We start from the raw sequence: 230686 nt of genomic DNA on the forward strand, positions 1-230686 counted from the left end.
AGCGTCGAGTAGTCCGGCACCGACCAGTCGAGCCCCATGAGCTTCAACAGGCTCGCCACGAAGCCCGTTGTCTGGCGAAGCGGCAGGCCGAACAGCACCTTGATGGTCAGGCACGCTTGGATCGCCGCGTCCGAGAAGGTTTGCTGCCGCCCCTGCTTGCCCGAAGGCGCCGCGTGCCAAGCCATGCCCGGGTCGAACCAGACCGTCAGAGACCCGCGCTCACGCAGCGACGCGTTGTAACTCGACCAGTTCAGGGTGCGGCAACGGGTGGGCGCAGGCTTGGACATGCCGGACAGCTATGTCGCTGGACTCACGATGTGAATCCCACGCAGGCTTTCTGCAACAAGGCCCCTTCAACGCACAAATGTACCGAAGCCCTGTTGCTGGTTCATTATAGGAGACTCGGCACCAGTTGGGTCGATCAGCAATCCATAAGCCATTTTGAAGAGCCATAGGTATAATCGTTAGGTGATGGTGCTCCAAATGATCGCCGTGAGTTGCTAAAATATGGCGAGTTGTATCCATCGATAGGAGAATCTGACCGGTTTTTTGGCTGAGATGCCGCCTGGCCTGATTTATGACCTTGCCAACTACGACTTCAGCAATCTGCCCCGATAGCAGCATCGCAACGGTTTCAAGATCAACTCGCACATCATCAATATCCGCGAAAACAGATACCCTTCAATCGTGCATCGATGGCAAAAGCTATGAGCCTCAGTCCCGCATCGCGGCGCCATCGAGGATAGGAACCGCGGTAAAATGGGATTAATCATCTTAGAGGAAACTTAAGCGTGTCCGATGAACAGCATGGCGAGGAGCAATCGTAGCGCCCCGCCTCCGCCAATTTCCCTACCTAAGAGGAACGCCGCCGTGCGACCCAACCGGCCCCGGCCAAGGCTACCAGTAGGAGCGGCATCGCGCCAGGCAACGGTACCGGGGCCACGTCCGTCATCTCGGGCAGGCCATCTACCGACCAGGACAGCACGTCATACTTGATCGAATCGAACAGGTCGCCATTACTGCCCTCTGGCAGTATTGTCGTCTGAATAAAGATCTCGCCCGTGCCATCGGCCTCCAAGTCGTAAGAGTAGGCGCTGTCGTCGTCCGGCATGATGTAAGCAAAGAGTGCGCCCGTCGAGAGATCGACTTCGTATTGCTCTCGAGCGCGGCTAAAGCCATTCTCTTCGAAGTACCCCGTATCGCTATCTACCATGACCGGCAGAATTAAGTCCACAATTTCACCAACTACCGGACCAGTGTATTCGCTGTTCGGGTAGATCGACGGGTCCACGCCGCTGGTCGTGGCCCGATACCCCTCCGTGACCTCTGCCGTAATGTTGTAGGTCAGATTAATCGTCGCTGCGCTTGCAGTTCCGCCAAACGCCGCCGCTGCAACGGCAATCATCGCAAAATTCCGCATAACTTACTCCCGAGAATACGCCCGCAATCAGAACACGGATGAAGGAAAAAGCGCAGCGGGCCGCATACGCAATCTCCCAGTTCTGCTAGTTCAGGAAAGGCGTCGCCGTGCGACCCAACCGATGCCCGCGAGTCCGAGCGCAAGAAGCGGCATGGAAGCAGGCAAGGGGACGGGGGCCACTTCCGCCATGTCCGGGAGGCCGTCAACCGACCAAGACAAGACGGTGTATCCGGTAAAGTCGGTTATAAAATCTCTTGGATTTGTTTGGAAAAACACGGACCCAAAGCCGTCGGCGTTCAGGGTGTATTCCCTGAGATCCTCATAATCTTCTAGAATGTAAGCGCTCAGCGCACCCGTCATAAGGTCAACCGTGATGTATTCGCGGTCTCCCAAATCTGCGCGACTGTACCTGCCGGTTACATCGTCAACGCTGACATTTAACGGGAGATCGACGATCTCGCCGACAGGCAGACCTGGGTAAAAGCTGTTCGGGTACTCGGGGTCATCGGGATCACCGTAGGGGCTGTCCCGCTCGCCGAGCGTCACCTCCGCCGTGATGTTGTACGTCAGATCGACCATTGCGGCCTGCGCCGCCCCTGCGAGCATCACCGCACCCGCTGCCATCGTCAGTATACGCATACCGTTCTCCTAGTTACCTAATGTGCCGACCGTGGCGAATGGTTAACGATTTGAAAAGAGGCGGCGCACACTCTCACGCTTCATTCACGGGTCCACCGTAGCACGGCCTTCCTTCCGTGTAGTGCGCCGACAGCACCAGGCCGCCCCGTTGGCTCTACGATGGCCCCTAGAGGCGCGGAGAGAGCGCGTATGTCGTCCTGCGGGGTGTGCAGACGGTAGGCGTCCACGGTCTGCCCGCAGGTGTCACACGTGGCGATCATGTCAGCCCTTCACCCTGTACCGTTTGCCAACGAATAATCGACCCAATTCTGTCCTGCTGACGCCCTGCGCCCTCGGTAGGGCGGTGCATGATCGACACCAGTCTTCACGTCAACGGGGCTATTTGGACCGGCATCTACGCGTCGGGAGTCGCGCTTGCCGTTCTGAGCACAATAGCTCGATGGTGGAAGCGTCGATGAATGCGGAAGCCAAATGCATCAGGCGAAGGGCATCCGAGCGCGCGCTGCCCGATGGGCGGTGAGCTTCTGAAGCAGTTGGAGCCATCGAAACGGAGCTTCTAACTCCTGACCACGTGATCATCGAGAGCGGCAAACGGATTTCGCCCCTTTGGCGCTTGGGCGCTTACCTTGGACCGGGCTGCAGGGGTCAGGCCGAACTCAGCAAGCAGCGACTGCGCATGCCGCATTGCCTCATTCCGCATCCCGACTTCCGGCCGCGCCCGGTACATCACATCACCCGCGATGTTCGTGGTCTGATACGTTCTGCCAGCATCCTCGATGATTGCCGTCATCAGTTCGATTTCCTCCAATCGGCTGGCAAGCATCGCGAGCACATGAACGTCATCGGTGGACGCAATCCCCATGCCTTCGAGGATGGCGGATGTTGTCGCGAAGATCTCGGCTGCTCTGTCGGATAGCCATTCCGGTGGAACGGTAACACCCGGATTCGGCGACGGAGCGTCCGCGTTCGAGCGTCGCGGTTCGAGGGTTCCGGTCAGCACCTTTAGATGATCAGGCTTTCGCTTTCGTCCTGGCATGTCACACCTCTTGCGAGCGGTTCGCAAAACTGCCTTCATTCTGCCCGCGTATGAAATCAGCGGGCCGCTGGTCCTCTAAAACTGTCGCCTCAGAGTTTCCGGCGGCCCCCCGGTGATCACGCGGCAATCCCGAACTCACCGTAAGTCAACGCAAGCGGTTGCTTCACCGCCAGGGCGATCCGTTCCTCCGCAAGAACGGTGACCAAGTTGCGGGTGAAGTCGTCGTTCACGTAACCAACTTCGACGCGCGGCTGCCATCTGTCATAGAGCGTGGCGGCGCTCGCGAACGATCCGACGAGGAACGTATCGACGGCCATTGCCTGAGTTGCGACGACCGGCAAACCGAACAGCATTGGCGTCACCTCGGTTTGCGGATTGCCCAGGATGTACTTACCATCGGCATCCTTGAGGAGCCGCATCCGCATCCAGTCGCTCGGGTGCATCACGATCCCATCCGGGATGAAGTCAGTCAGCGCCGTTTGGAGCATGGCCGATCCGATAGTGTCGAGCGGGCTGGCGCTTGCTCCGATTGCAAGAGGATCGGCGAAGGCCGTCGCGCTCGGGATCAGGCCCAACAGGTTCGCCGCCGAACCGTCGCCCAGGAGAATTTGAGTTTCCTCCGATAGGGAAAGGCCATAGCGCAACTCCACGTCGATCAGATCGCGGAGCTGTGGCGCATCCTCGAGAATTTGCCGGGACGCCTTGATCCAATGCGCGATGACTTCGGCCGAGGTGGTCTTCAGCTCCAGCGTCATATCGCTTTCAGGCTTCAACGCACCTTCCATCACCGTCGCAGCGGAACCCGGTCGTGTGAGTTGATTGACGTACTCGACGCTGCCGCTGGAGATGCTGATCACTCCCAGAAGGTCGCGGATCGTCAGGCGGCGTTTCGGCAGCATGGAGATTGCGTCGCGCTGCAGAACATTGAGCGTCCCCGCCGAGGCGGGATCGGACGTGATCGCCTTGACGTTCAGTTGCACCTTTCCGCTGTTCGTGTTTGCCAAGTCGCGAAGATCGCCCTCGCGGGATTTGGTGAACTCCTGGCCCCAGGTCATTGGTTCAGGCGTGCCGCCAAAGAACCCCTTTGGTCTGGACGTCTTCGTCTCGATGGTGTCGAGCCGCGCGTCGATCCCCGCGATTTCGTCAGACGCCTTCTGCAAACGTTCCTTGGTGGCATCGGCCATGTCGCCGATCTTGCGCGCCAGGATGTCGAAGGGATCGCCCGCGTCTTTCTTGCGCAGGTGATCGCCCGCGGCCTTCAGTGCGGCCAGGCCGCGCTTATCGTGATAGGTCATAACTGCCTCATTGATTGAATGGCGCGGTCAATTGCTTGCGCCACGTGTTGAGCCTTCTCGTGGGTTTCGTCGCCCGACAGAGCGTGCCAGCCCCCGGCTGCGAAGCGGGCCGCAGCCTTCTTCGACAGTCCGCATTCTCGCAACATGTCGATTGCCTCGGCCTTGGAGCCGAGAGCCTTCACGCCGCTGATCCTTGCCAGTGGATTGGCCGGGACCGTCACGACGCTGATCTCCAGAACCTCGACTTCCTTCAGGTGGAAGACGCCTTGCCCGACGTACTCGCGCCCACCCTCGGGAACGGTGAAGCCGATGGACAGGCCCCCGGCATCACCGGCTTTGACGTGCTCGTAGGCTTCGCGCCCGCCGTCCGTGGAGAGGTTTAGAACGCCTTCGACGTGAAGGCCCTTGCTGTCCTCCTGCATGGCCGTCCAGCGACCTATGGGGCGCTCCTGCATGTGTGCCCAAAGCATCACCGGCATGTCGCCATCTGGCGCAGTCTTAAGGCTCAGGGACTTCGTGAAGGCCCCAGGCAGCACGACATCTGAGTGCCGGTCGGGAACCCCGCCGAAAGTGGAGGCGTAGCCTTCGATCCGCCCTTGCGAGGACGCCTTCACTTCGAGCGAAGATGCCGGGGCGGTGATAAGATGATTGAGGTATTTGGAGGTCATTGCTTCGATCCGCTGAATACGAAAACAGGAAGCCCGAGGGCCGCTGATCTGTCCGTTCGCTTCGTGCCCGGTATGGTCGCCGGTGCGGTCGAAGGTGAATCGGCGGGCCAGCCGCTCAATTCCCCAGTAGGGGTATCATTATACCCCATTGAAGTCAATGACATTTGGCTGCCCGCTTCTTGTCGAGATGGGCGAACGCACCGCCTTCGATGTTGTCGGCCGTCCGTCGAAACAGCTCGGCGGTCTGCTCGGGGCCAATATCAAAGTACGCCTGGGCTGCGCTGTAGGTCAGCAGGCGATCGAGGATCATCGGGACGCTCGCGCCGCTTTCCTGCATCATGGTCGCGGCTCTGGCGACGATCGTGTCGCAGAGAGATTTGGCTTCGTGGTCAGTCATCGGTTCGGTCCTTCAAGCTCAGTTTCTCGCTGTTCATTTGCGCTACCCTCGTGCGGCCACAGGTGATGCGCGCCACCCCCACCCCCCCGTAGGGGGTGGGGGTGGTGGCGCACCTGTTTTGAGGTGGTTCGCGCTACCCTACGCTACCCATGTTTCGGGGGTGGTGGCGCAGGTCATTCCGTTGCCCATTCGTCCACCTCCAAGCCCTTCCGGGTGCGTCTCTGCGGGCCAGGAACTTCGACCCGCTTCAGCGCTCCACTTGCCTCCCAGGTTGCCAGAACCTTGCTGATGCGCTTGCAGTCGGCGGTCACGTTCCAGCCGAGGACATCGGCCACGATGACACCCGCCCAATCGTCTTTCGTCTGCCAGTCAGCACCGGGCGCATTGCCTTCGTCGTGCCTCTTCTGGACCGCATGTTGCACCGCTAGAAGGTCGGCAGTCGTCACCCCGTCGAAGGTGTCGGGCCAGTTCCAGGCTTCAGCCACGCCCACGCTGTCACCGTTTCCCAGCTCAACGGATGCCATGCGTCGCCAAACCCGTTTGCCAGCGGGCGCGAGGTTTGACTTGTCGCGTGTGACTGCGAAGTAGGTCGCAGGGTCGTCCTTGACGCCTGCTTCCGCCTTCATCTCGTCCGTCATCTTGTTAAGCACCCGACCCGAACGAGCGGCGGCAAGGAGGGCCGTGGCACCCCTGCCGCTTTCGGTCGTCAGCTCTTCGCCGTTCGCCTTGCGGGTGTGGTGAACCAGCTCAATGGCGCAGTTACAGCGATCGGCAAGCCGCGCCCATTCCTTCGCAACCTTGTCGATCGCGCCGTTGTCGTTCTCGCTGACCTGATGCGAGGACACGAACGGATCGATGATCAGCACGTCAATCTCTCGCGCTTCGATCTCCCGCCGCAGGTCGTCGAGGACTGGAGCGAGGATTTGAACGCCCTCCCGCGTCTGGATCGCGGTACAAAGCTCGCGCTCCCGTCCGGTGTCGAGAAAAAGTCGCCCTTTGATATCCTCGGGTGCCACCTGGTGATGAAGCACCGCAGCGATGACGCGTCGTTCCAACTCGTCGCGTGGGTCTTCGAGGTTAAAAATCCAAACCTTCAGCCCTTGCGCAGTCCAGTCTCCCAAGAGGTCGCGCCCTGAGGCCATCGCCAGCGCCTCGCAGATCGTCATGGACGACTTGCCGACGCCACCGGGGGCCACAGTCACGCTGACCTGTCGGCGCAACAGGTGGCGCCCATAAAGCCACGGGCGGGGCGGGATGGTCGAAGGTTCGCGCCACATGAAAGGCGTGGGAAGCTGTTCTTGACGCTTCTCCGGCTCGCTGCCTTCGTCCCGGCATACTTCCACAGGTGGCATCGGTGGGCCATCGTCGCAGGGCACGAGATTCCGTCCCCAGAAGTCGTCGCACTCCTTCATGCGGCGATCGATCTCGGTAAAGGCGTTCATGCCGCATCCCTCCCGCGCGTCGCGTCGAGAAAATCGGCTTGCTCCTTCGGCGAAAGGCGATTGAACGTAACCCAGGCGTAGGCCCGTAGCTCGTCATCGGTTGCCATGTTGGCCCAAAGCGCCGCCTCGTCGTGATCGTCAGTAAAGGCCACTCCGGGCGTTCCTGCGCCGCCTAGAACAGTATTCGTCACCTGCCGTATCTGCTCAGGATCAAGGGCGGTCAGCGCTGCCCAGGCAAGGCCCAGGCGACCGCGATCGGAAAGACGCGCGAGGATCAACGCCGCGAAACGCTGCCATCCGTCGAAGTCGCCCAGCGTCAGGCTGTAGCCGATCATCCGCGCCACACTTTTGTGCGCGGGGTTCATCAGTTTTGAGAGGGTCGAAGTCATTCGCCCGCCCTCCCAGCATGGACGGCCTTATGGTGCTTGCGGCAGAGCCACCGGACGGCCAGCGGCTTGCTGTAATCATCGTGGTGCCCGTCCGTATGGGGATGGCCGCACATCTCGCAGGGCTGACGCTCTACCAATCCACGCCGCAGCCCCGAACGAAGCGAAGCGTGCGCCCAGGTCTTCAAGGGATTCCGGTCGCGCCATGCGGCTTGGCGAGGAAATGCTTTCCCGACATGGCGTGAGGTGATATCTTTTGCGGGCAGCTCGCCAGCTTTGCTATTCGCCCCGGTCGCGGTTGCCGCCGCACCGGGGTTTTGCTTTGCCGAATCGGGCCCTGCTACGATCCTTTACGATCCTGCGACCCTAAGATACTGTTATTGAATGGAACCCGAGTCCTCTCCTGGGCACCACGGGTTTCCCCAATGATTCATATCGTTTACGGACCCGTCGCGGCAAGGTGCATACCGACTCTTGGTCATCTTGGGCAAACGGCGTCTTTCTCCCGAGCGGAACGTCGTAAGCTACATGGCCAAGGGCAGACGTTGGCCGGGGCGGGCACTGCAACGAAATCCTGACCGATATCCCCTCGCGGCCGCCGCGCATCAGGCTCTCGAGCACGCGCGGCACGAGCTGTCCTTGCCCCGAACTTGCGGTTCTCATCCCCGGATCGCCATGTCCGGCACAGCGACCGGCGCCTGGCGCGAACATCTCCCCCGCGCACTTCACCACCCATCGGAGGGATTTTTCAATCGGCCGCTGGCGGCCATCGCACGCGATGGTATTGGACGGAGATGACGAAGAAGGGGACGGCATCGATGGCACGAGACGAGAAGGACGCCGGGCTGCCGCACAGCTCGCATTGGGGGCGCTTCGACGGGCGACTACTGGACGACGGGCGCCTCGACGTCCGGGCACACCCCGACGATCCGGATCCATCTCCGATCCTCGGGAACTTCACGGATGCATTGCGTCACCGGGCGCGGATCGCACGCCCCGCCGTCCGGCGCGGCTGGCTAGAGGATGGCCCGGGCCCGGACGATCGGCGCGGTCGGGACGCCTATGTCGAGGTTCCCTGGGACGAGGTGCTCGACCGGGTGGCCGGAGAGCTCGAAAGGGTCCGAGACGCCCATGGCCCGCAATCCGTCTTCGGCGGCTCCTACGGCTGGGCGAGCGCGGGGCGGTTCCACCATGCGCAGAGCCAGCTTCACCGGTTCCTCAACACCGCACTCGGCGGCTATGTCCGCTCCGTCGGCAGCTACAGCGCCGGTGCCTCGACCTTCCTCCTGCCGCATCTGATGGGCTCGTACGAGGCGATCTCGCGCCACAACGTCACCTGGGAACAGATCGCGCAGCATACCGACATGATCCTCGCCTTCGGCGGCATGGCGGTGAAGAACTCGAACATCGCGGCGGGCGGGATCTCCAAGCATATCGAGCGTGGCATGATGGCGCGTGCGGCCTCGCGCGGCGCGCGCTTCGTAAACGTGAGCCCGCTCCGGGGTGACTTCCCGGCGGAGGCACGGGCGGAATGGATCGCTCCCACGCCCGGCACCGACACCGCGATGATGCTGGCCATGATGCACGTGCTCGATGCGGAGGATCTCGCGGATAGGGCGTTTCTCGAAAGCCATTGCGTCGGCGCGGACCGACTTCTCGCCTATGTGAGGGGCGAAGCTGACGGGACGGCCAAGACGCCCGACTGGGCGGCGACGATCACCGGTATCGACGCCGCAACGATCACGGGGCTCGCGCGCGATGCGGCGCGGGGCCGTACGCTCGTTACCGTCGCACATTCGCTGCAGCGTGCCGAGCACGGCGAGCAGCCCGTCTGGGCCGGGCTGGCCCTTGCCGCGATGCTGGGCCAGATCGGAGCTCCGGGCGGCGGCTACAATTACGCGCTCGGATCGCTTGGCCATACGGGCCGGGTGCCGGTGGGCCTGCCGTTGCCCACGCTCTCGCAGGGCCGGAACGGCGTCTCGGCGTTCATCCCGTGCGCGCGGATCGCCGACATGCTGCTCGATCCCGGTGCGTCGTTCGACTTCAACGGCGCGACGATGGCCTATCCCGACATCCGCCTCGTCTATTGGGCGGGGGGCAATCCGTTCCATCACCACCAGGACCTCAGCCGGCTTGCGCGCGCCTTCGCGCGCGTGGAAACGCTGATCGTGCAGGACTTTGCCTGGACGGCGAGCGCGCGGCATGCCGATATCGTCCTGCCGGCCACGATGAGCCTCGAGCGGGAGGATATCGGCGCGGCGAGCACCGATACGCGGATCGTGGCCATGCGGGCCCTTTCCACACCCTTTGCGGAGGCGCGCGACGATTACCGGATCTTTCGCGGCCTCGCGGAGCGGATGGGGTGCGATGCCGAGTTCAGCGAAGGCCGCGATACCGAGGGCTGGCTGCGCCATCTCTACGAGACGACCCGCGCGGCGCTGGAGGCCGGGGGCCACGCGGCTCCGGATTTCGACGCCTTCCGCGCCGCGGGCGAGATCGCGCTCCCCAATCCTGTCGATGACGGAGGATTGCTCCGGGCATTCCGGACCGACCCGGTCGCCCATCCGCTCGCCACGCCCTCCGGTCGGATCGAGCTTTTTTCCGAGACGATCGACGGGTTCGGCTATCCCGATTGCCCTGGCCATCCGGCCTGGCTCGAGCGCGAGGAAGTGCCGTCCGCGGAATATCCGCTCTGGCTCGTCTCCAATCAGCCGGCCTCGAGGCTCCACAGCCAGCTCGATTACGGCGCCGCCTCGCAGGCCGCCAAGCGGCAGGGTCGGGAGGTCGCCTCTCTCAATCCCGCCGATGCGCGAAACCGAAATATCTCCGACGGGGAACTCCTGCGGATCCGGAGCCCGCGCGGCGCCTGCCTTGCCGCGGCCAAGGTCGACGACGCGGTCGCGGCGGGCGTCGTCAACCTTCCGACCGGCGCCTGGTACGACCCGATCGAGATCGACGGGCAACGGATCTGCCGACATGGCAATCCCAATGCGGTGACCCGCGATGCGGGCACGTCGCGCCTCGGACAGGGCTCCACCGGACAGCTCTGCTGCGTCGAGGTCGAACGCTGGGACGGACCGATCGACGATATCCGCGCCTTTGATCCGCCAGTCACGGGGTGATCGGGACGCGACAGGTTTCGGGAGAGCGGCATCGACGGGGCTCGGCGCAAGAGCGCGGCTGCCTCTCTCTGGAACCCGTCGCAGCATCTGTCTGCCAAGCCTAGTCGGTACAAGGACGACCTGGACCAATCCTAGGCGGATAGGGCGTCGAACATTCATTTTTTAGGCCCGGAACCTTTGGGCGTGATACGTCTCAAAGCCCGCTACCAAGATCGATTAGTTTCGCGGCATCTCTGATCATTCGCTGCGCGGGCGCCCACACGAGAAGACGACGAATCGATTGGGCCTGCGACGATCCAGGTTTCCCTAGGGAAAGTTGTATTTGACAATCATCGATCGTTCATCACAGGCTCGTTAGGATGAACGAGGTCGCGAAATCTTCACCGAGTAGTGAGACGAGCCTGAGGCGATTGGCCCCGGACGATCTCGACGTGCTCGAGAACCTTCTCAGCTTCTACATGCGCGCAGTGACCCATACCCTCTCGCGGGATCTCGATGCGCGTCTGGCGGGGCTCGAGGTCGCGAAGGGAACCGGCAAGATCACCGCGCTCCTCCTCATCGACTCCCACCCCGGGATCCGCGCATCGGCCATCTCCGAGGCGACGTTGCGCGACCGTCCGTCCATGAGCAGGCTTCTGACCCATCTCGAGGCGGTCGGGCTGATCGAACAGCGTGTCGAGCCCGGCGAGCGTCGCGCCCGCGGCCTCTACATCACCGCGCGCGGCCATGCGGTCTCGCAGGAGGTCCGCAAGATCACCAGGGCGCAATCTACGGAGTTCTTCGCGGTACTAGACGAAGACGACCAGTCTCATCTCATGCGAATCACCCGCAAGCTCTATCACCATATCCGGGAGGGGCTCGCATGATCGCGGCGCTGCGCCTGCCCGCTTGCGCGAATGGCTGCGCGATCCTCCGCCTCGCCTCACGTCCTGTCCCCAAGGAGAATTCCTGATGCCCGGTCCCGAACCCGTCCCGGTCCACGGAGATGACACCCTGCCCTCCCGCGTCGACGTGGTCGTCATCGGCGGCGGCATCATCGGCTGTTCGACCGCACTCGAACTCTGCGAGGCGGGAAAGTCGGTGGCGATCTGCGAGAAGGGCGGCATTGGCCACGAACAATCGACCCGCAACTGGGGCTGGGTCCGCCTCTCGCGCCGCGATCCGAGGGAAGTCCCCCTGATGGTCGACGCATTGCGTCAATGGGACGGCCTCGCGGCGCGGGTGGGCACGGATCTGGGCTATCGCCGGACGGGCATCTCCTTCGTGTGCCGAACCGACGAGGATGTCGAGAATCACCGTCGCTGGCAGCGGCATCTGGAGCCCTTCCAGATCCCCTCGCGAATCCTCTCCCGGTCCGAGCTCGAGGAAATGGCGCCCGGCGGGGAGATCGACGGCAAGGGCGCGCTCTACACGCCACAGGACGGCCGCGCGGAACCGCAGAAGGCGGCGCCCGCCATCGCGGAAGCCGCCCGCGCGAAGGGGGCCGCGATCCTCACGAACTGCGCCGTGCGGGGAGTGGAGACGAAGGGCGGGGCCGTTTCGGGCGTGATCACCGAACGCGGCAGCATCGCCTGCGACGCGGTCGTGGTCGCGGGCGGTGCGTGGTCGAACCTCTTTTGCGGCAACATCGACATCGACCTGCCGCAACTTGGCGTGGTGAGCCATGTGCTCAGGACCGATCCGGTGAACGGCGGCCCCGAAGGCGCGATGTGGACGAACCGCTTCGCGATCCGCAAACGCCAGGACGGCGGCTACACCCTCTCGCGTGGATCGGGCAACACGGTCGACATCGTTCCGAATTCCTTCCGCTACGCGCGGAAGTTCTTCTCCGCCCTGAGGATGCAGCACCGCGACCTGCACCTGCGCTTCGGCCGGCGGTTCTTTCACGAAGCGCGACGCAAGCGGCGCTGGCGGATGGATGAGACGAGCCCGTTCGAACAGGAACGCGTCCTCGACCCGACCCCGTCGCCGCGGATGCTGAACGACCTGATGGGGGAGGCCTCCAAGGTCTTCCCCGCGCTGAAGGGCGCGCGCGTCGCCCAGAGCTGGGCCGGGTGCATCGACGTGACGCCCGACGCGGTTCCCGTGATCTCCGCCGTCGACGGGCGGCCGGGGCTGCATATCGCAACCGGGTTCTCCGGCCACGGCTTCGGCATCGGGCCGGGAGCGGGCGGGCTGATGGCGGATCTGGTCCTCGGACGGACGCCACGGGTCGATCCGCACGCGTTCCGCTTCTCCCGCTTCACCGACGGGAGCCGCGTTGCTCCCGACGAAGGTTTCTGAACGGCCCGGCAAGAGGCCGCCCTCCCAAGTTCAACAGATGGAGACGATGATGATAGGCAATCTGACCCGACGCGGAATGTTGAAGACCGGCGCCGCGGGACTGACGATGATGATCTCCTCGGGCGCCGCGCAGAGGCTTTCCGCGCAGGACGGCGGGGGGCAGGTGACCATCGGCTTCTCGCAGGAACCCACGGTGATGAACCCGCACCTGCCGCATATCGAGGTCGACGAGGGCATCCACTTCAACCTCTTCGACCCGCTCTTCACCATCCGCACCGACGGCTCCTTCCAGCCCGCGCTCGCCCGGGAGGTCCCGACGGTCGAGAATGGCGGCATTTCGGAGGATGGCCTGTCGTGGCGGGTGCTCCTGCGGGAGGGCGTTACCTGGCATGACGGGACGCCCTTCACCGCCGAGGACGTGAAGTTCACGCTGGAGCTGCAGGCCGATCCCGCCTTCAACGCGATGCGCCGGACCGGGCACGAGCTTGTCCGCAACGTCCAGGTGGTGAACGATCACGAGATCACATGGGAGATGGAAAGCCCCTTCGCGCCCTATCCCTCGATCCTCGCCTGGACCTTTATCGTTCCCGCCCACATTCTGGGCGAGGCCGACGACCCGAACACCGCGCCCTTCAACAATTCCCCCGTGGGCACCGGCGCGTTCCAGTTCGGCGAGCGTGTGGCGGGCAATTACGTGATGCTCGAGGCCTATCCCGATTACTGGGGCGAAGGTCCGCATCTCGACCGCGCGATCTGGCGCTACATCCCCGACATGACGGTCCTCTACACGCAGTTCCGCACCGGCGACATCGACGTGATCGGGCTGCAGGGCATTCCCTTCGACCGCCTCGACCAGGCCGAAGGGCTCGACGACCGCGAAATCGTCATCGCCCCCGCGGCCACGGTGGAGAGCTTCACCTTCAACATGGAACGGCCGCAATTCAAGGATCCGGCGGTGCGCCAGGCGCTCTACCACGCGCTCGACAAGCAGACGATCATCGACGCGATCTACTACGGCATCCCGAAGCCGACCGAGACCTTCCTTCCGCTGCAATCGCCCTACGCCAAGACCGATCTCGAGACGGTCGAGTACTCCCTCGACAGGGCCCGCGAGATCCTCGACGAGGCCGGCTGGGTGCCGGGCGACGACGGGATCCGCGTCAAGGACGGCGTGCGTCTCGCCTTCACGAACTCCACCACCGCCGGCAATTCCGTGCGCGAGCAGACGCAGCAATTCGTCCAGCAGGACTTCGCCGATATCGGCGTGGAGATGACGATCTCGAACCTGCCGCCCGCGGTGATGTGGGGCGAGTACTGGATGCAGTCGCAATTCGACTCCGTGATCGTCGGCATCAACTTTCCCACCGGGGCCGATCCCGACGTATCGAACTACCTCCATTCCTCCTCGATTTCGGCACAGGGCGGCGCCGGCCAGAATACCTGGCAATACAGCAACCCCCGTGTCGACGAGCTCCTGGAGGAGGGCGGACGGCTCTTCGTTACCGACGAGCGCAAGGCGATCTACGACGAGGTGCAGCAGATCGTCCACGACGACCTGCCGTTCCTGCCGATGTTCCAGTACATGAACCTGCGCGGCCACAAGACCGGGCTCGAGGGGTTCGACCCGAACGTCAACGTGCGGATCGAGACCTGGAACGTCGCGGAATGGCGCTGGGCCTGACCGCTTCCTGAGCCTTGTATCCGACAGGGTCCGGCGCGTTCCGCCGGACCCGAGACCGGGGGATCCTCCATGGCGACTTTCCTGCTGCGGCGATTGGGGCATAGCCTCCTGCTGCTCGTTCTCGTCTCGATCATCGGCTTCGCGCTCCTGAATCTCGCTCCAGGAGGGCCGCTGTCGCAATTCGCGCTCTCGCCCGGCATGACGCAGGCCGATCTCGACCGCATCGCGGAGCAGATGGGGCTGAACCGTCCGCTTCCGGTGCAGTACCTCGACTGGGCCGGGGGGCTCTTCTTCGGCGATTGGGGGGCAAGCTTCCGCGACGGACGGTCTGTCCTGTCGGTGATCTCGGGCCATCTCTTCGCGACGCTCCTCCTGATGGCCGCCTCCACGATCATCTCCGTGGGTCTCGGCACCCTCGTGGGGGTGTTGGGCGCAACGCGGCGCTACTCGCTCTTCGACCAGCTCGCGACCGTGGGGGCGATGGTGGCGCTGTCGATCCCGACCTTCTGGTTCGGCCTCGTGGCGATCTACGTCTTCGCGCTCGAACTCGGCTGGCTGCCCGCGGGCAACATGTACACGATCGGCGACCAGAGCCTCGGCGATTACGCCATCCACCTGATCCTGCCCTCCGTCGTCCTCGCGCTCGTCAACGTGGCGATCTGGTCGCGCTACATGCGCTCCGCCATGCTCGACGTGATCGGGCAGGATTTCGTGCGCACCGCGCGGGCCAAGGGGCTGCGCTCGCAACGGGTGCTCTGGCGCCACATCATCCGCAACGCGCTCATCCCGATGATCACGCTCGCGGGGCTGCAACTCCCGACCCTCCTGTCGGGCGCGCTCGTCACCGAGACGGTGTTCACCTGGCCCGGCATGGGGCGGCTCTTCCTCGATAGCCTGAATTACAACGACTACCCGGTGGTGATGGGGATCCTCATGTTCACCGCGATCCTCGTCCTCCTGGGCAATCTCGCGGCCGACATCCTCGTCGCCGCCGTCGATCCGCGCGTGCGGCTGGAGTGATCCGATGACAGCCATTCCCGATACCAGACCGAAGATGCGGGGCGCGCGTTTCCTGCAATCGCGCGGAATGCGCCGGTTCTTCCGCCACAAGCTGGCGGTGCTCGGCCTCGCCATGATCACGCTGATCGCCGTCGCCTGCATCGTCGGGCCGTGGCTTCTGCCCCACGACATGCTGGACATCGACATCCGCGGCCGCTTCTCCCCGCCGCTGACCGACACGTACCTCTTCGGCACCGACGAGATGGGCCGCGACCTTGCCGCGCGGCTCTTCATGGCGGGGCGCGTCTCGCTGATGGTGGGTGTGGCGGCGATGGTCCTCTCCACCGTCGTGGGAACGGTGATCGGGCTTCTCGCCGGGCATTTCGGCGGCGCGCTCTCGACCGCCCTTATGCGTTTCACCGATGCCTTCCTGTGCTTTCCGCAGATCTTCCTGCTGCTCGCGCTCGCGGCCTTCCTCGAGCCCGACGCCATGATGATCACGATCATCATCGCGCTCACGAGCTGGATGGAGATCGCCCGCATCGTCGCGGCCGAGATCCGCTCGCTCAGGGAACGCGACTTCGTCACCGCGGCGCGGGTGAGCGGGGCGAGCCATGCCTGGATCATGTTCCGCGAGCTCCTGCCCAACGCCGCGGGGCCGATCATCGTCGCGGCCACGCTCACCGTCGCCCGTGCCATCCTGATCGAGGCATATGTGAGCTTCCTCGGCTACGGCATCCAGCCACCGCTTCCGTCATGGGGCAACATGCTCAACAACGCACAGCAATACCTAGACAGCGCGCCGTGGCTCGCGATTGTCCCGGGGGTCGCCATCACCCTCGCCGTCACCTCTTTCAACTTCATCGGCGACGGCCTCAGGGACGCGCTCGACGCCCGGAGCGACATGCCATGACGGAGCGTCTTCGCGTCCAAGACCTTTCGGTCCACTTCCGCTCCGAGCGGCGGGAGGTGCAGGTGGTCCACGACCTCTCCTTCACGCTCGAGGCGGGCCGCACGCTGGCGCTCGTGGGCGAGAGTGGGTCCGGAAAATCGGTGACGAGCCTCGCGCTCATGGGCCTTCTGCCGCCGCCGCCGCAATCGCGCACCACCGGCAGCGCCCTGCTCGAGGGTCGCGACGGGGCCGATCTCCTAGGCATCCCGGAATCGCGCCGCCGCAGGCTTCGCGGCGATCGCATCGCCATGATCTTCCAAGAGCCGCTGACCTCGCTCAACCCCGTTCACAGCGTCGGCGCGCAACTCGTCGAGGCGATCCGCAGCCATAGGAGCGTCTCTCGCCGCGCCGCATGGGACCGGGCGGAGGAATTGCTCGACGAGGTGGGGATCCCCGAACCTGCCGCGCGGCTCGCGAGTTTCCCCCACGAGCTCTCGGGCGGCATGCGGCAGCGGGTGATGATCGCCATCGCCCTCGCGCTGGAGCCCGACGTGCTGATCGCCGACGAGCCCACCACCGCGCTCGACGTGACGGTGCAGGCGCAGATCCTCGACCTGCTGCGCCGGGTGCAGGAGCGGACCGGCATGGCGATGCTCTTCATCACCCACGATTTCGGGGTCGTCGCCGACATCGCCCACCGCACCGTCGTCATGTATGCGGGCCGGATGGTGGAGGCGGGGCCGACGGAGGACATCCTTCGCCGCCCTCTCATGCCCTACACGTCGGGCCTCATGGCCTCCGTCCCGCTTCTCGAGACGGCCGGGACGGGGCGGAGCGAGCTCGCCACGATCGACGGGTTCGTCCCCGACCCCGCCGCGCCGCCCGCGGGATGCGCCTTCCATCCGCGCTGCGCCCACAACCGACCCGGCCGATGCGACGTGCCACCGATCGCGGTGGAGGCGCCCGCGCCCGACCGCAGCATCAGGTGCGCGCGCTGGCGCGAGCTTGCGGAGGAGGTCCGATGAGCGAGACGCCGATGATCCGCACCGTCGATCTGGCCCAGCACTTTCCCATCCGGAAGGGGCTCCCCGGCCGTCCCGGTGCGGTGGTGCGTGCCATAGACGGCGTCTCCATCGACATCCCGCGCCGGCAGGTCGTGGGCCTCGTGGGCGAGAGCGGGTCAGGCAAATCCACCTTCGGCCGCGCCGTCATGGCGCTCGATCCGCCGACATCCGGCCGGGTGGAGTTCGACGGCACGGATCTTTCGCAGCTTTCCCGCGCGGCGCTCGCCCCCTACCGGCGGCGGATGCAGATGGTGTTCCAGGACCCTTTCTCGAGCCTCAATCCCCGCATGAGCGTCGCGGAGACCCTGGGGATGCCGCTCAGGTTTCGCGAAGGCGGCGCCGGACGGTCGGAGCGGCGGGATCGCGCGGCAGAGATGCTGGAGATGGTAGGCCTTCCCCGGTCCTATCTCGACCGCTTTCCGCACGAATTCTCCGGCGGGCAGCGCCAGCGCATCGGCATCGCCCGCGCGCTGATGACCTCGCCCGATTTCCTGATGGCCGACGAGGTCGTCTCCGCGCTCGACGTCTCGGTGCAGGCGCAGGTCCTCAATCTCTTCGCCCGGCTGCAGCGGGAGATGGAGCTGACCATGCTCTTCATCACCCACGACCTTGCCGTGGTGGGCCATGTCTCCGACATCGTCGCGGTGATGTATCTCGGCCGGATCGTGGAAATCGCGCCGACGCGCGCCCTCTTCTCCGGCCCGCGGCATCCCTATACCGAGGCGCTCCTCTCCGCGGCACCCTCTCCGGTACCGGGCGGCGCGCGCAAGCGCATCATCCTCGAAGGCGACGTGCCGAGCCCGGTAAACCCGCCCTCGGGCTGTCCGTTCCGGACGCGCTGCCCCTACGCGATCGCGGCCTGTGCGGAGGACCGCCCGGCACTCGCGGCGGTCGGGCCGGATCACCGCAGCGCCTGCATCCGCACCGATCTCGACCTGATGCCCGCGACGGGCCGCCGGACGGAAGCGGCGCTCGAAGGGAGCCCCGGATGAGCCCGCGCTTCTCCCCGTTCGAGGACACGCTCTGGTCGCGCACGGCGCGTCCCGCCACGCCGCGGCCGACGCTGACGGGCGAGACGGAGGCCGAGATCTGCATCGTCGGCGGCGGATATTGCGGCCTCAGCGCGGCGCTCTTTCTCGCAGGGGCCGGGCGCGAGGTGGTCCTCCTGGAGGCTCAGGAGATCGGCTTCGGCGGGTCAGGCCGCAACGCGGGCCATTGCACACCGACCTTTCACCATCACAGTCTCGACGGCATCCGCCGCCTTCTCGGGGCGCGGCGCGGCGAGCGTCTGATCGCGCTGCAGACCGGGGCCGCCGACCGTATCGCGGGGATCGTCGCCGACCACGGGATCGACTGCGAATGGGTGCAGGATGGCTACGTCATGGCTGCGCCCACGCAAGCGGCGCTGCCCGCGCTCCGCGCCAAGAAGGAAAGCTACAACGCCGCCGGTCAGCGGACGGAGATGATTGCTCCCGAGGAGGTCGAGGCGCGGATCGGCATGCGCCACCAATCGGGCGGCTGGCTGCATCCCGGCGGGGCGCATCTCAACCCGCTGGGCTATTCCCGGGGCCTCGCCGATGCGGCGGCCTCGAAAGGCGCACGGATCCATGTCCGGTCCCCGGTGACCGAGGCGGTTCGTGAGGACGGGCGGTGGCGCATCCGTACGCCCGGCGGCCACGTGACCGCGAGAAAGCTCATCCTCGCCACCGGTGCCTATACGGAGGGCGGCTGGCCCGGCCTCGACCGGTCGTTCCGCATCCTGCGCGTGATGGTCGCGGCGACCCGGCCCGATCCGGACCTCGCAAAGGCGGCGATCCCGCAGAACATGACGGTGCATGACGGGCGCGGCAACATCCTCGTCTACAAGCGCGACGCGGCCGGCCGGATCGTCGCCTCCATGTTCCCACGCGCCTTCGGGGGAATGGAGCGGATGCGCCGGCTTCTCACCGCGCGGCTGCGGTTCCATCATCCCGTCCTGCCCGCCGATCTCGATTGGCCCGTGACCTGGACCGGGGAGCTCGACATGCAGCCGCGCACCATTCCGCGGCTCTGGCGCCTCGGAGCGGACGCCGTCGCGGTGACCGGGCTTTCGGGGCGCGGCGTACCGACGGGCGCGGTCGTGGGACAGGTTCTCACCGACTGGGTTCAGGAGGTGGCGGAGGACGATCTCGCCCTGCCCCTCGAGCCATTGGCGGCCGCGCCGCGCCACATGTCGCTCTCGCCACGCCTCGCGCTCGCCGGCTGGGAGATCCGCGACCGCCTCCGGGAGCGTCGCGCGGGCGTCGCCCGCCGCCCCTAGCGCGGAGACGGTACGCAGGCTGCGCGCCTTCGTGGTTGAGCCCGCGGAAGTCCGCTCGATGGCTCTAGCCCACGCACTCGGTCATATCGTCGTTCGGAAAGATCCCGATCACTCGCCCGTTGTCTGAACGGGGAGAGTCACGGAAAAGGATCACGGTGCCCGGGATCGCCGTCAGTCAGGCCCGCGAAGCGCCGGCGGCTCACTCTCCGCGCGGGAAGCGCTGGGATTCCTCGACCACGTTCAGATCCATGTGGTTGCGCATGTAGCGCTCGCTGGCCTTCTGCAGCGGCTGGAAGTCCCACGGGAACCGGCCGCCTTGCGACAGCGCCTCGTAGACGATCCAGCGCTTGGCCTGGCTCTCGCGGACATCCGCGTCGAAGGCATCGAGATTCCAGCGGTGCGTTGCCTCCTCCGCGAAGGCCGCCTGCGTCTCGGCATGATCGGGATCGTCCGCGAGGTTCTGCAACTCGTCTGGATCGGCCTCCAGATCGAAGAGCTGGTCGGGATCGAGCGCGCAGCGGGTGAACTTCCAGCGCCCGCGCCGGAGCGCGACCATCGGCGCCTCGCTCGCCTCCGCCGCGTATTCCATCCGCACGGGTTCGCTCCGGCGCCCGCCCGCGGCAAGCGGCAGCAGGCTCTCGCCCTGCGTCCACGGCGCGATCTCCGCCATCGAGATGCCGGCGAGATCGCAGAGCGTCGGGCAGACGTCGATCGTCGAGACCGGATCGGCCACATGCCCGGGCGCGAGACCGGGCGCGGAGATCATCAGCGGGACCCGGCTCGACCCTTCGAGGAAGCTCATCTTGAACCACAGGCCACGCTCGCCCAGCATGTCCCCGTGATCGGAGACGAAGAGGATGATCGCCTCCTGCCGCGTGCGCTCAAGCACGTCCAGGAGTTCGCCCACCTTCGTGTCGAGATAGGTGATGTTGGCGAAATAGGCGCGCCGGGAGCGGCGCACGTCCTCCTCCGAGATGTCAAAGTCCCCACAGTTCGCGGCATCGAGGATCCGGCGCGAATGCGGGTCGTGATCGGCGTAGGCCATCGGCCCCACGCGCGGGGAAAGATGCGCGCAATCGTCGTAGAGGTCCCAGAACTTCCTTCGCGCGACATAGGGGTCGTGCGGATGCGTGAAGCTCGCGGTCAGCATCCAGGGCCTGTCGTCGTGCCCGCGCGACAGGTCGTAGAGCCGGGCGCCGGCATGGAACGCGACCTCGTCGTCGTATTCCATCTGGTTGGTGATCTCGGCGACGCCGGCGCCGGTGACCGATCCCATGTTGTGGTACCACCAGTCGATCCGTTCGCCCGGCTTGCGGTAATCGGGCGTCCAGCCGAAATCCGCGGGATAGATATCGGTCGTCAGGCGGCTCTCGAAGCCGTGGAGCTGGTCGGGGCCGACGAAATGCATCTTGCCCGACAGGAAGGTCTGGTAGCCCGCGCGCCGAAGGTGATGGGCGTAGGTGGGAATCGAGGACGGGAATTCCGCGGCGTTGTCGTAGATGCCGGTGACGGATGGAAGCTGGCCCGACATGAAGGCGCCGCGCGCGGGCGCGCAGAGCGGGCTTGCCGTGTAGGCGTTCTCGAACCGCACGGAGCGTTCGGCTAGGCGCTTGAGGTTCGGAGCATGGAGCCAGTCGGCCGGGCCATCGGGAAAGAGCGTTCCGTTGAGCTGGTCGACCATGATGATCAGGATGTTCGGTCGTCTTTCAGCCACCGCGATCTCCTTCTTTCCCGCGAACGGCACTCTGGGTGGCGGGACCTCCGCCGTCAATCGCCCTGCGCGACGCGGCATTCGCGGTTTCACCCAGCACGACGATCGGCGTAGGATCGCAACGCGGCCGGGCGGGCCGTGGCTGGGGAGGTCCGCGATGAGATTGAAGGATTGTCACAACTTCCGGGATTTTCGGCGCCTCGCGGAGCGGCGCCTGCCAGGGCCGATCTTCAACTACATCGACGGCGCCGCGGATGACGAGCGGACCTATGCCCGCAACGCGGCCTCCTTCGACGAGGTCGATCTGATCCCGAACGTCCTGCGGGGCGTGGACGAGGTCGACCTGTCCGTCGATGTCCTGGGCCAGCATATCGACCTGCCGGTCTATTGCTCGCCCACCGCGCTGCAGCGGCTCTTCCACCACGAGGGCGAGCGCGCGACGGCCGCGGCGGCGGAGGCGTTCGGCACGATGTTCGGGGTCTCCTCCCTCGGGACCGTGTCGATGGAGGAGCTTGCGCGCAAGCATTCCAACCCGCAGGTCTACCAGTTCTATTTCCACCGCGACCGTGGCCTCAATCGCGCGATGATGCAGCGGGCCAAGGAATGCGGGATCAAGGTGATGATGCTGACGGTCGACAGCATCACCGGCGGCAACCGGGAGCGCGACAAGCGCACCGGCTTCTCCATTCCGTTCCGCCTGACACCCGCCGGGATGGCGCAATTCGCCATGAAGCCCGCCTGGGGGATCAATTACCTCCGCCACGAGAAGTTCTCGCTGCCGCAGCTCGACCAGCACGTGGACATGGGCTCGGGCACCGCCTCGATCGGGGATTACTTCACCAAGATGCTCGACCCGTCGATGACGTGGGACGACGTGGCGAAGATGGTGGAGGAATGGGACGGCATCTTCTGCCTCAAGGGCGTGATGGCCGCCGAGGACGCGGTCAGGGCGGCGGAGATCGGCTGCCGGGGCGTCGTCATCTCCAACCACGGCGGACGGCAGCTCGACGGTTCGCGCGCGGCCTTCGATCAGCTCGAGGAGATCGTCCAGGCGGCGGGCGACCGGCTCGACGTGATCCTCGATGGCGGCGTGACGCGGGGCACGCATGTCCTAAAGGCTCTGTCGCTCGGCGCGAAGGCCGTGGGGCTGGGACGCTACTACCTCTTCCCGCTCGCCGCGGCGGGACAGCCCGGCGTGGAGCGCGCGCTGGGTCTCATGCGCGAGGAACTCGTCCGCGGCATGCGGCTGATGGGGCGCACGCGGATCGACCAGCTCACGACCGATAACCTCAGGTTCCGCGCACCGCGGTTCCGGCCGAACTGAGCCTCACTCCCCGTCGGCCGCGTTCCGGCCCGGCACGTGCTCACGCTTCGTGCCGGCCCGTGGCCAGGTTTCGATCGCCTCCACCGCCTCCGCGGCATTCTCCACGAAACGGAAGAGCCCGAGATCGGCCTCCGCGATCGTGCCGGCCTCGGCGAGCGCACCGAAATCGATGATCGTGTCCCAAAACCTGCGTCCGAAGAGCAGGATCGGGATACGTTCCATCCGACCGGTCTGGATCAGCGTCAGAGCCTCGAACAGCTCGTCGAGCGTGCCGAAGCCGCCGGGAAAGACGCAGACCGCATTGGCCCGCATGAGAAAATGCATCTTGCGGATCGCGAAGTAGTGGAAGTTGAAGCAGAGCTCGGGCGTCACGTATTCGTTCGGCGCCTGCTCGTGCGGCAGCACGACGTTGAGGCCGATGGATTGTCCCCCGGCATCACGCGCCCCGCGATTGCCAGCTTCCATCACGCCCGGCCCGCCGCCCGTCACGATGACGTTCTCCCCGCCACCGCTCTCGAGACTCCGGAGCGTCATCAGGCGGGAGAACTCGCGCGCCTCCTCGTAGTACTGCGAAAGATCGGCGAGCGTGCGAGTGCGCGCCGCATCCTTCGCGGCCGGCTCTGGGATCCGGGCGCCGCCGAAGAGGACGATTGTCGAAACGATACCATGCTCGGCCATCACCATCTCGGGCTTCAGAAGCTCGAGCTGGAGACGCAGCGGACGCAATTCCTCGCGGCAGAGAAAATCGTCGTCGGCGAAAGCGAGCCGGTAGGCGGGCGCCCGCGTCTGCGGCGTGTCGGGAACCGTCCGGGTGCTCTCGACATCCTCCTGCGCATCGCGAAACGGCGAATTGCGGTCGTCCTGCATCGAAGCCTCGTCGATTGCGCCTTGGAGTGGCCCGCCTTATAGCCTCGGACTGCCTGAGACCAGACACAACTTGGAGTCGCTTCATGCCCCACGCCCAGCTCGAGACCGCCATCGACACCGCCTGGGAGGAGCGCGACGCCATCACCTCCACGACCGGGGGCGAGACGCGCGAAGCGATCGAGGCGACGCTCGACCTGCTCGACCGCGGGGAGCTGCGGGTGGCGGAACCCCGGGACGGCGCCTGGCACGTGAACCAGTGGGCGAAGAAGGCGGTGCTCCTGGGCTTCCGCATCCGCGACATGGAGATGCAGCCGGGCGGTCCGCAAGGCGGCGGCTGGTGGGACAAGGTCGACTCGAAGTTCGCGGGCTGGGGCGAGAACCGCTGGCGGGACGCCGGCTTCCGCGCGGTACCGAATTGCGTCGTGCGCCGCTCGGCCCATGTCGCGAAGGGGGTCGTCCTCATGCCCTCCTTCGTCAACGTGGGCGCCTACGTGGACGAGGGCACGATGGTCGACACCTGGGCCACGGTCGGCTCCTGCGCGCAGATCGGCAAGAACGTACACCTGTCGGGCGGGGTGGGCATCGGCGGCGTGCTCGAGCCGCTGCAGGCCGACCCGACGATCATCGAAGACAATTGCTTCATCGGCGCCCGCTCGGAGGTCGTGGAGGGCTGCATCGTCCGCGAGGGCTCCGTCCTCGGCATGGGCGTCTATATCGGCAAGTCCACCCGGATCGTGGATCGGGAGACGGGCCAGTCGATGTACGGCGAGGTGCCGCCCTATTCTGTAGTCGTCTCGGGCTCGATGCCGTCGAAGAACGGCGTGAACCTCTATTGTGCGGTGATCGTGAAGCGGGTCGACGCCCAGACGCGATCGAAGACCGGCATCAACGAGCTGCTGCGCGACTAATTGCAGCAGGGGCACGGAACCGGGAAAGGGGACGTACGTTTTAACGGTGATTAACACCGCCAATACGGCCGGTGCAGCGTTATACAAGGAGTCTTCCATGGGCTGGTTAGCCGCTATCATCGTAGGAGGCATCGCCGGTTGGCTTGCCGAGCAGTTCATGAAGTCCAACATGGGCCTCCTGATGAACATCGTGCTCGGCATCATCGGTGCGATCGTCTTCAACTTCATCTTCGGTACGCTTCTGGGCCTCTACGCCGCGGGTGCGAGCTTCAGCTTCGGCTATCTGATCGCGGGCTTCATCGGAGCCTGTATCCTGATCGCCATCGCGCGGGCCGTGCGCGGACGCGCCTGACGAAACCTGAGACACGCCAAGAGGGCCGCCGGGATTTACCCGCGCGGCCCTCTTGCGTATGGGCATCCCCGTGAACACGCGACATTCCATCTATACGCTGCTCGTCGAAGTCGGACGCGCGCCTAGAGACGGCCTTCCCGACGGTGCCACGGGGGCCGCGCTCATGTGCTACGCCTCCGGTATCGACGAGGCTGAGGCAGTTCGGGAAACGGTCGCGATCCTCAAGCAGGCCGACCTCTCGCCGCTCGACGTGACGGGATACGGCACGCTCGAGGAACGGCTTGCCGATGGACACGACATCGATACGGAGGAACGGGCGCTGATGGATCGCGCACTCGCGGAGAATTCCGTGATCGTGGCTCAGTTGACGCCCTTCTTCGAGCCGCCCGGCACATGACCATCCCCCCGGCAAGCGAAAGGCATCCATGACCGTCGATCCCGTCGAACTGACCCGCGCGCTCGTCCGCTGTCCGTCCGTGACGCCGGAGGAAGGGGGCGCCATCGGGCTTCTTGCCGACTTGCTCGCCTCCGCCGGTTTTCGTTGCGAGCGCGCCGATCGTGGCGGGATCGCGAACCTCTATGCCCGTCTTGGAGACACCGGCCCGGTGCTCGGGTTCAACGGCCATACGGATGTCGTCCCGACCGGTGATCGTGCCGCGTGGACCCATGACCCGTTCGGCGCGGAGATCGTCGGTGGCACCCTCTTCGGTCGTGGCGCCTGCGACATGAAATCGGGCGTCGCGGCCTTCGTTTCAGCGGCAATCTCCCACGCGGAAAGCGGGAAGGACGGCTCCATCGCCATCCTGATCACCGGCGACGAGGAGGGTGACGGCGTCGACGGCACAACGGCGATCCTCGATCACATGACGCAGACCGGCGAGCGGATGGACGTCTGCCTCGTGGGCGAGCCCACCTGTCCCGAGCGGATGGGCGAGATGATCAAGATCGGCCGCCGCGGCTCGATGAACGTCTGGATCACGGCGCACGGGGTGCAGGGCCATTCGGCCTATCCCCACCGCGCCGCGAACCCGATCCACGGCCTGATCGACCTCCTCGCGCGCCTCGTGGAATTTCCGATCGAGGACGCTTCGGAACATTTCGATCCGACCACGCTGCAGGTCACGGGGGTCGATACCGGAAACGCCGCGAGCAACGTGATCCCCGCCACGAGCCGGGCGATGATCAACATCCGGTTCAACGACGCCCATACCTCGTCCTCTCTCATGGAGTGGATCGAGACGGAGATGACGCACGCGACCGAACGAACCGGTATCCGCTTCACGGCGGAGACCAAGGTTTCGGGCGAAAGTTTCATCACACCGCCGGGCGAACTCTCCGACCTCATTGTGCGGGCCGTGGAGGCAGAAACCGGGGCAAGACCGGTTCTGTCGACCTCCGGCGGGACGTCGGACGCGCGGTTCATCCGGTCGCATTGCCCCGTCGTGGAGGTTGGTCTCGTCGGGCGGAGCATGCACCAGATCGACGAATCGGTCGAGGTCGAGCATATCCGACAGCTCGAGCGCATCTACGCGCGGATCCTGCGGGAATATTTCGCATGAGTGTCCTCGTCGGCGTGACCGACGATCTCGAGACGTGCCTGGAGTTGCGCCGCGCCGTCTTCATCGACGAGCAGGGCGTGTCGGAGGCAGACGAGCGCGACGGGCGCGACGCGGACGCCGTCCACCTTCTCGCCCGGCGGGACGGGATCGCGGTAGGCTGCGCCCGGATCCTCGTGGGCGGGGGTACCGGGAAGATCGGCAGGGTGTGCGTCCTGCCGTCGGAGCGTGGCACCGGGCTCGGACGGGCGCTGATCCTCGGCTGTCTCGACGTCCTTGCCGCCCGCGGCGACGTGACCCGGGCGAAGCTCGGCGCGCAGATCCACGCGCTCGGGTTCTACGAACGGCTGGGTTTCGTGCCCGAGGGGGAGGAATACGATGACGCGGGCATCCTTCACCGCGACATGGTGCGCGCTGTCTGATCTGTCGCCCGGCCGTCGGGCGTGATAACGGGCGGCATGGCACAGATCCCCACAAAGCCCGAAATCCTGCGCTGGATCTCCGACAACCCGACGAAGACGGCGAAGCGGGACATCGCCCGCGCCTTCGGCATCAAGGGGGCCGCGCGGATCGACCTCAAGCGGCTCCTGAAGGAACTGGAGGACGATGGCCATCTGGAGAAGCGGCGCAAGACGTACCGCGACCCGGAAACGCTGCCGCCGGTTTCCGTCTGCGAAGTGGCGGGGCCAGATGCGGACGGCGATCTCCATGCCCGCCCCCTCGAATGGCATGGCGAAGGTCCGGAGCCGCGTATCCTCCTTGTCCTGCGCGACGCCGATCCGGCCCTCGGCAAGGGTGACCGCGTTCTGCTGCGGCTCTCTGCCGTGGAGGGCGAGGCGCATCATTACGAGGGCCGTCTCATCCGCCGGATCGGCGGCGGGGCGCGGCGCATCGTCGGCATCTTCCGCGCCCATGCCGAGGGCGGGCGGATCGTGCCCATCGACAAGGGCGAGGATCGCGAATGGATGGTCCGACCGCGGGAGACCGCCGGCGCAGAGGACGGCGAACTCGTCGAGGCGGAACAATCGGGGCCCCGTGACCGGCTCGGGCTGAAACGGGCGCGGATTCTCGAGCGGCTGGGCGATCCGTCGGCGCCTAGGGCCGTCTCGCTTATCGCGATCCACCAGCACGGCATCCCCGACCGTTTCCCGGACGAGGTGACCGCCGCGGCCGAGGCGGCCGAACCCGCGGGCCTCGACGGACGCAGGGACCTGCGCGACCTGCCGCTCGTGACGATCGACCCGTCGGACGCGCGCGACCACGACGACGCCTGCTTCGCCGCGCCCGACGACGATCCGAAGAACCCGGGCGGGCATGTCCTCTGGGTCGCGATCGCCGATGTCGCCCATTACGTCCGGCCCGGATCGCCCCTCGACCGGGAGGCACGTCTTCGCGGCAATTCCACCTACTTTCCCGATCGGGTCGTCCCGATGCTGCCCGATGCGCTTTCGGGCGAGCTCTGCTCCCTTCACGAAGGGGAGGACCGCGCCTGCATCGCCGTGCGCATGGTGCTCGACGCGTCGGGAGAGAAGATCGCGCACGACTTCCACCGCGGTCTCATGCGGTCGGCTGCCTCGCTTGCCTACGAGGAGGTGCAGGCGGCCCGTGACGGAACGCCGTCGGACCGCACGGCGCCGCTGATGGACAAGGTGATCGCGCCCCTCTACGCGGCCTACGAGGCGCTCAGATCGGCGCGGGAGCGCCGCCAGCCGCTGGAACTCGACCTGCCGGAGCGGCGAATCGTCCTCTCGCCCGAGGGCCGCGTGGCATCGGTGGATTTCCGTGACAGGCTCGACGCGCACCGGCTGATCGAGGAATTCATGGTGCTCGCGAACGTCGCCGCCGCCGAGGAACTCGGCCGCCGTAAGCAGCCCCTCCTCTACCGCGTGCACGAAGAGCCTTCTCCCGAGAAGCTCGAGGCACTGCGCGAGGTGGCGGTTGCTTCGGGCTTCGTGCTCGCCAAGGGGCAGGTGCTCCGGACGGCGCACCTGAACCGGCTCCTCGCGCAGGCCGAGGGCTCCGAGTTCGACGAACTCATGAACATGTCGACGCTGCGCGCGATGACACAGGCCTATTACGCGCCGGAAAATTTCGGGCATTTCGGGCTGGCACTGAAGCGCTATGCGCATTTCACCTCGCCCATCCGACGTTACGCCGACCTCATCGTCCACCGCGCGCTCGTCACCGCGCATGGCTGGGGCGATGACGGCCTCTCCTCCGCCGATGTCGAGGCGTTGGAGGCCACGGGCAAGGCCATCAGCGACACCGAACGGCGCTCGATGGTGGCCGAGCGCGACACGACCGACCGCTACCTCGCGGCGTTTCTCTCAGAGCGCGTGGGCGACGAGATGACGGGGCGGATCTCCGGCGTGCAGAAGTTCGGCCTCTTCGTGAAGCTCGACGGGACGGGAGCGGACGGCCTCGTCCCGGTCCGCAGCCTCGGACGCGAGTTCTTCGTCTTCGACGCCGATGCACAGACCCTTATGGGTGCCGATAGCGGGCGGACCATCGGCCTCGGTCAGCGGGTCACGGTACGGCTGGCCGAGGCGGTTCCCGTCACGGGCGGTGTGGTGCTGGATCTCCTCGAAGTCGAGGGAGACGCCCTGCCGAAGGGGCCCGGACCCATGGGGCGCCGGTCGCCGAAGCGGAAGGCGGGCAAGGCGAAGGCCAAGGCCGGTGCCGTCAAGCGGAAGGTCAAGCGGACCCGCCGCTAGGCTCCCGCGGCCCGAGATGGCGCGCGCCCCGTGCCCGGGCCAGGCGCATCTGCCGCTCCCGTTCCCGGAACCGCGCCCGCTCCTCCGGGGCCCTCGCTCCGGCGCAGAGATGGCACTGCACCCCCTCTTCGTATTCGGGCCGCATACGGTCCTCCGGGGCGATCGGATGGCGACAGGCCCGGCAAAGAACCGCGCGCCCGGGCCGGAGCCCCGCCCCGACCGTGACGCGCTCGTCGAAAACGAAGCATTCCCCGTTCCAGAGGCTCTCCGCCTCGGGCACCGCGGCGAGATAGCCGAGGATACCGCCTTCAAGATGGAAGACCTCGGAAACGCCGCGTGCCTTCAGGTACGCCGTCGACTTCTCGCACCGGATGCCGCCCGTGCAGTACATCGCGATCCGCTTGCCCGCGAAACGCTCCCTGTTCGCCTCCCACCAGGCAGGAAACTCTCCGAAGGCGGTCGTGCCGGGATCGATCGCGCCCTGAAACCGGCCCGCGCGGATCTCGAAGGCGTTGCGCGTATCGATCACCGCGACGTCGGGGGCGCTGACAAGCGCGTTCCACTCGGCGGGCGGGACATAGGTTCCGGCGTCCTCGACGGGACGCACCGGGACGCCCAGGGTGACGATCTCTTGCTTCACGCGCACCTTCATCCGACCGAAAGGCGGCGATTGCGCGACGCTTTCCCGCCAGGCGAGTTCTTCGAAGCCGGGCCAGCCGCGCAGATGGTCGATCACCGCCCCCACCGCACCTGGGGCGCCCGCGATGGTACCGTTCACGCCCTCGCCGGCCAGCAGGATCGACCCCGTGACCCCGCCCTCGCGACAAAGCTTAAGGAGCGGGCCGCGCACGGCCTCCGGGCTGTCGAGCGGGGCGAAGCGGTAGAACGCAGCGACGATATACATGGCGCCTCGCTCCTAAGGCCGGGCGGCGTGCCGTGCAAGCGCAGCGCTGGTTGACGCCGTGGCGCGCCGGGCATAACGGAGGCTGGCCGCGAGGAGGATTCCATGCGCGAGAAGACAGAAGCCCTGATCGTCATCGACATGCAGAACGATTTCTGCGCGGGAGGCGCCCTTGCGGTCGCCGGCGGGGACGGGATCGTCCCCGGCATCAATGCTCTCATGGACGAATTCCCGGCAGTGATCCTGACCCAGGACTGGCATCCTGCGGGACATTCCTCCTTCGCCTCCTCCCATCCGGGGAAGAGGCCGATGGACATGATCGAGATGTCCTACGGGCAGCAGATCCTTTGGCCAGATCATTGCGTCCAGGGCTCTCGGGGGGCGGCCTTTCACCCCGATCTCCGGACCGATGGCGATCTCGTCATCCGCAAGGGGTTCGATCCGGCCATAGATAGCTATTCCGCCTTCTTCGAGAACGATCACCAGACGCCCACGGGGCTCGAAGGGTATCTCAGGACGCGCGGAATCGAATGGCTGACGATGGTCGGCCTCGCCCTCGATTTCTGCGTAAACTTCTCCGCCGTCGATGCCGCGAAACTGGGCTTCGATGTCACCGTCAGGACCGATCTCAGCGCGGGGATCGACGCCGACGGTTCGCTCCGCGCGGCCATGAACGGGATGGCGGCCGCCGGGGTCGCGATCGTCTGAGCGTGGATCTGCGCGCGCTTCTCCTCGGGCTCGCCTTTGCGGTGATGTGGTCCTCGGCCTTCACCTCCGCAAAGATGATCGTCGCCGATGCCCCGCCCCTCACCGCGCTCGCCCTCCGTTTCGCGCTCGCGGGCATCATCGGCGTCGGAGTCGCCCGCGCGCTCGGCCAGAGCTGGCACCTGACGCGAGCGCAATGGCGCGCGACGTTCCTCTTCGGTCTGTGCCAGAACGCCCTCTATCTCGGGCTGAACTTCATCGCGATGCGGACGATCGACGCCGGCCTCGCCTCCATCATCGCGAGCACCATGCCGCTCCTCGTGGCGTTCGCGGGATGGTTCGTCCTGGGCGAACGTCTCCGCGCCGCGGGCTTGGCCGGGCTTTTCGTGGGCTTCGTGGGCGTGGCCTTGATCATGGGGAGCCGCATTTCCGGCGGCGTCGACCTGCAGGGATTGTCGCTTTGCATCGGCGGCGTTCTCGCGCTCACGCTCGCGACGCTCGCGGTGCGCGGCGCGTCCTCGGGCGGCAACCTGCTGATGGTCGTGGGGCTGCAGATGCTGGTGGGATCGGCGATCCTCGCCGTCGTCGCGCTCGTCTGGGAAAGCTGGGACGTGCGCTGGAGCCTGCGGCTCGTTCTGGCGTTTCTCTACACGACGCTGATCCCGGGCCTCGCGGCGACCTTCGCATGGTTCGTCCTCGTCGGACGGATCGGGCCGACGAAGGCCGCGACGTTCCACTTTCTCAACCCGTTCCTGGGCGTGCTGATCGCCGCCGCCATCCTGGGCGAGCGGATCGGGCCGCTCGACATCCTCGGCGTCGCGATCATCGCGGCCGGCATCTTCGCGGTCCAGACGTCGAAGCCGCCGCCGGCGCCCGAGATCAACGGATCAGGATCGCGCGAAAATCGTTGACGTTCGTTCCAGTCGGGCCGGGAACGAAGAGGTCGCCCGAAGCCTCGAACGCGCCCCAGGCATCGTTTCGTCCAAGTGCGGCGGCGGGATCGACGCCCGCCTCCCGCATCCGCGCGGCGCTGCTCCCGTCGGCGAAGGCGCCGGCATTGTCCTCAGAGCCGTCGATTCCGTCAGTATCCGCGGCGAGAGCCACGATCCCGTCCAGACCCTCGACGGCCAGGGCGAAGGACAGCAGGAATTCGGTGTTGCGCCCGCCGCGCCCCTCTTCGCCCGCGAGCGTCACCGTCGTCTCGCCACCCGACAAGAGAACGCAAGGCCGGGAGAACGGGCGGTCCCGGGACACGATCTCCCGTGCGATCGCGGCATGGACGAGGCCCACATCCCGGGCCTCTCCCTCGATCGCGTCCGACAGGATGAAGACCTGCGTACCCGCCTCCTCCGCCACCCGCGCGGCCGCTTCGAGCGACAGGCGGGCGGAGGCGATGACCCGCACCTCGTGATCCGCGAAGACCGGATCGTCCGGCATCGGTGGGGCGCCCGCATCGGAGCGGATGTGGCGCAGCACGCGCTCGGGCACGGCGATCGCCCGCGCCTCGATCATCGCGAGCGCCTCCGCGGGGCCGATGGGATCGGGCACGGTCGGGCCCGAGGCCACCTGCGCCGGATCATCGCCCGGCACGTCGGACACGACGAGGCTCACCACCTTCGCCGGCGCGGCGGCGGCGGCGAGGCGGCCGCCCTTGATCCGGCTCGCCTGCTTGCGGATCGCGTTCATCACCGAGATCGGCGCACCGGAGGCGAGAAGGGCGCGATTGAGTTCCTGCTCGTCTTCGAGCGTCAGCGCTTCGGGCGGTGCCGGCAGGAGCGAGGATCCGCCCCCGCAGATCAACGCGAGAACCAGATCCTCCCGGTCGAGCCCGCTTACCGCGTCGAGCAGCGCCTCTGACGCCTCGAGTCCGGCTTCATCCGGGACGGGATGTGCCGCCTCCATGACACGGATGCTCCTGCAGGGGACGGCATGGCCGTAGCGGGTGACGATCACGCCCTCAAGAGGTCCGTCCCACGCCGCTTCCAACGCCGCGGCCATCTGCGCCGCACCCTTTCCAGCACCGATCACGACGATGCGGCCAGACGGTCGGGCCGGTAGATGCTCCGGCAAGGCATGTGCCGGATCGGCCGCGGCGACCGCCGCCTCGAACATCCTTGTGAGCAGCGCGCGATCTTCCATCACATCTCCATGTCGCAGACGAATATCCCCTCCGGTCCACCCACCGCGTCGAGAAGCTGGGCCGCGATCGCCAAATGGTGCGGATCGGCGAGATACGTGTCGCGCGCGGAGGCGTCACGGAAATCGAGCCAGAAGACGTGATCGAATCCCCTGACCAGATCGCGCTCCGGACTGACATTCGTTCGATCCTGCATGTCGAGAATACCGTCGATATGATCGGCAAGCCCCGCCAGGGCCGTGAAAAGCTCCCGCCGATGCATCTCCGGAACCGCCTCGTCGAAGCGCAGATGGACGAAATGTCTGATCACGCCCCGCTCCTCCCTCGGCCCTGCGTTTTCAGGGTAAGCCTACAACTCCTCCGCGCGGGCGCCAACCGCCGAAGCCGGCGTCACTGCCGGGTGAAGACCACGACATAGGCAAGCGTGAAATTGACCGCGAAGGCGACCCCGATCCCTGCGATCTTCGCGGCGATGAGGGGCACGCCCATCCCGGACGCGGCGATCGTCGTCACCGCAACGTTGACACAGAGACCGATTCCCGCGGCGGCAAGAAAAAGCGGATAGGTCCGCCAAGACGGTCGGGATGCGAAGGCGAAGCGCGCGCTCAACAGATAATTCGCCACGTTCGCGATCAGGAACGACAACACGGCAGCGATAGGGACGGCGGCACCCCAAGCGGCGAGCACAGCGAACGCACCGAGATCGACCACCGCCGCCAGCCCCCCGGTCACGGCATAGCGGCGTAGTTTCGCGGCCCAGGCCGGAGCCCGCCTCACGCCCCTTCCATCTGCGGCAGGAGCGCATGGAAATCAGGAACGTGCGGTATTCCAGATGGGGCGCGGCGCCCGAGGAGGAGGAACGGCACGCCCGCCGATGCGGCGGCGGCCCCGTCGCGGCTCATCCGATCACCGATCATCAACGTTTCATCGGGGCGCGTTCCGGCAGCCCGCATCACTTCGCGCAATCCGGCCGGATCGGGTTTCAGCGCGCCGATCAAGGGATCGAGAGCGGAGGCGATGAAATCCGCCGTGAGACCAAGGGCTGCGAGTTTCTTCACGACGGGGTAATCGGACCAGACGCCCACCGCGATCCCGCGTCGCCGCAAGGCCTCGAAAAGCTCCGAGGCACCCGCAACGCGCGCGCAGCGCAGGTGCCGCAGCGGCCTGCGTTCCATCCAGTCGACGACGAGCGCGCGCAACTTTTCCTCGTCTCGTCCCGTCTCCTGCGCGAGGCGTGCGAAAAGACGGTCGTCGAAATCCCCTTGATGCTCGAACGCCATGCCCTCGCGCAGCTCACGGAACCGCCGCAGGATCGCGAGCCGGGCCAAGCGCCCGGGGTGCCCGCGATCGAGGAGCAACTCCCGCAACATCGCGCGACGTACGGGCCCCTGCCGGTAGAGCGTGCCGTCGAGATCGAAGACGACCAGCCGACAATCGGGCGGAATCGCCGCCCCGCTCATCGCTCCGCGAGGCCCCTGATCTCGATGAAGCGCTGGCTCGTGAGTGCCTCGAGGGCCGGGAAATCGAGGAAGGTGGTGAGAAGGAAGACGATTGCCGTAATCCCGGCCGACGCGATGACGGGCACGGCGCGGTAAAGCTTCTCCGGACGCCGCGCGACCGATTCCGGCGTCAGGGCGAGCGCGTAGTAAACCGCGAAGAGCAGCACCACGCTCGGGAAGATCAGGATGTACTCGATCCGGTACTTGATGAGGAAGATCGCGACGAAGAAGGCGCAGAACAGGGCGTAGACGAGGTTGGCGACCGACAGGCTGCTTTCCGTGTAGTACCGGAACGAACGGCGGTAGCGGTGCAGGGTCTCGACGCCGTCGGACACGACGATGTCACGGTATTCTGCCAGCCGCTTCGAGTTCATAAGGAACGCCCCGCCGAACCAGAAGGCCAGCATGAGGGAGGCGGGCGGAATGCTCGTCGCGTCGACCATCGCCCAGCCCATGAGAAGGCGAATCGGGTTGTTGAGCGATTCCGTGAGCACGTCGGCATAGACGCGATCCTTCGTACGGATCGGCGAGACGTTGTAGGTCACGCCGGAGATCGCGAGAAGGATCGCGGCGACCAGAAAGTCGAAATTCACGAAGGAGGCCAATCCCAGTCCCAGGATCAGGAAGACCGCGTATTCGGCGAGAACGAGTGCTCCCGAGAGTTCGGTCTGGACAGCGGCGCGTTGCGACTTCTCTGGATGGAAACGGTCGAAATCACGGTCGAGCCATTCGTTGATGACGTAGTTCGCCGATGCCACGGCGATCGCGGCGGCGAATCCGACGACGATGTTGAAGGCGATCTCCCCGGTGAGCTCGCTTCGCTCGGGCCCGCGCAGAAGGAAGGCCAGGATTATCCCGGGAACGATGAAGACGTGCTTCGTCATGTGGTCGAGGCGCGCGATCCGCAGGTAATCCCCGACGCCGGCGACCCGGCGTTCACCCTGCCGCTCGATCGGCGCGCCGATATTTTCGCTGGAATAGGTCATGTCAGGTGGGTCTCGCTTCATATCGGTGGGATGGGGCAAAGACGCGGATCGTTGAGAGAAGCGCGAGGAACGGAACGATCCAGGCGATCCGGGCCTGAAACCGGCCATAGGGAGAGGCGAGGATGCCGCAAACGGCCGCGTTCAGGATGACGCCGAGCAGACAGATGCCGACGATGAGGAGTAGAATGACGATCCGGGGATCGGCTGGCCGGTCACCTGCGCCGGCAGGAATCGCGACGAGCGACACCAGCAGGAGAAGCGCCGCCGCTGCCGTCCCGATCTGGGTGACATCCGTCGCGGTACGAAGCAGGTCTCCCTTGCCGTAGAGGAAGGAGGTTCGCGTCGCATCCCGCAGATCCGCGGGAAGGCCGGTGGCGAGGAGCCCCCCCGGCACGTCTCCTCCGGCAACGAGGACGGCGTCGTCGAGCGAAAGCTCCCTGATCTGGACGAGCCCGTCCCGCGCGAGGCCGATCGCGGTCACCCAAGGCGCATGGAGGAAGGTCTGCACCGCGAAGGTCATGTCTTCCTCGGCCATGCGGCGCTTCTCCGCATCGCTCATGATCGCGAAAACACCGGCTTCGGGATCGTCGAGGAAGAGAAAACGCGTCCAAGCGAGCGGCAGCCGGTCGACATAGGGGCAGATCGCGAGCGCGTCGGATCGTTCAGGACCCGCGCAGGCCGTTTCCGCGTAATCCTGCCCGGGACCGAGATCCACGAGATGCGCGGTCAGGTGCGGCCGGGAAATCGGCGCAGCGCCGTACACCCGTTCGACGACCTTCGAGAACATGACCTGACCGCCTATCCCGGCCAGGATGATCCCGCAAAGACCTACCGACCACCCGATCCCGACCGTTTTTCGGAACCAGGGCACACATAACTGCGCGAGGAGGAACAACGCGAGGATGCCCGTGACCAGCACGAGGTGACTGAGATGGAAAAGTACGGCGAGGATGCAGACGAAAAAGAGGATCGCCTTGAACGCCGGACCGCCCGCTTCCGCACCGACGGCGAGGGCCGCCACGGAAAGGACCATCGCGCCAACCCAGATATCGGGCATGATCATTCCGACGAAGAGGCCCAACGGGGTCGCGAAGGCCAGCAATGCCAAACTCAGGAGAGAAGCAACGGGCCAGCTTGCGCACAGCACCGCGCGGAAGAGCGAGACGGCCGGAACGGAAACGGCAAGCCCCTGCAGAAAAACAAGGGCCCAACTCGCGGTAAGCCCCTGCGAGAGGTATGCGAGAACACCGTAATAGATCGAACGGCCGCCGACGACGAGCGGCGCGGAAGGTGTCGATCCCGGAGCGCTCTCGGCGAGCTGCCCGGCGATCTCTTCTCCCTGCGGCAGGGTCGCGATGCCCATATCATGCCCGGGAAAGACGACCGAGACGGCAGCCTGCCCCTGAGCGATATAGGTCGCGGAATCGATGTAGAGGAATGGCGCGCCGTTCAGGATCGCCGGAAGCGACAGGACGAGCCCGCCGATCGCGGCAATTACCCAGAAGCGGCGTGCTTCACTCAACCCACTCGACACGAACAAAATCTCCGCAAAAGCGGCGCCTGCACCTGCAGACTTCCGACCTCGGCCGTAGTACCACAACGGCCCCCGCACGGCCTAGGGTTGAGAACAATTCATACTTAACAATTCAACGTGTGAACGGCGCGGCTTCGAGCAATTGGGCAAGTGGCCCCGAGGAACCCCGGGGCCATACGCGTCAGCGCGAGTAGACGAGAGCGGTATAGGGGCCAATCGCGAGCGTCGCGTTGAACGGTCTATTATCAAAAGGTTCTTCCACAGGCTCGAAATCCTGAGCCTGATGATTGCCGAAATCGCCGCTGTAGCCCGACCAGTCGCTGTTGAGCTGCAACCGCCAGGCGCCGCCCATCGGACAACCGATCGTCAGATCGTCCCTGGCCTCACCGCTGAAGTTGAGAACCACGAGGACACCGTCCTCCTCTCCATTCCAGCGGCGGAAGGCGAGTGTCTTGCGCGTGTCGTCGAGATGGATGACCTCGAAGCCGCTGCCGGACAATCCACGGCATTCCCCTTCCGCATCGAGCCTTAGCGCGATGAGATCGCGGTAGAGCCGGACGATGCCGCCGAAATCCTCGCTCTGCGCCCAGTCGAGCGGCACGGTGTCGTCGAACCAGTCACCGGCGAGAAATTCCTGGCCCTGGAACAGCATCGGGATGCCCGGCGCGGTGAAGACGAGCGCGGCCCCGAGGGTGGAACGCTTCTGCGCGGCCCAATGATCCTGCTCGTCGCCGCCGATCTCGTGCGGCACACGGGCCTTGCCGTTCGCGACCTCGTCGTGGCTTTCGGTATAGACCACGCGTTGGAACGGGTCGCCGTTATACGAATGGCCGAGAGCGGCGGCCACCGTTTCCATGCTGCGCTCCTCGTCGCTCTCCGCAATAAGGGTCTCCCGGATCGGGTGGACGAAAGCCGCGTCCCATTGCGCGCCGAAGCCCGCGCCGTCATTTCCCGTATCGTCCGTCAGCGCATCCTTCTCGCGCAGATCCTCGGCGATCGTGATCCGCCCCGGGAAGCGCTCGGCCATCTCCGCGTTGATCATTTGCAGAAGCGACCATCCGTCGGGCAGGGAATCCTCCTCCGTCTCGTGGCCTTCTATGTTGCGGATATAGAGGGTCATGTCGAAGCGGAGCCCGTCGACGTGATATTCCTCGAGCCAGTGCATCGCGTTGTCGCGGATGAACTGGCGTACCTGAGGCCGACCGTAATCGGGCCGCGTCTCGCCCCAGGGCGTATTGGCGCGGTGATCCTGGTAGAAGTAGACGCCGCCCTTGTCGTCCTCGCTCCAGCCGTCGAACTGCCAGAGGTCGAGGTCGGACGGTCCGAAATGGTTGTAGACGACGTCGAGGATGACGGCGAAGCCCTCGGCATGGGCCGCCTTCACGAAATCGCGGAAGGCACGCGGGCCGCCATAGGCGGTCTCGATCGCGAATACATGGGCGGGATTGTAGCCCCAACTCACGTCACCGGCGAACTCCGCCGCTGGCATGATCTGGATCGCGTTGATGCCGAGCGAGCGAAGATGGCCGAACCGCTCCTGCGCCGCCGCGAATGTCCCGACCTCGCCCTCCTCGCTGTTGAACGTTCCGATATGGAGTTCGTAGATGACGAGCCGGTTCCAGGCCGGCATCTCGAAGGCGTCGCCCTCCCAATCGTAATCCGGATCCGGGATGACCGCGTTGCCGACCGAGTTAGTGACCTCGCGGGCATAGGGGTCGATCCGTGAAATCTTGCCATTCGGCCCGTCGATCAGGAAGCGGTATTCCTGGCCGACCGAGGCGCCAGCCACGTCGGCGTACCAGTAGCCGTCCTCCTCGGCATGCATCGGCGCCGCATCTTCCGACCACTCGTTGAAATCTCCGGCGACGTGGACCGCGCCTGCATTGGGTGCCCAGACGCGAAAGGCGACGCCGCCATCATGGACGATGGCGCCCATTCCCGGATGCGCCGTTTCGGCATTCGATATCATGTTCATCGCAGAGCTTCCCGTGCGGACCTGCCCGCATGCGATCGGGCCGCTCCCGATCTGCGAGGACGCAAGGTCGATCAGGGCAGCAAAGTTCCGCGAGGAGCCGTCACAAAGCGCGCGTGTCGCATGGCTCCCCGTCCCGCGCCTGCGGAACGGGCATTCGCCTCATTCGGCGACCGCTTCGCACGTGGCGGATCAGGCGTTCGAGAGCGCCAACGGCGCGAGGTCGTTGCGCCGCGCGAAGTCCGCCATGGCCTCTACCGCCGTCGGATCGAGGGTGATCCCCTTCGTGCGTCGCCGTTCGGCCTCCGCCCATTCGCGATCTCCCGCGGCGAGTACCGTTCCGCCCGGGCGGGTCGCACTCGAGCGGATCGACTCGAGGTAACGGCGGACGATCCCGAAGAACACTTCGGCGCCCGCGAAAGCCGCGGGGTCAAGTGCGAGAACGAATGCGCCAAGGCCGCGCGGCGTCGACATGTCGTCGCTGATCATCGGGGCGATCTCGGTGCTGAGCGGCGCGTCCGACAATGCGGTCGACAGCAGCTCGGAAATGCCGGCGAGGCCCGCGCCCTTGTACCCGAACGCACCGCCGAGGGGCGCCAGCATCTCCGCCGCCATCGGATCGGTGACGTTGCGACCCTCCGCGTCCGAGGCAGTCTCCGCGGCGAGCGGGATGCCGAGGGATTGGCTGAGCTGGACCTTGTTGAACGGAATGGCGCTCGTCGCCATGTCGAGGAGCCAGGGATCGCCTTCCCCCGTCGGAGCGGCGACGGCGATGGGGTTGGTCCCGTGGAACCGCGACGCGCCGTCGTGGAGGCGGACGAACGGATCGGAGTTGCAGAAGGCGAAGCCCATCATTCCGTTCTGCGCGATATCGATCGCATAGGCACCCGCCGCGCCGAAATGGGAGGAATTCCGGATCGCCACGGCGCCGACGCCGTGCTCGCGCGCTCTCCGGACCGCCTCTTCGGTTGCCATGTAGGTCGCCCGCGACCCGTGCGCGTCGTCCCCATCGAGCACCGCCGCGCCACCTTTCTGGTGGACGAGACGGGGCGTTGGACGAGGGTTCAGCCGCCCTCCCGCGAACCCGGCGAGGTAATGCGGCAGCAGGCGGTAGCCGTGCGTGTCCACACCGTGGATCGAAGCATGGCTCAGGGCCCGGACGAGCGCCTCGGATGTTTCCGCGTCCGCATGGACGGCATCGAGGGCCTCGAAGGCGAACCGCTCCATCTCTTCGAGGGGAACGCGGGGCGGAGCGACGTGGTCGGAGGCGGGATCGGACATGTGGCAATATCTCCTTCGCGGTGACGGTATACCAGATTGCCCGAGGTTCAAGCAGGTTGGCTTAGCGATGGATTCGGCCCCGCCACGAAGCGGAGAGGCGATTCGAGAAGGGAGGCGCGTGGCGCGGCAGACCTCCGGACGGAGGCGGTCTCAAAGCGATGAGCCGCGGGATCACCGGCGCCGCAACCGCAGGCGCCGGTCTCGTTCGCATCAGCTCTCGGCGACGACTTCCTGCCGCTGGCCGCCCAGGCCTTCGACCTCGACCTCCATCACGTCGCCGGGCTTGAGGAAGCGCTGCGGCTTCATCCCCATGCCAACGCCTTCCGGCGTTCCGGTGGCGATGACGTCGCCGGGCATGAGCACCATGAATTGCGAAAGGTACGAGACGATTTCCGCCGCTCCGAAGATCATGTCGGAGGTTTCGCTCGACTGAACGGTCTCGCCGTTGAGCTTCAGCCAGAGCTTGAGCTTTTGCGGATCCGGCACCTCGTCCGCCGTCACGAGCCAGGGGCCGATCGGGCCGAAGGTACGGGCCGACTTTCCCTTCATCCACTGCCCGCCGCGCTCGATCTGGAAGGCGCGCTCGGAGACATCGTTGATCGTGCAGTAGCCCGCGACGTGATCGAGTGCGTCGGCCTCGCTGACGTAGCTCGTCCGCGCCCCGATGACGATGCCGAGTTCGACCTCCCAGTCGGACTTCTCCGATCCGCGCGGGATGGCGACGTCGTCGTTCGGCCCGGAGAGCGCGGAGGTGGCCTTCGAGAAGATGATCGGCTCCTCCGGCTCCTTGGCGTTCGTCTCCGCCGCATGCTTGGCGTAGTTCAGGCCGATGCAGAAGAAGTTCGGCACCCGTGCGAGGCACGAGCCGATCCGACCCGGATCCGGTACGAGTGGCAGCGCCTCGGGATCGAGCGCCCGAAGCTTCTCGAGCCCTACCCGGGTGATCGTCTCGCCGGTGATGTCGGAAATCTCTCCGCTGAGATCGCGCACCGCTCCGGCGGCGTCGAGCATTCCGGGCTTTTCCTGCCCCGCATCTCCGAATCTCAAAAGTTTCATGCAGTGTCCCTTGTTCTGGTCTCGGTTTCGTTCGCGGAATTATCCTCGCCGGCCATGACGGCGGTGATGTTCGTGACGAGATCGCGCAGATGCGCTCCCGTCGCGATTGCGGCCCGGTCCGGATCGCGCGCGACGAGCGCGTCGACGATGGCCCCGTGCTGCGTCAGCACCCGGTCGCGACTGCGCCGCTCGCGGGCGGAAAGGTATCGGGCCCGCCAGAGGCGCGCCAGATATGCCCCATGCGTGCGCTCCAGTGCCGCGTTGCCCGATGCCGCGGCAATGGCACGGTGGAAGGCCATGTCCATCTCGAAGAGGTCGAGCATGTCGCGATGCGCGTATTCGAGCCCGAACTGCTCGTTCAGCGACTTGATGCGTTCCACCGCATCGTCGGGAGCATGGAGACAGGCGAGCCGCACCGAAAGCACCTCGAGCTCACACATGACGACCAGTTCGTCGGTGACTTCCTTGATCGACGGATCGGCGACGATCGGGCTTCGGGCGGGACGCAGGACGACGAGCCCTTCTCGCGCCAGGATCCGAATCGCCTCGCGCATCGGCGTGCGGCTCACCCCTTCATGGGCGGCCTTGTCGCGCTCCTTGATGGCCGCGCCCGGCGCAAGATCGCCGCGCAGGATGTCCCGACGCAGACGGTCGGCGATCTGTTCCGGCAGACTGGATAGGGACATCGGCCTGTCGTTCCTCCCCCGAGCATCGGCCTCAACTGAATGCTCGCATTATTGTCGATCTGGTATACCAAAATTGTTTGCGTGTCGAGCGACCTTTGGCTAGCCTGACCGACATCATAAAGCTGCCGGCCCGGAAGCGCGGCAGCGAGATTGATCGGGAGGATCAGAATATGACGATGAAGACCCTGCTTTCGGGTGTCGCGCTCGCGACGCTCGTCGCGGTCCCCGCCACCGCGCAGAGCGTGACCCTGCGCATCCAGAACCACTATGCGCCCGACCAGACGTCGGGCAAGCTGATCCAGCAATTCGTCGAGGATGTCGAGACGATGTCGGGCGGCGACATCGACATCGAGATGTTCTTCTCCTCCTCCGTCGTCAAGACCGTGGAGACGTTCGACGCCGCGGCGTCCGGGATCCTCGATTGCGACATGACGGGCGGCGCCTATCAGACCGGCAAGAACCCCGCGTTCCAGTTCGTGGGCGACATCATGGGCGGCTACGACACGCCGTGGCAGCAATATGCCTGGCTCTACTCGGGCGGCCTCGAGCAGGCGCAGGAGCTCTACAACGAATACGGGATGCAGCTCGTCGGCTGGAACCTCTACGGCCAGGAGAGCATGGTCTCCTCGACGCCGATCGCCGGGCCAGACGACCTCAAGAACTGGAAGTTCCGCTCGCCGCCGGGAATGGAGACGGAGATCTTCGCCAATCTCGGCGCCTCGCCCATCGTCATGGACTTCACCGAGGTCTTCACCGCGCTCGAGACCGGGATCATCGAAGGCTCGGACTATTCCGGCCTCGCCAACGACGAGTCGATCGGCCTCTTCGATCTGGTCAAGCACGCGACCTATCCGGGCTTCCATTCGATGCCGGCAGACCACCTCGCCTGCAACAAGTCGGTCTGGGACGGGCTGACGGAGCAGCAGCAGCGGATCATCGAGGTCGCGCTGCAGAAGATGTCGTTCCGCATCGCGCTCACGTTCGAGGTCGAGAACACGCAAGCGGCCGAACGCCTGACCGAGGCCGGCGTCACATTGCACGACTGGTCGGCCGAGGACCGCGCGACCTTCCGCGAGGCGGCGCAGAGCGCGTGGCAGGACTGGGCCGGCAGGACGCCGGAGGCCAAGGCGCTGGTGGACAGCCACATCGCGTTTCTCACGCAGCTCGGCCTGATCTCCGAGACGAACTGATCTTCGGGTGAAGCGACGGACAGCCGCTCGGACGCGGCTGTCCGGTACCATAACGGGGGGGCTGGAATGGGCGACAACACACGTGCCTTGAAGGGGATCGGCTGGCCGATCCTGTTTGTCGCCTGCATGGCCTGGATCGTGTGGTACTTCCCACGCTTCATCCTGCTCGCGGGCTACGGGAACGACAACCTGAACTCGTCCTACCAATCGGCGGGCATCGTCGACCTCGCGATCGCGGTCCTCGCGATCGCCGCCTTCTTCATCGGCGCAAGCAAAACCTCGACAACAGCCGGAGAAGGCGAGGTCGAATCGTATTTCGATCGGGTCTCCCTCTTTCTCGCGCGCGTCTGCATGCTCCTCATCGTGATCCTCGTCTCGGTGATGTTCTTCGAGGTGGTCATGCGCTACGTCTTCGAGGCGCCGACGCTCTGGGCCAACGAGCTCAGCCTCTGGATGGCTGGCTTCATCTTTCTGCTCTCGGGGCTCTATGCCATGCAGCAGCGAAGCCATATCCGCATCTACCTGCTCTACGACATGTTCCCGCGCTGGCTGCAGCATATCGCGGACGTGATCTCCACGCTCCTCATCGCCGTCTTCGCGGGCGCGCTCGTCTGGGGCGCCTCGAAGGAGGCTTCCGACAAGTTCTTCCGATGGGAGACGTTTGGCACTGCCTTCGACCCGCCGATCCCGGCCACGCTGAAACCGATGATCCTGATCGTCATCGTCTTCATCACCATCCAGGCGATCGTCAATCTGATCGTCGACTGGAACAAGGAGGCGGAAACCCACGGGATCGTCGACGAGAGCGAATTCGAGGACATGCTCGCGCAGAGCGGTCAGCATCAACACGAAGCGGGAAGGCACGATTGATGGATATCGGCACGATCTCCTGGGTATTGCTTCTCGGCATGCTCGTCCTGCTGGCCATCGGCATGCCGCTTGGCTTCGCCTCCGCCGTGCTGTCCGTCCTCGTGCTCGGCATGCGCTTCGGGACCGAATTCCTGTTCGGCAACTTCGGTGCCGGCCCCTTGGGCATCCTCAGCCAGCGGATCTACGGTCTTCTGACGGATTACGTCCTGATCTCGATTCCGCTCTTCATCTTCATGGCGAACCTCCTAGAACGATCTGGGATCGCGGCGGAGATGTACAATTCGCTCAACGTCTGGCTCAGCCGGGCGCGCGGCGGGATCGCGATCGTCACCTCGATCATGGCCGTCATCATGGCCGCCATGTCGGGCATCATCGGCGGCGAGGTCGTTCTTCTCGGCCTCATCGCCCTGCCGCAGATGCTCCGGCTCGGCTACGATCAGAACCTTGCCATCGGGACGATCTGCGCCTCCGGCTCATTGGGAACGATGATCCCGCCCTCGATCGTGCTCATCATCTACGGCCTCATCACCGAGACCTCGATCAAGGCGCTCTTCACCGCGTCGTTCCTGCCGGGCTTCATCCTCGCATCCTTCTTCATCATCTACATCGTGGTCCGCACCCAGCTCAATCCGAAGCTCGCCCCCCTGCCCCCGCGCGAGGAGGGAGAGCCAGAGGGCCGGGAAAAGTGGATGCTCTTCTTCGCCTTCCTCGCCGTCTTGATCGGCGGGGCGTCCACCCTGCTCTTCGTGCGCGCGCTGTTCTTCACCGTCACCGGGCAGAATGCCGTGGTGGAAGGGGTCGACGCGATCGCGTTCGGCACGCCGACCTATGCCGTGATCTTCGCCGTAGTCGCCGTCGTGGCGGCCCTCCTGGCCTTCTTTGTCTTCGGCCGCGAGCGTACGGCACGGGGCTGGGGCATGGGCAAGGGTCTCGTCGGACCGATCGTCGTGATCGGCGTGGTCCTCGGCTCCATCTACGGCGGCATCACGGGCATCACGGAAGCCGCAGGGATGGGCGTGATCGCCGTCGCCGTCATCGCGACCTTCCGGGGCGAGATGAGCGTCCACCTCCTGTGGGAGGCATTGAAGCGCACGATCAAGGCCACTGGCACGATCATCTGGGTCACGATCGGCGCCACGGCCCTTGCAGGCGCCTACACGATCGCCGGCGGCCCGACCTTCATCGCCTCCTCGATCGTGGGGTCGGAACTGCCGACGATGGGCATCATCCTCATCATGATGGTGATCTTCCTCGTCCTCGGGGCCTTCATGGACTGGGTCGGGATCGTGCTTCTCGTCATCCCGGTCTTCCTGCCGATCATCGTGCAGCTTCCGATCGAGGAGATCGGCATATTCGGCGCGCTCGATCCCAGCCATGTCGCGATCTGGTTCGGCGTGGTCTTCTGCATGAACATGCAGGTCAGCTTCCTGTCGCCCCCGTTCGGGCCGGCCGCGTTCTACCTCAAGTCGGTGGCGCCGCCGCACATCGCGCTGACCGACATCTTCAAGGGTTTCCTTCCGTTCATCGCGATCCAGCTTCTCGCGCTGTCGCTCCTGTTGATCTATCCACCCCTCGTCTCGGTGTTCCTGTGACGGCGGCGCTTGTATACGGGGCGGAAACCAGACCGGGCGTTCCGCCCGAGGCGGCTCCGCACCGGCGGACCGTCCGCCCAGACTGACCGACCAGGGGCCGCCGTCCGGTGCCCGGCCCGCAAACGAGGTTAAGATGAAGACCGTCCGGCTTTCCGACGACGACAATGTCGTCACAGCAATCACGCCTCTTGCCGTGGGCGACGAGGGCGCGACGACCCTCGTGCCGCGCGGCCACAAGATGGCCACGACCGACATCCCCGCGGGCGAGCCCGTGGTGAAGTACGGACAGATCATCGGGTGGGCATCCGAGGACATCGCCAAAGGTGCCCACGTCCATACCCAGAACCTCGAGTTCCGGAACCTCGACCACGAGCACGAATTCGGAAGCAACCTGAAGCCCACGGAGAACCCCGAGCGCGTCGACACATTCATGGGCTACCGCCGGGAGTCCGGCCGGGTCGGAACCCGCAACTTCATCGCCATCATCACGTCGGTGAATTGCTCGGCCACCGCGGCGCGGATGATCGCCGATCACTTCACCCCGGAGCGTCTCGCCGAGTATCCCAACGTCGATGGGGTCGCCGCCTTCGTGCATGGAACGGGCTGCGGCATGGGAGGCGACGGCGAGGGTTTCGAGGCCCTCCAGCGTGTCATGTGGGGCTTTGCCCGCAACCCCAATGTCGGCGGCGTGCTGATGGCCGGGCTCGGCTGCGAGGTGAACCAGATCGACTGGATCGTCGAGGCCTACGGTCTCAAGGTCGGACCGCTCTTCCAGCAGATGAACATCCAGGACGTGGGCGGCATCCGCAAGACGGTCGAGCTCGGCATCAAGAAGATCGAGAGGATGCTTCCCCTCGTCAACGAGACCGAGCGCGAGGAATGCCCCGCGTCCGAACTCATGCTGGCCTTGCAATGCGGTGGATCGGACGCCTGGTCGGGGATCACGGCGAACCCGGCGCTCGGATATGCCTGCGACCTGCTCGTGGCCCAGGGCGGTACCGGTGTCCTGGCCGAAACGCCCGAGATCTACGGCGCCGAACATCTCCTCATGCGCCGCGCGGTCGACGCGGAGGTCGGCGAGAAACTCGCGGGCCTCATCGACTGGTGGCAGGACTACACCGCCCGCAACAAGGGTTCGATGGACAACAACCCCTCGCCGGGAAACAAGCGGGGCGGCCTCACCACCATCCTCGAGAAGTCGCTCGGCGCGGCGGCCAAGGGGGGCACCACGCCTCTGACGGGGGTCTACAAGTACGCGGAGCCGATCACGAAACCGGGTTTCGCCTTCATGGACAGCCCCGGATACGATCCGGCAAGCGTCACGGGGCAGATCGCCTCGGGCTGCAATCTCGTCTGCTTCACGACGGGTCGCGGATCGGCTGCCGGTTACAAGCCCGCGCCATCGCTCAAGGTATCCAGCAATTCGGAGACCTTCCGCAGGATGCCGGAGGACATGGATATCGATGCCGGCCGCATCGTGTCCGGCGAGGCAAGCGTCGAGGAGGTCGGACGCGAGATCTACGAGGCCCTCCTGCGCATGGCGTCCGGGGAGAAGAGCAAATCCGAATTGCTCGGCCTCGGCGACTACGAATTCGTCCCCTGGCAGATCGGGGCGGTGATGTAGGGGCGGAACGGTCCCTCGATCCGCGCGCCGACCCGGCCGAACGACAAAAGCCTGAAAGGATATTTGATGGCGGAGAAAATCGGTTTCATCGGTCTGGGCCTCATGGGCTCCGCCATGGTGGGACGGCTGCAGGACAAGGGGCATGCGCTCACCGTCGTGGCGAACCGCAGCCGAAAGGGCGTCGATGCCGCCGTGGAGCGCGGCGCGACGGAGGTCGACAGCGCCCGGAAGGTGGCGGAGGCGAGCGACATCGTCATGCTCTGCATGGACACGTCCGACAATGTCGAGGCGCGAATGTTCGGCGACGATGGCGTGATCGCCGGGGCGAAGGAAGGTCTCGTGGTCGTCGATTTCGGCACCTCGCTGCCCACGTCGACGAAGAAGATCGGCGAGGCGCTGACCGAGAAGGGCGCGACCTATCTCGACGCGCCGCTTGGCCGAACGCCGGCTCACGCCAAGGACGGGGCGCTCAACATCATGTGCTCGGGCGACGAGGCGGCCTACGATCGCGTGAAGCCCGTCCTTGAGGAATTGGGGGAGAACGTCTTCCACCTAGGCCCGCTCGGAACCGGGCACACGATCAAGCTCATCAACAATTTCTTCGCCATGACGACCGCCATGGCCATGTCGGAAGCTTTTGCCATGGCGGACGCGACCGGCGTGCCGCGGCAGAAACTCTACGACGTCATGTCGGCGGGGCCTCTCAAATCCGGCATGATGGATTTCATCAAGAACTTCGCCACCGATGGGCAGATCGACCTTGCCTTCTCGATGGCGAACGGATCGAAGGATGTGGGCTACTATCGCCAGATGGCGGAGAATTTCGGGGCCAATTCGCGCATGTCCGCCTGCGCCGACGCCACGCTCAACGAGGCGAAGGAAAATGGCTGGGGCGACCGGATGATCCCGGAAATGGTCGATTACCTAAGCGAAAGGCTGAAGAAATGAGACTGTCTGGCAAGAAGGCGTTCATCACCGCGGCGGGACAGGGCATCGGCCGCGCGATCGCGGAGGCCTTCGTCACGGAAGGCGCGATCGTCACCGCCACCGATCTGAACGCGGATCTGATGGATGGGCTGAAGGCCACCACCTCCGCACTCGACGTGCTCGACAAGGCGGCTCTGCAGGATGCGGTCCGTTCCGCAGAGCCCGACATCCTCGTCAATTGCGCGGGCATCGTTCACAACGGCACGATCCTCGATGCGACGGACGACGAATTCGACTTCGCGGTCAATCTGAACGTGAAGTCGCAGTTCCACGCGATGCAGGCCGCCATTCCCGGCATGATCGATCGCGGGACCGGGTCGATCGTCAACATCTCCTCCGTTGCCTCGTCGCTCATCGGCGCGCCCAACCGTCTGGTCTATTCGATGTCGAAGGCCGGCGTGATCGCGATGACGAAATGTACCGCGATCGACTTCGTCAAGACCGGGCTCAGGGTGAACTGCATTTGCCCCGGCACCGTGGACAGCCCGTCGCTGCACGAGCGCCTGAAGGCGACCGGAGATTACGAGGCGGCGTACAAGGCCTTCACCGAGCGCCAGCCGATGGGCCGGATCGGGCGGGCGGAGGAGATCGCGGCGCTCGCCGTCTATCTCGGCTCCGACGAATCTTCCTTCACCACCGGCCAGGCGCATGTGATCGACGGCGGTTGGTCGGTCGCGTGATCCGCGACGCCAAACGATGAGCCAGTCCCTTCCCCGCGAGGATCGAAGCCTCGTGGGGCTTCTCATCATGTGCGCCGCGGTCACCTTGTTCACCGCGATCGACACATCGGCGAAATGGCTCATCCTGGCGGGATTGCCGCCGCTGCAGGTCGTGTTCCTGCGCTATGCGGGCCATTTCGTCTTCTCCCTGGTCGTCTTCGTCCCCCGCGAGGGGGCCGAAGCGTTCCTCTCGGTCGATCCGCTGAAACAGGCGCTGCGCTCGAGCATGCTGCTCGGCAGCACCATTCTCAACTTCTCCGCGCTGATGTTCCTGCCGATCACGGTCACGACCGCGATCATGTTCGCGGGTCCGATCGCCGTGACGCTCCTGTCGATCCCCATCCTGGGCGAGCAGGTCGGCATCCGACGCCTGACGGCCGTTCTCGTCGGGTTCGCCGGCGTGCTCATCGTGGTGCAGCCCTGGAGCGCCTCGTTCCACCCGGCCATGTTTTTCTCGCTCGGCGCGATGCTGTGCGCGTCGCTCTACTTCGTCCTGACCCGCTTCCTCGCGGGGCGTGAAACCAACGCGACCTCTCAGATCTGGTCGAGCGGCCTTGCGACGATCCTGATGGTACCGGTCGTCTTCTTCGAATGGGCCTGGCCAAAAACGCCGAGCGAGGTCGCGATCTGTATCCTCATCGGGCTCTTCGGCGCACTTGGCCATACGTCCGCCACGGCGGCGCACCGCTTCGCCGATGCCTCGCTCCTGGCCCCGGTCGTCTATCTGCAGCTGATCTTCGCCACGATCGCCGGTATCGCGGTCTTTTCCCAGTGGCCGACGATCTGGACCCTGGTGGGCGCGCTCGTGATCATCGGCTCCGGCATCTATATCTGGCACCGGGAGACGCGCGGCGCCCCCCCGGTGCGCCGTTGAGGCTCAGCCCCGCCCGATGAAGGGCATCGCGCTCGCCATCACCGTGAGGAACTGCACGTTCGCTTCCAGCGGCAACTCGGCCATGTGGAGGACGGACGAGGCGACATGGGCGGCGTCCATGACCGGCTCCACCTTCTCCGATCCGTCGGCCTGCGGGACGCCGCGGGTCATCCGTTCCGCCATCTCGGTCAGCGCGTTGCCCACGTCGACCTGTCCGCAGGCGATGTTGAAGGGCCGACCGTCGAGACTGAGCGTGCGCGTGAGACCCGTTACCGCGTGCTTCGACATCGTGTAGGGCGCGGAGCCCGGCCGCGGCACATGCGCGGAGATGGAGCCGTTGTTGATGATCCTCCCGCCCATTGGATCCTGACGCCGCATCAGGCCGAAGGCCGCCCGCGCGCAGAGGAACATGCCGGTGATGTTGGTGTCGCTGAGCGCCTGCCAGTCGGCCACGGCGATCTCGTCGATCAGCCCGCCACTGACGTTCATCCCGGCGTTGTTGAAAAGCGCGTCGAGACGCCCCCATTCCTCCGCGATGGTGACGACGCTTTGCGTCACCTGCCCCTCGTCGGTGACGTCCATCGGCAGGACGAGCGCGTTCTCGTTGCCGTCGGCTGTCTCCTCGAGTGGGTCGCGGCGACGGCCCGAAAGCGCCACGCGCCATCCCTTCTCGAGAAACAGTCGGGCGGTCACCTTGCCGATGCCGCTGCCCGCTCCCGTGATCCAAATCGTCCGTGACATCCGGCCCTCCCCCTCTGCCGCGTGGCGGCTAGTGATTGTCTCTCGGCAATTGTTCGCGGATACGCTGATACGCCGTTGCAAGCTCCAGGCAACCGCCTTGGGCGAGTTGACCAACAGTGCTGCGGTAGATCTCCTCCCAGGGCGTCTGGTTCACGATGTCGGGCGGCGTCCAGGCAGCCTTCCGGCTTTCCCACTCCTCCTCGGAAACGAGCGCGTTGAGCGTGCATTCGTTGAGGTCGAGCCGCACCATGTCCCCGGTTTGGAGATAGGCGAGGCCGCCCCCAACGACCGATTCCGGCGAGGCGTTCAGGATCGACGGACTTTCCGACGTTCCCGATTGCCGACCGTCGCCGACCGTCGGCAGGTGGTCGATCCCCTTCTTGATGATCCGGTCGGGCGGCTGCATGTTGACCACCTCCGCGGAACCGGGATAGCCGACGCATCCCACGCCGCGGATGAAGAGGATGGTGCGCTCGTCTACCTCGAGCGCGACCTCGTTGATCCGGTCGTGGTAATCCTCCGGCCCGTCGAAAACGACCGCGCGGGCTTCGAACGTGCCCTCCTTGCCCTTCTCCGACAGGAAGCGGCTGCGGAAATCGTCCGAGACCACGCTCGTCTTCATCAGGGCGGAATCGAAGAGATTTCCGGACATGACGAGGAACCCCGCCTTGGTTCGGAGCGGCGCATCATAGGTCGTGATGACGTCGTGGTCGTGGCTCTCCCGTCCCTCGAGGTTCTCGCCGATCGTGCGGCCGGTCACCGTCATGCAGCCCTCGTGGATCCGCCCCGCCTTGCGGAGTTCCGCCATGACCGCCGCGACCCCGCCCGCGCGATGGAAGGATTCCCCGAGATAGATTCCCGCCGGCTGCATGTTGACCATGAGCGGCACGTCGAAGCCGATCTTCTGCCAGTCGAACACGTCGAGTTCCACGCCCGCATGGCGCGCGACCGCCTGCAGGTGCGGCGGCGCGTTGGTCGAGCCGCCGATTGCGGAGTTGACCACGATCGCGTTCTCGAACGCCTCCCGCGTCAGGATGTCCGAGGGCTTCAGATCCTCGTAGGCCATCTCGACGATCCGCTTGCCCGTGAGATACGCCATCTCCATCCGCTCGCGGAAGGGCGCGGGGATCGCTGCACATCCCGGAAGCGACATGCCGAGCGCCTCGGCCATCGCGTTCATCGTCGAGGCCGTGCCCATCGTGTTGCAATGTCCGAGCGACGGCGCGGAGGCACAGGTCCGCTCCATGAACTCCTCGTAGTCGATCTTGCCTTCCGCGAGGAGGCGGCGCCCCTCCCAGATGATCGTGCCGGAGCCCGCGCGCTTGCCCTTCCACCAGCCGTCGAGCATCGGCCCGCCCGAAAGCACGAGCGAGGGAATGTCCATCGTCGCCGCCCCCATCAGCATGGCGGGCGTGGTCTTGTCGCATCCCGTGGTCAGCACCACCGCATCGATCGGATAGCCGTGAAGCACCTCCACGAGGCCCAGATACGTCAGGTTGCGGTCGAGCGCGGCGGTCGGCCGCTTGCCGGTCTCCTGGATCGGGTGGACGGGAAACTCCATCGGGATGCCGCCGGCATCGCGGATCCCGGCCTTCACCCTGTCCATGAGGAAGACATGGATCTTGTTGCACGGCGCGAGGTCGCTGCCCGTCTGGGCAATCCCGATCACGGGCTTTTCGCTCTGCAGCTCCTCGCGGGAGAAGGCTTGGTTCTGATAGCGCTCGAGATAGAGCGCGGTCATGCCCGGATTGTTGGGGTTGTCGAACCATTCCTGGGACCGGAACCGCCGGTTCGCCCTCGTATCGGCCATGGTTTCCTCCTCCAAATCACTGAACTCGGCGGCAGGAAACCCGATTTGGTATACCAAAGGCAAGGGTATTCTCCGGCAAGCCGTTCAACAGGGGGTCGCATCGCCCGTCATCCCCGCGATCGCCGCTTGGGGCCGATGGTCCGTGAATGCGCCGATAGAGCGCGATCGGGTCGGCTCTTCACCGCCTATACGCAGGATATGCGCCACGATCCGCTTGAGTTGTCCGCAGGCTGGCGCCACCCCCGCCCCGGGGACACGCAGTGAGGAATGAAACATGGCGACGGCAAGCGACCTCGAGACCTACATGCTGGAGCTCGTGAACGAGACGCGATCGGAGAACGGGCTCGATCCGCTCTCGATCGACCCGACGTTGAACGATGCGGCGGAGTACCACGCGGAATGGATGCTCGAAACCGACACCTTCGCCCACGAAGGCGCCGACGGTTCGACATCCACGGATCGCATTCGCGATGCCGGCTACGCGCTCGAGGGAGACTGGTCGACCGGCGAGAACGTGGCCTGGCAGAGCGAGCGCGGCGAACCGGGCCTCGTCGACGATGTCGAAGCCCTGCATGCTGCATTGATGAAAAGCCCCGGTCATCGCGCCAATATCCTCTCCGACACTTTCGACGAGATCGGCATCGGGATCGAGACCGGCGATTTCACAGCGGAGACCGGGACCTACGACAGCGTGATGGTCGCGCAGAGCTTTGCGCGGAGCGATGCCTCGGATGGCGAGGAACCTGTCTCGAACGGTGCAACCGAGGCACCGAATGCGGAGGCGGATGCCGGGGCGGACGAAACGTCGACGGACCTCTCGATTCCGGATGCGCTCTCGATTGCCGACTGGATCGCCGATGTCCGGGATTACTTCGTATTTGCTTCCGAACCTGCATCGCCGTCCGACAAGGAGATAGCACCTCCCGCCAGCGCCGATCCGGAACTCGTAGATAATGTCCCCGGGGAGTCCGAGAACTCCGCGACGGAGAGTCCCGTCGCGGATCTTTCCCTGACCGACATGATCGGCGGCGATATCTTCGATTTCATCTGAGCCGCGACCCCGGCCGGTAACCCGTCCGGGCCTCCTCAGATAATGGCGAGCTCGTGAGGGCCGAGCGCTCCCTTGCCGTAGCATTCCTGCATCCGGACCTTGTGTTCGAGATCCTCGAGGATCGCGCCGGAGAAATCGACCTCCGTCAGGTCCTCGATCATGCAGAGCCCGCCGGGCGTGTCGACGTTGATCTCCATCATCTTGTCGCCGACGATGTCGAGGCCGCACATGTACATGCCGTCGCGGATCATCTTGGGCCCCGCCATCTCCGCCACGCGCAGCGCATCGGCATCGGGCTCGACGACCTCGACCTTGCCGCCCGCGGAGATGTTCGAGCGGGCGTCGTCGGTCTCGTTGTATCGGCGGATGCAGGCATAGGTATTATCGACCTTGAGCGCCCGTCCGTTCAGCGTGATGAGACGCAGGTCGCCCTCCGCTGCCTTGGGCAGGTATTCCTGCGCGATCGCGTAGCCGTCGCGAAGCGTCGCCTCGATCATCTGATTGACGTTCGACCCGAGACCTTCGGTGATGACGAAGACCCCGTGCCCGCCGGACCCCTGCAACGGCTTGATCACAGCCTTGCCGCCCTCATCCTCGATGAACTTGGTAATCACCTTTTCGTCGCGGGAGATGATGGTGCGTGGTCGGATGGCGGCCGGGTAATGTTGGAAATACGTCTTGTTCGACGCGTCGGTGAGGCGGAACGGGTCGTTGAGGACGATCACCCCCTGCTTTGCGGCGAGCTGCGCGAAAAGAAGCGAGGAGGAATGCGCCCAGGGTCGCGCCAGCATCTCGTCGGCCGGATCGGCGCGCAGCATCAGGACATCGGCCTCGCTGATGCAGACCCGATCCCGTTTGGCGTCCTCCCGCTGCAGGTCCGCGAGCATCTCCGTATCGTCCTTGCAATCGCTCCGCGACGGCATGACCCCGTCCGCCGTGATCGACCCGTCCGCCTCGTAGCTGAGATCGGCGAGCGAGACGAGCGAGACGTCATGCCCCATGGCCGCCGCCCTTCGGGTCAGGCGGATCGTGGTGTAGTTGTCTTTCTCGGTGGCGATGTCGTTGATGACGAATGTGAGCTTCATGTCAGGTCCTTCGAATAGAATTCGGTGATCGGTGTCGTGCGTGCGGCGTCGAGGCGGGCGGCGCATCCCTCCCCCGTGAGATGCGTGGGGAGGAGGGCCGGGGGCAGCAGGAATCCCTCCTCGGTCAGCTTGGAGATCGTAGGAAGCTGCGACAGGGCGAACTTTCCGGCATAGAGCGGTGCGATGTCGTGACCCTCGCCGAGCCAGGCGAGAAGGTCGACGAGACCTTCGAGATAGACGGCGTCCTTTGTGAGCCCGCCGCCCCGAAGCGCCCGGACGGCGGTGTCGAAGGCCGCGTGGCGGGTGATCGAATGGGTCTCGTGGAGGCAGGTGAAAACCTCTTCGAGGCTCCTGCCGGCGATCGCCATGTCGGCGGCCACGACCCGCGCGGCGAGGACGCGGAGCCGTTGTGGGGGCAGGCATCCCGCCAGCCACTCGGCAAGCGTCGCGAGGCCCTCCTGCAGCGGATCGTAGTCGGGAAGTCCCGTTTCCATCTGTTTCAGCGGCTGCCGCCGGCCATTTTGTCGCGTCACCACATGGGTTCCGACCTCATGCGCGATCAGCGCGCCCACGCGGTCGCGCGGGACTTTCGTGTCCGCATCGATCCAGAGCGTGCCGTGATTGACCATCAACGCCGAATTGATGTCGGCTTCGACGAACACCCCGAAATCGAAATCGGGATCGGCCTTTTTGTAGACGTCCCGCGCCGCGAGCGCCGCCACCGCGATCTCGCCCGCCCCGACCGGGTCGGACGGATCGGCCACCACCGGCACGTTCTCCAGGATCTCACGGGCCTGGCGAAGAAGGACGGCATCGGGCGCGCCGAAAAGCGCGACGCTCGCCTGTATGAAGCCGTCCTTTCCGCGCAGCGCGACGAGGTCGATCTGCCGCTGCAACTCGCTACGCTTCTCGCGCAGGAGAAGCTCGATCAGGGGATGTTCGATGTCATCGAGGGGCAGTTCCGTCAGGCGCCCGCGCAGCGCATCGAAATCGGTCGCATGGGGGGCGTAGGTGAGGGCCGGTGCGGCACGGTATTCCGAGCCGACGAAGGCCGTCCACCGATCATGGTTGCCGGTGGGCGAGACGGCGCTCAGCCAGTCGATCTCCGTCTCGATCGCGAAGAGCGCCGCATCGGCCTCCTGCGCGGCGGGGTCGAGAGCATGGCTCACAGGGCGCGCCTTGCGGCCTGGGTGGCCCGGACGAGGCCCGCGCGCAGATCCTCGACCATCGCGATATCCGCTTGGCCCGTCCATTCGTCCATGAAGAACTTCTTGTACTCGACCGTGACGGTGCAGACGTTCGCGCCGTATTCGGCGAAGACCCATTCGGGCCAGTTTCCGCCATCCACGAACCGCACGTTGCGCCTGACGTCGAGCTTGCGGCCCGCCGCTTCCCCCTGCAATCCCTCCTCGAACGCGTCGAGGACAGAGCCGAATTTCTGCCGGTCCGCAGTCGTGACGCCGAGGTCGAGATCGGGATTGCCCTCCGGATCGGACGGCGCGGCGTCGGCCCCGTCGCGGCGGTGGTTGAAGGAATGGATGTCGAGGACGAGAAGGCTGCCGTGCCGGGCGATACCCTCCTCGATCCAGCCCCGCATCATCGCGTAGTACTCCTCGCGGGCGGCGAGGGAGCGGCGGACCATGTCCTCGGTCGGCTTCTCGTTCCAGATCGTGAGACCCCAAGCGTCCGACGGCTCCATGTAGACCGCTTCGTCCTCCGGACGGTTGAGATCGATCTCGAACCGCGACGTGCGGGCGCGGAAGGTCTGGTCCCCTGCCCCGACGAACATGTCGGTAAGCGGATCCTCTTCCCGAAGCCGCGCGGGTCCGTCGAGTGCGATGCGCTCGAGAAGCTCCGGGCGGATCGCGTGACCCGAATGAACCGCGGTTGCGATGACGGGGCCGTCGCCTCTCGATATTTCCCAATCGGGCATGTGATGTCTCCTGTTCCGGGGGCAAACGGCTTTCTGCGCGACAAGTTGCACGATCCGCGTCCCGATCCGTCCCCCAACGCTCTCTCATGCGCCTTTCCCGGGCGGATTAGGGGGCCATCCACTGGCCCTCGCGGCGTCGCGGGGCTAGCTTTCCACCGAAACGAATGGGGATTGGCATGACGGACATGAACGGAAAGGTGGCGCTCGTCACCGGGGCGAGCCGTGGCATCGGCGCGGCGACCGCACGCGCCTTCGCGGAGGCGGGCGCGAAGGTGGCGCTCGTCGCACGCAGCGGCGACGCCATCGCGGAGATCGCCGGGGAAATCGGGCCCGACGCCGCCATCGCGATCCCCTGCGACATCAGCCGCTATTGGGAAGTGCGGGCCGCCATCGATGCCTGCGTCAAGACATTCGGCGGGCTTGACGTGCTGGTGAACAACGCGGGCGTGATCGAGCCGATCTCGCATCTCGCCACCTCCGATCCGGACGGCTGGGGGCAGGCGATCGACATCAACCTCAAGGGCGTGTTCCACGGCATGCGCGCCGCGATCCCGGTGATGCGGGAGACGGGCGGCGGAACGATCCTCACGATCTCGTCCGGGGCCGCGCATCGGCCGATCGAGGCCTGGTCGCATTACTGCGCGTCGAAGGCCGGGGTGGCGATGCTGACCCGCTGCGCGGACGAAGAGGAGCGGGGCAACGGCCTGCGCGTCATGGGGCTTTCGCCCGGCACCGTCGCCACGGAGATGCAGCGCGAGATCAAGGCCTCCGGCGTCAATCCGGTCAGCGAACTCGACTGGTCCGACCACATTCCCCCGGAATGGCCAGCCCGCGCGCTTCTCTGGCTCTGCGGTCCCGACGGGGACGCCTATCTGGGCGAGGAGATCTCGCTTCGCGACGAGGAGATCCGCCGCCGCATAGGCCTTTCTCAGTAAGGGGCGTCGGGATCAGGGGGCGTCGGGCGGATTGAGCTTGGCGGGTGCGAGGGCCGCGTAATAGGCCGCCAGCGCATCGATCTCCGCATCGTCGAGATCGCGCGCGGCCTGGTACATAAGCTCGGCCACCTCGCCGCCACCACGACGCCCCGCGCGCCAGAGCCTCAATTGCGCCGCGAGATACGGGGCGTACTGGCCCGACAGCGACGGGAATGCCTCGCTCAACGGCTCCGACCAGGGACCGTGGCACGCCACGCAGGCCGGCACGTCACTGCCCGAGCCCATCGTCGCAAGCTGCGCTCCCGCACTCTCGATCCGGTCGGTGAGCGCCGCCTCCCCTTCCGGGCGCGCCTCAGCGAAGCGGCGGGCGAACTCCGACAACTTCTCCGGCGCGACCTCGGAGGACGCGTGCTGCATGATGCCGCTGTCGCGGTCGCTTTCGCGGTAGGATGCGAGCGAGCGGGTCATGTACTCCTCGGACAGGATGTCGAGACGCGGGATCTGCTGGTTTCCGGACACGCCGTTCGCACCGTGGCAGCTTGCGCAGTACTCGAACGTCTCCGGATCGGCACCGATACCGCCCGTCAGCTCGTCGTAGCGCTCGGGCGCCATGCTCCCGACCTCCTCCAGGAAGGCCACGACGGCCCAGACGTCGTCCTCCCGTTCGGCGGGCCAGGCCGGCATTCCGGACATCTTGACGCCTTCGTGGACGATCCAGTGCAGCTCCGGCGCCGTCCAGTGACCGACGGCATCGGTAATATGGGGCGGCTGCGGCAACATCGAGAGCATTGTCGCGGTACGGCCATGGCCGGGCGCGGAATGACAGACGCGGCAGGCCGCGTTGAAATGCTTGGCGCCGAGGCCGATGAGGTCGGGATCGGAGAGGTTCGGGGCCTCCGAGACGGGTGGCGCGCGCAGATCGACGGAATTGCGGAACGTCGTATGGAGGACCCAGCTCACCCCCGGCAGGTGCCCCTTCTTCGCCGAGACGTTGAAGAGACCGAGAAACACCACCGCCGCCGCACCGATCAGGCCGAGAACGGCAAGGGCTGCGAGGGTCGCTGCGACGCTGCGCGGATCGATCTTCATGGGCGGGCTCCCTGCGGCATACCGAGCGCGCGTCCGGCCAGCCACAGGCCGCCGGCAAGATAGATGGGCGTGCCGATCGCCAGCATCAGGATGCCGCCCAATTGCTGGCTTTCGAGCGTCGGCGTGCAGAAGGCGTAGAGCGGCCGCGGCGCGAGGACGAGGAGCGCCCCCAGAAGCGTCATGTGCATCGCGGTGAGCAGCAATCCCCCCGCGCCCGCCAGTGGCTCCCGTGCGGCAAGCGATCCGCTCCAGACGAGGATCCCGGCGGCGAGGAAACTTCCCTGCTCGAGAACGAGGCCGACGCCGTCGCTCCGGGCATAGATCAGCGCGCCGGGAAGATGCCAGCCCCAGACGAGCGCGAATTCGACGGCGGCCGCGACGAGGACGAGGCCCGTCGGCAGTTCCGGCCAGACGGGCCAGGCCAGAACGATGAGCGGCGGCACGACCGCGACGAGTGCCATGTGCCGGATCATGCCCGCCGGAAAGAGATCGCCGAGGAGCGGGCTCCAGACGAACGCGAGGATCGCCAGCGCCGCCAGCGCGGGCACGGGGCGAAGCCGCGTCATATGCAGCTCCCGATGATCAGGAACGGCATCGCGACGTAGAGCACCGCCACGAAGCTTAGGCAGGCGAGCATGAAGCCGGTATGGCCCAGGAACTCCCGCCGGTCCTCGTCCGTCTCCCCGCCGTGGATGTAGTCGCGATCGTGAAAATAGTCCCATCGCTGCCAGGCGCGGAACCCGAAGAAGGAGATGATCGCGAGCGCCACGATCGTGATCGCGACGAGCACGACCCTGAGCGTCGCGATGTCGCCGCCGATCTTGGCGCACCAGATCGCCTGAACTGCATAGCAGACCGCGAAATGTACCGCCCAGACCGTCGGTGCGAAGATCATGTGCCAGAGGCTGCGATCCTCCGGTCCGTCTTCGACGCCGGGCCGTGCCATCAGAGAAGCCCCGGCAGGAGACCCATCACCGCGCAGGTGACGAGCCCGGTGATGAGCAGGAAATGCCAGAAGAGCGTAGTGTTCCACAGATCCGCGTCGTATCGGGGCGTGAGCTTGCCGAACATGCTGCCCGCGAGACAGTAGAGCTGCATGATCACCCCCACGCCCATATGCGCCCCCGTCCAGATGGCGAGACCCCAGAGGATTGCCGGATAGACGTGGCTCGCCGGCGCGAGCCCCGGCATCCAGACCGACATGAAGAGCACGCCCACGCCGACGATCGCGAGGATTGCCGCCGACCCGAGGCACAGGCGGGCCGTCACCACGTCGTGACGGCGGTTCTGCGTCCGCGCGAAGAGCGTCGCGCCCCAGGCGGCGAGAAAGCAGAGCGCCGCCAGACCGACGAAGAGCGGAACTGCATGCGGCGATCCGGGCGGCGGAAAGTCGGGCCGGGACGTCCAGTAGAAGAAGACACCGAAGACGAGGCTCGCGAAGGCCGTCATGTCGCCCAGCATGGTGATGAAGACCCCCCACCACCCGGGCGCCGACGGCCCCGAGACATAGGTCGGCAGCCTGAGGCCCAGCCCCGCATCCTTCATCGGTTTCTCGGGTACGAGCGCAGTGGACGTCCAGAGCCAGTAGATCACGGCGCCGACCGCCGCCGCACCCGACAGGCCCGCGAGGAGGTAGAACTTGAAGACCGGCAGGATGAACGCGCCCCCGGTGAAGATGGCGGCCCAGATCGTGCACCAGGCCGGCCCGGTGATCCGCGCGATGTGCTGCGGACGGGCGTCGATGGCGGAGGTCACGATGGTCTCGCGAAGCCCCTCCTCCGCGTCGGGGATGTAGTAGCGCCCGGCATCGATCCGCTCTAGCAGCTTCGGCTGGTCCCAGAGCGGATAGCGGGAAGTGATGTAGGGCACCGAGCGGATGCCCCAGCCGGGATCGGGGATGTCGTGCGACCAAAGTAGCGAACCCGCGCCCCAGGGGTTGCGCTCCGTATAGCCCTGCTTCGGCTTCGGACGGACCAGGTCCCAGGCGAAGACGAGGATGCCTGCTGCGATGACGAAGCTGCCCACCGTGGAGATCATGTTGGGCCAGTCCCAGCCGATATCGCCCGGATAGGTGTAGACGCGGCGCGGCATCCCCAGGAGCCCCGTAAGGTGCATCGGCAGGAAGCAGATGTTGAACCCCACGAAGGTGAGCCAGAAGCTGACCCGCCCGAGACGGTCGGACATCTTCTTCTTGGTGATGAACGGATAGAAGAAGTAGATGCCGCCGATGATCGGGAAGATCATGCCGCCGAAGAGCGTGTAATGCAGATGTGCCACGATGAAATAGGTGTCGTGGACCTGCCAATCGAAGGGTGCGAGCGCGATCATCACGCCGGTGAGCCCGCCCGCCGTGAAGATCGCGAGCGCCCCCGCGATCCAGAGCATCGGCAGGATCATCCGCACCTTGCCCGCCATCAGGGTCGCGACGAAGGCGAAGAGCTGCACCCCCGTGGGGATCACCACCGCTTCCGACGCCGCGGAAAAGAAGCCGAGAGACATCGCCGGCAGGCCCGTCGTGAACATGTGGTGGACCCAGAGCCCGAAGGACAGGAACCCGGTTCCGACAGCGGAGAGGACGATCCAGTGATAGCCCAGCATCGGCCGCCGCGCGGCGGCGGGCACGATCATCGCCGCGACCGCGATCGAGGGCAGGAAGATGATGTAGACCTCCGGATGGCCGAAGATCCAGAACAGGTGCTGCCAGAGGACCGGATCGCCGCCGCGTTCGGGGTCGAAGAATGGCCAGTCGAAGCTGCGCTGCAATTCGAAGAGGAAATCGCCCGCGATGAGCGGTGGGAAGGCGAAGAGGATCATCGCGCCCACGACCAGCACGTACCACGCGTAGAGCGGCATGAGGTTGATCCGCATCCCCGGCGGGCGGCACTTGATCGTGCCCACGATGAGCTCGACCGCCGCCGCGATGGAGGCCACCTCGATGAAGCTGAGACCCAGGAGCCAGATATCGCTGCCCACGCCCTCGTCGATGATGGCGAGCGGCGGATACATGAACCAGCCCGAACTCGGCGCCGCGTCGAAGAGGAGCGAGCCCATGACGAAGATTCCGCCGATGAGAAACGCCCAGTAGCCATAGGCCGAAAGCCGCGGGAACGGCATGTCCCGCGCGCCCAGGAAGGCCGGCAGCAGGAGGATCGAGATCGCCTCGAACATCGGCACGGCGAAGAGGAACATCATCGCCGAGCCGTGCATCGTGAAGAACTGGTTGAAGCGGTCGGCGCTCAGGAACTCGTTGTCGGGCACGGCGAGCTGCACCCGCATGAGGAGCGCGAGCACCCCCGCGATCAGCATGAAGCCGAAAGCGGTCAGGGAGTACCAGACGCCGACCTCCGAATTGTTCACGGCCGACCAGTAGCGCCAGCCGGGCGGTTCGTCCCAGACGGCCTTCAACCGCTCCTCCTGGGCCTTCCTGAGCTCCGGATCCACGGGTTCGGCGAGCATCTCCTCGGTGGGGGGATAGATGCCCTGCGGGGTCAGCACGTCCTCGGCGCTCTGGTCGCGCCGCCGCCGCGCGCCGCCGATGCGGGAGATGTCGGTCATTCGAGACCCTCCAGATAGGCGGCCATCGCGGCGATCCGTTCGGGCGGCAGATGGTCATAGCCCGGCATCAGCGCCCCGGGCTTCACGCTTTCGGGCGCCGTGATCCAGCGTGCGAGCGCCTCGCCCGTCATCGGCAGCGTGCCGGCCGCGAGCGTCGCGCGGCTCGCGAGATGGGTGAGGTCGGGGCCCACCCGGCCGTGAGCGGGCGTGCCGCGGATCGCGTGACAGGCGCCGCAACCCTCGGCGAAAAAGGCCGCGCGCCCCTCCCGGGCAAGCGCCGTGTCGGGCGGGACAGCGGGACCCGCTTCCGCGTCGAGCCAGGCCGCGAAATCCTCCGGCGTGAGGACCTCCGCCGTGAAGGCCATCTTGGCATGGCTCTCCCCGCAATATTCGGCGCATTGCCCGCGGTAGAGGCCCGGCACGGTCGGGGCGAGGGACATGCGGTTGGTCCGGCCCGGGATCATGTCGCTCTTGCCACCGAGAGACGGCACCCAGAAGGAGTGGATGACCTTGTCGGCTTCGAGCGTGATCTCGCTCCGCGATCCAGCCGGCAGCCGGACCTCGTTGGCGGAGATGATCGGCTCGTCCGCTCCCTCGGGCCAGTAGGCCACGCGCCACCACCATTGCTCCCCGGTCACCTCGACGCGAAGCCCGCCATCGCCCTCCGCCCGCTGCTCCGGCATGATCGAGAGCGCATAGAAAAGAAGCCCGGCGAGAACCACGGTGGGAAACGCGATCCCGCCCCAGAGGATCAGCGCCTGCGCGCCGCGTTCGGAAAGTTCGCGGGGATTGATCCGGGTGACGTAGAACATCAGCCCGTTCATCGCGCACCAGAGCACGACCGCGCCGGCGAGCAGGAACCAGAAGAGGTTCGCCAGGACGAAGGCATCTTCGCCGCCCGGTGCGAGAACGGATTGGGGGCCGTCGCAGCCCGCGAGGACGAGGATCGCGCAGATCAGGACCGGGCCGCCCGGCCACATGCGAGGCGACCTCATGCGAGATCGACCATCGCACCCCGCCGCGCGATCACCCGCGCGGCCAGTTCCGCGCCGCGTGCGACGGCCGCGCCCAAATCCGCCCCCGTGAGATGCGCTGCGAGGAACCCGGCGTTGAAGCTGTCCCCGGCGGCCGTCGTATCCACGATCTTCTCCGCCGGAACGGACGGATATCGGGTCACGGCGTCCCCCTCCCTCACGACGATTTCGGCCTCCCCGTTCTTCACCACCACGAGGGACGCGCCCGCATCGGCGTAGCGGCCGGCCGTGGCCTCGGGGTCCGCGTCACCGAAGAACCGCGCCTCGTCGTCGAAGGACGGCAGGACGATGTCGGAATGTCCCGCCGCCGCGCTCACCGCAGCGCACATCGCTTCCGCATCCGGCCAGAGCGCGGGACGCAGGTTGGAATCGAAGACGATGCGGGCGCCGTTCGAACGGGCCTCGTCGGCACAGTCGAGGAGCGTCGCGCGCGAGGACGCATCCAGGATGCCGAGCGTGATGCCGGAGAAATAGACGATATCGGCGCCCGCGAGCGCATCCATCAGCGCCTGTCGATCCTCGGCGAGAGTCCGGGCGGCGGAACTGGAGCGCCAGTAGGCGAAGCTCCGTTCTCCGTCCTGAAGCTCGATGAGGTAGAGGCCGAGCGTCCGGTCGTCGCGCCGCATGATCGAGGAGGTGCCGATCCCGCAGCCGTCGAGGAAATCGCGCAGACCGTTCGAGAGCCGGTCGCATCCGATCGCCGTGACGTAGTCGACGTCCCAGTCGTTCGGCAGAAGCTGGCGGAGATAGAAGGCGGTGTTGCAGGTATCCCCGGCGAACCCCATCCGAAAAGTCCCGTCCATCTCCGCAGGGGCCATCTCCACCATGCACTCGCCGATCGAGACAAACCGCGCCGCCATCCGGACCCTCACACCTTCATCACACCCTTGTTAAGGCGAAGATCGCGCAGGCAAAAGCCCCATAAACCTGCGACAAGTCGACAGAGCGTTTCCTAGCACCCGTCGAAGCAGGACCGGCCGAGAATCGCCGCCCGTCTCGTTCTGACCTGCGACCAGCATCCCGGCGCTCGGCATCGTCGTTGAATCAGCCACGATCGCGGAAGCACTCGAACGTCCACCGATCTCCCTCCAATCCGACTATTACGCAAGGAGGGAACCCGGGCAAAGCAGGCTCGGCAGGACCCTGGTTCGGCAGCCTTCCGGAGACGAAGAAACAGCAGTTTCAGGGCAAGGTCGCGCCCACCGAGTCGAACTTCACGAAACTGGCGAAAGTAGAGACGGGCGATCTACTACCCGGATCGCGCGCCCAGCGCGGCGCTCATCTCGTTCAGCAGGAACGTCATCCGCACGGGCTTCGCGACGAGTGGCGCCACCGGCAATTGCCGGGAAATATAATCCCAGCCATAGCCGGATACATAGACGAAGGGGATACCCTTTGACCGAAGGGCCTCCGCGATCCGGCGCGGCGTCTCTCCCCGGAGGTTCGCATCGAGGATGGCGATGTCGGGATCGTTCGTCTCGAGGAACTCCAGCGCTCCGTCGACGGAGGAGCAAGGCTCGTAGCATTCGAAGCCCTCGTCCTCGAGCTGCATCACGAGGTCGAGCGCAACGAAGGTCTCGTCCTCCACGACGAGGACCTTGACGGCATCCGCTCCGGCTCCGGTCATGAGAGCGTAGCTCCACGAGAGTGCGACGCGGCGTGGTCTGGATGCGCGGAAGCACGGGTCATCGTCACCGAAACTCCCAGAGGCTTTGTCGTCGATCCGTCCATACCGATCCAACCGACGACCTCCCTAGCAGTTCCTATGTCGAAGATTGTTCTTTCGGCGGCGATATGGATTTGCCACTATGTCGCCGGTCCGGTCCCTGAGGCGGCATGATTGACGTCGACGAGAATGACGCAGCCGGCACTCCGGCGCCCAGCTGTCCCGTCGTGGCGATCCTCGCCGCGGCGGAGGAGACCGCAGCGCTCGGCGACGTGCTCGGGGCACTCGGGCATGGCTGGGGTGCGTGCTATGTCGTTGTTCAGCATTCCGGATCGCGGACGAATGATGCGTCCGATGCGTTCCCCGACGGCCGGACCACGCTCGATGTCGTGCAAGCCACGGACGGGGTGGAGATCGCGGAGGACCGGATCCTCGTCGTACCGGAATCGCGTGTCGCCCGTATCGCATCCGGAAACCTGCGCCTCGCACGGCCCGGGCCGGAGAATGCCGAACATCTTTCCATCGACATCTTTCTCAGCTCGCTCGCGGCGGAGATCGGCGACCGTGCGGCCGTGATCGTGCTCTCCCTTCCGGGCCGCGACGGCATCGAAGGCCTTGCCCGGCTGAAGGCGGCGGGGGGTTGCATGATCGTGGGCGAGACGCGCGACGGCGCGACGGCGCGAAGCATCGCGGCGGCAGGACCGGCTGAATCCATCTTGCCGCCCGCCGAGATCGCAGAGGCCGTGCGTGACTGTCTCGCCGGGATGCGTCGCGAACCTGCGCCCTCCTCGGACAAAGCCCGGCGCGGGGACGAGGGAACCGACATCCCGGGAGCTTCGCCCGAGGAGCGGTGCCAGGCGCTGATGGAGGAGCTGGAACGAACGCGGGAAGATCTCGCGGAAGCCCGCGGTGCGCTGCAGAGCGAGAGCCGGGCGAGGATCGCGATCGAGGACGAGCTCGTCGAGACCGCCGCGCAGCACGACATGGCGCAGGCCGATCTTGCCAACACGCTCGCGAGCACCGGGATCGCCGCCCTCTTTCTGGACCGGGAGGCCCGACTGCGCCGCATCACTCCCGCGGCGCAACTCCTGCTCGGTCTCGATGCGGAAAATATCGGCCGGTCCGTGAATTCGGCCGCCACCCGACTGATCGAGGCGGATCTCGACGCCGAGGCCCGGCGCGTGGTCGCGAGCTTCGAGCATGTCGAGCGGGAGATAGCGGTGAGCGGCGGCGGCATCGTGTTGATGCGGATCCTGCCCTATCTCGATGCCGAGGATCGCGCCGACGGGGTCGTTGTGACCTTTGCCGACATCTCGGCATCACGCGCGGCCCGCGACCGGATCGACGGCCTGAACCAGCGTCTGCAGGCGAAGATAAACGACCTGTCCGCAATCCTCGATCTGGCACCGATCGGCATCGCGTTCCTCGACGATCCCGCAGGCCGAGACATCATCCTCAACGCCGATGCCCGCCGCATGACCGGGCGGGAGACGGGCGATCTTGCGGAAACAGGGCGGGAGATCGACTATCAGGTCCTGATCGACGACACCCCTATCGCCGCACGCGACCTGCCGCTGCGCCAGGTGTGGCGCACCGGCGAGCCCGTCACGAACGTCGAGGCGCGGTTCGTCCACGCCGACGGTCGCGCCCACGACGTGATGATCGCCGCGGCCCCGGTCTTCGACGACGCGGGAAAGATGCGGCGCGCGGTGAGCGTCTTCAGCGACATCACCCCGATCGTGCACGCCCGCAGGGTCGCCGAACGTGTCGCCGGGCAATACGCGTATCTCGCGCGGCTTGGGCGCAGGGGGCTCGAGGGTTTGCCGGTCGATGTGATGATCGCGGAAATCCCCCTCCGGCTTACCGAACTCATGAACGTGGACGCGGCGCAGATCCTGCTCTGCCGGCGTGGACAGGGAACGCTCGAGCTCGCTTCGGCCCACGGCATCGAGATGCCGGACGACCGGATCGTGGAGAACGGACCCGAGAGCGTCCTCGCGCAGGCGATGTCCCAAGGCAAGAGCGTCGATTTTCTCACGGCCGCGGGTGGATCGCAGGCCCCCCGGATGCCGGATTTCCTGGCGGAGGCCGGGTTCGCGGCCGGCCTTGCCGTTTCGATCGGAGAGAAGGCCGACCCGCTCGGCCTCATCTGTATCGAGACGCGCGGGCCGCGAGCGTTCAGCCGGGACGACCGGATATTCCTGCACACCGTGGCCAACGTCGTGGGAGCGTCGCTGCGCCGCGCCTCGTCAGACAACCAGAAACAGCTTCTCCTCGACGAATTGCGCCACCGGGTGAAGAACATGCTCGCGACCGTCCAGTCCGTGAGCTCGCTCTCTCTGCGCAACAGTGGCGTCGATCCGGCGATCCGTGCCCGCCTCATGGATCGGATCCGCGTTCTGGCGCTCGCGCACGATCTCAACTTCCGCAGTGGCGAAGCCCTCATCGACGTGGGCGAGCTCGTGCATATCCAGGTCGATCCCTTCGATCCGGGTGGAGATCGCCTCGAGGTCAAGGGAGAGAGCCGGGTGCGGCTCGACACGAGCACGGCCATCGACATGTCGATGATCATCCATGAACTGACCACGAATGCAGTCAAGCACGGCGCGCTCGCGGACGAGGACGGGCGGGTCTCGATCACCATCGGCTCGCATCGCCGTAACGGGTTCGACGTGGTGCGGATCCTCTGGATGGAGGAAAGCGGCCGCGCGCTCGCCTCGCCCCCAGTAACGGGCGGGGGATCGAAACTGCTGCATGCGGTCGGCCGCCAGCCGCAATTCGACATCACGTGGGAGATGCGTCCGAGCGGACTGCGCTGCGAGATCTCCGTCACGACCTGAATTCCGCGATCCGGGCTTTTCTTCGGGACCCGGTTTCGCTATGCGCGACCATCCGCGAACCATGCGGACCCCAAGGGCCTGTGCTGGACGACATCCCGGCCTGCGCCGTCACCGAACCACCCGAAAGGAGTCCCCGATGTCGATCACTGCCGAGAAGAAGCAGGAGCTGATGAAGGAATTCGCCACGAAGGACGGCGATACCGGAAGCCCCGAAGTGCAGGTCGCGATCCTGACGAGCCGGATCACCACGCTGACCGAGCACTTCAAGACCCACAAGAAGGACAACCATTCGCGCCGCGGCCTTTTGAAGCTCGTGGCCCAGCGCCGGAAACTCCTCGACTATACCAAGGCGCGCGACGAGGCCCGCTACCAGGACCTGATCAAGCGTCTCGGCATCCGCCGCTGAACGCACGTGCGGTCCCGCCTTCCACGGGCCCGTGCCTTTCCGAATCGACGTGATGACTGCTCCACCCCGGCGACAATGTCTCGCCGGGGCAAGAATCGTTCTCGCGCGACGACTGGCCTGCCGCTCGGTTTTGCTGTAAGGCCGCTCAATCTGAGACGTGACGTCCCGACCCCGGCGTCGTGCAGAAGGAATGGGGTCGGCGGCAATGGGGCCGCCATTCAAACGGCGCGCCGGCAGGGGCCGGTCCGCGTCAGACAGGATACGATATGTTCAACGTGACGAAAAAAGAGATGCAATGGGGCGAGGAAACCCTGACGCTCGAGACCGGCAAGGTCGCGCGCCAGGCCGACGGCTCCGTTATCGCGACGCTGGGAGAAACCAGCGTGATGGCCAATGTCACCTTCGCCAAGACCCAGAAGCCCGGCCAGGACTTCTTCCCGCTGACGGTGCATTACAACGAGAAATACTACGCCGCGGGCAAGATCCCCGGCGGCTTCTTCAAGCGCGAGGCGCGGCCCACGGAGAAGGAGACGCTGACCTCGCGTCTCATCGACCGGCCGATCCGCCCGCTCTTCGTTCCGGGCTTCAAGAACGAGGTGCTGGTGATCTGCACGGTCCTCAGCCATGACCTCGTCAACGATCCCGACGTGGTGGCGATGATCGCGGCGTCGGCGGCGCTCACGCTCTCCGGCGCGCCCTTCATGGGGCCGATCGCCGGCTGCCGCGTGGGCTTCGAGGGCGGCGAGTACGTCCTCAATCCCGAGATCGACGACATGCACGATCTCAAGAACAAGCCCGACCAGCGGCTCGACCTCGTCGTCGCGGGGACCAAGGACGCCGTGATGATGGTCGAGTCCGAGGCCTACGAGCTTTCCGAGGAAGAGATGCTGGGCGCCGTGACCTTTGCGCACGAGCAAATCCAGCCGGTGATCGACCTGATCATCGATCTTGCCGAGGATGCCGCGAAGGAGCCCTTCGACTTCCAGCCCGCCGATTACTCCGCGCTCTACGACGCGGTGAAGTCGGCCGGCGAGGAGAAGATGCGCGCGGCCTTCGCGATCACCGACAAGCAGGAGCGGACCACCGCGATCTCGGACGCCCGTGCCGCGATCATGGAGAGCCTCTCAGACGAGCAGAAGGTCGACGAGAACCTCGGTTCCGCCTTCAAGAAGCTCGAGAGCGCGGTCCTGCGGGGCGACGTGGTCAAGTCCGGCAAGCGGATCGACGGGCGCCGTACCGACGAAGTGCGCCCGATCGTGGCGGAAACGGGCTTCCTGCCCCGTACCCACGGTTCCGCGCTCTTCACCCGCGGCGAGACCCAGGGCCTCGTGGTCACCACGCTCGGCACTGGCGACGACGAGCAGATGATTGACGCGCTGCAGGGCACGTACAAGTCGAACTTCCTGCTGCACTACAACTTTCCGCCCTATTCGGTGGGCGAGGTCGGCCGCTTCGGTCCTCCGGGCCGCCGCGAAATCGGCCACGGCAAGCTCGCCTGGCGCGCGCTTCAGGCCGTGCTGCCGGCCGCGACCGACTTCCCCTACACGATCCGCGTTGTGTCTGAGATCACGGAGTCGAATGGCTCCTCCTCGATGGCGTCGGTCTGTGGCGGCTCGCTGTCGATGATGGACGCGGGCGTGCCGCTGAAGGCGCCGGTCGCGGGCGTGGCCATGGGCCTCATCCTTGAGGATGACGGCGACTACGCGATCCTGACCGACATCCTTGGTGACGAAGATCATCTCGGCGACATGGACTTCAAGGTCGCGGGCACCGAGAACGGCATCACCTCGCTGCAGATGGACATCAAGGTGGCGGGCATCACGCCTGAAATCATGTCCAAGGCGCTCGAGCAGGCCAAGGCCGGCCGGATGCACATCCTGGGCGAGATGAACAAGGCGCTCAGCTCGGCCGCCGAGTTCTCCGAACACGCGCCGAGGATCGAGACGATGCAGATCCCCACCGACAAGATCCGGGAAGTCATCGGTTCGGGCGGCAAGGTAATCCGCGAGATCGTGGAAGTCTCGGGCGCCAAGGTCGACATCAACGACGACGGCGTCATCAAGATCGCGTCCGCGAACGGCGAGGCCATTCAGAAGGCCTACGACATGATCCACTCGATCGTGGCCGAGCCGGAAGAGGGCAAGGTCTACAAGGGCACGGTGGTCAAGATCGTCGATTTCGGCGCCTTTGTGAACTTCTTCGGCAAGCGCGACGGCCTCGTCCACGTGAGCCAGATCAAGAAGGAGCGGCTGAACCACCCCTCCGACGTTCTGAAGGAAGGTCAGGAGGTCTTCGTGAAGCTCCTGGGCTTCGACGACCGCGGCAAGGTGCGCCTCGCCATGAAGATGGTCGACCAGGAAACTGGCCTCGAAGAGGCAAAGGAGGACGCGGAGTAATCCGCGCCCACATGCCCCGGCCTCGCGCCGGGGCCCCTTCCGCCTCGGGCCGGACACGTTCTATCGGTGGCGCGGCGGACATGCCGTTGCGCCGCGGCGCAGGCCTGATCGTTCTCCGAAGACCCATCGCATGACCCCATCGCATCGCTGTGGCCGAGAAGGACCGGGAAACCGGATCTGCCTTGGTGAGACCCGTCGGGATCAGGAAGCAGGTTCGGTGAACGTCCGTGGCTGACAGCTCGCCCCTCGACCGCCTGGGTGGCACGCTTCTCGTCGCGACGATGGTGCTTTTCGTGAGCTTGGAGTTCACCGGTGCGGCGGTCTTTTCCTATGCCTCCGGCCTGACGGCGCTTCTCGGGCTCGCGGCGTTCACGCCGCGCGTCGCGTGGACGCGCCGCATTTTCGTGATCATCGGGCTCGTCCTCGTGGTGCTTTCCGCCGCGTTGCAACCCGACTGGGCGGCGACGACGCTCTCGGCGCTCGAGCGAGCAGCCTTCATCGGCGCATTCTTCACCGCGCTGACGGCGATCCGCTTCGCCGCGATCGGCGATCCGGGAATCATTGATTGCGGGCGGTTCCTCGCCGGACAGCCGCCGGGACGACGCTATCTTGCCCTGACCCTCGGCGGACACCTGTTCGGTCTGATCCTCATGTATGGCTCGATCTCCCTCCTGGGCGCCCTCGCGACGGACAGTTCCGCCGCCGAGCCCAACGAGGAAGTCCGCGCGCATCGAAGGCGCCGGATGCTCGTGGCGATCCAGCGGGGTTTCATCTCCACCCTAACCTGGTCGCCGCTCGCCTTCGCGGCCGCCATCACGCTGACCATCATTCCCGGCGCGCAATGGTCTGCCGCCCTACCCTTCACCCTGACGAGCGCCCTGATCCTCGCGGCAACCGGGTGGCTGCTCGACACGATCTTCAAGCCGAGGCTTTCCGGTCCGCGCCCGCCGATCGGTCCCGCCGAAGGGCAATGGTTCGCGCATCTCAGGCCGCTCTTCGTGCTCCTCGGAATCATGGTCGTCTCTGTCGGTATCATCCATTTCCTGACGGGCGTCCGGATCATCGGCGCGGTCATGGCGCTCGTCCCGGCCATCGCGCTCGTCTGGATCGCCTTTCAGCCCGACGCACGGGACGGCCGCCTGCGCCACGCGGGAAACAAGGCGCGCCGTTTCGCCTTCGAGGAACTTCCGACGCTCGAGGGCGAACTCGTCCTCCTGATGATGGCGGGGTTCATCGGCACGATGGGGTCGCATCTCCTGGCGCCCGCGGTCGCGGCCTCGGGCCTCGACCTCACCGCGATCCCGACGCCGATCCTTCTCGTGGGTCTCTTCTGGATGATTCCGATCACCGGACAACTCGGGATGAACCCGATCCTGTCGGTCTCCCTGCTCGCGCCCCTCCTGCCCACGCCGGAGGCCCTCGGCGTCTCGCCCGCGATCGTCGTCTGCGCGATCACCAGTGGCTGGGCGCTGAGCGGCGCGACGTCGCCGTTCACCGCATCTGTCCTGCTCGTGGGCGCCTACGGCAAGGTCACGGCATCGCATGTGGGGGTGCGATGGAACGGTCTCTACGCGGGCGCCGCGGGGGTCGTGATCTCCGCATGGATCACCGTCCTGACCCTCCTGGCGGGCTGACCCATCCAATTGCGAAGATCGCCAGATTTTTAGCTGGCCAATTGACCCCCCGCTTGCATCGGGGGAGTGCAACCAGCCGCTGCCCCCTTGTGGGTCACGACTTCATTCGTGAAACGGCGCGACGATGCGACGCTCGCCAAGCATGAAGGCATCCGCGACGTGAACGAAGGGGGAGGTATCGACATCGCTCTGCCCCGCCTCGATCAATTCGGCAAACCGGCGGTAAAGGCCGGGATATTCGCCCGGACCCTCCACCTTCTGCTCCTCCCCGTCGAGAAAGAGCCGCGCGCCCCCTTCGCGCAGGCTCAGGGCACTGTCTGCAGTCTCCACGTCGATGGTCCAGCTCTGCGGCCCCTCCTGCCGCCAGTCGAACTCGGCTTCCACGACCATCCCGCTCGCGCTGGTGAACGAGAGATCGGCGGCGATGGGTGTGTCGCGGTTCTCCGGAAAGCTCAGTACGGCCTTCGTGAGATGCACGGGGCCGGGGAGGATCCCGGTAAGGATCGACAGGGCGTTGATACCGGGATCGAAGACGCCGAGCCCGCCCGGCTCCCAGATCCAGGCCTGCCCGGGGTGCCAGTGCCGCACGTCTTCCTTCCAGGCGATCCGAACGCTGCGGATCGACCTGTCCGAGAGCCATGCCCGCGCTGGCGCGACGCCCGCGGCGTACCGCGAATGCCAGGTCGCGAAGAGCGAGACGCCCTTTGCCCGCGCGAGACGCTCTAGCGTGCCGACTTCGGCCACGCTCGCGCCGGGCGGCTTTTCCAGCATAACGTGGCGCCCCGCGGCAAGCGCCCGTGTTGCCGCCTCGAACCGAGGCACCGGCGGCATGCACAACGAGACGGCCGCGATGTCCGAACGCGCGTCCAGCAGCGACATGAGGTCCGCGTGGTTCTCCACCCCATCGAGTCCGCCGGACCGGCTTACCGTTGCGGCAAGCTCGAACGCGGGTTCTCCGGCGATGGCGGGGACATGCTGGTCGCGGGCGATCTTGCCCACGCCGACGATCGCGACTTGCAGGGGTGGGCTAGTGGCTGTCACGCGGCACCTCGTGCCCGCGGCACCCGCGCAGGAAGTCGAAATCCGCCCCGGTATCCGCTCCTTCCACGTGGTCGTGGAAAAGCTTCGCATAGCCCGAGGCAGGACCGTCGCCCGCGGGGCGCCACGCCTCCAGCCGCTCTGCGAGCTCGTCGCCTGAGATATCGAGATGGAGAAGGCGCTCTTCCACGTCGATCTCGATCATGTCGCCCGTCCGGACCGTCGCGAGGGGACCGCCCACCGCCGCTTCCGGTGCGGTGTGCAGGATCACCGTGCCGTAGGCCGTCCCCGACATCCGCGCGTCCGATATCCGCACCATGTCGGTGATCCCCTTCTTCAGCACTTTCGGAGGAAGGCCCATATTCCCCACCTCGGACATCCCCGGATATCCTTTCGGTCCGCAATTCTTCAGCACCATCACGCAGGTCTCGTCGATATCGAGCGCGTCGTCGCCGATGCGAGCCTTGTAATCGTCGATATCCTCGAAGACCACGGCCCGCCCGCGATGCCGCATGAGGTGCGGGCTCGCCGCCGACGGCTTCAGGACGGCACCTTCCGGCGCGAGATTGCCGCGCAGCACCGCGATCCCTCCGCTCGCGGTCAGCGCCCGCTTGACCGGAAGGATCACGTCCTCGTTCCAGTTGCGGGCATCCGCGACCTCGTCCCAGATTGAACCGCCGGAGACGGTCAGCGCATCCTTGTGCAGCATCCCCGCCTCGCCGAGGCGACGCAGCACCACCGGCAGGCCGCCCGCATAGAAGAACTCCTCCATCAGGTACTTGCCCGAAGGCATCAGGTTCACGATCGTCGGCACGTCGCGTCCAAGCCTGTCCCAGTCGTCGAGCGTGAGATCGACACCCACACGGCCCGCCAACGCGAGGAGATGGATGACGGCGTTCGTCGACCCGCCGATGGCGCCATTCGTCCGGATCGCGTTCTCGAACGCGGCCTTCGTCATCACGTCGGACGGCTTCAGGTCGTCCTTGACCATCTGCACGATGCGCCGCCCGGTCAGCTGCGCCATGACGCGCCGCCGCGCATCGACGCCCGGGATGGCCGCGTTGCCCGAGAGCGCCATGCCCAGCGCCTCTGCCATCGACGCCATCGTGGAGGCGGTGCCCATCGTGTTGCAGGTCCCCGACGAGCGCGACATCGCCTGCTCGGCTTCGAGGAAATCCTCCTGGCTCATCTTGCCGGCCTTGATGTCCTCGCTCATCTGCCAGAGCGCGGTACCCGAGCCCACCCGTTCGCCGCGGAACCAGCCGTTGAGCATCGGCCCGCCGGTGACCACGATCGACGGCAGGTCGGTCGACGCGGCGCCCATCATCAGCGACGGCGTGGTCTTGTCGCAGCCGACGAGCAGCACCGCACCATCGATGGGCTGCGCGCGCATCACCTCTTCCACCGCCATCGCGGCGAGGTTGCGGTACATCATCGCCGTCGGGCGGAACGTGTTCTCCGACGCGGAGAAGACCGGCACCTCGAGCGGAAAGCCCCCCGCCTCCCAGACGCCCGCCTTCACCTTCTCCGCGAGCTCGCGCAGATGCCCGTTGCAGGGGGTGAGCTCGCCCCAGGTGTTGAGGATGCCGATCACGGGCCGGCCGTCGAAGAGGTCGTGCGGATAGCCTTGGTTCTTCAGCCAGCCACGATGGTAGATGTTGTCGCGCGAGGTGCCGCCGTACCATTCCTGCGAGCGGAGCCTCCGGGGCCACTCGGCCGGGGTGAACTTGGCCATTCTAGCCCTTCTTCTTGTTCATGACGTCGAAGATCACGGCGGCGAGCAGGACGAGGCCCTTGATGCATTGCTGCCAGTCGATGCCGATGCCGAGGATCGACATCCCGTTGTTCATCACGCCCATGATGAAGGCGCCGATCACCGCGCCCACCACCGTGCCGACGCCGCCAGCCATCGAGGCGCCGCCGATGAAGACCGCCGCGATCACGTCGAGTTCGAAGCTGACGCCGGCCTTCGGCGTCGCGGTGTTGAGCCGCGCGGCGAAGACGAGGCCCGCGAGCGCGGCCAGCATCCCCATGTTGGCGAAGGTGAGAAAGACAAGGCGCTGCGAGTTGATGCCCGAGAGCGTCGCCGCCTTCTCGTTGCCGCCGATCGCATAGATGCGCCGCCCGATGGTCGTCCGGCTGGTCACGAAGGAGTAGATGGCGATCAGGAGCGCCATGACGATGAAGACGTTCGGCAGCCCTCGGAAACCGGCCATCAGCCAGCTCATGTAGACGAGCGCCACGAAGATTAGCCCGTGTTTCGCCGCGAAGAATGCGAAGGGCTCCGTGGGCGCGCCGGTCTTGGCTTGGCTCATCCGGGTGCGGATCGCGAAGGCGAGGATCGCGGTCGCCACGACGAGGCCGATCACGAGCGAGAAGAGGTTCAGCCCCTCTGCGCCGAAGATGTCGGGAATGAAGCCCGAGGCGATGAGCTGGAACTGCGCGGGAAAGGGACCTACCGACTGACCTGCGAGAAGCCAGAGCGTCAGCCCCTTGAAGACGAGCATTCCGGCAAGCGTCACGATGAAGGACGGGATCCGGAAATAGGCGACCCAGAATCCCTGCGCCATGCCGATCAGGGCGCCCGCCGCGAGGCAGAGAACGGCGGCGAGCAGATAGGGCAGATCCCATTGCACGATCATCACGGCGGCGAGTGCCCCGACGAAGCCCAGTACCGAGCCGACGGAAAGGTCGATATGTCCCGACACGATCACGAGCAGCATCCCGATCGCCATGATGACGATGTAGCTGTTCTGTAGGACGAGGTTCGTCAGGTTGATTGGCTTGAGCAGGATCCCGTCCGTCGCGATCTGGAAGAAGACCATGATCGCGATCAGCGCGAAGAGGATGCCGTATTCGCGCAGATGCCCGCGCAGGAAGGACCAGCTCGCCTTGGCCTGGCTTGCCGTGAACCCGTCGCTCCCCGGATTGGTGCTCGCCTGGGTCATGCCGCTTCCTCCCCCGATTTGATGATCGCCGTCATGATCCGCTCCTGGCTTGCCTCTTCCGTCGCCATCTCCGCCACGAACCGCCCCTCGTTCATCACGTAGAGCCGGTCGGTCACGCCGAGGAGCTCCGGCATCTCCGAGGAGATCACGATGATTGCCTTCCCGGATGCGGCGAGGTCGCGGATCACGGTGTAGATCTCGAATTTCGCGCCCACGTCGATGCCCCGCGTCGGCTCATCGAGGATGAGGATGTCGGGGTCGGCGAAGAGCCATTTCGACAGGACGACCTTCTGCTGATTGCCGCCCGACAGGTTCACCGCCTCCTGTTCGATGGAGGAGGACTTGATGTTGAGACGCTTGCGGTAGCGCTCGGCCACCTCCGCCTCGCGATTGCGGTTGACGACGAGCCCGTCTGCCACGGCTTCGAGCTTGGCGAGCGGGACGTTGCGCCGGATCGTGTCGTCGAGGACAAGGCCGTAGGTCTTGCGATCCTCCGTGACATAGGCGAGCCCCGCATCGATGGCGCGCCGCACCGTCGAGAGATCCGCGCGGGCGCCGCCGATCCACGCTTCCCCCTCGATGCCGGCGCCCCAGGAACGGCCGAAGAGGCTCATCGCGAGTTCCGTGCGGCCCGCCCCCATCAGCCCCGCGATGCCGAGCACCTCGCCCCGCTTCACGTGAAAGCTCACGTCGTCCACGACTCGGCGTTCGGAATGGATCGGATGGCGCACGGTCCAGTTGCGGACCTCGAGCGCCGTCTCCTCTCGCGCATGCGCCACGCGCTCCGGAAAGCGGTTGTCGAGCGATCGGCCGACCATGTCGCGGATGATGCGCCCCTCGCTGATCCCCTCCGCGCAATCGAGCCGGGAGACGGCGGCGCCGTCGCGGATCACGGTGATCGTGTCGGCCACGCGGGAAATCTCGTTCAGCTTGTGAGAGATGAGGATCGAGGTCATCCCCTTCGCCTTGAACTCGAGCAGCAGGTCGAGAAGCTTGCGACTGTCGGTCTCGTTCAGCGACGAGGTCGGCTCGTCGAGGATCATGAGCCGCACGTCCTTCGACAGCGCCTTCGCGATCTCCACGAGCTGCTGCTTGCCGAGACCGAGATCGTCCACGAGCGTCTTCGGGCTCTCCCTGAGCCCCACCTGCTCGAGGAGTTCGGCGGCGCGCGCCTCGGTCCGCCGCCAATCGATGATCCCGCCTCGGGCGCGCTCGTTGCCGAGGAAGATGTTCTCCGCGATCGACAGGAGCGGGATGAGAGCGAGTTCCTGGTGGATGATGATGATCCCGTCCGCCTCGCTGTCGCGGATCCCGCGATAGGCGCGCACCTCGCCGTCGAACACGATGTCGCCGGAGTAGCTCCCGTGCGGGTAGACGCCCGAGAGAACCTTCATGAGGGTGGATTTGCCCGCGCCGTTCTCGCCCACGAGGGCGTGGATCTCGCCCTCCTCGACCGAGAGGCTCACGTTGTTGAGTGCCTTGACGCCGGGGAATTCCTTAGTGATTCCGCGCATTTCCAGAATGGTGGGCATGAGGACGTCTCCTTCCCTCTTGGACCTTCGGGCGCCCCACCGCAGACGCCCCGGGCTCGACCCGGGGCCTCCTCGCAGGTCGCCGTTCAGCGCGGCCCCGGCTCTGCGGCCGGGGCGCCGTGGCGCCTACTCGATCTGGTCCTTCGAGAAGTAACCGCTGCCCACCAGGACGTCCTCCCAGTTCTCCGCCGTCACCGGCACCGGCTCGAGCAGGTAGGAGGGCACGACCTTGACGCCGTTGTCGTAGGTCTCCGTGTCGTTGATCTCGGGCTCGCCGCCTTGCAGAAGCGCGTCGACCATGCCGACGGTCACGCCCGCGAGCTCCCGCGTGTCCTTGAAGATCGTCGAATACTGGTCGCTCCGCAGGATCGCCTTCACCGACGGCACCTCCGCGTCCTGTCCCGTGACGATCGGCATCGCCATGTCGCCCGAGCCGTAGCCCACGCCCTTCAGCGAGGAGATGATCCCGATCGAGAGTCCGTCATAGGGCGACAGGACCCCGTTCAGCGTCTGTCCGGTGTAGTTCGCGGAGAGAAGGTTATCCATCCGCGCCTGCGCGACCGATCCGTCCCAGCGCAGCGTGCCGACGGTGTCCATCCCCATCTGACCCGACGGGATGGTGATAGAGCCGTCATCGATCAGAGGCTGCAGCACCGACATCGCGCCATCATAGAAGAAGTAGGCGTTGTTATCGTCGGGCGAGCCGCCGAAGAGTTCCACGTTCCACGTCTCGGCATCCGGGAAACGCTCCTCGAGCCCCGCGACCAGCGTCTCGGCCTGTTGCACGCCGACCTGGAAATTGTCGAAGGTCGCATAATAGTCGACGTTCTCGCTGTCCCGGATCAATCGGTCATAGGCCACGACGGGGATGTCCATCGCCGCGGCGTTGGCGAGCGCGTTCGTGAGCGTGGTGCCGTCGATCGCCGCGATGACGAGCGCATCGACACCCACGGTGATCATGTTCTCGATCTGCGCGAGCTGGTTCGGGATATCGTCCTCGGCATATTGCAGATCGGTGGCGTAACCCGCCTCCTGGAACTGCTTAACCATGTTGTTGCCGTCGTCGATCCATCGGGCCGAGGATTTCGTCGGCATCGCGATGCCCACCGTGCCCTTGTCCTGCGCCAGCGCGGGCATGGCCACGGACGCGGCCAGCGTCGCGACGATCAGCGACCGTCTCGAAAATCTCATGTTGTCCTCCCATGATGCGGCGTGCGGAGCGAACCGTACGCCGTGGTTCGTCGGCCGCCTCCCTGGATCGGCCGACAAAATCGTTGCCGAACGTGACGGGTTCGATACCACTGGTCAAATAAGGATTGTTCATCTGGATATACCGATCCCATCATGTCGGACGACCGGAACCTATCGCGCGGCGGTGGCGATGCCCTGGTCCGCCGCGGCCTCAAGTTTTCGCAACTCCGTCTGATGGCGGCCCTTCTCGAGACCGGACGGATCGGGGCGGCCGCTGCGCAGTCGGGCATGACGCAGCCCGCGGCATCGCGGCTTCTCTCGCAGCTCGAGAATCTGCTCGGTACCCGGCTCTATGCCCGGCATCCGCGCGGCATCGTCCTGACCGAAGCCGGCCGCATCCTCGCGGAACAGGCCGTGGCCACCCTGGCGGGCCTCGACCAGTCCCACGACCGGATCATCCAGACGGTTCAGGGCGAGCGCGGGCTCGTTCGGCTGGGCTCGGTGACCGGGCCGTCGCTGGAACTCGTCCTGCCGGTCATCCAGCGCCTGCGCACGACCCACCCGGAGATCGAGCTTTCCGTGCAGGTGGAAACCTCCGACAAGCTCGCCGACGCCCTCCTGGCCGAGGATATAGATTTCTACGTCGGCAGGATCCCGCAATCGACCGATGCCCGCCACTTCCGGTTCGACCCGATCGGGTCGGAGCCCCTGACCATCGTGGCCCGCAAGGACCATCCGCTCGCCGCGGAACCGGAGCCCACGCTGCGCGACTGCCTCGCCTTCGAATGGGTCCTTCAACCTCCCGGCGGCTTGATGCGCAGGACGGTGGAGACCTACTTGCTGGCACGAAAGCTGCCCTTGCCCGGAAAGATCACCGCCACCACTTCGATGCTCTTCACCCTCGCCCTCGTCGATCGGACGGATGCCGTTGCCCCCATGGCCGTCGCCGTCGCCGACTTCCTCGCCGGGCGGGTCGCGATGGACGGCCGGCTGATCCGGCTTCCCGTCGCCGGGGATCTAGATGTCGAGACCTACGGGATCGTCCGGGGCGCGAAGACCGCAGCCGCGCCGACGGTCGATCGCGTCATTCGCGGCCTGACCCGGCAGGGGCGCGATCTCGGCCGCTGAGCGATGCACGGGTCACGTGCCTGTGCGCAGACGTTTCCCAATGCCGCCATTGGCGATATAAGCCCATCAACTGACCGGGGATCTAAGCTATGGACAGACGCAACTTCCTGATGACGGGCCTCGCGGCCTTCGGATTGACGGCGACCGGGGCCAGCGCGCAAGCCGCGCTCGTTCCCCCGCCCACGATCGTGCCCCTGCGCGCGCCGCTGCCGCCGAACCAGATCCACGTCTTTCCGGACCATTTCCGCCTCTACCACACCCGGCCGGACTCCACCGCCGTGCGCTATGCCTGCCGGGTCGGGCGCGCCGGCCTCTACGAGCCGGGTCAGTTCTACGTCGGTGCGAAGAAGGAATGGCCGTCCTGGCGGCCCACGCCAGACATGGTGGAGCGGGAGCCGGAACTCTACGCGCAATACGAGGAGGACGGGATGCCCGGCGGCCCCGGCAATCCGCTCGGCGCGCGCGCTCTCTATCTCTTCCAGCCCGGTCGCGGCGACACGTTCCTGCGGATCCATGGCACCAACCAGCCCGGCACGATCGGGCGGGCCGTCTCCAATGGCTGCGCCGGGCTTCTCAACGATCACATCATGATTCTCTATCCCGAAGTACCGATGGACACGAGCGTCGTTCTCTATCCGAAGATGATTGCAGCCTGACCGACGGATTGTCGATCGACGCCGTCATCACCTGGGTCGACGGCGCGGATCCGGCGCATGCGGAGAAGCGTGCCCGCCTTGCCGGAACTTCCGGACATTCAGGCGGGGCCGCGCCGACGCGGTTCACCGACTCGGGTGAGATCTATCTCTGCATCGCGTCGCTTCTGAAGTTCGCGCCCTTCCTGCGGCGCATCCACGTTCTGACGGATGCGCAGAAGCCCGACCTGCTCGATGACTTTGCGACCGTGGGCCTCTGCGCGCCGGACCGGATCGTGCTGGCCGATCACCGCGATGCGTTCGCCGGGCTGTCGGACGCGCTGCCGACGTTCAGCAGCCGCAGCATCGAGTCGACCATGCATCGGCTGCCTGGGCTTGCGGAACGGTTCGTCTATCTCAACGACGACATGCTCCTGACCGCGCCCGCGACCCCTGACGACTTTTTCCGCGAGGGACGTCCGGTGCTGCGCGGGATCATGCGGAAACCCGCCGCGCGGCGCGGGATCGGACGTCTCACGGCAACCCTGCGCGCGCTTGCCCGGCGGCCGAACAGGCGTGCCGGACATGAATACTCGCAGGAAATGGCCGCGGCGATGGTCGGGTTCACCGATGCCTTTCTTCGGGTGCCGCATTGTCCGCATCCCCTGCGCGTCTCGGTCATCGAGACGGCCCTTGCGGATCGGCCGGGATGTCTCGAACGGCAGGTTTCCCACAGGTTCCGCGCGCGAGAGCAGTACTCCCCGATAGCCTTCGCCAATCATGTGGAGCTCTCGCTCGGAACGCCGCATCACCGGCCACCCGAAATGGCCTATATTCGCGGCCCCGAAGACCTGCCGTCCGGGCTTGAGCGAATCAGGTCCGGCGCCGTAAGCGTTGCCTGTCTGCAAAGCCTCGACGCCTATCCCGAGGCGGCGCGGCGCTCGGCCCTGCGCTATCTGGCAGAGGTCCTCTCCTCGCATCTCCCGCCACGGATCGCCGCCCGGCTGACAGGTGCCGCGGCCTGATCCCCTCGGACAATTTGGCGCTTACGACATCATTGGCTCCGCGAGCGCACCGGCATACTCTGACCGGGCCCCCTACTCCCGGAGACCGCCATGGACCTTACCTTCGGCCAAGAGGCCCTGATCCTCGCCCGGATCCAGTTCGGGTTCACCGTCGCGTTCCATTTCCTGTTCCCGGCCTTCTCGATCGGGCTCGCGAGCTACCTCGCGGTCCTGAACGGCATGTTCCTCTGGACGAAGGACGAGGCGTATCTCCGCCTCTTCAAGTACTGGCTCAAGATCTTCGCGATCAGTTTCGCGATGGGCGTCGTCTCGGGCATCGTCATGTCCTACCAGTTCGGCACGAACTGGTCGGTCTTCTCCGACCGCGCGGGGCCCGTGATCGGACCGCTCATGGCCTACGAGGTCCTGACGGCGTTCTTCCTCGAGGCGGGCTTTCTCGGCATCATGCTTTTCGGGCGGGAGAGGGTTGGACCGGGGCTGCACATGACGGCCTGCCTGATGGTCGCCATCGGCACCGCGATCTCGGCCACCTGGATCCTGTCGGTCAACAGCTGGATGCAGACGCCGCAGGGCTTCGAGTTGAGCGACAACGGGCAATACCTGCCTGCGGATTGGTGGGCGATCATCTTCAGCCCCTCCTTCCTGCCGCGCCTCTTCCACACCCTGACCGCAGCCTACCTCACCACCGCGTTCATCGTCGGCGGGGTCGGTGCCTGGCACCTTCTCAAGAACCGCTCGCGCAATCCGGGCGTGCGCACGATGTTCTCGATGGCGATGTGGATGGCCGCGCTCGTCGCGCCGCTGCAGATCTTCTTCGGCCACGAACAGGGCCTCAACACCTACGAACACCAGCCTACCAAGGTGCTCGCCATGGAGGGGCATTTCGAGACCTACGAGGACGGCATCCCGCTCATTCTCTTCGGTATCCCGGATCAGGAGGCGGGCGAGATGCGTTATGCGCTCTCCATCCCCAAGATCGGCGGCCCGATCCTCGGCAAGGGCTGGAACGCCTCGCTCGACGGGCTTGATACCATCCCGAACGAACTCGAGCCTCCCGTCGCGATCGTCTTCTGGACGTTCCGGGTCATGGTGGGCATCGGCCTCCTGATGCTGGGCGTGGGCCTCTGGTCGCTCTGGTCGCGCTGGCGGGGCGAACTCTATCACGACGTCTGGCTGCACCGTGCCTGCCTCCTCATGGGGCCATCGGGGCTCGTCGCGGTCATCGCCGGCTGGATGACGACGGAGGTGGGTCGCCAGCCCTACGTCATCTACGGCGAAATGATGACGGCAGACGCCGTCTCCCCCCTCGGGGCGCAGGCGGTGGCGGCCTCGCTGGTGGCCTTCGTCCTCATCTATTTCGCGGTGTTCGGCGCGGGCTTCCTCTATCTCCTAAAGCTCATGTCCGATCCGCCGGCGCTCGGACAACGCGGGCCGGAGGAGGAATCGGGGCCGATCCGGACCGCGGGCATCACCCCCGGCAACGTCGAATTTCCCGACAGCAGCAGGCAACCGGCGGAGTAGCGCGACATGGAAATCAGTTTCGACCTGACGATCGCATGGGCCCTCGTGCTGGCCTTCGCCGTCTATGTCTACGTCGTCCTCGACGGGTTCGACCTCGGCATCGGCATCCTCTATCCGTTCTTTCCCGAAAAGGAAGACCGCGATCTGATGATGAACACGGTCGCGCCGGTCTGGGACGGCAACGAGACCTGGCTGATCCTGGGCGGCGGCGGGCTCTTCGCGGCCTTTCCGCTCGCCTACGCGATCATCATGCCGGCGGTCTATCCGCTGATCATCGCGATGCTTCTCGGGCTCGTCTTTCGCGGCGTCGCCTTCGAGTTCCGCTGGCGCGCGGATGGCGGTTTCTCCACCTGGTTCTGGGACGGGGCCTTCATCGGCGGCTCGACCGTCGCGGCACTGACGCAGGGCATGATCCTCGGGACGCTCCTGCAGGGGATCGAGGTCGATGGCCGCGCCTATGGCGGCGGGTGGCTCGACTGGCTGACGCCCTTCACGGTTCTCTGCGGCGTGGCGGTCGTCTGCGGGTATGCCCTGATGGGCGCGTGCTGGCTCAACTGGAAGATCGAGGGGAGGCTGCAGCACCGCATCCGCGTCCTCGCACGGACCTTCGGCTTCGCCACGGTGGGGTTCATCGGCGCGGTGAGCCTCGCCACGCCCTTCCTCGAACAGGCCTACTTCGAGCGCTGGTACAGCTTCCCGCAGATGCTCGAGGTCGCGCCGGTGCCGATCGTCGTCGTGGGCCTCGTCCTCTGGCTCGCCAAGGAGCTCTTCGACGAGCGCAACGACTGGATGCCCTTCGCGATCACGCTCGCGCTCTTCCTGCTCTGCTTCATCGGCCTCGGGGTCAGCATGTGGCCCTACGTCATCCCGCCCGAGATCACGCTTTGGGAGGCGGCGAGCCCGTTCAGCTCGCAGCTCTTCATGTTCGTGGGTGCGATCATCCTGATGCCGATCATCCTGGCCTATACCGGCTATGCCTACTGGGTGTTCCGCGGCAAGATGAAGCCCGGAGAAGGGTATCACTGAATGATCCGGCGCCTCGCCTGGTTCGTCGTCATCTGGGCGGCCAGCGTCGCGACACTCGGGATCGTGGCCTATGCGATCCGCCTCGTGATCCTCTGACCTCCGGCCGTTGACACAGGAGCGCGCCTTCGCAGACTGCGACCCCATGCGCATCGCCCGGAGGTTCCCGATGATCCGTCTCCTCGCTTTCCTCACCCTGCTGCCCGGCCTTGCCCTCGCGCAGGAGGATACGCCCGCCACGAGCCAGCCGGCGCTCGCGGGCCCGCTCGAGGAGGAGATGCCGGGAGAGTTGATCATCGCGACGCGCGAGGCGCCGCCCTTCGCCTTTCGCGGACCCGACGGCGCGTGGACGGGCATCTCCATCGACCTTCTCCGCGTCATGGCCGACGAGCTCGACTTCACCTATGCGCTGGAGGAGGCCGAGCTCGCGGAGATGATCGCGGGAGTGGGCGACGGGCGTTACGACGCCTCCATCGCCGCGCTCTCGATCACGCCCGAGCGGGAGGAAGTCGTGGACTTCACCCATCCCTTCTATTCCACGGGATTGGGCATCGCGGTCGACACGGGCTCGTCCGGCGGCTGGTTCCGCGTCCTGCGCAACATCTTTACATGGCAGTTCGGTGCAGTCCTCGCGGGTCTTTCCGCCGTGCTCCTTCTCGCCGGCGCGGCGATCTGGGCCTTCGAGCGGCGCGGCAACAACGAGGAGTTCCGGCGCGAGCCCGTGCGGGGCCTGGGCGACGGGTTCTGGTGGGCGGCGGTGACAATGACGACGGTGGGCTACGGCGACAAGTCGCCCCGCACGCTCGGCGGGCGGATCGTCGGGCTCATATGGATGTTCACCGCGATGATCATCGTCGCGAGCTTCACCGCCGCCATCGCAGCCGCGCTCACCGTCGGCCAGTTGGGCGGCCGCGTCGCCGACGCCTCCGACCTCGCCTCGAGCCGGGTCGGCGTCGTCGAAGGGTCGTCGGGGGCGGAAGAGATGCAGGTGCGCCGCATCTCCACCCGCCCCTATCCTTCGACCGGGGACGGGCTCGCCGCGCTGGCGAACGGCGAACTCGACGCCTTCGTCCACGACCGCCCGCTTCTGCAATTCCTGATGGAAGAGGACTTCCAGGGCCGCGTCCGCGTCCTGCCGGAACCGATCGGCCGGCAGGATTACGGCATCGCGCTCCCCGAAGGATCTGAGCTCAGGGAGCCGATGAACCGCGCGCTTCTCGCCTATGTCCGGTCCGAGGATTGGGGCGACGTGGTCGCCCGCTACATCGGTTCCGACCCGCGCTGACCGATCAGCCGGGCTGCCGCGTCGTGCGGATATAGGGCAGCCCGCTCTCGAAGCCGCCGAACCGTTCGCGCGCCTCGTCGTCGCTGACCGCGGGGGTGATGATGACGTCGCCGCCCTGCACCCAGCCCGCAGGCGTCGCCACCTTGTGCTCCGCGGTGAGCCGGATCGAGTCGAGCGCGCGCAGGATCTCGTCGAAGTTCCGCCCCGTCGTCATCGGGTAGGTCATCGAGAGCTTCACCTTCTTGTCGGGCCCGATGATGAACACCGTCCGCACCGTCTGGTTGTCGGCGGGTGTACGCTTCGACGGATCGCCCGAGGCTTCGGCCGGAAGCATGTCATAGAGCTTGGCGACCTCCATTTCCGGATCGCCGATCATGGGATAGGCGACCTCGTGGCCGGAATAGGACGCGATGTCCGATTTCCAGCGGTGGTGGTCGTCCACCGGATCGACGGAAACGCCGATGATCTTCGCGTTACGCTTGGAGAACTCCTCCGCCATGCCCGCCATCATCCCGAGTTCGGTGGTGCAAACGGGCGTGAAATCCTTGGGGTGGCTGAACAGGATGGCGTAGCCGTCGCCCATCCAATCGTGAAAACGGATCTCGCCTTCGGTGCTGTCGGCCGTGAAGTCGGGGGCGGTGTCGCCGAGCCGGAGTGCCATCTGCAATATCCTCCTGTCATTGTGGTTAACCGAGATATAGGGGCGCGCCGCCGTCGCGGAAACGGCCTGGCGCAACTCGGGCCCGATCTTCACGCATCGGACCATGGCACGAACATGCGTTCGCCGAGCCTTCAGGGGCGATGACGATTGTTCGCGCCGCGGAGCGAAACATGTCCGACGAGGGCGGATGCGCGTGTAGTTGGAGCCGGAATTTCGGCTGCCGCGCCGCCATACTTAGCTGCGCGCCCGGATCGAACGCCGCGTTCCCTTCGGGCTAGAACGGACAGGGCGACACGAAACCGATCCGGGCCCCACCGTTCGGGTGGCGCAAATCGAGCGCCGTGGCGTGCAGCATCATCCGGGGATGAGCATCCACCGTTTCCTCGGCATAAAGGGTATCACCCAGGATCGGATGACCGAGCGCGAGAAGATGCACGCGTATCTGGTGCGACCGACCGGTTTCGGGACGGAGCGACACGCGTGTCTCGCCCGGTGACCGGCCGACGACGTTCCAGAAGGTCCGCGCCGTCCGTCCCTCGGGATGCACCATCTGTCGCGGGCGATTGGGCCAATCGGCCTTCAGGGGAAGATCGACGCACCCCTCCTCCGGCCAGAGATCGCCCGCGACCCGCGCCTCGTATCTCTTGGAGAGATGGCGGCGCTCGAACTGGAGGCCGAGATGACGCTGTGCCTCGCGGCTTCGGGCGAAGACCATCACGCCCGACGTGTCGCGGTCGAGCCGATGGACGAGCCGCACGCGCGCATCCTGTTCCTCGAGCCGCGAGAGCAGGCAATCGGCCAGCGCGGTCGCCTTCCCCGGAACGGTCAGCAGCCCCGCCGGCTTCGCGACGAGAAGCAACGCCTCGTCGCGATGCAGGATCTCTATCGGCCCGTGGGGCGGGGTGTAATCCGGCATGTCCGAACCCTCCGGCCGCTCATCGAACGGCGCTTGGTGGGCGAATTCTTCCTTGCGGGCAAGCGCCGAAAATCCATTCCGTCATGTCGAATTATCTTTTGGATATTAAGAATGCATTCAACCTGTGGGGGTACCGATATGTCAGGACGACGAGAGGGCCACCAAATGCTTATAGAAACATTCCGCTCCGAAGAAGCGACCCTGGTCCATGTCCTCGAAGAGCGGATCGACGCGGCCGTTGCGGTGCAGTTCAAGGATGCGATGCGCGACCTTGCCTCCGAGGGCAATCGCCGGGTCATCCTCGATCTCAGCTGTGTCCAGTTCCTCGACAGCAGCGGCCTCGGCGCGGTCATCGGCGCGATGAAGCAGATGCCGCCCGACGCGAAGATGGAACTCGCCGCGATGACGCCCGCGGTGGCCAAGGTGTTCCGCCTGACCCGCATGGACAGCATCTTCACGATCCACGAGACGGTGCCGCCCTCCGTTCTCGGTTCCCCGGACACGGCCCATGCCTAGGATCCAGATCGACATCGCGAAACCGTCCCGTCGCGAGGAGGCCCGACGAATCACGGGCCACAACGAGTTGCGGGTGATCTTTCCGAACACGCCGCTTGCCGTGCGCGACGCGCTGCGCACGACGATGGGCGGTCTGCAGCATCTTCAACTGACCGAGGACGAGGCCGGCACCGTCGAACTCGTCCTTGCGGAGGTGATGAACAACATCGTCGAGCACGCCCTGGCCGGTCGCGAGGACGGCATGGTGGAGCTTCAGATCAGCCACGGCCCCTCCGGCCTTCGGTGCTGCGCCTACGACGACGGAATCGCGATGCCCGGCAACAGGTATCCGGTCACGTCCCCGCCTCAGCCCGACGTGCCGCTGCTCGATCAGGCGGAGGGCGGCTTCGGCTGGTTCCTGATCCGCACGCTCGCCGAGGATCTCGAATACATACGGGAGAACGGGCGCAACTGCCTGAAATTCCGCCTCGCCGTCGGACGGAACCTCCGCGCGAGCTGACACGCATCCTGCCCGCCCATCGGTTATCGGCGCGCCCGGAAGGCATAGTGAACGCACCACCTCGGGCGCCGCGCGCAAAACGCGGGCGCCCGCAGGCCTTCGTAGCGATTGCCAGCCGGCACGAACGCCGTTGTCCCCTTCGCCGATCGTCGGGAGGGAAACGCCGACCCGGCGAACAGCGCCGCCTTCTCTCCACTTCCCCCAAATCATCCGCAAAACCGAAGTGCTCCCAGGTCGGACGTGTCGCGATCCGGCCCGAGATCGCCGCTTCGATCCCGGCGGCGAGGATCGTCACGCTCGGTGCGATGAAGATCAACGCGCGCAGCATGGACCCGATGCGGCAGACGCCATCCCTGCGCGCCGGCGAGAGTTTTCCCGCCGGGCCATGACGCGCCCATATGCCGGACAATCGGATTGGCATTGCCGGGCGATCCACCTACCGTCGCCCGCAGGTAACAGACGAGAACGAAATGCGCGACTTTCAACTGCCCGGACGATCCGAGGTCATCGCCGCGAACGGCCTCTGCGCGACGTCGCATCCGCTCGCTGCGAAGGTCGCGATCCAGACCCTCGAGGCGGGCGGCAACGCCGTCGACGCGGCGCTGGCGGGCGCCGTCCTCCTCGGCATCTGCGAGCCGCAGATGACCGGGATCGGCGGTGACCTCTTCGCGCTGATTTCGCCGGCCGACGGTGCGGAGATCGTGTCGCTCAACGGCTCGGGCCGCGCCCCTCGCGCCACGGATGCGAACGCCTTGCGCTCCGCTGGCCATTCCGTGATGCCGCTGCGCGCCGCCCATGCCGTCACCGTGCCGGGCGCAATCGACGCGATCTGCCGTCTCTCCGCCGATCACGGCCGGATCGGTCTCGCCGCGACGCTCGCACCGGCGATCCATTATGCCGAAGCCGGCGTGCCCGTCGCCGCACGGGTGGCCTTCGATTGGGGGAACGACGCGGAGACGCTGCAGGGCGCCGCGCGGCAGCATTATCTCTTCGACGGAAAGGCGCCGCGGCCGGGGCAGGTCTTCCGTGCGCCCGGCCAGGCGGAAGTCCTCCGCCGCGTCGCGTCGGAGGGCCGCGCGGGCTTCTACGAGGGCGAGGTCGCCGACGACATGATCGCCGCGCTCAACGCGCTGGAGGGCGTCCACCACGCCGACGATTTCGCGGCCGTGGAGGCCACTTACGGGGCACCTGTCTCCGGCCCCTATCGCGGCGTCGAGCTAGTGGAGCATCCGCCGAACGGCCAGGGGGCGACCGCGATCCTGATGGCGGGCATCCTCGCACAGTTCGACCTCGCCTCTCTCGACCCGTTCGGCGCGGAGCGGGCCCATATCGAGGCGGAGGCGGCGAAGCTTGCCTACGACGCGCGCAACCGCTTCCTCGCCGATCCCGACCATGCGCCCCGTGCGGCTCACCTCCTCGACCCGGAAACGGCGAAGAAGCTTGCCGCGCTCATCGATCCGGACCGGGCGATGGCCTCCCCTACGGAGATCTCCGAAGCCGTCCACCGCGACACCGTCTACATCACCGTGGTCGACCGCGACCGGATGGCGGTTTCGCTCATCTATTCGATCTTCCACGGCTTCGGCTCCGGCATCGCGTCTGAGAAATTCGGAATATTGCTGCAGAACCGCGGGGCGGGCTTCTCCCTCGAGGAGGGGCATCCGAACGAGGCGGGACCGGGCAAGCGACCGATGCACACGATCATTCCCGGCATGATCCGACGCGACGGCCAGCTCGAGATGCCCTTCGGCGTCATGGGCGGCGCCTATCAGCCGAACGGACATGCGCGGTTCCTGTCGAACCTCGTCGATTACGAGATGGATCCGCAGGCGGCGATCGACGCGCCGCGATCCTTCGCGGACAAGGGCGAGCTGGCCGTCGAACGCGGATATTCCGACGCGGTGCGCGCCGCACTCGAGGAGAAGGGCCACAAGGTCGTGATCCCGCGGACGGCGATCGGCGGTGCCCAGGCGATCCGCATCGACCGCGGGAACGGCGTGCTCGTTGGAGCATCCGACCCGCGCAAAGATGGCTGCGCGCTCGGTTACTGAGGAGAATACGATGCCTAGAATTCCCGTCGCTGATCTCGTCGCGTCTGCCAAGGCGGAAATCCGCACGATCCCGCTCGGCCGTGCCCGCGAGATGGCCGAAGCCGGCGAGGCGCAGCTCGTCGACATCCGCGACATCCGCGAGCTGAAGAAGACCGGCCGCATCCCGGGCGCGGTGCACGCGCCGCGCGGGATGCTTGAATTCTGGATCGATCCCGAAAGCCCCTATCACCGCGAGGAACTCGCGACGGACCGTACGCTGGTCCTTTTCTGCGCGGGCGCGCAACGCTCCGCGCTCGCCGTGAAGACGCTGAACGACATGGGGTTCGACAACGTCGTGGAGATGGAGGGCGGCTTCACCGCCTGGGAGCAGACGGGCATGCCGGTCGAGAAGGACTGAGATCAGTTCAGCTGGAAATGCAGCGGATACGTGCCGTCCTCGATCTCGCCGAAGATGTCGCCCAGATCGGGGTGATCGACCGGAACGCCCGAATAATCGGCAATCAGGTTCTGCTCGGAAACATAAGCGACGTAATAGGTCTGATCGTTCTCCGCGAGGAGGTGGTAGAACGGCTGGTCCTTCGAGGGACGCGCCTCCTCCGGGATCGATTCGTACCATTCCTCGGAATTGGCGAAGATCGGATCGACGTCGAAAATCACCCCCCGGAACGGATGTTTCCGGTGGCGAACGATCTGTCCGAGATGGAATCGGGCGCTGCTTCTCAGCATCGAAATCTCCTTGCCCGCGCAGCCTAGTCCCTCGCGGCGGCGAGTGTCCATCGCCGAGGTCCGGTCGGGAGGAAACACAGTGTGAGCATCGTTCAGACAGTCGCCGAGATCGTGGCCCCGGTCTTCCTGCTCGCGGCGACGGGCTTTGTCTGGGTGCGCGCGGGCTTCGACTATCCCACCGTCTTCGTCACCCGGCTCGCGATGAGCCTAGCCACGCCCTGCCTCGTCTTCGCCGCGCTGATGACGTCGGAGATCGATCCCGCCGCCCTGGGCGACATGGCGCTGGCCGCGCTGGTGGCGTATGCCGGCATGACGGTCGCGATGACGCTCCTCGTCCGGGTCTGCCGCCTCGACCAGCGCACCTATCTCGCCCCGCTCATCTTCGGCAATACCGGCAATCTGGGCCTTCCCCTCGCGCTCTTCGCCTTCGGTGATGCCGGGCTCGGCTACGCGGTCGCGGTCTTCGCGGTCACCTCCGTCGCCTCCTTCACCTTCGGCATCTGGCTCGTCTCGGGTGGCGCCTCGATGACGAGCTTCCTGCGCGAGCCGCTGGTCGGCGCGACGCTTCTGGGCGCGCTCTTTCTCTGGCAGGGCTGGCAGACGCCGACCTTTCTCACGAACGCCATCGAGCTTGTCGGGCAATTGGCGATCCCACTCATGCTGATCACGCTCGGCGTCGCGATGGCGGGGCTCAGCCCGCGGAGCCTCCGCCGCCCCACGGGCCTCGCCCTGGCGAAGGTCGGAGCCGCGGCCGCGATCGCCGGCCTCACGGGCCTCGCGCTCGGCCTGCCGGCCACGGCCTTCGCGGTTCTCGTCTTGCAGGTCTCCACGCCCGTCGCGGTGACGAGCTACATGCTGGCGCGCAAGTACGGCGCGGATGCCGATGCGGTGGCCGGGCTCGTGGTCGTCTCGACCCTGCTCAGCGTGATCGCGCTTCCCGTCCTGCTCGCCTTTTTGATCTGAGCCACGGCCAAATCGTTTGGCGCGCGGTGCGGGATCCGGTAGAGTACGGCAAAACAAAAGAAAATCGGGCAGGCAGATGAGCAGAAAAATCCGCGCCCTCGTTCTCATGCTGTTCGTCGCCGGGTGCGGCAGCAGTGAACGCACGGCGCCTACCAACCTCGAGAATGCATGCGAGATCGTCAGCGAACGGCCGCATTACCTCTCCGCCATGCGGCGGACGGAACGGCGCTGGGGTATCCCGATCGCCGTGCAGATGGCGACGATCCACCAGGAATCGAAATTCATCGGCAATGCGCGGACACCGCACCGCTTCGCGCTCGGGATCATCCCGATGGGGCGACAGAGCTCGGCCTACGGCTATTCCCAGGCGCTCGACGGGACCTGGGACGAGTACGTGGCGGAGACCGGCAACCGCCGTGCCAAGCGCGACCGGATCCGCGACGCCACTGACTTCATGGGCTGGTACATGGACGCGTCAACGCGTCGTCTCGGCATCCCGCGCACGGATGCCCGCAACCAGTACCTTGCCTATCACGAGGGGCGGACGGGTTTTGCCCGCGGCAGCCACGCGGCGAAACCCTGGCTCATGACGGTGTCGAACAACGTGGCGTCGCGCGCCGTGCTCTACGACGCGCAACTGCGCTCCTGCCGCAAGATCTGAACGCGGCATCTAGCCGCGGCGGGCGATCTCCGACTGGATGGAGAAGTAGCGCGACGGGAACGACCCGCCCGTCTTCAGATCACCGAGGACCACGGTCGTCCGGCTGCCCGAGCCGTCCGTGATCACCCATTGCCGAAGCTCGATCGGGTTCGCGGTGAAGACGAGCTCGATCTGTCCGTATTGAGGATTGGCCGGATCCTGTGCGGTGACAACCGTCTTCACACCGTTCTGGCGGTGACCCACCACCATGTTGCGCTGTCCGAGATTCACGTTGCGCTCGAGGATGATGCTGAGCGGCGTCCTCGACAGGGGGTATTGCTCGGGCCGCGACGTGTTCGATTTCGCGTCGAACACGGCCACCTGCCCGCCGCCCGCCATGACGAGCGTCCTGTCGGGCGCGGCGTAGTCGAACCGGATCCGCCCCGGCCGCTGGATGTAGATCTTGCCGGTCGAGATCGTCCCGTCGGGATTGATCTGCGTGAAGTCCGCTTCCGCGGTCTGCATGGCATTGAGATACGAGGACAGCGCATCGAGCGAGATCGGCGCCGCGTGCGCCGGCGCGCCGGAGAGGAACGCCGCGGCGGCGGCTCCGGCGAGGAGGGTTCTGCGGGTCGGCATGCGTGATGATCCTTCGGCTGCTTCGGGGCCCATATAGGGACACCGAACCCGAATTCCCATCGTCAGGCGATAACGGCCCTCTGCTAGGCGATGGAACCCTACGCGGCGCGCATGGTTTCAGGGACGCAACGAGGTCGAAAGGCCTCGCAGAGTTTCCAAGGAGATTTTCATGTCCGAAGTAGAACCTTTCGTCGCCGGCCTGAACGACAATACCCGCCACAAGGTCGTCGACCTTCTCAACGATCGCCTTGCCGACACGATTTCGCTGACCCTCGCGGTCAAGCAGGCGCACTGGAATCTGAAGGGTCCGGGCTTCATCGGCGTGCACGAACTGCTCGACGACGTGGCCGACAGGCTTCGCGAAAGCTCCGACCTGATCGCCGAACGCGCCGCGATCCTCGGTGGCTTCGCGCGCGGAACGACGGAAGTCGTTGCGCAGAAGACGACGATGGCCGCCTACCCAGTCGAGGAGCACGACATCCAGGTCCATATCGAGGCGCTGCGCGAGCGCTTCGTCGATGTGGGTCAAAAGATCCGCGCCGCGATCGAGGAAGCGGGCGAGGCCGGCGACGACGACACGGAGGACCTCTTCACCGAGGTGAGCCGGCAGATCGACAAGGACGCCTGGTTCATCGCCGCCAATGCGCCCCTCAAGGGCAACGCCCAGACCGCCTGAGGGCGTTGCGGCCCGGCGCCCGCGTCGGAGCCGCGCCTCGGCAAATCCGAACCAATCGAGGCCCGCCGCGATCCCCCGCGGCGGGCTTTCGCGTCATTGCGGCTCGGGAACCAGCACTTCGCGCTTGCCCACGTGGTTGGCCGAAGAGACCACGCCCTGATCCTCCATCTGCTCCACGAGCCGCGCGGCCTTGTTGTAGCCGATGGCGAGCTTCCTCTGGATGTAGGAGGTGGAGCACTTGCGGTCCCTGATGGCGATCGCGACCGCCTGGTCGTAGAGCGCATCCTCCCCGTCGCTCCCGGAATTGCCAAGGCCGAGGACCGCGTCGATATCCGATCCCTTCTCCTCGTCCGGCCCCTCGACCACGCCCGAAAGGTATTCGGGCGGCCCGAAGGACTTCAGGTGGCGCACCACGTCCTCGACCTCTTCGTCGGAGCAGAAGGGTCCGTGGACACGGGTGATCTTCGAGCCGCCCGCCATGTAGAGCATGTCGCCCATCCCGAGAAGCTGCTCCGCCCCCTGCTCGCCCAGGATGGTCCGGCTGTCGATCTTCGACGTGACCGCAAAGCTGATCCGCGTGGGGAAGTTGGCCTTGATCGTGCCGGTGATGACGTCGACCGAAGGCCGCTGCGTCGCCATGATGAGGTGGATTCCGCTCGCCCGCGCCATCTGCGCAAGCCGTTGGATGCAGGCCTCGATCTCCTTGCCCGCTACCATCATCAGGTCGGCCATCTCGTCCACGACGACGACGATGAAGGGCAGCAGCTCGGGCTGCATCTCCTCGGTCTCGAAGATCGGATCGCCGGTCTCGTCGTCGAAGCCGGTCTGCACCGTCCGCTCGAACATCTCGTTCTTCGACAGCGCGTCGCGGACGCGGGAATTGTAGCCCTCGATGTTCCGCACGCCCATCTTCGACATCTTGCGGTAGCGGTCCTCCATCTCGCCCACGACCCACTTAAGCGCGACGACCGCCTTCTTCGGATCGGTCACAACGGGCGACAGGAGATGCGGGATGCCGTCGTAGACGCTGAGTTCCAGCATCTTCGGATCGATCATGATGAGCCGGCATTCCTCCGGCGTCAGGCGATAGAGGAGCGACAGGATCATCGTGTTGATCGCCACCGACTTGCCCGACCCGGTCGTTCCCGCGATCAGCAGGTGGGGCATCTTCGCGAGGTTCGCGACAACCGGATCGCCGCCGATATCCTTGCCGAGCGCGAGCGGCAGCTGCAGCTTCGCGTCGCCATAGGAGCGCGCAGTGAGGATCTCGCGCAGCACGCACATCTCGCGGTTATCATTGGGCAGCTCGATCCCGATGACGCTGCGCCCCGGCACGGTGGAGACGCGCGCGGATAGCGCCGACATCGACCGCGCGATGTCGTCGGCAAGCCCGATCACCCGGCTGGCTTTCAGACCCGGCGCGGGCTCGAGTTCGTACATGGTGACGACGGGGCCGGGGCGGACGGAGACGATCTCCCCCTTCACGCCGTAATCCTCGAGCACGCTTTCGAGCGTGCGGGCATTCTCCTCGAGCGCTTCGTCGCCGAGATGGTAGCGGGTCACCGTGTCGGGGCTCGCGAGGAGGTCGAGCGGCGGGTAATCGTAGGCGCCTTCCGACGCGCCGGTCTTGCGCGGGGCCGCCTCGCGCTGCGGCGCGGGACGGGCAGCCACGGGCTTGCGCTCCTTCTGGGCGGCGAAGTTGGGCGTGGCCCGCGGCGTCGGCGCCGCGATATCCGGATCGGGCGACGCGGCCTCGGGCTCTTCGAGGAACGGCTCGGCCTCGTCCACGAGCATCTCCTCCTCCGGTTCCGGGAACAGTCGCGCCTGGTGCTCCGCCTCGATCTCGGCGGGGCGCGTGCGTCGCAGCGGCGGTTCGGTGCGGGCCACAAGCGGCTGGGGCGTGGCCCCGCCGGCGCGCATCCGCGACTTCACCGCGTCCGCGATCCGCGTTGCGATCCGCGCGTCGTCATCCTCGAAGACCGGATCGAGATCGGCCAGGGGCTCGGGCTCCGCCCCGCGACGGGCGAAGAGCCGCGGCAAGCCGACACGGGGAGCGCGCCCCGCTACCGGGTCCTCGATCTCGGCCCCGGAGACGCCCGCGATCTCTTCCTGCCGCGCGGCACGGTCGCGGTAGCTCGAGGCCGCCATCGACACGCCGCGCCCGACCCCCTGCCGGCCCCGCGCGGCCGCCCCGAGGAGCCCCGCATAGCACCGCACCGTCCCGCGCAGCATCCAGAGCCCGAGCGCCTTCAATTCGGCCTGCGAGAAGCCGAGGACGAAGAGCCACATCGCCACAGTGGCCGCCATCAGCGCGAGCGCGGTGAGCTTCATGCCCACGGGCCCCGTCACCGAAAGGATGCCGAGGATCGCGCCCAGCGCCGTGTCGCCGAAATTGCCCCCCATTCCGAAGCTCTGCGTCCAGGTCGCGGTGGGCAGATGCGTGGAGGCGTAGGTGGACAGGAGCGCAATCGCGATCGGCACGAAGATGACGCGACGCGTCATCCGGTCCGCGCCCTGGTGGAGCACGAAGCGCATCCCCAGCGCGGCGAAGGCCACCGGAACGCCCCATGCACCCCATCCCACGATGAAGAAGAGCGGCGAGGCGAGCGAGGCGCCGAGGCGGCCCAGCGCGTTCTGGGCCGGGCGCGAGGTGGCGTTGAGCCAGCTCGGATCGTCGGGCGTGTAGGTCGCGAGCATCAGCGCGGCGGCGAACCCGATCCCCAGGAGCACCAATCCCAGCAATTCCTTGCTGCGCCGTTCGAGCGCGGCCTGCGTCTTGCTGTCGAAAAGCGGATCGCGGGTCCGGGATTGATACGATGCCATGCTGTCCTCTTTCTCACCTGTAGATGCAGTCGCGGACTTGCTCGAGTCCGCGCCGCATTTCTTCTTCGTCCGCCACCAGCGCGAGGCGGATATACCCGTGCCCCGGATTCGTCCCGTCCACCTCCCGCGAGAGATACGCGCCGGGCAGCACCCGCACTCCCGTTTCGCGCCAGAGCCTGAGCGCCGCCGCCTCCCCGTCCTCGACCGGCAACCAGAGAAAGAACCCGGCCTCCGGCGCGGTGCAGCCGGGAACGTCCGCGAAGACGTCGTCCACGATGTCGAACTTCGCGGCGTAGCGGACCCGGCTCGCCTCCACATGCGCCTCCTCGCGCCAGGCGCGCTCCGACACCGCCTGCAGCGGCAGCGGCAGCGGCGCCCCGGAATAGGCGCGAAGCTGCTTGATCCGCGCGATGCTCCGCGGCCCGCCCGCGACGAAGCCCGACCGCAGCCCCGGCAGGTTCGAGCGTTTAGACAGCGAGTGGAACACGAGGACCCGCTCCGGATCGGCCCCGACCTCCTGCGCCACCTCGAGCGCGCCCACGGGCGGCATCCGGCGATAGATCTCGGAATAGCATTCGTCGGCGAAGATGCGGAAATCGTGCCGCTCCGCGAGGTTCAGGAGATCGCGCCAGTACGCCCGATCCGCCACGGCGCCCTGCGGGTTCGAGGGTGAGCAGATATAGGCGATGGACGTACGGTCGAGCACCTCGCCGGGCAGCGACCCGTAATCGGGGAGGAACCCCGTCGCCTCGGTCGCGGGGACGTAGACGGGCCGCGCCGCCATGGCGAGAGCCGCCACGGCATAGACCTGGTAGAACGGATTGGGCGTCAGCACGTTCGGCCCGCCCTCGGGGCAGAGCGCGACGGCGGCGTTGAAGAGCCCCTCCCGCGTGCCGTTGAGCGTCGAGAGCTGCGTTCCGGGGTCGATCTCCGCGCCATAGCGGCGCCCGAGCCAGCCCGCGATCGCCTCCTTCAGCCCCTCGGTGCCGTCATTCGGGGGGTAGCGTCCGAAATCGGCCGCGTTCTCCGCGATCACGTCGGCGACCCAGGACGGCGGCGCATGGCGCGGCTCGCCGATCGTCATGTGGATCGTCTCGCCCCCGGGGGCATGCGCGTCGAGAAGGCTCCGCAGACGCGGAAACGCATAGGCCGGGAGGCTCTGGAACCGCTCGGGATACTGCATCATGTGCCTCGAAGCAGGGGTCTTTCGCCCCGTTTGTGAGAGAGGCTAGCGCGGGGGCCGCCCCCGCGTCCAGCCATTCCGCGCCCGGACGGGGTCACGCGCCCCGCCCTGTTGCGCTCAGGCCAAGGCCCGTTCCGCCGCCCGGCCGAGCCGCAGGAGCCGCGCCTCGCTTCCCGCCGGCGTCTGCAGCAGGCATCCGACCGACGGCGTGCCCGTGGGCAAGGTCAGCCCGGTAAGCCCCAGGTAGTTTCCGATCCGGGTATTTCTCAGCGTCATCAGGTTCCTGGAGACGAAGTAATCCTCCTCCGTCTCGAGCCGGTGCCGGTTCGGCGGCAGGATGGGGCAGGTTGGCAGGATCACGGCGTCGAAGCCCGCGGCGGCCGCATGATAGGCCTCGCGGCATTCGTCGATCACCCGCCAGGCGGCAAGGTAGTCGGGGGCGCTCACGTCGCGCCCTCCGCGAAAGCGCTCGCGGACCGGCGGGTACATGACCTCTGGCCGCGCCTCGATCGTGTCGCGCCAGACCGCATAGGCCTCCGCCGCGAAGACGATCGAGCTCTGCGCCACGGCCCGGGCGACCGCCGGGATCTCGCGCCATTCGATCACCGCCCCCGCACCGCGAAGTCGCTCGACGGCGGCGCGGTAACCCTGATCGACGGCCGGATCGAGATCTTCCATCGCCACCGTCTCGAGGGCGAGGAAACGCCTGCCCTCGATTGACGCGCCCTCGAGGTCCGGCGCCGTCCGGCCCGCCATCGCGGCCCAGAAGAGGCTCGCATCCTCCACGTTCCGCGCGAGGGGGCCGAGCGTGTCGAAACGTGGGCAGAGCGGCACCACGCCCTCCATCGGCAGCGCCCCCGGCCCGGTCTTGAGACCGACGAGGTCGTTCCACGCGGCCGGCGCCCGTATCGACCCCCCGGTATCCGATCCCGTCGCCGCCGCCGCGAGACCGAAGCCCACCGAGGTCGCGGCGCCGGAGGACGACCCGCCCGAAACCGCCTCTTCGTCGTTCACGCATGGCGGCGAACCCGTCATGGGGTTGAGCCCGATGCCGGAGAAGGCGAGCTCCGTCATGTGCGTCTTGCCGAGACAGACGAGCCCCGCTTCCGTCGCGTTCCTGAGAACCGTCGCGTCGTGTGCGGGCACGCGGCCCTCGAGAAGACGGCTCCCCGCCTCCGTCGCCACGCCCGCGCTGTCGAAGAGGTCCTTCCAGGAGACCGGCACGCCATCGAGCGGAGAGCGCCGCCGCCCCGCTTTCGCGCGCCCGGCCGCGGCCCGCGCCTCGGCCCGTGCGCGTTCGGGCGTGGTGCGGGCATAGATTCGCGGCGAAAGCGCGTGCGCCTCGATCGCGTCGAGAAAGGTCTCGGTCAGCGCGACCGGGTCGATCTCCCCCGATCCGATCCCGCGGCTGAGATCGCCCGCGCTCATCCACCGCCAGTCTTCCATGCCAAGCCCCCGTGCCAGTTCCATCCGTCCTAGACGCAGGCCCGCGCATGGACAATGCCCGCCCGCGCGCCATACTCCGCCCCATGGATCATGACGTCATCATCGCCGGCGGCGGGCTCAACGGATCGACCATGGCGCTCGCCCTCGCGGGCGCGGGCCTCGACGTGGCGCTCGTCGACCCCGCCCCCGTGGCCATCCGCGCGGCGCCGGGTTTCGACGGGCGCAGCTATGCCCTCTCCGTGGGGTCGCGGAACCTCCTGCGCGCGCTCGGTCTTTGGGACACGCTCGCGCCCGACGCCCAGCCGATCCTCGAGATCAAGGTGAGCGACGGGCGCGCGGGCGAGGGCCCCTCCCCGTTCGTGCTCGAATTCGACCATGCGGAGATCGAGGAAGGCCCGATGGGCCACATGGTCGAGGACCGCCACCTGCGCCCCGCCCTCCTCAATGCGCTGGAGGCCGCTCCCCGCGTCACCGCGATCGCCGGGCGCCGCGTGACCGCGCAGGATGCCGGGCCCGCCGGGATCGAGGTCACGCTCGACGATGGCACGGCGCTCACGGCCCGGCTTCTCGTCGGCTGCGACGGCCGCGGGTCTCAGACCGGACGCCGCGCGGGGATCCGGCGCACGGGATGGGAATACGGGCAGAACGCGCTCGTCGCGGCCATCGCGCACGAAAAGCCCCATCGCGGCGTCGCGCATCAGTTCTTCATGCCCGAGGGACCGCTCGCCATCCTGCCCCTGAGAGAGAACCGCGCCTCCATCGTCTGGACGGAGCGGACAGCCCGCGCGGCCGCCCTCACCGCCCTGCCGGAGGCCGCCTATCTCGACATCCTGCGGCCGCGCTTCGGCGACTTCCTGGGCGACATCTCGCTCGCGGGCGCGCGCTACACCTATCCGCTGGCGCTGAGCCTCGCCAACCGCTTCGCCGCGCCGCGCGTGGCGCTGGCGGGCGACGCAGCGCATGCCGTCCACCCGATCGCGGGGCAGGGTCTCAACGCAGGTCTCAAGGACGTCGCGAGCCTCGCGGAGGTGGTGGCGGACGCGCAGAGGCGGGGAGAGGATATCGGGCGGATCGACGTGCTCGAACGCTACGATCGCTGGCGGCGGTTCGATGCGACCGCGCTTGCGATGGCGACCGACGGGTTCAACCGGCTCTTCTCGAACGACAATCCGCTCCTACGCGCGGGGCGCGACCTCGGGCTCGGTCTCGTCAACCGGCTGCCGCGCCTGCGCCGCAGCTTCGTGCGGGAAGCGGCGGGCCTGACCGGGGACCGGCCGCGTCTCCTGCGCGGCCTGCCGCTCTGATCACTCGATCTTGCGTGCCTCGTCGACGAGCATCACCGGGATGCCGCCGCGGATAGGGAAGGCCAGATGCGCAGCCTTCGAGATGAGTTCCTGCCGCTCCGCATCGTAGGTCAGGACGGCATGGGTCTCTGGGCAGACGAGCGCCTCAAGCATCTTGCGGTCGAATTCCGCGCCACTCATTGCATCCGCTCCTCGCCTTGCTGGCCGCCACGAAGCGCGAACTCGATAAGCGTGACGAGCGTCTCGCGCCGCGTCGACAGCGTCGGCGCCTCGAGAAGCGCCTGCTTGTCCTCGAGATCGAACGGGCAGAGCATCGACAGCGCGTTGATGAGAAGCTCGTCCTCCGCCTCGCCGAGCGCATCCCAGTCGGTCTTGAGTTCCTCCGCGTCGAAGTAGCGCGTCAGCAGCTTCATAAAATAGTCCCGGTCGAGCCCGTCATCCTTCTCGGCGGCACCGAGGTCGCGCTCGAATCCGTCCCAGGAGACATCGCATTTCACGTACGGGCAGAACCCCTCGACCTGTCGCGAGACGCGGAACCGCGATACGCCCGAAAGCGTGATCATGTAGCGCCCGTCCTCGGTCTCGGAAAATTGCGAGAGCCGCCCGGCGCAGCCGATCGAATGAAGCCGCGCCTCCGCGCCCTCGGGCACCTCGCGCGGCTGGATCATTCCCATCAGTCGATGCGAGGTCTTCATGCAATCCTCGATCATCGCGAGATAGCGCGGCTCGAAGATATGCAGGGGCAACCGTCCCCGCGGCAACAAGAGGGCCCGCGGCAGCGGGAAGACGGGGATCGTGCTTGGTAGATCGGCAGGTGAAAACATGGCCCTAAGGTAGGCCGGTACCGAGGTCAGGCAAATATCATCGACGACAGGCGCCGCCGGCCCTTGAGCGCCACCGGATCCTGCGGCGGCAGCGCGTCGAAGATGGTCAGAAGTTGCGCACGCGCCGCGCCCTCGTTCCATTCCCGGTCCCGCCGGAAGAGCTCCAGAAGCTCGTCCACCGCCGCCTCCGTCTGCTGATGGGCCTGCAGCGATTGCGCAAGCTCGAACCGCGCCGCGTGGTCGTTCGGGTCGGCCTCGACCTTGGCGCGCAACTCGTCCACCGGCCCCGCATTGGCCGCCTGCTTCGCGAGTTCGAGCTGCGCATGCGCCGCCTCGAGCTCGGGGGCGTGGGAGATCGCGGCATCGGCACCGTTCAGGATCGCCTCGGCCTGATCCAGATCGCCCGCGGCGATATGGGCGCGGACGAGCCCGCCATAGGCCGACGCGTTGTCCGGTGCCTCCCCGAGGATCGCGGAGAAGACCTGCGCGGCATCGGCGGCTGCGCCCTGCTCCAGCATCTCCTCGGCCGCGGCGAGCGCATCGGCGAGCCCGTCGCCTCCCGCGGCGCCCCCGTCCGACTGCGCGACGAGCCGGTCGACGAAGGCCGTGATCTCGGATTGCGGCACCGCGCCCTGGAAGCCGTCCACCGGCTGACCCTTGTAGAAGGCATAGACGGTCGGGATCGACTGGATGCGAAGCTGCTGCGCGATCGCCTGCGCCTCGTCCACGTTGATCTTGACCATCTTCACCGCGCCCTTGGCGGCGGTCACGGCCTGCTCCAGCATCGGCCCGAGCGTCTTGCACGGCCCACACCAGGGCGCCCAGAAATCGACGATGACCGGAACGCTCTGGCTCGCCTCGACGACATCGGCCATGAAGGTGGCCTCGCTGCCATCCTTGACGAGATCGCCCGCAGGCGCCGTGGTCTTCTGTCCCAGTTCCAGCATGTGCCTCTCCGCGTTCCCGGTTTCGCCCCGTTAGATGGAGCACGGCCCCGTGAGTTGCAAGGTCGCGGGCGTCTCAGAGATCGAAGGTCGCCATCACCGGCGCATGATCCGACGGCCCCTCCCACCCGCGCACCTCGCGCAGGATCCGGCTCGAATGCGCCGCCCCCGCGATGTCGGGCGTGGCCCAGACATGGTCGAGCCGCCGGCCCTTGTCGGCCGCGTCCCAGTCAGGCGAGCGGTAGGACCACCAGGAATAGAGCTGTCCCTCGGGTATGTCGGCCCGCGTCACGTCGACCCAGCCCCCCGCCTCCTGCGTCTCGGCGAGATGCGCGACCTCGACGGGCGTGTGCGACACGACCTTCAGGAGCTGCTTGTGCGACCAGACGTCGTCCTCGCGCGGCGCGATGTTGAGATCGCCGACGAGGATCGCCCGCTCGGGACGCTCCGCGTGGAAGGCATCGCGCATCGCGGTGAGGTAGTCGAGCTTCTGCCCGAACTTCACGTTCACCTCCCGGTCCGGTTTGTCGCCGCCCGCGGGCACGTAGTAATTGTGGATCACCACCCCGTTCTCGAGCCGCCCGGCGATGTGGCGCGCGTGGCCGAGATCCACGTGATCGTTCGCCCCCACCTCCGCGATCGGGCGCTTCGACAGGATCGCCACGCCGTTATAGCCCTTCTGCCCCCGCGCGATCATGTGCGGGTAGCCCAGCGCCGCGAAGCCCTCGCGCGGGATCTTCTCGACCGGCGACTTGCATTCCTGCAGGCACAGGATGTCCGGGCCTTCCGCCTCGAGAAAGCGCAGGACCAGCGCCTCGCGCAGGCGGACGGAATTGATGTTCCATGTGGCGAGGGTGAAGGGCATCCGGTCTCCTTTCGCTAGGGGGCCCTCATACCGCCCCGCGCGGAAAAGAAAAGTCGCGCGGCGGAACGCGCTCCCCCAACCCTTCGCATTTCCCGAGATGGAGCCGCCGGGAAAGTCAGATCCCGAGACATGTCACCGACCTCGCCACAGGCCTCACGCCCGCGGTCGTGCTCGCGCGAGACACCAGTCGACGAGTCGATGTCGTGATCCACGCGGCGCCGGAAAGCGGCACCGCGCTCGACGTGACGTTCCAGGCGACGCTCGACCGTCTGGACCGAGCGTTCAGACGGCGAGCCGGTAGCCGCCCGATTCCGTCACGAGAAGCCGCGCGTGGGAGGGATCGGGTTCGATCTTCTGGCGCAGCCGGTAGATGTGGGTCTCGAGCGTGTGGGTCGTGACGCCCGCATTGTAGCCCCAGACCTCGTGCAGCAGCACGTCGCGCGCCACCACGTTCTCGGAGGCGCGGTAGAGGAACTTGAGGATGTTCGTCTCCTTCTCCGTGAGCCGGATCTTCTTCTCGCTCTGATCGATCAGCATCTTCTGCGACGGCCGGAACGTGTAGGGCCCGAGGTGGAAGATCGCGTCCTCCGACTGCTCGTGCTGCCGCAGCTGCGCCCGGATCCGGGCGAGCAGGACCGGGAACTTGAAGGGCTTCGTGACGTAATCGTTGGCGCCCGCATCGAGGCCCAGGATCGTGTCGCTGTCGCTGTCATGGCCGGTCAGCATCACGACGGGGCATTTCACCCCCTGCTTGCGCATCAGCCGGCAGAGCTCCCGTCCGTCCATGTCGGGCAGGCCCACGTCGAGGATGACCAGATCGAAGAGGCTCCCCTTCGCCTTCTCGAGCGCATGGTTGCCCGTATCGGCCTCCAGCACGTCGAAATCCTCGGTCATCACGAGTTGCTCGCTCAGCGCCTCGCGAAGATCGTCGTCGTCGTCGACAAGCAGGATCGTCTTCAGGGAACTCATCACATCCTCCGTTTCTCGTTACCACGGGAAGATGTGACCGGCCGGGCGGAGCGGCAAGGAATGCTGCAATCCCTCACGCGCACGTGTCGGATCGGGTGGAATTGTTTCACTTCCCTACAGGCGGGGATTATGGGGAGGTATGAAATCCGACCCCCTTCCGCCCGCTCCGGACGAACTCGGCGCCCGCGCGCGCGCCGACCTCGGCGTGGGGCTGCCCGTGGCGATCACGGACGAAAACGAAGCCTGTCTCGCCGCCGCGGCGGAGCGGATCTCTCCCGCCCGGCTCGCGGCCCTGACAGCGGACGGCACGGCACAGCTCGTGCTCACGGCCCGCCGGGCGGAGACGCTTAAGATCCGCGTCTACGATAACGATCTCGTCCGCCTGCCGCTGCCACGCGATCCCGATCCGCACTGGCTCGCCGCGATGATCGACCCGGCTCGCGACCTCACGCACCCGATGAAGGGGCCCTTCGCGCCTGTCCGCGGAGGCGATCCGCGGATCCCGCGCGCCGCCCTCGCGCTCGCCCGGTCGGCCCGGATCCTGCCCGCCGGCATCGTCGCCCCCGCCGAAGCGGTGCCCGACGGGATCACCCGCATCGACGCGGCCACCCTGCTCGCGACGCCGGAGATCCATCTCGACCGGGTCGTCGCCGCCCGCCTGCCCATCGCCGCCACGACCGAGGCGAGGCTCCACGTCTTCCGGCCGCATGACGGGCGGGAGGAGCATTACGCGGTGGAGATCGGCCGCCCCGACCGCACGGCACCGGTCCTGACCCGCCTCCATTCGGCCTGCTATACCGGCGACGTTCTGGGCTCGCTCAAATGCGATTGCGGGCCGCAGCTTCACGCGGCGCTGCACCGGATGGCGGAAGCCGGCGGCGGCATCCTGCTCTATCTCAACCAGGAAGGGCGCGGGATCGGGCTGTCGAACAAGATGCGGGCCTACGCGCTGCAGGACCAGGGGTTCGATACGGTGGAGGCCAACCACCGTCTCGGCTTCGACGACGACGAACGCGACTTCCGCCTGGGCGCGGAGATCCTGCGTCTCATGAATGTCACACGGGTGCGTCTTCTGACCAACAACCCGCGCAAGATGCGGATGCTCGAAGGCAGCGGCATCGAGATCGTGGAACGCCTGCCGATCTGGGTGGGCGAGACGCCACAGAACGCCGCCTACCTTCGCATCAAGGCCACGAAATCGGGCCATATCGAGTGAGGCCCGGCCGGGCGGTCCTCACGCCCAGCGGGCTCTTGGTCGCGGGGCGATGCCTGCCCTGCACGATCGGGCGCGGAGGCGTGACCCTCCACAAACGCGAAGGCGACGGAGCGACTCCTGCAGGGCGCCTCACGGTGACGGACCTGCTCTACCGCCCCGACCGCATGGCACGCCCCGCGCCATGGGCGCGGCCGATCGGGCCCCGCGATCTCTGGTGCGACGAAAGCGATCACGCCGATTACAACCGCCCCGTCCGGGCGCCGTTCGCGGCCTCGCACGAACGGCTGCGCCGGGCCGATCCGCTCTACGACCTGGTGATCGTCACCGACTGGAACGCGGCGCCGGTCCGGGCCGGGCGCGGCTCCGCCATCTTCGTGCATCGCTGGCGACGGCGCGGCGCACCGACGGAAGGCTGCATCGCGCTTTCGGCCCCCGATCTGCGCTGGCTCGCGCGACGCTTCCCGCCGGGCACGCCGCTCGTCGTCCCGCCGCGCGGCTAGCTCGCCACGCGCTCCCCGAAGAGGGCGGAGCCGACGCGGACATGGGTGGCACCGTGGGCGATCGCCGCCTCGAAATCCGCGCTCATCCCCATCGAAAGGCCGGAAAGACCGTTCCGCTCCGCCATCTCCGCGAGCATGGTGAAATGCGACTCCGGCGGGGCGTCGATCGGCGGGATGCACATCAACCCCTGCACGGGCAGGTCGAGCCCGCGGCATTCCGCGACGAACCCGTCCACCTCGTCCGGGGCGATACCGGCCTTCTGGTCCTCCGCGCCGGTATTGACCTGCACGAAGAGCTGCGGACAGCGACCGATCTCCTGCGCGAGGCGGGCGAACGTGCGCGCGAGCTTCGGCCGGTCGAGCGTCTCGATCACGTCGAAGAGCTCCATCGCGGCCCGCGCCTTGTTCGATTGCAACGGGCCCACGAGATGCAGGCGAACCCCGTCGTACCGCTCCCGGAACGCGGGCCACTTGCCCTGCGCCTCCTGCACGCGGTTCTCGCCGAAGACCCGGTGACCGTCCTCGAGCACCGCCTCCACGCGGGGCAGCGGCTGCACCTTGCTGATGGCGACGAGCGCGACGGCGCCCGGCTCGCGGCCTGCGGCGGTCTCGGCCGCGGCGATCCTCTCGCGGATGGATTGAAGCGACATGATCGGCCCTCCTCGGGCACCAGATGAACGAGGGGCGCGCAAAAGAAAAGGGCGGGTCCGAAGACCCGCCCCCTGGAACTGGGATCCCGTGGGGATCAGAAGGACATCGCGATGCCGAAGGAGAAGCGATCGTAGTCCTCGCCGCTTTCCGGCTTGTTCTGGGCGTAGCCGCCCTGCAGCTGCGCGCCGCCGCCGAGGTCGTAGTTGGCGGTCAGGGCGTAGCCCGAGTTGTCGCCACCGTCCTCGAGTTCGAACTTGCCGTAGTTCAGAGCGACGAGAAGCGCACCGAACTCGTAGCCCGCGGCGAGGCCGAGGTGGTTGTCGAGGCCGGCGAGGTTGTCGTACTCGGAGTAGTCGAGCACACCCTGGAAGCCGTTCTCCATGGAGAAGTCGACGCTGAAGCCGTAGGCTTCGACCGCTTCGTTCTCGAACTCGACGTCGGTGATCGCGTCACCGGCCTCGTTAGTGGTGATGCTGACGATCTGGTCGTTGCCCGCACGCTGGTAGCCGACACCGACGCCGAAATCGGCGGCGCCGAAGGTACCCTGGTAACGGCCACCGACCGAGAGGACGGTGTCGTTGTCGATTTCAGCGGCCTGGGTCTCGAGGAAGGAGCCGATCTCGTTGGTGGTGAAGCCCTGGCCGTCGAAGTTGTCGAAGTCGATGAGCCCGGAGTCGGGCGCGTCGTCGATCTCGGCGGAGACGGCGACGGTGAACGCGCCGAAGGTATAGTCGTAACGAACGATCTGGCCGTCGTAGAGGCCGTCCATCTCGTTGTTGCCGGAATAGCCCAGGTGCTCGTTGTCGTCGCGCAGCGTGGCGCCGATGATCGATTCGGACAGCGCGAAGTCGTAGGCGCCGTCGGTGTCGCCCATCGTCAGCGTGCCGAGCGAGCCGGAGACGAACATCGTCGCGCCGCCATCGTCGCTGTCGTCACGGGTCGCACCGGATTCACCCAGCCCGTCATCCGCGTTGTTGTCGCCGATCTGCTCGTCAAGATCGACCGAGGCACCGAAGGTCAGACCGTTGTCGGTCTCGCCCGACATCGAGAACGTGGCGTCGATATCGGTGTGGAACTGGGTGTCGATCTCGGAACCGTCGGTGTTTTCACCACCGAAGATACCCATTTCGGCGAAACCAGAGATGTCGACATCGGCCATCGCGAAGCTCGTGGACGCGACGAGCGCCGTGGTCGCAAAAAGAATCTGTTTCATGCTTTCCCTCATGATCTTATCCCAGCCCCAGGAGTTAACGCCCCGTGGGTACAGGCTTGGAGTGCTCCGATCACGGCATCGTTTCAAGCATTGCCGCCGGACCGTCGGGTTTGGTCCGACGGATGGTGCCTTCGTGCCACAGTGAAACCTGCCGCCCGTCAGCGGGTCATGAGGGTGTCGGGAAAAGAGAAGGGCCGCCCATCGGGACGGCCCTTGCATGTCTCGTGGATGGGCCCGGCCGCGCCGGACCCTCATCGATCGATCAATCGCCGATCGCGATCGCCTCGATTTTCAGGCACTTCTGCGACTGGTCTTCGGACGACGCGGCGATCGTGATGCCCGCGACCTGCGCCATCGTCAGGGAATCGATGTCGTTCGCATCGAGGTCGCAGTCGCGCAGCGCCCGGTAGACCTTGCCGTTGAGCATGGTCATTTCCGGATCCTGCTGAGCGAAGGCGGCAGGGGCGGTGGCACTCGCGAGCATGGCGGCGGCGGCGGTAGCAGTGATGAATCGTTTCATGTCATTTCCTCTCGTCGTTCGTGTTCCGTCGGAGTGATACAACTTTAGGTGTATCAATCAACATCCGATAAGCGCCGAAGTAACGTTACGTCCAAGCGATGGGTTTCACCCCATTCGCGCACAGGAATGCACGAATCCGTGCACACCGCGTGATCTTGAAACCCGCCCGGTCCGGCCGATGGCGGGTCCGCGATGCGATGTTGCCGCGTTCCGCGCGACGCGATAGGGGTGTGGCGGATATTCCGGGGTGAAGCGGCGGAGGACATGATGCGACGATTTCCGGGCTTCCGCCTCGCCGGACCGATGCTGCTGATCGCCCTGACGAGCGCCTGCAGCTCCGGCGCGCCGTCGTCCTCCGCGGGGCCGAGCGACGCGGTCCTGCGCCAGCGGGCCAACACGCCGCTCGGCGTGCAGGACGAGCGCAGCACGATCTGGGATCTCTTCGGCGGCGCGGAGGATCAAAATCGCACCGTCGCGGTCAACAAGTACATCTGGGCCGCCGCGCAGGACGTACTCGACTTCATGCCGATCAAGACGGCCGATCCGTTCTCGGGCGTCATCGTCTACGGCTACGGCCGTCCGCCCGGCGGCGGGCAAGCCTACCGCGCCACCGTCTACGTGCAGGATCCCGCGCTCGACGCCCGGTCGCTTAATGTCGCGCTCGCGACCGCCGCGGGGCCCGTGGGCACCGACACGGCCCGCGCCATCGAGGATGCGATCCTGACCCGCGCGCGGCAGCTTCGACTGGCCGACGCCCGGCTCTAGCCCCGCGCCAGCGCCTCGATCCACGCCATCTGCCGCGGCAGGCAGACCCGCGCGAGGTCGTAATCCCGCACGATTCGCGCCCGCGCCGCGGCCCCGAGCCGGGCGCGCGCCGCCCCGTCGTCGAGAAGCTTCGACACCGCCTCCACGAGCGCTCCCGCGTCGAAGAAATCGACGAGCCGTCCGGTCTCCCCGTCCGTGATCGCTTCCCGGACCGGCCCCGTATCGCTCGCGACGATCGCCACGCCCACGCTCATCGCCTCGAGCAGGCTCCAGCTCAGGACGAACGGATAGGTCAGATAGAGATGCACGCGGGAGACCTGCAGCAGGCGGGTGAAATCGTCCCGCCCGATCCGTCCCGCGAAATGCACCCGCGCCCAGTCCGCATCGGGGATCCGCCCGCGCACCTCCCGCGTCATCACCTCCCGCCAGGTGCCGCCGCCCTCGGGCGCCGTGCCGTAGCTCACCCCGTCCTCGCCCACCACGATCACCCGCGCCAGCGGTCGGCGCGCGAGGAGCGCGGGCAGCGCGCGCATGAAGACGTGGAAGCCGCGATAGGGCTCGAGGTTGCGGTTGACGAAGGTGATCACCTCGTCGGAGCGGTCGAGCGGATCGAGACCGGCAAGCTCCAGCGACGCGGCGGGGTCGGGCGCGATCGCGTCGGTGTCGATCCCGTCATGGATCACCGTGAGCTTGCCGCGCAGATCGGGCGGATGCGCATCGGCCTGCCACCGCGTGGGCGTGATCCCCTGGTCGGCCTCCTCGAGCTGCATCCGGATCGCCATGTTCTTGAACCGCATCCGGTGGACCCGCCCGATCTCTCCCGCGCGCTGGAACTCCGGATCGAAATCCACATCCGCGCCCTCCGCCGCGTAGTAGAATTCCGAGAAGACCCCCATCCGCGCCCGGGGCCAGACCTCCCGCAGGAACAGCGCCTCCCCCCAGCCGGAATGGGCGAGGATGCAATCGGGCGCGAAGCCCCGCTCCCTCAGCGCGAGGGCCGCGCGGTAGGTGGCGGCCCCCCGGTCCACCGCCCGGTTGAGCGTCGTCATCCAGGGATGGAGTCGCGTGTCCTGCGGCACGGCGTAGCGGTAGGGCAGCACCTCCACCCCCCGCCAGACCTGCGCCTCCGCCACGCGAGAGGTGAGCGCCACGACCCGGTGCCCGGCGGCCGCGAGCGCAGGGGCGAGATGGGCGAACTGCCCCGGAAAATTCTGGTGGAGGAACAGGAACTGCATTGTCGACTCCCGGCTTTTACTCTCCCATAGCGCGAAACCGGATCGGGCTTCGAGCGGCTCCGCGTCAAAGGCGCTGGACCCCTTGGCGCGCTCTGCCTATCACGGGCCCCGATCCCAGACCGAAGGCACCTCCCATGTCCCGCTACGAGCCCCGCGAAATCGAGCCCAAATGGCAGGAGGCCTGGACCGAGGCGGGCACGTTCACCGCCACCCGCGATCCCGACCGGCCGAAATACTACGTGCTCGAGATGTTCCCCTATCCCTCGGGCAATCTCCATATCGGCCATGTCCGCAACTACGCGATGGGCGACGTCGTCGCGCGCTACAAGCGCGCCACGGGCCATTCGGTGCTGCACCCGATGGGCTGGGACGCGTTCGGTCTTCCGGCGGAGAACGCGGCGCAGGAACGCCGCGTGCATCCCGGCGACTGGACCTACGCCAACATCGCGCAGATGAAGGGGCAGTTCGCACGGCTCGGCCTCTCGCTCGACTGGTCGCGCGAATTCGCCACCTGCGATCCCGCCTATTACGGCCAGCAGCAGGCGCTCTTCATCGACTTCCTCGAAAAGGGCCTCGTCTACCGCAAGAACGCGGTGGTGAACTGGGACCCGGTGGACATGACCGTCCTCGCCAACGAGCAGGTGGAGGACGGGCGCGGCTGGCGCTCCGGCGCGCTCGTCGAGCGGCGCGAACTGACGCAGTGGTTCTTCCGCATCTCCGACTATTCCGAAGAGCTTCTCTCGGCCTTGGACGGGCTCGACGCCTGGCCCGAGAAGGTCAAGACGATGCAGAGGAACTGGATCGGCCGCTCGCAGGGCCTCCATTTCTCGTTCGGGCTGAAGGGCGCGCCCGCGGGCTTCGACACGCTTCCGGTCTACACCACCCGCCCCGACACGATGCGCGGCCCCACCTTCGCCGCCATCGCGCCAGAGCATCCGCTGGCCCGCGCGCTCGCGGCGGAAAACCCCGAGATCGCCGAGTTCTGCGCCGAATGCCGGCGCGGCGGCACGTCGGAGGAGGCGCTGGAGACGGCGGAGAAGCTGGGCTTTGACACCGGCCTCAAGGCGACCCACCCCGCCGATCCCGCCTGGGAGCTGCCGCTCTACATCGCCAATTTCGTGCTGATGGATTACGGCACCGGCGCGGTGATCGGCTGCCCCGCCCATGACCAGCGCGACCTCGACTTCGCGCGGAAATACGGCCTGCCCGTGATCGACGTGTTCGAGCCGGTGGAGGGTCCCGCGCGCCCCGAGGACCGCGCCTTCGTGCCGCCCAAGACGGAGACGGTCCGCTACGTCTGCTGGTTCGGGGAGACCGGCACCGTGCAGACCTGCCAGCAGGCGATGGACGCGACCCTCGCGCTCTTCGAGGAGCGGGGCTGGGGCGAGGCGCGGACGCAGTACCGCCTGCGCGACTGGGGCCTCAGCCGCCAGCGCTACTGGGGCTGCCCGATCCCGGTCGTCCATTGCGAGGCCTGCGGCGTGGTTCCGGAGAAGAAGGAGAACCTGCCGGTCATCCTTCCCAAGGACGTCTCCTTCGACCAGCCGGGCAACCCGCTTGACCGCCATCCGACGTGGCGCGACGTGCCCTGCCCCGCCTGCGGCGCGCCCGCGAAGCGGGAGACGGACACGATGGACACCTTCGTCGATTCCTCGTGGTACTTCGCCCGCTTCACCTCGCCCGGCGCCGACACGCCCACGCGGGCGCGCGACACCGAGTACTGGATGAACGTGGACCAGTATATCGGCGGCGTCGAGCATGCGATCCTGCACCTGCTCTACTCCCGCTTCTTCGCCCGCGCGATGGTCGCCTGTGGCCACCTGCCAGAAACCGCCGCGGAGCCGATCGACGCGCTCTTCACGCAAGGCATGGTCACGCACGAGATCTACCAGACCACCGACGCGGACGGGCGGCGCGTCTACCACCTGCCCTCCGACGTGACCGACGGCCGCCTCGCTGACGGCACGGAGGTGGAGATCATACCGTCGGCCAAGATGTCGAAGTCGAAGAAGAACGTCGTCGACCCGGTGGAGATCATCGACGCCTACGGCGCCGACACCGCGCGCTGGTTCGTGCTCTCCGACAGCCCGCCCGAACGCGACGTGGAATGGACCGCGGCGGGCGCGGAGGCGGCGGCCAAGCACCTCGGCCGCGTCTGGCGCATCGCGTCGGAGGCCTCAGACGCGCCGGAGACGGGCCGCGACGACGACGCGCTCGAGCGCGAGACGGCCCGCGCCATCCACGACGTGACGATGGGGATCGAGAGCTTCGGCTTCAACACGTCGGTCGCGCGCCTCTACGCCTTCGCCTCGGCGCTCTCGAAGTCGAAGGCGGGCCGCAAGACCCGCGTGCGCGCCGCCCGCACGCTGGCGCAGCTCATGTCGCCCATGACCCCGCATCTCGCGGAGGAGATCTGGCAGATGCTCGGCGGCGAGGGGCTGATCGCGGACGCCCCTTGGCCCCGCGCCGACGAAAGCCTCCTCGTCGACGAAAGCGTCACCCTGCCCATCCAGATCAACGGCAAGCGCCGGGCGGAGATCACCGTCCCGCGCGAGATGGCCAAGGCCGAGGTGGAGGCGCAGGCGCTCGCCACCGACGCCGTGCAAAAGGCACTCGCGGGCGGCGCGCCGAAGAAGGTGATCGTCGTCCCGGGCCGGATCGTCAATGTCGTGGTCTAGGCTCGCCCCCCTTCTCCTCCTCGCCGCCTGCGGTTTCAGCCCCGTCTACGGGCCCGGCGGCGCGGCGGAGGGGCTCTACGGGCAGATCGCCGTGGCCCCGCCCCGCGACGAGCCCGGCTATCTCTTCGTGCGCCACCTCGAGGAGCGGCTGGGCCTGCCCGACGCCCCCCTCTACCGCCTCGACGCGGAGATCGCGCTCGACGAGACGGGCCTCGGCGTCACCCCCGACCAGGAGATCACCCGGATCCAGATCGCGGGCGAGGCCACCTACACCCTCACCGACCTCGCCACCGGCGCGGTGCTGCAATCGGGCGAGGCGCGGAGCTTCACCTCCTACTCCGCCCCGGTCTTTTCCGAGCAGCGCAATTCCATCGCCGGCAACGCCGTCACCGTCCGCGCGGCCGAGAGCGACGCCGTGGAGCGGTTGATGACCATCCTGGGCGACCAGATCGTCTCCCGCCTCCTCGCCACGGCGCCGGACTGGCGGTGAAGCTCAATTCCCGCGACGCCGCCGCCTGGATCGGCAAGCCCCCGCCCGACCGCCCCGGCACCCTCCTCCACGGCACCGACGCGATGCGCGTGGCGCTGAAGCGGCAGGATCTCGTCACCGCCCTCATCGGCCCCGACGGAGAGACCGACCTCCGCCTCGTCCGCCTCTCGCCCGCCGATCTGCGCCGAGAGCGGACGATCGTGTCCGACGAGATGAAGGCGCGCGGCTTCTTCCCCGGCCCCCGCGCCCTGCTGATCGAGGAGGCGACGGCGCAGCACGCCGACCCGATCCTCGCCGCGCTGAAGGACTGGGCGCCGGGCGACGCGCATCTCGTCGTGACCGCCGGTAGCCTCAAGCCCGCCTCCGCGCTCAGGAAGGGGTTCGAGGGGCACCGCTCCGCCGCCGCCATCGCGATCTACGACGACCCCCCGGACCGTGCCGAGATCGAGGCGGCGCTGGCCCGCGCGGGCCTGACGCAGATCGCGCCCGACGCGATGCAGGCGCTGACGGCCCTGGCCCATACCGTCGATCCCGGGGATTTCCGGCAGGTGCTGGAGAAGGTCGCGCTCTACAAGCACGGCGATCCCGCGCCGCTCGAGGCAGCCGACATCGCCGCCTGCGCGCCCGTTTCCACCGATGCGAGCCTCGACGAGATTCTCGGCGTCGTGACCGACGGGAAGGCCGACCGCATCGGCCCCCTGCTCTCCCGCCTCGTGGCGCAGGGCGTCACCCCGGTCTCGCTCTGCATCGGCGCGATGCGCCACTTCCGCACCCTGCACACCGCCGCCGCCGATCCGGGCGGCGCGGGGTCCGGCATCGGCCGCCTCCGCCCCCCGGTCTACGGCCCCCGCCGCGACGCGCTTCTCCGCCAGGCCCAATCCTGGGGCGCGGAACGCCTCGGTCAGGCCCTGAGCCTCCTCGTCGAAACCGACCTAACCCTCCGCTCCTCCACCCGCGCCCCGCAGATGGCGCTGATGGAGCGGACGTTGATTAGGTTGGCGATGATGGGGCGGCGGTGAGGGGGAGGAGAGCTGTTTTTCGCCGCGGTGACAATCCAATCACCTAATAAAGTTGGAAGCCGACATATGGAGCGCGCCAATATCGGAGTTAGTTCTGCATCGCCGCATGTCCGCTTTGAGCCCTACCTCCCGGATGCTGCAATACGCGTGAATGTCCGGTATAGCCGCAATTCAATTCTGGCGTCAGGTTTCTGGCGAAAGTCTTGTGAGCCAGTCTTGCAGCATGGCTTTGAACAGAGCCGGTCGTTCCCAACTCAATGAATGCCCCGCAGTGTCGAGTAGTCCGTAGGTGGCTCGCGGATAGCACTCTAGCATCGCCATCGTGTCAGCATAGCCGGAGATCGAGTCCTGCCTGCCCGAAAGAATTAGCGAAGGCTTGTCGAACCGCGATGCCAACATTTCGTCGTGGTATGAGAACAAGAATTTTTCTGTCACTCGCGCTTCGAGATCGGCATCGTGGAGAGCAGCGGCGGGAACCTTCGTTTGGCGGATTTTCTCGATGATTTCAGGGGTCTGGATCACCAGTCTCTCCGCTCTACCTGCTACTGAAAAGGGCTGACCTTTAAGCAAGTCTGGTCGCGCAACAATGGGTAGCGCTTCGGGTTTTGGCGGTGGCGGGTTTGTTGGAAATCCTCCGGGAACAATGAGACACAGGCCTGCAATCAGTTCCGGATCGGAATGAGCTAGGCCTTGGGCGATATAGCTGCCACGCGACTCACCAATCACGGCAATGCCGTCATTGCCGGAAATAGAACGCGCGAAATCAAGGACGCAACCTGCAACATCATCTTGTGACTGCACATCCTCAAATCCGTTTGACTGCCCACACCCCGGCAAGTCCAAATAGATTCTGCGCCAGCCATCCAAACCTGCAAAACTTGGTTCGACCGCATCAAGCATGTGTCGGTGGTCCAACTTGCCTCCGTGAAGGACAAGCATCGGAAAACCGGAACCGAATTCAACAAAGTTTAAGTTGGTCACCGCAAACCTCCTGTCGGTTCAAAGTTAGACTCAGGACAATTTGATGTCACGTCGTCAGTCCCAGAGCCGAAATGGCTGCGAGGTAAATTCGGGTATGGCGTATGCAATGTCTTTCTAAGAACGAGTGGTCGGTTGGAAAGCAGACCTTGGCGCAGTCGCAGCGAAAAAGTAATTTGTCCGCATGGTGTGAGTTCGAGCCTGCTTCGAACTTGCGTCTGCAGAAAACGGCCGGTTCGGCGGGCCGCGCTGCAGCATTACGAGTGCTGGTGAACGCAAGCACTGGGCCGATCGCGGTTGCATCGCAGCCACTATAAGTCGCCGCCCTAACAGCACTACGCGGGCATCAGACCCACGTCCACCGCCTCTACATTCGCCCGCTGCACACAAGCTGCGCCTCGTGTGTACGATGTCTGCTCGCGGGATGTACGGGCGATGTACGCCTGCTACACATCCGGTGTACAGCCTGTGTACGTCCCGTGTATGCCGCGCCGGCCCCGATCATGGACGATGCGACGCAGAGAGTGGACACGCCGACGCTCAAGATGTCATGCCACCATCGGAGGCCGAAGCCGCGAGATCCGACACCGAGGTCCGGCACGATCTGCCCGGACCTCGCGCGATGCGGTCTCGCTTATCTCAGAGCTTGTCGGCGGGCTCGGCAGTCTCCGCCGGGGACGATGTGACGGCCTCCTCCGACTTTCCGGCAGTCTGGAACTTGATCCCCCGGCGTCGCGCGGCGCGGGCCTTGGCTGCAGCCGCGGGGGCCGGTGCTGCGAGGAATTCGGCCAGGTCGAATTTCGGCTTCATGGAAAACATGGTCATCAAGCGGCGCCTTTCTATTGCGGTATATGAGACACCGCTCGACTACATATGGGTCTCATTTGCGAATTTGAAAGCTGCAAGGCGCGGGGACCACGATCCCGGCCGGGCCATCGCACCCTCGCGCCGTCGAAAACACCCCGGATCGGGTGTCCCGCTCTCGCGTACATACGCCCGCTGCACGTCCCGTGTACGCTGTCCGCACGCGGCATGTACGTCCGCTGCACACGTGCCGCACGTCCGGTGTACGGCCCGTGCACGCGCTGTGTACGTCCTGTGTACGCTCCCATGAACGATGCGGGGCAGAAAGTGGCATTGATGCCCCAGCGCGTTTAATCCTCCTTTACGCCTTCCCCCTATGGTCCGCCTTCGACGACAGATCCGGCCCGCCCGGAAAAAATCATTGAGAGGCAAGGCGATGGACAGATTGACGGAGATGGAGGCCTTCGCGACGGTCGTCGACCAGGGCGGCTTCACGGATGCCGCGCGGAAGATGGGCATCTCCAAATCCGCCGTCTCCAAACACGTCTCCGCCCTCGAGGCCCGCCTGGGCGCCCGCCTCCTCAACCGAACCACCCGCCGCGTCAGCCCCACCGAGATCGGCCTCGCCTATTACGACCGGGCACGGCGCGTGCTCACCGACGCGGGGGAGGCCGACAGCCTCGTCACCTCGATGCAGGCAGCCCCCTCCGGGCTTCTCCGGATCAGCGTGGCGACCGATTTCGGGGTCAACCATCTCTCTCCCATACTCGGAGATTTCCTGCAGGAATATCCGGACATTACTGTCAACATGGTGCTCAACAACCGGTTCGTGGAACTGATCTCCGAGGGCTTCGACATGGCCGTCCGGATCGGCGAGCTCGAGGACAGCACGCTGCGCGCACGCAAGATCGCGGAGACGACGCGCCGGATGATCGGCTCCCCCGCCTATTTCGAGAAGTTCGGCCAGCCGCGGAAGATCGACGACCTGAACGCGCACAAGCTCCTGCACTACACGAGCCAGGCAAACGGCGCCGTCTGGAAGCTCACCGCGCCCTCGGGCGAGAAACGTCAGGTCCGCACCACCGGCTGGCTCAGCGTGAATGACGGGCAATCCCTGCTCAACGCGGCGATCTCGGGGCTCGGGATCGCATATCTGCCGTCCTTCCTCTACGCCGACGCGGCGGCGAAGGGCCTGGTCGTGGAGGCGATCCCGGACCTGCCCGTGGAGCCGCAGGGGATCTACGCGGTCTATCCGCCCGGCCGATTCACCCAGCCCAAGGTGCGCGCCTTTATCGACTTCCTCGCCCATGCTTTCGCCGACAAGGGCCCCGATCGCTGGTAGCCGCCCGGCTCAGTCGGAGAGCACCGCCTCGACCCGCCGATTGGCCCGGCGCCCCTCCTCGGTCGCGTTGGATCGGCGCGGCGCAAGGAAGGCGATCCCATCCGCGGTAAGTTGCCCAGGCGACACGCCGTAGCGCTCGACGAGCGTCTGGCGGACCGAGGCGGCGCGGCGGCGGGAAAGCGCGAGATTGGCATCGAGCCCCCCCTGCGCATCGGTATGGCCCACGAGCACGACGCGGAGTCCGGGGTCGGATTTGAGGATTCCGGCCAATGCGGCGAGGGAAGGGGAGTCATTATCGCCAAGCGTCGCCGCGCCCGCGCGGAACGTCAGCCCGTCGAGCACGACATGACCCTCGGCCATCAGGGTCGCGCGCAAATCCTCCGCCGTCGCACGTCCCTCGGTGTCCTGCGGTGAAACGAGGGGGATGTCGGTCTCCCCGCGTGAAAGTACCTCCGTCAACTGGACGAAGCCCGCGCCCGGTGCCCGGCTGACCATGAGGGACAGGGGGTGCGTTCCATCGGGCCGCTCAGCGAGGAGATAGCGGAAGTCTCCCAGGTCAACATACATCTCCGGCGCGCCGAGCACGTTGGCCGCGAAGCGAAAATCGTAACCGCCACAAGTCGCGTCGGCGCATTCGAACGCGATTTCGTACCCCGCAGCGACGATCTGACGGCGCAGCGCTTCGAGGATCTGCAACGTGGTGAGATTGCGATCCGTCAGGCGCCAGGCACGGCGCAGGATCGTCCCCTCCGCCCTTCGGACCGGCGGCCCCCCGATCTGCCAGGGCCCTGCGGGCAATGCGATGTCGCTCTCCGCCGCGCGGTCGGACACCGTTTCCCGTGCTGCGGCAGGAAAGTCGAGGGAGAGGGGTGTGGCCGCGGCCGGCGAAGCCGTGACGAGAGGCATGGCGAGTGCCTGGACCAGGATCCAAGCCCACCGGGTCACGGGACGCGGATCGGATGGGTCGATGGATGAAAGGGCGGGGTCATGGCCGGATACGGTAATGATAGCAAGGACACGCCGTGAATCCGAGGCCGGCATAGAGGGCGTTGGCCCCGGCATTGGCCTCCACGACGAGCGCAGTGAAGAGGCGCGCGCCCGCTTCCGCGGACCAGGCGGCGGCACGGCGGACAAGCGCGGCGGCGGCGCCCTGCCGCCGGAGATCCCGGCGCACCTCGAGCGCATGGAGCATTGCCACATTCTCATGGAGCGCCACGAAGGCGGTCGCGGCGGGCTGATTGCCGACACGGCCGAGAAAGGTGGATCTGGGGCCGCCCACCCGTTCCAACACCGCAATCCGTTCCGCACCGACACCTCCGGCGCGCCAGAGATCCAGCTGGATCTGAAGAGGCGGCCAGACCGCGACGCCGCCTGGGGCCGGGGCGGTGTCGAGGAGCCGTTCGACCGGACATTGTAGAAGTCTCGTCGGGTCGAGCCTGGAATAGCCGCGTTCCTCGAGGAGGCGGTCGAGATCGTCCTGATGCGCACCGACGGAGAAGAGAACCGCCTGCCCGCCGCGTTGCATCGCGCGTTCGGCTGCGGCAATGTCCTCCGCCCCGACTTCGCCTTCGGTCGTCGCCGCCGAGACCCGCTTGCCGCCCCCCGCCCCGTCGCGCAGGGTCCAGGGACCGAGCGTGGACATCGCCGCGGGCGGCCAGGTGGCGTCGATCAGGGGCCGGCACCGGGAAGGGTCGAGGCTCACGAAGCGGGCTCGTCCAGCAGATCGCGCACCTTCTTCTCCGCCTCGTCGAGCATGCCGACCTCGTCGCCACGGAGCAGGATGCGGACGAGAGGTTGGCCGTCCCGCGACGTGGGGTAGCTGCCGATGGCGATGGAGGGATAGGTCTCGGCCACGGAGGAGAGCGCCTCCGCGATGTCGCCCTCCCCGCGCACGATTTCAACCTGCCGGACCTGTCGTGCGGCGCCGTGGGCAAGCGAGGGGAGGAGCGCGTCGAGCATCGCCTCGAAGATCTTCGGCACGCCCGCCATGACATGGGCATTGCCAAGGCTGAAGCCCGGCGCCGCGGATACGGCGTTCTCGATCAGGCTGGCGCCGTCGGGGATCCGGGCCATCCTGAGCCGCGCCGCGTTGAGTTCGATCCCCCTCGCATCGTAATGCGCCGCAAGGATCGCGCGGGCATCCTCCCGCACGGAGATAGGCGCGTCGAACGCCGCGGCCACGCTTTCGGCGGTGATGTCGTCATGTGTCGGGCCGATGCCGCCAGAGGTGAAGAGTTGGTCGTAGGCGGCGGATAGCGCCCGAACCGCGTCGACGATCGCGTCCCTGTCGTCCGCCACGACCCGCACCTCGCGCAAGTCGATCCCGTAGGCGTCTAGCCGGCCGGCGAGGTGGTGCGCATTCGAATCGCGCGTGCGCCCCGAGAGGATTTCATCGCCGATGACCAGCATCGCGGCGGTCGGATTTGTCATCTGCGGCTCCCCGGTCGTCCTTCGTTTCCGGTATAGACCCGGGACCGGGGCTTTCAATGGCCGAGAAGCCCGCCATCGAGCCGCGCCACGGCCTCGGCCTCTCCCTCCATCGCGCGGGCGAGGCGTTCCGCGGTGGCGGGACCGAGTGTGAAGCCGTGATGACCATGCCCGAAATGGAGCCAGAGCCCCGGATGTCGCGGCGCCTCGCGCACGAGGGGCAGCATTCCGGGCAGACACGGCCGCGTGCCGGACCAAGCTGCGGGCTCCACCGCCTCGCCGATGGGCAGGAGTTCCCGCGCCGTCACCTCGCCCCGGCGGAGCTGCCGCGGCAGCGCGGCGGGTGCGGACGTGGAGAAGGCCGCACCCGTCGCGACCCGGAGACCCTGTCGCATCGGCGCAAGAACCGTGCTGTTCTCCGCATCAACGAGCGCCCGGCGCAAACCGTGGGTGCCGGCGAAATGCAGGTGATGACCGCGCTTCCGGACCATGGGCACGCGGTATCCGAAACGCGCCAGAAGCTCCGGCGACCACGGCCCGAGCGCGACCACGGCCCGTTCCGCCTCCTGCCCCGCAGCCCGCCAGCCCTTGCCCACCTGTTCGAGGGACATTGCATCGCCCGTCGCGATCGTTCCGCCGCGCGCGACGAAGAGGCGGGCATAGGCGGCAACGAGCTCGCCCGGCGCGCTGCACCGCCATGTCTCGCTCCAGAGGATCGCCCCGGCGAGGCGCCGTTCGAGCGCCGGCTCCGCGCGGCCGAGCGCATCGCCGTCATGGGGCGTGAAGGCGCAATCGTGGCGCTCCCGCATCCGCTCCGCCTCCTGCAAGGCAGCGTCGAACGCCCCGGGCGTGCGGTAGGCGTCCCAGTAGCCGTCGCGATGGATGATGTTGTCGGCCCCGGCCTCTGCGATCAGCGGCGCGTGGGTCGGCACCGCCTCCGCGATCAGCCGCGCATAGGTACGGGAGATCCGCGCGTGAGAGGCGGGGCGCGACTGCCACCAGTAGCGCAGGAGTGCCCCCGCCTGCCCCGGCAGCGCCCGTGGATCGAGGGCCACGGCGTTCCGGTAACCCACGGCCATCCGCGCGAGATCCCAGACCCGCCATGGAAGCGCATAGGGCTCCGCCGCCTCCGCCTGGATGAGGCCCGCATTGCCGTAGCTCGTCTCCTCCCCCGGCGCACGACGATCGAGGAGGAGACAATCGTGGCCGCGGGCCTGCAGCGCCAGGGCCGTCGCGACGCCGACCATGCCGCCGCCGAGGACAAGTACGTCGCTCACGGCCGGACCCGGGATGTCGTATGGTCACCGGGCACGCGCATGATCGTCAGAGATCGAGGAAGCCGGGCATCTCCGAGATCGGCCGCGCCGTCGCGAGTGCCGCGATGTCGGGCGGCGGCGTGCGCAGGTCCGGATCACCCGCGATTATCGTCTCGATCGACGCGGCCGCCGCGAGAAGCGCGCGATCGTCGCCCCGCCGTCCGATGAGCTGCAAGCCGAAAGGCATGCCCGCTTCATCGAGGCCGCAGGGCAGGCTCAGGCAGGGATGACCGGCGATCGTCGTGGCATAGGCGCAGGCCAGCCAGTGAAAATAGCTCTCGGTCCGCTGCCCGTCGATCTCGGTCGGATAGAGCTCGTGCCAATCGCGCGGACTGATCGTGATCGCCGGCGCGAGGAGCAGGTCGTACTCGTCGAAGAAAGCCTGCCAACGGCGGTAATAGGCACTTTGGTCGGTGAGCGCACGCGCGACGTCGAGCGCGGAATAGCCCAGGCCCTCGGCCACGTTCTCGTGGACGTTCGGACCGACCTTGTCGGGATAGTCGCGAGTGTAATCGAGATGGCCGCCAAGGAATGACACGGCACGCAGGACGGAGAAGATCCGGTCTGCGCCCGAGCAATCGGGTGTTTCTTCGGCATGCCCGAGCGACAACTTGGCGAGCGCGGCACGGAAGGCACGACGGACGATCCCCTCGACGGGTGCGAAGCCGAAATCCTCGGTCGCGGCGATGCGGAGCGTGGAAGGATCGACCTCGCCCGGATGCGCGAGATCGCCCCAATCGGGCCGCGCGGGCGAGAACGGATCGCCTCGGTCGGGGCGCGCCATGACATCGAGCATGAGCGCCGCGTCGTCCACGTTGCGCGCCATCGGCCCCGAACTCGAAAGCCAGAGCGTCGCGAGACCACGCGTCTCGCCCGGAACGACGCCCGGCGACGGACGCATGCCGACGACGCCGCAGAAGGACGCGGGATTGCGCAACGACCCGCCCATGTCGGAGCCCGTGGCGAGCGGCGCCATCCCGCAGGCGAGCGCCACGGCGGAGCCGCCGGAGGAGCCGGCCGAGCTCCGCGTCGGGTCGTAGGGATTGCCCGTCGCGCCGTAGACGCGGTTGCGCGTGTTCGCCCCCGCCGACCATTCGGGGCAGTTCGTCTTGCCGAGGATCACCGCCCCGGCGCCGCGCATCTCCCTGACGATGGGATCGTCGCCCTGGGCCACGTTGTCTGCATAAATCTCCGAACCGAAAGTCGTGGGCAGGTCGGCGACGTCGATCATGTCCTTGACCGCGACCGGCAATCCGGTCAGCCGCCCGAGCGCGCCGCGCATCACCGCCGCCTCCGCGCGCTCGGCCTCGGCGAGGCAGGTCTCGGGCGACCAGGCGACGATGGCGTTTACGGCCGGGTTCACCGCTTCGGTCCGTGCGATGCAGGCGCGGGCGAGCTCCACCGGCGAGAGGGTGCGCCGCCGGATCGCTTCGAGTGCGTCGCGTGCGGTCAGATCGGCCGGATCGCTCATGCCAGCACCCCAGCCGGAAGCGTCCCTGTCCGAACCGTCATCTCGTCCCTTACACCACGATCGCCCAACTGCATTCTCCTGTCCGTATCAAGGCCGCAGGATCGCGCCGTGAGCCGGGAGGTCAAGCACTTCCGTCCTCCCGACCGGACCTGCCGACGACCACGCGGACGTCCTGCGGGCCACCCCTGACAGGGCAGGACGACGCGGCACTGGAACGCGGACCCCGTTCGCCCTATATTCGGGGCGCATCGAATCTGGAGCGTCGCCGTGGACGGAACGAACCGCAATCGCCTCACCAAGGAGGGTATCCGCATTCATCCCGCCGAGGATTTCGACGGCATGATGACGGCTGGCGCCCTTGCCGCACGTATCCTCGACGACATCGCCGACCATGTGGAGCCCGGCCGGACAACCGGCGAGCTCGACGAACTCATCACCGGATGGGTCGAAGACGCGGGCGCGACCTCCGCCACGATCGGCTACAAGGGATATCAGCACGCGAGCTGCATCTCCCTCAACCACGTGGTCTGCCACGGCATTCCCGGCGACAAGAAGCTCAAGGACGGCGACATCCTCAACATCGACGTCACGGTGATCGTCGATGGGTGGTACGGCGACACGAGCCGGATGTACGTCGCGGGCAAGCTGCCGCGGAAGGCGGAGCGGCTGATCGAGGTGACGCACGACGCGCTCATGCGCGGGATCGAGATGGTGCGTCCGGGCCGGACCTTCGGCGATATCGGCCACGCGATCCAGTCCTATGTCGAGGCCGAACGGATGTCGGTCGTGCGCGATTTCTGCGGCCACGGGCTCGGGCGGGTCTTCCACGCGCCGCCGAACGTCCTTCATTACGGTCGTCCCGGAACCGGTCCCGTCCTTGAGGAGGGGATGTTCTTCACCATCGAGCCGATGGTCAATCTCGGCCGTCCGGAGACCAAGGTGCTGTCCGACGACTGGACCGCCGTGACCCGCGACAAGTCGCTGTCCGCGCAATTCGAGCATTCGATCGGCGTGACGGCGGACGGCGCCGCGATCTTCACCTTGTCGCCCACGGGCCGCTTCCACCCGACGCGAGCCTGACGCCCCTACTCCAGGTATCTCGCTAAGGTGATTGTGGTATCGCCGTAGCGCCGGCGATCAAGCAACACGAGTTCTTGCGGCAGGATCGGCGCCGTGGCTTCCTCCCAGACGATCAGCGCCCCCGGAGCGATCCAGCCGCCCGCGATCGCGGCAGACATCGCCCTTTCACCGAGCCCCGCGCCATAGGGCGGGTCGAGAAAGACGAGATCGGAGGCGATCTCCGATCGGCCGAGGCGCGTCGCATCGGCGCGGAGCAGCGTCGCGCGATCGCCGAGGCCCAGCGCCGCGAGATTCTTCGCGACGAGCGCCTGTCCCTTGCGCCCGTTCTCCACGAACCGCGCCGAGGCGGCCCCGCGCGACAAGGCTTCGATCCCGAGCGCGCCCGTACCCGCGAAGAGATCAAGCACCGCCGCGCCGTCCAGCGGATCGCCGAACGCCCCACCCGCGAGCACGTTGAAAAGGCTTTCGCGCACCCGGTCCGTCGTGGGACGGAGATGCGCCGCGGCATCACCCTTCCCGAGCGCGGCGAGAGAACGTCCGCCGAGACTGCCCGCGACGATCCTCACCCTGCGAGAAGGGATTTGAGATCGGCTTCGGGATCGGCGACCTTCGCGGGATCGGGCGAACGCCCCCCCTCTATCAGGCGCTTGCCGACCATGTAGGCACGCGCGTCATTCATCGCGTCGACGGCGAGCAGACGGTCTCCGGCGTAATACCAATGCGACCGCGAGCGCGCCCTCTCCCCGTCGCGCACGACCACGCGGTCATAGCCGGTATTCAGCCCCGCGATCTGCAGCTTCACGTCGTACTGATCCGACCAGAACCACGGCTTCGGAACGTAGGCCGTTTCAGCGCCAAGCATGTTCCGCGCCACCTGCTCCGCCATCTCGATGGCGTTCTGAACCGATTCGAGGCGAAGACGGCCACCGTCATGGGGCAAGACGGCGCAATCGCCTGCCGCCCAGACCGCCGGATCGGAGGTGCGACCGAACGCATCGACCAGAACGCCGCCCGCGACCTCGAGACCTGCCGTTTCCGCGAGAGGCGCGCTCGGCATGAGCCCGATCCCGACCACAACCAGATCGGCAGGGATCTCGGCTCCGTCAGAGAGACGGGCGCCCTTGACGCGCCCCTCTCCCAGAAGCCGCTCGAGGCCCGCATGCTCGAGGATCTCCACCCCCTCCTCCGCATGGAGCGCGCGGAAATATCCCGACGTCTCTTCCGCCGCGACCCGGCCGAGCACGCGCAGCCCCGCTTCGACGAGGGTCACGCTGAGGCCGAGCTTCCGGGCCGCCGCCGCGGCCTCGAGCCCGATATACCCGCCACCGACCACGAGCAGGCGGGACGCGGCGCGGAGCGCGGGTTCGAGGCGGTCGATATCCTCCAGCGTCCGGATCGAGTACACCCCGTCGAGCTCTCCCCCGATGTCGGCCGGCAACTTGCGGGGGGCCAGCCCCGTCGCGAGCGCGAGTTGATCATAGGCAAGCTCCTCACCGCCGACACGCACTGTCTTCGCGGCAAGGTCGAGATCCGTCGCTGGCCCGCCGAGGCGCAGGGTGATGGCGTTCTCCTGCCACCAGTCGGGCGCGCGAAGAAACAGCCGCTCCCGCGCCATCTCGCCCAGAAGATAGGCCTTGGAAAGCGGCGGACGCTGGTAGGGCGGGACCGGCTCCGCACCGACGAGGGTGATCTCGCCCTCGAACCCTTCGGTCCGGAGGGTGGAGACCAGCGAGCTTCCCGCCTGGCCCGCGCCGATCACGACGATATGCGACATCGGCCTGCCTCCGTCTGGCGAACTCTGCCGGGCGACCCTATAACCGCTCGCAGAGCCAGCGCAACAAACCCGAAAGGTCACGACATGAGCATTTCCGAAGGCGACGCCCTCCCCGATGCGACGCTCGTCCGAATCGGCGCGGAGGGGCCCGAAAGCGTATCCCTCGCCGCGATCCTCGGTTCCGGCAAGGCGGTGATCTTCGGCGTTCCGGGCGCCTTTACCGGCACCTGCACCACCGCCCACGTGCCAAGCTTCATCCGCACGAAAGACGGATTCAGCGAGAAGGGCGTCGAGAAGATCGTCTGCGTTGCCGTGAACGATCCCTTCGTCGTCAAGGCCTGGTCGGAGCAGACGGGCGCCGGCGATGCCGGCATCGAGATGCTGGGCGATCCGGGTGCGGAGTTCACGAAGGCGATCGGGATGAACTTCACCGCGCCGCCCGTGGGTTTCTACGACCGCTCGCGGCGCTATGCGATGGTCGTCGAGGACGGCCGGGTCGTGGCGCTGCACGCGGAGGAGAGCCCCGGCGTCTGCGAGACTTCGGGTGGCGAGGCGCTTCTCGCCACGCTCTGATCCCGAGGGGGCCGGACCGTCAGGTCTGGCTCTCGTCTTCCCGGACGATATCCTCCGAGGTCGCGCCGGACGGGCCGTGATTGGGCGAGGCCGATCCGCCTTCCATGACAAGCGTGCGGGTGGGGAAGGGGATCGGGATGCCCTTCGCGTCGAGCGCTTCCTTCACCCTGCGGGTCATGTCGGTCTGGTAGGCGAAGTAATCGGCGGAGGCGACCCAGACCCGCACGAGGAAATCGACGGAGCTGTCGTTGAGGTTGTTGACCTGAATGAAGGGAGCGGGCTCCTTCATCGAACGTTCGTCACCCATGATCGTATCGATGATGACCCGTTCCGCCTCCGCGAGATTCGCCCCGTACCCGACGCCGAACGTCCATTCCGCGCGCCGCGTCGGATAGCCCGAATAATTGATGATCGTGTTTCCCCAGACCTGGGAGTTCGGGATGACGATCTGCACGTTGCCGATATTGGCGAGCTCGGTGAAGTTGAGCGAAATGTCCTTCACCGTCCCCATCTGTCCGTTCACCTCCACGAAATCGCCGGTCTTGATCGGACGGAAGAAGATGATCATCACCCCCGCCGCGACGTTCGACAGCGTCCCCTGCAGCGCTAGGCCGATGGCGAGGCCCGCTGCACCGATGACGGCGACAACGCTCGTGGTCTGAATCCCGAACGTGTTGAGCACAATCAGGATCGAGAAACCGATAATGATGTAGCGGGCGATATTGCCGAGGAAGTTGAAGAGCGTCTCGTCGAGATGCGCATGGCGCCCGCCGATGCTGCGGATGCGGCGCATCACCCATCCCGCGACGACGAATCCCACGACCAGGATCGCGATCGCGGCTAGGACGTCGCCCAGGATCGCCACCAGGAACTGGAGCGAAAGGATGTCACCGAGCGAGGTGCCACCCATGATTTCGGTATTCAGTATCGAGTCGATCATTCCGCGAGAGCATCCATGCGTTTGGCCAGCCTGATATCGAGCGGCGACAGACCATCCACGTCATGCGTCGTCAAGGTCACCTCCACCGTACGGTAAACGTTGCGCCATTCGGGGTGATGATCGAGCTTCTCCGCATGGAGCGCCACACGCGCCATGAACCCGAACGCCTCCACGAAATTCCTGAACCTGAAGGTCTTCTCGATGGCGTCGCGGCCCTCGACCTCGCTCCAGCCGCGCTCGCCCAACTCGGCCAGGGCCGCGCGCCGCTCGTCCGCCGGAAGCTTCTGCGTCATTCGCTTTCTCCCTTCACCTTGCGGAAGGGCCCGAAGCTCGTCAGCACCTCGATCTCCTCGTCGACCGCTTCCCGCTCCGCCACGAGAAATTGCCGCACGGCCCGGGCAAATCCCTCGTCCGCGATCCAGTGCAGCGAATGGGTCGGGACCGGGAGATATCCGCGCGCCAGCTTGTGCTCCCCCTGCGCTCCCGCTTCCACGCGCGTCAGGCCGTTCGCCAATGCCCAATCGATCGCCTGATAGTAGCAAAGCTCGAAATGCAGCGCATTATGATCCTCGATGCATCCCCAGTATCGTCCATAGAGCGTGTCCCGCCCGATGAAGTTCAAGGCACCCGCCACGGCCTGTCCGTCCCGCTCCGCGAGGATCAGGAGGACATCGTCGCGCATCGTCTCGTGCACGCGGTCGAAGAAGCTCCGGGTGAGATAGGGGGTGCCCCATTTTCGGGCCCCGGTATCCTGATAGAAGCGCCAGAACGCGTCCCAGTGATGCGGCTGGATCTCCTCCCCCGTGAGCGTCACGATGCGCCCGCCGAAACCCTGAGCCGCCTCCCGCTCCTTGCGGATGTTCTTGCGCTTGCGGCTCGAGAGGGACGCGAGGAATCCGTCGAAATCGTCGTAATCCCGATCCAGCCAGTGAAACTGCTGGCCGGTCCGGTGCAGCAGGCCCGCTTCCTCGCCGGACGCGGCTTCCTCACCGGTGCAGAAGGTCGCGTGAAGCGAGGAGAGTCCGTTCTGCGCCGCGATCTGCACGGCACCCTGGATCAGCGCCGCCCGGCCGGTCTCCTCGAACCCCTCCCGGGTCAGGAAACGTCGCCCGGTGGCCGGCGTGAAGGGCACCGCGATCTGCAGCTTGGGATAGTAGCGGCCACCCGCTCGCTCGTAGGCATGGGCCCAGTTGTAGTCGAAGATGTACTCGCCCTGGCTGTGGCCCTTGGCGTAGAGCGGCGCGCAGGCGATCGCCTCGCCGTCGATACGCGCGACGAGGTATTGCGGTTGCCAGCCCGTACCCGGGCCGACGGAACCGCTTTCCTCGAGCGCCGAGAGGAAACGGTACGTGGTGAACGGGTCGCGCGGACGTCCCGTCACCGCTTCCGGGCAGGCGCAGCTATCCCACTCCGCAGGGTCGATCTCGGAAAGGTCGGGATGGGCGCCAACCTCGATCTGGGTCTCTCGTGTTTCGGTCATGACGCAGAAACTGGCGTGCCGCTGCAGCGATTCAAGCGGGCCGGTACCCTTCGAACGTGATGTTGTCCGCCACGCGGCGCGCTTCGGATTCTTCCGCCGTATCGCGGACGGTCCAGCAGAGGACATCCGCCCCGGCCCGCGCGAGTTCCGAAACGCGGGGCATGTCGAGCGACCGGTGATCGTGGCTGACGAAGACGGCGCCTACGGCATCGTAGGCCTCGATCCGACGCAAGCGGTCGCGCGCGGCCTCCGTTCCGGGCCAGTCATCCGTGTCGAAGGCACAGGTCGTGAGGCCCCGAATCACATCCGGGGCGCGTCGTGCCATCATGGAGATCATGTTTGGATTGAACGACATCACCGCCGCCGGACCGTCATAGTCCGACAGCGCACGTGCCACGGCATCTTCGAGGCGGCCATCCGTCTCCCCCAGATGCCCGGTGGGATCCTTCAACTCCACGAGGAGAGGTACGCGACCGGCGACACGGGCGAGCGTCCGATCCAGCGTCTCGATCCGATCCCTGGGCCCGATTGCGATCCGGCCCAGGGTTTCGGCGTCGCGTTCCGCAACCTCGCCGCTCTCGGCGGTGAGCCGGTCGAGCGTCGCGTCGTGGAAGACCATTGCCTGTCCGTCACGGCTGATCCGAACGTCGAGCTCGATCCCGTAGCCCGAGGCGATCGCCGCCTCGAAGGCCCGCGCGCTGTTCTCAGGTATGCCGGCTGCCGCGTCGTGCAGCCCGCGATGCGCGATGGGCCGTTCGAGAAAGCCCCGCGGGAGCCTCATCCGATCTGGAAGATGCCCTCGATCTCGACCTGGACACCAAGGGGAAGCGAGGCCGCGCTCACCGCCGAACGGGTATGACGGCCGGCATCTCCAAGGATCTCCACGAGAAGGTCGGAGGCACCGTTGACGACTTTCGGCTGGTCGGTGAAATCGGGGGTCGAGTTCACGAAGCCTGTCAGTTTCACGACCCGGACGAGCCGGTCGAGATCGCCATCGCAGGCGGCCTTGACCTGCGCGAGGAGGCTGAGCGCGCAAGCCCGTGCCGCCTCGACCCCCTCATCAAGGGAGACCTCCGCGCCGAGCTTGCCGCGGAGCGGACCGCTTGTATCCTGGCTGATCTGACCCGAAACGAACACGAGATCGCCGATGACGACCCAAGGGACGTAATTGGCGGCCGGCGCCGGCGCGTCCGGCAGGTTCAGTCCAAGTTCCGACAGCTTCGTCGCGATCTTTCCACTCATCGTCGTACCCCGTTCGATCTTTCGCGGCACCCTGTCACGTGCCTTTCGGGGATTCTAGCTCTCCCGGAAGGCGCGGGTGAAATAATCCGCGAGCGGTTTCACGAGGTAGGCAATAGGCGTGCGATCCTCCGTCCGGAGGAAGGCATCGACCGGCATGCCCGGGATCAGGCTCAGATTGGGCGGCAGCCGCTCGAACTCTCCGGGCCGCAGGACGATCTCCGCGCGATAGAAGGCCGTCCGGTCGCGTTCGTCGGTGAAGCTGTCCGCGGAGATCTGCACGACCTCGCCGTAGAGTTCGGGCGTGGTGCGCGCATCGAATGTCGAGAAGCGCAACAGCACCTCCTGGCCGACATGGACCTGATCGATATGGATCGGCTCCACCTCCACGGCGATCACCAGCGGCCGGTCCTGCGGCACGATGTAGAGCACCGGATCGGCCGGGCGGATCACGGAGCGTTCCGCGAAGACCTCCATGCCGTAGACGATCCCCGATACAGGCGCGGTGATCTCCATCCGGCTGAGCTGCTCGGAGAGCGAAGACACCCGCTCCCTGTACTCGATCTCGTTGAACTGCAGGTCCCTGAGCTCCGTGATCGCCTCCTCCCGGCGCTCCACGGTCAGCGACAGAATCTGGCCGTCCGTCTCCGTGATCCGCTCGGCGGATTCGGCGGCGTTGGCGAGGAGCTCGCCCACCTGCCCCTCGAGCCGTGCCGCCTCGCGGCGGAGCGACAGGACGGTGCTCGCCTGGGCAAGACCACGGTCGAGCAGCGATTGCTGCGATGCGAGCTCCTCGCGGATGAGGTCGAGCTGCGACTCCAGCGCGGTCTGCTGCGAGGTGATACCCTCGATCTGACGCGAGATCTGCGACTTGCGGCCGGTGAGCTGGGCGATCGACTGGCGTACCGTGTCGTTGCGCGCCTGGAAGAGCCTGCGCTGGCCGTCGATCAACTCTGCCACCGCCGTGTCGCTGTCGGCGTAGCGTAGAAGGCTGTCGGGGAACGTGATCTCCTCTGCCTCGTCGCGCTCCGCCTCGAGCCGGGCCTTGCGCGCCTCGAGCTCGTTGAGCTGGCCGCGCGCGACGGACAGTTCGGCGCGTAGCAGGGTCGGATCGAGCTGGATCAGAACGTCGCCGGCCTCGACCTGATCCCCTTCGTCGACGAGGATCTCCTCCACGACGCCGCCGTCGGGATGCTGCACGACCTGACGGTTGCGCTCCACCTCGATCCGGCCGGAAGCGATGATCGCCCCCGAGATCTCCGTCATCGCGGCCCAGCTGCCGAAGCCTCCGACGAGCGTCAGCAAGGCCACGAGGCCCAGAAGCAGCGGCGCACGTGCCGACCATGTCCGCCGGGCGTCCTTGCGCTCGGCCGTGGCCTCGCCCTTCGGCACCGCGACCTGCGTCGGCGCGACGCGCCCGATTTCCCGACCCTTGCTCATGCGATGCCTCCTGCAGACCCCGGTTGCGACGTGATCTCCTTGTGGTTCGCTACCATGTCGCGCAACACCTCGTCCTTCGGACCGAAGGCCCGGCGCATCCCCATGTCGAGGACCACCAGCTTTTCGCACAGCTGGATCGCCGACGGGCGGTGCGCCATGATGATGACGCTGCCGCCATCGGCCTTGATGGACTGCATCGCGACGTTGAGCGCGAGGCTGCCTTCGTTGTCGAGGTTGGAATTGGGCTCGTCGAGGACGAGCAGTACCGGGTTCCCGTACATCGCACGGGCCAGTCCGATCCGCTGGACCTGTCCCCCCGAAAGCCTGCCGCCGGCGCTGCTGACCTGGGTGTCGTAGCCGTCGGGCAGTTTTAGGATCATGTCGTGCGCGGCGGCCTTCTTCGCGGCCGAGACGATGTCGGCGTCGTCCGCGTCGTCCCTGAGCCGCGCGATGTTCTGCGCGATCGTGCCCTCGAAGAGCTGGACCCGCTGCGGCAGGTAGCCGATGTGCTGCCCGAGGACGTCGGGCTCGTACTGATCGAGCGCCGCGCCGCCCAGCCGGATCTTGCCTCCCGAAACGCGCCAGACACCCACGATCGCGCGAGCGAGCGTCGACTTGCCCGAGCCCGACGGACCGATGATCCCCACCGCCTCGCCGGGCTGTACGTCGAAGGACACCATGCGCACGGAGGCCTGCTGTTGACCGGGCGGGATGATGGTGACCTGCTGCACGCTGAGATTGGCGGTCGGACGCGGCAGGGCCGTGCGTGGCGGCTCTTCCCCGACGGTGCCGAGCAGGGTCGTGAGGCCGGACCAGCCTTGCGCCGCGCGCTGGACGATCTGCCACTGGCCGAGCGCGAGATCGATCGGTGCGAGCGCGCGCCCGAGCAGGATGGAGCCCGCGATGATGCCGCCGGGCGTCATCTCTCCCTGCAGCACGAGGTAGGCGCCGAGGCCCAGCATCGCGGATTGCAGGAACAGGCGGAACGTCTTGGAGGTCGTGGTGAAGCCGCCGCCGAGGTCGCTCGCGCGGATCGTGTCGCGAAGCGAGGCGCCGCGCAGCTCCTGCCAGCGTGCGAAGGTCGCGTGCTGCATCCCGAGGGAGCGCACCATCTCCGCCTCCTGCCGGATCTGCTCGGACATCCGCTCCGCCCGGACGGTGGCGACGTTGGCGGCGCTGAGCGGGACGCGGGTGGCGATCTGGTTGAAGACCGCGACCCCGATCAGGAGCGCGCCGCCAGCGACCGCGAGGATGCCCAGCCAGGGGTGGAAGATGAAGATCACGAAGATGAAGATCGGCGTCCAAGGAATGTCGAAGAATGCCGTCAGCACGGGTGAAGACAAAAGCCGCTGTACCGCCTCGAGGTCGCGCAGGTGATTCTGTCCGGGATCGAGATCGGGGGCCACGGCGGCCTTCCGGACCATGGCCGCGAAAACCCGCCGGTCGAGTCGCGATTGGAAACGGGCACCGATTCGCGCCAGCACGCGGCCCCGCGCGAAATCGAGAACCCCCATCATCAGGAACAGGAACGCCATCAGGATGGTTAGCGCAACAAGCGTCGCCTCGGACCGCGATCCGAGCACACGGTCATAGACCTGCAGCATGTAGAGCGGCCCGGTCAGCATCAGGAGATTGACGAAAAGGCTGAAGAGGCCCACCGCCCAGAATAGCGATCGGCTCTCCGCGCGGGTGCGGCGGAGCTCTTCCGATCCACGGCTCGTGTCGGGGGATTTCTTCATGAAGGAACCTTGTGCGAACGCGTCCGGCAATACCGGTCCAGAACAATTTTACTCAAATAACGACGTGCCTGTTGAGCTTTCGTTAAGCGCAGTCAATCTAACGGAACGCCCGGGAGGTGGGAAGATGAGGACTTGGCGGAAGATGGCCGGTCGCGCTTTCGTGCCTATCCTAGCTTCGGCGGTCACGGTGGCGGGCTGAGCTGTGGCGCAGGACAGCCCCTTCGACGGTATCTGGCGCGCGAACCCGACGGCACGATGCGACTATACCGGAGAGGACGGCGGCGCGCTGAAGATCGAGGAGGACGTCCTTTTCGGCGTGGAGAACCAATGCCGGATGATCGAACCGGTGGACGTCCGGGGCATGGACGCCATTCTCTACGACATGGTGTGCGAGGGGCCCGACCCGGAATGGGCCGTCCGGGCGATGTTGATGCCGGCGGCGGACGGGGGGCTGATCCTCGTCTGGAACGGCTATGCCTACAAGTACGAGGCCTGCAGCGGAACGGCGATGCAGGGCATCGTCACGACCGCCGACGAGATCGGGGTCGCGAACTGATCAGCGACCCTTCAGGAGCGCCGTGAACTCCACAGGCGCGACCCGGCCTTCGAGCCGTGCGCGGTAGACGGGAAGCGATTCGGCCACGCGCATGACGTAATTGCGGGTTTCGTCGAACGGGATGTGCTCGATCCAGTCGATCACGTCGACCTCCGCCGATCTCGGATCCCCGTTCTCCTCGATCCATGCGATGGGCCGTCCGGGACCGGCATTGTAGCCCGCGGAGACGAGGATCGGATTGTCGCCGAACCGCGCGATCAGTCCCGCGAGATAGGCGCTGCCGAGCGTGGCATTGTAGCTCGGGTCCGAAAACAGGCGCGCGGCGGAAAAGGGCAAGTCGAGCGTCCGGGCCACGTCCCGCGCGGTGGCGGGCATGAGTTGCATGAGGCCACGCGCGCCGACGCCGGAAGCCACGCCCGGATCGAATTCGCTTTCGCGACGGGCAATGGTCAGCGCAAGCGCGGGATCGACCGGCATGTTGACGACGCCCATGCTCACGACCGGGTAGTAGGCGCGCGGCAGGGTGATGCCCCGCTGCGCCGCCTGCTTTGCGATGAGGAGCGCCAGATGCGGCTCGCCCAGCGCGAGCGCCACGTCCCCGAGCGTGCCGAGGTCCGCCTCGTCGAGCCTGTCGGCCAACGCGCGGAAGAACGTCTCCGCCAGATCCCGCTCACCCGCCGCCTGCAGGAGGAGCGCCGCCTCGAACACGCTCGACCCGGCAAATCCGCTTTCGTCGAGGGGCGGATACACCTGCTGTCCGGTGAGGCCGGGATCGAGCGGAACCCCGATCCGTTCCGCGGCCAGCAATCCATAGAAACTCGTCTGATAGGCCGCCCCCATCGCGAAGGCGTCCCGCGCCGCATCGTCGTCGCCCGCGGCCTCGTAGGCCCGCCCGAGCCAGTATCCCGCACGGCCAAGCGAGATGGGCGTCGCAACCGCATCGCGGAACCGCTGGAAATGAGTGACCGCCGCCTCCGGCCGGTCGAGGAACCGCAGCGCGAGATAGCCCGACAGCCATTCCAGCTCGGCGTAATCCGATCCCTCCACGAGCCAGTGGGACGCGGCGACGGCATAGGCGTTCTCCCGCTCTTCCCCACGCATCAGCCGGCGCGCCAGCGCGATCCGCTCATCGGCCCAGGCGTCCGGATCGCCCAGCATCTCGGCCGAGGCGCTCCGGGCGCGCATCAGGGCCACGGCATCGTCGAGGCGCTGATCCCGCAGGTGTTGTCCGAACCGGATATGGGCGAGCCCCGCATCCTGCCGCAGCGGCGCGGGCAGGTCCTCGAGAAGGACGTCGGTGACGCCACGTACGCGCGCGGCGAGCCTGGCACGACCCCGCGCGGCGAGGTCGCCTTCGCTTCGCGCGACGGAGCGGCGCAGCGCGGCTTCCGCCCCGCTCCAGAACATCCGGTCCATGCGCATGGATTCGAGCGGCGCGAGAAGGTCGGCATAATCGTGCAGGAGGAACGCCTCCGCCCCTTCGGTCATCGAGAGCGTGATCCAGGCCTCCGCGGCCTGCGCCTCCGCATCGCCGTCGCGGCCGAGAAACCGGTAGGCCTCCACGAGCGACGCGACGCCGTGTCCCGTGGCGGGCTCCGACCCCGAGAAGAAATCGAGCACCGCCTTCGCGGCCTCCGCATCACGGAAGCCGAGCGGCAGAAATTTCTCGGTTCGACGCCGCAGAAGCGGCACGTCCGGCCAGTCGCCGTTCCGCGCGAGGAAATCGCGCACGGTCGGCCAGTCTCCCAGTCCGTCGCGCAGTCGCAGCCATTCGACCACGTCGCGGCCGATCGGCCCCGCCCGGGCTCCGGCCTCGAGGGCCGAGATCCAACGACCCGCCCGCACCTCGTCGAGCGCGTCGGCGAGGCCCAGGGACATGTCGTTGCCGTCGGGCGGCGGCGTCTCCACCGCTCGGGCCGCCGCGGGAAGGATCAGGACGCCCGCGAGAAGAAGGGGAAGGAGCCGTCGGAGGATCATGCGCGATCCATATCCGATGGAACCCGTCGAAGCCAGTTCACGAACTTGGCAATGGGTGACGAGGGGTCTAGGGTCGCCGCCGAACGCGACGGGCCGGACACCCGTTCGAAAGCGCAGGGGAGACAGCATGTTCAAGGGGTCATTCGTCGCCATGGTCACGCCGTTCAAGGACGGCCGTCTCGACCTCGACACCCTGAAGGCGCTTGTCGATTGGCACGTGGCGGAGGGCACGCACGGCCTCGTGCCGGTGGGCACGACCGGCGAAAGCCCGACACTCAGTCACGAGGAGCACGAGGAGGTCGTGGCCACCGTCGTGAAGGCCGCTGCGGGCCGGATCCCGGTCGTTGCCGGAGCCGGATCGAACAACACCGCCGAAGGCATCGGGCTCGTCCGCCATGCCCAGGAGGTCGGGGCCGACGCCGCCCTCGTCGTCACGCCCTACTACAACAAGCCCACGCAGGAAGGCCTGATCGCGCATTTCACGGCGATCCACGAGGCGTCGCAGATCCCGATCATCATCTACAACATCCCCGGACGCTCCGTCGTCGACATGACACCCGCCACGATGGCGCGGCTCGCGGAACTTCCGCGGATCGTGGGCGTGAAGGACAGCACCGGCGACGTCGTTCGCGTGAGCGAGCAGCGCGCGCTCTGCGGTCCCGATTTCGTCCAGTTCTCCGGCGAGGACGCGAGCGCGTTGGGCTTCAACGCGCATGGCGGGCATGGCTGCATCAGCGTCACCGCCAATGTCGCGCCGCGTCTCTGCGCAGAGTTCCAGACCGCGACGCTGGAGGGCGACTGGACGCGCGCGCTGGAGTTGCAGGACCGGTTGCTGCCCCTCCACGAGGCGATCTTCACCGAGCCGGGACTCGTGGGGGCGAAGTACGGCCTGTCGCTTCTCGGCCGGTCGAGCACGGAGGTGCGCCTGCCGCTCGTTCCGCTCGGCGAGGCGACGCGGATGCTGCTCAAGGATGCGATGGGAGGCCTCGGGCTTCTCGGCTGACGCGCCTGCGCGCTGGACAGGCCGGGGCGCCGCCCCTATCTGGGCGGGATGGCGCAGGGCAAGGAAAATCCGAACTACAAGGTGATCGCGGAGAACCGGCGGGCACGGTACGATTACGCGATCGAGGACGATCTCGAATGCGGCATCCAGCTCACCGGCTCGGAGGTGAAGTCGCTCAGGCGCAACCAGTCGAACGTGGCCGAGAGCTACGCCGCGGTGGAGGACGGGGAGCTCTGGCTCGTCAATTCCTACATCGCGCCCTACGACCCGGCGATGTTCGGCCACGAGGACCGGCGCCGTCGCAAGCTCCTCGTCAATCGCCGGGAACTCGCGCGTCTGTGGCAGGAGACGCAGCGGAAGGGCATGACGCTCGTGCCGCTCGTCCTTTACTTCAACCACCGCGGTATCGCGAAGCTGAAGATCGGCATCGCCAAGGGCAAGAAGGCCCCGGACAAGCGGGAAACGGCAGCCAAGCGCGACTGGCAGCGGCAGAAGCAGAGGCTCCTCAAGGACCACGGATGAGGCCGGGCGTCCGGTCGGACGCTTGCCCCCATGGCGCGGCTTCATTAAGCGGATGGGGCTTGGCGGCGCTGAGGAGCTGACGGAATGCGCGACGATCCCGGAACCCTGGTTTCCACCGACTGGCTGTCTCGGCACCTGGACGATCCGGACCTGCGGATCCTCGACGCGAGCTGGTATCTGCCCGATGCCGGACGCGATCCTGCCGCCGAATACCGCGCGGCCCACATCCCCGGCGCGCGGTTCTTCGACATCGACGAGATTTCGGATTCCGCCTCGGACCTGCCGCACATGGCGCCGCAACCCGAGAAGTTCACCAGCCGGCTCCGCGCGATGGGGGTCGGCGACGGCCATCAGGTCGTGGTTTACGACGGTGCGGGGATCTTCTCCGCGGCGCGCGTCTGGTGGCTTTTCCGGCTCATGGGCAAGACCGATGTCGCCGTCCTCGATGGCGGATTGCCGAAATGGCAGGCCGAGGGGCACGCGACGGAAGACATGGCGCCGATCGTGAAGGATCGCCATCTGACGGTATCGCGGCAGAACGCACTCGTGCGCGATGTCACGCAGGTGGCCGAAGCCGCGAAGCTCGGCGACGCCGTCATCGTCGACGCGCGCTCCGCCCCGCGCTTCGAGGGCGAGGCCGCGGAGCCGCGTCAGGGCCTCCGCGCCGGCCACATCCCGGGTTCGCGGAACCTGCCCTACGCCGAGCTCCTGGCCGAAGACGGCACGATGAAGGACCCGGACGCCCTGCGCGCCGCGTTCGAGGCGGCGGGAGTCGATCTCTCGCGGCCCGTCATCACGACCTGCGGCTCGGGCGTGACGGCCGCGATCCTGTCCCTGGCACTCGCGCGGATCGGTCACGAGCGCTGGTCGCTCTATGACGGATCCTGGAGCGAATGGGGGGCGTTCGAGGACCTTCCCGTGGCCACGGGACCGGCCTGATGTTCGAGAACCTGAAACCCCAGCCTGCCGACAGCATCCTGTCGCTCATGAAGGCGTTTCGGGACGACCCCCGAACGGAGAAGCTCGACCTCGGTGTGGGCGTCTATCGCGATGCCGACGGCCGAACGCCTGTGATGCGTGCCGTGAAGGCGGCGGAGCGACGCCTCTGGGAGGAACAGGATACCAAGAGCTACACGGCGCTTGGCGGCGATCCCGCCTTCGCCGCGGCGATGGGCGATCTGATCCTGGGAGAGGGCTTGGCCACGGATCGGCGGTCCGCGATCGCGACGCCCGGCGGCACGGGCGCGGTGCGGCAGGCGATTGAGTTCATCAGGACCGCGCGGCCGGAGGCGCGGATATGGGTGCCCGACCCGACTTGGCCGAACCACCTGTCGATCCTGGCGGCGACGGGACGCGATGTCGCGCACTACCGCTATTTCGATGCGGAGACGGGCGGGGTCGACGACGCTGGCATGATCGCGGATCTGAGCGCCGTCGCGAAAGGAGACGTCGTTCTGCTCCATGCCTGCTGCCACAACCCCACGGGGGCGGATCCGGACGCGGAGACCTGGAAGAGGATCGCCGAAACGCTTGGGGAGCGTGGCGCGGTGCCGCTTCTCGACATCGCTTACCAGGGTTTCGGTGACGGTCTCGACACCGATGCCGCCGGGGTGAGGCTTCTAGTCCAGACGCTTCCGGAACTCCTGATCTGCGCGTCTTGCTCGAAGAATTTCGGTCTCTATCGGGAGCGCGTGGGCCTCTTGCTCACGATCGCACGCGATGCGGACACGGCGCGGATGGCCCAAGCCACGCTCGAACACCTGAACCGGCAGGCCTATTCCTTCCCTCCCGATCACGGGGCGCGGCTTGTCACGATAATCCTGGGCGATCCCGCCCTTCGCGCTGATTGGCAGGACGAACTCGAATCGATGCGAACGCGGATGCTCGATCTGCGCCGGCAGCTCGCCGCAGAATTGCGCCGGGAGACGAATTCAGAGCGGTTCGACGCGGTGGCCGATCATCGCGGCATGTTCACCCGGTTGCGCCTCTCGGAGGACGAGATCGCGACGCTGCGCGAGCGGCACGGCGTCTACATGGTGGGTGATGGCCGGATCAACATCGCCGGGCTCGACACGCGCACCGTCCCGATCCTCGCCCGGGCGATCGCGTCTCTCGGAGATTGAGCACGCGTCCCCGGCGCAGTAGCGTCCGCCCCATCCACCAATGGGAGCGGAAACCATGAAGATCGAAGAAACGGATCACGGGACCCTCGAACACTGGAGCCCCGACGAGGTGCAAACGGCCCTCGACGAGGGAGAGATCGTCCTCATCGACGTGCGCTCTCCGCAGGAATACGGGACCGAGCATATCGAGGGGGCGCTCCTGATGCCGATGGCCTTCTTCCGGGCCGACCGGCTGCCCACGCAGGACGGCAAGCGCGTCGTCTTCCATTGCGCGGGCGGGCTCAGATCGCAGCGGATGGCGAAGATCGCGCTCGAATCAGGCCTCGCGCCCATCGCGCACATGGCGGGTGGTTTTGGTGAATGGAAGGCTCAGAAGAAGCCCTATATCGGGACCGACTTCATGACCGGCGCGCCCAAGCGAATGCCGTAGAACAAATAAAAAATGCCCGGGCGGAGGGAGGAGCGCCCGGGCATTTCCAGCAAGATTTGGGGAGGATCAACTCTTGCTGAATTCCGGATAGGCCTCCATCCCCATCTCCGAGACGTCCAGTCCGGCGATCTCGTCTTCCTCGCTGGCGCGCAGCCCCATGATCGCATTGATGATGAACCACACGATCAGGCTGACCACGAAGACGAACACCCCGATTGAGACGACGCCGATGATCTGCGTGACGAAGCTGGTGTCGGCGTTGGAGAGCGGCACGGCCAGCGTGCCCCAGATACCCGCGACGAGGTGGACGGGGATCGCGCCGACCACGTCGTCGATCTTCATCTTGTCCAGCAGCGGCACGGTGAAGACGACGATCACACCACCGATCGCGCCGATCAGCGTCGCACCGCCAAGCGTCGGCATGAGCGGCTCGGCCGTGATCGAGACGAGGCCCGCCAGCGCGCCGTTCAGCGTCATGGTGAGGTCGGGCTTGCGGTAGAGGACCTGCGTGAGGATCAGCGCGGCGACAGCCCCGCCCGCGGCGGCCGTGTTGGTGTTGGCGAAGATGCGGGAGACATCGGCGATATCGCCCACGGTCCCAGCCGCGAGCTGCGAGCCGCCGTTGAAGCCGAACCAGCCGAGCCACAGGATGAACGTGCCGAGCGTCGCGAGGGCCAGGTTCGAGCCCGGCATCGGAACGCTGCGCCCGTCACGGTACCGCCCGATCCGCGGCCCGAGCACGAGCGCACCGGCCAACGCGGCGAAGCCACCGGTCGCATGCACGATGGTCGAGCCCGCGAAATCGGAGAAGCCCATTTCCGACAACCAGCCACCGCCCCACTGCCAGGACGCCTCGATCGGATAGATGAAGCCGGTCAGAACGACGACGAAGATCAGGAAGGGCCAGAGCTTGATCCGCTCCGCAAGCGTGCCCGACACGATCGACGCTGTGGTGGCGCAGAACATCAGCTGGAAGAAGAAGTCCGAACCGACGGAGGCATAACCGAGATCGGCGCTCGCCGCATCGAGACCGACCGGCTCGAGGGCCGTGGGCACGAACAGCGCGCCGAGATAGCCTGGGATCGTCCAGCCATCGCCCGGATACATGAGGTTGAACCCAACGATGTAGTAGAGGATCGCAGCGATGCCGAAGAGCGCGATGTTCTTCGTAAGCTGCATCGTCACGTTCTTCGACCGCACGAGGCCCGCCTCGAGCATGGCGAAGCCCGCGGCCATCCACATCACGAGGAAGCCGCCGATCAGGAACAGCAGCGTCGTCATGATGTAGGGGCCGATCTCATCGAAACCCGGAGCGGCGGGTTCGACGGCGTCCTGAGCGAACCCGATCTGCGGCAGCACGATTGTGGCCGCGATCAGGGGAATGCAACGTGTCAACTTCATACCTATAATCCCTTCGCGTACGCTCAGATGGCGTCTTCGTTGGTTTCGCCCGTCCGCACGCGTACGGCGCTTTCGACATCGAGGACGAAGATCTTGCCGTCGCCGATCTTGTCGGTCTTCGCCGTGGAGGCGATCGTGTCGACGACCTGATCGACCATTCCGGCGCTCACGACGATCTCGAGCTTGATCTTCGGGACGAAATTCACGGCGTATTCCGCGCCACGGTAGATCTCGGTATGGCCGGATTGGGAACCGAAACCTTTGATTTCCGTCACCATCATTCCGCGGACACCGATGGCCGTGAGCGCCTCGCGCACTTCCTCGAGCTTGAACGGCTTGATCGCTGCAATGATGAGTTTCACATTCGTCCCCTTGTCGCTTCACAGGCGTGCCCCTCGATGGCGGGGCCTTTGCCCGAAAAGGGCCGGAGACAGCCGTTTCATCAAGCGCACAGCGCCAGCCAAGTGACCTCAAACCCGAGAAATGCACAATTTTTGCACTTTCTGATTTGCGGGCTGAATTATTGGGCATTCAGGAATCGGTAAAATGACCGGGAACGGCATGTTCACCGGCGGCTCTCCCTGTATGGTCGCCGCAAGAGCAGCAAAGCGCATAAGGAACCGGGCATGGCAGGTACCGGCAGAGGCAGATCGCCCCTCGTCGCGCCACGGCGCGCGACCAAGGGGGAAAAGAGGAGCAAGCGAGCGGCACCCCGCCGTCGGACGACACGTCCACGGCGGCGCGGTCCGCTCGGCTGGCTCACGTCGCTCGTGCGCGGCATCCTCGGCTTTGCGCTGAGGCTGATCCTTCGTGGCGCGGTGGTGGCGGCGGTGATCCTCGGCGTCGCGACGTGGTATCTCTACACGACGTTGCCGCCGGTGAGCGATCTCCTCGACGGTCGGGCGCGCGGCTCCGTGACGCTGCTTGATCGGGATGGAGACATCTTCGCCTGGCGCGGGGAACAGTTCGGCGGCCAGATCGACGCCAGGACGATCTCGCCGCATCTGAAGAACGCGATCGTCGCGACGGAGGACCGGCGGTTCTATCAGCATCTCGGGCTGTCTCCGCGCGGGGTCGCCGGCGCGATCCGGATCAACCTCGCGGAAGGACGCGGGCCGCTTTCGGGCCATGGCGGTTCCACCATCACGCAGCAGACGGCGAAGCTCCTCTGCCTCGGCGTTCCCTACGACCCCGATGTCTGGGAGAGCGAGACCGCCTACGAGGCCGATTGCCGCGAAGGCTCGCTCTGGCGCAAGGCCAAGGAGGCCGTCTACGCGCTCGCGATGGAGGCCAAGTACTCCAAGGACGAGATCCTGACAATCTATCTGAACCGGGCCTTCCTCGGCGCCGGATCGCGCGGTTTCGAGGCGGCGGCGCAGCGCTATTTCGGCAAGTCCGCGAACGAGGTCGATCCCGCGGAAGCCGCGATGCTCGCCGGCCTTCTCGTCGCCCCGACGCGCTATGCGCCCACCGCGAACCTGCAGAGAAGCCAGGACCGCGCTGCCGTGATCATCGGCCTGATGCAGGAACAGGGCTATCTGACCGATGCGCAGGCTGCGGAGGCGCTGGCCAATCCCGCGGTGCTGTCGCAGGCCGCGGAGGCGCGGGCGGGCGGCTATTTCGCAGATTGGGTGATGAGTTCCGGCCCGGACTTCCTGACGTCGAAGACGACGGAGGACGTGATTCTGCGCACCACCTTCGACCAGCGGATCCAGCGCGCTGCGGAATCCGCTCTCGACGAGATCTTCCGCACCAAGGTCCGCGAGGGATCGGAGGCGCAGGCGGCCATTGTCGTGATGAGCGCCGACGGCGCGGTGCGCGCGATGGTGGGCGGGCGCAAGTTCAAGGGCGTCGCGGGACAGTTCAACCGCGCGATCATGGCCAAGCGGCAGACCGGATCGGCCTTCAAGCCCTTCGTCTACGCCGCGGCCCTCGATCTCGGATACGGGCCCGACGACCGGGTAGTGGACGAGCCGCTGACCATGAGCATTCCCGGGTCGGGGTCGTGGTCTCCGTCGAATTACACACGTGATTTCGCGGGCATGATGACGCTGACGACCGCGCTCAAGGACAGCCGCAACATCCCGGCGGTCAAGGTCTCCGAGGCCGTGGGCCGGGACAACGTGCGCCGGATCGCCTCCGATTTCGGCATCGATTCGGAGATCGACGAAGGTCCTGCCCTGGCGCTCGGCACCTCCGAATCGACCCTTCTGGAAATGACCGGGGCCTATGCGGGGATCCTGAACGGCGGCAGTTCCGTCATGCCCTACGGGATCGTCGATCTGCGCCTGCAGGGGAGCGACACACCGCTCATCGGTCAGGAAGGCGGCCTCGGAGAGCGGGTGATCACGGAGGAAGCGGCGCGGGAACTGATCTACATGATGAGCCGGGTGATCGAGGAGGGAACGGGCAACCGTGCCCGCCTTCCCGGTCGTCCCGCAGCAGGCAAGACCGGAACGACGCAGGCCGCACGAGATGCCTGGTTCCTGGGCTTCACCGCGGATTACGTGACGGGCGTCTGGATGGGCTACGACGACAACACGCCGCTCACCGGGGTGACGGGTGGCGGGCTGCCTGCGGAAATCTGGCAGGAAACGATGCTGCGCGTCCATGAGGGATTGCCGGTGCACGACCTACCGATGAGCCGGGGACGGCCCGGCGGCATAGGCGATCCCGCCGCGCCGCCCGCCTATGGCGGCAACGTCGCCTCCGCAGACAGCTCCTATTACGACGAACTGCCGTCGCGGGAGGCCGCTGCGCCCGGTGACCGCAAGGTCGGGCGCGTCCCCGATCCCGCGCCGCCCAACATGGCCGAGCGGATCATCAACGACGTGATGGGATCGATCTTCGGCAACTGACGCGGCTCAATCGCGCGACGAGGTGCATTTGAGCCCGCCCGTTCCCTCGTCGCAGGTCCAGGCGTCGGAACGTGTCAGGCCGGTCGCGTCGGCGAAGCGGCGACCGGGCGGCAATGTGCCACGCGGCTGGGGCGGGCCGGAGGGGGTCAGACGGGGCCGCAGGAACGACATCGGATGGGCACGAAGCGTGAGCCGCATCGCGACGTAATCCTCCACCACCTTCTCTCCCTCGGTCATCTCCGGCAGCCGGGGCGCCGGCTCCACGATTCCTTCCCCGTCGAGATCGCCCGCGAAGAGCGGCAACGGACGCGTGCCGGCGAGCGCCCGCGCGGCCCAGATCGCGTCCCGTCGCGAGAGGCCGAGCGCCGCGAACGCGTCCGCCTCCGCAAGGATACGCAGGCTACGTGGCGCGATCCCCGCGCGGCGCCAGACATCCTCCACCGCGCGGTAGCCGTTGCCGCGGGCCGCCGTGATCCACGTTCCCTCCTCCTCCTTCAGGGAGCGGATTTGCCGAAAGCCCAGCCGGATGGCGAGCCCGCCCTGCCCGTCCGGCTCCATCACGTGATCCCAGTAGCTCGACGCGATGCAGACCGGACGGACCTCCACCCCGTGCTCCCGCGCGTCGCGGACGATCTGCGCGGGGGCGTAGAAGCCCATCGGCTGCGAATTCAAGAGCGCACAGGCGAAGATGCCCGGATGATGCCGCTTCATCCATGCGGACGCATAGACGAGAAGCGCGAAACTCGCCGCGTGGCTTTCGGGGAATCCGTAGGAACCGAATCCCTCGATCTGCGCGAAGCAGCGTTCGGAGAAGTCGGCATCGTACCCGTTCTCCCGCATCCCGCGCAGGAACCGGGTGCGGAACTCACTGACATTGCCGTGTTTCTTGAACGTGGCAAGCGCGCGGCGCAGCCGGTCGGCCTCGTCGGGCGTGAAGCCCGCGCCGATGATGGCGATCTGCATCGCCTGCTCCTGGAAGAGCGGCACGCCCAGCGTCTTGCCGAGCACGCGGCCCAGCGCGTCGGAAGGGAAACTCACCTCTTCCTTGCCACCGCGCCGCCGCAGATAGGGATGCAGCATGTCGCCCTGGATCGGACCGGGGCGGATGATCGCCACCTCGATCACCAGGTCGTAGAATTCGCGCGGGCGCATCCGCGGCAGGAAGTTCATCTGCGCCCGGCTCTCGACCTGGAAGACGCCGAGGCTGTCGGCCCGGCAGAGCATCTCGTAGGTCTCCGGATCCTCCTGCGGCAGCGTGGCGAGGTCGTATTGCGTGTGATGATGCTGCGCGATCAGGTCGAACCCCTTGCGAAGGCAGGACAGCATCCCGAGCGCCAGCACGTCGACCTTCAGGATACCCAGCGCATCGATGTCGTCCTTGTCCCAACAGATCACCGTCCGGTCCGCCATGCTCGCATTCTCCACCGGCACGAGCTCGTCGAGCCGGCCCGCGGTGATGACGAAGCCCCCCACGTGCTGGGAAAGGTGGCGGGGAAAACCCTGGATCTCCTGGATCAGCTCCATCGTCCGGACGAGCCGCGTGTCGCCTGGCTCCAGGCCGATCTCCGTCATGCGGTGCGGCTCCAGCCCGTTCGTGCCGAAGAACCCCCAGAGCTGCGAGGAAAGGGCGCCAAGCGTATCCTCCGAAAGCCCCATGGCCCGGCCGACTTCGCGGATCGCGCGCTTGCCGCGGTAATGGATGACGGTCGCGCAGAGCCCGGCCTTCTCCCGTCCGTAGCGGTCGTAGATGTGCTGGATCACCTCCTCCCGCCGCTCGTGCTCGAAATCGACGTCGATGTCGGGCGGCTCGTCGCGCGCCTCCGAGACGAAGCGCTCGAAGACCATCGTGCCGATCTCCGGGCTGACGGAGGTGACGCCCAGGCAATAGCAAACTACCGAATTGGCCGCCGAGCCCCGGCCCTGACAGAGAATCCCGCGCGACCGGGCGAAGGCCACGATGTCGTTGACGGTCAGGAAATAGGGCTCGTAGCCGAGCCGCCCGATCAGGTCGAGCTCGTGATCGAGAAGGCGCAAGACGGATTCCGGCGCACCTGCGGGAAAACGCCAGGCGAGCCCCTCCCGCGCGAGGCGCTCGAGCCGTTCCGTGGCCGTCTCAAACCCCCGCACCTCGGACGGATACTCGTAGCGCAGCTCGTCGAGCGAGAAGGTGCAGCGTTGAGCAAGTGCCGCGGCCGCGGCGAGCGCGTCCTCGTGGCCTGCGAAGATCCGCGCCATCTCCGCGGGCGAGCGCAGGCGCTGTTCGGCATTGGCAAGGGCGGAGCGGCCGAGATCGTCGACCCGGGTGCCGGTACGGATCGCGGTCAGCACGTCGGCGAGTCGCCGCCGACCGCCGTGATGCAGGACCGGCCGGGCGGAGGCCACGCAGGCCATCCCCATCCGCCCGGCCCGCGCGGCGAGGCGGTCGAACCGCGCCCGGTCCTGCCCGTCGTAGCGCGGTGCGAGGAGGAGGGAGACCCGCCCGCCGAACCTATCCTTGAGAGAGGCGGCGTGGGCACGCCATGCGGGAGTTCCGCCCGGATGGACCAGAAGCTCCGACCCCTCCCCCCAGTCGAGGAGGTCCTCCAGGTGCAGCGAACACGACCCTTTCGCCGCCCGCCGCCGCCCCGTCGTCAGCAACCGGCAAAGCCGCCCCCAAGCGTCACGGTCGCGCGGGATCATCGTGGCGGAGAAGCCGTCCTCCAGAACTATCCGTGCGGCGGGGAGAAGGCGGGGAACGGTCAGGATGTCGATCCCCGGCACCCCCGCCAGCCCCTCGGGCGCAGGCGGGCCGACCGGATCGGCGGCGGCACGGAGCGCCGTCAGACATCGCAATTCCCGTGCATGGGCATGGGCGCGAACGATCCCGGCCACGGAATTCTCGTCCGCGATGGCGATCGCCCCGATGCCAAGAAGGCCCGCGCGATCGACGTATTCCTCCGGATGCGATCCACCCGTCAGGAAGGTGAAGTTGGATGTGACCGAAAGTTCGGCGCAGAGCGGCACTGGTGACATGCCACCGTTATGTTCTCATTTCGTTCTTTTTGGGAGTCAGAATTTTCAGCTTTGGACGTACATTCCCCGCAGCGATGTATTATGCCAACCGCCGGTCAGCGTCCGACGCAAGTTCGGAAAGAATCCAGAGTGGACGAAGGCCAAGCCCGAGATCGATGGCTCTGAACCCATGCCACAGGAACGGGATCCCGGGCCCCCGTCACTGCGCTGCCCTCGAAATCGAAGCGGCCACGCACTACCGAGTTGCGCTCAGCGAAGGCCGCGCGGGACTCCAAGTAACGTCGGGCTACGCGCAATCGCCGGACCGGAAACAAACGCCGCGAGCGCAACGAGGCCAGATTTCAGAGAGCGCTCCGGAACGCCGCGAAAACGGCCTCGTAGACATCGCGCTTGAAGGGCACGATCCGCTCCACCAGAACTTCCGGACGCATCCAGGCCCATTCGGAGAATTCGGGATGCGCGGTGTCGATGCCGACATCCGCATCCGTCCCCTCGAATCGCATCAGGAACCATTTCTGCATCTGGCCCCCGTACTTGCCCCCCCAGAGCCGCCCCAGCAACTCTTCGGGCAGGTCGTAGCGGATCCAGTCGTCCGTCTCCGCCTCGACACGGACGAGATCGGAGGTAATCCCCGTTTCTTCCTCGAGCTCGCGCAGCGCCGCCTGTTGCGGGCTCTCGCCCGCATCGATGCCGCCTTGTGGCATCTGCCATGCACCGGCGGCGGAATCGATCCGCTGACCGGCGAAGACGCTGCCATCTGCCCGCGCGAGGACGATCCCCGCGCAGGGACGGTAGGGAAGGCCGCCGCTCATCGCACGACCGGACCGTCGAGGCCCCTCCGCATCATTGCTCCGGTCCGAAAGCGGACAGGCCCTTGAGGATGTCGATCGCATAGGCGAGTTGGTAGTCCTCGTCACGAAGCTGCGCGGCCTCCTCCGCGGCTTCCTGCTCCTCGCGGATGATCCGCTGCTCGTCATCCGTCACCGAATCGTTCTGAAGCGATCCGCGCAGGTCAGCCTCCGACCGGCTCGGGAAGGCGCCGCCGTCCTCGTCCTCCTCCGGCTCTTCGCCGACGGGAGGCTGCTGGACGACGATGTCGGGCGAGACGCCGAGGGCCTGGATCGATCGGCCCGATGGCGTGTAGTAGCGCGCCGTCGTCAGGCGCATCGCCCCGTCGCCCCGAAGCGGCATCACGGTCTGGACGGAGCCCTTGCCGAAACTCTTGGTCCCCACGACGATGGCGCGGCGGTGATCCTGCAAGGCGCCCGCCACGATTTCCGAGGCCGAGGCGGAACCGCCGTTGATCAGCACGACGATCGGCTTGCCCTCCGCGAGATCACCTTGTTCCGCGTTGAACCGGTCGCTGTCGGCCACGTCCCGCCCGCGGGTCGAGACGATCTCGCCCTCGTTCAGGAACGCGTCCGAAACCTCGATCGCCTGATTGAGAAGGCCGCCCGGATTGTTGCGCAGATCGATGACGAAGCCGTTCACGTTCTCCATGCCGCCCGCGGCCTCGACCTGCTCGTTGAGGTTCTCGACGAGCTTCGGATAGGTCTGGTCGCTGAACGTGATGACGCGGAGCACGACGGTCTCGCCCTCAAGGCGGGAACGCACGGCGGTGAGCTCGATCGTATCGCGCACGATCGACACGTCGAAAGGCTCGTCCACCCCTTCGCGAACCACCGTCACCACGATCTCCGACCCGATCGGACCGCGCATCATGCCCACCGCGTCGTCGAGCGTCAGACCGAGGAGCGATTCTCCATCGACATGGGTGATGAAATCCCCTGCCTGCATCCCGGCTTCCGCGGCAGGCGTGCCGTCCATGGGGGAAACGACCTTCACGAAGCCTTCCTCCTGCGTCACCTCGATGCCGAGGCCGCCGAACTCACCGCGGGTCTGGGTCCGCATCTGCGCGGCGTCATCGGGAGAGAGGTAGCTCGAATGCGGGTCGAGCGAGGTCAGCATGCCATCGATCGCCGCCTCGATCAGGTCATGCTCGTCGACCTCCTCGACGTATTGCGCCCGGATCCGCTCGAAGATGTCTCCGAAGAGATCGAGCTGCTCGTAGACGCTCGCCCGGCCGTCGCCCTCCTGCGCGATCAGCGGTCCGGCGACCTGGGTCGTCAGAACCACCCCCGCGAGCGTTCCGCCCAGTGCGGCCATCACGAATTTTCTCATGGATGTCGTCCTATCTTGCTTCCGGAGCACGGGACCTCTTCGGGGCTCGGCTCGAATCACTCGCGGCCTCGCGTCATCTAAGTCGACAGGGCGGCCCCTTGGCCAGCGCCCGGGATCATCCGCCCTTGTCGGTTCGGGGAACATATCGTCATTCTCGGCTGATCAAACTGCCAGATCCGCGCAGATTCGTCCAAATCATTCACGATTGCGCGCCCGGCGCCACGATCTAGAGGCCATCGACCTAAGCCAGAAGGTTTCGTCCGGTCATCTCCTCTGGCTGCTCGAGTTCCATCAACGCCAGCAGCGTCGGCGCGAGATCGCAGAGCCGCCCGTCGGCAAGGGACGCGCCATCCGGCCCACCGGCGAGGATCACGGGGACGAGGTTCGTCGTGTGCGAGGTGTGGGGACCGCCCGTCGCCGGATCGACCATAGTCTCGCAATTGCCGTGATCGGCCGTCACGATCATCGCTCCGCCGGCGGCTTCCAACGCGTCGAGCACGCGTCCGAGACCGCGATCCACCGCCTCGCAGGCGGCCACCGCAGCATCCAGATCGCCGGTATGGCCCACCATGTCGGGATTGGCATAATTGCACACGATGAGGTCGTAGCCCGCCTCGATCGCCTCCACGAACCGGTTCGTGACCTCTACAGACGACATCTCCGGCTTCATGTCGTATGTCGCGACGTCGGGGGATTTCGGCATCGCGCGGTCCTCTCCCTCCTCCGGCTCCTCCTTGCCGCCGTTGAGAAAGAACGTCACGTGCGGGTACTTCTCCGTTTCCGCGACGCGGAACTGCCGGAGGCCGTGATGCGCCACCCATTCGCCAAGCGTGTTGACGAGCTTCCGCTTGGGAAAGACCGCTTCGAAGTACGCGTTGTGCGCGTCGGAATATTCAACCATCCCAAGCCGCGCACGAAGGTCCGGACGGGCCGAGACGTCGAATTGGGAGAAGCCCGGCTCGCCGATCGCCGCGAGGATTTCCCGCGCGCGGTCGGCCCGGAAATTGAGGCAGAAGAAACCGTCTTGCGTCTCGGCGCCGCCGTACGCGCCGATGACGGTCGCCGGAACGAATTCGTCGGTGACGCCGTCTGCATAGGCCGCTTCGATGGCAGCCGTCGCACTTGGCGCCCGGGACGTGCCCTTGCCGTCGATCATCGCGCGATAAGCGATCTCGACCCGGCCCCAGCGGTTGTCGCGATCCATCGCGTAGTAGCGCCCCGTGACCGTCCCGACCCGCACACCGTCGGGCAGATCGGCTTCGAGCCGCTCGAGGAATGGCAGGGCCGATTTCGGAGCGACATCGCGACCGTCCGTCACGGCGTGAACGATCACCGGCACACCGTCGGACGCGATCGCGCGCGCCGCGGCGATCACGTGGTCCAGATGTCCGTGCACGCCCCCGTCGGAAATCACGCCCATCAGATGCGCTGTCCCACCCGAACCCTTGAGCGTGGAAACGAACGCGCGCAACGCGCTGGCCCTGGCGAAGGAGCCATCCTCGATGGCAAGGTCGATCTGGCCCAGGTCCATCGCGACGACCCGACCGGCCCCGATATTCGTATGGCCCACCTCCGAATTGCCCATCTGGCCCTTCGGCAGCCCTACATCTGGCCCGTGCGTGACGAGATGCGCCGCGGGTCCATGCGCCCGGATCCGGTCGAAATTGGGGGTCTCGGCGATTCGCGGGGCATTGGCTTCGCGCTCTTCGCGGTCCCCCCAACCGTCGAGGATGCAAAGGCAGACGGGTCTGGGCGGGCTCATGAGGACACCTCGATCTTGCGTCGCCAAGGTCTTAACGTGCCCTGCCGGGCGCGGCTACTCCCTGTGATAGGGATGCCCGGAAAGAATCGAGACAGCGCGGTAGAGTTGTTCGGCCAGCATGACCCTCACGAGCATGTGGGGCCAGACCATTCGGCCAAGGGATATCGACGCGTCGGCACGCTCACGGATCGCGGGCGCGAGGCCATCCGCGCCGCCTATGACGAAAGCAAGGTCGGAATGACCGGCATCGCGCCACGCGACGAGCTTATCCGCGAATTTCGGCGATGTGAGCGCCGAACCGCGCTCGTCGAGGGCGCAGACCATTCCGCCCGGACCCAGATGCCGCAGAAGCGCGTCGCCCTCGGCGGCCATGCCCTGCGCGCGGCGCGGATCGACCTCGATCTCCTCCGCCGGGCCCAGCGACAAGGCCCGACCGGCCCGGTCGAAACGGGCCAGGTAATCCGTGACGAGGTCGCGTTCCGGTCCGGAACGCAGCCGGCCTACCGTGCAGAGCCGGACTCGCAAGCGCCTATAGCCGGGAAGCGGTCTGCTCGGGCGTCGACCACATCTTCTCGAGCTGATAGAAATCGCGCACTTCGGGCCGGAACACATGGACGATCACGTCGCCCGTGTCGATCAGGACCCAATCGCCGCCATCCTTGCCCTCGATCTTGCTCGAATGCGCATGATCGCGTTTGAGACGATCGACGAGCTTCTCGCAGATGGCGCCGACCTGTCGCGACGACCGGCCGGAACAGATCACCATGTAATCGGCCATCTGCGTCTTGCCGCGCAGATCGATCTGCACGACATCCACGGCCTGATCGTCATCGAGTGACTTGAGGATAAGCTGCAACAGCTCTTCGCTGGTCAGCGAGCGATCGGGCGCGGTCAACGCGGACCCCGGACCTTCTGCGACCGTGCCGGCGGTCGCGATCTGGATGAGAGACAGGACATCGTCCTCCTTCACTGAACGCCGTTCGGCCACGGCGCGGGCATGAGGTGAACATAAACCCTCCGGGTCGCGATTCCAACTCGCGAGCGCGAGAGGAACCGGGTTGATCGTTTCAGGGTTTCGCCTCGAACGACAATCGGAGGCCTGGGATGGCAAAGTATCAGATCGGCGAAAAGGTCGAGTGGAACTGGGGCAACGGCACGGGAAGCGGAAAGATCACGGAGCGCTTCACGGAGAAGGTGACCCGCACGATCAAGGGCTCGGAGATCACGAGGGATGCGTCGGACGACGAACCCGCGTATATGATCGAGCAGGATGATGGCGATTGCGTACTGAAATCCGCCTCGGAACTGAACTGACGTTCGTCGCCGACGCGGAGAGTGGGATGGGTGGGTATGTGAGACAGCAATGGAATTGGCGTCTGTGGTGGTCGGCCGCAAAGGGTGTGTTCAACGAGTCGAACACCAACAACCTCGCCCTGATCTCTGCCGGGGTCGCTTTCTACGGGATGCTCGCAATCTTCCCCACCGTCGCTGCCGTAATCGCGATCTGGGGCTTCTTCGCGAACCCCATCGAGGTTCAGGACGAGATCGAGCTTCTGCGCGGCTTCATGCCCGGTGATGCTTATGCCATCGTGGACCAGCAGGTATCCACTCTCGTGTCGGCGAATTCGAGCACGCTCGGCTGGGCGACCGCGCTGTCCCTCGCCGCGGCACTCTGGTCGTCACGCGCCGGCGTGGCTTCCCTCATAACCGGATTGAATGCCATCTATCGGGAGAAGAACCGCATCGGCGTTCGCCAGATCGCGGCGGCCTTCGGCGTAACGTTCCTCCTAATCGGCGTGGCGCTCGTAGCGCTTTGCTGCGTCGTGATCCTGCCGATCGTGCTCAATTTCCTACCACTCGGCCCGCTGACGACGCTGCTCGTGGCGAGCGTGCGATGGGTGGTGGCACTCGGCGTCCTCATCGTGGCGCTGGGGGTCGTCTACCGATTCGGACCCAACCGGCGGCGGGCGCGGACCGGATGGCTGACGCCGGGAGCACTCGTTGCCGTGATCATCTGGGGCGCGATCTCCTGGGCGTTCTCGTTCTACATCTCGAATTTCGGCAACTACAACGAGATCTACGGCACGCTCGGGGCCGTTATGGCGCTTCTGATGTGGCTCTATCTGAGCGCTTTTTCCGTCCTTCTCGGCGCGTCGCTCAACGCCGAACTGGAATTGCGCACGAAAGAGGACACGACCGTGGGTTCGGAGCGTCCGATGGGACAGCGGCGGGCGACCGTCGCCGACAGCTACGTTTCCGACAGTTGACCGACCGAATTGTCGTAGCGCGGCGTCAGCGACGTCGCCTCACGCCCCGGCCAGCATTCAACCCCCAGAGAAACGCGCTGATCAGTCCGGCAGATGTCAGCCCGGTCGGCGGAGGCGCCATGCGGGGGTCGGCCATGCGTTGCGCTGCCTCACGCGGAACGACGCGGGGCGGAATTCGCGAGAAGGCGAGGATACAGAACCCGAGCCCGCAGAAGATCACGGCAAGAACCAGTGCAGCGGCGAGAGGTCCATAGGCCCGGTCGAGCAGAATCCAGATCGCGGCCACCATGAACCCGGCTCCGATCAGGAGGCATACCCCGCCAATCGACCCGAACACGGCGCGCCGCGCGACAAGACGCGCCGTGAGGCGCGCCTGGAGCAGAGGTCCCGCGAGCATTATCTATCAGCGCCGGTTCAGCAATCCGACGAGCAGACCGATCCCGGCCGCGATTCCGAGCGCGGTCGCCGGATTGGCACGCACATATTGCTCGATCTCGTCCACCTTGCCTTCGGCCCGGTCCCGCACATAAGCCGCCTGGTCTTCCGCCTGGCTGCGAAGCTGCCGACCCTTGGCACGACCGAGATCCCCGATCGTCTCCGTAAGGCGGCTGATATCGGTCTTGAGAAGCTCGACCTGACGCGAGAGATCCTCTGTGGTCGGATCGGTCTTCATGACGGTTGCGTCGGGCTTGGCGGATTGGGCCATGGATGCCTCCTGAGCGTTCTGGTTACCCCACCAATACCCACGAAGCCCGCGAGGTTCCAGTACGCAAACGATCCCCCTCGCGACCGATCAAGGAGCTTTCTTGGAAGCAATACCGTCGGCTGCGAGGCTCGACTTCGGCGCGTTCGGATCCTGCCTGCGATTTTCCGTATGTTGCTTGCTTCGAAGGGCAAGCACCAGAACGACCAGAAGGGTGATGAGTGCGAGAAGCGGTATAAGCCAGGCGAAGTCCATGATGCATCTCCTAACGTCAAGCTAACTTGAACGTCACTCTAGCCGGTCGGTTCCGGGAACCCACATCAGCAATGCGGGTTTTCCTGCAGAGGTGCAATAATGTCCAATTCCCTGAAGGCTCTTCTCGGCGCCACAGCGCATACCGAAGAGGGCGATTTTCCGATCATCGAGCTTTTCTACCGTCCAGAAGACCGCAGGCTGCGGTATGCCGCGATCGATATTGGCGGTTGGCTCGACCACCGCGAAGTGCTGGTCTCTCTCGATCGGTTCGGTGCTCTAGACGGTGAAAGCTGGCCCGTCCATCTGGATCGCGAAGGTCTTGAGGCGGCGCCGCGATGGCTCGATGCACCGAGCGAGCCGTCGATCCTGCCGCCGATCGTCGTGGGCCCCTTCGGCAGCACTTTCTCACCGCTACTGATGGAGGCACAACTTTTGGAATCCGCCGAGGAAAGTCAGCCGCAGGAGACGAGCGCGCTCGACGGTCGGTCGCGGATCCTCGACATGGACCGCGCCAGCCCCTGGATTGGAACGGACGCCTTCGACGATACCGGGCGCCTCGGGGAGATTGCGGACGTGATGCTGTCAGACGAGCTCGTTTTCATCTCCGTGCTGCTCGACGACGAACGGGAATTGTCGCTCGACCGATTGCGGCGGCGGGCGGACCAGGGTCACCTCCTCTTCGACTGAGGCGCTCGCCGCACTCCCAGGGCGTTCAGACCATCTCATCCGGGATAATGGGCAGTGCCCGGCCGAAATCCTCCGCCGCGTCGAGGTCGTAAGGGAGCAAAAATCCCTCTCGATCCTCCGGCGATCGGGCAGCGTCCTGCCGAGCGCGCGTCCGCACCTGTTCGACGAGGGACGCGTTCATGTCGACCGGCGTTTCGGGCAGCCAGTGCGCGATGGCACGGCTGAGAACATGCTCCGCAAACCCCTCGTCGCGTGTCATGAGACCAGCTTCCGTGTCCCAGCGCAGCGACCTCCCGTTCAGGTTGGCCGACGAGACAAGTACGGCCCGGCGATCGAAGACGCAGAGCTTCGCATGGACGTAGATCAGCGGTGCGCCGTAATGCCTGTCGCGGTGGCCCTCCCGGCCCGGACCGGCCGACCGCCGCTGTGCGGGCGCGGCGAAATAGACGCGGTCCCCGAACGCGTCCTGCACCTTCCGTACGCAGTGGGCCTGCAGATACTCCCCGTATCGCGCGTCGAGCTTCTTTCGTCCTTCGAAAGCGACGACTTCCGGCGCGGCGGGCAGGATCATCAGAAGCTCGAGTTCCGGCGCACGAATAGCCGCCTCGACGAGCGCGTCCGCGACGGATTTGTCGCGGAAAAACTGGGTCTCGAGGTAAACGAAGGAGGAGGCCGCCCCGATCTGAGAATGTAGTTCCTCCCTGATCTCGGACCGGACCGGAACGGGAGAAAGGCGCAGAATCGGATTGTTCCTACAAGCCGACACCGTTGTCAGGAACGCAGGGTCCGGCTTGGGCGGGTCGCACCGTCCTTCGGTGACCTCGATGAGAGTATTGAGATGATCCTCCGCCGCTGCCGCCTCCGGGCCTGACCGGATGAGCTGGATATCATGCCATGTTTCCCGCCCCGGCCTTTCATGATCCAGAGTGTCGTACCGGCGCGGATTGAGATCGAGGCCACCGACATAGAGCGTCTCGCCATCGATCACCGCCAGCTTCTGATGATGCGTGACGGGGAAAAGATCGGGCGCGGCACGGCGGCCGATCCGCAACTTTTCGTCCTCCCCCTCCTCGAGCCAGCGACGCAGGCCGGGCTGATCGCGAAACGCGGCCCTCCTGCGCTCGGGCGACATCGCGTTCAACCCCTCGAGAACCTCCTTGAGCTCGGAATGAACCTTCGGCCAGAGAGCGATCTTCGCAAGCTTGCCCGCGCGGGTCGGGTGCATCCCGGCGATCACCCGCAATCTCGCATCGGGCCCCGCGATTTCCGCCGCGGCATAGAGCTTTCGCATGTTCGACCACGTTTGCCGATGCATGTCCGGCATGATGATCGGATCGAAATCGGTCAGGAGCAGGTCCACCGCCACACCCCGTCGCAGGACGTGAACGAGGAGGTCGAACCAGTCCGCACCGATCTTGCGACCCATCTCGGATCGGAGCTTTGTCGATGGATCGAAGATACGGAATCCAGCGACGATCCGGCGTCGCGCCGCGAGCGCCGCCTCCTCGAAAGCCGGAAAGGCCTCTTCCGCGGTCAAGAGCAGGCGAACGCTCGCGGCGCCGGGCGGACCGTCCATCAGGCAGCCTCGCCGAAATCGCTCGGCTGGAATTCCACTTCAACGACGAAGCTGTCATCTTGCGGACCGATACGGGCAACGGCATCGAGTTGAAGCACGAACGCCCCCATCAACTGGGTCCCGAGACCGGAGGACTCGCCCCTCTCGATCTCCTGCATCGGTGTCTGCGTGGAATTCACGACGCGCAGGACCACGTTGCCGCTTTCCTCGTAACGCAGCGACAGCTTGATCCAGGGAGGACCGTCGGGCGGCGTTCCGACGTACTTGATGGCATTGGTGATCGTCTCCGTCACGAGAAGCGAAAGCGGCACGGCCTGGTCGGGATAGAGGATGACGGGTTCGACGTCGACCTCGAGCTTTACGCCGCGATCCTCGAGATCGGAGGTCCGGATCACGTGTTCGATGAGATCGGCGATCAGGCGCTCGGAATCGACGCGTGACAGCACACTCGCCTGATAGAGATTGCGGTGGATTGTTGCGAGACCCATGACGCGTTCCTGCATCCGCTTGAGGATGGCCCGGGTTTCTGGCGCAGGCGACTTGCGCACCTGCATGTTGATCATCGAGGAAATGAGCTGAAGGTTGTTTTTCACCCTGTGGTGCACTTCCTTCAGCAACACGTCTTTCTCGTGAATGCTGTTCTCCAGATCCGCCTCGTCGCGGACGATCCGTTCGGTCAGCAGATGGAACGCGTCCGAAACTTCGCGAAGTTCACTGGGGATATCGCCGTCACCATCCGGTGCCAGTATCCGACGGTTCATCGTAAAGGCCCGGATCCGTTGGCGCAGAAGCCGGATATGGCGCACGACGAGCCTGTGAACCGCGAAGTAAGCGACGCCGATGCTGACGAGCCACATGAGAAGCGGGAAGAGGAGCGCCGATGCCGCGGTAAGACCACCTGTTCGGACGGCACTGGGACGCCAGATCGACATGGCGAAGATTTCGCCAGGTATCAGCGGTGCGATGGTATAGAAACGCCGCTCTCCGTCGTTCGCCCGAACTTCGAACGACGCCTGCGACGACGTCGTGAGTTCGGCGAGCGAAAGCGCGTTCGGCATAGATCCCGCGATATCGATATCCGGATCGGACGTCCATTCGGAGAGCAGATCGCCCTGATCGTTGTAGGTCAACGTGACGAGCGGAAGGGGCGAATTTTCCGTGGCGCGCTGAACTTCCAACGGCTCCTGCGGGATCGAGAACACGACATATCCCTGCCGCACGCCGTCGATGTAGACCGGTTGTGTGACGGCGACGACGTTCCGTTTCGAGATCGTTCCGGGCACGGCCACAATGAGACCCGTATCGAGCCCTGATTGCTCGATGTGGAGCTGTGCTTCGGAAAAATCCTCCCCCACGGCAGCCGAACCGCAGAGCAGGATGCCTTCCTGATCGACATATCCCCCGAACGAGACCGCATCGTTGGAATTGACGAACTGTTCCACGTGCCGCGAACATCCCGGCAGGTCGTCGAGCAGGAGAGGAACGAGCGCGGCGGTGACGCGCGCCGCGCCGCGGATCCGCAGGATATCCTCGCGTTCCGAATTGGCCGCCGAAATCGTCATACCAGCCAACGCCGCTTCGGCGTTGCTGTCCGCTTCGTCGATCACACGATAGGTCTGGACCATCGCGATGATGCCGATCGGAAGAAGCGCAAGACCTAGAAGCGCGACCAACCTTACGTCAAGTCGGTCGAGGCCATCTATTCCGCGTCCTCCCGGCAGCACGGGGCTCACCCTTGCCGAGATGTCGAGGCCGTCATCACGGAATCGTTCGTGGTATCGGAGATGACCGGGTCCTCGTTCGGGTCGAGGCCCATCAGTTCCGCCAGTTTCCTGCGGCCCCGGTTCGCCCGACTCTTGATCGTGCCGACCGCGACCCCGCACATGTCGGCCGCTTCTTCATAAGCGAAACCCGACGCACCGACGAGCATCAACGCCTCGCGCTGTTCGTCTGGCAATTTTTCGAACGCCTTGCGAAAATCGTTCATCGCGAGCCGCCCGTCATGAGCGGGCTTCTCTGATAATCCGGCCGCCATGACGCCATCTACGTCGGCAACCTCGCGCTTTGCCTTGCGACGGATCGAGTAGAACGCATTGCGCTGGATCGTGAAGAGCCAGGCCCGGAGGTTGGTGCCGGGCTGGAACTTGTCCATGTTCTTCCACGCCTTCTCGATCGTGTCCTGAACGAGATCGTCCGCGGCTGCGGAATTGCGCGTAAGCGACATCGCGAACGCTCTGAGCGCTCCAAGATGTTCGACGAGTTCCTCTCTGGGATCTCTATGCTCATTCATCCGGTTTGTCCTGGGCTTTCAGCCGGTCTAGGAGTTCCCTGAAACGGTCCGGGACCTCGTCCGGCTGATCGTCCTTATAAACGCGCCTGAGATTTTCGTCGATCTGTCGCATGACGTTCGAGCTTTTCTTTTCCTGCGACATGAGGATTGAAGCCACCTGATTGACTGTTAAATATTCCACTGAACGGGAACAAACGCCACGATGCGGTGAATGTTCCGCCATAATATCCGAGGACCGCGACCTGATGACGTCAAATACCGCATCTGCCGAACTGTCCGACACGATCGGGGGGGAACTTCCTTACCTGCGCCGGTACGCCCGCGCGCTGACGGGTTCGCAACGCACCGGCGACAATTACGCCGCTGCCACCCTCGAGGCGATTCTGCAGGAGCCCTCGATATTCGAGCGGGACATCGCGCCCCGAACGGCGCTCTTCCGCGCCTTCCACAAGATTTGGTCGACCGCTGGGGCACCCACGGCCGATACCGTCGATCCGGTCACCCGCATGGAATCGCGTGCGCTGGACCATATGTCGGGCCTGACGAACAACACGCGTGAAGCCCTGCTGCTCTCGACCATCGAAGGGTTCGACTTCGACGAGGTCGGACAGATCATGGGGAGCGACGCCGAGGAAGCGCGCAGCCTTGTCGACATCGCGATCTCCGAAATGGAAAAGTCCATGACGGGGAAGGTGATGATCATCGAGGATGAAGCGATCATCGCAATGGATATCCACTCGATCGTCTCGGAACTCGGTCACAAGATCACCGGGATCGCCAGAACGCGAACCGCCGCCGTGGAACTCGGCGCGAAGGACCGGCCCGACCTGATTCTTGCCGACATCCAGCTGGCGGACAATTCGTCCGGCGTCGATGCCGTGAACGATCTGCTTCAGCAATTCGGGGAGATTCCGGTAATTTTCATTACCGCTTTCCCGGAAAGACTGCTGACCGGGGAGCGTCCGGAACCTGCATTCCTGATCGCCAAGCCGTATTCCGAGGAGCAGGTACGCTCGGCTGTCAGCCAAGCGATGTTCTTCTCCAGCACAGAGTCGCTCAAAAGCGAAGCCTGAAGGTCTAAGCGGATCAGCCGATCAAAGGTCTCGGTTGGTCTGCACCAATTTTATGGCGGCAATAATAACGAAGGCGAGCAGGGAGATGAAGAACATGCCCTGCGCCAAGCCAGCTGTCGTGTACGCCAGACCGCCAAAGCCCAAGAGACCCGATCCGAGCGCGACGTATAGCAATATCATTGCGCAATAGTTCATGGCACGACTTGGCCTTCCACCGTTCCGTTATCCGACGATTGGGTAGCTAACGGTAGAGAGCGGGGTGAGTTCCGCGAGAATGACCACTGTATCTGGTCGACCCCATATGTGGCTCAATAATCACGCTCGAAGAAGACGCCGAGACTCGTCTCGCCGTCGTTCGACGCGCCGCCGCGCACGGTGACCGAGTCGGTGACGTCGAGGTTCAGGTTGATCTCCGCCTCTCCGTCCGAGCCGACCGTCACGTCGGTATAGACATTCTCCGAGATATATTTCCCGGCCCGGACACCGACATTCCCCTCTTCGTCGGTGGTGACGTCGAGATCGTCCAGACCGATATTCTGACGGATATTCGAGATGATGCCGTCACCACCCCGGCCGGCCAGCGTAGCGACCGCGGAGGCGAGCTGAGCGGCTTGGATCGGTGAAATCTCGTCGATCGAGCGTCCGAAGAGCAGCCGGGCCAGAACCTCGTCCTGGGGCAGTTCCGGTTCGGACCGGAAATCGATTTCGGGCGAGAGGGCAGGCCCTTCGACGATGATGAGGATCACGACGTCGCCCTGTTCCGTCCGCGCGACGAGCCGGATCACCGGTGTGAAATCGCCCTGCAGCGCGAACTCTCCCTCGGTGAGAACGATACGTTGCCCGAGCAGGTCCAGCCGACCGCGAATGAGATCGAACTGGCCCGAGGGAATGACATTTGCCGTCGTCCCTTGCAGCGTCAATTGCCCCCCGAGCTCCGCATCGAGACCGCGACCGCGAATGAAGATGCGATTTGGCGCGAGGATCGTGATATCCAGCGGGAAAGCTACACTGGCTCCACCGCCTGCTCCTCCCTCCTGGGGATCATCGAGAAGCCCGGCGCGACGAAGCGTTTGCCGGACTGCCTGCGATTCGCCCACATGCACGAGGCCGTCCGGTATCGGGCCGGTCGCACCGAGGCCCGTGGACGGTATGCGCACATCCGTCTCGTCGAGGGTGATGGTTCCCGCGATGCGGGCACCACCGGTCAGCGCGCCGGCGACCGACAGCGTGCCATCGAGTTCGGTGCGGTAGAGGCGCGGATCCTCGAAGATCACGTTGTCGAGCACGATCGCGAGATTGGCATCGTATCCTGACTGCAGTGAGATCGGTCCGGAAACCTGGATCTGGCCGCCCTCCTGCTTCTGGGCGGTTACGGAAAGCTGTACGTTGCTGTTCTGGATCCGGGCCGTTGCGTCGATGTTATCCAGAACAGCGGGAAGGGAGGGATCGACGAGGCGACCGTCGGCGACGGTGACGGTGCCCGAGAGCGAGGAAAGTGCAAGCGGCCCGTCGAGCCCGAGATCGAACTGCGCCTGACCGCTCAACGCACGCGGATCGAGGAACGGATTGGCGAGGCGCAACGGCGCCGATCCGGTGACATCGATATTCGCCGTCTCGAAACTTTCCGCCACCTGCCCCGAGATCGTGGCCGTTATGCCGGCGGGCCCCGTGACGTCCGTATCTATGGTGAAATTCTGTTCGGCCTGCCCGGCGCGTCCCGTGGCGGTAACCGGACCGTTCAACCCGTCGACGAAAATACCGAGGTCGGAGAGGCGGGCGTCGAAGGTCAGGTCGCTCTGGCCGCCAAGGAGGCGGCCGTTCGCCGTCGCGTCGAGACCGGCGGAATCGAGCGAGAACCGCTCGACCTCGATCGGGGCTTCGGGTCCCTCCCGCGAGGCTGCGGCGTCGAAGGTCGTGGTGCCGCCGAGAAGTTGATCGACCTCGGCGATACCCGTCCGCAACCCATCCGCGCTGCCCTGTGCCTCGACATCGAAGTTGCTGCCATCGGTGACAGCGTTCCCCGACGCGGAAAGATCGAGCGAGCCCGCGAGAGACTGTCCCGAGACTCGCGCGAACCGGGACAGATCCGCCGCTTGCAACGACATCTGTCCATCGACGGCCGGCGCATCTGCCGTTTCGAGCCCGGTCACGCTTGCCGACGCGTCGAGGACGATTCCCGCCCCGTCGCCATCGAGCGTGACCTGCCACGCTTCTTCCATCCGCTCCGCCAACAGATCGAGAGCGGCTGCGCCGGAGAGTTCCGGGACGACGTCGCCGAGATCGGGAAGTGCGATCCGGGCCCGGATCGCGCCATCCGGCGTGCCGTATTCCCCTTCGCCATCGATGTTGATCTGCGGGTTCGACAACGTGATGTCGGGAACGGTGATGACATCACCCGATTTCTGCGCCTGAGCGGCAAGCTCGGTAACGCCAGAAAGGAGACGGTTAAGATCCGGCTGTCCGACCGCGAGGTCGCGCAGCGTACCGTCGATCCGACCTTCCGCCTGGGAGAAGTCGAACCGGGCGCTCCCGTCCGCGGTCAGATCGATCACGCCGCCGAGTTCGCGCCGGGCAAGCTCGGAGAAGGCTGCGAGATCGGGTACATTGATCGACACCGTTCCGTCGGCCAGCGGCGATCCCGCGCCATCGAGTTCGGTCACCGTTCCATCTGCGGAGACGCTGGCATCGGCACCCGTCGCGTCGAACGCGACCGTCCAGCCCTCGGCGTTCTCAGATGCGTCGAGGGAAACCTCTGCTTCTCCCGACATGGAGGGCACGACTTCGGACAACTCGGCGATAACGATGTCCGCATCGACGAGACTGTCCTGCGGCGCGATCCTGGCATTGCCCGACGCCGTGATCTGCGGGTTCTCGATCGAGAGATCCGGGACGGTGATCCGCTCCCCGTCCTTCTCCATCGAGGCTGAAAGCGTGGTCGTTCCGGCGAGGAGCCGATCGGACTCCGGCTGGTCGAGCGCGATATCCTGCATCGTGCCGTCGATCTGCGCCGTGACGTTCGACGCATCGAGCCGCGCCCGGCCGTCCGTCGTGATATCGAGCGATCCGCCGAGTTCGCGGCCCGCGAAGACTGAGAAATTGGACAGATTCCCTGCCGCGACGCTCAGGTCGAAATCGGCCAGGGGCGATTCCGCGTCAAGTTCGGAGATCACGGCATTGCCGTCCACGTTCGCCTCCGCCCCGTCCGCCGTGAGGTTGATCGTCCAGGCATCGCCAGGATTCTCTGCGGTGAAGGCGAGCGTCGCGGGCCCGGAAAGGTCGGGAGAGATCCGGCCCAGATCATCGACCCGGACATTCGCGCGGGCGGTGCCTGTCTCCGAAGTCAGATCGGCGGTGCCGTCGAGATCGACCGCCTCGTTCTGTAGGGTCATCGTGTCGACGCGCAGACCGTTCGCATCGCGCGTCGCGTCGAGGGTGAGGTCGGTCTGCCCGGTCAGGAGCGGATCGAGCGTCTCCACACCCACACGGAGGTCCTGCGCCTGCCCGTCGAGGGTGACGTCGAAGCCGCCGTCGAGAAGCGTGGCGTTTAGGTCGAGATCGGCAGAGAGGCCCCCGGCGAGCGGTCGGCCGGCGAGCGCCGCGAAAACGGCGAGGTCGCTGGCATCGAGCCGCGCGTCGAAGGCCACGGGGAGGTTCTCCCCGTCCGGATCGACCTGTCCGTTGCCCGAAAGGTCGAACCCGGCCCCGTCCACCGTGAGCTCGGACAGGACGATCGGAGACCCGGCATCGTAGCCGATCTGCGCCCGTCCGGTGATCGAATCCCCGAGCGCCTCGGTCAGGCCCTCCGTTTCGAGATCGAGTCCGTCGGCGGCAAAATCGAGATCCGCGGTCACCTCGAGCGTATCGCCGCTCCCGGCGATGATGCCGCTGCCATCGAGCGCGATCCGTTCGATCGCGACGCCCGGCTGTTCGAAGTTCTCGAGCACGATGTCGCCGGTCCAACTTTCGCCCGCGCTCGCGTCGAACTGCACGTCGAGGCCGACGCGTCCGACGCGGATGTCGCTGCCCGCGGGCAAGAGAACGGGACCGCGGTCCGAGGCCACCTGCCCGGTCACATCGATGAGATCCGGCACGCCATCGGCGCCGATACGCACCTGCCCCTGCAATTCAAGCGATTGCGAATCGAGGTTCAGGGCCTGAAGATCAATGGCACCGTCAGCCGATCGCGACCCTTCGGCCGTAAGCTGGACATCGGTTCCGAGGAACGACCGGTATTGGGGCGTGAAGAGTTCGCTCAGGTCCCCGCCGAGATCGACGGAGAACCGGCTGGCCCCCTGATCGTCCTCCATCAGGGTCACGGTCCCGTCAAGCCGGGGCTCGCCCGCCGTGGCGAGCGCGATGGTCGCGGTGAAGTCCGACAGCGGCCCCGAGCCTTCGATGCTCGCGGAAAGCGGCGGTTCGCCCGGCAGACCCGCCAGGCTCGCGACGATCCCGCCCGCGCCCTCGTCGACGTTCAGGTTGACGGAGAGATCCGAGGTCTCGTTGTCGTAGCTGCCCGCGATGTCGAAGACGCCCTGCTCCCCGTCCACCCGCTCGGCATGGAGGTCGACCTGGCCCGCCCCGCCCGCAAGCTCCGCGGAACCTTCGAGAGAGAGCGCGACCGCCTGACCGATGACCGGCTCGCCCAACTCGACGCGATCGATCGCGAGCCGGTCGATGTTGATCGAAACGGGGAGATCGGGAAGGCTGAAGGGCTGCGCCTCCGGCGAGGGGACGTTCGTGCTGTTGTCACCCTGCGGCAGACGCGGCAGCGAGATGGAGGCGGCGGAGAGCTCCTCCACCTCCAGCCGTCCGCGCAGGAGCGCCGAGCGGTTCCAGTCCAGAACGGCATCGCGGACGGTGAGCCACGGCCCCTCGTCGTCGGATATGATGATGGCCGATACGGTCGCACGCGACGACAAAGCCCCTTCGAATCCCCGGACGTCGACATCGAAGCCCGGTCCCGAGAGACGATTCTCGATCTGGCGCTCGAGAAAGCCGCCACCGTCGTCCTCCTCCACCGGATCGGACGTGTTCTGCGCCGCCACGGGAAAGGCCGCGACGACGAGGGCGAGGAACGCGGTCCTCAAGCTGCGCTTGCGTGCGATACCACCCATCAGAATGCCTGCCCGATACCGACGTAGACTTCGACGCCACTGCTTTCATCGCCCGAGACCGGTGTCGCCACGTCGAGGCGGATAGGACCGATCGGCGTAACATAGCGCACGCCGAGGCCCGCGCCCGACTGATCGTCGGATGAGCCATCGGGAAAGCTGTCCCGGCCGACGATCCCGTAATCGTAGAAGGCCACGAGACCGATGGAATCGGTGATTCCGGCCCGCACCTCTCCGGAGACCCCCACGAAGGAGCCACCGCCCGAATCGATCCCGTTCAGCGTCACGCCGAGCGACTGGTATTGCTGTCCGCGCACGGTTCCGCCACCGCCCGAGTAGAACCGGTACTCGTTGGGAACCGCGTCCAGATCCGCCCCGATGATGGATCCGCCCTGCAGCCGGCCGGCGAGAGTGATGCGATCCGTTTCCCCGAAACTGAAATAGGTCCGCGCATCCCAGGTCGCCCGGGCTCCGTCGCCGGTCTCCTCGTTCAGGCCGAGAAACGGCGTGAAGCCAAGGGCGACATAGACACCGGTTTTCGCGTCGAGCGCCACGTCGCGGCTGTCGTAGGTCGCGTCGATGGGCAGGGTGAGCATGCTGTAATCGGTCGTGCCGTTCTCGTCCTCCACCCGGCTGAACCGGTAGGCGAGACCGTATTCCAACTCGACGTATTCGCTGACGTAGCGCGTGATTCCCGCCCCGATCGTGCCGGTGTTGGAGATGTAGTCGGGCTCGTTGAGGCGGGCGATCTGCGCCTCGGTATAGAAATCGTTGTTTGCGGAGAAGGTCGCGGGACGGTCGAACCTTATCCCGGCAGAGTAGTCGGTGCCGCCGGTCCGTCCGCCGATGCCCGAGACCGCACCTTCGATCCGCAGCCGTTCCGCACCGCCGAGCAGGTTGCGGTGCAGCCAGAAGCTCGAGAGACCGACGCCATCGACACTCGAGACCTCCGCGCCGAAACCGAACCGCCGAGGCGGCTGCGCGGAGAACTGACCGATGATGTCGAGCGTGTTGCCGGGCCCCAGCCGCTTCGCTTCCGTCAGGGCGACGGAAGAGAAGACCTGCGTCCGGCGAAGCCGGTCGACGGAGAGCTGAAGCTCCTCCGGATCGAATACCTCGCCCGTAGGCAGCCCCGCGATCGCGCGCAGCCGCTCGGGCCGCACGGCGTCGCTGCCGCGCAGGATCAGGTCGCCGAACCGGACGAGCGGTCCGGGCGCGACACCAATATCGACGGAGAGGCGATCGACGTCATGCTGCGCGACGACGCTCTGTCCGGCAATCTCCGCCTTCGCGTGCCCCGCTTCCCGCCAGCCCGTGACCGCCTGTCCTGCCGCATCCTCGATGAGCGGGGTCAGGGCAGGTGCGCCCACGGCGAATTCCTCGGGCAGTTCGGTGTCGGGCGCGAGCGGCGCGACGCGCGTTTGCGAGAAGGTGTAGACCGGTCCCGGCGCGACGCGGACCGAGATCGTGTTGATCGCCCCAAGCTGCGCGAGCGGGGAAATGTCGGCGGCCTCCCGGCCGTCGACGAGGATATTGATGACGCCGCCGAAATGCCCCTCGCTGTAGAGCGCACCGACGAGCCGCCCGTAATCCGCCCGCGCGGCAGAGAGAAGCTCCTGCGGATCGGTGACGTCATCCGCCTCCGCGGCGACGACGAGCGAGGAATTGCGAAGCTCGTCCTCGAGATCGCCGCCCCCGAGTACCTCGAACTGCAAGTTGTCGAGAGCGGATGCGGAGCCGAACGACAGACAGCCGATCACCAGCGCAGAGACACCCCAAAACCCGTCTTTCACATCGCTCCCCCGCACCGGATAGATGAAAGATTAATGGAGCGTTTCACTGGTGCAAAGCGGCCCCGCATCACATTTCCGGTTAGGGAGATTCCCGCAACACTCAAGCTCCCTTGATCTCCGCCTTCACCTGCGCCCAGACGATGAGCGTGAAGACGATCGTCCCGCCGACGACGTTTCCGAGCAGTACCGGAATGAAGAAGCGGAAGATCGCGGGGATCAGGCCGAGCTCCCCTTGCACCATGAGGAACGCCATCTCGACGGATCCTGCGATGATGTGCAGGAAGTCGCCCGCCGCGATGAGCCAGGTGAAGGTCAGGATCAGGAAGAACGGGCTGCGCGGCTGCGTGGGTAGCATCCAGACGATCCCGGCGACGAGCACGCCCGCGGGGATCGCTTTCGCGAAGCCCGTAAGCGCGGGAAATTCGGTCGAATGCCGCGAAAGATCGCCCACGGCCTTGACGACGTCGTCCTCGAACCCGCTCGAATAGGCGATGAAGAGCGCCGCGATGAAGGCGCCGACGACATTCGCGGCGAGCACGAGCCCCCAGAGCCGCGCGGTTTGCACCACGTGCTCGCGACAGGGATTGGCGAGGATCGGCAGGACCGTGGTGATCGTGTTCTCCGTGAAAAGCTGTTGGCGTCCGAGGATCACGATCATGAAACCGAGCGAATAGCCGAGATTCTCGAGCAGGAACGCGGCGGAACTGTCGACCGGCAAATACGTCCGGAAGATCGCCTCCCCGAGAATCGAGAACGACATCAGGATGCCGGCCGCGAGCCCGGAGAAGACGAGCGACGACATCGGTCGCGTCATCTCCTCCGTCCCGTCGCGCCGGATCACCTCGTAGATCAGCGGCGCCGTCAGGCGCGAGGCGCGATCGACGGACTTCTCCTCCTTGGCGCCCGAAGCCCCGTTCCCCCTGCCTTCGTACTTCTGACCGTCGTCGTCGCTCATTCATCTCTCGCTGATCATGGCGGAACCCCCCATGGGCTGCGCCGTTTCGCAAAGACTTAGCACGGAGGTTCCGGTGACCAAGAATCATGGCCCCTCGATCAAGGACGACGAGACCTATCAGGCGCTGCGCGAAGACGGCGCGTCGAAGGAAAAGGCCGCGCGGATCGCGAACGCCCAGGCCAACGACGAGATGGCCCCGTCCGAGAAGGGGGGCGAGAGCGATCGCTACGAGGATCGGACCGTCGAGGAACTCTACGAGCAGGCCCGCAAGATCGGGATCGACGGGCGGTCGAACATGACCAAGGACGAACTGATCGCGGCCCTTCGCGACCATTGATCTCGCGCGGTCAGACGCCGGCTCTGGCGATGTCCTGCCTGCGCAATTCCGCGAAGACGTCGACGAGCGTGTCCGCTCGTTCCCGCCTGGTCTCGCTCCGTGCCGCCGCCGTGACGAGAAACTGCGTCTCCGGCAGCGGGCGGGCGTAGAGGACTGCGGATCGCGGCAAGGCACAGGTCAGGCCGCTCCGCAGCAGGGCGAGACCGAGCCAGCCGACCTTTCCCGCCCCGTTCGTCCGCGCGCGCCGCGTGACACTGTCGAACCCGCTTCGCCGGATCGCCGGCCCGATCCCGGCATAGATGTGGCGCGCGGCGAAGATGCCCGGCCGTGCCGCGAGGGGAAGCGCCGCGATCCCCGCCTCCGAACGGGTATAGAGCCGGTCGGCCTGATCAAGGAGCTTGCGTACGATGGCCCTGATTTCCGGCGTGGCAGCAGGCGCGGCGCAGAGCGCCTCTGGCGTGATACCGGCAGCGTCGAGCCAGTCGAGCGGCAGATAGACCCGCCCCTCCCGCGCATCCTCTCCCACATCCCGGGCGATGTTGGTGAGTTGCATCGCCACGCCGAGATCGCAGGCCCTTGCCAGCGCATCCGCATCGCGCACGCCCATCAGGACGCACATCATCGCGCCGACGGCGGAGGCCACCCGGGCGCAATATCCATGCAGGTCCGAAAGCGTGTCGTAGCGACGGCACTCGGCATCCCACGCCAATCCCTCGAGCAAGGCCTCGGGAAGATCGCGGGGCATTCCGTGGGTCTCGACGACGGTGGCGAAGGCACGGTCTGCGGGCGCATTGCGCGGCACGCCACGATAGGCCCGGTCGAGACGGTCTCGCAGACGCAGGACCGCACCCGCCTTGTCTTGTCCCAGATCCACCGCGTCGTCGGCCAACCGGCAGAACGCGTAGAGCGCCAGTGCCGGATCGCGCACCCGTGCGGGCAGAAGGTGCGAGGCCATGTGGAAGGAGCGCGAGCCTTGCCGGATCGCCTCCCGGCAATGTTCCATGTCGTCGGAATCGATCATTCAGCCGCCATTTCGAGACGCTCCGCCGGGCGGACGGGATGCGCCGGGTCTGGAACGAGCTTGCCCAGCACCTCCGCCGAGGAGATCACTCCGGGCAGCCCGGCACCCGGATGCGTCCCGGCACCCACGAGATAGAGACCCGAGGCCTCCTCGCTCACATTGTGCGGCCGGAACCAGGCCGATTGCAGGATCCGCGGCTCGATGGAGAAGCCCGAGCCGTGCGGAGAGAGATAGCGGTCGCGGAAATCCGCGGGCGTCATCACGTGGCTTGCCGTGATGCGATCTCGAAAGCCCGGGATCACGGTCTCGAGCTGCGCCGCGACCTTCTCCTGGTAGCGCTCCGCCTCCGCCTCCCAATCCGCTGGCTTCGCATGGCCCAGATGCGGCACGGGCGAGAGGGCATAGAACGTGTCGTCCCCCTCGGGCGCCACGCTCGGGTCGGTCACGGAGGGGCGGTGGATATAGAGGCTCATGTCGTCGCCGAGCTTCCCGCGCAGGAAGATGTCGCGCAGGAGGCCCTTGTAGCGCGGGCCGTTCAGGATCGTGTGATGTCCGACATCGGACCACATTCCCGCCGTACCGCGCGTGCCGAAATACCAGACATAGAGCCCCATCGACCAGCGCCGCCGGCCAAGCTTCGCCTGCGTCCAGCGCCGCCGCGGATGGTTCCGCAACAGCCTTTCGTAGGTATGACCCGCATCCGCGTTCGACACCACGACATCGGCCCGATCGACGCTCCCGTCGACAAGCCGGACGCCCGTGGCCTTCCCGTTCTCGATCAGGATCTCGTCGACCTCCGCGCCCTGCCGGACCTCGCCGCCCTGTTCCGCCACGACCCGCGCCATCGCGCGCGCGATCGCCGCGACGCCACCGATGGCATAATGGACGCCGAACTCCTTCTCGAGATGCGAGACGAGGATATACATCGAGGTGACGTGGAACGGATCGCCGCCGATGAAGAGGGGATGGAAGCTGAACGCCATCCTGAGCCTCGGATCGCGGAACCGCCGCGCGGCATGGGACGCCACGGAGCGGTCGGCACGGAGCCGCGCGAAGGTCGGAAGTACCGTCAGAAGATCGCGGAACCTGTGCATGGAACGGCGGCCCAGATCCTCGAAGCCGAATCTGTAACGTGCGGCGCTATCCTCGAGAAACCGCTCGTAGCCGGGCAGATCCTCGGGCGAGAGGCGCGCGACCTCCGCACGCATCGCGTCCGTATCCTGCCGCGCGGTGAAGCGCGACCCATCCTGCCAGCGTATCTCGTAGAAGGGATCGAGCGCGCGCAGATCGACATCGGCGTCAAAATCCCGTCCGCATTCCGACCAGAGCTCGCGCAAAAGTTGCGGGACCGTGACGATCGTGGGGCCGAGGTCGAACCTGTGGCCGTTCCGCTCGATCGCCGATCCGCGCCCGCCCGGCGAGTCGAGCCGGTCGAAGACAGTCACGGCGTAGCCCTTTGCCCCAAGGCGCATTGCCGCCGCCAGGCCGCCCAGGCCCGCCCCGATCACGAGGGCACGGCTGGGGGTCGCGGCGGCTGGGGCGGAACTGTCCATACCACGAGACTATACATGTCCAGTTTATCTGACAATCGACTTTGAGACGTATGGCCCGGCCCTTCCCTCCCGGACGAGATCATGTCAATCTTGCGTGACACCCGCTCGGGAAAATCGACCGGAGTATCCGCGATCCAAACCGTGACCTTGTCTGTCTTCCGCTTCGACACGATCCGCGCCCGGGTATGGGCCTTTGCGCAGATGGGTTTTGCACGTCTCGATTTTCACCTGATGAAGCGGTGTTCCTTCTGGAAGCTTTGCGGATCGGGTGGTGAGCGGTTCGCCACGGCAGATCCGCGGATCTATGCGATCCTTGCCGTCTGGGACGACGCGGAAACGGCGCGCCGCACGACCGAAGACGCCCGGATCTACCGCCGTTGGCGCCGGCACGCCGTCGAGGACTACACTCTGTTCCTGCAGGCGACGCAGGTCCGCGGACACTGGTCTGGCAGAACGCCGTTCCGCGTGACCGACAAGGCGGCCCCGGGCCCGCTGGCCGCGCTGACCCGCGCCACCATCCGCCCGTCGCGGCTCGCGAAGTTCTGGCGCCGTGCGCCGGAAATCTCCGACGTGATCGGCACCAATCCCGACGTGCTCTTCAAGATCGGCATCGGCGAGGTGCCGGTCCTGCATCAGATCACCTTTTCCGTCTGGCCCGATGCAGGCAGCATGGCCCGCTTCGCCCGCCGGGACGGCCCCCATGCGCGGGCCGTCCGCGCGGTGCGCGCGGGAGACTGGTTCCGCGAAGAGCTCTATGCGCGGTTCCGCGTCACCGGTTCCCGCGGTACCTGGGCGGGATCGGATCCCCTTTCCCAATATCGGGACGCCGTATGACCCAGCCTTTCCCCTTCAGCGCCATCGTCGGCCAGGACGAGATGAAGAGCGCCATGATCCTGACCGCCATCGATTCCGGGATCGGCGGCGTTCTGGTTTTCGGCGACCGCGGCACCGGCAAGTCGACCGCCGTGCGCGCACTCGCGGCCCTCCTGCCGCCGATCCGGCAGGTCGAGGGTTGCCCGGTCAATTCCGCCCGACCCGCCGATTGCCCGGACTGGGCCGACGTTACCTCGATGCGACGCGTCTCCCGTCCCACGCCGGTCGTCGACCTACCGCTCGGCGTGTCGGAGGACCGGGTGACGGGGGCGCTCGACATCGAACGCGCGCTCACGCGCGGAGAAAAGGCGTTCGAGCCCGGCCTGCTCGCCCGTGCCAATCGCGGCTATCTCTACATCGACGAGGTGAACCTCCTCGAGGACCATATCGTCGACCTCCTGCTCGACGTGGCGCAATCGGGGGAGAACGTTGTGGAACGGGAAGGGCTCTCGATCCGCCACCCCGCGCGGTTCGTGCTCGTCGGCTCAGGAAACCCGGAGGAAGGCGAACTGCGCCCGCAGCTTCTCGACCGGTTCGGCCTCTCCGTCGACGTGGCGTCCCCGACCGATGTCGAGATGCGGGTGGAGGTGATCCGCCGGCGCATTGCCTACGACAACGATCGCGCGGCGTTCCTGCGGCACTGGCGGGCCGAGGACGCGGCACTCCGGAAACGGATCGTCGCAGCACGCAAGGCGCTGCCCGGGATAGAGACGCCGGAGGCGGCACTGCGCGACTGCGCCGAACTTTGCCTCGCGCTCGGCTCCGACGGGCTCAGGGGGGAGCTCACGCTCCTGCGCGCCGCCCGCGCGCACGCGGCATGGCAGGGCGATGCCGCCGTGGAGCGACGGCACCTGCGCGGTGTGGCGGCGATGGCGCTTCGCCACCGCCTGCGCCGCGATCCGATGGACGAGGCAGGCAGCGGTGCCCGGGTGGACCGGGTCGTGGACGAGATGTTCGGACCGCTCCGCGAAGCCGCGGAATGACGCCCGGCGAGCGGGCGCTGGTGGCCGTCCGCCTGATGCGGCTCGATCCGATGGGTCTTGGAGGTCTCTGGTTGCGCGCCCGCCCCGGCCCGGCCCGCGACGCGGTTCTCGCCTGCCTCCATATCAAGCGGGCGGCACGGATCCATCCCGGCATGGACGACGACGCGCTCTTCGGCGGCATCGACCTCGCCGCGACCCTGGGCGCGGGAGCCCTTAGACATCGCGCGGGGATCATCGGGCGAAGCGAGACGCTCTGTCTCGCGATGGCGGAACGGTGCCCGCCCGGCCTCGCGGCCCGCCTCGGGCAGGCGATCGACGCGGGGCAATGCGGCCTCGTCGCGATCGATGAAGGAGCGGAGGAAGGCGAGGCGCTCCCCGCCGCGCTCGCCGAGAGACTCGGCCTCTTCGTCTCTCTCGACGGCGTATCGCGCGCCGATATCCCGACCGGGTCGGTGATTGAGGATGGCGCGGCACGGGAGCGTCTTCCGGCGATCCGGCTCGACGACCATAAGCTCGCACGGCTCACCGTCGCGGCGGCGGAACTCGGCATCGCAAGCTTTCGCGCGCCCCTTCTCGCCGCCCGCGCCGCCCGTGGACTCGCGGCCCTCGAGGGGCGGGAGGCAGTCGGGGAGGCCGATCTCGCCCTGGCCGCCAATCTCGTCTTCGCCCACCGCGCCGGACCGCAGGAAGAACCCGATCCCGCGGAAGATCGGGAAGAGACGGAGGAGCCATCCGAGCACTCACCGCAGCGCCCGGAGGACAGCCTGCCGCCCGAGGATGTCCTCGTCGAGGCCGTGCGCGCCGCGCTTCCCGCCGACGTTCTTTCGCGGCTCGCCGCGGGCCGTGCGGTGACGGCGGCGTCGGGCGGGCGCGGCAGCGGCGCGGCACGGCGCGGCAATCGGCGCGGCCGTCCCCTGCCCGCGCGGCCCGGACGCGGCAGCGACGCGCGGATCGATATCGTTGCGACGCTCCGTGCCGCGGCCCCGTGGCAGACGATCCGGCGGCGCGACGCGGAAAGCCATCGCCTCGTCCATGTCCGGCCCGGCGACATCAGGCGAAAGCGGTTCGAGGAGACGTCCGACCGCCTCGTCATCTTCCTCGTAGACGCCTCAGGCTCCGCGGCGGCCAGCCGTCTTGCCGAGGCGAAGGGGGCGGTGGAGCTGATGCTGGCCGAAGCATATTCGCGCCGGGACCACGTCGCCCTGATCGGCTTCCGCGGAGAGAATGCGGAACTCCTCCTGCCGCCCACGCGCTCGCTTGTGCAGACGAAGCGGCGGCTGGCCGCGCTGCCGGGTGGCGGGGGTACGCCGCTTGCCGCGGCCCTGCGCGCGGGTGCCGAACTCGGGCTCCGCCAGCGCGGGCAGGGCTATGCCCCGAGCCTCGCGATCCTGACCGACGGACGCGCCAACATCACGCTCGACGGACGCGCGGATCGCCAAGCGGCAGGGGAAGAGGCGCGACAGGCGGCCGTCCTGATCGCGGCATCGGGCATCACCGGGATCGTCGTCGATACCGGCCGCCGCCCCTCCCGCGAACTTGCGGAGCTCGCGCAGGCAATGGCGGTTCCCTACCTCCCCCTGCCGCGGGCCACGGCGGAGGCGTTGAGCGGTGTCGTCTCATCTGCGCTGGCGCGTCCGTGACGGGGGCGAGATAGCCGGGATGGAATGGGATAAAGATGGCCGGGACTGGCCGAACCGGGATGCCTCGCGCTTCGTCGAAAGCCGCCCGCATCGCTGGCACGTGCAGGTGGCGGGCGAGGGCCCGACGCTTCTGCTGCTCCACGGGACGGGGGGCGCGACGCATTCCTGGCGCGATCTGTTGCCGCACCTCGCGGAGCGGTTCGAGGTCGTCGCGCTCGATCTGCCCGGACATGGCTTCACGAGGCGGGGAACGCGGCATCGCTCCGGTCTCGCACCAATGGCCGCCGACATCTGGACATTGTGCGACGCGCAGGGTTGGCGGCCCGATGCCATCGTCGGTCATTCCGCAGGCGGCGCGCTCGCCGTGGAAATGGCGGCGTCACGCGATGGCCGCGCGCTTGGCGCGGTGATCGGCCTCAATGCGGCGCTTGGTGGGTTCGAGGGTGCGGCCGGGCTCGTCTTTCCGGCCATGGCGAAGGCGCTTGCCTCGCTCCGGGTGGTGCCGCGGCTCGTCGCGCGCCTGCCGGGTGGGGAAAGGCGGATCGAAGCGATGCTCGATGCCACGGGATCGCGGATCGACGCGCGGGGACGCGCGCTCTATGCCCGCCTTCTGAGCGATCCGGAGCATATCGACGGCGCGCTCGCGATGATGGCGGCCTGGACCACGCGCGGATTGCCGACGAAGCTCGCCTCCCTCGACATCCCCGTCACGTTGATGGCCGGCACGAACGATCGAACGGTGCCTTCGCGGGTTTCCGAGGCGGCGGCGGCACGGGCGCGGCACGGCGAATTCCTGGATCTCGGCCCCCTTGGACACCTCGCGCACGAGGAACGCCCCGATCTCGTCGCGGACGAAATCGGGGCGCGTATCCGAATTTAGGGCCTGGCGCTACTGGACGATGAACTCCGCATGAAGCGCGCCGGCGGCCTTGATGCTCTTGAGGATGTCGATCATGTCGCGCGGTGCCACGCCGAGCGCGTTGAGCCCCGCCACGACGTCCGAGAGGTTGGTGCCGTCGGGCACCTCTGCAAGGCCGATGCCCGGCTCCTCCTCGATCGCGGCATTGGTCCGGGGTACGACAACCGTCTCGCCCGGGGCGAAGGGGTTCGGCTGCACGACCTGCGGCGCCTCTTCCACGCGCAAGGTCAGGTTGCCCTGGCTGACGGCGACGCGGCTGATCCGCACGTCCTCGCCCATGACGATGGTGCCGGAACGCTGGTCGACGACGACGCGGGCGCGGCGTTCGGGCTCCACGGTGATGTTCTCGATCCGGCCCATCGCATGGGCGGGCGAGCGCATCTGGGTGGAGCCGATGTCGATGAGCACCGTGCCCGCATCGAGCATCACGGCGACGGGACGGCGCATGTCGGCGTTGATCGCCTGTTCGATCCGGCCGGCGGTCGTGAAGTCGGGCGTCCGAAGCGCAAGGCGGATGCTCTCAAGCTGGGTGAAGTTGAAGTCGATCTCGCGCTCCACCCGGGCGCCGTTGGGAATGGATCCTGCCGTCGGCACGCCCTGGACAACCGTCGCGGCATCGCCTTCCGCGCTCGCACCGCCGGCGATGACGGTGCCCTGGCTTACCGCGTAGATCTGCCCGTCCGCGGCGTTGAGCGGGGTCATCACGAGCGTTCCGCCAAGAAGCGAGGACGCGTCGCCGATGGCCGAGACCGTCACGTCGATCTGGCTGCCCGTGCGGGCGAAGGGCGGCAGTTCGGCGGTCACGAGCACGGCGGCGACGTTTTGCGGCCGGAACTGTTCGCCGGTAACGTTAACGCCAAGCCGCTCGAGAATATTGGTCATGATCTCTTCGGTGAAGGGCGCGTTGCGAAGCCCGTCGCCCGTGCCGTTCAGACCCACGACGAGGCCGTAGCCCACGAGGTCGTTGCCCCGCACGCCGTCGAATTCCACGAGATCCTTGATCCGGACCGGGCTCGCCTGGACCGAGACGGCCTGGATCAGGAGGGCGAAGATTGCGAGTAGGGTGCGGACCATCAGAGGAAATTCGTCAGGTTGAGGCGCGACATCCGCGCGGTGATGGCATAGAGCGACTGGAGTTGCGTCTCGATCTGCTGGAAGCGCGTCGTCGCCTCGTAGATATCGGCGCCGATCATCGCCAGCCGCGCCTCCTCGAGGCCGAATTTCTCCGCTTCGTTGCGGGTTGTGGCGGAATCGATCTTCGCCTGCGCGACGCCGACCGTACCTCGCAGCCCGATCAGCGCGCTATCCGCCGCATGCAGCGCCGCGCGTGAACCGTCGACAAGGGCGCGCTGCCCCGCGATCGGCAAGTTGGGCGCCCCGTCCGCCAGCACCGCATTCTTCGCAAGCGCGGCCAGCGTCTCGCGCATCTCCGCATCGTCGGCGCGGACCGTCACGCTCACCTCGTCGTTGGGGGAAATCCGGAACGCGGCCCGCGACTGATCCGATCCGAGGTAATCGTTCGTCAGGAACCCGCCGGCGGGATCGTTGAAGTACGCGTCGATCTTGTCCGAGACGACGGTCGGATCGGTATCGCCCTCGACCAGCGCCTTGATATCGGCCAGGATCTCGGACCCCTGCCTCAACGCGGGCTGGTTGGTGGCCGTCCCGGCGAAGAGCGAGCGGCCCGAAACGGACGTATTGAGCGTCGAGACGACGTTCTCGAATGCGGACTTGGCGATCTGGTTTGTCGCCTTAAAACCGGTCGTGTCGCCTGAATTGAGCTGGGCACTCAGCGCGTTGCGAACCTCAGAGACCGATGATTCGATCCGGCCGAGCGCGGTCTGGACCATATCGACGGCAAGCTCCGCCTCCGTGGTCGCCGTGCGGTAGGCTTCGAGGCCGGTCAGGCTCCGCTCGAGGCTTGCGAGCGAACGGGTATCGCCGCCCATCGCGCTGGTGATATCGGCCTTGATCCCGGTCGTGATCTCCTGGCCCTGCTGCGCCATCTCTTTGTTAAGGCTGGTAATCGCGCGACGCTGGACGAAGTTCTGCGCGAGGTCACCGAAGGTGGTCGTCATCATGTTAGATCTCCATCAGCCGCCGCATCATGTCGTCGACCGCCTGTATTACCCGGGCATTGGCCCCGTAGGCCTGTTCGACGAGCAGAAGTTTCTGCATTTCCTGGTCGGTATCGACACCCTGGCTCATCTCCTCCTCCATGAGTGCCGCAGCCCGGGTTTGCGTGAACGTCTCCCGCTGCTCGGCCTGGTAGGCATCACCCGATGCCCGGGCGACGAGAGTATCGGCCAGGCTGCCTAGGCTCAGCCGCTCGGCTCCGAGGTTCGGAGAGGCGGCGGCGCGGGGGGCGCGCATGATGTCGCCCATCGCGGTGAGGAGCCGGGCATCGCCCGCATCGCCCGGCGCGGCAGCGCCGATCCCGTCCCGCAGCCGCCAAAGCTCTCCGCCCTGTGTTGGATCGACGCGCGCATTCAGGCGCAGACGGCCCGCAAGGCCGGTCTCGTCGGCCGGCGCGAAGGCCGCGCCGCGATCGGTGAAGAGACCCGGGACAGCGGCTGGCGGCGTGTCGAGCGACGGATCGGCGAAGCGTTCCACGAGGTCGCGGGCGAACCCGTCGAGACGCGCCTGCGCCGCCACGCCGGACTGGTCGCGGACCTCGAACATCGCGGCGAGCGTACCCCCCGCCATCTTGCCGTCCGGGTTGCTCATGTCGATCGCGCGCCCATCCACCGTCAGACCGGACAGGGGGTTGCCGAGCGTCGACCCCGGTCCGACGGCGTTCGCGGGCGTGAACTCGATCGTCACGGGGCGGGGATCGAGCAGGATCTGTCCGCCCGGCGTCATCAGACCGATCGTACCGTTCGGCCGCGTGATCTCGCGGATGGGCACGATCTCGGAAATCTGGTCGATGCTCGCCTGCCGCATGTCGAGAAGCGAGGTCACGTCTTCTCCCTTGCCGCGGCTCCGGGCGATCTGCGTGTTGATCTCCTCGATGCGGGCTAGGTTTTCGTTGAGCATTCCGACGGCGCGTCCAATGCCGCGATCGGCCTGGGCGCGCTGCGCCTGGATGCTGTCGGTCGCCTGCTCCAGGTGAACGGTGATGTCACGCGCGGCTTCGAGGACGTTCAACTGGCGCACCTCGGATTCCGGTGCGCTGGCCGCCTGCGTCAGCTGCGCCTCGAGCCTCGCGACCCGGCCCGCGAGGGAATTCGGATCATCCGCCGCCCCCACCGCGTCAGATATCCGGCCGAGCGCGGCGCTGCGGGTCGAGGAGAAGCCCTGCTCGGCCTCCGCACCGCGCCGTTCCGCGATCACGGCGGGATCGGCGCGCCGCGCGATGCCGTCGATCCGGACACCGCCATACCTTTCGGTCGACAGATCGACCTCCCGCCGCCCATAGCCGGGGGTGAGTGCGTTCGAGATGTTCGACGACACGACCTGGGCCGACCGGCTTGCGGCGCCGAGGCCCGAGATCGCGTTGTTCAAGGCGGCGGATAGGTTCACGGTCGGCGTCCTTCAGGTTCGGGTCTATCGCTTCAGGTTCATCGTTTCCTGCAGCATCTCGTCGACGGTCTGGATGATCTTCGCATTCGAGGAATAGGCTCGCTGCGTCTGGATTAGGTCGGTAAGTTCCTTGGCGACGTCCACGGTGCTCGCCTCGCGGGTGAAGCCTTCCGTGGTACCGACCGGACCTGCGCCGGCATCCCACAGGAAGATGGTGCCGGAATCGGGGCTCACGCGATAGGATTGTCCGTCGGTCGAGACCAGCCCGACCGGGTTCGGCACGTCGATCACGGGCACCTGGTAGATCGGCCGGATCTGTCCGGTCTCGTAGATACCGTGGACGATCCCGTTCCCGTCGATCTCGACCGATCGAAGACTCCCCGCCGCAGCACCGTTCTTGGATAGTTGCGTGGGCGCGAAATTGGAGTCGAGCTGGGTCATGCCGGACGGATCACCCAGGCCTCCGATCTTTGCCATGATCGTTCCACCACCGACCGCGAGCTCGATCGTGCCTGTCGCCGGGTCGTAGGCGCCGCCCGCGTTCGCGACGACGTTCTCCAGCATTCCGCCGCCGGCATTGGCGTCGCTGAACGACAGGGTGTAATCGCCGACGATACTGTCCGAATTGCTATCGTAGATCTGGAGCTCCCACTCGTTGATGGTCCCGGTGGGCGTAAACGTGAAATCGAGGGATTCGGTCTGCCCGAGATTGCCGAAATACTCCACGTTCAGGTTCTGCGGCTCTCCGAGATTGGCCGGATCGCTCGCGTCGGACGGAAGGTTGGCACTGACCGTCACTTCGCTCGTGGGGCTCGCCGTGTACTGGTTGTGAAAGACATTGATGGGTTCGAGGCCTCCGACACCGTCACGCGGGAAGGCCGGAAATTCGCCGTTCGGACCCGCCGGCCAGCCAAGGAGCACCTTGCCGGCGCCGTCCACTAGGATGCCCTCGTCGTTCGCGCGGAACGATCCGGTCGTGGCCAGCAGCAGATCGAGATTTCCACCTGATTCGGCGCTCTCGAGCGTCGTCACCGGCAGGAAGCCCCGGCCGTTGATTGCGATATCGGTCGAGTTGCTGGTGTTCTGAAGTTGTCCGGTTTCCTGAATCTCCCGCAACTGCGAGGTTCTGACGCCGCCGGCCGTGTAGCGCGCGCCATTCCCCTCCCCGACCACCATAGAGTGAAAATCGGTCGACATACGCTTGTACCCGTAGGTAGCCGAGTTGGCGATGTTGTCCGAGATGGTCGAAAGCCGCTGCGCGTTGGCGTTCAGGCCACTGACCCCGGCGGCGAGAGAGGAAGAGATCGACATGTTGAACACGCCCTTTCAGTGCAGAAGTTCTGTTCCGTTGGATCTGGTTTAGGCCAGAGGGCTTAACACGGGCCTAAGATCGCCCGTCGGGCCTGCTGCGCGATCAGCGCAGCAGGATTATCTCGACGCGGTTGTTGCGGACATCCATCGGATCGGGCTCCAATTGTTCACGGTCCGCGTAACCGGCGATCCGCTGGATCCGGTTCTCGGCGACATGTTCGACCGTGATGAGACCGCGCACGACCTGCGCCCGTGCCGCGGAAAGCGACCAGACCGGTGTATCGCGCAGGACGATCGGAACCGAGCGCACATGCCCGTTGATCGCGATCTCGTTCCGCGCCAAGCCGAAGATCTCGGAAACCACGCCTGCCAGTTCGACCAAGAGGGGCGTCGGCCGGTCGGTCTGCCCCTGGAAGAGCGGCGCACCGGGCAGGTCGAAGAGATCGACGATGAGGCCCTCGTCGGTCACCCGCGTGATGATGTGCTGCAGCAGTTCGTCGGAAACCATGCTTTCGCCGGAGGCCGCGGTGAGCTCGTCCTGGATTTCGGCCAGCGGCGGGGGCAGGTCGAGGGGTGTCCCGGCCTCGGCGCTTTTGTCGGGCGACGTGGCCGTTGCGCTCGCGGTCGACATCGTGTCCTTGCTGAGCGCGGTCGTGCCGTAGAGCACCTGCTCTCCACCGCCCGATGTCCGCGCCACGCTGATCGTGGGACTGAAGTAATCGGCAAGCCCGTTCTTTTGGGACTCGGTCGTCGCGTTCAGGAGCCACATGAGCAGGAAGAATGCCATCATTGCCGTGACGAAGTCCGCGTAGGCCACTTTCCACGCGCCACCATGATGGCCGCCGCCGGCGATCACCTTCTTGCGCTTGATGATGGTCGGTTTGTTGGTAAGGCTCATGGCGTCTCTCGCTTGTCTTCGAGACGGGGGTAGCAGGTCCGCGTGAACGTCGGGCTAACCTTTAAAATTGCTACGGAATTGCGGCATCCGACGCCGCGGACAGGGAAGGGCCCGATGACATGAGCGACACGCGCAACGACCTCACGATCTACGACACCCATGCCGAGCGATGGTGGACGGACGAGATCCGCTGGGTGCGCGTCCTGAAGAACATGGTGCCCGGCCGTCTGTCCTGGTTCGACCGGCTCGTCGACTGGCCGGGCAAGCGCGTGCTCGATCTCGGATGTGCCGGCGGGTTCATGGCGGAGGCACTGGCCAAGCGCGGCGCGGTCGTGACCGGCCTCGATCCCGCCGAGGACGCGATCGAGGCCGCGCGAAAGCATGCGAAGTCCGAAGGCCACGAGATCACGTACGATACCGGCGTCGGAGAGGAGCTGCCCTACGCGGATGCCTCCTTCGACGCCGTCGTCTGTGTCGACGTATTGGAGCACGTCCGCGATCTCGACGCCGTGCTGCGGGAGGTGGAGCGCGTCCTCGTTCCCGGGGGACATTTCCTCTTCGATACGATCAATCGCAATCCGATCGCGCGGTTCGCGACGATCACGGCGGCAGAGGACATCCTCGGTCTCCTGCCCAAGGGCACGCACGATCCGGAGATGTTCATCACCCCTTCGGAGCTTCGCGGGGCATTGACCCGTGCAGGTCTCGAACCCGGCCCGATGACAGGGCTCGGGCCGCGGGGGATCGACCGGCGGGGCGATCCGACCTTCGGGCGCGTTCCCGGGACGATGGTGATCTACATGGGCCATGCGGAGAAGCCCGCCGCCTGAAACCGTTCCGATCGCGTCCAACGGAAGAATGGACAATCACGCGGATCGGCGGCCAAATGCCCTTGCGTCACCTCGACGCGAGGGAGGACTACCATGACGAAGGAATTCTCGATGAGCCGGCGGCGCGCGCTCGGAGCGATCGGCGCCTCCGGCGCGGGCTTCGCGCTCGCCTCGGCCGCTGCTGCGCAGGAGGCCGGATCCGCACCCGTGCCTCCGAGCACCGTGACCGATCCGCCGCGCGATTTCGGACCCAATGGCGCGCCCAACGTCTATTTCTGGGATCCCGACGTGATCGCCGTCGATCCCGCCTTCAACGGCCTCGCGCAGCCCAATGCCCCGGTCGAGCGGCTCTGGACCGGAGCACTCTGGGCCGAGGGCCCGGCCTGGAGCGGGGTCGGCAAGTATCTCGTCTTCTCCGACATCCCGAACAATTGCCAGTACCGCTACCTCAGCGAGGACGGGCATGTCAGCGTGTTCCGGCAGCCTTCCAACAACTCGAACGGCAACAGCTTCGACTATCAGGGGCGGCAGCTCTCCTGCGAGCACCTGACGCGCCGGGTGGTCCGCTACGAGCTCGACGGGTCGGTCACGATCCTGGCCGACAATTTCGAGGGGCAGCCCTTCAATTCGCCCAACGATGTCGTGGCGCATCCCGATGGCAGCTACTGGTTCACCGATCCGCCCTATGGCGGCCAGCTCTATGAAGGTGCGCCCGACGCGCCGGGCGGACCCTCCAATCCCAACGGCTTGCTCGACGTGACCCTCGGCCAGCCACCGGAAGTGGGGTCGGCCCAACGCGAGATGCCGACCGCCGTCTATCGCATCGGCCCCGACGGCACCGTGACCCGCGTGGTCGAGGAGGAGGGTGCGCCCGATCCGAACGGCCTCGCCTTCTCGCCGGACCAGTCGCGGCTCTACGTCGCCTCGACCGGCAAGGGACCGGGCGACCAGGGGCCGGGCGGCGGAGGCAACATCTTCGTCTTCGACATCGCGAACGGACAGGCGACGAACGGCCGGCTCTTCTCCGATTGCATGGTGGACGACGTGAAATGCGGGCCCGACGGTCTGTCAGTCGACGTCTACGGCAACGTATGGTCGTCGTCGAATGCCGGGCGGAACGTCGGCTACAACGGCGTGACCTGCTGGTCGCCCGAAGGCGCGCTCTTGGGCCGGATCCGGTTGCCGGAGGTCTGCGGCAACGTCTGCTTCGGCGGGCCGAAGCGGAACCGTCTCTTCATGGCGGCGAGCCAGTCCCTCTATGCGGTCTATACCGCGACCCAGGGCTCGGGTCCGGCGTAAGGCTGATCAGTGCCGCGGCCCGGTGCCGCGGCATGTCCGCCTCTGCCGATCCTGTCACGGGGAGAGAAGAATGGTGCCGCAGAAGGGACTCGAACCCCCGACCCACGCATTACGAATGCGTTGCTCTACCATCTGAGCTACTGCGGCGCCGCGAGCGTCCCCTAGCCTCTCACGCTCTCGGGCGCAAGAAAAAGCGTTCGCTCGAACGTGGACTTTCCGACATCTTGGCCTGACCGGTCAAGGTCAGGCGAGCGCACCGTGGCAATGCTTGAATTTCCGGCCCGATCCGCAGGGACAGGAATCGTTCCGCCCCGGATTGCCCCAGGTCGCCGGATCGGCCTCCACGAAACCGGGTGCGGCTGCTTCGGCCTGCTTCTCGCCCTGGGGTGGGGAGGCCTTCGCGTTCGACTGCACCGCACTCCGTTGCGCCTCGATCTGCGCGATCATCGCCTTCTGTTCCGCCTCCGAGAGCGGGCGGATCTGGGAGAGTTTTCGGGTCACGTCGGCGCGCAGGCTGTCGAGCATCCCCTCGAAGAGCTGGAACGCCTCGTTCTTGTACTCGTTCAGCGGATCACGCTGCGCGTAGCCGCGAAAGCCAACGACTGACCGCAGGTGCTCCAGCATCAGGAGATGTTCACGCCACTTCGCGTCGATCGTCTGCAGCAGGATCTGCTTTTCGATGTTGCGCATGTTCTCGGGGCCGAACTGCGCGGCCTTTCCGGCCATGAACTCGTCGGACGCCTTGTAGAGCCGCTCGCGGATCTCCGTGTCGTCGACGCCATCCTCTTCCGTCCAGCCGATGATAGGCAGATCGAGCCCCAACTGCTCGAGCACGGCGACGTAAAGCCCCTCCCCGTCCCATTGATCGGCGTAGGAACGGGCGGGGATGTGCTGGTCGACGAGATCGTCGATAACCTGGTGCCGCATGTCCTGTGCGATCTCCGCGAGATCATCGGCCTCCATGATTTCCCGGCGCTGGCCGAAGATGACCTTTCGCTGGTCGTTCATCACGTCGTCGAACTTCAGAAGCTGCTTGCGGATGTCGAAGTTGCGTCCCTCGACCTTCGCCTGCGCCTTCTCCAGCGACTTGTTCACCCACGGATGGATGATCGCCTCGCCTTCCTTCATGCCGAGCTTCGAGAGCACGTTGTCGAGCCGCTCGGATCCGAAAATCCGCATCAGGTCGTCCTCGAGCGAGAGGAAGAAAGCCGACCGGCCCGGATCGCCCTGCCGGCCGGAGCGGCCGCGAAGCTGGTTGTCGATCCGACGGCTCTCATGACGCTCGGTCGCGAGCACGAACAGGCCGCCCGCCTCCTTGACCAGCTCCTTGTCCGACGCCGTCTCCGCCTCGATACGTGCGCGCACTTCCTCCGGATCGGCTTCCGGGGTCGCCTCGAGGGCCTGCATCACCTTCATGTCGACATTGCCGCCAAGCTGGATGTCGGTGCCGCGCCCGGCCATGTTCGTCGCGATGGTGACGGCGCCCGGCTTGCCGGCATCGGCGACGATCTGCGCCTCCTGCTCGTGCTGGCGGGCGTTCAGGACGTTGTGGGCAACGTTTTCCTTCTGGAGGAGACTCGAGAGAAATTCGGACTTCTCGATCGAGGTCGTGCCGACGAGGACCGGCTGTCCGGTCTCGTGCGCCTTCGCGATCTCCGCGACGATCGCGTCGTACTTCTCCCGCGCCGTGCGGTAGACGGCGTCGTGCTCATCGGCGCGCGCAATGGGCTTGTTCGTCGGCACTTCGACGACGCCGAGCTTGTAGATTTCCTCGAACTCGTCGGCCTCGGTCAGCGCGGTGCCGGTCATGCCCGCGAGCTTGTCGTAAAGCCGGAAATAGTTCTGGAAGGTGACGGAGGCGAGCGTGACGTTCTCGGGCTGGATGTTCACGCCCTCCTTCGCCTCGATCGCCTGGTGAAGACCGTCCGACAGGCGCCGTCCCGCCATCATCCGGCCAGTGAACTCGTCGATCAGCACCACCTCGTCGTTGCGGACGATGTAATCCTTGTCGCGCTGGTAGAGCTTGTGCGCCCGGAGCCCCTGGTTGACATGATGCACGATCGTCGTCGATTCCGGATCGTAGAGCGTCTGTCCCTCGGGCAGGATTCCCGCCTCGGCCATGTGGTTTTCGAGAAACTCGTTGCCCTCGTCGGTATAGGTGACGTTGCGGGTCTTCTCGTCGAGTTTGAAATGATCGTCCTGCAAAAGCGGGATCACCGCATCGATGGTCTTGTAGAGATCGGAGCGGTCCTGCGCGGGACCGGAGATGATGAGCGGCGTGCGCGCCTCGTCGATGAGGATCGAATCGACCTCGTCCACGATCGCGTAGTTGTGGTCGCGCTGGAACATGTCCTTGAGGTCGGACTTCATGTTGTCGCGCAGGTAGTCAAAGCCCAACTCGTTGTTCGTCGCGTAGGTCACGTCGCAGCGATAGGCGGCGCGCTTCTCCGCCTCGGGCTGCTGGGGATAGACCACGCCGCAGGTCATGCCGAGCGCGCCGTAGACCTTCGACATCCATTCCGCGTCGCGCTTGGCGAGGTAGTCGTTCACGGTGACGATGTGCACGCCCTTGCCCGTCAGCGCGTTCAGATAGGCGGGAAAGGTCGCGACGAGCGTCTTGCCCTCGCCCGTCTTCATCTCCGCGATGTTGCCCTGGTGGAGAAAGATGCCGCCCATGATCTGCACGTCGAACGCGCGGAGCCCGAGCGTGCGCCGTGCGGCCTCCCGGCAATTCGCGAAGGCCTCGGGCAGGAGCGCGTCGAGCGCCTCGCCGTTCGCGGCGCGGGCGCGCAGGTCCGCGGTCCGGACCTTAAGGTCCTCGTCGCTCAGCGGCTCGAACTCCGCTTCGAGGGCGTTGACCTTCTCGACCAGCGGCCGCGTCGCCTTCACCTTGCGATCGTTCGGAGTGCCGAAGACCTTCTTGGCAACGCTTCCCAGACCCAGCATGTTCTCTCCTGACCCAATCTGTGAGGGGGATCGGCTTGCCCGCAATGGCGTACCCGCATAGGTACGGCAGCAAGACAGGCCCCGTCAGAGGCTGGTGGCGATGTAGGCGGTGACCCTGATCGTGTCAATGTCGCCCCGCCGGGGCGGCTCGAGGAAGGATTGAGGATGTCGAAACTTTTCACGACCACCGCGGCATGCGTTCTCGCCGCCGGTCTGGCGGCACCCGTCGCGGCGCAGGACGCAAGCACCGTGGTGGCCACCGTCGACGGACGCGAGATCACGCTCGGTCACATGATCGCCCTCTATGACCGCCTGCCCGAAAATTACCGCCAGCTTCCGCCGGAACAGCTTTTCACCGGAATCCTCGATCAACTCGTGGACCAGACCGTCCTCGCGGAAGGGCAGGACCTGAGCGACGGCGCACGCCTCACCCTTGAGAACGAGGAACGCGGACTTCTCGCGAGCGCCGCCATCGCCGACATCGCCGACGAGGCCGTGAGCGACGAGGCCGTGCAGGAAGCCTATGCCGCGCGGACGGACGGCATGAGCGCGGCTCAGGAATACAACGCCTCCCACATCCTCGTGGAGACCGAAGAGGAGGCCCAGGCGCTGATCGAGGAGCTGGAGGGTGGTGCGGATTTCGCCACGCTCGCCCGGGAGAATTCCACGGGACCCTCCGGCCCGTCGGGCGGGGAGCTCGGCTGGTTCGGCCCCGGACAGATGGTGCCCGAATTCGACGGAGCCGTTCAGGGAATGGAAACGGGGGAGGTTGCAGGACCCGTCCAGACGCAGTTCGGCTGGCACGTGATCCGACTCAACGAGGTGCGCGACGCCTCGATTCCGCCCCTCGAGACGCTGCGCCCGGAGATCGAGAGCCAGATCGTGCAGGAGGCGATCCAGTCCGAGCTCGAGGCACGTCTTTCGGAGGCCGACATCACGCGCGACGTCGAAGGGATCGACCCCGCGCTTCTCACGACCCTGAGCCTGCCGGAGAACTGAGAAAAGATGCCACCCGTCTCTCCGCTCGCGCCGGAGCGGTTCCCGGACCTGCCTCCGATTTCCGGAGCGCGTTTCGCCGCCACGGCCGCGGGCGTTCGTTATCGCGACCGTACGGACGTGATGCTGGCGCTTCTCGATCCCGGCTCAACCATCGCGGGGGTTTTCACGCGCTCCGCGACGCGCTCGGCCCCGGTCCTCGATTGCCAGGAGAAGCTTGGGGGCGACGCGTCGGAAGGCGCGGCGATCCTGGTCAATTCCGGTAATTCCAACGCGTTCACCGGAGCGGCGGGCACGCAATCCGTCGCCCGGATCGCGAAAGCGCTCGCGGGCATCGCCGACATTCCGGAAGAGCGTGTTTTTACCGCGTCGACCGGCGTCATAGGAGAGCGGTTGCCGGACGACCGGATCACCGCGGTCCTCGATCGCTTGGCCGCATCGGCGAACGCCGACGGGCTTGCCGATGCCGCGCGGGCGATCATGACGACGGACACCTTCCCCAAGGGCGCCGCGCGGGAAATCGAGACGGAACACGGCCCCGTCCGCATCGCCGGCATCGCCAAGGGCTCGGGCATGATCGCGCCCGACATGGCGACGATGCTGGTCTACATCTTCACCGATGCGCGTGTCGCACAGCCCCTTCTGCAGGAGATGCTGTCGGATCTGACGGATCGCACCTTCAACTGCATCACCGTCGATAGCGACACGTCGACCTCCGACACGCTTCTTCTTGCGGCGACGGGACACGCGGCCGAGATCACGGAGCGGGGCGGTCCCTTCGAAACCGCGCTCCACGAGGTGATGCTCGACCTCGCCCATCAGGTCGTCCGCGACGGTGAGGGCGCGACGAAGTTCATCGAGATCTCGGTGACCGGTGCGACCGATGATGACGATGCGAAAAAAGCCGCGTTCGCCATTGCCAACTCCCCCCTCGTCAAGACCGCCGCGGCGGGCGAGGATCCGAATTGGGGGCGGATCGTCATGGCGGTCGGCAAATCCGGCGCACAGGCCGATCGCGACCGGCTGTCGATCGCGTTCGGCGATTTGACTGTCGCGGAGAACGGCTGGGTCTCGCCCGATTACACGGAGGCGGATGGCGCCGCCTACATGAAGAGGTCCGAGCTCAGGATCGGCGTCGATCTCGGTCTCGCACAAGGCAGCGCGACCGTCTGGACCTGCGATCTCGGCCACGGCTACGTCACGATCAATGCGGATTATCGCTCGTGATGGCGGGGTCGTGAAGATCGTCCTCGTCTCGGCCGTCGCCCTCATCGACGCCGACGGGCGCGTGCTTCTCGCGCAACGACCAGAGGGCAAGGCGATGGCGGGCCTGTGGGAATTTCCGGGCGGCAAGGTCGAACCGGGGGAAACGCCGGAAGCCGCCCTCATCCGCGAGATTCGGGAAGAACTCGGGATAGATACGTGGCAGAGCTGTCTCGCTCCGCTCAGCTTCGCATCTCACGGATACGACGATTTCCACCTCCTGATGCCGCTATTCGCCTGTCGCAAGTGGCGGGGCGCGCCGCAACCGCGGGAGGGTCAGTCCCTCGCCTGGGTCCGTCCCGGACGCCTGCGCGACTATGCCATGCCGCCCGCCGACCTGCCGCTCGTGGCGGTTTTGCGCGACTGGTTATGAACAAAGTGTTAATGACACTTTCCGCCGCAACTCTATATCATGCGACGTGATACCATGTTTGTAGTTGGGGAAACGTCATGCTGGGATATTCCATCCGCGCGATCACGGCGATCGGCTTTCTGAGCCTCTCGAGCGCCGCATTCGCTCAGGACGATAGCGCCTCGTCGGAAGCACCCGATTCGCTGAAAGTCTACTTCGAACTGGGACAATCCTCCATTGCCGCGGATCAGGCCGCGACCCTGGACCAGGCCGCACGCCTTTTTCGGGACGGCAATCCCTATGTCATGATCCTCTCAGGCGGCGCGGACACGGTCGGCCCCGCGGACCTGAACCTGGATCTCTCGCTCGCACGGGCCCGCGCGGTCGCCGACGGGCTGGAAGCGCGGGGAATTCCGGTCAATCGCCTTCAGGTGCTCGGACGCGGTAACACCGAGCTCGCGGTTGATACCGAAGACGACGTCGCCGAGGAGCGCAATCGCCTCGTCGAGATCACCTGGCGGTAGACATGCGGCGGAGCGCGCTCCTTCTCGCCCTGGCTCTCCTTGGACCTTCCGATGCGTTTGCGGAGACGGGCGCGGAAGCCTTCGCCCGCCGAGACTTCACGACCGCCCGCGCGCTCTGGCAGGAAGAGCTCTCCGAAGGGAGCCCGGAAGCGGCGCAAGGCCTCGGGGCGCTCAGCGATCTCGGCCTGGGTGTGCCGCGCGATCCCGAACGCGCATTCCGCTACTACCTCATCGCCGCGGATGCCGGCCTCGCGGAGGCTCAGTTCAACGTCGCAGTAATGCTCGACTCGGGAACCGTGCAGGTCGGCAATTCCGGGGCGGCTGCGCTCTGGTACGGACGAGCGGCCGCCAACGGTTACGCTCGTGCGGAGTACAACCTCGGAATCATGTTCGAGCAGGGCGACGGCGTCGATGCGAATGCGGATCTCGCGCGGTTCTGGATGGCGCGCGCAGGTGCATCGATCGAGGCGGCGCGAGACCGACTGGGCGGCATCGGCCCGGCGATCGCTCCTCATTTCGAGACACCCCGCATTCTCGGTGGTGTCCGTGTCGATAATAGCGACGACGCTCCCCGTGCGGAACTCGTCTGGAGCGCCCCACCTGCCGAACCCGGTTCGGCATTTCTCGTCCAGCTCATGCGGCTCGGAAGCGATCTGGGATCAGGATTAGTCGTGGAGGGAATAGAGACCGAAGCCTCCGCCCTCTCCGTCCCGTTGCCCTCCGAAGATGCCGCTTTCGCTTGGCGAGTGGCACGGCTCGACCGCGACGGACGCGCCTATGCGGCCTCGTCCTGGACCCCGCTCGATCCGATAGAGGGCGATTTTCCATCTCCTCGTGCCTTCGTCGCTTTCCAGATCGCGCCGGACGACGAAGACGCGCGGCGTCTGTCGGAAGCGCTCTCGCGCGATCTCGCGGCCAATGGGATCTGGAGCCATGTTGAGAAACGGGACGAGATGCCCGAGAGCAGCTCCGTCCTCTATACGTTCGACCGTGATCGTGACCTTGCGTCCGACATCATGGCGTTCCTGCCCGCCCTTCGCGACCAAGATGTCTTGCGGGCGGAGTTCATCGGGCCGGAACCGCGACCCGGCGAGATCGTGGTCCGCCTCGTCGGAGGCCTGTCGCTCGGCTGAATGCCCGCGGCGTCACGACCCTGCCAGCCATATTTCGATCTCCCCCGAAGCGGGTCGGGGCCGGAACGTTTCCAGATTCTGTGGCTCTGCTTCCAGAAGTCCGGCAAGCAGAGCTGCAAACTCAGCGTCTTCCTCGCGGAAATAACGCACGACATTCTTGCGGGGTGCGATGGACGTGGAGCGTCGCTCTACATCGCCCACGCCGTATCCCATCAAGGTTTCCTCAAGTTGGGAAAAGACCTCTTGGTCCCCGGAAACCAGCCGAACGCGATAGCGGTCGAGATCCGGAATCGACGCCAATCGGCTCGCGATATTCGGATCCGTCAGATCGGTTGCGCGCTGTTCCCGTCCGGCTGGAGGGGCGAGTGCAGCCGTTTCGGCCTCCTCTATCGCACGATCGATCTCCTGCGACGGCGTTACGTTGAGATCGGCGGCGGGAGCGTCACCGGTGGACCTTGCAGCGGGAATGTCGGCACCGGGCCGAGGTGGTGCACCGTCCATCTGTGCCGAGCCCTCGGGGGCCGGCCCGCGAGCCGGGCGGGGAACCGGCGGGATGCCGGGTGGCAGAGATTCTCTCAGTTCCGGCACGATGTCGTCGGGGATCGTCTGGACCGGGTCCTGCACCGGATCGGCCTCCGGGATGGTCAGGACCGATACCGCGTCGATGGACCCGTCGGCTTCGTCCACCGGGGGGGTGGACGCCGCGGTATCCTCCGCGGGGGCTTCGGATTGCCGTGTCGCGATCTCTAAGCGCGACGCCCCCAGCATCACGACAACGGAAGACACCGCGACCGCGGCAAAGAGCGACGCCAAGCCCGAGGTTTTCCGTCGTCTTATGTGTCGGGAGCGGCGATAACCCGGAACTGGATATGTGGTCACCGACGCGAGTTGCGGAGGCTCGGGCGCGGTGAGCTGGGGGGGCGATGGGGGCTGCTCTACCGGAACGTCAGGGTATGCGAACTCGTCGATCGGTTCGGACGTCGGTGCGGATTGACCCTGTGATCCCCAATCTTCCTGTCCCGGCGGTTCTGTAACCGTTCCGGGTGTACCGAAATCATCGTCATCCGGAAGTTCGGCCGGTCGATCGTTATCTTGAGCGGTATCGGCATCCTGAGAAGACACCGGTCCGAGCCCCGCGCCGCTGTCGCGTAATTCCTGCAACATCGTTGCACGCACCGCCGCACGGCGTGGATCGTCGGGGGATCGATTGGGCGCTGCGCGGCCCTCGGGAACGGGCAGACCGCCAACGATCGTCGTTCGGGGTTTGGTATTGTTGCGTGCGCGTTCCGCCAAAACCTGCGCACGGCGCTCCCGCGCCTCGGCGATCCGCTTTTCCAGATCCTGGCTTTGCAGCAGATCTTCGAGCGAAGGATCCGCCCCCGATGCCCGGGCGTCGCGGTCCTCGCTATCACTCTTTCGATTCGGCTCGGTCATGGAGCGACGGTAGTGCAGAAACGTCTATCCGCGAACCAACTGCCTGTGATGCGGGGCCGGGAAGGCCCCGCAATCACCATGTCAGGCCAACTCGCGTTCGACCTCTTCACGCTCGAAGATTTCGATCACGTCGCCCGGACGGATGTCCTCGTAGTTCTCGAAGGCCATACCACATTCCTGACCCGACTGCACCTCCGCGACTTCGTCCTTGAAGCGCTTGAGCGTCTTCAGCGTCCCCTCGTGGATCACCACGTTGTCGCGCAGAAGCCGGACACCGGCCGAACGGCGTGCCACGCCCTCGGTGACGAGACAACCGGCGACACGGCCGACATTGGATACCCGGAAGACCTCGCGGATTTCAGCATACCCGATGAAGTTTTCCCGAACCTCGTTCGAGAGAAGACCGGAGGCCGCCGCTTTCACATCGTCCACGAGGTCGTAGATCACCGAATAGTACCGGATCTCCACGCCCTTCTGGTTCGCCGTGTTCCGCGCCGACGCGTTGGCGCGGACGTTGAACCCGAAGACGGGTGCGTTCGATGCCTCGGCGAGCCCGATATCGGTCTCCGTGATGGCGCCGACACCGGAATGGAGGACACGGACACGCACTTCGTCGTTGCCGATCTTCTCCATCGCCTGCGTGATCGCCTCCGCAGAGCCCTGCACGTCCGCCTTCACGAGGATCGGCAATTCCGCCACGTTCTCGTCGGCCTTGGCGTTCGCCATGAGCTGCTCGAGTGTGGTCGCCGCGCCCGCCGCAGCGCGCTTGTCGCGGGCGGCCTTCTGACGATATTCGGCAATCTCGCGCGCCTGCGCCTCGGTCTCGACTACGTTGAGGACGTCGCCGGCTTCGGGCGTTCCATTGAGGCCGAGAACCTCGACCGGAACGGAGGGGCCGGCTTCGTTAACGCGTTCGCCCTGGTCATTCTCCATGGCGCGGACTTTGCCCCACTGCTCGCCCACGACGAAGATATCGCCGCGCTTGAGCGTGCCGTTCTGAACGAGCACCGTCGCGACCGGGCCACGACCCACGTCGAGTTGCGCCTCGATCACGGCGCCGGACGCGGCGCGGTCGGGGTTGGCCTTGAGTTCGAGAAGCTCGGACTGAAGCGAGATCGCCTCAAGCAATTCGGGCAGGCCGGTGCCATTGACTGCGCTGACCTCGACGTCCTGGACCTCGCCGGACATCTTCTCGACGATGACCTCGTGCTGAAGCAGGGACGTGCGAACCTTGTCGGCATCGGCGCCCGGGCGGTCGATCTTGTTGATCGCCACGATCATCGGCACTTTCGCCGCGCGCGCGTGATTTATCGCTTCCACCGTCTGCGGCATGACCGCGTCGTCGGCGGCGACCACGAGCACCACGATATCCGTCACCTGCGCACCGCGGGCGCGCATGGAGGTGAAGGCCGCGTGGCCCGGCGTATCGAGGAAGGTCAGGACCTGACCGTTATCGGCCGTCACCTGATACGCGCCGATATGCTGGGTGATGCCACCAGCCTCGCCCTGCACAACCCGCGTCTTGCGGATCGCGTCCAGAAGCGACGTCTTGCCGTGGTCGACATGGCCCATGACCGTGATGATCGGAGCGCGGTCCTGCAGGTCGGACGCCTTGTCCTCGTCCTGCTGGATCACCTGCTCGACGTCCGAATCACTCACGCGGACGACCTTGTGGCCGAATTCTTCGATGATCAGTTCGGCCGTGTCGGCGTCGATCGTCTGGGTCTGCGTCGCCATGATGCCGTTCTGCATCAGCGACTTCACGACGTCGGCTACCCGTTCGGCCATCCGGTTCGCGAGCTCGCTCACCACGATCGCCTCGGGAAGCTGAACGTCGCGGACGACCTTCTCCCGGTCAGGCTGCTGGCCCATAGCCTTCTTACGCGCGCGTTCCTGCTGCCGCTTCATCTGCGCCATGGAACGCTGCCGCCCGCCCTCGCCGCCGGCGAGCGCCTGATTGACCGTCAGCTTGCCGGACCGTCGCTTGTCGCCATCGCCGCCACGCGGCTTCGAGGGACGATCGCGAGTTTCGCGCTCGGGCGCTTTCGGTGCGGCCTTCTGGGGCTTGGCAGCGCGGGCTTCCGCCTCGGACGGATCGGGCACGGCCACGGGCTGCGGTGCGCGGGCCTCGGCCTCTTCGCGGAGCCGACGAGCGTCCTCTTCAGCCTTGATCTTTAAGGCTTCCTCGCGCTCGCGCTCCTCGCGCTCCTTCTCTTCAATCTCCTGCCGGCGGCGCTCGCGCTCCTCGGCGCGCTGGCGCTCATCCTCGGCCCGCTTCTCGGCCTCATCGGCTTCGCGCGCGCGGGCGGCGGCAAGCGCCTTCATCCGGCGTTCGAGTTCCGCTTCCGAGATGCCGGCGGGACGCTTGCGGGGATCTCCTCCGGCGACCGAGGGAGTTCCGACTTCGGGCTTCGCACCCGCTGGCTTCGGCATCACGACGCGCTTGCGCTTCGTCTCGACCACGACGTTTTTCGTACGGCCGTGGCTGAAGCTTTGCTTCACCTGACCGGAACGCGGTCCGCCGCCGCGAACGCCCAGGGTCTTCTTGCCGTCATTCTCACTCATCGAGTCTTATATACCTTTCCGAAGGCGCCCTCGCCCTCGATGCTTTCAGCTTCGGTTGCACGAACGCCCGAAAGCCGCACGGCGTCATCCCTGAACAAATCAGTGAGTCTGCCTGCGGCAAGCGCCGCATGTATCACATGTTCCCGGCCGAAGGACAAACCGATTTCGGTAGCCCTCAGGATGTCGAAGAACGATCCCCGTCCCTTCGGACGGTGGAGTTTCGATTTTCCCCGCTCCGAACCGTCGGATGCCTGCACGAGGATCGCGGCACGGTCGCGGTCGAGCCAATCCTTGACCTTCTCGTACCCCGCGATCGCCGCACCGGCCTTGCGCGCCATCGACAGACGGTCGATCACCCGCCTTAAGAGTGCGGCCTCCACGGCTTCGACGAGGCCATCCGGCACCTGGACCTGCCGCTTCGCCCCGCGGGAGAAGACCCGCTTGCGGATCGCCGTCTCAAGAGCGGTCCGTTCGGCCGCCACATACATGCCCCGACCGGGCAATTTCGCCGCGACGTCCGGAAAGACGCAGTCATCCGGACCCACGACGAAGCGGATGAGACCCCGCTTGGGGTTGATCTCCCCCGTTGCCAAGCAGGTTCGCTCCGGCTCCGGGGGGATGTCCTTGGCCTTGCCGCGGCTCATCCTCGTTCCTCCATCACGCGTCGGCGACAGCCTCCGTCTCCGTCTCGGCTTCCGCATCCGATTCGAGATCGTCGGGATCGACCCAGCCGAGTTGGATACGCGCCGTCATCACCATCGCCTGCGCCTCCTCGAGGCTCACGTCGAAGGGCTCGAGAACGCCGTCGTCCTTGGTCCGTTCGCCATCGACGAAAGTCCAGCCGCCGGCGAGCTCCCAGTCCGCACAGGTCGCGAAATCCTCCAGCGTCTTCACCCCATCTTCGGCGAGCGCCACCAGCATCTGGGGTGACAGCCCCTCGAATGCAATGAGGCTGTCCTCGACACCGAGGCTGCGGGCCTGCTCGAGCGCCTGACGATTCTTCTCCTCAAGGTAGTCACGGGCGCGCGCCTGCAACTCCTGGGCGGTATCGTCGTCGACCCCGTCGATCACCAGAAGTTCGTCCGCCTCAACATACGCGACTTCCTCGAGATTCGTGAACCCCTCCGAGACCAGAAGCTGAGCGAAGAACTCATCAAGGTCGAGCGTGTCCATGAAGAGCTTCGTGCGCTCCTCGAACTCGGCCTGACGACGCTGGCTCTCCTCTTCCTCGGTCATGATGTCGATGTCTAGGCCAGTGAGCTGGGAGGCCAGCCGCACGTTCTGTCCACGCCGGCCGATGGCGAGGGAGAGCTGCTCGTCGGGGACGACCACCTCGATCCGCTCCGCCTCCTCGTCGAGAACGACCTTGGAGACTTCTGCGGGCTGCAGTGCGTTGACGAGGAAGGTCGGCAGATCCTCGTTCCACGGGATGATGTCGATCTTCTCACCCTGGAGCTCGTTGACCACGGCCTGAACGCGGGAGCCGCGCATGCCGACGCAGGCGCCCACCGGGTCGATCGACCCGTCATACGAGATCACGGCAATCTTCGCGCGCGAGCCCGGATCTCGGGCGACAGCCTTGATCTCGATAATGCCTTCGTAGATTTCCGGCACCTCCATCTTGAACAGTTCGGCCATGAACCGCGGATCGGTACGGGAGAGAAAGATCTGCGGGCCGCGGGCCTCGCGACGGACATCCTTGATGTAGACGCGGATCCGGTCGTTCGGGCGGTAGCTCTCCCGGCCGATCTTCTCGTTGCGGCGCAGGACCGCCTCGCCCGCGCCGATATCGACGATGACGTTGCCGTATTCCTCGCGCTTGACGATGCCGTTGATGATCTGCCCAGCACGATCCTTGAATTCCTCGTATTGCCGGTCACGCTCCGCCTCGCGGACCTTCTGCAGGATGACCTGCTTCGCGGATTGCGCGGCGATCCGGCCCATCTCCACCGGCGGCACCTCGTCGACGATCTCGTCGCCCACGGACGGCACGGCCTGCTGGTCGACGCCGTCGGCCCCCTTGCCGCTGGTCTTGAGGAGGAATCGACGGATCCGGCTCGTCACCGGCTCGACATCGTCACCCTCCTCCGCCCCCGCGGGGAGCCGCGTCACCGTCGCTTCGACAACGCTGACCGCGGGACGCTCGGGCTTGACGACGTCGGCGGCCTGGTTGGCGGAAATCTCCGCCTGGTAATTCTCCAGCGACTGCTCCTCGACCACGGTGCGTACGCGGGTGAAGGTCGCCCGGCCCGTCTTGCGATCGATCGACACGCGGATGTCCATCTCCGCGCCGTAGCGGGACTTTGCGGCCCGCGCGAGGCTCTCCTCCATCGCCTCGACGACGAGGCCCGGATCGATCATCTTCTCGCGCGCGACGGCTTCCGCGGTCTGCAGCAGCTCGAGCTGGTTGGCGGATGTGATGGCCATTCTCTCAGTCCTTCTGATCGGGAAGACGCGCGTCGTCTTCGCTGTCGATGATGGTCTCGATCTCGTCGAATTGGGTCTCGTCGATCCGCCCGGCATCCTTGCGGGACTTCAAAACGTCGCGGATCAGGTCGTCGGTCAGGACGAGCTTCGCGTCCGACAGCCAGTCGAATTGCAGCCCGATCGTGCCCGCGTCGATCTCGATCAGCACCTCGCCGTCCAGAACACCCGCGAGGTTGCCCTTGAAGCGCCGACGGCCGTCGATCATTTCCGTCGTCTCGATCTTGGCGACGTAGCCCTGCCAGCGGTCGAAGTCCTTCAGCCGCGTGAGCGGGCGATCGATGCCGGGGGAGGAAACCTCCAGCGTGTAGGCGTCCTCGATCGGGTCCTCGACGTCGAGATGGGCCGAGATCGCGGTCGAGATCTCGCCGCATTCGTCGACCTCGATCCCGCCATCGGGGCGGTCGGCCATGATCTGCACGGTCGGCGTCTTGCCGCCTTGATAACGCACGCGCACGAGTTCGTAGCCCATCCCCTCGATCACGGGGGTGACGACTTCCGCCAGACGGCGGTCGATGCTGGCCTTGGCGATGAGATCGGACATGGATGCCTCGCGCACAAAAAAACGGGCCAGCGGCCCGTTCTGTATTTCCCGGTGGGCGACGGGTGTGGACCCCGACGCGCCGCTTTATTGCGATATACGGATTTGCCCCGCGCTTCGCAAGGCCCGATCACCTGCTATCGTCGGTTCAGCCGACATCGCTATGCAATCCGTCGCAGTACGGCTTGTTCCCGACAGACCACAGCGGCAGAGGACGTACTTCTCCATGGCCCGGCAGCGCCGCGTCGGATTTTAGGCCCTGTACCCAGTAGGAGCCGTTCTCCCGCTCCTCGATCCCGAAGGTCGTCATGTCCTCTTGCGACGCGAAAAGGGGGATAGGTGAGCGAAGGGCGTCGCCGAGCCTATCGCATCGCGTCCATGATCTGTACGAGGGCCGCACTGATCCCCGGCTCCGACAAGGCATGGCCCGCCCGGGGGACGAAATGCATCCGCGACGATGGCCAGGCCTTGTGCAGCCGGTGTGCGGAGATCGGCGGGCAGATCATGTCGTAACGGCCCTGCACGATGTGTCCGGGAATGTCCCGGATCCGGTCGACCCGGTCGAGGATATGGCTGTCGCTTTCGAGAAAGCCGCCATTCGTGAAATAATGATTCTCCAGCCGGGCGAAAGCGCGCGCGTAATCGGCTGGGGAATCCCCTCCCGGTCCGTCGCTTTCGATGCTCGCAAGCGTGTTCTCCCACGACGCCCAGATCCGCGCGTGGCGCGTCTCCGACATCATGTCGCCCGAGAAGAGCCGTCGGTGATAGGCCGCGATCAGATCGCCGCGCTCCTCTTCCGGGATGGGCGCGACGAAGCGCTGCCACATATCCGGCCAGAACCGCCCGGCGCCGCCCGCATAGAACCAGTCGAGCTCCGACTGCATCATCAGGAAAACCCCGCGCAGCACGATGGCGCGGGTCCGTTCGGGGTGTTCCTCCGCATAGACGAGCGACAGCGTCGCACCCCAGGATCCGCCGAAGACGATCCACTCATCGATGCCGAGCGTTTCCCTGATAAGCTCGATATCGGCCACGAGATGCCAGGTCGTGTTCGCCTCGACGCTCGCATGGGGCCGCGACCGCCCGCAGCCGCGCTGGTCGAAAAGCACGATCCGGTAATGCGCGGGATCGAAGTAGCGGCGCATCGAGGGCGAGCACCCGCCCCCCGGCCCGCCATGCAGCACGATGACGGGAACGCCATCGGGATTGCCGCATTGCTCCACGTAGATGCGATGCCCGTCGCCCGCCGCAAGCATCCTCTGATCGAACGGGTCGATCCGGGGATAGAGCAGCGCCGCCGCGCCGTTTTGACCTGACGCCTTATCCATGGTCGATCTATATAAGCCGCGACCGATCCCCGCCATGGGGCCACGCGCGAAAATGAGGTTTGCGATGTCCGCCACGACGATCGACCCCGCCGAGATCGACAAATTCTCCGCGATGGCCGCCGAATGGTGGGACCCGCAGGGCAAATTCAAGCCGCTGCACATGCTAAATCCGTGCCGGCTCGACTACATCGGCGCGCAAGTCGCCGCGGAATTCGGCCGCGACCTCCGGGACGACAGGCCATTCGAGGGTCTCACGATCCTCGATATCGGCTGCGGGGGCGGGCTGCTTGCCGAGCCTATGGCGCGGCGCGGCGCGGCGGTCACGGGGGCGGACGCGGCGGAGCGGAACATCCCCGTGGCGGAGATCCATGCCCGCGAGCAAGGGCTCGAGATTGACTACCGCCACACCACGGCGGAGGACCTCGCCCGTGACGGAGAGCGGTTCGACGTCGTGCTCAACATGGAAGTGGTCGAGCACGTCGCCGATCCGCAGAGCTACCTCGACGCCTGCGCGGAACTCCTGAAGCCCGGGGGTCTGATGGTCTGCTCCACGATCAACCGCACGACCAAGAGCTTCGCGCTCGCGATCTTCGGGGCGGAATGGGTGATGCGCTGGCTGCCGAAGGGAACGCATGACTGGGATCGGTTCATCACCCCCGACGAACTGTCCGCCATGATCGGGCGCACCGGTCTCGGGGTGGTGGATCGCACAGGCTTCGTCTTCAACCCGATAAGCTGGCGATGGTCGCTCTCCGAACGCGATCTTTCGGTGAACTACGTCACCACGAGCGTGAAATCAGCGGGATGAGGCCCTGAGGGGTCGCGCAAGGCGTACAGCTCGCAACTCTGGATTGAGATTGAAGCTGCGACATGCGAAAGCCGATCTCTACGAGACGTTCCAACGCAATGTTTTTCTTGTTCGTCCACGTAACAGAGGCCGATGCGCGTAGCGTCGTGCAGAATCACAAGCTGTATATGCCGCGCCGACTTGTTTTGACAACGATTGGCGGCCGTCTATGAGGTGTATCGTCTGATGACATGTCTTGCGATCGCGCCCTCAAACCGGTGCGGGGTGCGGTCGGCAGGATCGGGTCGATATGCGATCCGGGAACGCGGCAAGCCTAGGACGCGCGGGAGGTGACGCAATGAACGATATGCCGATGAAGATGATCATCGATACCGATCCCGGCGTCGACGACGCGATGGCGATCCTCTACGCGGCCCGGACGCCCGAAATCGACCTTCTCGGGCTCACCACGGTCTTCGGCAACGTGCCTATCCACATCGCAACGCGCAACGCGCTGCGTCTGGCGGAGATGGCCGGACTCGATATCCCTGTCGCCGAAGGAGCTGCGGCCCCGCTCGTCCGCGACTTCGTTCCGTCTTCACGCGTGCATGGCGCCGAAGGGTTCGGGGCCGTTCCCGCGCTAAATCCCCAGCGTGAGGCCCTTCGCGAGACGGCGGCGGATTTTCTTTGCAGGATGGCACGGGATCACCGGGGCGAGATGACGATCTGCGCGATCGGGCCGATAACGAACGTGGCGGAGGCGATCAGGCGCGATCCGGATTTCGTGCGGAACGTCCGCAAGATCGTCTTCATGGGGGGCGCCGCGCATGTGCCGGGCAACATCACACCCCATGCGGAAGCCAACATCTATCACGATCCGCATGCCCTGACGGAGGTGTTGGCCTCCGGCGCGTCGGTGACGATGGTCGGGCTCGACGTAACGATGCAGGTACTTTGCAACGCGGAAGATTTCGCAGCGCTCGCCGTGGCGGACCCAGAACACGGGGGGTTCCTTCGTGATGCGTCCGTCCACTACCTCGACTTCTACCGCGAGATCGGACAGCCGGGCTGCGGGCTGCACGATCCGGCGGCGGTCATCGCCTGCCATCGTCCCGATCTCTTCGAAACGCGTCCCATCCAGATCCATGTGGTTGAGAATGGCGTGGAGGCTGGGCGTACACGGCCCGAAGCTATGGGGACGGTGCCTGCGATCGAGGTCTGTCTCGGTGGCCAGATGGATGAGGTCAAGGCGCTGTTCCTCGCGGCCTTCGCCGCCGGCCCGGACGTGGGATGAGCGCCTCGTCCCGTCCGGTTGAAAGCGATCAACCTCCCGCGCCGCGTCAGCCGCGTGGCCGCATGAGACCTGCCGCCCAAAACCCCAGCATGAGAGCAGGCATGAAAACCAGAGTTCCCGGATCACCAAGTCCGAGAGCGGACCAGGCGGGGCCCGGGCAATAGCCGCCGATCCCCCAACCGATCCCGAAAAGCGCGGCACCCACAACGAGCGGCCGGTCGATCGAACGTGCCGTCGGGAGTTCGAACTTATCGAAGAGGACAGGCCGCGTCCGCCGCCAAGAGAAACGGTACCCGACGAAGGAGACGACGGCCGCGCCCGCCATCACGAAGGCCAGCGATGGATCCCAGTTGCCCGCCAGATCGAGGAAACTGAGGACCTTCGCCGGATCGGACATTCCCGACAGGATGAGCCCGACCCCGAAAAGCAGACCTGCGGCAAATCCCGCGGTGAGACGCAATCCTCCACCAGCTAGAGTCATGGGAGGTGCCTCAGGACGAAGACCGTAAGGATCGCCGTCGCCATGAATGTCAGCACCGCGACCAGCGATCTCGGGGAAAGCCGGGCCAGGCCGCAGACCCCGTGCCCGGAGGTACATCCTGAGCCAAGGCGCGCCCCGAAGCCGACGAGGAGACCAGCGACAATCATTCCCGGCATCGAACTCGGCACCGTCTGCTCAGGCGCGGTCCCCGTCAGCGCCAGAACGAGAAGCGGGGCGGCCAGGAGACCAAGAAGGAAGGCCGCACGCCAGCCCCGTTCCGATAGAGGACCGGTCATGGCCCCCCATGTAATCCCGGATATTCCCGCGATGCGGCCGAGGAAGAGCATGACGAGCACGGCACTCAGTCCGATCATTGCGCCGCCTGTCAAAGACAGAAATGGTGTGAAGGGCGTCGGCGGGAGATCCATCTCGTAGCTCCAAAATCACGAGTCGCCCGCCATCCTTTACATCATAACAATCTAAATTAGAAATACCTAATATGAGCGAGATCGTCTCCGAAATGCTGGAAACCAGGGCCGTGGCTGTCGCGGAGCGCCTTTCGCTCATGGCCAATCCGAAACGGCTGATGATCCTGTGCCGACTTGCGGAAGGCGAACAGAGTGTCGGTGCGCTTCACGGGAATCTCGATCTGAGCCAATCGGCGCTCAGTCAGCATCTCGCCAGACTACGCGAGGCTGGAATCGTCGCGACGCGGCGCGATGGGACGTCGATCTACTACAGCCTCTCCGACCCGGATACGAAAGCCGTGATGGCGGCGCTCTACGAGATTTTCTGCAAGGAGACATGAGCGCCGCGTCGATCTTCGACTACGACTTTCGAGCCTCGCCCGCGGCAGGGCGAACTGGGCTTGGCGCCGCAGGGCGTCCGGGCCTGTTTACCCGGTTCCCTTCCAGCGCTCGCCGAAGCCATGCGTGACGCTTTGGTCAAAGGCGCCCCGCGACGGACGACAGCGGTTCAGTCGGCGAGCATGGGATCGAGCTTGCCTTCGCGTTCCAGTGCCGCGAGATCGTCGAACCCGCCGACATGGGTACCGTCGATGAAAATCTGCGGTACCGTACGACGGCCACCTGCCCGCTCCGTCATCGCCTGCCGCAGCGCAGGATCGCGGCTCACGTCGGTTTCGGCGAAGGCCGCGCCCTTCTCGTTCAGAAGGCGTTTCGCGGCGTGGCAGAACCCGCAAAGGGGCGTGGTATAGATCTCGATCTGGGTCATCTGGCATTCCTCGTATGCGCGCGGTCTGCGCGCTGAAATCTTCGGTTCGCCTCAGAGGTAGTCACCGCGGGCGGTTCGCGCCAGTGTCAGCACGTCGATCCGTTCCGCACCGGCCGCGGCACAGGCTGCGGCCCCCGCGGCGAGCGTTGCGCCCGAGGTGAACACGTCGTCGATCAATACCACGCGGCGCCCGGCGATCACCCGCCCGTGACGGGGATGAGGCGCGAGCGCCCCGTCGAGTTCGGCGTGCCGTGCCTCCGGGCTCTTATCCTTCTGGGCCAGCGTCGCACGGGGCCGGATCAGCGCGCGGGTCGCGACATCGCAGCCTGCCTGCCGCGCGACCTCGATCGCGAGGAGAGCCGCCTGATTGTAGCGGCGGCGGAAAAGCCTGCGCCAATGGACGGGGATGGGAATGCAGAGGGTCTCCCGCTCCAGAAGATCCGCCCCTGCCCCGGTCATCCATTCCCCCGCCGCGCGGACAAGGTCCAGCCGGTCGCCGTGCTTGATCGACAGCACCATCCGACGGGCCTGATCGCGGTAGACAAGCGCCGCACGGCCGCGCCTCCAGGGGCGGGGAGACACGAGGCAATCGTCGCAGTGGATGGGCGCCTCTTCCTCGTCCCCCTCGATCGGCAGACCGCAGCTCTCGCAACAGAGGCCCTGGATGAACGGCGTGTCGCTCCAGCAGGCACCGCAAAGTCCGCCATCCCGCGCCACTTCCGTATCGCAGGTCGGACATTGCGGCGGGTAGATGATGTCGATGACGGATTGCAACATGACGGCCCCCGACTAGATGGCGGGCATGGCGCACCCACCCAAATTGACCGACCGATCCGCGCTTCGCCATCATCGCGCCCGGGCGCGCGGCGAGGCACTGTTCCTCCATGAGATCGCGGCCGATCAGCTGGAAGAAAGGCTGAACGAAGTTAACAGGAGCTTTACCGCTCCGGCGATCGTGACCGGGCAGCCCGATTTCTGGGCCGCGCGCCATCCCTCCGCCCGCATCGTCGAAGACAAAGACGTGCTCGATCTTGAGCCCGGTGCACACGACCTCGTCATTCACGCGATGGCGCTGCACTGGGCGGACGATCCGGTGGGACAACTCGTTCAGTGCCGCCATGCGCTGAAGCCTGACGGGCTCTGCCTCGTGGTCTGCTTCGGGGCACGCAGCCTTGCGGAGCTGCGCGCCGTGCTGGGTCAGGCGGAAGCCCGGATAACCGGCGGGCTTTCGCCCCGTGTCGCGCCGCTGCCCGAACTTAGGGATCTGGGCGGGCTGTTGCAGCGCGCGGGCTTCGCCCTGCCGGTGGCGGATTCGGACGTTCTCACGGTAAGTTATGCCGATGCCACGGCGCTGATGCGAGAATTACGCGCGATGGGGGAAGGCAACGCGCTCGCCGCGCGCGACCGAAGACCGCCGCCACGCGCGCTCTTCGCCGAGGCCGCGCGCCTCTATGCGGCTGAATTTCCAATGAACGGGGAACCTCGGCGGATCCGCGCGACAGCCGAACTCGTCTATCTCTCTGGCTGGGCGCCGGACGAGAGCCAGCAGAAACCGCTCCGGCCCGGCTCCGCCTCCGCGCGGCTCGCCGATGCGCTCGGGACGTCGGAAACGCCCCTGCCTACCCGCTCGGGTGATTGACCGCCAAGGTCAGATCGCTATCTCAGCGCCATCGGCGAAAGGAACGGGCAAGATCATGCTGGATGCGAAGACCGAAAGCGAGTTGCCGATATTCGAGGCGGAAGGGGCCGCACGTCCGATCCATGCGGACGCGAACCATCCGCCGGTCCCGCCCGCCCGTGTAGGCGTCCTCGTGGCCAATCTCGGTACGCCCGACGGCTACGACTACTGGTCGATGCGGCGCTATCTGGGGGAGTTCCTGAGCGACAAGCGTGTCGTCGATTACTCCGCCTGGATCTGGCAGCCTTTGCTGCAGACGGTGATCCTGACGAAGCGGCCGTTCTCTTCCGGCGCGGCTTACAAGTCGATCTGGAACGAGGAGAAGGGAGAGAGCCCGCTCCTAACAATCACCCGTGCGCAGACCGAGGGACTTCGCGCCCGTGTGGCGGAACGGTTCGGCGACGACGTGCGGGTCGATTTCTGCATGCGCTACGGCAATCCTTCGACGAAATCGAAGGTGCGGGAAATGATTGCGGCGGGTTGCCAGCGGATCCTCTTCTTCCCGCTCTATCCGCAATATGCCGGTGCAACGAGCGCCACGGCGAACGACCAGTTCTTCCGCGCACTGATGGCCGAGAAATGGCAGCCCGCGGTTAGGACCGTACCGGCCTACTTCGACCGTCCGGACTATATCGACGCCCTCGCGCGATCGGTGGAGCGGGCCTGGGGCACGCTCGACACGCCCCCCGAGAAACTCGTCTGCTCCTACCACGGCGTCCCGCAACGCTACCTGATGGAAGGCGATCCCTATCACTGCCAGTGCCAGAAGACCTCACGCCTCCTGCGCGAGCGACTCGGCTGGCCGGAGGACCGGCTCGTGACCACCTTCCAGTCCCGATTCGGGCCGGAAGAATGGCTGAAGCCCTACACCGTCGAGGAGGTCGCCCGGCTGGCCGAACAGGGAGTAAAGCGGATCGCGGTGATCGCGCCCGCCTTTTCGGCCGATTGCATCGAGACGCTCGAGGAGATCAACGAGGAAATTCGCGAGAGTTTCGAGCACGCGGGTGGCGAGCACTTCACCTATATTCCCTGCCTCAACGATGACGACATCCATCTGGAGGCGCTCACCAACGTCATCGAGGATAATCTGAAAGGGTGGATCGCACCCGAATAGGGGCGGACACGAAAAAGGCGGCTGCCACGCAGCCGCCTCGCTTCAGGCCGTTTCCGGCTCGAAGGCTTCAGTCGGTCGCTGCAACCGCGGCCACGACGGCCAGAAGCAGGAGCGGGATCACGAAGCCGCCAGAGCTGCTGGGGGATTCTTCGACCATGACCGGAGCCGGCGCGGGGGCAGGCATCGGGGCGGGAGCCATGCCACCGGCGAATGCGCCGGTAGCGGCAACCGAAAGCGCGGCGGCAAGTGCGATTTTCTTCATATCATATCTCCAAGTTAGCCTGGTGCCATAGTTCACTTGAGGCGGCAGCAGGCACCCAAGACTGTACCTCGATCCCGTTTATCCGGTATCGAGGGCGGCTTGAAAATCCTGGATGGGCGTGAACGACCGGACTCCCCGAAGAGTTGTCAAATAAGCAACACCTGCGTTCCCGGACCGGTCAACGCGTAAAGCTCCGCGATATGCTCGTTGTAAAGCCCGATACATCCGTTCGAGGAGCGGCGCCCGATCTTGCGCGTGTCCTGCGTCCCGTGGATACGGTAGTATTGCCAGGAGAGGTAAAGCGCATGGGTGCCGAGCGGATTGTCGGGACCCGGACCGATGAAGTCGGGCCATTCGGGATTGCGCTCCTTCATCGACGGTGTGGGCGCCCAGCTTGGCCCTTCCACCTTACGGATCACTTCTGTCCGGCCCGTGCGCGTCAGATCGTCGGTCTGGGGCACGGAGGTTGGGTATAGCTTGTAGACCGTCTGGTCCTCGTTCCAGAAGTGCAGCGCGCGCGACGGAATATCGACGAGGATCGCACCGTTCCGGAGGGAGTCGAAATACGGCTCCCATTCGAGAACCCGGAAGCTCGACGCGTTGCGCCGCGTGATATTCGCGCCCTGTGCAAGTGCAGGGGTGGCGAGCGCGGCGGCACCCGCGGTCGCCAGGAACAAGCGACGGGTCTGACGGGCGGACGGGGAGTGGGGCATCTGGATCGCCTCGTGCAACTGGATCTCGGGGGTCGTCCTCGTTTAGTCCCACAGACCTGTTCTGACAATTCAAAGTCGCGTCAAATTCCTTTCCGCACCACCGGAAGCATTTGAACCGCCTTGTCTATGCGCGTAACGGTCCGGTCGAACACAATTGGAGGTCGCGATGCTTGCAAAAACGGCTCTGGTCGTTGCCCTCGGGATCGGCCTCGCGGCCTGTGCCGCTCCGCCACCACCGGCTCTCGGCCCGGACGGACGCCCGCTCCCGCAGCTTTACGAGATCGGTCGGGGCGATACCGACCGGATCCAGCTCAGAATGCTCGACGGGGTGAACGCGGTTCGTGATGCTGCCGGGGCGCGCCCCGTGACGCTCAACGCCGAACTGACCGCGGCCGCGGCTACCCATTCGCGCGACATGAGCCTGCAGAACCGGCCCTGGCATTTCGGATCCGACGGATCCTCCCCGGTCGACCGGGTCAGGCGAGTAGGATACGGCGGCGCGATGCTGGGCGAGAACATCTCCGAGACCTACGAGACGGAGCTCGAGACCCTCGCAGCGTGGATGGAGGATCCTGACACACGGGAGATTCTGCTCGATCCCCGCGCGCAAGATCTGGGCTTCTCGTGGTTCCAGGAGCCGTCCGGCAAGATCTGGTGGACGCTCGTCACCGGTCGTCCGGGCGGCGATCTGGTCGCCTCCGCCTTCTAGCCGCCTCAGGGATAGATCGAGATGGGCGTCCCGTCGGATACCATGGCGTAGATGTCTTCCATCTGCCGGTCGGTGACCGCGACGCATCCGAACGTCCAATCGCGCGGCGCGCCTTTCTGGTAGCTGGGCCCGCGTCCATGGATGAAGATGTTGCCGCCCGGACGCTTGCCCATCGCGGTCGCGCGGGCAACATCCACGCGGTTCGGGTAAGAGATGCCGATCGACAGGTGGAAGCTGCTGTTCGGATTGCGCTTGTCGATGAAATAGTGGCCTTCCGGCGTGCGGCCGTCCCCTTCGAACTGCTTGTGCCCTTCCGGTGCAAAGCCGAGGCCCACGTCGTAGCTTTCGAGGATCGTGTTGCCATGCAGGAGATGCAGACGCCTGTCGTTCTTGAAGAGCAAGACCCGCGTCACCTGTGGCCCGTCATAGCCGCGAAACTTCGTTGCGCAGCCCGCGAGCGTGAGAAGCGCCAACGCGCAGAGAAGTGCCCTGAGGATCGTCATTTTGCCCGGCCTCTTTTTTTCTCCCGACATACCGCATTCGACGGCACCCGGAAACTAGAGCCTGCGTGCTTAACGGATCCCTAAGCGGTCAGCGGGTCAAAGAGGCCACGATCTCGACATGCGGGGACCAGCGGAACTGATCGACGACCCGGATTTCGTTAAGCCGGAAGCCGGCTCGAACGAGGATTTCGGTATCACGTGCGAACGTGACCGGGTTGCAGGACACCGAAGCGATTCGCTTTAGTCGAGATCCGGCGATCTCGCGCATCTGCGCCTCCGCGCCGGCGCGAGGCGGGTCGACGACCGCGGCGTCGAAGCGGTCGAGTTCTGCGGCGAGCAGCGGACGGCGGAAGAGGTCGCGCCGTTCCGTGCGGAGCGCATGGCGCCCTGCAGCGTTACGCCAGCTCTTTTCGAGCGCGACGAGGAGGGCCGCATCCCCTTCCACGGCATGGATCTCCGCATGTCTCGAAAGCGGCAGGGCGAAAGTGCCGCATCCCGCGAAGAGATCGACGATCCGGCTCGCGCCCGAGAGCGCCGCCTCGACGGCGGCGGTGAGCGCGACCTCTCCCGCTTTCGTGGCCTGGAGGAAGGCGCCGGGCGGCGGAACGATGGTTGCGTCGCCGAAGGATTGCACGGGGGGACGCGCCGCGTAGACCGGCTCTCCTTTCCAGACGAGGCGGGCGAGATCGGCGCGGAGCGCAATCTCCGTCAGACCCTCCCCGAGTGCTGCGTCCACGGGCTTGCCGTTCGTTACCGTGAGGTCGAGCCCGGCGGGACCGGCGGTCACCGCCACGGACAGCTCAGCCTTGCGTGACGCACCGAGGCGGGCGAGCGCCTCGATATGGGGAAGCGCGGCGGTGATCTCGGGCACGACCACGCGGCAATCGGGAATGGGCGTCAGCGTGTCGGAAGCGCGCGCATGGAATCCCGCGAGCGCGCCCTGCTTCGTGCGGCGTGCCGCGAGCGTGGCGCGCCGTCGGCTCCGCTCGGGAGAGGTGGCGATCCCGGCGATCGGGGCGGGCAGGCCACGCGCGGCGAGAGCGGTACGGACCACCTCCACCTTCCACTCCGCGACGAAGGCGTCATCGGCATGGAGGAGCGCGCAGCCCCCGCAGGCGGCGTAATGCGGACAGGCAGGTTTTACCCGGCGGGGTGAGGGGTCAAGGATTCGCGGGCGGTCGATACGACCATCCGTCGCCTCTCCCTCGATCTCCTCTCCGGGAAGCGCGCGGGGCACGCGCAGTGACCCGGCGATACCGTCGCCCCGATGGCCGAGCCGTTCGATCCGGACCCGTTCCATCCCGCTACTCGGCAGCGTCTCTGAAATCGAGGAAACCGCCCGATTGCCGCTGCCAGTAGCGCGCATAGACCCCGTCCGCGGCGAGAAGGTCGGCATGGGTTCCCTCTTCCACTATACGGCCCGCCTCAAGCACCACGATGCGATCCATTCTTGCGATGGTCGACAGGCGATGCGCGATCGCGAGCACCGTCTTGCCCTCCATCACCCGCTCCAGCGCGGACTGGATCGCGGCCTCGACCTCCGAATCAAGCGCGGAGGTCGCCTCGTCGAGAACGAGGATCGGCGCGTCCTTCAGGATCGCACGGGCGAGCGCGATGCGTTGACGCTGACCGCCCGAGAGCTTGACGCCCCGCTCGCCTAGATGGGCCTCGTAGCCACGGCGCCCCTTGAAATCCTGGAGCGCGAGGATGAAGTCGTGCGCCTCCGCCTTCCGTGCGGCGGCGACGATCTCCTCCTCCGACGCGCCGGGATTGCCGTAGAGGATGTTGTCGCGGGCCGAGCGGTTGAACATCGCCGTCTCCTGCGTGACCATCCCAATCTGGCGCCGCAGGCTTTCCTGCGTGATGTCGCGGATATCGCGGCCGTCAATCCTGACCGCACCCTCCTCGGTCTCGTAGAGGCGCAGAAGAAGCGCCACGAGCGTCGACTTGCCAGCGCCGGAGGCCCCGACGATGCCCAGCTTCTCACCCTCTCGGATCGTCAGGTCGATGCCGCGGATGCCGCCTTCCTCCCGCCCGTAGGTGAAGGTCACGCGGTCGAAGGCCACTGTGCCCGCCTCGGTGATCTCGGCCGCGCCCTTGCGGTCGACGAGCGTATGAGGCGGCGTGAGCGTGTGCATCCCGTCCTCCACTTCACCCATGTTGGCGTAGATGCCCATCAGCGTGAAGGAGACCCAGCCCGTCATCTGCGCGATGCGGATCGCGATGGCACCCGCCGCGGCGATGTCGCCCGCGCTCGCGGCGCCCACGGACCAGAGCCATAGCGTACCCCCGATGAGGAGAACCGGGAGCACGCCCGCGAGTGTCATCAGCGAGAACCGGAACGCGGCGGAGACGAGGCCGAAATCGATCACCCGGTCGCGGAACGTGTTGATCGCGCCGAGTGCTGCGCGATCTTCGTGGTCGGCATGGGCGAAAAGCTTCACTGTCTTGATGTTGGTGATCGTGTCGACGACCTGCCCCGAGACCATGGCGCGGGCCGCCGCGCGTCCCTGGGCTCGCACGCGGATGCGCGGCATGAACCAGCGGATGAGGGCGAGATAACACGCGAGCCAGGCGGCGAGCCCGATCGCCATCCAGCCGTTGATCGTGGTCAGGAACAGAGCCGATCCGATGAGGCTCGCGAGGGCGAAGAACACGGTGTTGATCGTCTCCGACGCGACGTCGGTGATGGCGCGGCTCGTCTGCATCTGCTTCTGCGCGATGCGGCCGGCGAAATCGTCGTCGAAGAACGTGACGGCCTGGCCGAGCGTCCAGCGGTGCAGGCGGCTCAGGACGAGGGGATTGACGTTCGGAGAGACGATGACCGAGTTCGCCGTGGCGCTGATCCCGAAAAGGAGCGGGCGCAGGATCAGGAAGAAAGCGGCCGTGCCCGCGAGCAGCCAGAGATTGTCCGCGAAATAATCGGTCACCCCGGTATCGAGAGCCGAGTCGACGACGACGCCCAGAAGGAGCGCCGTGATCACCTCGGCCGTTCCGGCGGCCGCCGAAAGCGCGGCGGAGATCGTCAGCCACTTCCACGATCCCGAAAGCGCCCAGTGGAGGAACGCGCCGATGCTCCGCGGCGGTGCGCCGTCGGCGGGGAGGAAAGCGTCGATGAGCGAGGAGAGCGATCGGATCATGCGGTCTTTTCCGTGTGGATGAACCCGCCGGATTGCCGGGCCCAGAACTGCGCGTAGAGACCGCCGCGAGCGAGCAGGGCGGCATGCGTCCCCTCCTCCACGATCCGGCCCTCGTCGATCACCACGATCCGGTCCATCCGCGCGATGGTCGACAGGCGGTGGGCAATGGCGATGACCGTCTTGCCCTCCATGACACCGTAGAGAGTGTCCTGGATCGCGGCCTCGACCTCGCTATCTAGCGCGCTCGTCGCTTCGTCCAGTACCAGGATCGGCGCGTCCTTCAGGATCACGCGAGCGAGCGTGATCCGCTGGCGCTGCCCGCCCGAAAGTTTCACCCCCCGTTCGCCCACATGCGCGTCGTAGCCCTGCCGCCCTTCCCCGTCGCGGAGCGAGAGGATGAACTCGTGCGCTTCCGCATGCCGCGCGGCGCGGATCATGTCCGCCTCCGAAGCCTCGGGGCGCCCATAGAGGATGTTGTCGCGCACGGAGCGGTGCAGGAGTGCTCCGTCCTGCGCGACCATGCCGATGGCACGCCGCAAGCTCGCCTGCGTGACGGAGCTCACGTCCTGCCCGTCGATCGTGATGCGCCCGCCTTCGGTATCGTAGAAGCGCAGGAGAAGCTTGACGAGCGTCGACTTGCCGGCGCCGGAGCGACCGATGATGCCGACCTTCTCACCCCCAGCGATGCGCAGCGTGAGGTTCTCGAGCCCCCCCTGCCCCACGCCGTAATGGTGGCGCACTCCCTCGAAGGCGACGTCACCGCGCGTCAGTCCAAGTTGCCGTGCGGCCGGGTCGTCGGTGAGCGTGACGGGCTGGGCGATCGTCTCCATGCCTTCCGAGATCACGCCCAGATTCTGGAAGAAGGACGAGAGCGCCCACATGATCCAGCCCGTCATCGCGTTCAGGCGAAGCGCGAGCGCGGTCGCTGCGGCGACGACGCCGACGGTGGCGCTGCCCCCGACCCAGAGCCAGATGCCCCAGCCGACCACGCCGACGATGAGAAGACCGTTCAGGAGATTCAGCGCCACGTCCATGATCGTGTAGAGCCGCATCTCCCGTGCGAAGGTCCTGCGCGCGGTCTCGATCGCCTCGCGCCCATATTCGAGCTCTTGGTCGTGATGCGCGAAGAGCTTGACGGCGTGAATGTTGGTGTAGCTGTCAACAACGCGGCCCGTCACCGCGCTCCGCGCGTCCGAGGACGCCTTGGAGGCCGGACCGATCCGCGTCATCGTCCAGCGCACGAGAAGACCGTAGAGCCCCGCCCAGATCAGGAGCGGCAGGACGAGGAGCGGGTCGGCATCGGCGAGGAGCACGGCGGCCCCGACGATATAGGCCAGCGCAAACGTGATCGCGTCGAAGATCTGGAACACCGCCTCCCCCGCGGCCGGGGGCGTCTGCATGATGCGGTTGGCGATCCGGCCCGCGAAATCGCCCTCGAACCAGCCCACCGATTGCCGGAGCACGTGGGAATGCGCCCGCCACCGGAAAAGCGTGCCGTAATTGGGCATGATGGCATTGTTGAGGACGAACACGTTGAGCGCCTGCACGGCAGGACGCAGGGTGAGGATCGCGATGGCGACGGCCAAAAGTTCCGCCCCGTGGCGCGACCAGACCTCTGCCGGATCGCCCTGCAGCAGGTCCACCACGCGGCCCATATAGGCGATGAGCCCGATCTCCACCGCCGCTACCGCGATCGAGGAAAGCGCGGCCAAGACGAAGACCCGGTGGAACGGCACCGAATAGGCGCGCATGAACGGCCAGAGGCGACGCGGCGGCGCGTCGTCGGCCTCATACGGTGTATAAGGATCGACCAGATTCTCGAAGAAGCGGAACATCGGGGCCTCTCGGCTTGCCACGGGCCTATAGCCGGAATGGCACGGAAGGGGAACACCCCGGACCGGAGGCATTCGGCCGCGTGGCGCGGGAGGCTCAACCCAGGAGGTCGTCGCGCCCGAGGGTGAAGCCGGAGGCGATCCAGCGGCGTTCCGCCTCCGCAAGGCCCGCACCGATCTCCGGCCCTTGCACCTTGTCCGCGAAGTCGCGCCCGGTGACGGGCAGGATTGCGCCCGCTCCGCGGTCGAGCCGCGCTTCGAGGTCCGCGGGAAGCGGGGCTTCGAAACTCGCGGCGCGTAGCAGCTCCACATCGCGGGCGGCCTCGCGCCCATGCCGCCAGGAGAGTTCCGCCGTACCGGCGGCGCTACCGATCTCCGTGCGCAGAAGGTCGAGTGCCTTCGTTTGTCGCCGCGACAGGCGCAGGCGCTTCGCGGCCTCCTCACCGCCCAGTGCCGCGAGGCGCCGGATCGGGTCCGGCGCGGCGCCCGCGAGCTCCTCCATGTGGACGAGGAGGGTAAGCGTGGCGGTTTCCGCACCGGGCAGGAGACGCGCGAGAATTCCGGCCTGTGCCATCGCACCAACCGAAGGCGCGGGATCGGGAGCGGCGAGGAGCTTCAGCATCTCCTTGCCGACGCGCTCCGCGGAGAGACGATCGAGCCCGTCCGCCCCCTCCGCACAGGCCGCAAGCGCCTCGGCGTCAAGCCCTTCCATCGGATCGCCGTACCAGGCGTGGAAGCGGAAATATCGCAGGATCCGCAAGGTATCCTCCGAAATCCGGGCGCGTGCATCTCCTACGAAACGGACCCGCCGCGCGCGGAGATCGTCGAGGCCGCCCATAGGATCGACAACCTTTCCGTCCGGCGCGGCGTAAAGGGCGTTCATGGTGAAGTCGCGCCGCGCCGCATCCTCCGCGACGTCGGTGGAGAAGGCGACTTTCGCGTGGCGCCCGTCCGTCTCCACATCGCGGCGAAAGGTCGTGACCTCGAGCGGGCCCGCCTCTGTCACGATCGTCACGGTGCCGTGCTCTAGGCCGGTCGGGACCGCGCGGAACCCGGCTTCCTCCGCAATCTCAATCACCCGCTTGGGCCGGGCATCGGTCGCGATATCGATATCGTCGACCTCGCGACCCAGAAGCGCGTTGCGGACGCAGCCCCCCACGAAGAACGCGGCATAACCGGCAGATCCGAGGGCGGAGAGCAAAGCCTGCACCGGCGCGGCCTCGCGCCAGGGGCCGGTGGCGATCACCGCGCAACGCCCGGAGGGCAAGTGCTTCGATCACGGCTCGGCGGCCCCGGTGGCGTGACGCTGGACGCCGGACGCGCACGCGGAGGTCGTCCCGGACATGACCCGGGACCTGTCAGGGCAGAGCCGGGAACACGTGGGTTCATTTCGAGAACCGGTGAGCGAGACCGCGCAGGATCCGGGCGGTGGCCCCCCAAATGTAGAAAGGCCCGTACGGCACGGCGTAGTAGCGTCGCTCAGTGCCGCGCCAGAGCCGCGTCATGACCATGTACCGCGCGGGATCGACCACGTGGTCGAACGGAACGTCGAAAATCTCCGCCACCTCGCCCGGCTCCGCGACCGGAGCGAAGGGCCTGGTGATCAGTGCGAGGACCGGGGTGATCGTATAGCCCGTGACAGTCTCGTGCGCGGGCAGCGTACCCAGCACCTCCGCCGCGTCCCGGGGCAGTCCGATTTCCTCGCCCGCTTCCCGAAGCGCCGCATCGATCGCGTCGGTATCGCCCGGATCGATCTTGCCGCCCGGAAAGGCGATCTGCCCTGGATGCTGGCTGAGCGTGGCCGCGCGCTTGGTCAGCACGATGCTGCGCCTCCGCGGGTCGACGGCGACGAGGACGCCCGCGCCGGTCAGGGCGCGTTGCGCCGGCAACAAGGCGTTCGCGTTCAGGTCGAAATCGCTCGACGGTTCGCTGTCCTGTCCGAGCGCGCGGACAAGACGGTCGCGCAGGTCATCCCCGCGCATCTGGGGCGATCTCTGCCTCGAAGCCCAGCGTGCGGGGGTCGAACTCGTAGTGAGCCCCGCAGAACTGGCAATCGGCGGTGACGACGCCGTCTTCGGTCGTCATCTTCTCGATGTCCTTGGCGGAATAGATCGACAGCGTCTGACGCACCTTGTCGGCCGAGCAGGTGCAGCCGAAATTCACCGGCTGCGGATCGAAAACCCGCGGCGCCTCCTCGTGGAAGAGCCGCACGAGCAGATCGGTCGGTTGCACATGCGGTCCGACGAGCTCCGTCTCCTCCACCGTGTCGAGAAGCAGGTTGGCACGGGTCCAGTCCTCCGCCTCGTCGCCATCGAGTATGTCGTCCGCGGCAAGCAGCCCCTGTTCGCCGGTACCGCCCTCTCCGCCCATGAGCGGCGAGGCCTTGGGCATGTGCTGCAGCATGATGCCGCCCGCGCGCCACTGCGCCTCCGTACCCGGCGCCTGCGAGCGCCCGAAGGACAGCGCGAAGCGTGTGGGAAGCTGCTCGGATTGCGCGAAATAGGTCTCCGCACAGGACGAGAGGGAACCGCCCGCGATCGGGGTGATCCCCTGATAGGGCTGCGTCCCCTCGCCCTGATCGAGCAATACGGCGAAGTAGCCCTTGCCGATCTGTGGGAACGGATCGCCCTCGGGATCGAGCTTGTCGGCGTCATAGCTCGCATAGGCGCGCACACGGGCGGGCGTGCCGTCATCGCCGGGCGCGAAATAGTCGGTAGCCACAAGCCGGCAGGGGCCATCGCCGCGGACCTGAAGCGAAAGCTTCCATCTAAGCTTGATCGTCTGGCCTATCAGCGCGGTCAGGAGCGCCGTCTCCGCGATCAACGCTTCGATCGCGGGAGGATAATCGTGCTGCGCCAGCACTTCCTCGAGCACCCCGTCGAGGCGCGCCACCCGGCCGCGGATATCCGATTTGTCGAGCTGGAACGGCAGAACGGTATCGTCCCAGGCGATTTGCGATCCGAGGCTCATGGGGTTCCTTCGTGCTGTCCGACTTGGCATACCGGGCCTATATAGAGCCGATCGCACGGGCTTGAACCCCGGGAAATGACGGAACGATGACACGAATTTACGGTCCGAACCCGGATCCGGCCCGCCGCTATACCCCGCGGCACGGCGCCTATGGCGTTCTCGAGCGCGAGGGACTGGTCCTGCTGACGCTGCAGGAGGAGCCGCAGATGGAGTTTCAGCTCCCGGGCGGCGGCATCGATCCGGGCGAATCCCCTCTTCGCGCGCTCCATCGCGAGGTCATGGAGGAAACGGGCTGGCGGATCGCCGCGCCCCGCCGGCTCGGCGCGTTCCGGCGCTTCACCTACATGCCCGAATACGATCTCTGGGCCGAGAAAATCTGCCACATCTATGCTGCCCGGCCGATCCTGCGTCATGGACCGCCATCCGAACCCGGCCACCATGCCGTCTGGATGGCGCCGGAGACGGCTTACGATCTCCTGGGAAACCGGGGCGACGCCGCCTTCCTCAAGAGTGCTCTTCGGGTGAGGTGAGATCCGGCGAGGGGGACGATCCCGCGTATTCGACGAGCAGGCCAGAAAGATCGTCGGGTAGGTCGGCATCGTTGACGAGCGCGCTCAGTTCCCATTTCAGGGCGTGCAGCAGGCGATCGCCGACCTCGTGTCGGTAGCGCCGCATGAACTCGGCGAGACCCTCCTCCTCAAGCATGACGCCGTCGTCGGTCGGGCATTCGGTAAGTCCGTCGGAATAAAGCAGCAATCGGTCCCCGGGGGCGAGATCGAACTCGAACGTCTGGAACTCGGCACTATTGATGAGGCCAATGGGCATGCCGCCTTCACCGATGAAATCGATCTCCCCGTCGGCACGCTGGATGAGCGGATGAGGATGGCCTGCCTGACACATCTGACCCCGGCCGGTCTGCAGGTCGATTTCGCCGATCGCCATCGTGAAGTAATGCACCGTATCGATCTCGGCGATGAACATGTCGTTCATCTTCTCGCAGATCTCGTGCGGCGGACGCATCGCGATCTCCGGGCCATCCCATCGCAGCGCGATATTCTGATCCGGCGTGTTTCCGGTGAGCCAGGAGGAAAGTCGGGCCGTCAGGAGCGCCGAGGCGATGCCGTGACCGGAGACGTCGAGAGAGAAGACCCCGATTCGCGACGGCCCCGTCGGGAAGCTGCCGACGAGATCGCCGCCGACATGGCCGGAGGGTTGGAGCAAGAACGAGACGGTGCCCGCCTGGTGGCGCACGGTCGTGCGCGGAACGAGCGACATCTGCAGCTTCCGCGCCTCGATCAGGTCGCGGTCGAGCGCGGCATGCAGCGCCCGCATCTTCTCGAGCGTCTCCGTGACAAGGCGATTCTTCTCCGTAAGCTGGCGCTCGACATCGAGGAGCCGTCGCCCGGCGGCGATCCGGCCCAGCAATTCCTCTGCGCTGACGGGCTTGCTGAGAAAATCGTCCGCACCCTCGCGGAGCGCATGGGCCAGTTCGCCCTTCTCCGATTTCGAAGTCAGGACGATGAAATAGACGTATTGTGCCGCGCTGAGTTCACGGACGGCGCCGCAGAGCTCGATTCCCGTCATGCCCGGCATCATCCAGTCCGAAAGCACGATATCGGGCAGCGTTTCCCGGCAGTAGGCGAGCGCTTCCTCCGCATCGCCCGCCTCGGCCAGTTCGAAGGACAGCCCCTGCAGGGACGACATCAGGATGCGACGTTGAAGACGACTGTCATCGACCACGAGAATGCGAAGCGGACGATCATCCATAGCGCCGTGACGGGCTATGCCGGTCTCCTCGCAAGCGTCGTCGTTCGTCATGTCGCCACTCATGTCCATACCACCCATTACGCTCACCTGACTTAATCAACTGTGAACGCCGCTGGTTACGGAACCTTAAGGAGCGCGGGATTAGGTAGGTGCGATGGAGGCTGCCATGCTGGATTGCACACGTATCGCGATGTTGCGGGACGATTTCGGTGAAGAGGGTTTCGCCGAGGTCATCGAAATATTCGCCGAGGAAACCCGGCCGGTGATCGCCGGGCTGCCGGGATCGACCGATCTCGCGGCCGATCTGCACTTCATCAAGGGCGGTGCGGAGAACATGGGCTTTCGCGAATTGTCGCTGCTCTGCAAGCGCGGCGAGCAGGCGGTCCGGCAGGGCGGCGATGTCCAGATCGACGCGATCGTCGAGTGCTTCGATGCGTCGCTCGTGGCTCTCAACGACAATCAGATCAGGAATTCGGAAAGCGTCGCGTCGTCGGTGATGTCGCGGTAGGCGAAGCCCGCCGCATCGAGACGTCCGAAGAGCGTGGCGAAGTTCGCAGCGTGCTCGGTCTCGATCCCGATGAGAACCGACCCGAAATTCCGTGCCGATTTCTTAAGATACTCGAACCGCGCGATGTCGTCCCCCGGGCCCAGCATCTCGAGGAAGTCACGCAACGCGCCGGGACGCTGCGGCAGGCGCAGGATGAAGTACTTCTTCACGCCCGAATAGCGTTGCGCCCGCTCCTTCACTTCCGGTAGCCGCTCGAAGTCGAAGTTCCCGCCCGAAGTCACGCAGACGACACGTCGGCCACGGATCCGCTCGGCGAGATCGGGCAATACGTCGAGGGCGAGCGCGCCCGCGGGCTCGAGCACGACCCCCTCCACGTTCAACATCTCGAGGATCGTGGTGCAGATCCGATCTTCCGGGGCGGCAAACACATTCGCGGGATCGACATCCGACAGGATCCGAAACGTCCGCTCCCCGATCCGGGCCACGGCGGCACCGTCGACGAAGCTGTCCACTTTCGGAAGCGTCACAAGCTCGCCGGCATTGAGCGACGCCGCGAGGCTCGCGCCTCCCGCGGGTTCCACGAAGACGAGTTCCGTCCCCGCACCCATTTCGTCGAAATAGCGCTTCATGCCCGAGGAAAGTCCGCCGCCGCCCACGGGCAGGATCACCATGTCGGGCGGCAAGCTCAGCTCGTCGAGCATTTCCACCCCCACCGAGGATTGCCCCTCGATCACGTGGTCGTCGTCGAAGGGCGAGAGGAAGTGCCCACCATTCTCGGCGCAGAACTGCTGAGCGGTCCTGAGCGTATCGTCGAAATAGTCGCCGGTAAGGCGCACCTCCACCGCATCGCCGCCGAAGGTCTTCGTCTTGCCGATCTTCTGCTGGGGCGTGGTTATCGGCATGAAGATGACGCCCCGCACCCCGAAATGGCGGCAATTGTAGGCCACGCCCTGCGCATGGTTGCCGGCCGATGCGCACACGAAGAGCGTCTGGTCGGGATCGGCTTCGCGTGCCTTGCGCATCGCGTTGAAAGCACCGCGGATCTTGTAGGAGCGGACGGGGGAGAGGTCCTCGCGCTTGAGCCAGATATCCGCGTCGTACTTCGCGCTGAGATAATCGTTGCGCAGGAGCGGCGTGGCCGGAAACAGCCCACGCAGGCGGGCGGTCACGGCAAGGGCGGTGTCGGCAAAGTCAGACATGCGCGTCACATGGCGCAAGCGGACGTGCGAGGCAAGCTTGCGGTCTTCGATGTGACGGCCAGAAACCGTCGCGAGGGGCGGGATGGCGATCACGACCGCCCTGCCCGGGTCGGTCCTCCGAAACAGTTGATCGGCGCGACGCCATCCCTCCCGACAACGCCCGCAAAGCTTGCCGGGACTGGTGAAAGACGGTATCGGCCCCGGCAGTCGCCGCCAGCCAGGAGAGAGAGATGTCCGCCCCGAAGAAAGTCGTCCTTGCCTATTCCGGCGGCCTCGACACGTCGATCATCCTGAAGTGGCTGCAGACCGAATACGGCTGCGAGGTGGTCACCTTCACCGCCGATCTCGGGCAAGGCGAAGAATTGGAGCCGGCGCGCAAGAAGGCGGAGATGATGGGTGCGACCTCCATCCATATTGAGGATCTGCGGGAGGAATTCGTCCGCGACTTCGTTTTCCCGATGTTCCGCGCCAACGCCCTCTATGAGGGGCTCTACCTCCTCGGCACCTCCATCGCGCGGCCGCTCATCTCCAAGCGCCTCGTGGAGATCGCCGCGCAGGAGGGGGCCGACGCCGTGGCGCATGGCGCGACCGGCAAGGGCAACGACCAGGTCCGGTTCGAGCTTGCGGCCTACGCGCTCAATCCCGACATCAAGGTGATCGCGCCCTGGCGGGAATGGGACCTGTCGAGCCGCACGAAGCTTCTCGATTTCGCGGAGAAGAACCAGATCCCGATCGCCAAGGACAAGCGCGGCGAAGCGCCGTTCTCGGTCGATGCGAATCTCCTGCATACGTCGTCCGAGGGCAAGGTTCTCGAGGATCCGGCGGAAGACGCACCCGATTACGTCTATCAGCGCACGACCGATCCCGAGAAGGCGCCCGATCAGCCGCAATACGTGGAGATCGGGTTCGAGCGCGGGGACGCAGTTTCGATCGATGGGCAGACGATGAGCCCCGCTGAGATCCTGACGAAGCTCAACGAACTCGGCGGCACGCATGGCTGCGGGCGGCTCGACCTGGTCGAGGGCCGGTTCGTGGGCATGAAGTCGCGCGGTATCTACGAGACGCCCGGCGGCACGCTGCTTCTAGAGGCGCATCGCGGCATCGAGCAGATTACGCTCGACCGCGGTCAGGCGCATCTGAAGGACGAACTGATGCCCCGTTATGCGGAGCTCATCTACAACGGTTTCTGGTTCAGCCCAGAGCGGGAGATGCTGCAGGCGGCAATCGACCACTCACAGGCGCATGTCACGGGAACGGTGCGGCTCAAGCTCTACAAGGGTTCCGCGCGGTGCGTCGGACGCTGGTCGGACCATTCGCTCTACTCCGAAGCGCATGTCACGTTCGAGGACGATGCCGGCGCTTACGACCAGAAGGACGCGGCGGGGTTCATCCAGCTTCAGGCCCTGCGGCTGAAACTCCTGGCCGCACGCGAAAGACGGCTTCGCGGATAAGACGTAGGGCCATGCAATGCATGGCCCCCGTTCGCCTACATGCCGGTATCGGGCATGAAGGCCGTGTCGATGACATGCATCGTGACGTTGCCGACCTGCAGGTCGGTATCCACCACGGTCGTCATCGGCCCGCCTTCGGGTCCCACCATCACGGTGTCGCCATCGACTTCCACCATGAGTGAACCGCCACCGAGCGTTTCGACGTTGGTCGAACCACCCGCATCCTCGGCCATCTGGATCACGTCCTCGGCCATCACGGTTCCCGATACGGCGTAACCCTGGATCACAGAGGCGAGCTGATCGGTATCCTCCATAAGGGCGTTCAGTTCTTCCTGCGGTGCCGCGGACAGCGCCTCGTTCGAGGGAACGAAGACGGTGACCTCATCGCCGTTCACGATCATGTCGGTGACGCCGGCCGTTTCCGCAGCGCCGACCGCATCGCTCACGTCCTCGGACAGATCCTGCGCCAGTGCGGGCGTCGCAAGTCCAAGGGTCAGGGCGATGAGTGAGCTCTGAGCGAACTTCATGTACATCCGGTTCTCCTCCAATGTGACGAATGCAAGTCCACCGGCATCATGCCGGTCGTGCCGCATTCCTCTCCTTTAAGGGTATTGGCCGCATGTCATTTCGACAGGGCAGGCCCCCCGTGGCGCATCGTCACGAACGAGCCGTTCACGGCGGGGTGTCTTGCATGAGCACCGCGAACACCCGACCATGGCGGGCAAAGGGAGACTCACGCATGACATTCGGAAGAATATCGATCGCCGCCCTGTTCGCATTGGGACTTCTCGCAGGCGCGGCGAATGCCCAGAACGCTGAAAGCAAGACCGCGATTTTCGCTGGGGGCTGCTTCTGGTGCGTCGAGGCCGATTTCGAGAAGGTCAAAGGTGTGGGCGACGTGATCTCCGGCTTCACGGGAGGCACCACGCCCGATCCCGTCTACCGCGCGTCCGGCGATCACATTGAGTCGGCCGAGATCCCCTACGATCCGTCTGTGGTGAGCTACAGCCAGCTTCTCAACCTCTACTTCCGCTCCGTCGATCCCACCGATGCGGGCGGGCAGTTCTGCGACCGCGGGCACGAATACACGACCGCAATCTTCGTCCAGAACGAGGAGGAACGCGCTCAGGCGGAAGCGGCCAAGGCCGAGGCCGAAGCGCAGCTCGGTCAGGAGATCGTCACGCCGATCCTGGATGCGGGTGAGTTCTATCCCGTCGACGCCTATCACCAAGATTACTACAAGAGCGACGAGCGCATCGGGTTCAGTTCCGTCGGTCTCGCCGTTCCGAAGAGCATCGCCTACAAGCGCTACCGCGAAGGCTGCGGCCGCGACCAGCGGGTCCGTCAACTCTGGGGAGACGCGGCGCCCTTCACTGGCTAGTCGGCAGACGGGTGTCGTTCAACCGATGACGACGCCCTGCCGTTTGGACTTGTGCTCGGGCTCGATATGGATCGTCACTTGGGCATCGGTCAGTTCACGCTCCATCTGGCTCTCAATCCGGTCGCAGATCTCGTGCGCATCGTAGACGCTCATGTCGCCGGGCACGATCAAGTGGAAATCGATAAAGGTGGTGGATCCCGCATGTCGTGTCCTGAGGTCATGGGCCTCAAACGCGCCTTGGGCATTGTGGGCAATCAGATCGCGGATTTGCTCTAGCCGCTCTTCGGGAACAGCCTCGTCCATGAGCCCGCTGAGCGATTCCTTGACCACCTTGCCGCCTGACCAGAGGATGTGGAGCGCGACCAGCGCCGCGATAATCGGGTCGAGAATTGCTAAGCCGGTCGCGACGGCAAGGGTTACGCCTGCCACCACGCCGAGAGACGTGATCACGTCGGTCAAGAGATGCCGTCCATCGGCCACGAGCGCGGGCGATTCTTCCGCGTGCCCGCGCTGGATCAGGAGACGCGACCAGAACGCGTTGATGACGGTCGCGCCGAGGCTTACGGCAAGGCCCGCCGCGGGCATGTCGAGCCCTGCCGGTTCGCGGATCCCGTGATAGGCCTCGCGCAGGATGAATAGCGCGGCGAGCATGATCAGCAAGCCCTCGAGCACCGCGCTCAGGAACTCCGCCTTGCTGTGCCCGTAGGGATGGGTGGTGTCCGCAGGTTGCGAGGCGACGTGGATCGCCGCCAGTGCCGCCAGCGCCGCGGCGACGTTCACGATGCTCTCAAGCGCGTCCGACAGGAGCGCGACGGATCCGGTGAGCCAGTAGGCGCCCATCTTGATCGCGAGCACGACCAGTCCGACGAGTACGCTCAGAAGCCCGATCCTGAACTTGACGGTCATTGGGGCTTCTCCATGCAGACGGCGAGGGACACGATACTACGCGCCCTCGCACCACCGGGAAACCTCCGATTCCCGGCGGTGCGGGCCGTCCTTATCCGATGTCGACCGCGGCGATGGCGGCCATATTCAGAATATCGCTCACCGCGGAATTGGTGGAGCAGATCTGGACCGGCTTGCGGATACCCGTGAGGATCGGGCCGATGATCGTCGCCCCACCCATCTCCTGCAGGAGTTTGACGGAGATCGAGGCCGAATGGCGGGCAGGCACGACGAGCACGTTCGCAGGGCCCGTCAGGCGGCAGAACGGATAGGCGGCCATCGCGCGGGGGTTCAGCGCCACGTCCACCGTCATCTCGCCGTCATACTCGAAATCGACGCCACGCTTGTCGAGGACGCCGGGTGCGCCGTGCATCTTCGCCGAACGCTCGCTTACCGGATAACCGAATGTCGAGAAACTGACGAAGGCCACGCGCGGTTCGAGCCCCATGCCCCGAGCGAGTTCGGCGCCGCGCTCCGCGATGTTGGCGAGATCGTTCTCGTTCGGCCATTCGTGGACCAGCGTATCGGCAACGAGCACCACCCGGCCGTTTAGCAGGATCGCGGTGATGCCCACCGCCCCGTCTTCGGCCCGCGCATCGAAGACGCGATTGACGAGGTCGAGCGCCTGCGCCGACTTGCGCGTGGCGCCGGTCACCATGCCGTCGCCATGCCCGTGGGCAAGCATCAGCGCGGCGAAGACGTGCCGGTCGCGCGCGGCCATGCGATGCACATCCGTCTGGTCGTATCCCTGCCGTTGCAGGCGCGAATAGAGGAAGTCCTTGTACTCTCCCAGATGCTCGGTCGTGGCGGCATTCACGATCTCGAGCTGGTCGGTCGCGGCCTCGAGGCCTTCCTTGGCCAGCATCGTGCGGATATCGGGCTCGCGGCCGACGACGATGGAATGACCAAGACCCTCCCGCTGGTACGAGATCGCCGCACGCAGGACGCGGATGTCGTCGCCTTCGGCGAAGATCATGCGTGATTGTGCACGGCGGGCACGGACATAAATGCCTTGCAGGATCGACGCGGTCGGGTCCATCCGCGCCTTCAGGGCGTGCTCATAGCCCTCCATGTCGACGATCGGACGGCGCGCCGCGCCCGTGTCCATTCCAGCGCGCGCGACGGCGGGCGGGATGCGCCAGATCAGGCGCGGATCGAAGGGGGTCGGAATGATGTAGTCGCGCCCAAAGCTCAGGTTGCGGCCGTAGGCCACCGCGACCTCCTCGGGCACCGGCTCCCGCGCGAGTTCCGCCAGGGCCTCCGCGCAGGCGATCTTCATCGCATCGTTGATTGCACGGGCATGGATATCGAGGGCGCCCCGGAACAGGTAGGGAAAGCCCAGGACATTGTTGACCTGGTTGGGATAGTCGGATCGGCCGGTAGCGACGATCACATCCTCGCGCACTTCGTGGACCTCTTCCGGCGTGATCTCGGGATCGGGATTGGCCATCGCGAAGATCACCGCATCGCGGGCCATCGACTTCACCATCGCCTGCGTAACCGCACCCTTCGCCGAGACGCCGAGAAACACGTCCGCTCCATCCAGGGCCTCGGCCAGCGTCCTGGCGTCGGTCCGGGCAGCGTGGGCCGACTTCCACTGGTTCATCCCCTCGGTCCGGCCCTGATAGATGACGCCCTTGGTGTCGCACATGATGCAATTGTCATGCCGCGCACCCATCGACTTCAGCAATTCGAGACAGGCGATCCCCGCCGCGCCGGCACCGTTGAGCACGATGCGGACATCCTCGATCCGCTTGCCGGAAATGTGCAGCGCGTTGATGAGCCCCGCGGCGCAGATCACCGCCGTTCCGTGCTGGTCATCGTGGAAGACGGGTATGTTCATCTCTTCTTTTAGGCGGCTTTCGATGATGAAGCATTCGGGTGCCTTGATGTCCTCCAGATTGATGCCGCCGAAGGTCGGCTCCATGAGCTTCACCGCCGCGCAGAAGGCATCCGCGTCCTCCGTGGCGAGCTCGATGTCGATGGAGTTCACGTCGGCGAAGCGCTTGAAGAGCACCGCCTTGCCCTCCATCACCGGCTTAGAGGCCAGCGCGCCGAGATTGCCGAGACCGAGAACGGCGGTACCGTTCGAGATCACCGCGACGAGATTGCCCTTGTTGGTGTAATCGTAGGCCTGTCCGGGCTCCGCGGCGATGCGCTCGCAGGGCACGGCCACGCCGGGCGAATAGGCAAGGCTCAGGTCGCGCTGCGTCGACATCGGCACCGAGGCCGCAATATCGAACTTGCCTGGACGCGGATGCATGTGAAACGCCAGCGCCTCGTCGTCGGTCAATCTCTTCCTGGCCATGTCGCCTCCCCTCTTCACGTCGGACGTTCGTGGCACAGCCCCCCTCCTCGTACCAGTGTCAAAAGAAGCGGGTTTCGGGCTTTCGCAGCGACCCCCGACACCGATAGGATCGCACCGTCAGACGAGGGAGCGCGGAATGAACGTGGCCAGCGCGGCCGTCACGCCGATGATGACGCAGTATCTCGAGATAAAAGCCGATCACCCCGGCGCGCTTCTCTTCTACCGGATGGGGGATTTCTACGAGCTCTTCTTCGACGACGCAGAGGCCGCGGCGAGCGCCCTCGACATCGCACTGACGAAACGGGGCAAGCATCAGGGGGACGACATCCCGATGTGCGGCGTGCCGGTCCACGCGGCCGAGGGGTATCTTCTCACGCTCATCCGCAAGGGCTTCCGCGTCGCCGTCTGCGAGCAGATGGAGGACCCGGCGGAGGCAAAGAAGCGCGGCTCCAAATCCGTCGTCAAGCGCGCTGTCGTCCGGCTCGTCACGCCCGGCACACTGACCGAGGAGAACCTTCTGCAGGCACGGCAGAACAATTTCCTTGCCGCTTTCGCGGAGATCCGCGGCACGGGGGCCGTGGCCTGGGTCGACATTTCGACGGGCGAGCTTCGCGTGACCCCCTGCCCTCCCGTCCGGCTCGGCCCGGAACTCGCGCGGATCTCGCCGCGCGAGGTGCTTTTGAGCGAGGCCGCGGAGAGGGCAATGACGGACATCGTCGAGGAGGCGGGCGCATCCCTTACCTCGCTCGCACGATCCTCCTTCGACAGCACCGGCGGGGAGGCACGGCTCTGCCGGACGTTCGGAGTGGGCTCGCTCGACGCCTTCGGGAGCTTCGCCCGACCGGAGATCGCGGCGCTCGCGGCGCTCGTCGATTACCTGGAGATCACGCAGAAGGGCAAGCTGCCCCTCCTCCGGCCCCCCGTGCGGGAGGAGGCGGGAACGGTCCTGCAGATCGACGCGGCGACACGGCGGAACCTCGAACTCACACGCGCACTCGCGGGAGGACGCGAGGGATCGCTTATCGATGCGATCGATCGCACCGTGACGGCGGGCGGCGGGCGGCTCCTCGAACGCCGGCTCGTCTCGCCCGCCCGCGAACTCGCGGTCATCCAGGCGCGCCAGGCAGGTGTCACGGCGCTTGTGGACGATCAGGTGCTCGGCGAATGGCTCCGGGAGGGGTTGCGGCGCGTGCCCGACATGGACCGCGCGCTCTCCCGGCTGGCGCTCGAGCGGGGCGGGCCGCGCGACCTCGCCGCGATCCGCGACGGGTTGATCGGGGCCGAGGCACTCTCCCGTCTCCTCGGCACCGACCTGCCCGGCATCCTTACGAAGGCCGCGAAGGCCCTCGCGGGTCACGATGCGCTCACGGACCGGCTCGACATCGCGCTGGTGGCCGAGCCACCGCATCTCGTTCGAGATGGCGGCCTTGTCGCGCCGGGCTTCGACGAGGCGCTCGACGAGGCGCGGACGCTCCGGGATGAGGGCCGTGGCGTGATCGCACGCATGCAGGCCGAATATGCGGAGGCAACCGGCGTCGCCGCCCTCAAGATAAAGCACAACAACGTGCTCGGCTATTTCATCGAGACCACGGCCACCCACGCGCAGAAGATGCTGTCCCCTCCGCTTTCGGAGACCTTCATCCACCGCCAGACGACGGCCGGAGCGGTGCGGTTCACGACCCTCGAACTCTCCGAACTCGAAACGAAGATCCTGAACGCCGGAGGCCGCGCGCTGGAGATCGAGAAGCGGATCTTCGCGGAACTCGCGGCGGAAATCGTGGAGCGGGCGGCGGAGATCGGCAGTGCGGCCCGCGCCCTTTCGGAGATCGATCTCGCCGCCTCTCTCGCCGATCTCGCAGTGAGCGAGGAATGGTGCCGCCCCGAGGTGGAAGCGGGCCGGGCCTTCGAAATCACGGGCGGTCGCCATCCCGTGGTCGAAAAGGCCCTCCGCGCGCAGGGGACCGGTCCCTTCGTGGCCAACGATTGCCATCTCTCGACGGGCGGCGACGAACCGGCGCTCTGGCTTCTCACCGGGCCCAACATGGCGGGCAAGTCCACCTTCCTGCGCCAGAACGCGGTGATCGCGATCCTTGCGCAGATGGGGGCCTTCGTTCCGGCGGAACGCGCCCGGATCGGGATCGTGAGTCAGCTCTTCAGCCGCGTGGGCGCGGCCGACGACCTCGCGCGTGGGCGCTCCACCTTCATGGTAGAGATGGTGGAGACCGCGGCAATCCTGAACCAGGCGGATCCAAATGCACTGGTCATCCTCGACGAGATCGGGCGCGGGACGGCCACTTATGACGGCCTCTCCATCGCCTGGGCGACGCTTGAGCACCTGCATGGGGAGAACCGCTGCCGCGCGCTCTTCGCCACGCATTACCACGAGCTCACGCGTCTCGCCGAGAAGCTCGAGGGCGTGGAGAACGCGACGATGGCGGTCAAGGAATGGGATGGAGAGGTCATCTTCCTGCACGAGGTCCGGCGCGGCGCGGCCGATCGCTCCTACGGCGTGCAGGTGGCGAAACTCGCGGGTCTGCCCCCTTCCGTCGTCGCGCGTGCCAAGGTCGTGCTGGCCGCGCTGGAAAAAGGTGAGGCGGAAGGCCGCAAGACGGCGCTTGTGGACGATCTGCCGCTGTTCTCCGCCGCAGCGCCCGCTCCGGTGAGGACCGAGCCGGCGAGGAGTGCCGTCGCGGAGCGTCTCTCGGAGATACATCCCGACGAACTCACTCCGCTCGACGCGCTGCGGCTCGTCTACGATCTGAAGTCCCTTGCCTGACTGGGTGGGATCAGACGTCGGCGAACCGGGTCATTTAAACGGGTCGAATAGCGGATCCGCAGCGAAAGGTCTGGCCATCCTGAACATTGGACGCCCTACCCCGTCCTGAAACCTGACCCTCCGCCTCGGACATGAACCCCCGCGTGACCGAGGCATATGGGCAATGAACCCCACCTACATCACCTTGGAGCCGCGGAGCTACGGCCGCAACATAGGCGGATGAAGCCCTCGGAACCCGGCCATTGCGTGCACACGGCCTTCTAGAGCCCCCAACGTCCCCCGCATCATACCAGTTCGCATGGATGGCGCGGCAATCGGGACGCAGGCTGCGATCGACGCCTGAATCCGAGGATACCGCGGGACATCCCGTGCGCGATCAGGCGCCCTTGGGGGTGGAACTGACGCCGACTTGGGCTGCACGCAGCAATCGGTCGTGGAGCATGAACCCCTCGCCCATTACCTGGATGATGTCGCCGGCCTTCGTCTCGGGGACGGGCGCCTCGAACATCGCCTCATGGATCTTCGGGTCGAAGCGGTCCCCGATCTCGGGTTTGATCACGGTGATCCCATGACGCGAGAAGACGTTAAGAAGCTCCCTCATCGTCAGCTCGATCCCCTCGATCAATGCCGCGTTCGCCTCACGCTGTTCGTCGGAGATCGATTCGACGGCGCGCTTGAGGTTGTCGTAGACGGGCAGCATGTCGCGGCTGAGCTTGGAGCCGCCGTAATTCTCCGCTTCCCGCCGGTCCCGGTCGGAACGCTTGCGCGAATTCTCGGCATCGGCCAGCGCACGGACAAACCGGTCGCGCAATTCGTCGCGCTCGGCGCGAAGCGCCTCCATCTCGGCCGCAATACCGTCGTCGTGCTCGACGACCGGCGGTTCGGCCCCGGCCTCCGTGTCGCCTTCGGCCGTATCGTCGTAATCGGGCCCGGGCGCGTCGAGGTCGATCTCTCCCTCCGGTGCCACACGCGGCTTGCGTTTTACCTTGTCGGCCTCCGACGGCTCGTTCTTGAGCATCTCTTCGATTGCGGCCTCGATGTCGCTCTCGTCGTCTTTTGCCATGTCTCTTCCGTTACTCGCGGTCCGACAGCAATCTGCCGACCAGTTGCGCCGTGTAGTCGACGATCGGAACGATCCGCCCGTAATTCAATCGGGTCGGACCGATGACCCCGACCGCTCCGATGATCTTACGGTCAGCGTTCATATATGGAGACACCACCAAAGAGGAACCCGAAAGTGAGAAAAGCTTGTTCTCGGAACCGATGAAAATGCGTACCCCCTGCCCGCCTTCCGTGAGCTCGAGGAATTCCACGATGTCCCGCTTTCGCTCGAGGTCGTCGAAGAGCTGACGGACGCGCTCGAGATCCTCGGCCTGCGTCGCATCGCCAAGGAGGTTCGCACGCCCTCGCACGATCAAGCGCGCATGCGCCTCGCCCTCCGCCGCCCAGGTTGCCAGTCCGCTTTCCACGAGCTGGCTGGCGAGGTCGTCGAGCTCGCGGCGATGTATCGCAATCTCCCGCGCGATCCCGTCGCGCAGCTCCGTCAGTGTCTTGCCCGCGGCGATGGCGTTGAGAAAGTTCGCGGCCTCCCGCATCGACGACGGCGTCTGCCCCATCGGCGGAGCGAAGACACGGTTCTCGACATGACCGTCCGCGAAGACGAGGACCACGAGAGCCCGGTCAGGTCCGAGCGCCACGAAATCGATATGCCGGATCGGCGCCTCGTGCTTCGGCGCGAGAACGAGGCTCGCTCCGGAAGTTGCCCCCGACAAGGCCGACCCCACGCGATCGAGGAGAGAACCGACGTCGTTTTCCTTGGTGCCCAGCGTTCCCTCGATCTTCGCCCGGTCATCGGCCGTCAGGTCACCCATCTCAAGCAGACCGTCGACGAACATCCGCAGCCCGAGCTGGGTCGGAATGCGGCCGGCCGAGACATGCGGCGAATTGAGAAGGCCGAGATATTCCAGATCCTGCATGACGTTGCGGATCGTGGCCGCCGAAACCTTCTCCGTCATTGATCGGGTCAGTGTCCGCGAACCCACGGGATCGCCGCTTTCGAGATAGGATTCGACGACCCGTCGGAAGACTTCCCGCGTACGGTCGTTCATTTCCGCCATCAGCGTCTGGCGCTGTCTTACGTCTGGAGTATCTGCCATCGCTCAAGATGTATCGGGTTGCGCGCGTTCGGCCGATGCGTATCACGTGGCGCGACCGAGGAAAGGATCATCCATGCGCCCGTCCGGAAGAAAACTAGACGAAATGCGCCCCATTTCAATCGAGACCGACGTGACGCGGCATGCGGAGGGGTCATGCCTCATTCGCTGCGGCGATACGCACGTGATCTGCACCGCGACACTCGAGGAGCGGGTCCCGCCCTGGCTGCGCAACAAGGGCCAGGGTTGGGTGACGGCGGAGTACGGGATGCTGCCGCGGGCCACCCATACGCGAATGCAGCGCGAAGCCAAACGTGGGCAATCGGGTCGTACGCAGGAGATCCAGCGCCTGATCGGGCGCTCACTGCGTGCCTGTGTCGATCGAAATGCCCTTGGCGAGCGGCAGATCAGCGTCGACTGCGACGTGATCCAGGCCGATGGCGGCACGCGCTGCGCATCGATCACCGGTGGATGGGTCGCGCTCCGTCTTGCCATCGACAAGCTGATGAAGGCCGGCGACATCGTCACCGATCCGCTGACCGACCATGTCGCGGCGGTGAGTTGCGGGCTCTATGCCGGACAGCAGGTCCTCGACCTCGACTATCCGGAGGACAGCGAAGCGGGGGTCGATGGGAATTTTGTTCTGACCGGATCCGGACGGATGATCGAGGTTCAGATGTCGGCCGAAGGCGCGACCTTCGACCGGGATCAGCTCACCGGGCTCCTTGATCTCGCGAGCAAGGGCGTAAGCGAACTGGTCGTCGCTCAGAAGGCCGCCACGGGCCGATGAGGCGGTTCGCGGGCGATCATCTGGTTATCGCGACTCACAATCGAGGCAAGCTCGAGGAGATCTCGGACCTCCTTTCACCCTACGGAATCACGCTGTCCTCTGCCGCCGATCACGATCTGCCGGAGCCGGTGGAATCGGGGACGAGCTTCGTGGAGAATGCCCGGATCAAAGCTCACTCGGCCGCCTCTGCCACCCGGTTGCCCGCCCTCGCAGACGATTCCGGCCTGGAGATAGATGCGCTCGGCGGGGCCCCCGGTGTCTATACCGCCGATTGGGCGGAGACGTCGGAAGGTCGGGATTTCGGCATGGCCATGCGCCGTGCTCACAACGAGATCGTCGCGAGCGGAGCCGAGGAACCGTGGACGGCACGTTTCTGTTGCACGCTTGTTCTGGCTTGGCCCGATGGGCACGACGAGGTCTTCCCGGGGATCATGGCTGGCCGGATCGTGTGGCCGATGCGGGGCGAAGAGGGTCATGGCTACGACCCCGTCTTTCAGCCAGATGGACACACAAAGACGTTCGGGGAAATGGATCGCTGGACCAAGAACAGGATATCGCATCGTGCGGATGCCTTCGGAAAACTCGTTGCAGGCTGTTTCGCCTGATCCTTTTGTACCGTTCGGCATCTATGTACATTGGCCGTTCTGCCAGGCGAAATGCCCCTACTGCGACTTCAATTCCCATGTCGCCGCATCGGTAGACCA

General features: G+C 66.1%; 216 protein-coding genes, 1 tRNA gene and 1 pseudogene (1 of these 218 cut by a window edge). 92 read left to right on the forward strand and 126 right to left on the reverse strand.

The window, feature by feature from the left end; translation table 11 throughout:
• The 9 genes from LX81_RS02155 to LX81_RS02195 all read right to left on the reverse strand — a co-directional run.
• Positions 1-287: transposase (locus LX81_RS02155; protein WP_211322691.1), on the reverse strand; the 287-nt coding region annotated here is incomplete at its 3' end.
• A 566-nt stretch (positions 288-853) separates the two neighbouring features.
• Entirely contained in the window at positions 854-1420 is a 567-nt protein-coding gene (locus tag LX81_RS02160) for a VPLPA-CTERM sorting domain-containing protein (protein ID WP_111535658.1), read from the reverse strand.
• Between the two features lie 90 nt (positions 1421-1510).
• Positions 1511-2059, reverse strand: coding sequence for a PEP-CTERM sorting domain-containing protein (locus LX81_RS02165; protein WP_111535659.1), 549 nt, complete (start codon positions 2057-2059; stop codon positions 1511-1513).
• Between the two features lie 556 nt (positions 2060-2615).
• Positions 2616-3095, reverse strand: a complete 480-nt coding sequence (locus tag LX81_RS02170) for a phage terminase small subunit P27 family (RefSeq protein ID WP_111535660.1) — start codon at positions 3093-3095, stop codon at positions 2616-2618.
• 116 nt (positions 3096-3211) lie between these two features.
• Positions 3212-4390 carry a phage major capsid protein gene (locus tag LX81_RS02175; protein WP_111535661.1) on the reverse strand — a complete coding sequence of 393 codons (1179 nt, stop codon included), beginning with the start codon at positions 4388-4390 and terminating at the stop codon, positions 3212-3214.
• The gene (locus LX81_RS02180) at positions 4387-5058 is read right to left on the reverse strand and encodes an HK97 family phage prohead protease (RefSeq protein WP_111535662.1); all 672 of its coding nucleotides are present in this window, start codon (positions 5056-5058) and stop codon (positions 4387-4389) included. The genes LX81_RS02175 and LX81_RS02180 overlap by 4 nt, the downstream gene beginning before the upstream one ends.
• 154 nt (positions 5059-5212) lie before the next feature.
• Positions 5213-5455: a hypothetical protein gene (locus tag LX81_RS02185; protein WP_111535663.1), complete on the reverse strand. Its 243-nt coding sequence runs from the start codon at positions 5453-5455 to the stop codon at positions 5213-5215.
• Between the two features lie 173 nt (positions 5456-5628).
• The gene (locus LX81_RS02190; protein WP_234822458.1) at positions 5629-6897 is read right to left on the reverse strand and encodes an AAA family ATPase; all 1269 of its coding nucleotides are present in this window, start codon (positions 6895-6897) and stop codon (positions 5629-5631) included.
• Positions 6894-7286, reverse strand: coding sequence for a hypothetical protein (locus tag LX81_RS02195; protein ID WP_111535664.1), 393 nt, complete (start codon positions 7284-7286; stop codon positions 6894-6896). Before LX81_RS02195 ends, LX81_RS02190 begins: the two co-directional genes overlap by 4 nt.
• A gap of 815 nt (positions 7287-8101) precedes the next feature.
• On the opposite strand from LX81_RS02195, the gene LX81_RS02205 reads away from it, so the two are divergent.
• The 9 genes from LX81_RS02205 to LX81_RS02245 all read left to right on the forward strand — a co-directional run bounded on the left by LX81_RS02205 (position 8102) and on the right by LX81_RS02245 (position 19623).
• A complete protein-coding gene (locus LX81_RS02205) occupies positions 8102-10405 on the forward strand; it encodes a molybdopterin-dependent oxidoreductase (protein ID WP_111536004.1) in 2304 nt (767 codons plus the stop codon).
• 410 nt (positions 10406-10815) lie between these two features.
• Positions 10816-11271, forward strand: coding sequence for a MarR family winged helix-turn-helix transcriptional regulator (locus tag LX81_RS02210; protein WP_234822459.1), 456 nt, complete (start codon positions 10816-10818; stop codon positions 11269-11271).
• Positions 11272-11356: 85 nt separating this feature from the next.
• On the forward strand, positions 11357-12688 hold the full coding sequence (locus LX81_RS02215; protein ID WP_111535667.1) for an NAD(P)/FAD-dependent oxidoreductase: 1332 nt from the start codon (positions 11357-11359) through the stop codon (positions 12686-12688).
• A 49-nt stretch (positions 12689-12737) separates the two neighbouring features.
• Positions 12738-14369: a peptide ABC transporter substrate-binding protein gene (locus LX81_RS02220; protein ID WP_234822460.1), complete on the forward strand. Its 1632-nt coding sequence runs from the start codon at positions 12738-12740 to the stop codon at positions 14367-14369.
• 69 nt (positions 14370-14438) lie between these two features.
• Entirely contained in the window at positions 14439-15389 is a 951-nt protein-coding gene (locus tag LX81_RS02225) for an ABC transporter permease (RefSeq protein ID WP_111535668.1), read from the forward strand.
• Between the two features lie 4 nt (positions 15390-15393).
• The gene (locus LX81_RS02230; protein ID WP_111535669.1) at positions 15394-16281 is read left to right on the forward strand and encodes an ABC transporter permease; all 888 of its coding nucleotides are present in this window, start codon (positions 15394-15396) and stop codon (positions 16279-16281) included.
• Positions 16278-17285, forward strand: coding sequence for an ABC transporter ATP-binding protein (locus LX81_RS02235; protein WP_111535670.1), 1008 nt, complete (start codon positions 16278-16280; stop codon positions 17283-17285). Before LX81_RS02230 ends, LX81_RS02235 begins: the two co-directional genes overlap by 4 nt.
• Entirely contained in the window at positions 17282-18316 is a 1035-nt protein-coding gene (locus tag LX81_RS02240; RefSeq protein WP_111535671.1) for an ABC transporter ATP-binding protein, read from the forward strand. Before LX81_RS02235 ends, LX81_RS02240 begins: the two co-directional genes overlap by 4 nt.
• Positions 18313-19623, forward strand: coding sequence for an NAD(P)/FAD-dependent oxidoreductase (locus LX81_RS02245; protein ID WP_111535672.1), 1311 nt, complete (start codon positions 18313-18315; stop codon positions 19621-19623). The genes LX81_RS02240 and LX81_RS02245 overlap by 4 nt, the downstream gene beginning before the upstream one ends.
• A gap of 199 nt (positions 19624-19822) precedes the next feature.
• Here LX81_RS02245 and betC read toward each other — a convergent pair whose 3' ends face one another.
• Positions 19823-21337 (reverse strand): choline-sulfatase, encoded by a 1515-nt coding sequence (gene betC / locus LX81_RS02250; protein WP_272939469.1) that lies wholly within the window; start codon positions 21335-21337, stop codon positions 19823-19825.
• A gap of 154 nt (positions 21338-21491) precedes the next feature.
• On the opposite strand from betC, the gene LX81_RS02255 reads away from it, so the two are divergent.
• Entirely contained in the window at positions 21492-22658 is a 1167-nt protein-coding gene (locus LX81_RS02255; RefSeq protein WP_111535674.1) for an alpha-hydroxy acid oxidase, read from the forward strand.
• Positions 22659-22661: 3 nt separating this feature from the next.
• Here LX81_RS02255 and LX81_RS02260 read toward each other — a convergent pair whose 3' ends face one another.
• Positions 22662-23525 (reverse strand): LOG family protein, encoded by an 864-nt coding sequence (locus LX81_RS02260; RefSeq protein ID WP_111535675.1) that lies wholly within the window; start codon positions 23523-23525, stop codon positions 22662-22664.
• An 83-nt stretch (positions 23526-23608) separates the two neighbouring features.
• On the opposite strand from LX81_RS02260, the gene dapD reads away from it, so the two are divergent.
• The 6 genes from dapD to rnr all read left to right on the forward strand — a co-directional run bounded on the left by dapD (position 23609) and on the right by rnr (position 29055).
• Complete coding sequence (gene dapD / locus LX81_RS02265) at positions 23609-24433, forward strand: 2,3,4,5-tetrahydropyridine-2,6-dicarboxylate N-succinyltransferase (protein WP_111535676.1); 825 nt, start codon at positions 23609-23611, stop codon at positions 24431-24433.
• 97 nt (positions 24434-24530) lie between these two features.
• The gene (locus LX81_RS02270) at positions 24531-24785 is read left to right on the forward strand and encodes a GlsB/YeaQ/YmgE family stress response membrane protein (protein ID WP_111535677.1); all 255 of its coding nucleotides are present in this window, start codon (positions 24531-24533) and stop codon (positions 24783-24785) included.
• A gap of 70 nt (positions 24786-24855) precedes the next feature.
• On the forward strand, positions 24856-25182 hold the full coding sequence (locus tag LX81_RS02275; protein ID WP_234822461.1) for a DUF8846 family protein: 327 nt from the start codon (positions 24856-24858) through the stop codon (positions 25180-25182).
• 28 nt (positions 25183-25210) lie between these two features.
• Positions 25211-26344: a succinyl-diaminopimelate desuccinylase gene (gene dapE, locus LX81_RS02280; RefSeq protein WP_111535679.1), complete on the forward strand. Its 1134-nt coding sequence runs from the start codon at positions 25211-25213 to the stop codon at positions 26342-26344.
• Complete coding sequence (locus LX81_RS02285) at positions 26341-26763, forward strand: GNAT family N-acetyltransferase (protein WP_111535680.1); 423 nt, start codon at positions 26341-26343, stop codon at positions 26761-26763. Before dapE ends, LX81_RS02285 begins: the two co-directional genes overlap by 4 nt.
• Before the next feature lie 36 nt (positions 26764-26799).
• On the forward strand, positions 26800-29055 hold the full coding sequence (rnr, locus tag LX81_RS02290; protein ID WP_111535681.1) for a ribonuclease R: 2256 nt from the start codon (positions 26800-26802) through the stop codon (positions 29053-29055).
• On the opposite strand, the gene trhO is transcribed toward rnr, so the two are convergent.
• Entirely contained in the window at positions 29036-29959 is a 924-nt protein-coding gene (gene trhO, locus LX81_RS02295) for an oxygen-dependent tRNA uridine(34) hydroxylase TrhO (RefSeq protein ID WP_111535682.1), read from the reverse strand. The two genes, rnr and trhO, sit on opposite strands and share 20 nt — an antisense overlap.
• A 102-nt stretch (positions 29960-30061) precedes the next feature.
• On the opposite strand from trhO, the gene pncA reads away from it, so the two are divergent.
• Positions 30062-30664 carry a bifunctional nicotinamidase/pyrazinamidase gene (gene pncA / locus LX81_RS02300; protein ID WP_111535683.1) on the forward strand — a complete coding sequence of 201 codons (603 nt, stop codon included), beginning with the start codon at positions 30062-30064 and terminating at the stop codon, positions 30662-30664.
• Between the two features lie 2 nt (positions 30665-30666).
• A complete protein-coding gene (locus tag LX81_RS02305) occupies positions 30667-31572 on the forward strand; it encodes a DMT family transporter (RefSeq protein ID WP_111535684.1) in 906 nt (301 codons plus the stop codon).
• Here the strand turns inward: LX81_RS02305 and LX81_RS02310 are convergent.
• The 10 genes from LX81_RS02310 to LX81_RS02355 form a co-directional block, all read right to left on the reverse strand.
• Entirely contained in the window at positions 31541-32800 is a 1260-nt protein-coding gene (locus LX81_RS02310; protein ID WP_111535685.1) for a glycerate kinase type-2 family protein, read from the reverse strand. The genes LX81_RS02305 and LX81_RS02310 overlap by 32 nt on opposite strands.
• Complete coding sequence (locus LX81_RS02315; protein WP_111535686.1) at positions 32800-33108, reverse strand: Dabb family protein; 309 nt, start codon at positions 33106-33108, stop codon at positions 32800-32802. The genes LX81_RS02310 and LX81_RS02315 overlap by 1 nt, the downstream gene beginning before the upstream one ends.
• A gap of 80 nt (positions 33109-33188) precedes the next feature.
• A complete protein-coding gene (locus LX81_RS02320; RefSeq protein WP_111535687.1) occupies positions 33189-33575 on the reverse strand; it encodes a GtrA family protein in 387 nt (128 codons plus the stop codon).
• Entirely contained in the window at positions 33572-34258 is a 687-nt protein-coding gene (locus tag LX81_RS02325; RefSeq protein WP_111535688.1) for an HAD family hydrolase, read from the reverse strand. Before LX81_RS02325 ends, LX81_RS02320 begins: the two co-directional genes overlap by 4 nt.
• Positions 34255-35283 (reverse strand): UbiA family prenyltransferase, encoded by a 1029-nt coding sequence (locus LX81_RS02330; protein ID WP_111535689.1) that lies wholly within the window; start codon positions 35281-35283, stop codon positions 34255-34257. The genes LX81_RS02325 and LX81_RS02330 overlap by 4 nt, the downstream gene beginning before the upstream one ends.
• A 1-nt stretch (position 35284) precedes the next feature.
• The gene (locus LX81_RS02335) at positions 35285-36805 is read right to left on the reverse strand and encodes a hypothetical protein (protein ID WP_111535690.1); all 1521 of its coding nucleotides are present in this window, start codon (positions 36803-36805) and stop codon (positions 35285-35287) included.
• Between the two features lie 193 nt (positions 36806-36998).
• Positions 36999-38792, reverse strand: coding sequence for an alpha-amylase family glycosyl hydrolase (locus LX81_RS02340; protein ID WP_211322694.1), 1794 nt, complete (start codon positions 38790-38792; stop codon positions 36999-37001).
• A gap of 189 nt (positions 38793-38981) precedes the next feature.
• Positions 38982-40070, reverse strand: a complete 1089-nt coding sequence (locus LX81_RS02345; RefSeq protein WP_111535691.1) for an Ldh family oxidoreductase — start codon at positions 40068-40070, stop codon at positions 38982-38984.
• A gap of 210 nt (positions 40071-40280) precedes the next feature.
• Positions 40281-41126, reverse strand: a complete 846-nt coding sequence (locus LX81_RS02350) for a fumarylacetoacetate hydrolase family protein (RefSeq protein WP_111535692.1) — start codon at positions 41124-41126, stop codon at positions 40281-40283.
• Positions 41123-41812, reverse strand: coding sequence for a GntR family transcriptional regulator (locus LX81_RS02355; RefSeq protein WP_111535693.1), 690 nt, complete (start codon positions 41810-41812; stop codon positions 41123-41125). Before LX81_RS02355 ends, LX81_RS02350 begins: the two co-directional genes overlap by 4 nt.
• A 176-nt stretch (positions 41813-41988) precedes the next feature.
• Here LX81_RS02355 and LX81_RS02360 point away from each other — a divergent pair, with 176 nt between their 5' ends.
• From LX81_RS02360 to LX81_RS02390, 7 genes are all read left to right on the forward strand, one after another.
• Entirely contained in the window at positions 41989-43002 is a 1014-nt protein-coding gene (locus LX81_RS02360; RefSeq protein WP_111536007.1) for a TRAP transporter substrate-binding protein, read from the forward strand.
• Between the two features lie 66 nt (positions 43003-43068).
• Entirely contained in the window at positions 43069-43872 is an 804-nt protein-coding gene (locus LX81_RS02365) for a TRAP transporter small permease subunit (RefSeq protein ID WP_170133826.1), read from the forward strand.
• Positions 43872-45464 carry a TRAP transporter large permease gene (locus tag LX81_RS02370; RefSeq protein ID WP_111535694.1) on the forward strand — a complete coding sequence of 531 codons (1593 nt, stop codon included), beginning with the start codon at positions 43872-43874 and terminating at the stop codon, positions 45462-45464. Before LX81_RS02365 ends, LX81_RS02370 begins: the two co-directional genes overlap by 1 nt.
• A gap of 133 nt (positions 45465-45597) precedes the next feature.
• Positions 45598-47088, forward strand: coding sequence for a UxaA family hydrolase (locus LX81_RS02375; RefSeq protein ID WP_111535695.1), 1491 nt, complete (start codon positions 45598-45600; stop codon positions 47086-47088).
• Between the two features lie 66 nt (positions 47089-47154).
• Positions 47155-48036 (forward strand): NAD(P)-dependent oxidoreductase, encoded by an 882-nt coding sequence (locus LX81_RS02380; RefSeq protein ID WP_111535696.1) that lies wholly within the window; start codon positions 47155-47157, stop codon positions 48034-48036.
• The gene (locus LX81_RS02385) at positions 48033-48755 is read left to right on the forward strand and encodes an SDR family oxidoreductase (RefSeq protein ID WP_111535697.1); all 723 of its coding nucleotides are present in this window, start codon (positions 48033-48035) and stop codon (positions 48753-48755) included. The genes LX81_RS02380 and LX81_RS02385 overlap by 4 nt, the downstream gene beginning before the upstream one ends.
• 16 nt (positions 48756-48771) lie before the next feature.
• Positions 48772-49668, forward strand: a complete 897-nt coding sequence (locus LX81_RS02390) for a DMT family transporter (protein ID WP_111535698.1) — start codon at positions 48772-48774, stop codon at positions 49666-49668.
• Positions 49669-49671: 3 nt separating this feature from the next.
• On the opposite strand, the gene LX81_RS02395 is transcribed toward LX81_RS02390, so the two are convergent.
• Complete coding sequence (locus LX81_RS02395) at positions 49672-50409, reverse strand: SDR family oxidoreductase (RefSeq protein ID WP_111535699.1); 738 nt, start codon at positions 50407-50409, stop codon at positions 49672-49674.
• 28 nt (positions 50410-50437) lie between these two features.
• Complete coding sequence (locus LX81_RS02400; RefSeq protein ID WP_111535700.1) at positions 50438-52219, reverse strand: IlvD/Edd family dehydratase; 1782 nt, start codon at positions 52217-52219, stop codon at positions 50438-50440.
• 274 nt (positions 52220-52493) lie between these two features.
• Between LX81_RS02400 and LX81_RS02405 the strand changes: the two genes are divergently transcribed.
• A complete protein-coding gene (locus tag LX81_RS02405) occupies positions 52494-53270 on the forward strand; it encodes a CAP domain-containing protein (RefSeq protein ID WP_111535701.1) in 777 nt (258 codons plus the stop codon).
• A 35-nt stretch (positions 53271-53305) separates the two neighbouring features.
• On the opposite strand, the gene LX81_RS02410 is transcribed toward LX81_RS02405, so the two are convergent.
• From LX81_RS02410 to LX81_RS02420, 3 genes are read right to left on the reverse strand one after another with little or no spacing between them, the layout of a single operon-like run.
• Positions 53306-54355: an ATP-grasp domain-containing protein gene (locus LX81_RS02410; protein WP_111535702.1), complete on the reverse strand. Its 1050-nt coding sequence runs from the start codon at positions 54353-54355 to the stop codon at positions 53306-53308.
• Positions 54352-55524 carry a tyrosine/phenylalanine carboxypeptidase domain-containing protein gene (locus LX81_RS02415; RefSeq protein WP_170133827.1) on the reverse strand — a complete coding sequence of 391 codons (1173 nt, stop codon included), beginning with the start codon at positions 55522-55524 and terminating at the stop codon, positions 54352-54354. Before LX81_RS02415 ends, LX81_RS02410 begins: the two co-directional genes overlap by 4 nt.
• Positions 55521-56288, reverse strand: a complete 768-nt coding sequence (locus tag LX81_RS02420) for an N-formylglutamate amidohydrolase (RefSeq protein WP_111535704.1) — start codon at positions 56286-56288, stop codon at positions 55521-55523. The genes LX81_RS02415 and LX81_RS02420 overlap by 4 nt, the downstream gene beginning before the upstream one ends.
• Positions 56289-56464: 176 nt before the next feature.
• Between LX81_RS02420 and LX81_RS02425 the strand changes: the two genes are divergently transcribed.
• Positions 56465-57223: an SDR family oxidoreductase gene (locus LX81_RS02425; RefSeq protein WP_111536009.1), complete on the forward strand. Its 759-nt coding sequence runs from the start codon at positions 56465-56467 to the stop codon at positions 57221-57223.
• Between the two features lie 12 nt (positions 57224-57235).
• Here the strand turns inward: LX81_RS02425 and LX81_RS02430 are convergent, their stop codons facing one another.
• The 7 genes from LX81_RS02430 to LX81_RS02460 form a co-directional block, all read right to left on the reverse strand.
• Positions 57236-58312, reverse strand: a complete 1077-nt coding sequence (locus tag LX81_RS02430) for a c-type cytochrome (RefSeq protein WP_111535705.1) — start codon at positions 58310-58312, stop codon at positions 57236-57238.
• Positions 58309-58878, reverse strand: coding sequence for a cytochrome c oxidase assembly protein (locus tag LX81_RS02435; protein ID WP_111535706.1), 570 nt, complete (start codon positions 58876-58878; stop codon positions 58309-58311). The genes LX81_RS02430 and LX81_RS02435 overlap by 4 nt, the downstream gene beginning before the upstream one ends.
• On the reverse strand, positions 58875-59258 hold the full coding sequence (locus LX81_RS02440; RefSeq protein ID WP_111535707.1) for a hypothetical protein: 384 nt from the start codon (positions 59256-59258) through the stop codon (positions 58875-58877). Before LX81_RS02440 ends, LX81_RS02435 begins: the two co-directional genes overlap by 4 nt.
• Positions 59258-61867 (reverse strand): cytochrome c oxidase subunit I, encoded by a 2610-nt coding sequence (gene ctaD / locus LX81_RS02445; protein WP_111535708.1) that lies wholly within the window; start codon positions 61865-61867, stop codon positions 59258-59260. The genes LX81_RS02440 and ctaD overlap by 1 nt, the downstream gene beginning before the upstream one ends.
• The gene (locus LX81_RS02450; protein ID WP_111535709.1) at positions 61864-62862 is read right to left on the reverse strand and encodes a cytochrome c oxidase subunit II; all 999 of its coding nucleotides are present in this window, start codon (positions 62860-62862) and stop codon (positions 61864-61866) included. Before LX81_RS02450 ends, ctaD begins: the two co-directional genes overlap by 4 nt.
• A complete protein-coding gene (locus tag LX81_RS02455; protein ID WP_111535710.1) occupies positions 62859-63761 on the reverse strand; it encodes a sugar kinase in 903 nt (300 codons plus the stop codon). The genes LX81_RS02450 and LX81_RS02455 overlap by 4 nt, the downstream gene beginning before the upstream one ends.
• A gap of 389 nt (positions 63762-64150) precedes the next feature.
• Complete coding sequence (locus LX81_RS02460; RefSeq protein WP_111535711.1) at positions 64151-64528, reverse strand: response regulator; 378 nt, start codon at positions 64526-64528, stop codon at positions 64151-64153.
• A 209-nt stretch (positions 64529-64737) separates the two neighbouring features.
• Between LX81_RS02460 and LX81_RS02465 the strand changes: the two genes are divergently transcribed.
• The 4 genes from LX81_RS02465 to LX81_RS02480 all read left to right on the forward strand — a co-directional run bounded on the left by LX81_RS02465 (position 64738) and on the right by LX81_RS02480 (position 71843).
• A complete protein-coding gene (locus LX81_RS02465; RefSeq protein ID WP_111535712.1) occupies positions 64738-67407 on the forward strand; it encodes a chemotaxis protein CheB in 2670 nt (889 codons plus the stop codon).
• A gap of 136 nt (positions 67408-67543) precedes the next feature.
• Positions 67544-67813: a 30S ribosomal protein S15 gene (gene rpsO / locus LX81_RS02470; protein WP_111535713.1), complete on the forward strand. Its 270-nt coding sequence runs from the start codon at positions 67544-67546 to the stop codon at positions 67811-67813.
• A 266-nt stretch (positions 67814-68079) separates the two neighbouring features.
• Positions 68080-70209, forward strand: a complete 2130-nt coding sequence (pnp, locus tag LX81_RS02475; protein ID WP_111535714.1) for a polyribonucleotide nucleotidyltransferase — start codon at positions 68080-68082, stop codon at positions 70207-70209.
• 227 nt (positions 70210-70436) lie between these two features.
• A complete protein-coding gene (locus LX81_RS02480; RefSeq protein WP_234822462.1) occupies positions 70437-71843 on the forward strand; it encodes a hypothetical protein in 1407 nt (468 codons plus the stop codon).
• Between the two features lie 102 nt (positions 71844-71945).
• On the opposite strand, the gene LX81_RS02485 is transcribed toward LX81_RS02480, so the two are convergent.
• The 5 genes from LX81_RS02485 to chvE all read right to left on the reverse strand — a co-directional run bounded on the left by LX81_RS02485 (position 71946) and on the right by chvE (position 78498).
• Positions 71946-72884: a Gfo/Idh/MocA family protein gene (locus tag LX81_RS02485; RefSeq protein ID WP_211322695.1), complete on the reverse strand. Its 939-nt coding sequence runs from the start codon at positions 72882-72884 to the stop codon at positions 71946-71948.
• Positions 72871-74616 carry an L-arabinonate dehydratase gene (gene araD, locus LX81_RS02490; protein ID WP_111535716.1) on the reverse strand — a complete coding sequence of 582 codons (1746 nt, stop codon included), beginning with the start codon at positions 74614-74616 and terminating at the stop codon, positions 72871-72873. The genes LX81_RS02485 and araD overlap by 14 nt, the downstream gene beginning before the upstream one ends.
• 1 nt (position 74617) lies before the next feature.
• Entirely contained in the window at positions 74618-75829 is a 1212-nt protein-coding gene (gene mmsB, locus LX81_RS02495) for a multiple monosaccharide ABC transporter permease (protein ID WP_111535717.1), read from the reverse strand.
• Positions 75826-77361 carry a multiple monosaccharide ABC transporter ATP-binding protein gene (gene mmsA / locus LX81_RS02500; protein ID WP_111535718.1) on the reverse strand — a complete coding sequence of 512 codons (1536 nt, stop codon included), beginning with the start codon at positions 77359-77361 and terminating at the stop codon, positions 75826-75828. The genes mmsB and mmsA overlap by 4 nt, the downstream gene beginning before the upstream one ends.
• 126 nt (positions 77362-77487) lie before the next feature.
• Positions 77488-78498, reverse strand: coding sequence for a multiple monosaccharide ABC transporter substrate-binding protein (gene chvE, locus LX81_RS02505; protein ID WP_373280264.1), 1011 nt, complete (start codon positions 78496-78498; stop codon positions 77488-77490).
• A gap of 207 nt (positions 78499-78705) precedes the next feature.
• Here chvE and LX81_RS02510 point away from each other — a divergent pair, with 207 nt between their 5' ends.
• The 7 genes from LX81_RS02510 (at position 78706) to LX81_RS02545 (ending at position 85166) form a co-directional block, all read left to right on the forward strand.
• The gene (locus LX81_RS02510) at positions 78706-79680 is read left to right on the forward strand and encodes a LysR family transcriptional regulator (protein WP_111535720.1); all 975 of its coding nucleotides are present in this window, start codon (positions 78706-78708) and stop codon (positions 79678-79680) included.
• An 89-nt stretch (positions 79681-79769) separates the two neighbouring features.
• Positions 79770-80336: a L,D-transpeptidase gene (locus LX81_RS02515; protein WP_111535721.1), complete on the forward strand. Its 567-nt coding sequence runs from the start codon at positions 79770-79772 to the stop codon at positions 80334-80336.
• 8 nt (positions 80337-80344) lie between these two features.
• Entirely contained in the window at positions 80345-81337 is a 993-nt protein-coding gene (locus tag LX81_RS21820; protein ID WP_170133828.1) for a stealth family protein, read from the forward strand.
• A gap of 90 nt (positions 81338-81427) precedes the next feature.
• A complete protein-coding gene (locus LX81_RS02530) occupies positions 81428-82858 on the forward strand; it encodes a cytochrome ubiquinol oxidase subunit I (RefSeq protein WP_111535723.1) in 1431 nt (476 codons plus the stop codon).
• Positions 82859-82864: 6 nt separating this feature from the next.
• Positions 82865-83884, forward strand: coding sequence for a cytochrome d ubiquinol oxidase subunit II (gene cydB, locus LX81_RS02535; RefSeq protein ID WP_111535724.1), 1020 nt, complete (start codon positions 82865-82867; stop codon positions 83882-83884).
• Positions 83885-83980, forward strand: coding sequence for a DUF2474 family protein (locus LX81_RS02540; RefSeq protein ID WP_111535725.1), 96 nt, complete (start codon positions 83885-83887; stop codon positions 83978-83980).
• A gap of 70 nt (positions 83981-84050) precedes the next feature.
• Positions 84051-85166 carry a transporter substrate-binding domain-containing protein gene (locus LX81_RS02545; RefSeq protein ID WP_170133829.1) on the forward strand — a complete coding sequence of 372 codons (1116 nt, stop codon included), beginning with the start codon at positions 84051-84053 and terminating at the stop codon, positions 85164-85166.
• 4 nt (positions 85167-85170) lie between these two features.
• Here the strand turns inward: LX81_RS02545 and LX81_RS02550 are convergent, their stop codons facing one another.
• Positions 85171-85827: a peroxiredoxin gene (locus LX81_RS02550; protein WP_111535727.1), complete on the reverse strand. Its 657-nt coding sequence runs from the start codon at positions 85825-85827 to the stop codon at positions 85171-85173.
• Between the two features lie 274 nt (positions 85828-86101).
• Complete coding sequence (locus tag LX81_RS02555; protein ID WP_111535728.1) at positions 86102-86743, reverse strand: RluA family pseudouridine synthase; 642 nt, start codon at positions 86741-86743, stop codon at positions 86102-86104.
• Positions 86744-86908: 165 nt separating this feature from the next.
• On the opposite strand from LX81_RS02555, the gene LX81_RS02560 reads away from it, so the two are divergent.
• The 4 genes from LX81_RS02560 to LX81_RS02575 all read left to right on the forward strand — a co-directional run bounded on the left by LX81_RS02560 (position 86909) and on the right by LX81_RS02575 (position 90206).
• Positions 86909-87259, forward strand: a complete 351-nt coding sequence (locus tag LX81_RS02560; RefSeq protein WP_111535729.1) for an STAS domain-containing protein — start codon at positions 86909-86911, stop codon at positions 87257-87259.
• On the forward strand, positions 87252-87758 hold the full coding sequence (locus LX81_RS02565; protein ID WP_111535730.1) for an ATP-binding protein: 507 nt from the start codon (positions 87252-87254) through the stop codon (positions 87756-87758). The genes LX81_RS02560 and LX81_RS02565 overlap by 8 nt, the downstream gene beginning before the upstream one ends.
• A 470-nt stretch (positions 87759-88228) precedes the next feature.
• Complete coding sequence (locus LX81_RS02570) at positions 88229-89809, forward strand: gamma-glutamyltransferase family protein (RefSeq protein WP_111535731.1); 1581 nt, start codon at positions 88229-88231, stop codon at positions 89807-89809.
• A gap of 10 nt (positions 89810-89819) precedes the next feature.
• The gene (locus LX81_RS02575) at positions 89820-90206 is read left to right on the forward strand and encodes a rhodanese-like domain-containing protein (protein ID WP_111535732.1); all 387 of its coding nucleotides are present in this window, start codon (positions 89820-89822) and stop codon (positions 90204-90206) included.
• Between the two features lie 2 nt (positions 90207-90208).
• Here LX81_RS02575 and hspQ read toward each other — a convergent pair whose 3' ends face one another.
• The gene (gene hspQ / locus LX81_RS02580) at positions 90209-90535 is read right to left on the reverse strand and encodes a heat shock protein HspQ (RefSeq protein ID WP_111535733.1); all 327 of its coding nucleotides are present in this window, start codon (positions 90533-90535) and stop codon (positions 90209-90211) included.
• Positions 90536-90616: 81 nt separating this feature from the next.
• Here hspQ and LX81_RS02585 point away from each other — a divergent pair, with 81 nt between their 5' ends.
• Together LX81_RS02585 and LX81_RS02590 are read left to right on the forward strand one after the other, a co-directional pair.
• A complete protein-coding gene (locus tag LX81_RS02585) occupies positions 90617-91498 on the forward strand; it encodes an AEC family transporter (protein ID WP_111535734.1) in 882 nt (293 codons plus the stop codon).
• Between the two features lie 76 nt (positions 91499-91574).
• Positions 91575-92159, forward strand: a complete 585-nt coding sequence (locus LX81_RS02590; protein WP_111535735.1) for a transglycosylase SLT domain-containing protein — start codon at positions 91575-91577, stop codon at positions 92157-92159.
• Positions 92160-92168: 9 nt separating this feature from the next.
• On the opposite strand, the gene LX81_RS02595 is transcribed toward LX81_RS02590, so the two are convergent.
• Complete coding sequence (locus LX81_RS02595; RefSeq protein ID WP_111535736.1) at positions 92169-92777, reverse strand: LolA family protein; 609 nt, start codon at positions 92775-92777, stop codon at positions 92169-92171.
• Between the two features lie 169 nt (positions 92778-92946).
• Between LX81_RS02595 and dps the strand changes: the two genes are divergently transcribed.
• Entirely contained in the window at positions 92947-93453 is a 507-nt protein-coding gene (gene dps, locus LX81_RS02600) for a DNA starvation/stationary phase protection protein Dps (protein WP_111535737.1), read from the forward strand.
• 93 nt (positions 93454-93546) lie between these two features.
• Here dps and LX81_RS02605 read toward each other — a convergent pair whose 3' ends face one another.
• The 3 genes from LX81_RS02605 to LX81_RS02615 all read right to left on the reverse strand — a co-directional run bounded on the left by LX81_RS02605 (position 93547) and on the right by LX81_RS02615 (position 98905).
• On the reverse strand, positions 93547-96276 hold the full coding sequence (locus LX81_RS02605) for a DNA translocase FtsK (protein WP_111535738.1): 2730 nt from the start codon (positions 96274-96276) through the stop codon (positions 93547-93549).
• A gap of 13 nt (positions 96277-96289) precedes the next feature.
• Complete coding sequence (locus tag LX81_RS02610) at positions 96290-97459, reverse strand: aminotransferase class I/II-fold pyridoxal phosphate-dependent enzyme (protein WP_111536011.1); 1170 nt, start codon at positions 97457-97459, stop codon at positions 96290-96292.
• A 117-nt stretch (positions 97460-97576) separates the two neighbouring features.
• Entirely contained in the window at positions 97577-98905 is a 1329-nt protein-coding gene (locus LX81_RS02615; protein WP_111535739.1) for an amidase, read from the reverse strand.
• A gap of 47 nt (positions 98906-98952) precedes the next feature.
• Between LX81_RS02615 and LX81_RS02620 the strand changes: the two genes are divergently transcribed.
• Positions 98953-100209, forward strand: coding sequence for an FAD-dependent monooxygenase (locus LX81_RS02620; protein WP_111535740.1), 1257 nt, complete (start codon positions 98953-98955; stop codon positions 100207-100209).
• On the opposite strand, the gene LX81_RS02625 is transcribed toward LX81_RS02620, so the two are convergent.
• The 5 genes from LX81_RS02625 to LX81_RS02645 form a co-directional block, all read right to left on the reverse strand.
• Entirely contained in the window at positions 100210-100389 is a 180-nt protein-coding gene (locus LX81_RS02625) for a Trm112 family protein (RefSeq protein ID WP_111535741.1), read from the reverse strand.
• Complete coding sequence (locus LX81_RS02630) at positions 100386-101033, reverse strand: LON peptidase substrate-binding domain-containing protein (protein WP_111535742.1); 648 nt, start codon at positions 101031-101033, stop codon at positions 100386-100388. Before LX81_RS02630 ends, LX81_RS02625 begins: the two co-directional genes overlap by 4 nt.
• A 26-nt stretch (positions 101034-101059) precedes the next feature.
• The gene (trxA, locus tag LX81_RS02635) at positions 101060-101980 is read right to left on the reverse strand and encodes a thioredoxin (RefSeq protein ID WP_111535743.1); all 921 of its coding nucleotides are present in this window, start codon (positions 101978-101980) and stop codon (positions 101060-101062) included.
• Positions 101981-102053: 73 nt separating this feature from the next.
• Positions 102054-102842 carry an exodeoxyribonuclease III gene (locus LX81_RS02640; protein ID WP_111535744.1) on the reverse strand — a complete coding sequence of 263 codons (789 nt, stop codon included), beginning with the start codon at positions 102840-102842 and terminating at the stop codon, positions 102054-102056.
• A gap of 282 nt (positions 102843-103124) precedes the next feature.
• Entirely contained in the window at positions 103125-103811 is a 687-nt protein-coding gene (locus LX81_RS02645) for a response regulator transcription factor (protein WP_111535745.1), read from the reverse strand.
• A 139-nt stretch (positions 103812-103950) separates the two neighbouring features.
• Between LX81_RS02645 and ribA the strand changes: the two genes are divergently transcribed.
• Both ribA and LX81_RS02655 read left to right on the forward strand, forming a co-directional pair.
• Complete coding sequence (ribA, locus tag LX81_RS02650) at positions 103951-105027, forward strand: GTP cyclohydrolase II (RefSeq protein WP_111535746.1); 1077 nt, start codon at positions 103951-103953, stop codon at positions 105025-105027.
• Positions 105024-105527 carry a L,D-transpeptidase family protein gene (locus tag LX81_RS02655; RefSeq protein ID WP_111535747.1) on the forward strand — a complete coding sequence of 168 codons (504 nt, stop codon included), beginning with the start codon at positions 105024-105026 and terminating at the stop codon, positions 105525-105527. Before ribA ends, LX81_RS02655 begins: the two co-directional genes overlap by 4 nt.
• Here LX81_RS02655 and LX81_RS02660 read toward each other — a convergent pair.
• The 3 genes from LX81_RS02660 to LX81_RS02670 all read right to left on the reverse strand — a co-directional run bounded on the left by LX81_RS02660 (position 105524) and on the right by LX81_RS02670 (position 107911).
• Positions 105524-106177, reverse strand: a complete 654-nt coding sequence (locus tag LX81_RS02660; protein WP_111535748.1) for a YggS family pyridoxal phosphate-dependent enzyme — start codon at positions 106175-106177, stop codon at positions 105524-105526. The genes LX81_RS02655 and LX81_RS02660 overlap by 4 nt on opposite strands.
• A gap of 95 nt (positions 106178-106272) precedes the next feature.
• Complete coding sequence (locus LX81_RS02665) at positions 106273-107391, reverse strand: porin (protein ID WP_170133830.1); 1119 nt, start codon at positions 107389-107391, stop codon at positions 106273-106275.
• Between the two features lie 262 nt (positions 107392-107653).
• Positions 107654-107911, reverse strand: coding sequence for a hypothetical protein (locus tag LX81_RS02670; RefSeq protein ID WP_111535750.1), 258 nt, complete (start codon positions 107909-107911; stop codon positions 107654-107656).
• Between the two features lie 267 nt (positions 107912-108178).
• Between LX81_RS02670 and LX81_RS02675 the strand changes: the two genes are divergently transcribed.
• Positions 108179-108676, forward strand: a complete 498-nt coding sequence (locus LX81_RS02675) for a DUF3576 domain-containing protein (protein ID WP_111536012.1) — start codon at positions 108179-108181, stop codon at positions 108674-108676.
• On the opposite strand, the gene LX81_RS02680 is transcribed toward LX81_RS02675, so the two are convergent.
• Positions 108673-109911: a glycosyltransferase gene (locus tag LX81_RS02680; RefSeq protein ID WP_111535751.1), complete on the reverse strand. Its 1239-nt coding sequence runs from the start codon at positions 109909-109911 to the stop codon at positions 108673-108675. The genes LX81_RS02675 and LX81_RS02680 overlap by 4 nt on opposite strands.
• A gap of 134 nt (positions 109912-110045) precedes the next feature.
• On the opposite strand from LX81_RS02680, the gene leuS reads away from it, so the two are divergent.
• From leuS to LX81_RS02695, 3 genes are read left to right on the forward strand one after another with little or no spacing between them, the layout of a single operon-like run.
• A complete protein-coding gene (gene leuS, locus LX81_RS02685) occupies positions 110046-112589 on the forward strand; it encodes a leucine--tRNA ligase (protein ID WP_111535752.1) in 2544 nt (847 codons plus the stop codon).
• Positions 112576-113079 (forward strand): LPS assembly lipoprotein LptE, encoded by a 504-nt coding sequence (lptE, locus tag LX81_RS02690; RefSeq protein WP_111535753.1) that lies wholly within the window; start codon positions 112576-112578, stop codon positions 113077-113079. Before leuS ends, lptE begins: the two co-directional genes overlap by 14 nt.
• A complete protein-coding gene (locus tag LX81_RS02695) occupies positions 113076-114098 on the forward strand; it encodes a DNA polymerase III subunit delta (RefSeq protein ID WP_111535754.1) in 1023 nt (340 codons plus the stop codon). The genes lptE and LX81_RS02695 overlap by 4 nt, the downstream gene beginning before the upstream one ends.
• Positions 114099-114281: 183 nt before the next feature.
• On the opposite strand, the gene LX81_RS02700 is transcribed toward LX81_RS02695, so the two are convergent.
• Entirely contained in the window at positions 114282-115079 is a 798-nt protein-coding gene (locus LX81_RS02700; RefSeq protein WP_111535755.1) for an alpha/beta fold hydrolase, read from the reverse strand.
• Positions 115080-115715: 636 nt separating this feature from the next.
• A complete protein-coding gene (locus tag LX81_RS02705) occupies positions 115716-115901 on the reverse strand; it encodes a hypothetical protein (protein ID WP_111535756.1) in 186 nt (61 codons plus the stop codon).
• Between the two features lie 415 nt (positions 115902-116316).
• Between LX81_RS02705 and LX81_RS02710 the strand changes: the two genes are divergently transcribed.
• Positions 116317-117222 (forward strand): LysR family transcriptional regulator, encoded by a 906-nt coding sequence (locus LX81_RS02710; RefSeq protein ID WP_111535757.1) that lies wholly within the window; start codon positions 116317-116319, stop codon positions 117220-117222.
• A gap of 9 nt (positions 117223-117231) precedes the next feature.
• Here the strand turns inward: LX81_RS02710 and LX81_RS02715 are convergent, their stop codons facing one another.
• From LX81_RS02715 to LX81_RS02735, 5 genes are read right to left on the reverse strand one after another with little or no spacing between them, the layout of a single operon-like run.
• Positions 117232-118167: an OmpA family protein gene (locus tag LX81_RS02715; protein ID WP_234822463.1), complete on the reverse strand. Its 936-nt coding sequence runs from the start codon at positions 118165-118167 to the stop codon at positions 117232-117234.
• 40 nt (positions 118168-118207) lie between these two features.
• Positions 118208-118924 carry a GNAT family N-acetyltransferase gene (locus tag LX81_RS02720; RefSeq protein WP_234822464.1) on the reverse strand — a complete coding sequence of 239 codons (717 nt, stop codon included), beginning with the start codon at positions 118922-118924 and terminating at the stop codon, positions 118208-118210.
• Entirely contained in the window at positions 118921-119652 is a 732-nt protein-coding gene (locus LX81_RS02725; protein ID WP_111535759.1) for a competence/damage-inducible protein A, read from the reverse strand. The genes LX81_RS02720 and LX81_RS02725 overlap by 4 nt, the downstream gene beginning before the upstream one ends.
• A 53-nt stretch (positions 119653-119705) precedes the next feature.
• Positions 119706-120926: an NAD(P)/FAD-dependent oxidoreductase gene (locus tag LX81_RS02730; protein ID WP_111535760.1), complete on the reverse strand. Its 1221-nt coding sequence runs from the start codon at positions 120924-120926 to the stop codon at positions 119706-119708.
• A gap of 46 nt (positions 120927-120972) precedes the next feature.
• The gene (locus LX81_RS02735; RefSeq protein WP_111535761.1) at positions 120973-122436 is read right to left on the reverse strand and encodes an amidase; all 1464 of its coding nucleotides are present in this window, start codon (positions 122434-122436) and stop codon (positions 120973-120975) included.
• A gap of 267 nt (positions 122437-122703) precedes the next feature.
• Here LX81_RS02735 and map point away from each other — a divergent pair, with 267 nt between their 5' ends.
• Positions 122704-123516, forward strand: a complete 813-nt coding sequence (map, locus tag LX81_RS02740; protein ID WP_234822465.1) for a type I methionyl aminopeptidase — start codon at positions 122704-122706, stop codon at positions 123514-123516.
• A gap of 5 nt (positions 123517-123521) precedes the next feature.
• Here map and rsmD read toward each other — a convergent pair whose 3' ends face one another.
• Entirely contained in the window at positions 123522-124082 is a 561-nt protein-coding gene (rsmD, locus tag LX81_RS02745) for a 16S rRNA (guanine(966)-N(2))-methyltransferase RsmD (RefSeq protein ID WP_111535763.1), read from the reverse strand.
• On the reverse strand, positions 124079-125290 hold the full coding sequence (locus LX81_RS02750) for an NAD(P)/FAD-dependent oxidoreductase (RefSeq protein WP_111535764.1): 1212 nt from the start codon (positions 125288-125290) through the stop codon (positions 124079-124081). Before LX81_RS02750 ends, rsmD begins: the two co-directional genes overlap by 4 nt.
• 84 nt (positions 125291-125374) lie before the next feature.
• Here LX81_RS02750 and LX81_RS02755 point away from each other — a divergent pair, with 84 nt between their 5' ends.
• Complete coding sequence (locus tag LX81_RS02755; protein ID WP_111535765.1) at positions 125375-125863, forward strand: peroxiredoxin; 489 nt, start codon at positions 125375-125377, stop codon at positions 125861-125863.
• 19 nt (positions 125864-125882) lie between these two features.
• Here the strand turns inward: LX81_RS02755 and LX81_RS02760 are convergent, their stop codons facing one another.
• Genes LX81_RS02760 through LX81_RS02790 form a run of 7 tightly spaced genes read right to left on the reverse strand, consistent with a single transcriptional unit; the run spans position 125883 to position 132701 of the window.
• Entirely contained in the window at positions 125883-126803 is a 921-nt protein-coding gene (locus LX81_RS02760; protein ID WP_111535766.1) for a mechanosensitive ion channel family protein, read from the reverse strand.
• A complete protein-coding gene (locus LX81_RS02765) occupies positions 126800-127096 on the reverse strand; it encodes a 4a-hydroxytetrahydrobiopterin dehydratase (RefSeq protein ID WP_111535767.1) in 297 nt (98 codons plus the stop codon). The genes LX81_RS02760 and LX81_RS02765 overlap by 4 nt, the downstream gene beginning before the upstream one ends.
• Positions 127093-128283, reverse strand: a complete 1191-nt coding sequence (locus tag LX81_RS02770) for a GNAT family N-acetyltransferase (RefSeq protein ID WP_111535768.1) — start codon at positions 128281-128283, stop codon at positions 127093-127095. The genes LX81_RS02765 and LX81_RS02770 overlap by 4 nt, the downstream gene beginning before the upstream one ends.
• Before the next feature lie 31 nt (positions 128284-128314).
• Positions 128315-129064 (reverse strand): glycerophosphodiester phosphodiesterase family protein, encoded by a 750-nt coding sequence (locus tag LX81_RS02775; protein ID WP_111535769.1) that lies wholly within the window; start codon positions 129062-129064, stop codon positions 128315-128317.
• The gene (locus tag LX81_RS02780; RefSeq protein WP_111536014.1) at positions 129061-129525 is read right to left on the reverse strand and encodes a RidA family protein; all 465 of its coding nucleotides are present in this window, start codon (positions 129523-129525) and stop codon (positions 129061-129063) included. The genes LX81_RS02775 and LX81_RS02780 overlap by 4 nt, the downstream gene beginning before the upstream one ends.
• A gap of 54 nt (positions 129526-129579) precedes the next feature.
• Positions 129580-130962, reverse strand: coding sequence for an HlyD family type I secretion periplasmic adaptor subunit (locus LX81_RS02785; RefSeq protein WP_111535770.1), 1383 nt, complete (start codon positions 130960-130962; stop codon positions 129580-129582).
• A complete protein-coding gene (locus LX81_RS02790) occupies positions 130959-132701 on the reverse strand; it encodes a type I secretion system permease/ATPase (RefSeq protein WP_111535771.1) in 1743 nt (580 codons plus the stop codon). Before LX81_RS02790 ends, LX81_RS02785 begins: the two co-directional genes overlap by 4 nt.
• A gap of 202 nt (positions 132702-132903) precedes the next feature.
• Here LX81_RS02790 and LX81_RS02795 point away from each other — a divergent pair, with 202 nt between their 5' ends.
• Positions 132904-133257, forward strand: a complete 354-nt coding sequence (locus LX81_RS02795) for a hypothetical protein (protein WP_211322696.1) — start codon at positions 132904-132906, stop codon at positions 133255-133257.
• On the opposite strand, the gene LX81_RS02800 is transcribed toward LX81_RS02795, so the two are convergent.
• Positions 133258-135234 (reverse strand): lytic transglycosylase domain-containing protein, encoded by a 1977-nt coding sequence (locus LX81_RS02800; RefSeq protein ID WP_170133831.1) that lies wholly within the window; start codon positions 135232-135234, stop codon positions 133258-133260.
• A 127-nt stretch (positions 135235-135361) separates the two neighbouring features.
• On the opposite strand from LX81_RS02800, the gene dapA reads away from it, so the two are divergent.
• From dapA to LX81_RS02825, 5 genes are all read left to right on the forward strand, one after another.
• Positions 135362-136237, forward strand: coding sequence for a 4-hydroxy-tetrahydrodipicolinate synthase (gene dapA / locus LX81_RS02805; RefSeq protein WP_111535773.1), 876 nt, complete (start codon positions 135362-135364; stop codon positions 136235-136237).
• A 48-nt stretch (positions 136238-136285) separates the two neighbouring features.
• Positions 136286-136759: an SsrA-binding protein SmpB gene (gene smpB / locus LX81_RS02810; protein WP_111535774.1), complete on the forward strand. Its 474-nt coding sequence runs from the start codon at positions 136286-136288 to the stop codon at positions 136757-136759.
• Between the two features lie 84 nt (positions 136760-136843).
• Positions 136844-137698, forward strand: coding sequence for a 3-mercaptopyruvate sulfurtransferase (sseA, locus tag LX81_RS02815; protein WP_111535775.1), 855 nt, complete (start codon positions 136844-136846; stop codon positions 137696-137698).
• Positions 137698-138882 carry an amino acid aminotransferase gene (locus tag LX81_RS02820; protein ID WP_111535776.1) on the forward strand — a complete coding sequence of 395 codons (1185 nt, stop codon included), beginning with the start codon at positions 137698-137700 and terminating at the stop codon, positions 138880-138882. Before sseA ends, LX81_RS02820 begins: the two co-directional genes overlap by 1 nt.
• A 55-nt stretch (positions 138883-138937) precedes the next feature.
• On the forward strand, positions 138938-139312 hold the full coding sequence (locus LX81_RS02825) for a rhodanese-like domain-containing protein (RefSeq protein ID WP_111535777.1): 375 nt from the start codon (positions 138938-138940) through the stop codon (positions 139310-139312).
• Between the two features lie 66 nt (positions 139313-139378).
• Here the strand turns inward: LX81_RS02825 and amtB are convergent, their stop codons facing one another.
• Positions 139379-140713 carry an ammonium transporter AmtB gene (gene amtB / locus LX81_RS02830; protein WP_111535778.1) on the reverse strand — a complete coding sequence of 445 codons (1335 nt, stop codon included), beginning with the start codon at positions 140711-140713 and terminating at the stop codon, positions 139379-139381.
• 23 nt (positions 140714-140736) lie between these two features.
• Complete coding sequence (locus LX81_RS02835; RefSeq protein WP_111535779.1) at positions 140737-141075, reverse strand: P-II family nitrogen regulator; 339 nt, start codon at positions 141073-141075, stop codon at positions 140737-140739.
• Positions 141076-141339: 264 nt separating this feature from the next.
• Between LX81_RS02835 and LX81_RS02840 the strand changes: the two genes are divergently transcribed.
• The gene (locus LX81_RS02840) at positions 141340-143571 is read left to right on the forward strand and encodes a transglycosylase domain-containing protein (RefSeq protein WP_111535780.1); all 2232 of its coding nucleotides are present in this window, start codon (positions 141340-141342) and stop codon (positions 143569-143571) included.
• A gap of 6 nt (positions 143572-143577) precedes the next feature.
• Here LX81_RS02840 and LX81_RS02845 read toward each other — a convergent pair whose 3' ends face one another.
• The 6 genes from LX81_RS02845 to rsfS all read right to left on the reverse strand — a co-directional run bounded on the left by LX81_RS02845 (position 143578) and on the right by rsfS (position 151496).
• Entirely contained in the window at positions 143578-146583 is a 3006-nt protein-coding gene (locus LX81_RS02845) for an error-prone DNA polymerase (protein ID WP_111535781.1), read from the reverse strand.
• A gap of 341 nt (positions 146584-146924) precedes the next feature.
• Positions 146925-147395, reverse strand: coding sequence for an RNA pyrophosphohydrolase (locus LX81_RS02850; RefSeq protein ID WP_111535782.1), 471 nt, complete (start codon positions 147393-147395; stop codon positions 146925-146927).
• Positions 147396-147426: 31 nt separating this feature from the next.
• The gene (locus LX81_RS02855) at positions 147427-148764 is read right to left on the reverse strand and encodes a S41 family peptidase (protein ID WP_111535783.1); all 1338 of its coding nucleotides are present in this window, start codon (positions 148762-148764) and stop codon (positions 147427-147429) included.
• 241 nt (positions 148765-149005) lie between these two features.
• Complete coding sequence (gene gpmI, locus LX81_RS02860; RefSeq protein WP_111535784.1) at positions 149006-150526, reverse strand: 2,3-bisphosphoglycerate-independent phosphoglycerate mutase; 1521 nt, start codon at positions 150524-150526, stop codon at positions 149006-149008.
• Positions 150527-150580: 54 nt separating this feature from the next.
• A complete protein-coding gene (rlmH, locus tag LX81_RS02865; RefSeq protein WP_111535785.1) occupies positions 150581-151051 on the reverse strand; it encodes a 23S rRNA (pseudouridine(1915)-N(3))-methyltransferase RlmH in 471 nt (156 codons plus the stop codon).
• A 4-nt stretch (positions 151052-151055) separates the two neighbouring features.
• Complete coding sequence (gene rsfS / locus LX81_RS02870) at positions 151056-151496, reverse strand: ribosome silencing factor (RefSeq protein WP_234822466.1); 441 nt, start codon at positions 151494-151496, stop codon at positions 151056-151058.
• Positions 151497-151630: 134 nt separating this feature from the next.
• On the opposite strand from rsfS, the gene LX81_RS02875 reads away from it, so the two are divergent.
• Positions 151631-151840, forward strand: coding sequence for a hypervirulence associated TUDOR domain-containing protein (locus tag LX81_RS02875; RefSeq protein ID WP_111535786.1), 210 nt, complete (start codon positions 151631-151633; stop codon positions 151838-151840).
• A 26-nt stretch (positions 151841-151866) separates the two neighbouring features.
• Entirely contained in the window at positions 151867-152793 is a 927-nt protein-coding gene (locus LX81_RS02880; RefSeq protein ID WP_111535787.1) for a YihY/virulence factor BrkB family protein, read from the forward strand.
• Positions 152794-152818: 25 nt separating this feature from the next.
• Here LX81_RS02880 and LX81_RS02885 read toward each other — a convergent pair whose 3' ends face one another.
• The 3 genes from LX81_RS02885 to LX81_RS22085 form a co-directional block, all read right to left on the reverse strand.
• Positions 152819-153190 (reverse strand): hypothetical protein, encoded by a 372-nt coding sequence (locus tag LX81_RS02885; protein ID WP_111535788.1) that lies wholly within the window; start codon positions 153188-153190, stop codon positions 152819-152821.
• Positions 153191-153196: 6 nt separating this feature from the next.
• The gene (locus tag LX81_RS02890; RefSeq protein WP_111535789.1) at positions 153197-153499 is read right to left on the reverse strand and encodes an ElaB/YgaM/YqjD family protein; all 303 of its coding nucleotides are present in this window, start codon (positions 153497-153499) and stop codon (positions 153197-153199) included.
• Positions 153500-153586: 87 nt separating this feature from the next.
• Positions 153587-153751, reverse strand: coding sequence for a hypothetical protein (locus LX81_RS22085; RefSeq protein ID WP_170133832.1), 165 nt, complete (start codon positions 153749-153751; stop codon positions 153587-153589).
• 99 nt (positions 153752-153850) lie between these two features.
• Here LX81_RS22085 and LX81_RS02895 point away from each other — a divergent pair, with 99 nt between their 5' ends.
• Entirely contained in the window at positions 153851-154438 is a 588-nt protein-coding gene (locus tag LX81_RS02895; RefSeq protein WP_111535790.1) for a hypothetical protein, read from the forward strand.
• Between the two features lie 25 nt (positions 154439-154463).
• On the opposite strand, the gene LX81_RS02900 is transcribed toward LX81_RS02895, so the two are convergent.
• Genes LX81_RS02900 through LX81_RS23240 form a run of 4 tightly spaced genes read right to left on the reverse strand, consistent with a single transcriptional unit; the run spans position 154464 to position 158527 of the window.
• Complete coding sequence (locus LX81_RS02900; RefSeq protein ID WP_111535791.1) at positions 154464-156014, reverse strand: phospholipase D-like domain-containing protein; 1551 nt, start codon at positions 156012-156014, stop codon at positions 154464-154466.
• Positions 156014-157738, reverse strand: a complete 1725-nt coding sequence (locus tag LX81_RS02905; RefSeq protein WP_146259381.1) for a sensor histidine kinase — start codon at positions 157736-157738, stop codon at positions 156014-156016. The genes LX81_RS02900 and LX81_RS02905 overlap by 1 nt, the downstream gene beginning before the upstream one ends.
• A gap of 5 nt (positions 157739-157743) precedes the next feature.
• Positions 157744-158304, reverse strand: a complete 561-nt coding sequence (locus LX81_RS02910; RefSeq protein WP_111535793.1) for an RNA polymerase sigma factor — start codon at positions 158302-158304, stop codon at positions 157744-157746.
• Complete coding sequence (locus tag LX81_RS23240; RefSeq protein WP_308418327.1) at positions 158297-158527, reverse strand: NepR family anti-sigma factor; 231 nt, start codon at positions 158525-158527, stop codon at positions 158297-158299. The genes LX81_RS02910 and LX81_RS23240 overlap by 8 nt, the downstream gene beginning before the upstream one ends.
• 22 nt (positions 158528-158549) lie before the next feature.
• Here LX81_RS23240 and LX81_RS02920 point away from each other — a divergent pair, with 22 nt between their 5' ends.
• Complete coding sequence (locus LX81_RS02920) at positions 158550-159377, forward strand: response regulator (RefSeq protein ID WP_111535795.1); 828 nt, start codon at positions 158550-158552, stop codon at positions 159375-159377.
• A 21-nt stretch (positions 159378-159398) separates the two neighbouring features.
• Here LX81_RS02920 and LX81_RS23280 read toward each other — a convergent pair whose 3' ends face one another.
• The 4 genes from LX81_RS23280 to LX81_RS02940 all read right to left on the reverse strand — a co-directional run bounded on the left by LX81_RS23280 (position 159399) and on the right by LX81_RS02940 (position 167236).
• A complete protein-coding gene (locus LX81_RS23280; RefSeq protein ID WP_111535796.1) occupies positions 159399-159572 on the reverse strand; it encodes a DUF1328 family protein in 174 nt (57 codons plus the stop codon).
• Positions 159573-159685: 113 nt separating this feature from the next.
• Complete coding sequence (locus LX81_RS02930; protein WP_111535797.1) at positions 159686-164491, reverse strand: translocation/assembly module TamB domain-containing protein; 4806 nt, start codon at positions 164489-164491, stop codon at positions 159686-159688.
• Positions 164491-166281: an autotransporter assembly complex protein TamA gene (locus LX81_RS02935; RefSeq protein WP_111535798.1), complete on the reverse strand. Its 1791-nt coding sequence runs from the start codon at positions 166279-166281 to the stop codon at positions 164491-164493. Before LX81_RS02935 ends, LX81_RS02930 begins: the two co-directional genes overlap by 1 nt.
• Before the next feature lie 100 nt (positions 166282-166381).
• Complete coding sequence (locus LX81_RS02940; protein WP_111535799.1) at positions 166382-167236, reverse strand: formate/nitrite transporter family protein; 855 nt, start codon at positions 167234-167236, stop codon at positions 166382-166384.
• A 73-nt stretch (positions 167237-167309) separates the two neighbouring features.
• Between LX81_RS02940 and LX81_RS02945 the strand changes: the two genes are divergently transcribed.
• Positions 167310-167573, forward strand: a complete 264-nt coding sequence (locus tag LX81_RS02945) for a DUF7218 family protein (protein ID WP_111536016.1) — start codon at positions 167310-167312, stop codon at positions 167571-167573.
• Positions 167574-167583: 10 nt separating this feature from the next.
• On the opposite strand, the gene crtB is transcribed toward LX81_RS02945, so the two are convergent.
• A complete protein-coding gene (gene crtB / locus LX81_RS02950; RefSeq protein ID WP_111535800.1) occupies positions 167584-168594 on the reverse strand; it encodes a 15-cis-phytoene synthase in 1011 nt (336 codons plus the stop codon).
• The gene (locus LX81_RS02955; protein WP_111535801.1) at positions 168591-170147 is read right to left on the reverse strand and encodes a phytoene desaturase; all 1557 of its coding nucleotides are present in this window, start codon (positions 170145-170147) and stop codon (positions 168591-168593) included. The genes crtB and LX81_RS02955 overlap by 4 nt, the downstream gene beginning before the upstream one ends.
• A gap of 81 nt (positions 170148-170228) precedes the next feature.
• Between LX81_RS02955 and crtA the strand changes: the two genes are divergently transcribed.
• From crtA to bchO, 4 genes are read left to right on the forward strand one after another with little or no spacing between them, the layout of a single operon-like run.
• Positions 170229-170981, forward strand: coding sequence for a spheroidene monooxygenase (gene crtA / locus LX81_RS02960; protein ID WP_111535802.1), 753 nt, complete (start codon positions 170229-170231; stop codon positions 170979-170981).
• Positions 170978-172003: a magnesium chelatase ATPase subunit I gene (gene bchI, locus LX81_RS02965; RefSeq protein ID WP_111535803.1), complete on the forward strand. Its 1026-nt coding sequence runs from the start codon at positions 170978-170980 to the stop codon at positions 172001-172003. The genes crtA and bchI overlap by 4 nt, the downstream gene beginning before the upstream one ends.
• Entirely contained in the window at positions 172000-173643 is a 1644-nt protein-coding gene (locus LX81_RS02970; protein WP_111535804.1) for a magnesium chelatase subunit D, read from the forward strand. Before bchI ends, LX81_RS02970 begins: the two co-directional genes overlap by 4 nt.
• A 19-nt stretch (positions 173644-173662) precedes the next feature.
• Positions 173663-174523 (forward strand): alpha/beta fold hydrolase BchO, encoded by an 861-nt coding sequence (bchO, locus tag LX81_RS02975; protein WP_111535805.1) that lies wholly within the window; start codon positions 173663-173665, stop codon positions 174521-174523.
• A 9-nt stretch (positions 174524-174532) separates the two neighbouring features.
• Here the strand turns inward: bchO and LX81_RS02980 are convergent, their stop codons facing one another.
• From LX81_RS02980 to LX81_RS03000, 5 genes are all read right to left on the reverse strand, one after another.
• Positions 174533-175636 carry a flagellar basal body P-ring protein FlgI gene (locus LX81_RS02980; protein ID WP_111535806.1) on the reverse strand — a complete coding sequence of 368 codons (1104 nt, stop codon included), beginning with the start codon at positions 175634-175636 and terminating at the stop codon, positions 174533-174535.
• Positions 175636-176643 (reverse strand): flagellin, encoded by a 1008-nt coding sequence (locus LX81_RS02985; RefSeq protein WP_111535807.1) that lies wholly within the window; start codon positions 176641-176643, stop codon positions 175636-175638. Before LX81_RS02985 ends, LX81_RS02980 begins: the two co-directional genes overlap by 1 nt.
• 1 nt (position 176644) lies before the next feature.
• Positions 176645-178084, reverse strand: coding sequence for a flagellar hook-associated protein FlgK (flgK, locus tag LX81_RS02990; protein WP_111535808.1), 1440 nt, complete (start codon positions 178082-178084; stop codon positions 176645-176647).
• Between the two features lie 24 nt (positions 178085-178108).
• The gene (locus LX81_RS02995; protein ID WP_111536017.1) at positions 178109-179395 is read right to left on the reverse strand and encodes a flagellar hook protein FlgE; all 1287 of its coding nucleotides are present in this window, start codon (positions 179393-179395) and stop codon (positions 178109-178111) included.
• A 103-nt stretch (positions 179396-179498) separates the two neighbouring features.
• Complete coding sequence (locus LX81_RS03000) at positions 179499-180293, reverse strand: OmpA/MotB family protein (RefSeq protein WP_111535809.1); 795 nt, start codon at positions 180291-180293, stop codon at positions 179499-179501.
• A gap of 119 nt (positions 180294-180412) precedes the next feature.
• On the opposite strand from LX81_RS03000, the gene ubiG (LX81_RS03005) reads away from it, so the two are divergent.
• Positions 180413-181123: a bifunctional 2-polyprenyl-6-hydroxyphenol methylase/3-demethylubiquinol 3-O-methyltransferase UbiG gene (gene ubiG / locus LX81_RS03005; protein ID WP_111535810.1), complete on the forward strand. Its 711-nt coding sequence runs from the start codon at positions 180413-180415 to the stop codon at positions 181121-181123.
• Positions 181124-181216: 93 nt separating this feature from the next.
• Complete coding sequence (locus tag LX81_RS03010; RefSeq protein ID WP_111535811.1) at positions 181217-182422, forward strand: SMP-30/gluconolactonase/LRE family protein; 1206 nt, start codon at positions 181217-181219, stop codon at positions 182420-182422.
• Between the two features lie 71 nt (positions 182423-182493).
• Here LX81_RS03010 and LX81_RS03015 read toward each other — a convergent pair.
• Positions 182494-182569 (reverse strand) — tRNA-Thr (locus tag LX81_RS03015).
• A 96-nt stretch (positions 182570-182665) separates the two neighbouring features.
• On the reverse strand, positions 182666-185368 hold the full coding sequence (gene secA, locus LX81_RS03020) for a preprotein translocase subunit SecA (protein ID WP_111535812.1): 2703 nt from the start codon (positions 185366-185368) through the stop codon (positions 182666-182668).
• Positions 185369-185533: 165 nt separating this feature from the next.
• On the opposite strand from secA, the gene LX81_RS03025 reads away from it, so the two are divergent.
• The 5 genes from LX81_RS03025 (at position 185534) to LX81_RS03045 (ending at position 189636) form a co-directional block, all read left to right on the forward strand.
• Positions 185534-186367, forward strand: coding sequence for a peptidylprolyl isomerase (locus LX81_RS03025; RefSeq protein WP_111535813.1), 834 nt, complete (start codon positions 185534-185536; stop codon positions 186365-186367).
• Between the two features lie 6 nt (positions 186368-186373).
• A complete protein-coding gene (gene argJ, locus LX81_RS03030; RefSeq protein ID WP_111535814.1) occupies positions 186374-187591 on the forward strand; it encodes a bifunctional glutamate N-acetyltransferase/amino-acid acetyltransferase ArgJ in 1218 nt (405 codons plus the stop codon).
• Between the two features lie 10 nt (positions 187592-187601).
• The gene (locus LX81_RS03035) at positions 187602-188000 is read left to right on the forward strand and encodes a (deoxy)nucleoside triphosphate pyrophosphohydrolase (protein WP_111535815.1); all 399 of its coding nucleotides are present in this window, start codon (positions 187602-187604) and stop codon (positions 187998-188000) included.
• A gap of 77 nt (positions 188001-188077) precedes the next feature.
• Positions 188078-188503: an OmpA family protein gene (locus LX81_RS03040; protein ID WP_111535816.1), complete on the forward strand. Its 426-nt coding sequence runs from the start codon at positions 188078-188080 to the stop codon at positions 188501-188503.
• Positions 188504-188505: 2 nt separating this feature from the next.
• Positions 188506-189636, forward strand: coding sequence for a tetratricopeptide repeat protein (locus LX81_RS03045; protein WP_111535817.1), 1131 nt, complete (start codon positions 188506-188508; stop codon positions 189634-189636).
• 12 nt (positions 189637-189648) lie between these two features.
• Here the strand turns inward: LX81_RS03045 and LX81_RS21825 are convergent, their stop codons facing one another.
• The 6 genes from LX81_RS21825 to pip form a co-directional block, all read right to left on the reverse strand.
• Positions 189649-191070: a hypothetical protein gene (locus LX81_RS21825; protein WP_146259382.1), complete on the reverse strand. Its 1422-nt coding sequence runs from the start codon at positions 191068-191070 to the stop codon at positions 189649-189651.
• 81 nt (positions 191071-191151) lie between these two features.
• Positions 191152-193635: a translation initiation factor IF-2 gene (gene infB, locus LX81_RS03055; protein ID WP_111535819.1), complete on the reverse strand. Its 2484-nt coding sequence runs from the start codon at positions 193633-193635 to the stop codon at positions 191152-191154.
• Positions 193632-194279, reverse strand: a complete 648-nt coding sequence (locus LX81_RS03060; protein ID WP_111535820.1) for an RNA-binding protein — start codon at positions 194277-194279, stop codon at positions 193632-193634. Before LX81_RS03060 ends, infB begins: the two co-directional genes overlap by 4 nt.
• A gap of 13 nt (positions 194280-194292) precedes the next feature.
• Positions 194293-196062: a transcription termination factor NusA gene (gene nusA, locus LX81_RS03065; protein ID WP_111535821.1), complete on the reverse strand. Its 1770-nt coding sequence runs from the start codon at positions 196060-196062 to the stop codon at positions 194293-194295.
• A gap of 4 nt (positions 196063-196066) precedes the next feature.
• Complete coding sequence (gene rimP / locus LX81_RS03070) at positions 196067-196663, reverse strand: ribosome maturation factor RimP (RefSeq protein WP_111535822.1); 597 nt, start codon at positions 196661-196663, stop codon at positions 196067-196069.
• A 359-nt stretch (positions 196664-197022) separates the two neighbouring features.
• A complete protein-coding gene (gene pip, locus LX81_RS03075) occupies positions 197023-197988 on the reverse strand; it encodes a prolyl aminopeptidase (protein WP_111535823.1) in 966 nt (321 codons plus the stop codon).
• A gap of 64 nt (positions 197989-198052) precedes the next feature.
• Between pip and ubiG (LX81_RS03080) the strand changes: the two genes are divergently transcribed.
• Together ubiG (LX81_RS03080) and LX81_RS03085 are read left to right on the forward strand one after the other, a co-directional pair.
• Positions 198053-198796 carry a bifunctional 2-polyprenyl-6-hydroxyphenol methylase/3-demethylubiquinol 3-O-methyltransferase UbiG gene (gene ubiG / locus LX81_RS03080; protein ID WP_111535824.1) on the forward strand — a complete coding sequence of 248 codons (744 nt, stop codon included), beginning with the start codon at positions 198053-198055 and terminating at the stop codon, positions 198794-198796.
• 346 nt (positions 198797-199142) lie between these two features.
• Positions 199143-200069 (forward strand): nucleoside hydrolase, encoded by a 927-nt coding sequence (locus LX81_RS03085; protein WP_373280265.1) that lies wholly within the window; start codon positions 199143-199145, stop codon positions 200067-200069.
• A gap of 46 nt (positions 200070-200115) precedes the next feature.
• On the opposite strand, the gene LX81_RS03090 is transcribed toward LX81_RS03085, so the two are convergent.
• The gene (locus LX81_RS03090) at positions 200116-200550 is read right to left on the reverse strand and encodes a DUF6691 family protein (protein WP_111535825.1); all 435 of its coding nucleotides are present in this window, start codon (positions 200548-200550) and stop codon (positions 200116-200118) included.
• The gene (locus tag LX81_RS03095) at positions 200547-200978 is read right to left on the reverse strand and encodes a YeeE/YedE family protein (RefSeq protein WP_111535826.1); all 432 of its coding nucleotides are present in this window, start codon (positions 200976-200978) and stop codon (positions 200547-200549) included. Before LX81_RS03095 ends, LX81_RS03090 begins: the two co-directional genes overlap by 4 nt.
• 71 nt (positions 200979-201049) lie before the next feature.
• Between LX81_RS03095 and LX81_RS03100 the strand changes: the two genes are divergently transcribed.
• Positions 201050-201358, forward strand: a complete 309-nt coding sequence (locus tag LX81_RS03100) for an ArsR/SmtB family transcription factor (protein WP_211322698.1) — start codon at positions 201050-201052, stop codon at positions 201356-201358.
• A gap of 167 nt (positions 201359-201525) precedes the next feature.
• On the opposite strand, the gene grxC is transcribed toward LX81_RS03100, so the two are convergent.
• Positions 201526-201783, reverse strand: a complete 258-nt coding sequence (gene grxC / locus LX81_RS03105; RefSeq protein ID WP_111535827.1) for a glutaredoxin 3 — start codon at positions 201781-201783, stop codon at positions 201526-201528.
• A 51-nt stretch (positions 201784-201834) separates the two neighbouring features.
• Positions 201835-202560: a double zinc ribbon domain-containing protein gene (locus tag LX81_RS03110; protein WP_111535828.1), complete on the reverse strand. Its 726-nt coding sequence runs from the start codon at positions 202558-202560 to the stop codon at positions 201835-201837.
• Positions 202561-202585: 25 nt separating this feature from the next.
• Between LX81_RS03110 and LX81_RS03115 the strand changes: the two genes are divergently transcribed.
• Both LX81_RS03115 and hemH read left to right on the forward strand, forming a co-directional pair.
• A complete protein-coding gene (locus tag LX81_RS03115; RefSeq protein WP_111536020.1) occupies positions 202586-203422 on the forward strand; it encodes a methyltransferase domain-containing protein in 837 nt (278 codons plus the stop codon).
• Positions 203423-203477: 55 nt separating this feature from the next.
• A complete protein-coding gene (gene hemH, locus LX81_RS03120) occupies positions 203478-204575 on the forward strand; it encodes a ferrochelatase (protein WP_111535829.1) in 1098 nt (365 codons plus the stop codon).
• A gap of 67 nt (positions 204576-204642) precedes the next feature.
• On the opposite strand, the gene LX81_RS03125 is transcribed toward hemH, so the two are convergent.
• Both LX81_RS03125 and LX81_RS03130 read right to left on the reverse strand, forming a co-directional pair.
• Positions 204643-204837: a hypothetical protein gene (locus LX81_RS03125; RefSeq protein WP_111535830.1), complete on the reverse strand. Its 195-nt coding sequence runs from the start codon at positions 204835-204837 to the stop codon at positions 204643-204645.
• Between the two features lie 146 nt (positions 204838-204983).
• Positions 204984-205550, reverse strand: coding sequence for a L,D-transpeptidase (locus tag LX81_RS03130; RefSeq protein ID WP_111536021.1), 567 nt, complete (start codon positions 205548-205550; stop codon positions 204984-204986).
• Between the two features lie 166 nt (positions 205551-205716).
• Between LX81_RS03130 and dalA the strand changes: the two genes are divergently transcribed.
• Entirely contained in the window at positions 205717-206259 is a 543-nt protein-coding gene (dalA, locus tag LX81_RS03135; RefSeq protein ID WP_111535831.1) for a divisome-associated lipoprotein DalA, read from the forward strand.
• 5 nt (positions 206260-206264) lie between these two features.
• Here the strand turns inward: dalA and LX81_RS03140 are convergent, their stop codons facing one another.
• The 7 genes from LX81_RS03140 to hslO all read right to left on the reverse strand — a co-directional run bounded on the left by LX81_RS03140 (position 206265) and on the right by hslO (position 214704).
• Positions 206265-206762 carry a L,D-transpeptidase family protein gene (locus LX81_RS03140; protein WP_111535832.1) on the reverse strand — a complete coding sequence of 166 codons (498 nt, stop codon included), beginning with the start codon at positions 206760-206762 and terminating at the stop codon, positions 206265-206267.
• Between the two features lie 88 nt (positions 206763-206850).
• Complete coding sequence (locus LX81_RS03145; RefSeq protein ID WP_111535833.1) at positions 206851-208062, reverse strand: class I SAM-dependent RNA methyltransferase; 1212 nt, start codon at positions 208060-208062, stop codon at positions 206851-206853.
• Positions 208063-208066: 4 nt separating this feature from the next.
• The gene (locus tag LX81_RS03150; protein WP_111535834.1) at positions 208067-209902 is read right to left on the reverse strand and encodes an ABC transporter ATP-binding protein; all 1836 of its coding nucleotides are present in this window, start codon (positions 209900-209902) and stop codon (positions 208067-208069) included.
• Complete coding sequence (locus LX81_RS03155; RefSeq protein ID WP_111535835.1) at positions 209899-211737, reverse strand: ABC transporter ATP-binding protein; 1839 nt, start codon at positions 211735-211737, stop codon at positions 209899-209901. Before LX81_RS03155 ends, LX81_RS03150 begins: the two co-directional genes overlap by 4 nt.
• A 94-nt stretch (positions 211738-211831) precedes the next feature.
• Entirely contained in the window at positions 211832-212980 is a 1149-nt protein-coding gene (locus LX81_RS03160; RefSeq protein ID WP_111535836.1) for a CCA tRNA nucleotidyltransferase, read from the reverse strand.
• Positions 212981-213119: 139 nt separating this feature from the next.
• The gene (locus LX81_RS03165; protein WP_111535837.1) at positions 213120-213716 is read right to left on the reverse strand and encodes a CoA pyrophosphatase; all 597 of its coding nucleotides are present in this window, start codon (positions 213714-213716) and stop codon (positions 213120-213122) included.
• Entirely contained in the window at positions 213703-214704 is a 1002-nt protein-coding gene (gene hslO, locus LX81_RS03170; protein WP_111535838.1) for an Hsp33 family molecular chaperone HslO, read from the reverse strand. The genes LX81_RS03165 and hslO overlap by 14 nt, the downstream gene beginning before the upstream one ends.
• Before the next feature lie 86 nt (positions 214705-214790).
• Between hslO and LX81_RS03175 the strand changes: the two genes are divergently transcribed.
• Positions 214791-215234 (forward strand): NUDIX hydrolase, encoded by a 444-nt coding sequence (locus LX81_RS03175; protein ID WP_111535839.1) that lies wholly within the window; start codon positions 214791-214793, stop codon positions 215232-215234.
• Here LX81_RS03175 and LX81_RS03180 read toward each other — a convergent pair.
• The gene (locus LX81_RS03180; RefSeq protein WP_234822468.1) at positions 215209-216522 is read right to left on the reverse strand and encodes a PP2C family protein-serine/threonine phosphatase; all 1314 of its coding nucleotides are present in this window, start codon (positions 216520-216522) and stop codon (positions 215209-215211) included. The genes LX81_RS03175 and LX81_RS03180 overlap by 26 nt on opposite strands.
• A gap of 115 nt (positions 216523-216637) precedes the next feature.
• Between LX81_RS03180 and LX81_RS03185 the strand changes: the two genes are divergently transcribed.
• Positions 216638-216979 carry an Hpt domain-containing protein gene (locus tag LX81_RS03185; protein ID WP_170133833.1) on the forward strand — a complete coding sequence of 114 codons (342 nt, stop codon included), beginning with the start codon at positions 216638-216640 and terminating at the stop codon, positions 216977-216979.
• Here LX81_RS03185 and ilvA read toward each other — a convergent pair.
• A complete protein-coding gene (gene ilvA / locus LX81_RS03190) occupies positions 216931-218178 on the reverse strand; it encodes a threonine ammonia-lyase IlvA (protein ID WP_111536022.1) in 1248 nt (415 codons plus the stop codon). The two genes, LX81_RS03185 and ilvA, sit on opposite strands and share 49 nt — an antisense overlap.
• A gap of 221 nt (positions 218179-218399) precedes the next feature.
• Between ilvA and LX81_RS03195 the strand changes: the two are divergent.
• Positions 218400-219629 (forward strand): annotated as a pseudogene (locus LX81_RS03195) (argininosuccinate synthase); the annotation flags it as partial.
• 35 nt (positions 219630-219664) lie between these two features.
• Here LX81_RS03195 and LX81_RS03200 read toward each other — a convergent pair.
• Positions 219665-220162: a fasciclin domain-containing protein gene (locus tag LX81_RS03200; RefSeq protein WP_170133834.1), complete on the reverse strand. Its 498-nt coding sequence runs from the start codon at positions 220160-220162 to the stop codon at positions 219665-219667.
• A gap of 206 nt (positions 220163-220368) precedes the next feature.
• Here LX81_RS03200 and msrA point away from each other — a divergent pair, with 206 nt between their 5' ends.
• The gene (gene msrA, locus LX81_RS03205; protein WP_111535844.1) at positions 220369-221010 is read left to right on the forward strand and encodes a peptide-methionine (S)-S-oxide reductase MsrA; all 642 of its coding nucleotides are present in this window, start codon (positions 220369-220371) and stop codon (positions 221008-221010) included.
• 18 nt (positions 221011-221028) lie between these two features.
• Here the strand turns inward: msrA and LX81_RS03210 are convergent, their stop codons facing one another.
• Together LX81_RS03210 and LX81_RS03215 are read right to left on the reverse strand one after the other, a co-directional pair.
• A complete protein-coding gene (locus LX81_RS03210; protein WP_111535845.1) occupies positions 221029-221916 on the reverse strand; it encodes a cation diffusion facilitator family transporter in 888 nt (295 codons plus the stop codon).
• Positions 221917-222007: 91 nt separating this feature from the next.
• Positions 222008-224263, reverse strand: coding sequence for an NADP-dependent malic enzyme (locus LX81_RS03215; protein WP_111535846.1), 2256 nt, complete (start codon positions 224261-224263; stop codon positions 222008-222010).
• A 136-nt stretch (positions 224264-224399) separates the two neighbouring features.
• Between LX81_RS03215 and mutS the strand changes: the two genes are divergently transcribed.
• On the forward strand, positions 224400-227039 hold the full coding sequence (mutS, locus tag LX81_RS03220; protein WP_111535847.1) for a DNA mismatch repair protein MutS: 2640 nt from the start codon (positions 224400-224402) through the stop codon (positions 227037-227039).
• Between the two features lie 376 nt (positions 227040-227415).
• On the opposite strand, the gene LX81_RS03225 is transcribed toward mutS, so the two are convergent.
• Both LX81_RS03225 and hrcA read right to left on the reverse strand, forming a co-directional pair.
• Entirely contained in the window at positions 227416-228102 is a 687-nt protein-coding gene (locus LX81_RS03225) for a nucleotide exchange factor GrpE (RefSeq protein WP_234822469.1), read from the reverse strand.
• Between the two features lie 10 nt (positions 228103-228112).
• Positions 228113-229147: a heat-inducible transcriptional repressor HrcA gene (hrcA, locus tag LX81_RS03230; protein WP_373280261.1), complete on the reverse strand. Its 1035-nt coding sequence runs from the start codon at positions 229145-229147 to the stop codon at positions 228113-228115.
• 121 nt (positions 229148-229268) lie between these two features.
• Here hrcA and rph point away from each other — a divergent pair, with 121 nt between their 5' ends.
• The 3 genes in view from rph to hemW are tightly spaced (each overlapping or abutting the next) and all read left to right on the forward strand, a layout consistent with a single transcriptional unit that may run on beyond the window.
• Positions 229269-229982: a ribonuclease PH gene (gene rph / locus LX81_RS03235; protein ID WP_111535849.1), complete on the forward strand. Its 714-nt coding sequence runs from the start codon at positions 229269-229271 to the stop codon at positions 229980-229982.
• Entirely contained in the window at positions 229979-230587 is a 609-nt protein-coding gene (rdgB, locus tag LX81_RS03240; protein ID WP_111535850.1) for an RdgB/HAM1 family non-canonical purine NTP pyrophosphatase, read from the forward strand. Before rph ends, rdgB begins: the two co-directional genes overlap by 4 nt.
• Positions 230550-230686, forward strand: partial view of a radical SAM family heme chaperone HemW gene (gene hemW / locus LX81_RS03245; RefSeq protein ID WP_111535851.1) — the 5' end (the start) only. The gene runs 1030 nt beyond the window's last position; only the first 137 of its 1167 coding nucleotides appear in the window; its start codon is at positions 230550-230552; its stop codon lies beyond the right edge, outside the window. Before rdgB ends, hemW begins: the two co-directional genes overlap by 38 nt.

Source organism: Palleronia aestuarii (assembly GCF_003253995.1).
In the GTDB taxonomy this organism is placed as follows: domain Bacteria; phylum Pseudomonadota; class Alphaproteobacteria; order Rhodobacterales; family Rhodobacteraceae; genus Palleronia; species Palleronia aestuarii.

Coding starts and splice junctions, on each gene's coding strand:
- hspQ (WP_111535733.1), bottom strand. CDS start 90,535: ATGCTGAGAAGCAGCGCCCGATTCCATCTCGGACAGATCGTTCGCCAC.
- LX81_RS02310 (WP_111535685.1), bottom strand. CDS start 32,800: ATGGAAGATCGCGCGCTGCTCACAAGGATGTTCGAGGCGGCGGTCGCC.
- LX81_RS02735 (WP_111535761.1), bottom strand. CDS start 122,436: ATGAGCGATCCGGCCGATCTGACCGCACGCGACGCACTCGAAGCGATC.
- LX81_RS03215 (WP_111535846.1), bottom strand. CDS start 224,263: ATGGCCAGGAAGAGATTGACCGACGACGAGGCGCTGGCGTTTCACATG.
- LX81_RS02895 (WP_111535790.1), top strand. CDS start 153,851: ATGTCCAATTCCCTGAAGGCTCTTCTCGGCGCCACAGCGCATACCGAA.
- LX81_RS02980 (WP_111535806.1), bottom strand. CDS start 175,636: ATGGTCCGCACCCTACTCGCAATCTTCGCCCTCCTGATCCAGGCCGTC.
- LX81_RS03175 (WP_111535839.1), top strand. CDS start 214,791: ATGACACGAATTTACGGTCCGAACCCGGATCCGGCCCGCCGCTATACC.
- lptE (WP_111535753.1), top strand. CDS start 112,576: ATGTCGTGGTCTAGGCTCGCCCCCCTTCTCCTCCTCGCCGCCTGCGGT.
- LX81_RS03165 (WP_111535837.1), bottom strand. CDS start 213,716: ATGCGCGGGGATGACCTGCGCGACCGTCTTGTCCGCGCGCTCGGACAG.
- hrcA (WP_373280261.1), bottom strand. CDS start 229,147: ATGAACGACCGTACGCGGGAAGTCTTCCGACGGGTCGTCGAATCCTAT.
- LX81_RS02970 (WP_111535804.1), top strand. CDS start 172,000: ATGACGCCCGGCGAGCGGGCGCTGGTGGCCGTCCGCCTGATGCGGCTC.
- LX81_RS02510 (WP_111535720.1), top strand. CDS start 78,706: ATGTCGGACGACCGGAACCTATCGCGCGGCGGTGGCGATGCCCTGGTC.
- LX81_RS02390 (WP_111535698.1), top strand. CDS start 48,772: ATGAGCCAGTCCCTTCCCCGCGAGGATCGAAGCCTCGTGGGGCTTCTC.
- araD (WP_111535716.1), bottom strand. CDS start 74,616: ATGGCCAAGTTCACCCCGGCCGAGTGGCCCCGGAGGCTCCGCTCGCAG.
- LX81_RS02405 (WP_111535701.1), top strand. CDS start 52,494: ATGGCGACGGCAAGCGACCTCGAGACCTACATGCTGGAGCTCGTGAAC.
- LX81_RS03010 (WP_111535811.1), top strand. CDS start 181,217: ATGACGAAGGAATTCTCGATGAGCCGGCGGCGCGCGCTCGGAGCGATC.
- LX81_RS02435 (WP_111535706.1), bottom strand. CDS start 58,878: ATGACGCGGCTTCGCCCCGTGCCCGCGCTGGCGGCGCTGGCGATCCTC.
- LX81_RS02185 (WP_111535663.1), bottom strand. CDS start 5,455: ATGACTGACCACGAAGCCAAATCTCTCTGCGACACGATCGTCGCCAGA.
- LX81_RS02640 (WP_111535744.1), bottom strand. CDS start 102,842: ATGCCCTTCACCCTCGCCACATGGAACATCAATTCCGTCCGCCTGCGC.
- LX81_RS03185 (WP_170133833.1), top strand. CDS start 216,638: ATGCTGGATTGCACACGTATCGCGATGTTGCGGGACGATTTCGGTGAA.
- crtA (WP_111535802.1), top strand. CDS start 170,229: ATGTCAATCTTGCGTGACACCCGCTCGGGAAAATCGACCGGAGTATCC.
- LX81_RS02850 (WP_111535782.1), bottom strand. CDS start 147,395: ATGAGCGGCGGCCTTCCCTACCGTCCCTGCGCGGGGATCGTCCTCGCG.
- LX81_RS02725 (WP_111535759.1), bottom strand. CDS start 119,652: ATGACAAATCCGACCGCCGCGATGCTGGTCATCGGCGATGAAATCCTC.
- LX81_RS02575 (WP_111535732.1), top strand. CDS start 89,820: ATGCCTAGAATTCCCGTCGCTGATCTCGTCGCGTCTGCCAAGGCGGAA.
- LX81_RS02205 (WP_111536004.1), top strand. CDS start 8,102: ATGGCACGAGACGAGAAGGACGCCGGGCTGCCGCACAGCTCGCATTGG.
- LX81_RS03225 (WP_234822469.1), bottom strand. CDS start 228,102: ATGGCAAAAGACGACGAGAGCGACATCGAGGCCGCAATCGAAGAGATG.
- LX81_RS02630 (WP_111535742.1), bottom strand. CDS start 101,033: ATGTTTTCACCTGCCGATCTACCAAGCACGATCCCCGTCTTCCCGCTG.
- amtB (WP_111535778.1), bottom strand. CDS start 140,713: ATGAAGTTGACACGTTGCATTCCCCTGATCGCGGCCACAATCGTGCTG.
- trxA (WP_111535743.1), bottom strand. CDS start 101,980: ATGCTGGAACTGGGACAGAAGACCACGGCGCCTGCGGGCGATCTCGTC.
- LX81_RS02705 (WP_111535756.1), bottom strand. CDS start 115,901: ATGACCATGTTTTCCATGAAGCCGAAATTCGACCTGGCCGAATTCCTC.
- LX81_RS02560 (WP_111535729.1), top strand. CDS start 86,909: ATGCTTATAGAAACATTCCGCTCCGAAGAAGCGACCCTGGTCCATGTC.
- LX81_RS02370 (WP_111535694.1), top strand. CDS start 43,872: ATGGATATCGGCACGATCTCCTGGGTATTGCTTCTCGGCATGCTCGTC.
- LX81_RS03140 (WP_111535832.1), bottom strand. CDS start 206,762: ATGACGATCCTCAGGGCACTTCTCTGCGCGTTGGCGCTTCTCACGCTC.
- hslO (WP_111535838.1), bottom strand. CDS start 214,704: ATGAGCCTCGGATCGCAAATCGCCTGGGACGATACCGTTCTGCCGTTC.
- LX81_RS02385 (WP_111535697.1), top strand. CDS start 48,033: ATGAGACTGTCTGGCAAGAAGGCGTTCATCACCGCGGCGGGACAGGGC.
- LX81_RS02710 (WP_111535757.1), top strand. CDS start 116,317: ATGGACAGATTGACGGAGATGGAGGCCTTCGCGACGGTCGTCGACCAG.
- smpB (WP_111535774.1), top strand. CDS start 136,286: ATGGCGCAGGGCAAGGAAAATCCGAACTACAAGGTGATCGCGGAGAAC.
- LX81_RS02660 (WP_111535748.1), bottom strand. CDS start 106,177: ATGTCGCTTCAATCCATCCGCGAGAGGATCGCCGCGGCCGAGACCGCC.
- LX81_RS03095 (WP_111535826.1), bottom strand. CDS start 200,978: ATGGATCTCCCGCCGACGCCCTTCACACCATTTCTGTCTTTGACAGGC.
- LX81_RS02400 (WP_111535700.1), bottom strand. CDS start 52,219: ATGGCCGATACGAGGGCGAACCGGCGGTTCCGGTCCCAGGAATGGTTC.
- rdgB (WP_111535850.1), top strand. CDS start 229,979: ATGAGGCGGTTCGCGGGCGATCATCTGGTTATCGCGACTCACAATCGA.
- LX81_RS02765 (WP_111535767.1), bottom strand. CDS start 127,096: ATGACGCAGAAGCTTCCGGCGGACGAGCGGCGCGCGGCCCTGGCCGAG.
- LX81_RS02460 (WP_111535711.1), bottom strand. CDS start 64,528: ATGACCGGAGCCGGAGCGGATGCCGTCAAGGTCCTCGTCGTGGAGGAC.
- LX81_RS03210 (WP_111535845.1), bottom strand. CDS start 221,916: ATGACCGTCAAGTTCAGGATCGGGCTTCTGAGCGTACTCGTCGGACTG.
- LX81_RS03180 (WP_234822468.1), bottom strand. CDS start 216,522: ATGACGAACGACGACGCTTGCGAGGAGACCGGCATAGCCCGTCACGGC.
- secA (WP_111535812.1), bottom strand. CDS start 185,368: ATGCTGGGTCTGGGAAGCGTTGCCAAGAAGGTCTTCGGCACTCCGAAC.
- mmsB (WP_111535717.1), bottom strand. CDS start 75,829: ATGACCCAGGCGAGCACCAATCCGGGGAGCGACGGGTTCACGGCAAGC.
- ilvA (WP_111536022.1), bottom strand. CDS start 218,178: ATGTCTGACTTTGCCGACACCGCCCTTGCCGTGACCGCCCGCCTGCGT.
- chvE (WP_373280264.1), bottom strand. CDS start 78,498: ATGCCCGCGCTGGCGCAGGACAAGGGCACGGTGGGCATCGCGATGCCG.
- dapE (WP_111535679.1), top strand. CDS start 25,211: ATGACCGTCGATCCCGTCGAACTGACCCGCGCGCTCGTCCGCTGTCCG.
- pip (WP_111535823.1), bottom strand. CDS start 197,988: ATGGATAAGGCGTCAGGTCAAAACGGCGCGGCGGCGCTGCTCTATCCC.
- LX81_RS02680 (WP_111535751.1), bottom strand. CDS start 109,911: ATGCAGTTCCTGTTCCTCCACCAGAATTTTCCGGGGCAGTTCGCCCAT.
- LX81_RS02825 (WP_111535777.1), top strand. CDS start 138,938: ATGAAGATCGAAGAAACGGATCACGGGACCCTCGAACACTGGAGCCCC.
- cydB (WP_111535724.1), top strand. CDS start 82,865: ATGGAAATCAGTTTCGACCTGACGATCGCATGGGCCCTCGTGCTGGCC.
- leuS (WP_111535752.1), top strand. CDS start 110,046: ATGTCCCGCTACGAGCCCCGCGAAATCGAGCCCAAATGGCAGGAGGCC.
- LX81_RS02325 (WP_111535688.1), bottom strand. CDS start 34,258: ATGAGCGGGGCGGCGATTCCGCCCGATTGTCGGCTGGTCGTCTTCGAT.
- sseA (WP_111535775.1), top strand. CDS start 136,844: ATGCGCGACGATCCCGGAACCCTGGTTTCCACCGACTGGCTGTCTCGG.
- LX81_RS02955 (WP_111535801.1), bottom strand. CDS start 170,147: ATGGACAGTTCCGCCCCAGCCGCCGCGACCCCCAGCCGTGCCCTCGTG.
- LX81_RS02365 (WP_170133826.1), top strand. CDS start 43,069: ATGGGCGACAACACACGTGCCTTGAAGGGGATCGGCTGGCCGATCCTG.
- LX81_RS02880 (WP_111535787.1), top strand. CDS start 151,867: ATGGGTGGGTATGTGAGACAGCAATGGAATTGGCGTCTGTGGTGGTCG.
- LX81_RS02245 (WP_111535672.1), top strand. CDS start 18,313: ATGAGCCCGCGCTTCTCCCCGTTCGAGGACACGCTCTGGTCGCGCACG.
- LX81_RS03130 (WP_111536021.1), bottom strand. CDS start 205,550: ATGCCCCACTCCCCGTCCGCCCGTCAGACCCGTCGCTTGTTCCTGGCG.
- LX81_RS02440 (WP_111535707.1), bottom strand. CDS start 59,258: ATGGCACGGCCCGGCGTCGAAGACGGACCGGAGGATCGCAGCCTCTGG.
- LX81_RS23240 (WP_308418327.1), bottom strand. CDS start 158,527: ATGGCGGAACATTCACCGCATCGTGGCGTTTGTTCCCGTTCAGTGGAA.
- LX81_RS02160 (WP_111535658.1), bottom strand. CDS start 1,420: ATGCGGAATTTTGCGATGATTGCCGTTGCAGCGGCGGCGTTTGGCGGA.
- crtB (WP_111535800.1), bottom strand. CDS start 168,594: ATGATCGATTCCGACGACATGGAACATTGCCGGGAGGCGATCCGGCAA.
- LX81_RS02355 (WP_111535693.1), bottom strand. CDS start 41,812: ATGTCCCTATCCAGTCTGCCGGAACAGATCGCCGACCGTCTGCGTCGG.
- LX81_RS02380 (WP_111535696.1), top strand. CDS start 47,155: ATGGCGGAGAAAATCGGTTTCATCGGTCTGGGCCTCATGGGCTCCGCC.
- LX81_RS02270 (WP_111535677.1), top strand. CDS start 24,531: ATGGGCTGGTTAGCCGCTATCATCGTAGGAGGCATCGCCGGTTGGCTT.
- LX81_RS02820 (WP_111535776.1), top strand. CDS start 137,698: ATGTTCGAGAACCTGAAACCCCAGCCTGCCGACAGCATCCTGTCGCTC.
- bchI (WP_111535803.1), top strand. CDS start 170,978: ATGACCCAGCCTTTCCCCTTCAGCGCCATCGTCGGCCAGGACGAGATG.
- LX81_RS02215 (WP_111535667.1), top strand. CDS start 11,357: ATGCCCGGTCCCGAACCCGTCCCGGTCCACGGAGATGACACCCTGCCC.
- dapA (WP_111535773.1), top strand. CDS start 135,362: ATGTTCAAGGGGTCATTCGTCGCCATGGTCACGCCGTTCAAGGACGGC.
- LX81_RS02220 (WP_234822460.1), top strand. CDS start 12,738: ATGATAGGCAATCTGACCCGACGCGGAATGTTGAAGACCGGCGCCGCG.
- grxC (WP_111535827.1), bottom strand. CDS start 201,783: ATGACCCAGATCGAGATCTATACCACGCCCCTTTGCGGGTTCTGCCAC.
- LX81_RS02605 (WP_111535738.1), bottom strand. CDS start 96,276: ATGGCATCGTATCAATCCCGGACCCGCGATCCGCTTTTCGACAGCAAG.
- LX81_RS22085 (WP_170133832.1), bottom strand. CDS start 153,751: ATGGACTTCGCCTGGCTTATACCGCTTCTCGCACTCATCACCCTTCTG.
- LX81_RS21825 (WP_146259382.1), bottom strand. CDS start 191,070: ATGACCGAGCCGAATCGAAAGAGTGATAGCGAGGACCGCGACGCCCGG.
- dapD (WP_111535676.1), top strand. CDS start 23,609: ATGCCCCACGCCCAGCTCGAGACCGCCATCGACACCGCCTGGGAGGAG.
- LX81_RS02855 (WP_111535783.1), bottom strand. CDS start 148,764: ATGAGAAAATTCGTGATGGCCGCACTGGGCGGAACGCTCGCGGGGGTG.
- msrA (WP_111535844.1), top strand. CDS start 220,369: ATGACATTCGGAAGAATATCGATCGCCGCCCTGTTCGCATTGGGACTT.
- LX81_RS03090 (WP_111535825.1), bottom strand. CDS start 200,550: ATGACTCTAGCTGGTGGAGGATTGCGTCTCACCGCGGGATTTGCCGCA.
- LX81_RS02450 (WP_111535709.1), bottom strand. CDS start 62,862: ATGAGGTCGCCTCGCATGTGGCCGGGCGGCCCGGTCCTGATCTGCGCG.
- gpmI (WP_111535784.1), bottom strand. CDS start 150,526: ATGAGCCCGCCCAGACCCGTCTGCCTTTGCATCCTCGACGGTTGGGGG.
- LX81_RS02665 (WP_170133830.1), bottom strand. CDS start 107,391: ATGAAACAGATTCTTTTTGCGACCACGGCGCTCGTCGCGTCCACGAGC.
- LX81_RS02225 (WP_111535668.1), top strand. CDS start 14,439: ATGGCGACTTTCCTGCTGCGGCGATTGGGGCATAGCCTCCTGCTGCTC.
- LX81_RS02195 (WP_111535664.1), bottom strand. CDS start 7,286: ATGACTTCGACCCTCTCAAAACTGATGAACCCCGCGCACAAAAGTGTG.
- infB (WP_111535819.1), bottom strand. CDS start 193,635: ATGAGTGAGAATGACGGCAAGAAGACCCTGGGCGTTCGCGGCGGCGGA.
- LX81_RS02670 (WP_111535750.1), bottom strand. CDS start 107,911: ATGAAACGATTCATCACTGCTACCGCCGCCGCCGCCATGCTCGCGAGT.
- rph (WP_111535849.1), top strand. CDS start 229,269: ATGCGCCCGTCCGGAAGAAAACTAGACGAAATGCGCCCCATTTCAATC.
- nusA (WP_111535821.1), bottom strand. CDS start 196,062: ATGGCCATCACATCCGCCAACCAGCTCGAGCTGCTGCAGACCGCGGAA.
- dalA (WP_111535831.1), top strand. CDS start 205,717: ATGCTTGCAAAAACGGCTCTGGTCGTTGCCCTCGGGATCGGCCTCGCG.
- LX81_RS02760 (WP_111535766.1), bottom strand. CDS start 126,803: ATGATCGACTCGATACTGAATACCGAAATCATGGGTGGCACCTCGCTC.
- LX81_RS03125 (WP_111535830.1), bottom strand. CDS start 204,837: ATGAAGAAAATCGCACTTGCCGCCGCGCTTTCGGTTGCCGCTACCGGC.
- LX81_RS02260 (WP_111535675.1), bottom strand. CDS start 23,525: ATGCAGGACGACCGCAATTCGCCGTTTCGCGATGCGCAGGAGGATGTC.
- LX81_RS02940 (WP_111535799.1), bottom strand. CDS start 167,236: ATGAGCGACGACGACGGTCAGAAGTACGAAGGCAGGGGGAACGGGGCT.
- rnr (WP_111535681.1), top strand. CDS start 26,800: ATGGCACAGATCCCCACAAAGCCCGAAATCCTGCGCTGGATCTCCGAC.
- LX81_RS02675 (WP_111536012.1), top strand. CDS start 108,179: ATGCGACGATTTCCGGGCTTCCGCCTCGCCGGACCGATGCTGCTGATC.
- LX81_RS02455 (WP_111535710.1), bottom strand. CDS start 63,761: ATGGCGGCGCGGTTTGTCTCGATCGGCGAGTGCATGGTGGAGATGGCC.
- LX81_RS02515 (WP_111535721.1), top strand. CDS start 79,770: ATGGACAGACGCAACTTCCTGATGACGGGCCTCGCGGCCTTCGGATTG.
- trhO (WP_111535682.1), bottom strand. CDS start 29,959: ATGTATATCGTCGCTGCGTTCTACCGCTTCGCCCCGCTCGACAGCCCG.
- rimP (WP_111535822.1), bottom strand. CDS start 196,663: ATGTCCGATCTCATCGCCAAGGCCAGCATCGACCGCCGTCTGGCGGAA.
- LX81_RS02775 (WP_111535769.1), bottom strand. CDS start 129,064: ATGAGGCTCCCGCGGGGCTTTCTCGAACGGCCCATCGCGCATCGCGGG.
- LX81_RS03000 (WP_111535809.1), bottom strand. CDS start 180,293: ATGAGCCTTACCAACAAACCGACCATCATCAAGCGCAAGAAGGTGATC.
- LX81_RS03155 (WP_111535835.1), bottom strand. CDS start 211,737: ATGTTCCGCTTCTTCGAGAATCTGGTCGATCCTTATACACCGTATGAG.
- LX81_RS02595 (WP_111535736.1), bottom strand. CDS start 92,777: ATGCCGACCCGCAGAACCCTCCTCGCCGGAGCCGCCGCCGCGGCGTTC.
- rpsO (WP_111535713.1), top strand. CDS start 67,544: ATGTCGATCACTGCCGAGAAGAAGCAGGAGCTGATGAAGGAATTCGCC.
- LX81_RS02190 (WP_234822458.1), bottom strand. CDS start 6,897: ATGAACGCCTTTACCGAGATCGATCGCCGCATGAAGGAGTGCGACGAC.
- ctaD (WP_111535708.1), bottom strand. CDS start 61,867: ATGACCGACATCTCCCGCATCGGCGGCGCGCGGCGGCGGCGCGACCAG.
- mmsA (WP_111535718.1), bottom strand. CDS start 77,361: ATGCCCACCATTCTGGAAATGCGCGGAATCACTAAGGAATTCCCCGGC.
- LX81_RS02770 (WP_111535768.1), bottom strand. CDS start 128,283: ATGACCGAAACACGAGAGACCCAGATCGAGGTTGGCGCCCATCCCGAC.
- LX81_RS02165 (WP_111535659.1), bottom strand. CDS start 2,059: ATGCGTATACTGACGATGGCAGCGGGTGCGGTGATGCTCGCAGGGGCG.
- LX81_RS03100 (WP_211322698.1), top strand. CDS start 201,050: ATGAGCGAGATCGTCTCCGAAATGCTGGAAACCAGGGCCGTGGCTGTC.
- pncA (WP_111535683.1), top strand. CDS start 30,062: ATGCGCGAGAAGACAGAAGCCCTGATCGTCATCGACATGCAGAACGAT.
- LX81_RS03025 (WP_111535813.1), top strand. CDS start 185,534: ATGTCGAAACTTTTCACGACCACCGCGGCATGCGTTCTCGCCGCCGGT.
- LX81_RS02610 (WP_111536011.1), bottom strand. CDS start 97,459: ATGCAGTATCCCGAGCGGTTCCAGAGCCTCCCGGCCTATGCGTTTCCG.
- LX81_RS02790 (WP_111535771.1), bottom strand. CDS start 132,701: ATGAAGAAATCCCCCGACACGAGCCGTGGATCGGAAGAGCTCCGCCGC.
- LX81_RS02545 (WP_170133829.1), top strand. CDS start 84,051: ATGATCCGTCTCCTCGCTTTCCTCACCCTGCTGCCCGGCCTTGCCCTC.
- LX81_RS03145 (WP_111535833.1), bottom strand. CDS start 208,062: ATGGAACGGGTCCGGATCGAACGGCTCGGCCATCGGGGCGACGGTATC.
- LX81_RS02900 (WP_111535791.1), bottom strand. CDS start 156,014: ATGGACGGTCCGCCCGGCGCCGCGAGCGTTCGCCTGCTCTTGACCGCG.
- LX81_RS02755 (WP_111535765.1), top strand. CDS start 125,375: ATGAGCATTTCCGAAGGCGACGCCCTCCCCGATGCGACGCTCGTCCGA.
- LX81_RS02350 (WP_111535692.1), bottom strand. CDS start 41,126: ATGAAACTTTTGAGATTCGGAGATGCGGGGCAGGAAAAGCCCGGAATG.
- LX81_RS02930 (WP_111535797.1), bottom strand. CDS start 164,491: ATGGGTGGTATCGCACGCAAGCGCAGCTTGAGGACCGCGTTCCTCGCC.
- LX81_RS23280 (WP_111535796.1), bottom strand. CDS start 159,572: ATGAACTATTGCGCAATGATATTGCTATACGTCGCGCTCGGATCGGGT.
- LX81_RS02540 (WP_111535725.1), top strand. CDS start 83,885: ATGATCCGGCGCCTCGCCTGGTTCGTCGTCATCTGGGCGGCCAGCGTC.
- LX81_RS02570 (WP_111535731.1), top strand. CDS start 88,229: ATGCGCGACTTTCAACTGCCCGGACGATCCGAGGTCATCGCCGCGAAC.
- LX81_RS03115 (WP_111536020.1), top strand. CDS start 202,586: ATGGCGCACCCACCCAAATTGACCGACCGATCCGCGCTTCGCCATCAT.
- LX81_RS03200 (WP_170133834.1), bottom strand. CDS start 220,162: ATGTACATGAAGTTCGCTCAGAGCTCACTCATCGCCCTGACCCTTGGA.
- LX81_RS02465 (WP_111535712.1), top strand. CDS start 64,738: ATGATTGACGTCGACGAGAATGACGCAGCCGGCACTCCGGCGCCCAGC.
- LX81_RS02550 (WP_111535727.1), bottom strand. CDS start 85,827: ATGGCACTCCGGCTCGGCGACACCGCCCCCGACTTCACGGCCGACAGC.
- LX81_RS02340 (WP_211322694.1), bottom strand. CDS start 38,792: ATGAACATGATATCGAATGCCGAAACGGCGCATCCGGGAATGGGCGCC.
- LX81_RS03150 (WP_111535834.1), bottom strand. CDS start 209,902: ATGATCCGATCGCTCTCCTCGCTCATCGACGCTTTCCTCCCCGCCGAC.
- LX81_RS02395 (WP_111535699.1), bottom strand. CDS start 50,409: ATGTCACGGACGATTTGGATCACGGGAGCGGGCAGCGGCATCGGCAAG.
- LX81_RS02840 (WP_111535780.1), top strand. CDS start 141,340: ATGGCAGGTACCGGCAGAGGCAGATCGCCCCTCGTCGCGCCACGGCGC.
- LX81_RS02345 (WP_111535691.1), bottom strand. CDS start 40,070: ATGTCCGATCCCGCCTCCGACCACGTCGCTCCGCCCCGCGTTCCCCTC.
- LX81_RS02555 (WP_111535728.1), bottom strand. CDS start 86,743: ATGCCGGATTACACCCCGCCCCACGGGCCGATAGAGATCCTGCATCGC.
- LX81_RS02375 (WP_111535695.1), top strand. CDS start 45,598: ATGAAGACCGTCCGGCTTTCCGACGACGACAATGTCGTCACAGCAATC.
- LX81_RS02615 (WP_111535739.1), bottom strand. CDS start 98,905: ATGGAAGACTGGCGGTGGATGAGCGCGGGCGATCTCAGCCGCGGGATC.
- LX81_RS02170 (WP_111535660.1), bottom strand. CDS start 3,095: ATGCCAGGACGAAAGCGAAAGCCTGATCATCTAAAGGTGCTGACCGGA.
- ubiG (WP_111535810.1), top strand. CDS start 180,413: ATGAGCGACACGCGCAACGACCTCACGATCTACGACACCCATGCCGAG.
- LX81_RS02645 (WP_111535745.1), bottom strand. CDS start 103,811: ATGAGTTCCCTGAAGACGATCCTGCTTGTCGACGACGACGACGATCTT.
- argJ (WP_111535814.1), top strand. CDS start 186,374: ATGCCACCCGTCTCTCCGCTCGCGCCGGAGCGGTTCCCGGACCTGCCT.
- LX81_RS02360 (WP_111536007.1), top strand. CDS start 41,989: ATGAAGACCCTGCTTTCGGGTGTCGCGCTCGCGACGCTCGTCGCGGTC.
- LX81_RS02530 (WP_111535723.1), top strand. CDS start 81,428: ATGGACCTTACCTTCGGCCAAGAGGCCCTGATCCTCGCCCGGATCCAG.
- LX81_RS02430 (WP_111535705.1), bottom strand. CDS start 58,312: ATGAAGATCGATCCGCGCAGCGTCGCAGCGACCCTCGCAGCCCTTGCC.
- LX81_RS03085 (WP_373280265.1), top strand. CDS start 199,143: ATGCCGATGAAGATGATCATCGATACCGATCCCGGCGTCGACGACGCG.
- ribA (WP_111535746.1), top strand. CDS start 103,951: ATGAAATCCGACCCCCTTCCGCCCGCTCCGGACGAACTCGGCGCCCGC.
- LX81_RS02410 (WP_111535702.1), bottom strand. CDS start 54,355: ATGAAGCTCACATTCGTCATCAACGACATCGCCACCGAGAAAGACAAC.
- LX81_RS02235 (WP_111535670.1), top strand. CDS start 16,278: ATGACGGAGCGTCTTCGCGTCCAAGACCTTTCGGTCCACTTCCGCTCC.
- bchO (WP_111535805.1), top strand. CDS start 173,663: ATGGAATGGGATAAAGATGGCCGGGACTGGCCGAACCGGGATGCCTCG.
- LX81_RS02425 (WP_111536009.1), top strand. CDS start 56,465: ATGACGGACATGAACGGAAAGGTGGCGCTCGTCACCGGGGCGAGCCGT.
- LX81_RS02995 (WP_111536017.1), bottom strand. CDS start 179,395: ATGTCGATCTCTTCCTCTCTCGCCGCCGGGGTCAGTGGCCTGAACGCC.
- LX81_RS02780 (WP_111536014.1), bottom strand. CDS start 129,525: ATGAGTGGAAAGATCGCGACGAAGCTGTCGGAACTTGGACTGAACCTG.
- LX81_RS02175 (WP_111535661.1), bottom strand. CDS start 4,390: ATGACCTATCACGATAAGCGCGGCCTGGCCGCACTGAAGGCCGCGGGC.
- LX81_RS02565 (WP_111535730.1), top strand. CDS start 87,252: ATGCCTAGGATCCAGATCGACATCGCGAAACCGTCCCGTCGCGAGGAG.
- ubiG (WP_111535824.1), top strand. CDS start 198,053: ATGTCCGCCACGACGATCGACCCCGCCGAGATCGACAAATTCTCCGCG.
- LX81_RS02255 (WP_111535674.1), top strand. CDS start 21,492: ATGAGATTGAAGGATTGTCACAACTTCCGGGATTTTCGGCGCCTCGCG.
- dps (WP_111535737.1), top strand. CDS start 92,947: ATGTCCGAAGTAGAACCTTTCGTCGCCGGCCTGAACGACAATACCCGC.
- LX81_RS02785 (WP_111535770.1), bottom strand. CDS start 130,962: ATGAGCAAGGGTCGGGAAATCGGGCGCGTCGCGCCGACGCAGGTCGCG.
- mutS (WP_111535847.1), top strand. CDS start 224,400: ATGAACGTGGCCAGCGCGGCCGTCACGCCGATGATGACGCAGTATCTC.
- LX81_RS02590 (WP_111535735.1), top strand. CDS start 91,575: ATGAGCAGAAAAATCCGCGCCCTCGTTCTCATGCTGTTCGTCGCCGGG.
- LX81_RS02920 (WP_111535795.1), top strand. CDS start 158,550: ATGACGTCAAATACCGCATCTGCCGAACTGTCCGACACGATCGGGGGG.
- LX81_RS02800 (WP_170133831.1), bottom strand. CDS start 135,234: ATGATCCTCCGACGGCTCCTTCCCCTTCTTCTCGCGGGCGTCCTGATC.
- LX81_RS03040 (WP_111535816.1), top strand. CDS start 188,078: ATGCTGGGATATTCCATCCGCGCGATCACGGCGATCGGCTTTCTGAGC.
- LX81_RS02420 (WP_111535704.1), bottom strand. CDS start 56,288: ATGCCCGATTGGGAAATATCGAGAGGCGACGGCCCCGTCATCGCAACC.
- LX81_RS02985 (WP_111535807.1), bottom strand. CDS start 176,643: ATGATGACGACCACCTTCGGTGACCTCGCGCAGAACTTCGTCCAGCGT.
- LX81_RS02910 (WP_111535793.1), bottom strand. CDS start 158,304: ATGAATGAGCATAGAGATCCCAGAGAGGAACTCGTCGAACATCTTGGA.
- LX81_RS02620 (WP_111535740.1), top strand. CDS start 98,953: ATGGACAATGCCCGCCCGCGCGCCATACTCCGCCCCATGGATCATGAC.
- LX81_RS02625 (WP_111535741.1), bottom strand. CDS start 100,389: ATGAGTGGCGCGGAATTCGACCGCAAGATGCTTGAGGCGCTCGTCTGC.
- LX81_RS02285 (WP_111535680.1), top strand. CDS start 26,341: ATGAGTGTCCTCGTCGGCGTGACCGACGATCTCGAGACGTGCCTGGAG.
- LX81_RS02180 (WP_111535662.1), bottom strand. CDS start 5,058: ATGACCTCCAAATACCTCAATCATCTTATCACCGCCCCGGCATCTTCG.
- LX81_RS03060 (WP_111535820.1), bottom strand. CDS start 194,279: ATGAGCCGCGGCAAGGCCAAGGACATCCCCCCGGAGCCGGAGCGAACC.
- LX81_RS02890 (WP_111535789.1), bottom strand. CDS start 153,499: ATGGCCCAATCCGCCAAGCCCGACGCAACCGTCATGAAGACCGATCCG.
- LX81_RS02875 (WP_111535786.1), top strand. CDS start 151,631: ATGGCAAAGTATCAGATCGGCGAAAAGGTCGAGTGGAACTGGGGCAAC.
- pnp (WP_111535714.1), top strand. CDS start 68,080: ATGTTCAACGTGACGAAAAAAGAGATGCAATGGGGCGAGGAAACCCTG.
- hemH (WP_111535829.1), top strand. CDS start 203,478: ATGCTGGATGCGAAGACCGAAAGCGAGTTGCCGATATTCGAGGCGGAA.
- LX81_RS02885 (WP_111535788.1), bottom strand. CDS start 153,190: ATGCTCGCGGGACCTCTGCTCCAGGCGCGCCTCACGGCGCGTCTTGTC.
- LX81_RS03045 (WP_111535817.1), top strand. CDS start 188,506: ATGCGGCGGAGCGCGCTCCTTCTCGCCCTGGCTCTCCTTGGACCTTCC.
- LX81_RS02845 (WP_111535781.1), bottom strand. CDS start 146,583: ATGTCACCAGTGCCGCTCTGCGCCGAACTTTCGGTCACATCCAACTTC.
- LX81_RS02330 (WP_111535689.1), bottom strand. CDS start 35,283: ATGACCTATTCCAGCGAAAATATCGGCGCGCCGATCGAGCGGCAGGGT.
- LX81_RS02240 (WP_111535671.1), top strand. CDS start 17,282: ATGAGCGAGACGCCGATGATCCGCACCGTCGATCTGGCCCAGCACTTT.
- LX81_RS02750 (WP_111535764.1), bottom strand. CDS start 125,290: ATGTCGCATATCGTCGTGATCGGCGCGGGCCAGGCGGGAAGCTCGCTG.
- LX81_RS02230 (WP_111535669.1), top strand. CDS start 15,394: ATGACAGCCATTCCCGATACCAGACCGAAGATGCGGGGCGCGCGTTTC.
- LX81_RS03110 (WP_111535828.1), bottom strand. CDS start 202,560: ATGTTGCAATCCGTCATCGACATCATCTACCCGCCGCAATGTCCGACC.